208 protein-coding genes, 3 tRNA genes, 28 pseudogenes and 1 riboswitch (1 of these 240 cut by a window edge) are annotated in these 229,825 nt (G+C 68.2%); of the genes and pseudogenes, 98 read left to right on the top strand and 141 right to left on the bottom strand.

What is annotated here, in order from left to right; all coding sequences use genetic code 11:
- The 3 genes and pseudogenes from flgK to fliW all read left to right on the top strand — a co-directional run.
- A pseudogene (flgK, locus tag LXX_RS03040) lies at positions 1-241 on the top strand (flagellar hook-associated protein FlgK) (its annotated part extends 1,055 nt beyond the left edge of the window); the annotation flags it as partial.
- Positions 242-243: 2 nt separating this feature from the next.
- The gene (gene flgL, locus LXX_RS03035; protein ID WP_011185577.1) at positions 244-1,116 is read left to right on the top strand and encodes a flagellar hook-associated protein FlgL; all 873 of its coding nucleotides are present in this window, start codon (positions 244-246) and stop codon (positions 1,114-1,116) included.
- Positions 1,117-1,124: 8 nt separating this feature from the next.
- A complete protein-coding gene (gene fliW / locus LXX_RS12530) occupies positions 1,125-1,472 on the top strand; it encodes a flagellar assembly protein FliW (RefSeq protein ID WP_050737820.1) in 348 nt (115 codons plus the stop codon).
- Between the two features lie 16 nt (positions 1,473-1,488).
- Here the strand turns inward: fliW and LXX_RS03025 are convergent, their stop codons facing one another.
- The 3 genes from LXX_RS03025 to tyrS all read right to left on the bottom strand — a co-directional run bounded on the left by LXX_RS03025 (position 1,489) and on the right by tyrS (position 4,927).
- Entirely contained in the window at positions 1,489-2,262 is a 774-nt protein-coding gene (locus LXX_RS03025; protein ID WP_011185575.1) for a TlyA family RNA methyltransferase, read from the bottom strand.
- A 51-nt stretch (positions 2,263-2,313) separates the two neighbouring features.
- The gene (locus LXX_RS03020; RefSeq protein ID WP_011185574.1) at positions 2,314-3,369 is read right to left on the bottom strand and encodes a glycosyltransferase family 4 protein; all 1,056 of its coding nucleotides are present in this window, start codon (positions 3,367-3,369) and stop codon (positions 2,314-2,316) included.
- Between the two features lie 229 nt (positions 3,370-3,598).
- Entirely contained in the window at positions 3,599-4,927 is a 1,329-nt protein-coding gene (gene tyrS / locus LXX_RS03010; protein WP_011185572.1) for a tyrosine--tRNA ligase, read from the bottom strand.
- 131 nt (positions 4,928-5,058) lie between these two features.
- Between tyrS and LXX_RS03005 the strand changes: the two genes are divergently transcribed.
- Genes LXX_RS03005 through LXX_RS15305 form a run of 3 tightly spaced genes read left to right on the top strand, consistent with a single transcriptional unit; the run spans position 5,059 to position 6,350 of the window.
- The gene (locus LXX_RS03005) at positions 5,059-5,688 is read left to right on the top strand and encodes a hypothetical protein (protein ID WP_011185571.1); all 630 of its coding nucleotides are present in this window, start codon (positions 5,059-5,061) and stop codon (positions 5,686-5,688) included.
- Complete coding sequence (locus LXX_RS15310) at positions 5,685-5,888, top strand: hypothetical protein (protein ID WP_011185570.1); 204 nt, start codon at positions 5,685-5,687, stop codon at positions 5,886-5,888. Before LXX_RS03005 ends, LXX_RS15310 begins: the two co-directional genes overlap by 4 nt.
- A gap of 24 nt (positions 5,889-5,912) precedes the next feature.
- Complete coding sequence (locus tag LXX_RS15305; protein ID WP_011185569.1) at positions 5,913-6,350, top strand: hypothetical protein; 438 nt, start codon at positions 5,913-5,915, stop codon at positions 6,348-6,350.
- Between the two features lie 401 nt (positions 6,351-6,751).
- Here the strand turns inward: LXX_RS15305 and LXX_RS02995 are convergent, their stop codons facing one another.
- The 7 genes from LXX_RS02995 to argC all read right to left on the bottom strand — a co-directional run bounded on the left by LXX_RS02995 (position 6,752) and on the right by argC (position 14,225).
- Entirely contained in the window at positions 6,752-7,381 is a 630-nt protein-coding gene (locus LXX_RS02995) for a DNA-3-methyladenine glycosylase (RefSeq protein ID WP_041767183.1), read from the bottom strand.
- A 111-nt stretch (positions 7,382-7,492) separates the two neighbouring features.
- Positions 7,493-8,956: an argininosuccinate lyase gene (gene argH, locus LXX_RS02990; protein ID WP_041767181.1), complete on the bottom strand. Its 1,464-nt coding sequence runs from the start codon at positions 8,954-8,956 to the stop codon at positions 7,493-7,495.
- Positions 8,953-9,891, bottom strand: coding sequence for an ornithine carbamoyltransferase (argF, locus tag LXX_RS02985; RefSeq protein WP_011185565.1), 939 nt, complete (start codon positions 9,889-9,891; stop codon positions 8,953-8,955). The genes argH and argF overlap by 4 nt, the downstream gene beginning before the upstream one ends.
- A 21-nt stretch (positions 9,892-9,912) precedes the next feature.
- The gene (locus LXX_RS02980; protein WP_011185564.1) at positions 9,913-11,124 is read right to left on the bottom strand and encodes an acetylornithine transaminase; all 1,212 of its coding nucleotides are present in this window, start codon (positions 11,122-11,124) and stop codon (positions 9,913-9,915) included.
- Positions 11,121-12,029 (bottom strand): acetylglutamate kinase, encoded by a 909-nt coding sequence (argB, locus tag LXX_RS02975; protein WP_011185563.1) that lies wholly within the window; start codon positions 12,027-12,029, stop codon positions 11,121-11,123. The genes LXX_RS02980 and argB overlap by 4 nt, the downstream gene beginning before the upstream one ends.
- Position 12,030: 1 nt before the next feature.
- Complete coding sequence (gene argJ / locus LXX_RS02970; protein ID WP_011185562.1) at positions 12,031-13,185, bottom strand: bifunctional glutamate N-acetyltransferase/amino-acid acetyltransferase ArgJ; 1,155 nt, start codon at positions 13,183-13,185, stop codon at positions 12,031-12,033.
- Positions 13,182-14,225, bottom strand: a complete 1,044-nt coding sequence (gene argC / locus LXX_RS02965; RefSeq protein ID WP_011185561.1) for an N-acetyl-gamma-glutamyl-phosphate reductase — start codon at positions 14,223-14,225, stop codon at positions 13,182-13,184. Before argC ends, argJ begins: the two co-directional genes overlap by 4 nt.
- Positions 14,226-14,504: 279 nt before the next feature.
- Here argC and LXX_RS02960 point away from each other — a divergent pair, with 279 nt between their 5' ends.
- From LXX_RS02960 to LXX_RS02945, 3 genes are all read left to right on the top strand, one after another.
- On the top strand, positions 14,505-14,771 hold the full coding sequence (locus LXX_RS02960) for a hypothetical protein (protein ID WP_041767178.1): 267 nt from the start codon (positions 14,505-14,507) through the stop codon (positions 14,769-14,771).
- Positions 14,772-14,779: 8 nt separating this feature from the next.
- The gene (locus tag LXX_RS02955) at positions 14,780-16,186 is read left to right on the top strand and encodes a hypothetical protein (RefSeq protein WP_041767176.1); all 1,407 of its coding nucleotides are present in this window, start codon (positions 14,780-14,782) and stop codon (positions 16,184-16,186) included.
- Positions 16,187-16,679: 493 nt separating this feature from the next.
- A complete protein-coding gene (locus LXX_RS02945; protein WP_011185559.1) occupies positions 16,680-17,249 on the top strand; it encodes a hypothetical protein in 570 nt (189 codons plus the stop codon).
- Positions 17,250-17,257: 8 nt separating this feature from the next.
- Here the strand turns inward: LXX_RS02945 and pheT are convergent, their stop codons facing one another.
- From pheT to LXX_RS02930, 3 genes are all read right to left on the bottom strand, one after another.
- Positions 17,258-19,801 (bottom strand): phenylalanine--tRNA ligase subunit beta, encoded by a 2,544-nt coding sequence (pheT, locus tag LXX_RS02940; RefSeq protein ID WP_011185558.1) that lies wholly within the window; start codon positions 19,799-19,801, stop codon positions 17,258-17,260.
- On the bottom strand, positions 19,801-20,841 hold the full coding sequence (gene pheS, locus LXX_RS02935) for a phenylalanine--tRNA ligase subunit alpha (protein WP_011185557.1): 1,041 nt from the start codon (positions 20,839-20,841) through the stop codon (positions 19,801-19,803). The genes pheT and pheS overlap by 1 nt, the downstream gene beginning before the upstream one ends.
- 81 nt (positions 20,842-20,922) lie before the next feature.
- Complete coding sequence (locus tag LXX_RS02930; protein ID WP_041767171.1) at positions 20,923-21,729, bottom strand: TrmH family RNA methyltransferase; 807 nt, start codon at positions 21,727-21,729, stop codon at positions 20,923-20,925.
- 142 nt (positions 21,730-21,871) lie between these two features.
- Here LXX_RS02930 and LXX_RS14810 point away from each other — a divergent pair, with 142 nt between their 5' ends.
- Positions 21,872-22,360 (top strand): hypothetical protein, encoded by a 489-nt coding sequence (locus LXX_RS14810; RefSeq protein ID WP_192807311.1) that lies wholly within the window; start codon positions 21,872-21,874, stop codon positions 22,358-22,360.
- Here LXX_RS14810 and LXX_RS02925 read toward each other — a convergent pair.
- Positions 22,341-23,360 carry an IS30 family transposase gene (locus tag LXX_RS02925; protein ID WP_223227743.1) on the bottom strand — a complete coding sequence of 340 codons (1,020 nt, stop codon included), beginning with the start codon at positions 23,358-23,360 and terminating at the stop codon, positions 22,341-22,343. The genes LXX_RS14810 and LXX_RS02925 overlap by 20 nt on opposite strands.
- The gene (locus LXX_RS16540; protein ID WP_223227607.1) at positions 23,300-23,755 is read right to left on the bottom strand and encodes a transposase; all 456 of its coding nucleotides are present in this window, start codon (positions 23,753-23,755) and stop codon (positions 23,300-23,302) included. Before LXX_RS16540 ends, LXX_RS02925 begins: the two co-directional genes overlap by 61 nt.
- Positions 23,756-24,223: 468 nt before the next feature.
- Here LXX_RS16540 and LXX_RS15295 point away from each other — a divergent pair, with 468 nt between their 5' ends.
- Positions 24,224-25,258 carry an ArsR/SmtB family transcription factor gene (locus LXX_RS15295; protein ID WP_223227703.1) on the top strand — a complete coding sequence of 345 codons (1,035 nt, stop codon included), beginning with the start codon at positions 24,224-24,226 and terminating at the stop codon, positions 25,256-25,258.
- A gap of 243 nt (positions 25,259-25,501) precedes the next feature.
- Here LXX_RS15295 and LXX_RS02915 read toward each other — a convergent pair.
- The 4 genes from LXX_RS02915 to galU form a co-directional block, all read right to left on the bottom strand.
- Positions 25,502-25,574: transfer RNA gene (locus tag LXX_RS02915), tRNA-Ala, on the bottom strand.
- Between the two features lie 57 nt (positions 25,575-25,631).
- Positions 25,632-26,681, bottom strand: a complete 1,050-nt coding sequence (locus tag LXX_RS02910; protein WP_011185554.1) for a hypothetical protein — start codon at positions 26,679-26,681, stop codon at positions 25,632-25,634.
- Between the two features lie 82 nt (positions 26,682-26,763).
- On the bottom strand, positions 26,764-27,426 hold the full coding sequence (locus LXX_RS02905; RefSeq protein ID WP_011185553.1) for a GNAT family N-acetyltransferase: 663 nt from the start codon (positions 27,424-27,426) through the stop codon (positions 26,764-26,766).
- A 22-nt stretch (positions 27,427-27,448) separates the two neighbouring features.
- A complete protein-coding gene (gene galU, locus LXX_RS02900; protein ID WP_011185552.1) occupies positions 27,449-28,420 on the bottom strand; it encodes a UTP--glucose-1-phosphate uridylyltransferase GalU in 972 nt (323 codons plus the stop codon).
- Between the two features lie 59 nt (positions 28,421-28,479).
- Between galU and LXX_RS02895 the strand changes: the two genes are divergently transcribed.
- From LXX_RS02895 to mscL, 3 genes are read left to right on the top strand one after another with little or no spacing between them, the layout of a single operon-like run.
- On the top strand, positions 28,480-29,064 hold the full coding sequence (locus tag LXX_RS02895; protein ID WP_011185551.1) for a 5-formyltetrahydrofolate cyclo-ligase: 585 nt from the start codon (positions 28,480-28,482) through the stop codon (positions 29,062-29,064).
- Positions 29,065-29,083: 19 nt separating this feature from the next.
- Positions 29,084-29,377, top strand: a complete 294-nt coding sequence (locus LXX_RS02890) for an FmdB family zinc ribbon protein (RefSeq protein ID WP_011185550.1) — start codon at positions 29,084-29,086, stop codon at positions 29,375-29,377.
- Between the two features lie 32 nt (positions 29,378-29,409).
- Complete coding sequence (gene mscL / locus LXX_RS02885) at positions 29,410-29,847, top strand: large conductance mechanosensitive channel protein MscL (protein WP_011185549.1); 438 nt, start codon at positions 29,410-29,412, stop codon at positions 29,845-29,847.
- 19 nt (positions 29,848-29,866) lie between these two features.
- Here mscL and LXX_RS14120 read toward each other — a convergent pair whose 3' ends face one another.
- Positions 29,867-30,043, bottom strand: a complete 177-nt coding sequence (locus LXX_RS14120) for a hypothetical protein (protein ID WP_155806771.1) — start codon at positions 30,041-30,043, stop codon at positions 29,867-29,869.
- Between the two features lie 42 nt (positions 30,044-30,085).
- Positions 30,086-33,901 carry an ATP-binding protein gene (locus LXX_RS02880; RefSeq protein WP_011185548.1) on the bottom strand — a complete coding sequence of 1,272 codons (3,816 nt, stop codon included), beginning with the start codon at positions 33,899-33,901 and terminating at the stop codon, positions 30,086-30,088.
- A gap of 368 nt (positions 33,902-34,269) precedes the next feature.
- On the opposite strand from LXX_RS02880, the gene LXX_RS02875 reads away from it, so the two are divergent.
- From LXX_RS02875 to LXX_RS02860, 4 genes and pseudogenes are all read left to right on the top strand, one after another.
- Complete coding sequence (locus LXX_RS02875) at positions 34,270-34,842, top strand: C40 family peptidase (protein WP_041767165.1); 573 nt, start codon at positions 34,270-34,272, stop codon at positions 34,840-34,842.
- A 27-nt stretch (positions 34,843-34,869) separates the two neighbouring features.
- Positions 34,870-35,146, top strand: a pseudogene (locus LXX_RS13370) (isochorismatase family protein); the annotation flags it as partial.
- A gap of 370 nt (positions 35,147-35,516) precedes the next feature.
- Complete coding sequence (locus LXX_RS02865) at positions 35,517-36,419, top strand: DsbA family protein (RefSeq protein WP_223227702.1); 903 nt, start codon at positions 35,517-35,519, stop codon at positions 36,417-36,419.
- Between the two features lie 248 nt (positions 36,420-36,667).
- Entirely contained in the window at positions 36,668-36,868 is a 201-nt protein-coding gene (locus LXX_RS02860) for a hypothetical protein (protein WP_011185546.1), read from the top strand.
- 30 nt (positions 36,869-36,898) lie between these two features.
- Here LXX_RS02860 and LXX_RS14805 read toward each other — a convergent pair whose 3' ends face one another.
- Positions 36,899-37,156 (bottom strand): hypothetical protein, encoded by a 258-nt coding sequence (locus LXX_RS14805; protein ID WP_176714796.1) that lies wholly within the window; start codon positions 37,154-37,156, stop codon positions 36,899-36,901.
- Here LXX_RS14805 and LXX_RS16535 point away from each other — a divergent pair.
- A pseudogene (locus tag LXX_RS16535) lies at positions 37,155-37,571 on the top strand (DUF4822 domain-containing protein); the annotation flags it as partial. The gene LXX_RS14805 and the pseudogene LXX_RS16535 overlap by 2 nt on opposite strands.
- A gap of 801 nt (positions 37,572-38,372) precedes the next feature.
- On the opposite strand, the gene LXX_RS02845 reads toward LXX_RS16535, so the two are convergent.
- The 3 genes from LXX_RS02845 to LXX_RS02840 are packed head-to-tail and all read right to left on the bottom strand — an operon-like array spanning position 38,373 to position 40,092.
- Positions 38,373-39,218, bottom strand: a complete 846-nt coding sequence (locus tag LXX_RS02845; protein ID WP_011185544.1) for a carbohydrate ABC transporter permease — start codon at positions 39,216-39,218, stop codon at positions 38,373-38,375.
- Positions 39,215-39,475: a sugar ABC transporter permease gene (locus LXX_RS12525; RefSeq protein ID WP_050737819.1), complete on the bottom strand. Its 261-nt coding sequence runs from the start codon at positions 39,473-39,475 to the stop codon at positions 39,215-39,217. The genes LXX_RS02845 and LXX_RS12525 overlap by 4 nt, the downstream gene beginning before the upstream one ends.
- 5 nt (positions 39,476-39,480) lie before the next feature.
- Positions 39,481-40,092 carry a carbohydrate ABC transporter permease gene (locus tag LXX_RS02840; RefSeq protein ID WP_155806769.1) on the bottom strand — a complete coding sequence of 204 codons (612 nt, stop codon included), beginning with the start codon at positions 40,090-40,092 and terminating at the stop codon, positions 39,481-39,483.
- A 212-nt stretch (positions 40,093-40,304) separates the two neighbouring features.
- Between LXX_RS02840 and LXX_RS15280 the strand changes: the two genes are divergently transcribed.
- The 6 genes and pseudogenes from LXX_RS15280 (at position 40,305) to LXX_RS15265 (ending at position 43,018) form a co-directional block, all read left to right on the top strand.
- Complete coding sequence (locus tag LXX_RS15280) at positions 40,305-40,517, top strand: IS3 family transposase (protein WP_083219765.1); 213 nt, start codon at positions 40,305-40,307, stop codon at positions 40,515-40,517.
- Positions 40,492-40,638, top strand: a pseudogene (locus tag LXX_RS14795) (IS3 family transposase); the annotation flags it as partial. The gene LXX_RS15280 and the pseudogene LXX_RS14795, both read left to right, overlap by 26 nt.
- A 117-nt stretch (positions 40,639-40,755) precedes the next feature.
- Positions 40,756-41,754 (top strand): annotated as a pseudogene (locus LXX_RS02830) (IS481-like element ISLxx4 family transposase).
- An 18-nt stretch (positions 41,755-41,772) separates the two neighbouring features.
- A complete protein-coding gene (locus LXX_RS15275; RefSeq protein ID WP_223227701.1) occupies positions 41,773-42,186 on the top strand; it encodes a hypothetical protein in 414 nt (137 codons plus the stop codon).
- A 48-nt stretch (positions 42,187-42,234) separates the two neighbouring features.
- Positions 42,235-42,573 carry a phage-related integrase gene (locus tag LXX_RS15270; RefSeq protein ID WP_011185542.1) on the top strand — a complete coding sequence of 113 codons (339 nt, stop codon included), beginning with the start codon at positions 42,235-42,237 and terminating at the stop codon, positions 42,571-42,573.
- A gap of 46 nt (positions 42,574-42,619) precedes the next feature.
- Complete coding sequence (locus LXX_RS15265) at positions 42,620-43,018, top strand: tyrosine-type recombinase/integrase (protein WP_256030759.1); 399 nt, start codon at positions 42,620-42,622, stop codon at positions 43,016-43,018.
- Between the two features lie 157 nt (positions 43,019-43,175).
- On the opposite strand, the gene LXX_RS02820 is transcribed toward LXX_RS15265, so the two are convergent.
- The 18 genes from LXX_RS02820 to LXX_RS02740 form a co-directional block, all read right to left on the bottom strand.
- A tRNA-Pro gene (locus LXX_RS02820) sits at positions 43,176-43,252 on the bottom strand.
- Between the two features lie 267 nt (positions 43,253-43,519).
- Entirely contained in the window at positions 43,520-43,972 is a 453-nt protein-coding gene (locus LXX_RS02815; protein ID WP_041767158.1) for a hypothetical protein, read from the bottom strand.
- A gap of 45 nt (positions 43,973-44,017) precedes the next feature.
- Positions 44,018-45,523, bottom strand: coding sequence for a ribosome biogenesis GTPase Der (gene der, locus LXX_RS02810; protein WP_041767156.1), 1,506 nt, complete (start codon positions 45,521-45,523; stop codon positions 44,018-44,020).
- Complete coding sequence (cmk, locus tag LXX_RS02805; protein ID WP_011185538.1) at positions 45,516-46,199, bottom strand: (d)CMP kinase; 684 nt, start codon at positions 46,197-46,199, stop codon at positions 45,516-45,518. Before cmk ends, der begins: the two co-directional genes overlap by 8 nt.
- Entirely contained in the window at positions 46,196-47,284 is a 1,089-nt protein-coding gene (locus LXX_RS02800) for a prephenate dehydrogenase (RefSeq protein WP_011185537.1), read from the bottom strand. The genes cmk and LXX_RS02800 overlap by 4 nt, the downstream gene beginning before the upstream one ends.
- 9 nt (positions 47,285-47,293) lie before the next feature.
- Positions 47,294-48,076, bottom strand: coding sequence for a pseudouridine synthase (locus LXX_RS02795; RefSeq protein ID WP_011185536.1), 783 nt, complete (start codon positions 48,074-48,076; stop codon positions 47,294-47,296).
- Complete coding sequence (locus tag LXX_RS02790) at positions 48,066-48,680, bottom strand: SMC-Scp complex subunit ScpB (protein ID WP_011185535.1); 615 nt, start codon at positions 48,678-48,680, stop codon at positions 48,066-48,068. Before LXX_RS02790 ends, LXX_RS02795 begins: the two co-directional genes overlap by 11 nt.
- Positions 48,670-49,509, bottom strand: coding sequence for a segregation and condensation protein A (locus LXX_RS02785; protein ID WP_011185534.1), 840 nt, complete (start codon positions 49,507-49,509; stop codon positions 48,670-48,672). The genes LXX_RS02790 and LXX_RS02785 overlap by 11 nt, the downstream gene beginning before the upstream one ends.
- Complete coding sequence (locus LXX_RS02780) at positions 49,493-50,353, bottom strand: ParA family protein (RefSeq protein WP_370558468.1); 861 nt, start codon at positions 50,351-50,353, stop codon at positions 49,493-49,495. The genes LXX_RS02785 and LXX_RS02780 overlap by 17 nt, the downstream gene beginning before the upstream one ends.
- 187 nt (positions 50,354-50,540) lie before the next feature.
- A complete protein-coding gene (gene xerD / locus LXX_RS02775) occupies positions 50,541-51,446 on the bottom strand; it encodes a site-specific tyrosine recombinase XerD (RefSeq protein ID WP_011185532.1) in 906 nt (301 codons plus the stop codon).
- Positions 51,443-52,087 (bottom strand): NUDIX domain-containing protein, encoded by a 645-nt coding sequence (locus LXX_RS02770; protein ID WP_011185531.1) that lies wholly within the window; start codon positions 52,085-52,087, stop codon positions 51,443-51,445. The genes xerD and LXX_RS02770 overlap by 4 nt, the downstream gene beginning before the upstream one ends.
- Positions 52,087-53,787, bottom strand: coding sequence for a CTP synthase (locus LXX_RS02765; RefSeq protein WP_223227700.1), 1,701 nt, complete (start codon positions 53,785-53,787; stop codon positions 52,087-52,089). Before LXX_RS02765 ends, LXX_RS02770 begins: the two co-directional genes overlap by 1 nt.
- Before the next feature lie 188 nt (positions 53,788-53,975).
- Positions 53,976-54,431 carry a hypothetical protein gene (locus tag LXX_RS02760; RefSeq protein WP_041767147.1) on the bottom strand — a complete coding sequence of 152 codons (456 nt, stop codon included), beginning with the start codon at positions 54,429-54,431 and terminating at the stop codon, positions 53,976-53,978.
- Positions 54,432-54,537: 106 nt separating this feature from the next.
- Positions 54,538-55,077, bottom strand: coding sequence for an alpha/beta hydrolase (locus LXX_RS16530; protein WP_370558452.1), 540 nt, complete (start codon positions 55,075-55,077; stop codon positions 54,538-54,540).
- Positions 54,969-56,504 (bottom strand): alpha/beta hydrolase, encoded by a 1,536-nt coding sequence (locus LXX_RS16115; protein WP_141692839.1) that lies wholly within the window; start codon positions 56,502-56,504, stop codon positions 54,969-54,971. Before LXX_RS16115 ends, LXX_RS16530 begins: the two co-directional genes overlap by 109 nt.
- Before the next feature lie 213 nt (positions 56,505-56,717).
- The gene (recN, locus tag LXX_RS02750) at positions 56,718-58,457 is read right to left on the bottom strand and encodes a DNA repair protein RecN (RefSeq protein WP_011185529.1); all 1,740 of its coding nucleotides are present in this window, start codon (positions 58,455-58,457) and stop codon (positions 56,718-56,720) included.
- Entirely contained in the window at positions 58,450-59,364 is a 915-nt protein-coding gene (locus LXX_RS02745) for an NAD kinase (protein WP_011185528.1), read from the bottom strand. The genes recN and LXX_RS02745 overlap by 8 nt, the downstream gene beginning before the upstream one ends.
- 124 nt (positions 59,365-59,488) lie before the next feature.
- Positions 59,489-59,863 carry a hypothetical protein gene (locus tag LXX_RS02740; protein ID WP_041767153.1) on the bottom strand — a complete coding sequence of 125 codons (375 nt, stop codon included), beginning with the start codon at positions 59,861-59,863 and terminating at the stop codon, positions 59,489-59,491.
- Between the two features lie 453 nt (positions 59,864-60,316).
- On the opposite strand from LXX_RS02740, the pseudogene LXX_RS15255 reads away from it, so the two are divergent.
- From LXX_RS15255 to LXX_RS02715, 7 genes and pseudogenes are all read left to right on the top strand, one after another.
- Positions 60,317-60,650, top strand: a pseudogene (locus LXX_RS15255) (Fe-S oxidoreductase).
- Positions 60,647-60,847 (top strand): annotated as a pseudogene (locus LXX_RS15250) (SDR family NAD(P)-dependent oxidoreductase); the annotation flags it as partial. The pseudogenes LXX_RS15255 and LXX_RS15250, both read left to right, overlap by 4 nt.
- Positions 60,848-60,899: 52 nt before the next feature.
- Positions 60,900-61,472, top strand: a complete 573-nt coding sequence (locus LXX_RS02730; RefSeq protein WP_223227699.1) for a hypothetical protein — start codon at positions 60,900-60,902, stop codon at positions 61,470-61,472.
- Between the two features lie 249 nt (positions 61,473-61,721).
- Complete coding sequence (locus LXX_RS02725) at positions 61,722-62,282, top strand: hypothetical protein (RefSeq protein WP_155806767.1); 561 nt, start codon at positions 61,722-61,724, stop codon at positions 62,280-62,282.
- Positions 62,283-62,387: 105 nt separating this feature from the next.
- Positions 62,388-63,257 carry an alpha/beta hydrolase gene (locus LXX_RS16110; RefSeq protein ID WP_192807310.1) on the top strand — a complete coding sequence of 290 codons (870 nt, stop codon included), beginning with the start codon at positions 62,388-62,390 and terminating at the stop codon, positions 63,255-63,257.
- The gene (locus LXX_RS16525) at positions 63,149-63,688 is read left to right on the top strand and encodes an alpha/beta hydrolase (RefSeq protein WP_370558452.1); all 540 of its coding nucleotides are present in this window, start codon (positions 63,149-63,151) and stop codon (positions 63,686-63,688) included. Before LXX_RS16110 ends, LXX_RS16525 begins: the two co-directional genes overlap by 109 nt.
- 106 nt (positions 63,689-63,794) lie before the next feature.
- Positions 63,795-64,250 carry a hypothetical protein gene (locus LXX_RS02715; RefSeq protein WP_041767147.1) on the top strand — a complete coding sequence of 152 codons (456 nt, stop codon included), beginning with the start codon at positions 63,795-63,797 and terminating at the stop codon, positions 64,248-64,250.
- Between the two features lie 258 nt (positions 64,251-64,508).
- Here the strand turns inward: LXX_RS02715 and LXX_RS02710 are convergent, their stop codons facing one another.
- Entirely contained in the window at positions 64,509-64,937 is a 429-nt protein-coding gene (locus LXX_RS02710) for an SIP domain-containing protein (protein WP_011185526.1), read from the bottom strand.
- Between the two features lie 219 nt (positions 64,938-65,156).
- Between LXX_RS02710 and LXX_RS13350 the strand changes: the two are divergent.
- Positions 65,157-65,772 (top strand): annotated as a pseudogene (locus LXX_RS13350) (hypothetical protein).
- Between the two features lie 250 nt (positions 65,773-66,022).
- On the opposite strand, the gene ligD reads toward LXX_RS13350, so the two are convergent.
- Entirely contained in the window at positions 66,023-66,808 is a 786-nt protein-coding gene (ligD, locus tag LXX_RS02700; protein WP_370558461.1) for a non-homologous end-joining DNA ligase, read from the bottom strand.
- A 194-nt stretch (positions 66,809-67,002) separates the two neighbouring features.
- On the opposite strand from ligD, the gene LXX_RS02695 reads away from it, so the two are divergent.
- The 3 genes and pseudogenes from LXX_RS02695 (at position 67,003) to istB (ending at position 69,875) form a co-directional block, all read left to right on the top strand.
- Positions 67,003-67,626: an endonuclease/exonuclease/phosphatase family protein gene (locus tag LXX_RS02695; protein ID WP_223227744.1), complete on the top strand. Its 624-nt coding sequence runs from the start codon at positions 67,003-67,005 to the stop codon at positions 67,624-67,626.
- 184 nt (positions 67,627-67,810) lie between these two features.
- Positions 67,811-69,069: pseudogene (gene istA / locus LXX_RS16520) on the top strand (IS21 family transposase).
- Positions 69,066-69,875, top strand: a complete 810-nt coding sequence (gene istB / locus LXX_RS02685) for an IS21-like element ISLxx1 family helper ATPase IstB (protein ID WP_011185523.1) — start codon at positions 69,066-69,068, stop codon at positions 69,873-69,875. The pseudogene istA and the gene istB overlap by 4 nt, the downstream one beginning before the upstream one ends.
- A gap of 869 nt (positions 69,876-70,744) precedes the next feature.
- On the opposite strand, the gene LXX_RS02680 is transcribed toward istB, so the two are convergent.
- A complete protein-coding gene (locus tag LXX_RS02680) occupies positions 70,745-71,329 on the bottom strand; it encodes a hypothetical protein (RefSeq protein ID WP_223227698.1) in 585 nt (194 codons plus the stop codon).
- 109 nt (positions 71,330-71,438) lie between these two features.
- Positions 71,439-71,837 carry a DUF7144 family membrane protein gene (locus LXX_RS02675; protein WP_041767141.1) on the bottom strand — a complete coding sequence of 133 codons (399 nt, stop codon included), beginning with the start codon at positions 71,835-71,837 and terminating at the stop codon, positions 71,439-71,441.
- Positions 71,838-72,032: 195 nt separating this feature from the next.
- On the opposite strand from LXX_RS02675, the gene LXX_RS02670 reads away from it, so the two are divergent.
- Positions 72,033-72,350, top strand: coding sequence for a DUF1905 domain-containing protein (locus tag LXX_RS02670; protein ID WP_011185520.1), 318 nt, complete (start codon positions 72,033-72,035; stop codon positions 72,348-72,350).
- A 248-nt stretch (positions 72,351-72,598) separates the two neighbouring features.
- Here the strand turns inward: LXX_RS02670 and LXX_RS15230 are convergent, their stop codons facing one another.
- The 16 genes and pseudogenes from LXX_RS15230 to mtrA form a co-directional block, all read right to left on the bottom strand.
- The gene (locus LXX_RS15230; protein ID WP_041767139.1) at positions 72,599-73,138 is read right to left on the bottom strand and encodes a CGNR zinc finger domain-containing protein; all 540 of its coding nucleotides are present in this window, start codon (positions 73,136-73,138) and stop codon (positions 72,599-72,601) included.
- A gap of 458 nt (positions 73,139-73,596) precedes the next feature.
- Positions 73,597-74,268, bottom strand: coding sequence for a hypothetical protein (locus LXX_RS12505; protein ID WP_050737814.1), 672 nt, complete (start codon positions 74,266-74,268; stop codon positions 73,597-73,599).
- Positions 74,235-76,355, bottom strand: a complete 2,121-nt coding sequence (locus tag LXX_RS02660; RefSeq protein WP_050737813.1) for a DUF5695 domain-containing protein — start codon at positions 76,353-76,355, stop codon at positions 74,235-74,237. The genes LXX_RS12505 and LXX_RS02660 overlap by 34 nt, the downstream gene beginning before the upstream one ends.
- Positions 76,356-76,394: 39 nt before the next feature.
- Positions 76,395-76,571 (bottom strand): hypothetical protein, encoded by a 177-nt coding sequence (locus tag LXX_RS14095; RefSeq protein WP_155806765.1) that lies wholly within the window; start codon positions 76,569-76,571, stop codon positions 76,395-76,397.
- Positions 76,572-76,948: 377 nt separating this feature from the next.
- The gene (locus LXX_RS02655; protein WP_011185517.1) at positions 76,949-79,450 is read right to left on the bottom strand and encodes a penicillin-binding protein; all 2,502 of its coding nucleotides are present in this window, start codon (positions 79,448-79,450) and stop codon (positions 76,949-76,951) included.
- A 294-nt stretch (positions 79,451-79,744) separates the two neighbouring features.
- Positions 79,745-79,981 (bottom strand): hypothetical protein, encoded by a 237-nt coding sequence (locus LXX_RS02650; protein WP_141692840.1) that lies wholly within the window; start codon positions 79,979-79,981, stop codon positions 79,745-79,747.
- Between the two features lie 64 nt (positions 79,982-80,045).
- Positions 80,046-80,641, bottom strand: a pseudogene (locus tag LXX_RS02645) (YdeI family protein).
- 20 nt (positions 80,642-80,661) lie between these two features.
- Positions 80,662-81,681, bottom strand: coding sequence for an IS30 family transposase (locus LXX_RS02640; RefSeq protein WP_223227743.1), 1,020 nt, complete (start codon positions 81,679-81,681; stop codon positions 80,662-80,664).
- The gene (locus tag LXX_RS16515) at positions 81,621-82,076 is read right to left on the bottom strand and encodes a transposase (RefSeq protein WP_223227607.1); all 456 of its coding nucleotides are present in this window, start codon (positions 82,074-82,076) and stop codon (positions 81,621-81,623) included. The genes LXX_RS02640 and LXX_RS16515 overlap by 61 nt, the downstream gene beginning before the upstream one ends.
- 130 nt (positions 82,077-82,206) lie before the next feature.
- Positions 82,207-82,647, bottom strand: coding sequence for a DUF2871 domain-containing protein (locus LXX_RS02635; protein ID WP_011185515.1), 441 nt, complete (start codon positions 82,645-82,647; stop codon positions 82,207-82,209).
- 123 nt (positions 82,648-82,770) lie between these two features.
- Complete coding sequence (gene secA, locus LXX_RS02630) at positions 82,771-85,578, bottom strand: preprotein translocase subunit SecA (RefSeq protein ID WP_011185514.1); 2,808 nt, start codon at positions 85,576-85,578, stop codon at positions 82,771-82,773.
- Positions 85,579-85,789: 211 nt separating this feature from the next.
- Positions 85,790-86,488: a ribosome hibernation-promoting factor, HPF/YfiA family gene (hpf, locus tag LXX_RS02625; RefSeq protein WP_011185513.1), complete on the bottom strand. Its 699-nt coding sequence runs from the start codon at positions 86,486-86,488 to the stop codon at positions 85,790-85,792.
- A gap of 238 nt (positions 86,489-86,726) precedes the next feature.
- Positions 86,727-87,476 carry a ComF family protein gene (locus LXX_RS02620; RefSeq protein WP_011185512.1) on the bottom strand — a complete coding sequence of 250 codons (750 nt, stop codon included), beginning with the start codon at positions 87,474-87,476 and terminating at the stop codon, positions 86,727-86,729.
- Between the two features lie 189 nt (positions 87,477-87,665).
- Entirely contained in the window at positions 87,666-89,378 is a 1,713-nt protein-coding gene (lpqB, locus tag LXX_RS02615; protein ID WP_050737812.1) for a lipoprotein LpqB, read from the bottom strand.
- Positions 89,375-91,033, bottom strand: a complete 1,659-nt coding sequence (mtrB, locus tag LXX_RS02610) for an MtrAB system histidine kinase MtrB (RefSeq protein WP_011185510.1) — start codon at positions 91,031-91,033, stop codon at positions 89,375-89,377. Before mtrB ends, lpqB begins: the two co-directional genes overlap by 4 nt.
- A 16-nt stretch (positions 91,034-91,049) precedes the next feature.
- A complete protein-coding gene (mtrA, locus tag LXX_RS02605) occupies positions 91,050-91,733 on the bottom strand; it encodes an MtrAB system response regulator MtrA (RefSeq protein ID WP_011185509.1) in 684 nt (227 codons plus the stop codon).
- Between the two features lie 182 nt (positions 91,734-91,915).
- Here mtrA and LXX_RS02600 point away from each other — a divergent pair, with 182 nt between their 5' ends.
- The 4 genes and pseudogenes from LXX_RS02600 to LXX_RS02585 all read left to right on the top strand — a co-directional run.
- Positions 91,916-93,211, top strand: a complete 1,296-nt coding sequence (locus LXX_RS02600; protein ID WP_141692875.1) for a hypothetical protein — start codon at positions 91,916-91,918, stop codon at positions 93,209-93,211.
- Positions 93,212-93,215: 4 nt separating this feature from the next.
- Positions 93,216-93,854, top strand: coding sequence for a DUF4129 domain-containing protein (locus LXX_RS02595; RefSeq protein WP_011185507.1), 639 nt, complete (start codon positions 93,216-93,218; stop codon positions 93,852-93,854).
- Between the two features lie 205 nt (positions 93,855-94,059).
- A complete protein-coding gene (locus LXX_RS02590; RefSeq protein ID WP_011185506.1) occupies positions 94,060-95,064 on the top strand; it encodes a DUF4350 domain-containing protein in 1,005 nt (334 codons plus the stop codon).
- A pseudogene (locus LXX_RS02585) lies at positions 95,061-95,906 on the top strand (AAA family ATPase); the annotation flags it as partial. The gene LXX_RS02590 and the pseudogene LXX_RS02585, both read left to right, overlap by 4 nt.
- Here LXX_RS02585 and LXX_RS13330 read toward each other — a convergent pair.
- The 3 genes and pseudogenes from LXX_RS13330 to LXX_RS02575 all read right to left on the bottom strand — a co-directional run.
- Positions 95,894-96,311: pseudogene (locus LXX_RS13330) on the bottom strand (adenosylhomocysteinase); the annotation flags it as partial. The pseudogenes LXX_RS02585 and LXX_RS13330 sit on opposite strands and share 13 nt — an antisense overlap.
- A gap of 24 nt (positions 96,312-96,335) precedes the next feature.
- Entirely contained in the window at positions 96,336-97,763 is a 1,428-nt protein-coding gene (locus LXX_RS02580) for a phosphomannomutase/phosphoglucomutase (protein ID WP_011185505.1), read from the bottom strand.
- Between the two features lie 25 nt (positions 97,764-97,788).
- Entirely contained in the window at positions 97,789-98,001 is a 213-nt protein-coding gene (locus LXX_RS02575) for a DUF3499 family protein (protein WP_011185504.1), read from the bottom strand.
- A gap of 41 nt (positions 98,002-98,042) precedes the next feature.
- On the opposite strand from LXX_RS02575, the gene LXX_RS02570 reads away from it, so the two are divergent.
- Positions 98,043-98,492: a metallopeptidase family protein gene (locus tag LXX_RS02570; protein WP_011185503.1), complete on the top strand. Its 450-nt coding sequence runs from the start codon at positions 98,043-98,045 to the stop codon at positions 98,490-98,492.
- 177 nt (positions 98,493-98,669) lie between these two features.
- On the opposite strand, the gene LXX_RS02565 is transcribed toward LXX_RS02570, so the two are convergent.
- Positions 98,670-99,725 carry an amidase domain-containing protein gene (locus LXX_RS02565; RefSeq protein WP_041767134.1) on the bottom strand — a complete coding sequence of 352 codons (1,056 nt, stop codon included), beginning with the start codon at positions 99,723-99,725 and terminating at the stop codon, positions 98,670-98,672.
- A gap of 378 nt (positions 99,726-100,103) precedes the next feature.
- Between LXX_RS02565 and LXX_RS02560 the strand changes: the two are divergent.
- Positions 100,104-101,102, top strand: a pseudogene (locus LXX_RS02560) (IS481-like element ISLxx4 family transposase).
- Here the strand turns inward: LXX_RS02560 and LXX_RS02555 are convergent.
- From LXX_RS02555 to galE, 4 genes are all read right to left on the bottom strand, one after another.
- Positions 101,099-102,529 carry a DUF5719 family protein gene (locus LXX_RS02555; RefSeq protein ID WP_041767132.1) on the bottom strand — a complete coding sequence of 477 codons (1,431 nt, stop codon included), beginning with the start codon at positions 102,527-102,529 and terminating at the stop codon, positions 101,099-101,101. The pseudogene LXX_RS02560 and the gene LXX_RS02555 sit on opposite strands and share 4 nt — an antisense overlap.
- Entirely contained in the window at positions 102,522-105,719 is a 3,198-nt protein-coding gene (locus LXX_RS02550; protein WP_041767130.1) for a glycosyltransferase family 2 protein, read from the bottom strand. Before LXX_RS02550 ends, LXX_RS02555 begins: the two co-directional genes overlap by 8 nt.
- A 66-nt stretch (positions 105,720-105,785) precedes the next feature.
- Positions 105,786-106,106, bottom strand: coding sequence for a WhiB family transcriptional regulator (locus LXX_RS02545; RefSeq protein ID WP_081423061.1), 321 nt, complete (start codon positions 106,104-106,106; stop codon positions 105,786-105,788).
- Positions 106,107-106,296: 190 nt separating this feature from the next.
- Positions 106,297-107,259 (bottom strand): UDP-glucose 4-epimerase GalE, encoded by a 963-nt coding sequence (gene galE, locus LXX_RS02540; RefSeq protein WP_011185500.1) that lies wholly within the window; start codon positions 107,257-107,259, stop codon positions 106,297-106,299.
- A gap of 94 nt (positions 107,260-107,353) precedes the next feature.
- Between galE and LXX_RS02535 the strand changes: the two genes are divergently transcribed.
- A complete protein-coding gene (locus tag LXX_RS02535; protein WP_011185499.1) occupies positions 107,354-107,911 on the top strand; it encodes a hypothetical protein in 558 nt (185 codons plus the stop codon).
- A 169-nt stretch (positions 107,912-108,080) separates the two neighbouring features.
- Here LXX_RS02535 and LXX_RS02530 read toward each other — a convergent pair.
- Positions 108,081-109,256: pseudogene (locus tag LXX_RS02530) on the bottom strand (acyl-CoA dehydrogenase family protein).
- A gap of 112 nt (positions 109,257-109,368) precedes the next feature.
- Here LXX_RS02530 and manA point away from each other — a divergent pair.
- Genes manA through LXX_RS02515 form a run of 3 tightly spaced genes read left to right on the top strand, consistent with a single transcriptional unit; the run spans position 109,369 to position 113,168 of the window.
- Complete coding sequence (manA, locus tag LXX_RS02525) at positions 109,369-110,526, top strand: mannose-6-phosphate isomerase, class I (protein ID WP_041767128.1); 1,158 nt, start codon at positions 109,369-109,371, stop codon at positions 110,524-110,526.
- Between the two features lie 14 nt (positions 110,527-110,540).
- Entirely contained in the window at positions 110,541-111,872 is a 1,332-nt protein-coding gene (locus tag LXX_RS02520) for an O-antigen ligase family protein (RefSeq protein ID WP_041767125.1), read from the top strand.
- 9 nt (positions 111,873-111,881) lie between these two features.
- Entirely contained in the window at positions 111,882-113,168 is a 1,287-nt protein-coding gene (locus LXX_RS02515) for an exopolysaccharide production protein (RefSeq protein WP_041767124.1), read from the top strand.
- Here LXX_RS02515 and LXX_RS02510 read toward each other — a convergent pair.
- A complete protein-coding gene (locus LXX_RS02510) occupies positions 113,165-114,151 on the bottom strand; it encodes a glycosyltransferase family 2 protein (RefSeq protein WP_011185495.1) in 987 nt (328 codons plus the stop codon). The genes LXX_RS02515 and LXX_RS02510 overlap by 4 nt on opposite strands.
- Before the next feature lie 62 nt (positions 114,152-114,213).
- On the opposite strand from LXX_RS02510, the gene LXX_RS02505 reads away from it, so the two are divergent.
- Genes LXX_RS02505 through wecB form a run of 7 tightly spaced genes read left to right on the top strand, consistent with a single transcriptional unit; the run spans position 114,214 to position 120,806 of the window.
- A complete protein-coding gene (locus LXX_RS02505) occupies positions 114,214-114,951 on the top strand; it encodes a glycosyltransferase family 2 protein (RefSeq protein ID WP_011185494.1) in 738 nt (245 codons plus the stop codon).
- Positions 114,951-115,319 carry a DUF2304 domain-containing protein gene (locus tag LXX_RS02500; protein WP_011185493.1) on the top strand — a complete coding sequence of 123 codons (369 nt, stop codon included), beginning with the start codon at positions 114,951-114,953 and terminating at the stop codon, positions 115,317-115,319. Before LXX_RS02505 ends, LXX_RS02500 begins: the two co-directional genes overlap by 1 nt.
- Entirely contained in the window at positions 115,316-116,581 is a 1,266-nt protein-coding gene (locus LXX_RS02495) for a hypothetical protein (RefSeq protein ID WP_041767123.1), read from the top strand. The genes LXX_RS02500 and LXX_RS02495 overlap by 4 nt, the downstream gene beginning before the upstream one ends.
- On the top strand, positions 116,559-117,740 hold the full coding sequence (locus tag LXX_RS02490; protein WP_011185491.1) for a glycosyltransferase: 1,182 nt from the start codon (positions 116,559-116,561) through the stop codon (positions 117,738-117,740). Before LXX_RS02495 ends, LXX_RS02490 begins: the two co-directional genes overlap by 23 nt.
- An 11-nt stretch (positions 117,741-117,751) precedes the next feature.
- On the top strand, positions 117,752-118,657 hold the full coding sequence (locus LXX_RS02485; protein ID WP_011185490.1) for a dTDP-4-dehydrorhamnose reductase family protein: 906 nt from the start codon (positions 117,752-117,754) through the stop codon (positions 118,655-118,657).
- Entirely contained in the window at positions 118,654-119,685 is a 1,032-nt protein-coding gene (locus tag LXX_RS02480; RefSeq protein WP_011185489.1) for a polysaccharide biosynthesis protein, read from the top strand. The genes LXX_RS02485 and LXX_RS02480 overlap by 4 nt, the downstream gene beginning before the upstream one ends.
- Complete coding sequence (gene wecB, locus LXX_RS02475) at positions 119,682-120,806, top strand: non-hydrolyzing UDP-N-acetylglucosamine 2-epimerase (protein WP_011185488.1); 1,125 nt, start codon at positions 119,682-119,684, stop codon at positions 120,804-120,806. The genes LXX_RS02480 and wecB overlap by 4 nt, the downstream gene beginning before the upstream one ends.
- 206 nt (positions 120,807-121,012) lie before the next feature.
- On the opposite strand, the gene LXX_RS02470 is transcribed toward wecB, so the two are convergent.
- The 3 genes from LXX_RS02470 to LXX_RS02460 all read right to left on the bottom strand — a co-directional run bounded on the left by LXX_RS02470 (position 121,013) and on the right by LXX_RS02460 (position 125,326).
- Complete coding sequence (locus tag LXX_RS02470) at positions 121,013-122,509, bottom strand: DUF2142 domain-containing protein (protein WP_011185487.1); 1,497 nt, start codon at positions 122,507-122,509, stop codon at positions 121,013-121,015.
- A gap of 85 nt (positions 122,510-122,594) precedes the next feature.
- On the bottom strand, positions 122,595-124,883 hold the full coding sequence (locus tag LXX_RS12500) for a hypothetical protein (protein ID WP_050737811.1): 2,289 nt from the start codon (positions 124,881-124,883) through the stop codon (positions 122,595-122,597).
- On the bottom strand, positions 124,883-125,326 hold the full coding sequence (locus LXX_RS02460) for a hypothetical protein (protein ID WP_041767122.1): 444 nt from the start codon (positions 125,324-125,326) through the stop codon (positions 124,883-124,885). The genes LXX_RS12500 and LXX_RS02460 overlap by 1 nt, the downstream gene beginning before the upstream one ends.
- 235 nt (positions 125,327-125,561) lie before the next feature.
- Between LXX_RS02460 and LXX_RS13325 the strand changes: the two genes are divergently transcribed.
- The 3 genes from LXX_RS13325 (at position 125,562) to LXX_RS02440 (ending at position 130,300) form a co-directional block, all read left to right on the top strand.
- The gene (locus tag LXX_RS13325; RefSeq protein WP_223227697.1) at positions 125,562-128,036 is read left to right on the top strand and encodes a lysozyme; all 2,475 of its coding nucleotides are present in this window, start codon (positions 125,562-125,564) and stop codon (positions 128,034-128,036) included.
- A gap of 115 nt (positions 128,037-128,151) precedes the next feature.
- Positions 128,152-129,087, top strand: coding sequence for an ABC transporter permease (locus tag LXX_RS02445; RefSeq protein WP_011185484.1), 936 nt, complete (start codon positions 128,152-128,154; stop codon positions 129,085-129,087).
- 4 nt (positions 129,088-129,091) lie between these two features.
- Positions 129,092-130,300 carry an ABC transporter ATP-binding protein gene (locus tag LXX_RS02440; protein WP_041767120.1) on the top strand — a complete coding sequence of 403 codons (1,209 nt, stop codon included), beginning with the start codon at positions 129,092-129,094 and terminating at the stop codon, positions 130,298-130,300.
- Positions 130,301-130,385: 85 nt separating this feature from the next.
- On the opposite strand, the pseudogene LXX_RS02435 reads toward LXX_RS02440, so the two are convergent.
- The 5 genes and pseudogenes from LXX_RS02435 to LXX_RS02415 form a co-directional block, all read right to left on the bottom strand.
- A pseudogene (locus tag LXX_RS02435) lies at positions 130,386-131,165 on the bottom strand (NAD-dependent epimerase/dehydratase family protein).
- Positions 131,166-131,220: 55 nt separating this feature from the next.
- Positions 131,221-132,186, bottom strand: coding sequence for a glycosyltransferase domain-containing protein (locus tag LXX_RS02430; RefSeq protein WP_041767117.1), 966 nt, complete (start codon positions 132,184-132,186; stop codon positions 131,221-131,223).
- 396 nt (positions 132,187-132,582) lie between these two features.
- Positions 132,583-133,566, bottom strand: coding sequence for a glycosyltransferase family A protein (locus LXX_RS02425; RefSeq protein WP_041767114.1), 984 nt, complete (start codon positions 133,564-133,566; stop codon positions 132,583-132,585).
- Complete coding sequence (locus LXX_RS02420) at positions 133,559-134,485, bottom strand: NAD-dependent epimerase/dehydratase family protein (protein ID WP_011185480.1); 927 nt, start codon at positions 134,483-134,485, stop codon at positions 133,559-133,561. Before LXX_RS02420 ends, LXX_RS02425 begins: the two co-directional genes overlap by 8 nt.
- Positions 134,478-135,752, bottom strand: a complete 1,275-nt coding sequence (locus LXX_RS02415; RefSeq protein WP_176714744.1) for a glycosyltransferase family 1 protein — start codon at positions 135,750-135,752, stop codon at positions 134,478-134,480. The genes LXX_RS02420 and LXX_RS02415 overlap by 8 nt, the downstream gene beginning before the upstream one ends.
- Before the next feature lie 146 nt (positions 135,753-135,898).
- Between LXX_RS02415 and LXX_RS02410 the strand changes: the two genes are divergently transcribed.
- Positions 135,899-136,753 (top strand): glycosyltransferase family 2 protein, encoded by an 855-nt coding sequence (locus LXX_RS02410; protein ID WP_011185478.1) that lies wholly within the window; start codon positions 135,899-135,901, stop codon positions 136,751-136,753.
- Positions 136,754-136,759: 6 nt separating this feature from the next.
- Here LXX_RS02410 and rfbA read toward each other — a convergent pair whose 3' ends face one another.
- Both rfbA and LXX_RS02400 read right to left on the bottom strand, forming a co-directional pair.
- Positions 136,760-137,623, bottom strand: coding sequence for a glucose-1-phosphate thymidylyltransferase RfbA (gene rfbA / locus LXX_RS02405; RefSeq protein WP_011185477.1), 864 nt, complete (start codon positions 137,621-137,623; stop codon positions 136,760-136,762).
- Between the two features lie 16 nt (positions 137,624-137,639).
- Entirely contained in the window at positions 137,640-138,245 is a 606-nt protein-coding gene (locus tag LXX_RS02400) for a dTDP-4-dehydrorhamnose 3,5-epimerase family protein (RefSeq protein ID WP_011185476.1), read from the bottom strand.
- Positions 138,246-138,332: 87 nt separating this feature from the next.
- Here LXX_RS02400 and rfbB point away from each other — a divergent pair, with 87 nt between their 5' ends.
- The 3 genes from rfbB to LXX_RS02385 are packed head-to-tail and all read left to right on the top strand — an operon-like array spanning position 138,333 to position 141,341.
- Positions 138,333-139,322: a dTDP-glucose 4,6-dehydratase gene (rfbB, locus tag LXX_RS02395; RefSeq protein WP_011185475.1), complete on the top strand. Its 990-nt coding sequence runs from the start codon at positions 138,333-138,335 to the stop codon at positions 139,320-139,322.
- Between the two features lie 11 nt (positions 139,323-139,333).
- Positions 139,334-140,221 carry a dTDP-4-dehydrorhamnose reductase gene (gene rfbD / locus LXX_RS02390; protein ID WP_011185474.1) on the top strand — a complete coding sequence of 296 codons (888 nt, stop codon included), beginning with the start codon at positions 139,334-139,336 and terminating at the stop codon, positions 140,219-140,221.
- The gene (locus LXX_RS02385) at positions 140,190-141,341 is read left to right on the top strand and encodes a glycosyltransferase family 4 protein (protein WP_041767111.1); all 1,152 of its coding nucleotides are present in this window, start codon (positions 140,190-140,192) and stop codon (positions 141,339-141,341) included. The genes rfbD and LXX_RS02385 overlap by 32 nt, the downstream gene beginning before the upstream one ends.
- Positions 141,342-141,387: 46 nt before the next feature.
- On the opposite strand, the gene LXX_RS16105 is transcribed toward LXX_RS02385, so the two are convergent.
- From LXX_RS16105 to LXX_RS02370, 6 genes and pseudogenes are all read right to left on the bottom strand, one after another.
- Positions 141,388-141,681 carry a hypothetical protein gene (locus tag LXX_RS16105; protein WP_256030562.1) on the bottom strand — a complete coding sequence of 98 codons (294 nt, stop codon included), beginning with the start codon at positions 141,679-141,681 and terminating at the stop codon, positions 141,388-141,390.
- A gap of 9 nt (positions 141,682-141,690) precedes the next feature.
- Positions 141,691-141,771: pseudogene (locus tag LXX_RS16100) on the bottom strand (hypothetical protein); the annotation flags it as partial.
- A gap of 92 nt (positions 141,772-141,863) precedes the next feature.
- Positions 141,864-142,184, bottom strand: a pseudogene (locus tag LXX_RS16095) (LytR family transcriptional regulator); the annotation flags it as partial.
- A gap of 169 nt (positions 142,185-142,353) precedes the next feature.
- Positions 142,354-142,749 (bottom strand): hypothetical protein, encoded by a 396-nt coding sequence (locus LXX_RS15215; RefSeq protein WP_011185472.1) that lies wholly within the window; start codon positions 142,747-142,749, stop codon positions 142,354-142,356.
- Entirely contained in the window at positions 142,746-143,249 is a 504-nt protein-coding gene (gene purE / locus LXX_RS02375; RefSeq protein ID WP_011185471.1) for a 5-(carboxyamino)imidazole ribonucleotide mutase, read from the bottom strand. Before purE ends, LXX_RS15215 begins: the two co-directional genes overlap by 4 nt.
- Before the next feature lie 66 nt (positions 143,250-143,315).
- Entirely contained in the window at positions 143,316-144,485 is a 1,170-nt protein-coding gene (locus LXX_RS02370) for a 5-(carboxyamino)imidazole ribonucleotide synthase (RefSeq protein ID WP_011185470.1), read from the bottom strand.
- 90 nt (positions 144,486-144,575) lie between these two features.
- On the opposite strand from LXX_RS02370, the gene LXX_RS02365 reads away from it, so the two are divergent.
- On the top strand, positions 144,576-145,109 hold the full coding sequence (locus LXX_RS02365; RefSeq protein WP_041767105.1) for a GtrA family protein: 534 nt from the start codon (positions 144,576-144,578) through the stop codon (positions 145,107-145,109).
- Here the strand turns inward: LXX_RS02365 and LXX_RS02360 are convergent.
- A complete protein-coding gene (locus tag LXX_RS02360) occupies positions 145,071-145,619 on the bottom strand; it encodes a PH domain-containing protein (RefSeq protein ID WP_223227696.1) in 549 nt (182 codons plus the stop codon). The genes LXX_RS02365 and LXX_RS02360 overlap by 39 nt on opposite strands.
- 8 nt (positions 145,620-145,627) lie before the next feature.
- The gene (locus tag LXX_RS02355; protein WP_041767102.1) at positions 145,628-146,392 is read right to left on the bottom strand and encodes a biotin--[acetyl-CoA-carboxylase] ligase; all 765 of its coding nucleotides are present in this window, start codon (positions 146,390-146,392) and stop codon (positions 145,628-145,630) included.
- A gap of 76 nt (positions 146,393-146,468) precedes the next feature.
- Between LXX_RS02355 and LXX_RS02350 the strand changes: the two genes are divergently transcribed.
- Positions 146,469-148,100 (top strand): acyl-CoA carboxylase subunit beta, encoded by a 1,632-nt coding sequence (locus LXX_RS02350; protein WP_050737810.1) that lies wholly within the window; start codon positions 146,469-146,471, stop codon positions 148,098-148,100.
- A complete protein-coding gene (locus LXX_RS02345; RefSeq protein ID WP_011185466.1) occupies positions 148,097-148,324 on the top strand; it encodes an acyl-CoA carboxylase epsilon subunit in 228 nt (75 codons plus the stop codon). The genes LXX_RS02350 and LXX_RS02345 overlap by 4 nt, the downstream gene beginning before the upstream one ends.
- Before the next feature lie 892 nt (positions 148,325-149,216).
- On the opposite strand, the gene LXX_RS02340 is transcribed toward LXX_RS02345, so the two are convergent.
- The 4 genes and pseudogenes from LXX_RS02340 to LXX_RS02325 all read right to left on the bottom strand — a co-directional run bounded on the left by LXX_RS02340 (position 149,217) and on the right by LXX_RS02325 (position 153,477).
- Entirely contained in the window at positions 149,217-150,242 is a 1,026-nt protein-coding gene (locus tag LXX_RS02340; RefSeq protein ID WP_011185465.1) for a hypothetical protein, read from the bottom strand.
- Positions 150,239-151,513 carry an ATP-binding protein gene (locus LXX_RS02335; RefSeq protein ID WP_011185464.1) on the bottom strand — a complete coding sequence of 425 codons (1,275 nt, stop codon included), beginning with the start codon at positions 151,511-151,513 and terminating at the stop codon, positions 150,239-150,241. Before LXX_RS02335 ends, LXX_RS02340 begins: the two co-directional genes overlap by 4 nt.
- Positions 151,500-152,159: a response regulator transcription factor gene (locus LXX_RS02330; protein WP_041768098.1), complete on the bottom strand. Its 660-nt coding sequence runs from the start codon at positions 152,157-152,159 to the stop codon at positions 151,500-151,502. Before LXX_RS02330 ends, LXX_RS02335 begins: the two co-directional genes overlap by 14 nt.
- A 38-nt stretch (positions 152,160-152,197) precedes the next feature.
- Positions 152,198-153,477: pseudogene (locus LXX_RS02325) on the bottom strand (class I SAM-dependent RNA methyltransferase).
- 27 nt (positions 153,478-153,504) lie between these two features.
- On the opposite strand from LXX_RS02325, the gene LXX_RS02320 reads away from it, so the two are divergent.
- Both LXX_RS02320 and LXX_RS02315 read left to right on the top strand, forming a co-directional pair.
- Positions 153,505-154,152 carry a Maf family protein gene (locus tag LXX_RS02320; RefSeq protein ID WP_011185463.1) on the top strand — a complete coding sequence of 216 codons (648 nt, stop codon included), beginning with the start codon at positions 153,505-153,507 and terminating at the stop codon, positions 154,150-154,152.
- A 79-nt stretch (positions 154,153-154,231) separates the two neighbouring features.
- Positions 154,232-155,992 (top strand): acetyl/propionyl/methylcrotonyl-CoA carboxylase subunit alpha, encoded by a 1,761-nt coding sequence (locus LXX_RS02315; RefSeq protein ID WP_011185462.1) that lies wholly within the window; start codon positions 154,232-154,234, stop codon positions 155,990-155,992.
- 66 nt (positions 155,993-156,058) lie between these two features.
- Here the strand turns inward: LXX_RS02315 and LXX_RS02310 are convergent, their stop codons facing one another.
- Together LXX_RS02310 and LXX_RS02305 are read right to left on the bottom strand one after the other, a co-directional pair.
- Positions 156,059-157,888 carry a cation:proton antiporter gene (locus LXX_RS02310; RefSeq protein ID WP_041767098.1) on the bottom strand — a complete coding sequence of 610 codons (1,830 nt, stop codon included), beginning with the start codon at positions 157,886-157,888 and terminating at the stop codon, positions 156,059-156,061.
- Between the two features lie 13 nt (positions 157,889-157,901).
- On the bottom strand, positions 157,902-159,338 hold the full coding sequence (locus LXX_RS02305) for an NAD(P)H-quinone dehydrogenase (protein ID WP_011185461.1): 1,437 nt from the start codon (positions 159,336-159,338) through the stop codon (positions 157,902-157,904).
- A gap of 84 nt (positions 159,339-159,422) precedes the next feature.
- Here LXX_RS02305 and LXX_RS02300 point away from each other — a divergent pair, with 84 nt between their 5' ends.
- Both LXX_RS02300 and LXX_RS02295 read left to right on the top strand, forming a co-directional pair.
- Positions 159,423-160,253, top strand: a complete 831-nt coding sequence (locus LXX_RS02300; protein WP_011185460.1) for a purine-nucleoside phosphorylase — start codon at positions 159,423-159,425, stop codon at positions 160,251-160,253.
- Positions 160,250-161,929 (top strand): phospho-sugar mutase, encoded by a 1,680-nt coding sequence (locus tag LXX_RS02295; protein ID WP_011185459.1) that lies wholly within the window; start codon positions 160,250-160,252, stop codon positions 161,927-161,929. The genes LXX_RS02300 and LXX_RS02295 overlap by 4 nt, the downstream gene beginning before the upstream one ends.
- Before the next feature lie 96 nt (positions 161,930-162,025).
- Here the strand turns inward: LXX_RS02295 and LXX_RS02290 are convergent, their stop codons facing one another.
- The 11 genes and pseudogenes from LXX_RS02290 to LXX_RS13320 form a co-directional block, all read right to left on the bottom strand.
- On the bottom strand, positions 162,026-162,298 hold the full coding sequence (locus LXX_RS02290; RefSeq protein ID WP_011185458.1) for a PTS sugar transporter subunit IIB: 273 nt from the start codon (positions 162,296-162,298) through the stop codon (positions 162,026-162,028).
- Positions 162,295-162,756, bottom strand: coding sequence for a PTS sugar transporter subunit IIA (locus LXX_RS02285; RefSeq protein ID WP_011185457.1), 462 nt, complete (start codon positions 162,754-162,756; stop codon positions 162,295-162,297). Before LXX_RS02285 ends, LXX_RS02290 begins: the two co-directional genes overlap by 4 nt.
- A gap of 24 nt (positions 162,757-162,780) precedes the next feature.
- The gene (locus tag LXX_RS02280) at positions 162,781-163,896 is read right to left on the bottom strand and encodes an adenosine deaminase (RefSeq protein WP_041767095.1); all 1,116 of its coding nucleotides are present in this window, start codon (positions 163,894-163,896) and stop codon (positions 162,781-162,783) included.
- Between the two features lie 10 nt (positions 163,897-163,906).
- Positions 163,907-165,223, bottom strand: coding sequence for a thymidine phosphorylase (locus LXX_RS02275; protein ID WP_011185455.1), 1,317 nt, complete (start codon positions 165,221-165,223; stop codon positions 163,907-163,909).
- A gap of 12 nt (positions 165,224-165,235) precedes the next feature.
- Entirely contained in the window at positions 165,236-165,646 is a 411-nt protein-coding gene (locus LXX_RS02270; RefSeq protein WP_011185454.1) for a cytidine deaminase, read from the bottom strand.
- Complete coding sequence (locus LXX_RS02265) at positions 165,643-166,938, bottom strand: ABC transporter permease (RefSeq protein WP_041767092.1); 1,296 nt, start codon at positions 166,936-166,938, stop codon at positions 165,643-165,645. Before LXX_RS02265 ends, LXX_RS02270 begins: the two co-directional genes overlap by 4 nt.
- Positions 166,935-168,260: an ABC transporter permease gene (locus tag LXX_RS02260; RefSeq protein WP_081423060.1), complete on the bottom strand. Its 1,326-nt coding sequence runs from the start codon at positions 168,258-168,260 to the stop codon at positions 166,935-166,937. The genes LXX_RS02265 and LXX_RS02260 overlap by 4 nt, the downstream gene beginning before the upstream one ends.
- Positions 168,257-169,795, bottom strand: a complete 1,539-nt coding sequence (locus LXX_RS02255) for an ABC transporter ATP-binding protein (protein ID WP_011185451.1) — start codon at positions 169,793-169,795, stop codon at positions 168,257-168,259. Before LXX_RS02255 ends, LXX_RS02260 begins: the two co-directional genes overlap by 4 nt.
- Positions 169,796-169,877: 82 nt before the next feature.
- Positions 169,878-170,963 carry a BMP family lipoprotein gene (locus LXX_RS02250; RefSeq protein ID WP_011185450.1) on the bottom strand — a complete coding sequence of 362 codons (1,086 nt, stop codon included), beginning with the start codon at positions 170,961-170,963 and terminating at the stop codon, positions 169,878-169,880.
- Positions 170,964-171,214: 251 nt separating this feature from the next.
- A pseudogene (locus LXX_RS02245) lies at positions 171,215-172,347 on the bottom strand (magnesium and cobalt transport protein CorA).
- A 65-nt stretch (positions 172,348-172,412) separates the two neighbouring features.
- A pseudogene (locus LXX_RS13320) lies at positions 172,413-173,579 on the bottom strand (glycosyltransferase family 4 protein); the annotation flags it as partial.
- A gap of 74 nt (positions 173,580-173,653) precedes the next feature.
- On the opposite strand from LXX_RS13320, the gene LXX_RS02230 reads away from it, so the two are divergent.
- Complete coding sequence (locus LXX_RS02230) at positions 173,654-174,772, top strand: mannose-1-phosphate guanylyltransferase (RefSeq protein ID WP_041767084.1); 1,119 nt, start codon at positions 173,654-173,656, stop codon at positions 174,770-174,772.
- A 34-nt stretch (positions 174,773-174,806) separates the two neighbouring features.
- On the opposite strand, the gene LXX_RS02225 is transcribed toward LXX_RS02230, so the two are convergent.
- Positions 174,807-175,010 (bottom strand): hypothetical protein, encoded by a 204-nt coding sequence (locus tag LXX_RS02225; protein WP_223227695.1) that lies wholly within the window; start codon positions 175,008-175,010, stop codon positions 174,807-174,809.
- Positions 175,011-175,224: 214 nt separating this feature from the next.
- Here LXX_RS02225 and sdhC point away from each other — a divergent pair, with 214 nt between their 5' ends.
- From sdhC to LXX_RS02175, 10 genes are all read left to right on the top strand, one after another.
- On the top strand, positions 175,225-175,617 hold the full coding sequence (gene sdhC / locus LXX_RS02220) for a succinate dehydrogenase, cytochrome b556 subunit (protein WP_370558467.1): 393 nt from the start codon (positions 175,225-175,227) through the stop codon (positions 175,615-175,617).
- Position 175,618: 1 nt separating this feature from the next.
- Positions 175,619-176,062: a succinate dehydrogenase hydrophobic membrane anchor subunit gene (locus LXX_RS02215; protein WP_011185445.1), complete on the top strand. Its 444-nt coding sequence runs from the start codon at positions 175,619-175,621 to the stop codon at positions 176,060-176,062.
- Positions 176,063-176,084: 22 nt separating this feature from the next.
- Positions 176,085-177,887, top strand: a complete 1,803-nt coding sequence (gene sdhA / locus LXX_RS02210) for a succinate dehydrogenase flavoprotein subunit (protein ID WP_011185444.1) — start codon at positions 176,085-176,087, stop codon at positions 177,885-177,887.
- Positions 177,887-178,648 carry a succinate dehydrogenase iron-sulfur subunit gene (locus LXX_RS02205; protein WP_011185443.1) on the top strand — a complete coding sequence of 254 codons (762 nt, stop codon included), beginning with the start codon at positions 177,887-177,889 and terminating at the stop codon, positions 178,646-178,648. Before sdhA ends, LXX_RS02205 begins: the two co-directional genes overlap by 1 nt.
- A 155-nt stretch (positions 178,649-178,803) precedes the next feature.
- Positions 178,804-179,187, top strand: a complete 384-nt coding sequence (locus LXX_RS02200) for a hypothetical protein (RefSeq protein WP_050737809.1) — start codon at positions 178,804-178,806, stop codon at positions 179,185-179,187.
- A gap of 120 nt (positions 179,188-179,307) precedes the next feature.
- On the top strand, positions 179,308-179,529 hold the full coding sequence (locus LXX_RS02195) for a DUF4190 domain-containing protein (protein ID WP_041767082.1): 222 nt from the start codon (positions 179,308-179,310) through the stop codon (positions 179,527-179,529).
- A gap of 484 nt (positions 179,530-180,013) precedes the next feature.
- Positions 180,014-180,787 carry a YhjD/YihY/BrkB family envelope integrity protein gene (locus LXX_RS02190; protein WP_223227694.1) on the top strand — a complete coding sequence of 258 codons (774 nt, stop codon included), beginning with the start codon at positions 180,014-180,016 and terminating at the stop codon, positions 180,785-180,787.
- A gap of 9 nt (positions 180,788-180,796) precedes the next feature.
- The gene (locus LXX_RS02185; RefSeq protein ID WP_011185440.1) at positions 180,797-181,633 is read left to right on the top strand and encodes an exodeoxyribonuclease III; all 837 of its coding nucleotides are present in this window, start codon (positions 180,797-180,799) and stop codon (positions 181,631-181,633) included.
- Between the two features lie 31 nt (positions 181,634-181,664).
- A complete protein-coding gene (trpS, locus tag LXX_RS02180) occupies positions 181,665-182,678 on the top strand; it encodes a tryptophan--tRNA ligase (RefSeq protein ID WP_011185439.1) in 1,014 nt (337 codons plus the stop codon).
- A complete protein-coding gene (locus LXX_RS02175; RefSeq protein WP_011185438.1) occupies positions 182,675-183,271 on the top strand; it encodes a GNAT family N-acetyltransferase in 597 nt (198 codons plus the stop codon). The genes trpS and LXX_RS02175 overlap by 4 nt, the downstream gene beginning before the upstream one ends.
- Before the next feature lie 49 nt (positions 183,272-183,320).
- On the opposite strand, the gene LXX_RS02170 is transcribed toward LXX_RS02175, so the two are convergent.
- The 5 genes from LXX_RS02170 to LXX_RS02145 all read right to left on the bottom strand — a co-directional run bounded on the left by LXX_RS02170 (position 183,321) and on the right by LXX_RS02145 (position 188,086).
- A complete protein-coding gene (locus tag LXX_RS02170; RefSeq protein WP_011185437.1) occupies positions 183,321-183,770 on the bottom strand; it encodes a hypothetical protein in 450 nt (149 codons plus the stop codon).
- A gap of 130 nt (positions 183,771-183,900) precedes the next feature.
- Positions 183,901-185,421: a glycerol kinase GlpK gene (glpK, locus tag LXX_RS02165; protein WP_011185436.1), complete on the bottom strand. Its 1,521-nt coding sequence runs from the start codon at positions 185,419-185,421 to the stop codon at positions 183,901-183,903.
- A gap of 84 nt (positions 185,422-185,505) precedes the next feature.
- Positions 185,506-186,234, bottom strand: a complete 729-nt coding sequence (locus LXX_RS02160) for an MIP/aquaporin family protein (protein ID WP_041768091.1) — start codon at positions 186,232-186,234, stop codon at positions 185,506-185,508.
- 663 nt (positions 186,235-186,897) lie between these two features.
- Complete coding sequence (locus LXX_RS14770; protein ID WP_011185434.1) at positions 186,898-187,194, bottom strand: hypothetical protein; 297 nt, start codon at positions 187,192-187,194, stop codon at positions 186,898-186,900.
- Between the two features lie 409 nt (positions 187,195-187,603).
- Positions 187,604-188,086 carry a DUF7617 domain-containing protein gene (locus LXX_RS02145; RefSeq protein ID WP_050737808.1) on the bottom strand — a complete coding sequence of 161 codons (483 nt, stop codon included), beginning with the start codon at positions 188,084-188,086 and terminating at the stop codon, positions 187,604-187,606.
- A 553-nt stretch (positions 188,087-188,639) separates the two neighbouring features.
- Positions 188,640-188,791, top strand: a riboswitch (FMN riboswitch).
- An 83-nt stretch (positions 188,792-188,874) separates the two neighbouring features.
- On the opposite strand from LXX_RS02145, the gene ribD reads away from it, so the two are divergent.
- The 4 genes from ribD to ribH are packed head-to-tail and all read left to right on the top strand — an operon-like array spanning position 188,875 to position 192,272.
- Positions 188,875-189,900 (top strand): bifunctional diaminohydroxyphosphoribosylaminopyrimidine deaminase/5-amino-6-(5-phosphoribosylamino)uracil reductase RibD, encoded by a 1,026-nt coding sequence (gene ribD, locus LXX_RS02135; RefSeq protein WP_011185432.1) that lies wholly within the window; start codon positions 188,875-188,877, stop codon positions 189,898-189,900.
- Between the two features lies 1 nt (position 189,901).
- Positions 189,902-190,525, top strand: a complete 624-nt coding sequence (locus LXX_RS02130) for a riboflavin synthase (RefSeq protein WP_011185431.1) — start codon at positions 189,902-189,904, stop codon at positions 190,523-190,525.
- Complete coding sequence (locus LXX_RS02125; protein WP_011185430.1) at positions 190,522-191,799, top strand: bifunctional 3,4-dihydroxy-2-butanone-4-phosphate synthase/GTP cyclohydrolase II; 1,278 nt, start codon at positions 190,522-190,524, stop codon at positions 191,797-191,799. Before LXX_RS02130 ends, LXX_RS02125 begins: the two co-directional genes overlap by 4 nt.
- A complete protein-coding gene (gene ribH, locus LXX_RS02120) occupies positions 191,796-192,272 on the top strand; it encodes a 6,7-dimethyl-8-ribityllumazine synthase (RefSeq protein WP_011185429.1) in 477 nt (158 codons plus the stop codon). The genes LXX_RS02125 and ribH overlap by 4 nt, the downstream gene beginning before the upstream one ends.
- Positions 192,273-192,384: 112 nt before the next feature.
- Here ribH and LXX_RS02115 read toward each other — a convergent pair whose 3' ends face one another.
- The 5 genes and pseudogenes from LXX_RS02115 to LXX_RS02100 form a co-directional block, all read right to left on the bottom strand.
- Positions 192,385-192,813 carry a DUF2269 family protein gene (locus tag LXX_RS02115; protein WP_011185428.1) on the bottom strand — a complete coding sequence of 143 codons (429 nt, stop codon included), beginning with the start codon at positions 192,811-192,813 and terminating at the stop codon, positions 192,385-192,387.
- 230 nt (positions 192,814-193,043) lie between these two features.
- Positions 193,044-194,063, bottom strand: coding sequence for an IS30 family transposase (locus LXX_RS02110; protein ID WP_223227743.1), 1,020 nt, complete (start codon positions 194,061-194,063; stop codon positions 193,044-193,046).
- Positions 194,003-194,458, bottom strand: coding sequence for a transposase (locus LXX_RS16510; RefSeq protein WP_223227607.1), 456 nt, complete (start codon positions 194,456-194,458; stop codon positions 194,003-194,005). Before LXX_RS16510 ends, LXX_RS02110 begins: the two co-directional genes overlap by 61 nt.
- Before the next feature lie 478 nt (positions 194,459-194,936).
- A pseudogene (locus LXX_RS02105) lies at positions 194,937-195,935 on the bottom strand (IS481-like element ISLxx4 family transposase).
- A 76-nt stretch (positions 195,936-196,011) separates the two neighbouring features.
- A pseudogene (locus LXX_RS02100) lies at positions 196,012-196,512 on the bottom strand (transposase); the annotation flags it as partial.
- Between the two features lie 120 nt (positions 196,513-196,632).
- On the opposite strand from LXX_RS02100, the gene LXX_RS02095 reads away from it, so the two are divergent.
- Positions 196,633-196,872 (top strand): helix-turn-helix transcriptional regulator, encoded by a 240-nt coding sequence (locus tag LXX_RS02095; RefSeq protein WP_011185426.1) that lies wholly within the window; start codon positions 196,633-196,635, stop codon positions 196,870-196,872.
- A 149-nt stretch (positions 196,873-197,021) separates the two neighbouring features.
- On the opposite strand, the gene LXX_RS02090 is transcribed toward LXX_RS02095, so the two are convergent.
- The gene (locus LXX_RS02090; RefSeq protein WP_011185425.1) at positions 197,022-197,459 is read right to left on the bottom strand and encodes a BLUF domain-containing protein; all 438 of its coding nucleotides are present in this window, start codon (positions 197,457-197,459) and stop codon (positions 197,022-197,024) included.
- A 370-nt stretch (positions 197,460-197,829) separates the two neighbouring features.
- Here LXX_RS02090 and LXX_RS02085 point away from each other — a divergent pair.
- Together LXX_RS02085 and LXX_RS02080 are read left to right on the top strand one after the other, a co-directional pair.
- Positions 197,830-199,222, top strand: a pseudogene (locus tag LXX_RS02085) (MFS transporter).
- A gap of 108 nt (positions 199,223-199,330) precedes the next feature.
- Positions 199,331-201,253, top strand: coding sequence for an ABC transporter ATP-binding protein (locus tag LXX_RS02080; protein WP_011185424.1), 1,923 nt, complete (start codon positions 199,331-199,333; stop codon positions 201,251-201,253).
- Between the two features lie 144 nt (positions 201,254-201,397).
- Here the strand turns inward: LXX_RS02080 and LXX_RS02075 are convergent, their stop codons facing one another.
- Positions 201,398-203,299 carry a phosphoenolpyruvate carboxykinase (GTP) gene (locus tag LXX_RS02075; RefSeq protein WP_041767072.1) on the bottom strand — a complete coding sequence of 634 codons (1,902 nt, stop codon included), beginning with the start codon at positions 203,297-203,299 and terminating at the stop codon, positions 201,398-201,400.
- 116 nt (positions 203,300-203,415) lie between these two features.
- Between LXX_RS02075 and LXX_RS02070 the strand changes: the two genes are divergently transcribed.
- Entirely contained in the window at positions 203,416-204,870 is a 1,455-nt protein-coding gene (locus tag LXX_RS02070) for a helix-turn-helix domain-containing protein (protein ID WP_011185422.1), read from the top strand.
- Positions 204,871-204,891: 21 nt separating this feature from the next.
- On the opposite strand, the gene LXX_RS02065 is transcribed toward LXX_RS02070, so the two are convergent.
- The 6 genes and pseudogenes from LXX_RS02065 to LXX_RS02040 all read right to left on the bottom strand — a co-directional run bounded on the left by LXX_RS02065 (position 204,892) and on the right by LXX_RS02040 (position 213,221).
- Positions 204,892-205,854, bottom strand: a complete 963-nt coding sequence (locus LXX_RS02065; protein WP_011185421.1) for an FHA domain-containing protein — start codon at positions 205,852-205,854, stop codon at positions 204,892-204,894.
- Positions 205,855-205,914: 60 nt separating this feature from the next.
- Positions 205,915-206,676, bottom strand: coding sequence for an SDR family NAD(P)-dependent oxidoreductase (locus LXX_RS02060; RefSeq protein WP_011185420.1), 762 nt, complete (start codon positions 206,674-206,676; stop codon positions 205,915-205,917).
- 40 nt (positions 206,677-206,716) lie between these two features.
- Positions 206,717-207,895 (bottom strand): annotated as a pseudogene (locus LXX_RS02055) (acetyl-CoA C-acyltransferase).
- A gap of 178 nt (positions 207,896-208,073) precedes the next feature.
- Positions 208,074-210,330: pseudogene (locus tag LXX_RS02050) on the bottom strand (efflux RND transporter permease subunit).
- An 18-nt stretch (positions 210,331-210,348) separates the two neighbouring features.
- A pseudogene (locus LXX_RS02045) lies at positions 210,349-211,347 on the bottom strand (IS481-like element ISLxx4 family transposase).
- Between the two features lie 266 nt (positions 211,348-211,613).
- Positions 211,614-213,221 carry a D-alanyl-D-alanine carboxypeptidase/D-alanyl-D-alanine-endopeptidase gene (locus tag LXX_RS02040; protein ID WP_041767069.1) on the bottom strand — a complete coding sequence of 536 codons (1,608 nt, stop codon included), beginning with the start codon at positions 213,219-213,221 and terminating at the stop codon, positions 211,614-211,616.
- A 297-nt stretch (positions 213,222-213,518) separates the two neighbouring features.
- Between LXX_RS02040 and LXX_RS02035 the strand changes: the two genes are divergently transcribed.
- Together LXX_RS02035 and LXX_RS02030 are read left to right on the top strand one after the other, a co-directional pair.
- The gene (locus tag LXX_RS02035) at positions 213,519-213,812 is read left to right on the top strand and encodes a hypothetical protein (protein ID WP_011185418.1); all 294 of its coding nucleotides are present in this window, start codon (positions 213,519-213,521) and stop codon (positions 213,810-213,812) included.
- Between the two features lie 80 nt (positions 213,813-213,892).
- Entirely contained in the window at positions 213,893-214,165 is a 273-nt protein-coding gene (locus LXX_RS02030; protein ID WP_011185417.1) for a hypothetical protein, read from the top strand.
- Between the two features lie 124 nt (positions 214,166-214,289).
- Here the strand turns inward: LXX_RS02030 and LXX_RS02025 are convergent, their stop codons facing one another.
- From LXX_RS02025 to topA, 8 genes are all read right to left on the bottom strand, one after another.
- Positions 214,290-214,616 carry a type II toxin-antitoxin system PemK/MazF family toxin gene (locus LXX_RS02025; protein WP_041767066.1) on the bottom strand — a complete coding sequence of 109 codons (327 nt, stop codon included), beginning with the start codon at positions 214,614-214,616 and terminating at the stop codon, positions 214,290-214,292.
- Entirely contained in the window at positions 214,613-214,801 is a 189-nt protein-coding gene (locus LXX_RS02020; RefSeq protein WP_041767064.1) for an antitoxin MazE family protein, read from the bottom strand. The genes LXX_RS02025 and LXX_RS02020 overlap by 4 nt, the downstream gene beginning before the upstream one ends.
- 145 nt (positions 214,802-214,946) lie before the next feature.
- A tRNA-Thr gene (locus tag LXX_RS02015) sits at positions 214,947-215,022 on the bottom strand.
- Positions 215,023-215,058: 36 nt separating this feature from the next.
- A complete protein-coding gene (locus tag LXX_RS02010) occupies positions 215,059-215,799 on the bottom strand; it encodes a TetR family transcriptional regulator (RefSeq protein ID WP_011185415.1) in 741 nt (246 codons plus the stop codon).
- Between the two features lie 63 nt (positions 215,800-215,862).
- Positions 215,863-217,419: an alpha/beta hydrolase gene (locus tag LXX_RS02005; RefSeq protein ID WP_011185414.1), complete on the bottom strand. Its 1,557-nt coding sequence runs from the start codon at positions 217,417-217,419 to the stop codon at positions 215,863-215,865.
- Positions 217,416-218,606 carry a DNA polymerase III subunit delta' gene (locus LXX_RS02000; RefSeq protein ID WP_011185413.1) on the bottom strand — a complete coding sequence of 397 codons (1,191 nt, stop codon included), beginning with the start codon at positions 218,604-218,606 and terminating at the stop codon, positions 217,416-217,418. The genes LXX_RS02005 and LXX_RS02000 overlap by 4 nt, the downstream gene beginning before the upstream one ends.
- 40 nt (positions 218,607-218,646) lie before the next feature.
- The gene (gene tmk / locus LXX_RS01995; protein WP_011185412.1) at positions 218,647-219,279 is read right to left on the bottom strand and encodes a dTMP kinase; all 633 of its coding nucleotides are present in this window, start codon (positions 219,277-219,279) and stop codon (positions 218,647-218,649) included.
- Complete coding sequence (gene topA, locus LXX_RS01990) at positions 219,276-222,119, bottom strand: type I DNA topoisomerase (protein WP_041767061.1); 2,844 nt, start codon at positions 222,117-222,119, stop codon at positions 219,276-219,278. The genes tmk and topA overlap by 4 nt, the downstream gene beginning before the upstream one ends.
- Positions 222,120-222,357: 238 nt before the next feature.
- Between topA and LXX_RS01985 the strand changes: the two genes are divergently transcribed.
- A complete protein-coding gene (locus LXX_RS01985) occupies positions 222,358-222,609 on the top strand; it encodes a hypothetical protein (protein WP_011185410.1) in 252 nt (83 codons plus the stop codon).
- A gap of 33 nt (positions 222,610-222,642) precedes the next feature.
- Here the strand turns inward: LXX_RS01985 and LXX_RS13310 are convergent, their stop codons facing one another.
- From LXX_RS13310 to LXX_RS01960, 5 genes and pseudogenes are all read right to left on the bottom strand, one after another.
- On the bottom strand, positions 222,643-223,008 hold the full coding sequence (locus tag LXX_RS13310; protein WP_068981852.1) for an Rv3654c family TadE-like protein: 366 nt from the start codon (positions 223,006-223,008) through the stop codon (positions 222,643-222,645).
- 110 nt (positions 223,009-223,118) lie between these two features.
- Positions 223,119-223,427: a hypothetical protein gene (locus LXX_RS01975; RefSeq protein ID WP_011185408.1), complete on the bottom strand. Its 309-nt coding sequence runs from the start codon at positions 223,425-223,427 to the stop codon at positions 223,119-223,121.
- A gap of 16 nt (positions 223,428-223,443) precedes the next feature.
- A complete protein-coding gene (locus tag LXX_RS01970) occupies positions 223,444-223,623 on the bottom strand; it encodes a DUF4244 domain-containing protein (protein WP_011185407.1) in 180 nt (59 codons plus the stop codon).
- Positions 223,624-223,704: 81 nt separating this feature from the next.
- Positions 223,705-224,628 (bottom strand): type II secretion system F family protein, encoded by a 924-nt coding sequence (locus tag LXX_RS01965; protein WP_068981851.1) that lies wholly within the window; start codon positions 224,626-224,628, stop codon positions 223,705-223,707.
- Positions 224,621-225,130, bottom strand: a pseudogene (locus LXX_RS01960) (ATPase, T2SS/T4P/T4SS family); the annotation flags it as partial. The pseudogene LXX_RS01960 and the gene LXX_RS01965, both read right to left, overlap by 8 nt.
- 23 nt (positions 225,131-225,153) lie before the next feature.
- Here LXX_RS01960 and LXX_RS01955 point away from each other — a divergent pair.
- From LXX_RS01955 to LXX_RS01940, 6 genes are all read left to right on the top strand, one after another.
- On the top strand, positions 225,154-225,501 hold the full coding sequence (locus LXX_RS01955; protein ID WP_218060904.1) for a phage antirepressor KilAC domain-containing protein: 348 nt from the start codon (positions 225,154-225,156) through the stop codon (positions 225,499-225,501).
- Positions 225,502-225,520: 19 nt separating this feature from the next.
- Complete coding sequence (locus LXX_RS14075) at positions 225,521-225,694, top strand: hypothetical protein (protein WP_155806763.1); 174 nt, start codon at positions 225,521-225,523, stop codon at positions 225,692-225,694.
- A complete protein-coding gene (locus tag LXX_RS14070) occupies positions 225,688-225,870 on the top strand; it encodes a hypothetical protein (protein WP_155806761.1) in 183 nt (60 codons plus the stop codon). The genes LXX_RS14075 and LXX_RS14070 overlap by 7 nt, the downstream gene beginning before the upstream one ends.
- Positions 225,871-225,911: 41 nt before the next feature.
- Positions 225,912-226,049 (top strand): hypothetical protein, encoded by a 138-nt coding sequence (locus tag LXX_RS15205; protein ID WP_176714795.1) that lies wholly within the window; start codon positions 225,912-225,914, stop codon positions 226,047-226,049.
- 11 nt (positions 226,050-226,060) lie between these two features.
- A complete protein-coding gene (locus LXX_RS14765) occupies positions 226,061-226,381 on the top strand; it encodes a hypothetical protein (RefSeq protein ID WP_041767048.1) in 321 nt (106 codons plus the stop codon).
- Positions 226,382-226,513: 132 nt separating this feature from the next.
- Entirely contained in the window at positions 226,514-227,167 is a 654-nt protein-coding gene (locus LXX_RS01940) for a DUF7341 domain-containing protein (protein WP_011185403.1), read from the top strand.
- Positions 227,168-228,040: 873 nt separating this feature from the next.
- On the opposite strand, the pseudogene LXX_RS14065 reads toward LXX_RS01940, so the two are convergent.
- Positions 228,041-228,157, bottom strand: a pseudogene (locus LXX_RS14065) (helix-turn-helix domain-containing protein); the annotation flags it as partial.
- Between the two features lie 178 nt (positions 228,158-228,335).
- On the opposite strand from LXX_RS14065, the gene LXX_RS01935 reads away from it, so the two are divergent.
- Both LXX_RS01935 and LXX_RS01930 read left to right on the top strand, forming a co-directional pair.
- Positions 228,336-228,581: a hypothetical protein gene (locus LXX_RS01935; RefSeq protein WP_218060903.1), complete on the top strand. Its 246-nt coding sequence runs from the start codon at positions 228,336-228,338 to the stop codon at positions 228,579-228,581.
- Positions 228,535-229,620 carry a hypothetical protein gene (locus LXX_RS01930; protein WP_011185402.1) on the top strand — a complete coding sequence of 362 codons (1,086 nt, stop codon included), beginning with the start codon at positions 228,535-228,537 and terminating at the stop codon, positions 229,618-229,620. The genes LXX_RS01935 and LXX_RS01930 overlap by 47 nt, the downstream gene beginning before the upstream one ends.
- Positions 229,621-229,825 lie beyond the last annotated feature (205 nt).

Here is a 229,825-nt window from a genome sequence, read left to right as displayed (position 1 = left end):
GGCCGTCGTCCAGCTCGGCACCCGGGCGGACGTCGAATCGTCCCAGGCGTCGCTCGACTCGGCGGCGCTCGACTCGGCGACCGCCGCCCAGCAGTCGCTGGAGAGCGTCGACCTGGACGAAGAGACCATGAATCTCCTCTCCTATCAGCATGCCTACCAGGGAGCGTCGCGCGTGATGTCCGCGCTCGAGGAAGTCCTCGACCAGCTCATCAACCACACCGGACACGTTGGGATCACCTAACCATGACAATGCGCGTCACCTCCACCGCTCAGCTGCTCACCACTCAGCGGAACCTCCAGGCTGCCAAGGCCTCGATGAACGACCTCTACCAGGAAGGCACGAGAGGGGTGAAGATCGCCAAACCCTCCGACGACCCGGCCGGAGTCGCGAACCTCCTCACCGTGCGCAAGCAGCTCTCCCAGAACGCCCAGCACACCTCCAACGTCGATGACGGGATCGGCTGGATGAAGACCGTCGACTCAGCCCTCACCGGTTCCGCCGACGTGATCTCCAAGATCCGCGACCTTGTCGTGCAAGCAGCGAACACCGGAACGAGCTCCCCTGCCAACCAGGACAGCATCGTCAAGAGCATCGAGCAGCTCAAGCAGAACCTCCTCGCCCTCGCCAACACCCAGTACCTCGGCCGGAGCGTCTTCGCCGGCACATCGGACGCCGACACAGCGTTCGATGTGAAGAGCTACGCGTTCAACGGCACCCCCGGCGCCGAGGTGTCCCGGCGAGTCAGCCCATCCGCCACCATCCCGGTCTCCGCCGACGGCGCAGCCGTCTTCGGCACCGGCTCCGGCAGCGTCTTCTCCCTCATCGACGGGATCGCAACGAAGATCGCCGCCGACAGGAACGTCGGCTCCGAACTCGCCGCCATCGACTCGGCGCTGAACACCATCTCCGGCGCCCAGGCGGCCATCGGAACCAACTTCGCCCAGCTGCAACTGGGCACAGACGCGACCACGCTGGAAGAGGCCCGTTCCCGCATCGAAGACGCCGATCCCGCCGATGTCGTGCTGCGCCTGAACGCCCAGCAGGTCTCCTACCAAACCGCCCTCGCCGTCGCGGCGAAGAGCATCCAGAAAACCCTGATGGACTATCTGCGCTGAAAGGCATCATGAGCATCCCCCTCGCCCTCACCGCTCCCCTGGTCGGCCTCGAGCATCTGGTGTTCTTCGAGCTGACCCCTCTCGACGGTGTGCCTGGCTGCTACGTCCTCCGCTCGACCGAGGACCCGGGCGTCCGCCTGTACGTCCTCGACACCGCCGTCCGCCTCCCCGGCTACCGGGCAGCGCTGACGGTGGCCGGGGAGGCCGATGTGTACGTCATCGTCAGCACCCACTACGGCGCCCCCACGGTGAACCTGATCGCGCCGATCGTCGTGGATCTGCCCGCCGGCGTCGCCGGGCAGATCATCGTCGACGACCCCGATCTCAGCCGCGTGTCCGTCCCCCTCGCCGCATAGCGGACGCACACCGCCCTCAGCGCACCACGTCCCGAACCCGTTCGCGCCACTGGCCCGGATCTGTCCCCCGCACCGTCAGACGAACCAAGAACTCGGCGTTCCCACGCGAACCCACGATCGGAGACCGGATCACACCCGCCACTCCGAGACCCACATCGTGCCCCGACCAGAGAACACCGGTCAGAGCCTCCTCCTGGAGCCCCGCATCCCGCACGACTCCCTCCCGGATGCCCGACCGGCCGACCTCGAACTGCGGTTTCACCAGCAGAACGAAATCCGCATCGTCCTCCGCCACCGCCCGCAGCGCCGGGAGGACCTGCGTGAGCGAGATGAACGACAGATCGGCCACAACCAGCCCCAGACGCACCGGCCGGCCCAGCAGATCCGCGAACCGCTCCGGAGTCAGGGCACGCACATTGACGCCCTCGAACGAACGCAGCCGTCCCTCCCCCGCCAGCACGGGCGAAAGCTGGCCGTGCCCGACATCCAGCGCGACCACGGTCCCAGCGCCACGCTCGAGCAGCACCTGACTGAACCCCCCGGTCGACGCCCCCGCGTCGAGCGCGGTCCGGCCGGCGACAGGGACACCGAAAGCATCGAGCGCCGCGAGAAGCTTGTGGGCGCCACGACTCACATAGCGATCGGCTCCGGCGACAGCGAGTGCCTGCCCCGGACCGACCCGCGCAGACGTCCGGATGACCGGCTTTCCGTCCACCGTCACCAAACCCTCGGCGATCACAGCGGCCGCCCGGCTCCGCGAACGCACAAGACCCCGAACGGCCAGAGCCACATCGAGCCGCAGGAAGGCAGACTCAGACGTTCCCGGCGAAACCCCTCAACGCTACACCGCGCCGCGGCCCGTCAGCTGGCGGGCGTATTCGCGCACGTAGTCGTCCGCCATCCGCTCGACGGAGTTCGCCGCCAGGTCGGCCTCCGTCGGCTCCGGGATCGGGCCGCGGCCCTCGAAAGCGTCGATCAGCCGGGCGGCCAGCGCTTCGGCGTCCTCGCTCGGGAACACCGCACCGAGACGGCCGTGCCCGAGAGCCTCGGGGATACCGTCTGCGTCGCTGCCGACCATCTTGATGCCGGATTGGATGGCCTCGAGAACGGCGAGCGGATACGGGTCCTGGCGGGACGCCTGGACGAAGACTTCCGCGGCAGCGAGGTAGCCGGTGGGGTCCTCCGCCCGCCCTTCCAGGTGGACACGTGGAAACCACTCCTCCTCGCGGAAGCGGTCGAGCAGCTCCGGATGGTCGACGTTCCCGACGAAATAGAGGTGGGCGTCGTCCCGCTGCCGGGCCACTTCGCCGAACGCCTCCAGAAGGACATCAGACCCCTTGCGGAGCGTGACGGAGCCGATCGCGACGATGGCGCGGCCCTGCAACTGCGGTTTCGGGGGCGCCGTCACCCGGCGCGGGGAACCCATGACATCGTTGACGATGACGGTGGTCTTCCCGCGGCTCAGCCAGCTCCGCTCCATTTTGTCCTGGATGGCCTTGCTGACGCACACGACGAGGCGGCTTGCGCCGAGAAGCCGTGCGCCGCGCTGGAATTCGTTGTGGACGGTGGAGACCGTCAGCGCTGTGCGCCGGCCCAGAGAGGCCGCGAGCACCGCGGGCGCGATCGTGTGCGAGTGGAGGACCTCCTCGCCGGTCTCCGCGACCAGACGTTTGATCGCCCGGCGTGTCGCAAGCACCTCCCACGGCTTGCGCGCCCGGAAGTCCAGGCGGACGGTGCGGACGCCGCTGGCGTTGAGGAGCGGTTCGTAGTCGCCGCCGAGGGAAGCGAGGACGACATCGTGACCGGCTCTCGACTGGGTGATCGCGAGGTCGACAGCGACATTGACGAGACCGTCGGCGAAGTTTCCGACGCGCGTGCAGAAGTGGATGATTTTCATAGGCCGGGTCACCGATTTCATGCTGATACTCTGGATTCAGTATCAAATATTACCAGTTCCGCGGGTTGGCGGCGCGTCTCCAGCGTCCAACCGGGCTGAGAGCTCCCCGTGGAGGTTCGCGTACGCTTCCGCCCGTTCCGCGAGCGGCTGGCCCTCGATCACCTCAAGACGCGACAGAAGCCCCTCCTCCACGCGAGAGCCGCCGTCCTCCTCCGGTTCGCCGTCCATCTCAGACACCCTCCTCGACGAAGACGCCGGCAAGCGTCTTCTTCCCACGGCGCAGCACGAGCATACCGCCCGGCAGCAGCGCGTCGCCGACCGGGGCGTCGGCGTCCTGCACCGTCGCATTGTTGGCCGAGACGCCACCCTGGGCCACAGCGCGCCTGGCCTCGCTGAGGCTTTTGGTGAGCCCGGTGTCCACGAGCGCCTGGGCGATGGCCACACCCGGCGCCGACACCGTGTGGGGAAGCTCGCGCAGAGCGGACGCGAGGGTGTCGGTGTCCTGCTGGGCGAGGTCGCCGCCCCGCCCGAACAGCGCTTCGGACGCCGCGATCACGGCCTCCGCGGCCGCCGCACCGTGGACGAGGCTCGTCACGTCGAGCGCCAGCCGGCGCTGCGCCTCACGGCGGAACGGCTCCTCCGCGACCGCGCGCTCCAGGCGCTCGATCTCGTCGCGGTGGAGGAAGGTGAACACCTTGAGGCGGGCGATCACATCGGCGTCATCCGTATTGAGCCAGAACTGGTACATCGCATAGGGACTGGTGAGCGCCGGGTCCAGCCAGACGGCATTGCCTTCGCTCTTGCCGAACTTGGTGCCGTCGCTGTTGGTGATGAGCGGCGTACCGACGGCGTGTGCATGGCCACCCTCCACCCGGCGGATCAGCTCCGTGCCGCTCGTGAGGTTCCCCCACTGGTCGCTGCCGCCGGTCTGCAGCACGCAGCCGTGCTGGCGGTACAGCTCGAGGTAGTCGAGGCCCTGGAGGATCTGGTAGCTGAACTCGGTGTAGGAGATGCCCTCGTCAGAGTTCAGGCGCGCGGCCACGGCATCCTTCTTCAGCATCGCCCCGACGCGGAAGTGCTTGCCGATCTCGCGCAGGAAGTCGATGGCCGACAGCGGCGCGGTCCAGTCGAGGTTGTTGACCAGCCGAACGGCGTTGTCACCCTCGGCTGAGAGGAAGCGCGTGACTTGCTCTCGCAGGGAGCCGACCCACTCAGCGACGGTCTCCTTGGCGTTCAGGGTGCGCTCGGCGGACGGTTTGGGGTCGCCGATGAGGCCGGTCGACCCGCCCACCAGGCCGAACGGGCGGTGGCCGGCCAGCTGCAGCCGGCGCATGGTGAGCAGCTGGACGAGGTTCCCCAGGTGCAGACTCGGCGCTGTCGGGTCGAAACCGCAGTAGTACGCGATCGGCTCACCCGCGAGGAGCTGTTTCAGCGCGGCTTCGTCTGTGGAGACGTACACGAGTCCGCGCCAGATGAGCTCGTCCCAGACATTGTCGAAGGACGGATCGTTGGACTGCGCCCGGAGAAGCTGCTGCTGGCGGGAAGGCGAATCTGACACCCCTGAAGGCTAGCAGCGGGCAACGCGGCAGCCCGTCAGAAAATCAGGCCCAAAGACCTGATAGCACCACAATCAGGCCCACAGACCCGATAAGATCATAATCAGGTCCCTAGACCTGATTGGAGCAGGGAATGTTCGTCATCACCGCAGACCAGATCGACAGCCGGCGCCGGGCCGATCTCGCCGCTCCCCTCGTGGAAGAACTCGACAGCCGCTTCGGCGACCGCCTCGCGCTGCCGGCCGACCGGAACGCCGGCGACGAGATCCAGGCACTCAGCGCAGAACCGGCGGCCGTCCTCGAGATCGTCCTCGACCTCACCCGCTGCGGCGACTGGAGCGTCGGACTCGGCATCGGAGCCGTCCGCACCCCCCTGCCTCGCGCCACGCGCGAAGCGACCGGGGAGGCGTTCGTCGCCGCGCGCACGGCGGTCGCCCGCGCCAAACGCGCAGCCACCCGGTTCGCCGCAGACGCCACCGCCGCACCGGAACCCGCGGCGGACGCGGAAGCGCTGCTGACGCTGCTGCTCACCATTCGGGAAGCGCGAAGCGCAGCCGGCTGGGACCTCTACGACCTCGTCGCCTCCGGCCTCACGCAGGCCCAGGCGGGGGCCCGGCTCGGGATCACCCCGCAATCGGCCAGCGACCGTGCGCGGACGGCGGGAGTGCGCGTGGAACTCGCCGCGCATCCCGCGCTGACTAGGCTGTTGGAGAGAGTCGACGCCGCCCAGACGCCAGCCCGCCGAGACCGGGAGAATGGATGACCGACCCGCCGCTGCCCAGCATCCTCTCCGCTGCCGCACCGATCGCCGCCTGGACGCTCGCGCTCCTCCTGGCCATCGCCTCCCTGTGCTGCATGATCGCCACCCTCCGCCGCCCGCGCCGGGCACTGGTGTACACGGGAGCCGGACTCCTCGCACTGGCGTTGCTCGTCATCACACTGCCGCCGCACGAGGCGCCCTAAGGCTACCGCGCGCTCATCGGCATCGTGGCGCTGGCGCTCAGCGTCGTCGGCGGTGGACCGGCCGCGCAGCTCGTCCTGGCGCTCGGGACCCGCCCGGCCCCGCTGGGGGCCAACGGCGGCATTATCGTCCACGACCGTGTGAGCGGGCCCGAGAACACCAGAGAGGTCCTCCGCGTAGGCGCGACCATCGGCCTCCTCGAACGGTTCGCCGCGACCGGCGCGATCATGGCCGGCTTCCCCGAAGCGCTGACCGTCCTGATCGCGGTCAAAGGCGTCGGACGGTTCACAGAACTCGAAACACCGGAGACGCGCGAGCGTTTCATCATCGGAACGCTCGTCAGCCTCGTGTGGGCCTGCGTCTGCGCGGCTCTGTTCCGCTTCACCGCAGGGTGGCCCGCTTCACCCCCGGCGACGGAGGAGAACACCGCCGCGAGCCCCGCAAAACAAGAAAGTGAGGGATGAAACAGAACGTCGAGGGCCGAATCTGCTCCCTTTGCGACGAGTGGACAGGAAGATCATCGACTTTTGCCGCACGTCAGACTGAGTGGCAGGGGTTGTTCGTTGCTGAGGCAGCGCTCCTATCGAAAGGTTCGCAAGTCGTGAGTCGCCCCCGCGATCTCGGCGGAGAAGAAGATCCGCCTCGGCGTGGCTGCGTGGTTTGCTTACGGCCGCCTCTGGGCGAAGCGTCTCGACAACAGGAGCTGAGGAGTTACCTGGAGCAGCCCGATCCGGGCCGTAACCGGACTGTCCGACTCTGGGTATCACGCATCGGAGAGGTCTTTGTCGCGATTGCGGACAGCATTCTCAGCAACTTTCGACGCTGATGCGATCACCCTCGGGCTCAAACAGTGAGGAGACACACCCTAGCCGTGCGAAGCCGGGTGGCGCTTGTACGGCGACACCGACGGCTCGCCCGGCAGCCAGTAGCGCCACGGGAACGCCGCACCGCCGCCCGCGCCGGAGACGCCCGTCCGGGGTCCGGTCGCGTACTCCGGCTGCACGCTCGGGAGCAACAGGCCGAACGGGGGCGCGAGCAGGTCCGCGCCGTCGTCCGCGAGGCCGATCCCGGCCGCGACGACGAGGCGGGCCGGGCCGCGGGCGAGGTCGCGCTGCGGGATCCGGCGGCCGCTCGCCCCGGCACGTCGCCGTTCCGCCAGAGCAAGGCCCTCGACGATCTCAGCCCCGCGCAGCAGCACGGCCGACGCCTCCCCCGCCGGCGAGCAGACGACGTTCGCGCAGACGTGCATTCCGTAGGTGAAGTACGCGTACAGGCGGCCAGGTTCGCCGTACATCGCAGCGTTCCGCCTGGTCGGGCCACGGAAAGCGTGCGAACCCGGGTCGAGGCCCTCGCCAGTGTACGCCTCCACTTCGGTGATGCGCAGCGCGACCGGGCCCTCGGCGCTCTCGTGCCGCAGCACGGCGCCGAGAAGACGCGGGGCGACCTCGAGCGACGACGCTAGGAAGGCGTCGCGCCCGGGCTGGGCGAGGGTCACGTCAGAAGACACGGCCGCCGACGGCGACAGTCGCGACGAGGCCGGCCACGATGACCGCCGCGGACACGACGACGATGAGCGGGATGACCCACCCCGGGCGGCGCGAGGCCATCAGAGCTCCCGACGGGCGGCGAGGGAGCGCACGCGGCCGGTGAGGGCCGCGAGCTGCTCGGCGACACGCTCGGGTGCGGTTCCCCCGGCACCGGCTCGGCTGGCCACGGAACCCTCGACGGTCAGCACCGTGCGGACGTCCGGGGTCAGCAGCGGTGAGATCGCCGCGAATTGCCCGTCGGAGACCTCATGCAGTTCCAGGCCGTTCTCCTCGGCGAACCGGACCAGGCTCCCGGTCAGCTCGTGCGCGACCCGGAACGGGACGTGCCGCTTGACCAGCCACTCGGCCACATCGGTCGCGAGCGAGAAGCCCTGCGGGGCGAGTTCGGCCATCCGGTCGGTGTGGAAGCGCAAGGTCGCGACCATCCCGGCGAAGGCCGGAAGCACGACCTCGAGGGTCTGCACCGAGTCGAAGACCGGCTCTTTGTCCTCCTGGAGGTCGCGGTTGTACGCCAGCGGGAGACCCTTCAGCGTGGTGAGCAGTCCGGTCAGGTTGCCGATCAGACGCCCGGATTTGCCCCGCGCGAGTTCGGCGATGTCGGGATTCTTCTTCTGCGGCATGATCGAGGAACCGGTCGAGTAGGAGTCGTCGAGGGTGACGAACCCGAACTCGCGGGTGTTCCACAGGATGATCTCTTCGGCGAAGCGGGAGAGGTCGACACCGATCTGCGCGGCGATGAACACGAACTCGGCCACGACATCCCGTGCCGCTGTGCCGTCGATGGAGTTCTCGGAGCTGGCCGCGAACCCCAGCTCGCGCGCGACGAGCAGCGGGTCGAGGCCGAGCGTCGAGCCGGCGAGCGCACCGCCGCCGTAGGGCGAGACGTTCGCGCGCTTGTCCCAGTCGGCCAGACGCTCCAAGTCGCGGACCAGCGGCCAGCAGTGGGCGAGCAGGTGGTGGGCGAGTAGCACCGGTTGCGCGTGCTGCAGGTGGGTGCGACCGGGCAGGATGGTGGTGGGATGCGCCTCCGCCTGGGCCGCGATCGCATCCACGAGCGCGATCAGCCGCTCGGCTATGACACCCGCGTGGTCGCGAAGGTAAAGCCGGACGAGCGTGGCGATCTGGTCGTTGCGGCTCCGACCGGCGCGCAGCTTACCGCCGAGGTCGGCACCGGCGCGCTCGATGAGGCCGCGCTCGAGAGCGCCGTGAACATCCTCATCGGTCTCGGCTGCGGCGAACGCGCCGGAGGCGACGTCCTCGTCGAGGCGGTCGAGCGCCGCGAGCATCCCGGCCAGCTCATCGTCCGTGAGGTAGCCGCACGCGGCCAGGGCGGCCGCGTGCGCGCGGGAGCCGGCGAGGTCGTAGGCGGCGAGCGCCCAGTCGAAGTGCGTAGATGCGCTCAGCGCCGCGAGCTCGGGCGAGGGGCCACCGGCGAACCGGGCGCCCCAGAGCTTGCCCTCGTCGGTGTGCCCAACCCCGCCATGCACAGCCCCCGCGTGTCCGCCTTCACTGTGTGCGCTCATACCGCATCCTCCCGGTTCTTGGCCAGCAACCACGTCAGCAGGGCCTTCTGCGCGTGCAGCCGGTTCTCGGCCTCGTCCCAGACGACGGACTGGGGGCCGTCGATGACATAGGCGCTGACTTCCAGGCCCCGGTAGGCAGGCAGGCAGTGCAGGAAGATCGCCGCAGGGTCCGCGAGCCTCAGGGTCCCGGCGTTCACCGCGTAGTCGCCGAACACGGCGATCCGCTCCGCTTTCTCGTCCTCTTTGCCCATCGACACCCAGGTGTCGGTGACGATCACATCGGCGCCCGCCGCCGCTTCCCCGGGGTCGGCGGTCACGAGCACCGAGCCGCCGGTGCGGGCCGCGATCGCCTCGGCGTCCGCGACGAACCGGGGGTCCGGCGTGTACCCGGCCGGCGCGGCGATGCGGACACGCATGCCCGCTGTCACCCCGCCGAGAAGGGAAGAGTGCGCCATATTGCTCGCGCCGTCGCCGAAGAAGCTCATCGTGAGCCCGGCGGTGCGCCCTTTGCGCTCGCGGACCGTCTGCAAGTCGGCGAGGGTCTGGCAGGGGTGGACATCGTCGGAGAGCGCGTTGACCACGGGTATGCGCGTGCCGTCGACGAGCTCTTCGAGCCCCGAGTGCGCGAAAGTGCGCCACACGATGGCGGCGAGCATCCGCTCCATCACGCGCGCGGTGTCGGCAAGCGACTCCTTCGCGCCAACCTGGCTCTCCCCCGCCTGGATGATGAGCGGGTTGCCGCCGAGGTCGGCGATGCCGGTCGCGAACGAGAGGCGCGTGCGGGTCGAGGTCTTGTCGAACATCACAGCGACGGTCTGCGGACCGGCGAGCGGCCGGGCGGAGAAACGGTCGCGCTTCAGCTTGGCGGCCAAGTCGAGCACCTCGACCTGTTCGGCCGGGCTGAGGTCGTCATCGCGGAGGAAGTGCCTGGTCATGGTGGTCCTTCGGGGTGGGGGTTAGAGGGCGGCCAGAGCGCGGCCGAATCGCTCGCGGAACTCGGCGAGCTCGGCACCACCCACGATGAGCGGCGGTGCGAGGCGGATGCTGGACTCGTTCGGGGCGTTGACGATGAGACCCTGCGCGAGCGCGGCGTCCGCCAGCCGGTTCGCCTCGCCGCCGGTCAGGCCGATGCCGACGAGGAGCCCCGCGCCGCGCACCTCTCCGATCAGCGGGGAGTCGTAGGAGCGGATGATCGCCCGCAGCTCGCCGCCGCGGCGGGCCGCGTTCTCCACGAGTCCCGCACGCTCGATCTCGGCGAGCACGGCGTTGCCCGCCGCTGTCGCGAGCGGGTTGCCGCCGAAGGTGGAGCCGTGCTGTCCCTGCGTGAAGAGGTCGGAGGCCCAGCCGAACGTCACGAGCGCGCCGATCGGGATCCCGCCGGCGATGCCCTTCGCGACCGTCACAGCGTCCGGGAGGATGCCCTCGTGCTGGTAGGCGAACCAGGCTCCGGTTCGCCCGACGCCGGTCTGGATCTCGTCCAGGATGAGCAGGACGCCGTGCTGCTCGGTGAGCTCGCGAGCGCGCCGCAGGAACCCGTCCGGCAGGGCGAGCACACCCGCCTCGCCTTTGACCGGCTCGACGAAGAGGGCCGCGACCCGGTCGTCGATCGCGTGCTCCAGCGCGTCGATGGTCGAGTCGATGTGCTCCACCCCGCCCGGCAGCGGTTCGAACGCTTCGCGCATCGGCGGCTTGCCGGTGAGCGCGAGCGCGCCCATCGTGCGACCGTGGAACGCGCCGCGCAGGGCGAGAACCCGCGTGCGGACGCCGTGCGGTCCGCGGTTCAGGCGGGCCAGCTTGAAAGCCGCTTCGTTCGCCTCGGCCCCGGAGTTGGCGAACAGGACGCGGCCCTGCTCCCCCGCGCCGGTGATCGCCCGCAGCCGCTCGGCGAGCTCCAACTGCGGGGCCGTCGAGAAGTAGTTGGAGACATGCGCGAGGGTCGCCACCTGGCTGCTCACGGCCTCCACCAGTGCGGGATGGGCGTGGCCGAGCGAATTGACCGCGATCCCGGCGAGGAAGTCGAGGTACTCGTTGCCGTCCACATCCCACACCCGGCAGCCCTGGCCGCGCTCGAGCAGGAGCTTCGGCATGGCAAGGGTGCGCATCATGACCTCGGCGTAGCGCGGCTTCCACTCTGCACCGTCGATACGGCCGTTCGGGTCGCCGCTCATACCGGCGCCACCTCCGTTCCGATCCCGGACTGTGTGAACACTTCGAGCAGGATCGAGTGCTCGATGCGCCCGTCGATGATCTCGGCTTTCTCCACGCCCCCGTCGACCGCCGCCAGACAGGCTGCCATCTTCGGGATCATGCCCGACTCCAGGCCCGGGAGCAGCTCGCGGAGTTCCCGCGCGGTGATCTTCGACAGCAGTGAGTCCCGGTTCGGCCAGTCGCTGTACAGCCCGGCGACGTCGGTCAGGATGACCAGCTTCGCGGCGCGGAGCGCCACGGCGAGGGCGGCGGCGGCGGCGTCCGCGTTGACGTTGAGGGACTGCCCCGGCTCATCGATGTCCGGGGCGATCGAGGAAACGACCGGGATGCGCCCGGCGTCGATCTGGGCGAGCACAGCCTCCGGGTTCACGCCGATCACATCGCCGACGAGTCCGAGATCGACCGCCTCACCGTCCACCACCGCGCCGCGCTTGCGGCCCTGGAACAGCGCGGCGTCTTCGCCGGAGAGCCCGGCCGCGAGGGGGCCATGCTTATTGATGGCGGCCACGATGTCGCGGTTGATCTGGCCGGTGAGCACCATGCGCACCACCTCCATCGCCTCGGGCGTGGTCACGCGGTAGCCGCCGCGGAACTCGCTCTGGATACCGAGCCGGTCGAGCATCGCGGAGATCTGCGGACCGCCGCCGTGGACGATGACCGGGAGCAGACCGGCGTAGCGGAGGTAGACCATATCCTCGGCGAAAGTGCGCTGAAGCTCCTCGCTCACCATCGCATTGCCGCCGAACTTCACCACGATGATCCGGTCGTGGAAGGTCTTGAGCCACGGGAGCGACTCGATGAGGGCGGCGGCCTTGGCGATGGCGGCGGCGCGCTCGGCCGTCTCGAAGGTGTCTTCTGTCGTCATCTCAGCTGGAGTAGGCACTGTTCTCGTGGACATAGTCGTGGGTCAGGTCATTGGTCAGGATGCTCGCGCCCTCGTCCCCGGCGTGCAAATCGATGCGGACGCACACGGCGCGCGGGGCGAGGTCGACGAGGTCGCGCGGCTGGTCGGGCTCCCCCGCAGCGCACACCTGGACGCCGTTGATCGCGACGTCGATGCGGTAGGGGTCGAAAGCCGCGTCGGTCGTGCCGACCGCGGCGAGCACGCGGCCCCAGTTGGGATCGTTGCCGAAGATGGCGGCCTTGAAGAGGTTGGAGCGGGACACCGCGCGGCCGACGGTCACCGCGTCGTCCTCGGTGAGCGCGTTCGCGACCTCGATCGTGATGTCGTGGGAGGCGCCCTCGGCGTCTTCCTGCAACTGCGTCGCGAGATTGCGGCAGACCTCGGTGAGCGCGAGCGCGAACTCGTCGAGGTCGGGCTCGACGCCGCTGGCCCCGGAGCCGAGCAGGGCGACCGTGTCGTTCGTGGACATGCAGCCGTCGGAGTCGAGGCGGTCGAAGGTGACGCGCGTGGCGGCGCGGAGCGCGCTGTCGAGCTGCGCGGAGCCGAGAACGGCGTCCGTGGTGATCACGACGAGCATGGTCGCGAGGCCGGGGGCCAGCATCCCGGCGCCCTTCGCCATCCCACCGACGGTCCAGCCCGCTTTGGAGCGCTGTTCGGCCTGCTTCGGCCGAGTGTCCGTGGTCATGATCGCCTCGGCCGCGCCGAGGCCGGCGTCGGTCGCGAGGGCAGCCGTGGCGGCGTCCACCCCGGCCGTCAGCTTGGCGCGGTCGAGCTGGTCGCCGATGAGGCCGGTCGAGCAGACGAGAACGTCGCCCGCCGAGACGTCGAGCGCCGCGGCCACCGCTTCGGCCGTCGCGTGCGTGACCTGGAAGCCCGCCGCCCCCGTGTAGCAGTTCGCTCCTCCGGAGTTGAGCACGATCGAGGAGACCACGCCGTCCGCGATGACCTGCTCGCTCCAGAGCACGGGGTTCGCCTTGCACCTGTTCGTGGTGAAGACGGCGGCCGCGGCGGTCAGCGGCCCGAGGTTCTGCACGAGCGCCAGATCGCGCTCGCCGCTCGCCTTGAGACCGGCGGCGACACCGGCTGCGGCGAAGCCCTGGGCAGCGGTGACGCTCACGGGGCGACTCCATTCACGCTCAGGCCGGCGGTCTCGGCGAGGCCGAGGGCGATGTTGGCGGACTGGATGGCCGCCCCGGCGGTTCCCTTGTACAGATTGTCGATCGCGAGCACCGCGACGACCCTGCCGGCAGCCGCATCCAGTGCGACTCCGATCAAAGCCGTGTTGGCGCCGAGCACATCCGAGGTGCGCGGAACGCTCCCCGCCGGCAGCACCTGCACGAACGGCTCTCCCGCGTACGTCTCCTCCCACGCAGCCTGCACCTGCGCAGCGCTGACGCCCGGTTTCACGCGGGCGGTGGAGGTCGCCAGGATTCCGCGGGACATCGGCACCAGGACCGGTATGAACGAGATCGTCGGCGACAGCGCGCCCGCCTTCCGCAAGCTCTGCTGGATCTCCGGGATGTGCCGGTGCGTCCCGCCGACCGCGTACGGGTTCGCCGAACCGAGGATCTCGCTCGCGAGGTACATCGTCTTCAACGCTTTGCCCGCGCCCGAGGGCCCGACGGCGAGCACGGAGACGATATCGGCGTCCTCGATCAGCCCAGCGTGGATGCCGGGGGCGAGCGCCAGCGACACCGCGCTCGCATTGCACCCCGGCGCCGCGATCCGCTTGGCCCCGGCGAGGCGCTCGCGCTGCCTCCCCGCGCCGACCGGCAGCTCCGGGACGCCGTAGGCCCACGAGCCGAAGTGCTCGCCGCCGTAGAACGCCGCCCAGGCGTCCGGGTCTTCCAGCCGGTGGTCCGCACCGCAGTCGACCACGAGAGTGTCCGCCGGCAGCTGTGTGGCGATCTCTCCCGACTTCCCGTGCGGGAGAGCGAGGAAGACCACATCGTGCCCCGCCAGATTCTCCGCCGTGCTCTCCGAGAGGGTGAGGCCGGCCAGCGAGCGCAGATGCGGCTGGTGGGCGGCGAGCGGCTGACCGGCGTTCTGGTGGGCGGTCACGGTGCGGATGTCGAAATCGGGGTGATCGGCGAGGATGCGCAGCAGCTCCCCGCCCGCGTACCCGGAAGCGCCGGCGACGGCGACCGAGAAAGTCATGCTTGTTCCTTGGTGAAGTGGACGACAGGGGACCTCGGGGACGGCAACGCCCGCGTCCGACCCGAGAGGTCGCCCGAGCGCCGCCTAGCTTCGGCGGTCGCGCAGGCGTCGGCGCGGAACGGAGGCACCGACGATAAGCATGTCGACAACCCTATCGTTCCGGCGCGCCGGGACGCCAATCGCATCGAGAACGACCCCCGAAAGAGGCACGCTGCCGAGGTGGTTGAATAGTGTGCCCACTACCCGTGAACCCACCGATCCCGACCCCGGCAAACGACGATGACCCGACGCACCCAGCTCAGCCGCGGAGCCCGCCTTCTCGGCGGATACCTTGGCATCCCCCTGCTCAACGCTGTGAGCCCTCTGCTCGCGCTGCCCGCCATCGCCCACACCGCCGGGGCCGAAGGCTGGGCCGCGATCGCCATCGGCCAGTCGCTCGGCGGCGCCGCGGGCGTGCTCGTCGAACTCGGCTGGGGATCTCCGGCACCCAGCGCGTCGCCCGCCAGGCCCGCCGCAACATCGCCCAGACCTACGCGGCCGGACTGACCACGCAAATGCTGGTGGCCGTCCCCGCGCTCATCGCCGCCGCCATCGCCGCCTTCCTGCTCGCCCCGGCCCAGAACCTCACCGCTGCCGTGGTCGCCGTCGCCGCCGGCGGCTCGATCAGCGCGGCCTGGGTCTTCGTCGGCATCGCCCAGCCCCGCCGCATCCTGATCCAAGAAGCCATCCCCCGCACGGCCGCAGTGCTGGCCGCCGCGCTGGCGCTGCTCGCCGGAGCGCCGCTGATCATCTACGGCATCGCCCTGCTCGTGGCGGGGCTGCTGAGCCCGGCTCTGGCGATGCGCACGCTCGGGGTCCGGCGGGCGGACTTCCTGCGGTTGTCGCCGCGGCGGGTCGTGTTCCTCATCCGCTGCCAGTCGATGGCGTTGACGACGCGCGTCTTCTCCAGCTTCTACATCAGCTTCGGCACCGCCGCGGTCGCCCTCGTCGCACCGCAGGCAACCGCGTCGTACGCCGCGATGAACCGGCTGCTGAGGATGGCGCAGCAGGTCATCGGGACCGTTCACTTCGCCCTCAAAGGCTGGGTCGGCAAAGCGACGACGCGGGCCGAGCGCCTGCGCCGGCCCCGCCGGGCTGTCCTGACGAACGTGGTCGTCGGCCTCGTCGCCGGGGCCAGCTTCACCGTCGTCGCCCCACTCGTCGCGGAGGTCGTGTTCGCCGGTGTCGTCCACATCCCCACCCCGCTCGCCGCCATCGCAGGGGGCACGCTCGCCGTGATCTTCGTCAGCATGTCCTGCGGGCAGATCCTCCTCGTGACCCCGGGGCGGCTGGATGCGCTCGCCTGGTCCGCGGCCGCCGGAGCCCTGGTCGGCCTCCCCCTGATCCTCGCCGGCGCCGCGCTCGGCGGCACCCTCGGCGCGCTCCTCGGGCAGTTCTGCGCGGAGGCCACGGTTCTCCTCGTCCAGGCCATCGCGGCGGTGCGCACACAGCGGCGCCTCGACCGCGGCGCGTCCACTCCCGCCTCCCCCTCCTGGCTTCCACATGAACAGCCTCCGCTTCCGCCGCTAGTTCCTGATCACACCGGACTCCACCGTCGACCTCGACGGCTGGGGCCGCCACCGGGTCGCCGGGCACACCGTGTACGCGCATCCCGAGCTCAGCGTCGCCATCCACCGCGCGCCCGGCAGCAGCTTCGTCCTCCTCGGCTTCGCGATCGACCCGGAGCGGCCGGAGCAGGACGACACAGCGGTTCTCGCGGCGTTCGCGGGCCTGGTCCCGCGGCGAAAACGAGACGCTCCTGCACCGCCTGTCCGGCCGGTTCGCGCTCTTCGCCTTCGCCGGGGACGACATCTTCGTCTATCTCGATGCCACGGGGACCCGATCGGTCGAGTACACCTGGCACGAAGGGCAGTTCCACGCGGCCTCGCAGGCACACCTGCTGGCGGAGGCTATCCCACTGAAGCGGGGGGAGCGCGCGTCAATTCGACGGCAGCGTACACAAGGCGGCCGATCGCGAACACTTCCTCCCGGCCGCGACGACGCTGTACGACGAGGTGGCCCGCCTCGTCCCGAACCACCGTCTGAACGTCGCGCGACGCCGCCAGGAACGCATCTGGCCCGTCGCACCGCTGCCCGATCGGACGCTGACCGCCGCCGCGGAGTTCGCCGCCGCGCACCTGACCGCGGTGATCGGCGCGGCGTCCCGTCGCTTCCCGCTGTCCCTCCCGCTCACCACGGGGTACGACTCACGCGCTCTGATCGCGGCCGCTGCCCCGGCCGTGCGGAGTTCGATGGCCGGGTACACCCTGCTCTACCAGCACCTGACCCGGTTCTCGACCGATGTCGCGATCGCGAAGACCGTGGCGGCCCGGCTGGGGGTGGCGCATCGCCTCATCGACTGCCGCACCGAGCCGGACCCCGGCTGGCGAGAGCTGTACACCGGCAACAACACCGATGGCGCACTACGACGATTGGGGTGTGATCGCCCACGGCATCCTGAACGGCCACCCGGCCGACCGCGTCGCGATGAAGGGCAACGCGAGCGAAGTGGCGCGCACTTTCTACGGGGGTCCGGACGGACCTCCCGCCACCGGCGCCGCCGCCGACATCCTGGCCCTGATCCCCGGCTGGGCGGAGATCCCCTTCATCGCAGCGTCGATCGAGGAGTGGCACCAGGGCGCGGCGGCCGCCGCGGCCGCCTCCGGGATCGCTCTCGACGATCTCTTCTACTGGGAGCACCGCTGCGGCTCCTGGCAGAGCCAGAGCCAACTCGAGTGGGACATCGCGCAGGAGACGTTCACGCCGTTCAGCAACCGCATCCTCCTGGGGACGCTCCTGGGCGTTCCGGCCGCCGAACGCGCGGACCACGGGAACACGCTCCTGCGGGAGATCATCCGCGCCGCGGACCCAGCGGCTCTCCGCGTGCCCATCAACCCCCGCACCCCGTACCGCCGCGCGGTGGAGTTCGGCGAGCGGCTGCGTCACCGCGCGCGAAGAGAGCTCCGCAGGCTTCGCACACGGTGACCGGCGCCTCACTCCCGGATGGCCGCCCCGAACAGCTGGCCCGCCCGGGCGGCCCCGGCCTGTTTCGCCTCGCTTGCCTCCGCCGCCGTCAGCGTCCGGTCGTCGGCGCGGAACCGGAGTGCGAAGGTGAGGCTCTTGCTGCTGTCGGGGAGGCCGGTCCCTCGGTAATCGTCGACCAGGCGGATGTCTTCGAGCAGAGCCCCCGCCCCCTCGCGGACCGCGCGCAGCACCTCTCCTGCCGGAACCTCGTCGCCAACGACCAGGGAGAGATCCTGCGTCGCCGCCGGGAACCCGGCGATCGTCCCGGCCACGATCTCCGCAGGGGCCACAGCGATCAGCGCGTCCAGATCGAGCTCGAAGACCGCGACGACGCGCGGGAGGTCGAGTTCGGCCGCGAGCGCCGGTGACAGCTCTCCGGCGTAGCCGAGGACCGTGCGGACGCCGTCGCCGGCGACGAGCTGCGCAGTGCGTCCCGGGTGGAGCGCCTGGTGGCGGCTCTGCACGGGCTCGACCGCGACGCCGACGGCCGCTGCCGCCTGGTCCACCATCGCGAGCGCGTCGGCGAGGCCCGCCGCGACGGCGGGCTGGCCAGGCTGCTTCCGAACGGTGTGGCCGAGGACGACGCCGGCGAGGTGACGCGGCTGGTCCGGGATGCCGGCGTTCAGGCCCGCGAGGGTTTCGCGACTGGGAAGCGCCGCGCCCGGGGGCAGCGTCTCACTGCCCAGGGCCGCCCCGGGCAAGAACACCGTGCCGGTCTCGTAGACGCTCAGATCCACGAGCCCGCGGGCGAGGTTGCGTTTGGCGATGCCGAGGAGACCGGGGAGCAGGGATGTGCGCAGGTACGCCGCCGTGGCGTCCAGAGGGTTCGCGAGCTTCACGGCCGGGACGCCGCCGGGCTCGGGCGAGCCGAAGAGGTCGTTCTGCGCCGCGCCGACGAACGGGAACGCGAGCACTTCCGTGGCGCCGTTGTCCGCGAGGGTCTGGGCGACCGCGCGGCGCAGCGTCTGCGCCCGCGACAGCCCGCGGCCCGGCGGGGCGACCGGAAGCACCGAGGGGATGCGGTCGAACCCGACGATGCGGGCGACCTCCTCGGCCAGGTCGGACTTGTCGCGCAGGTCGGGGCGCCAGGTGGGCGGCACGACGAGCAGTGCCCCCTCGGTGTCGCTGACGGAGCCGCCGATCTCGGCGAGCGCGCCACGCACCTCGTCGTCGGTGAAGGCCACGCCGATGAGGTTCGGGATGTAGTCGTCCGGCAGCCGGATCGGTTCGGCGTCCGCCGTCTCGTCCAGCAGCGAGCCGAGTCCATCGGCGGTCCCCCCGGCGAGCTGTTCCAGCAGCTGGACGACGCGCGCCGCGGCGGCGACCGCCACCCGCGGGTCGACGCCGCGCTCGAAGCGTTTGGACGCCTCGCTCGGCAGCTTGTGGCGGCGCGCGGTGCGGGCGATCGACACCGGGTCGAAGTTCGCCGCCTCGACGAGGACGTTGCGGGTCCCGGCGCCGATCTCGGTCGAGGCGCCGCCCATCACGCCCGCCAGGCCGATCGCCCCAGAGTCGTCGGTGATGAGCAGGTCCTCCGCGTGCAGCGCACGGGTCTGATCGTCGAGCGTCACGAGGGTCTCCCCCGCGTGCGCGCGCCGCACCACGATGCCGCCGCTCAACCGGTCCAGGTCGTAGCCGTGGGTGGGCTGACCGAGTTCGAGCATCACGTAGTTCGTGATGTCGACCACGAGGGAGATGGAGCGGATGCCCGCGAGCTTCAGTCGCGCCACCATCCACGGAGGCGTGGGGCGGGTGGCGTCGACATCGCGCACCACACGGGTGACGAACACGCTTGCGCCCACGCGATCCCGGATCGGCGCGCGGTCCTCCACCGCGACGCTGAAGCCGTGAGCGTGAGGGGGAGGCGAAGCGACCGCCTCGGCCGGGTCGCGGAAGGCCGCACCGGTGGCGTGCGCGTACTCGCGCGCAATGCCGCGGATCGAGAAGGCGTAGCCGCGGTCGGGGGTGACGTTGACCTCGACGGCCGTGTCGTCCAGGCCGAGCAGCGAGACCGCGTCGGCGCCCACCTCCGGGTCGAGCCCGAGCGTGCTCAGGCGCAGGATGCCGTCGTGGTCGTCGCCGAGGCCCAGCTCGCGGGCGGAGGCGATCATCCCATCGGAGACATGCCCGTAGGTCTTGCGCGCCGCGATGACGAAGGGGGTGAGCGGTGCCGGGCCGGGCAGCGCCGCGCCCGGCAGCGTCACGACGACCTTGTCGCCGGGGAAGAAGTTGCCCGCGCCGCAGACGATGCCGCGCACATCCGCGCCGCCATCGGCCGCTTTCTGGCCCTCCGCGGCGACGCGCACCTGACACCAGCGAATGGTCTTGCCGTTGCTCTGCGGCTCCTCGACGAAGTCGATCACCTCGCCGACGACGACCGGGCCTTCGATCCCGAAAGTGTGGACGCCTTCCTCCTCCAGGCCCACCGAGACGAGGGCCGCATGCACCTCCGCAGGCGTGGTGCCGGGCTCGAGGTCGACGTACTCGCCGAGCCAGCTGAGGGGGACGCGCATCAGACCACCATTCCGAACTGCTGGGAGAAGCGGACATCGCCCTCGGCCATGTCCCGCATGTCTTTGACGTCGTTGCGGAACATCAGCGCCCGCTCGACGCCCATCCCGAACGCGAACCCGGAGTACACCTCCGGGTCGATGCCCGCCGAGCGCAGCACATTCGGGTTGACCATGCCGCAGCCGCCCCACTCGATCCAGCGCGCACCGCCCGCGAAGGTGGGATGCCACAGGTCGAGCTCGGCGCTCGGCTCGGTGAACGGAAAGTAGTTGGGGCGCAGACGCACACGCGCGCCCTCGCCGAAGAGCGTCTCGACGAAGTGGTCGAGAGTCCCGCGCAGATGCGCCATCGTCAGGCCCTTGTCGACCGCGATGCCCTCGGTCTGGTGGAACACCGGGAGGTGCGTGGCGTCGAACTCATCGGTGCGGAACACCCGGCCCGAGGCGATCCGGTAGACGGGCAGCTCGTCCCCGAGAAGCGCGCGCAACTGCACCGGCGAGGTGTGGGTGCGCATCACCAGGTGCGCCTCGGCCGGCTCCACGAAGAAGGTGTCCTGCATCGCGCGCGCCGGGTGGTCGGCGTCGAAGTTGAGCGCGTCGAAGTTGTACCACTCGCTCTCCAGCTCCGGGCCCTCGGCCACCTGCCAGCCCATCCCGACGAAGACGTCGGCGATGCGCTCCTGCAGCAGGCTCAGCGGGTGCCGCGCACCAGATGTCCAGCGGTTCGGCAACGCGGTGACGTCCACGGCCTCGGCCACGAGCTGGGCGGCCTCCTCTGCCGCAGCGATCCCGGCCTCCTTCGCCGCGAGCGCCTGGCTCACCCGCCCGCGGGCGCCGCCGACCAGCTTGCCGGCGGCGGCCTTCCGGTCCCCCGGCAGCGACCGGATGCCCGCGTTCAGCTGCGCGAGCGGCGAGCCCTCCGCGGTGTGGTCGTGACGGACGACCTTGAGCGCCTCCGAGTCGCCCGCGGCAGCGATGGCGGCGAGCGCCGCCTCGACCGCCGCCTCGACCGAGCTCTCGGTGATTTCGGTGGATTCAGACACGGTTCCCCATTCTAGTCGGCGGCCGGTCCGCCGATTTCCCGCCGGACAGGAGGCGGGCGGCCGTCGCCGGGGCTTCCCGCACTACCCGGCGGAGCGCTGCGCGAACGCCGACTCGTACAGGCAGACGGACGCCGCCGTCGCCAGGTTCATCGACTCGGCCCGCCCGTAGATCGGGACGGCGACCGCGCGGTCCACGAGCCCGAGCCACTCGTCGGGGAGTCCGCGCGCTTCGTTGCCGAACACCCACGCCGTCGGCCGGGCGAGCTGGCCCGCCGTGCGCGCCGCGAGCAGGTCCTCGCCCGCGATGTCGGCCGCGAGCACGCGGAGGCCCGCGGCGCGCGCGCAGCTCACGACCTCCGGCAGGTCGGCGCCGACCGCGACCGGGATGTGGAACAGCGAGCCGGTCGTGGAGCGCACGACCTTCGGGTTGTAGAGGTCGACCGTCCGCCCGGTGAGCACCACGGCGTCCGCCCCCGCCGAGTCGGCCGCGCGGATGATCGTTCCCGCATTGCCCGGGTCTCGCACTTCCTCCAGGATCGCGACCAGCGCCGGCGACCCCGCGAAGATCTCGCGCACGGATGTCGGAAACTGCCGCGCCACCGCGACGAAGCCCTGCGGCGTCACCGTGTCGGCGATCGTGCCGAGCACCTGCTCGGTGACGAACTCCACCTGCGTCCCGGCCGCGGCGGCGGCCTGGGCGATGTCCTGGTGGCGCTCGAGCGCGGTGGGCGTCGCGTACAGCTCCACCAGCAGCTCAGACCGGAAGGCCAGCGCCTCTGCCACCGCCTGGGGTCCTTCGAGCAGGAAGAGGCCGGTCTCGGAACGGGCGGTGCGCTTGGTGAGCTTGGCGACGGCGCGGACGCGCGGGGAGCGCGGGTTGTCCAGCATGACGCCAGCATATCGGCGGCGGCTCATGCTTCGCCATCGTCATGAAATCTTTTGATTAAAAACTTTATGGATAATACCTTAAATTTTGTCCTTCGGGACACACCCATCCAGAAAGAAAACAGGAACACGCAAGGAGTAACCCATGACCAAAAAGACTCGTCGTTTGGCCTCTGTTCTCGCCGCCAGCACGGCCAGCGCGGCGCTCGTCGCCGGCGCCGTCCTCGCTGCGGCGCCCGCATCGGCAGCCGGGTATTACAGCCCTTACGCCGCTCGCGACTACTCGCAGGCGAAGACTTGGACCAGCAACGGCACCCAGGGCCGCTCGTACGCGCAGCACGGTTCGCGCACCGCTTCGAGTGCCTGGACGCTCTCCAACTCGTGGGCGTTCGCCGACGCCGGAAACTCGAACTCCTATTCGGCGGCCGTTTACTTCCGCGTACACGGAGGAATCCGCGTCGCCGGCAGCCGCCGGAAAGGTGAGGGTCACGACGAGACCGCCGCCGGTTCGGGGCACGACAGTCACGCCGCCCCGGTGCGCCGAGACGATCGAGGAGACGATCGTGAGCCCGAGACCCTTCGGGCGGATTCCAGTGGTTGTTGCAACACGACGATTAGCTGGCGAGTAGTTTAGCGAGGCGTTCGGCTGGGGTTTCCCAGCCGAGCGTTTTGCGTGGGCGGGTGTTGAGCTCGTGGGCGACGTTCGTCAGGTCGGTTGCGGTGAATCGGGCGAGGTCTGTTCCCTTTCCCTTGGGGAAGTATTGGCGAAGGAGTCCGTTGGTGTTCTCGTTGCTGCCGCGTTGCCAGGGACTCGCGGGGTCGCAGAAGTAGACCGGGATGTCGGTGGCTATCGTGAACGACTTGTGAGCTGCCATTTCCGAGCCCTGGTCCCAGGTGATCGAGCGACGGAGTTCGCGTGGGAGTGTCTTGACGGCGCTGATCAGTCCGTCCCGGACGGATTCTGCGGTGCGATCGATGGGGAGATGGATCAGCATCACGAACCGGGTGGAGCGTTCCACGAGGGTGCCGATGGCGCTGTTGCGGTGTCCGCCGATGATGAGGTCGCCTTCCCAATGTCCGGGAACGGCGCGGTCCTCGATTTCGGCGGGACGGTCGGAGATCATTACCATCGGATCCGCGAAACGATGTCTGCGAGCGGCGCCAGAACGATGCGGTTTCCGCTTGGCCCGGCCGGTCCGCAGCACCATCGTGAGCTCGCGGCGGAGTTGTCCACGGCCCTGCACGTAGAAGGCTTGATAGATCGTCTCGTGCGCCACGCGCATCTCCGCATCGCCGGGGAACTCGCGGATCAGCGACCGGCTGATCTGCTCCGGCGACCAACGTAGCGTCAGCTTCCGTTGAACGTAACTGCGCAGCTGCGGATTGCGGACCAGCCTCGTGGCTTTCGGTCGCGGTCGGCGGCTGGCCGCTTTCCGATGCGCCACGTATGGATGGTAGCCGCCCTCTCCAGGAAGCTGATTCCGGCGAATCTCTCGACTGATCGTCGACACCGAGCGACCAAGCTTGGCCGCGACCCGACACAACGAAAGGCCGGCCCTGGTCAGGTCCCGGATCAGCTCACGCTCCTGCAGGGAGAGGAATCGTGGGTGGAGTGCGGCTTCGAGCGAACGCATCGACGCCCGCTGAACAGGATCAACAACGACAGGCACCCTGTCTTTGTAATCGACCACGCGACCATCTGGATAAATGCGTCGCCCGTTCGACTGTCCCAGAGGTATCCCGTGTTCGGGCTGATTCCGACTCGTCCCACCGCTTCGCGGCGCGAGAGCCCGCTGCTCCGCAGCTCCAGGTACTCGTCCTTGCATGGGTGCGCGCTCATGCCGCCGCCGGTGTAGCCGTGACTAGCCAGGCCCGCCTTGCGAACCCATTGCGCGCACGTCGCGGGGTTGAACCCTAGCTCCCTCGCCGCGATCGTCGTACTCCTGGACTCCTTGAAAATGACGAAGAAGGCTTCACGCTCCGCCTGGGTGTACTTCCTCTTCCCCGCACTGCGCCTTAAACGGGACACGGTCCTTGCAACTCCTAGAAACTCCAGATGTTGCAACAACCGCTAGAACCCAAGTCATGTCCTTAGCCTAGCTTCAGCAACCGGAAGCACAGCGCCGCCGTGCCGCGCTCGTCGCACCCGGTAAAGTCCCGTTGCCGGCGTCACCGGCAACCACGGCCCCGTGTTTCCCCTAACCCCGGCACTCCGTCATCCCCACCTCGATACACCGTCCCCGACACGCGCTTCAACCATCTCCACCGTCCATCTTCCGTCACGAGGAGGCGCCTTCTCCGTAGCTGCATCCACACTCATATGAATCCTTCTATCCGAATATGCGGATACAATAGCCCTTGTGAAGATTCTCATTCTCGGCACGGGGCCGGTGGCAACGGTGCTTGCTACATCGTTGAGCCCAGCCCACCAGGTCGCCCTCGCGACACGATCCCTGCGTGCCGGGCATGCGACCTTGCGCGCGGAGTCGCTGGCGAGATGGCGACGCCCGAGCGTCCGCGTTGTAAGATGCCCTTGATCTCGCTCGGTGCCATCACGGGAAAGTGGGACCTGGCCGTGGCCACCGCACCGCCGACGGTTCCCACGATTAGGAAGATTCTTGCTGGGGATTCGTTCGCGGCGATTGCCGCCGTGACACAAGTTCCCTCCGAGGTTCGCGAGCTCGAAAGCATCGCAGGCGCTCGCCCCTGGGGGCTTATCATTCCCGGTTTCCTCGCCTGGGGCACGGATCCGACACGCTATTGGAAGGTCGGCCCGCAGTTCACCCTGGCGGTAACCCTGACTCCTCCCGCACGGTCGCTTTTCCCGAGGCCAGCTCCCACGGCCACAGTTGCCGATGTACTGATGCAGGCCGCGACGACGATACCGATCGTCGCAACGCTCACCACGATGGACTTCAACATATCGGCAGCTGCTCGTCGTACGGTCCAGATCGCTGCCGCCGCCAATGAAGCGCGCGCCGCGGTAGCCGCCGCTTACAGGCTCCCTACCCCGCGAAGTGTGTGGCCACCCGTGGTACAGACGGCGCTTCGAACGCTGCCCATGCTCGCACCCATGGACCTCCGAGAGTACTTGCGGGCTCACTTCGGCAAGCATGCGACGCAGACGCTCAAACTGCACAGGGACTGGATCGCCGATGCCCAAGATCACGATCTCAATCCATTTACGAAGACTGCACGACGCGCTCAACCAGGAGGGGCAATGATCGCAGACACCCTGAACGCGGTTGTGCCCGTATTCCGCGCTCTCGGCGAGCCAAACCGTGCCCGGCTGGTTGCCGCACTCATCGAACGCAGCGGGTCGGCTTCAGTGGGAGAACTTCAACACGCGGTCGGACTCCCCCAATCCACCGCATCGAGGCACCTGAGAGTTCTTCTCGACGCAGGAATCGTGTCTGCCACACACCTCGGCACCCAGCGAATCTACTCCCTCGGCATCCAAGAAAGCGCGCTCAGTGCAGTGGAAAGCCTCACCACCGCTGTTCGATCCTGCCAACCATCAACAACGAACTAAGCACGCGCGTGAAGCTCGCGGCTTGAGTCCTTCAAGAGCGGCACGACGAACCGGGTCAGGCTCCCGACGCCTTCTACACTCGCATCGACATCACCAACGATGAACGACTCCGCCCACACGTCGCAGAACCGTTCGCCACGATCCTGGACGAAGTCCCTCACGCCCGGGACAACACAGGCGAGAAAGCCAAACGGGAACACCCAACATCTTCCGATGTCGCGTGTTCCCGTAAGACACTGTGGGTGGAGCTAAGGAGATTCGAACTCCTGACCTCTTCGATGCGAACGAAGCGCGCTACCAACTGCGCCATAGCCCCTTGAACCGCCCAGTCAGACTAGCACCCTCTCGGCGCCGATTTGAAATCGAGGAGGGCTCAGCTGGCGGCGCGGCGACGACGGAGAACGGCGTCCAGGTCGAGGGCGTCGTGGGCGTCGGTTTCGACGATGCCCATCGTGGCGTAGCGGCTGGGTCCGGCGGACACAGGGACGGTCGGGGCCGCAGCGATGGCCTCAGCGGGGCGCGGCCGGAGAGGCACGGGCGGCGGCGGCGCCTCGACGGAACGGCGGTCGAACTCGGCGCGGGCGGCGGTGCGGCGCAGCTCGGTGGCGGCGTCCACGGAGGCCATCGCTGCGGCGGCGACCGTTCCGGGCGAGAGGTGCAACGGCTTCGGGAGAGGGCGCGGCGTCCAGCTCTGGCGCAGGCGCTCCTGGACGGGGAGGTCGTGCTGGGCGTCGTCGTAGAGGGCCTGAGTCGCGGGAGCGACGGGGATGCGCGGGGACGCCGGTGGATGGGCGGCGGCGGGGCGGGCGAGACGGCCCAGCGTCCACAGGGCAGCCACGACGATGGCGAGCGAGAGCACCGGGAGGGCCCAGGCCCCGGTCGCGAACAGCGCCGGGATGCCGCCGGCCGCACCGACGACGCCCGCGACGAGGACCAGTGTGGTGAGCGCGCGGGAACGGCGCAGCCTGCGGCGGCGCTGTGGGGAGAGGACCGGCCGGGATGTCGCGGCCGCGAGGGCATTCGCCCGCTGGGCCGCCGCCGCCCGCGATGCCCGCTCCACGGCTATTGCCTCCGCCGCCACGCGCTCCGCGTCCTCCGCCGCGCGGCGGCGCTCGTCAGCCAGCGCCTGTTCGCGGCGCGCTATCGCGGCGGCCTCCGCTCGCGCGGTCGCTGCGCGCTTGTCCTCCGCGCGACGGAGGACGCGCTGCTGCTCGGCGACGGTCTTGGCGGTCGCCTCCAAACGGACCTCGTCGGGGAGCTCGGCGGTCTCCGCGAGGATGCGGAGCGTCTGCTGGAGGCGGACGGCGTTGCGTTCGGTGGCGAGGTATTCGCGGCGGCGGAGCCACAAGGGCACCAGGTAGGCCAGCCAGAGGGCAGCCGCGAGTGCGACGACCACCCCTCCGCCCATCACATCCCCATTCATGCCTCTACGCTAGGGGCACGCCGGGCGGCGGCGGGGGACGCCGCGCTGGTGTTTCGTGGGCCGGAGCGTTCTCTCAGCGTGCTCAGCGCTGCCGTTCCACCGGCAGGGGGATGGCAGCGGCGGCCCGGTCGTCCGGGGTGACGGCGGCGGCCCCGGCGGGGACCTGCCCGTCGAGCCAGCGGCGGAGGGCGCCCTGTGGCAGCTCCTCCGAGACGAGGCCGAAGCAGAAGTGATCGCGCCAGTCTCCGTTGATGTGGATGTAGCGGCGGCGGAGGCCCTCGTAACGGAAGCCGAGCTTCTCGACCACGCGGAGGCTGGGGCCGTTCTCGGGGCGGATGCAGATCTCGATGCGGTGCAGTCCGAGCTGGAAGAAGCAGTAGTCGGCGGCGAGGGCGACCGCGGTGGGGGTGATACCACGTCCGGCAAAGCCCTCGGCGACCCAATAGCCGATGGTCGCGCTGGAGAGGGAGCCGTAGGCAATGGAGGAGACGTTGAGCTGACCGGCGAGCTCACCGTCGTACTCGACCAGGAAGGGGAGGCCGTGCCCGGCGCGCGCGTTGACGAGCAGCGAGCGGATGCTGGCGCGGGTGTCGAACGCGGTCGGCGCGTAGGGGCTGGTCGCCTCCCACTGCCGCAGCCAGCCGCGGTTGTCGAGCAGCGAACGTTCCAGCGCCCGCGCATCCCGCAGCCGGATGGGGCGCAACGCAACCCGTCCCTCGCTGATCGTGGGGATCACGAACGCCACGACCTCCTCCTTCTGCAGTGCGCTATGCGTTCGCGTCGGTGGTCGATCCTAGCGACGGAGCCGGCTCGGCCGGCATCTCGTCCAGGGCCTCGTCGGGGGTGTCCGCGAGACCGCCGGCGAACTCGCGCAGCCACGGGCGCAGCTCGGGGCCGAGATCGTCGCGGTCGGCGGCGAGCTGGACGATGGCTTTGATGTAGTCGAGCCGGTCCCCCGTGTCGTAGCGGCGGCCACGGAAGACGACGCCGTAGACGCCGCCGGTCCAGTCGGGTGCGTGCGCCATCGCCTGCAACGCGTCGGTCAGCTGGATCTCGCCGCCGCGGCCGGGCTCGGTGCGCTCCAGCACGTCGAAGACCTCGGGGCGCAGGATGTAGCGGCCGATGATGGCGTAGTTCGAAGGCGCGTCCTCCTTGTCGGGTTTCTCGACGAGGCCGGTGATGCGCACCACATCGTCCTCGCCCGTCGGCTCGACAGCGGCGGCGCCGTAGAGGTGGATGCTGTCGGGGTCGACCTCCATGAGAGCGACCACCGTGGTGTTGTGCTCGTGCTGCACCCGCAACATCCGCCTCAGGAGGTCGTCGCGGGCGTCGATGATGTCGTCGCCGAGGAGGACGGCGAACGGCTCCCGGCCGACGTGCATCTTCGCGCGCAGCACGGCGTGGCCGAGGCCTTTCGGGTCGCCCTGGCGGACGTAGTGCATGTCCGCCAGCGAGGTGGAGTAGTTGACTTTCCGCAGCCGGTCGGTGTCGCCCTTCTTGGTGAGGGTGTCCTCCAGCTCGGCGTTGCGGTCGAAGTGGTTCTCCAGCGCGTTCTTGTTGCGACCGGTGATCATGAGCACGTCGTGGAGTCCGGCCTCCACTGCCTCCTCGACCACGTATTGAATGGCCGGTTTGTCGACGACGGGGAGCATCTCCTTGGGCATCGCTTTGGTGGCGGGCAGGAAGCGCGTGCCGAGACCGGCTGCAGGGATGACGGCTTTGGTGACAGAGGTGGCCATGTCGCTTACAGTATCCGCATTTCAGGACGGCGCAGGGTGGGATCTCCTAAGATTGCAGCATGGATTCGGACACTGCCGCCCATCGCAAGCGCGCTTTGCGCGCGGAACTGAGCGAACGACGACAGAACCTCACCAGCACGGAACGGCAGGCCGCGACGGCCGGCTTCACTCGTCAGCTGGTGGACCTGGCGACGGACCTCTCCGCTCGATCGATCGCCTGCTACCTCTCCACGACGATCGAGCCGAACACCCGCCCGTTCCTCAACTGGGCACGCGAGCATGGTCTTCGGGTGCTGCTCCCGATCTCCCGCGAGGACGGCCTCCTCGACTGGACGACCGGCGACGGCGAGACCGAGACCGAGGGCCTGTTCGGGATGCCGGAGGCAGTCGGCGAGCTGCTCGGCCCGATCGCGATCAACGATGTGGACCTCATCCTGGTTCCCGCGGCGGCCGTGGACGCGACGGGGATGCGGATGGGCTGGGGACGCGGGTATTTCGACAAGATCCTCGGGAGCATGGAAAAATGTCCCCCGGTGTATGCCGTCCTGTACGACGGCGAGGTCGTGGACGAGGTCCCCCGGGAGCGCCACGACCGGCCCGTGGATGGTGCGGTCACTCCGACCCGGATCGTCCAGTTCACCTGATCAGAAGCAACGGAAGCCGATGCCCACCTACTCCTACTCGTGCCGCGGCTGCGGCCATACCTTCGACATCCAGCAGACGTTCACCGACGACGCGCTCACGGTCTGCCCGGACTGCGGCGGCTCGCTGCGCAAAGTGTTCGGCGCGGTCGGCGTGACCTTCAACGGGTCCGGGTTCTACAGGACGGACTCGCGCGGTGGTAAGAAGAAGGTGAGTTCCCCGCCGGGATCTTCCGGGCCGTCGTCCGCAGCGCCGTCGCCGTCCGGCTCGTCCTCGGGTTCGGCGGGCTCCTCCTCAGCGGGGTCCGCAGCGTAGCCGCTCCCCCTCCTGCCGCGAAAGGACCGGTCATGCTCTCGGAGTTCAAAGAGTTCATCCTCCGCGGGAACGTGATCGACCTGGCGGTCGCGGTCGTCATCGGCGCCGCGTTCACCACGATCGTGACCGCGATCGTGACCAATCTGATCAATCCGCTGATCGGCGCCTTCTTCCAGGCGAACGCGCTGGACGAAACGATGATCGTCAGCCTCAACGGCTCGGACATCCGGTTCGGCGCTGTGCTTGGCGCGATCGTCACCTTCCTTATCATCGCGATCGTCGTCTACTTCGCCTTCGTTTTCCCGCTCAACAAGCTCAAGGAGCGTCAGGAGCGCCTGCGCAGCAAGGGCGTCGTGGAGCCGGGCGCACCGGTCACCGAGCTCGACGTGCTCACCGAGATCCGCGACCTGCTGAAGAAACAGCAATCACAGCCGAGCGGAACCGGCAAACGCTCCGACCCGCGGCCCTGACCGGCGGCCCGCCTGCGGATCAGTAGTGCGGCGGGACGTCGCGTTTCAGCTGCTCATCGTTGGACGGCCACGCGGTCTCGGCGGCCTCCCACTCAGGAAGGCGCGGGGCCGGGTCCGAGCCCGGCGCGCCGGGTCGCTGCACACGCCTGCCACGCCGCGTGGGCGGGACGGCGCGGGACGGCGTGCTGTCGGTCACATCTTCAGCGTAGCCGGGTTCTGGCGGGGCGGTGCTGCACGATCACACCGGCAGGGTGACCGGCGCGGTCACCGCGTCCGGCTCCTGGACGCCGATGAGTTTCGCGATCCGCCCGGCCACCGTGTCCGGATCGGCGAACAGTTCAAAGTTGTGTACGCGGAGGTAGTGCCAGCCCAGCCGTCGCAGCACGTCCGGGCGCAGACGGAGAGACTCGCGGAGGCTGCCCCTGTTGACGTCGTCGTCGGTCTCGACCACGACCGCGCGGCCCTCGTTCGAGGCGACCAGGGTGAGCTTGCCGCGGTAGGCGAGCTGCACGTCCAATCCGCGGCGGGCCAGACGCTTGGCGAGGTCGGCGATCATGGGATCGGCGTCGGGGCTGAGATATTCGGGTGCCGCGGCCTGGAGATTGTCGGCTTCGCCGAGCACCTGGGCGAGCGCCGCGATGCCGTGGCGCATGCGCGTCTCGTCGATGTCCTCGGGGCGGAAACAGGAGACGATGTCCATGCCGCGGCGGGCGCGGGTCATGCCGATGGCGAGGAGACGCTCGCCGCCCGGCTCGGCCAGCGCGCCGAAGTTCGACAGCAGGCGGCCGTGCGGGGTGCGTCCGTAGCCGATGGAGAAGACGACGCGGTCGCGGCTCTGGCCGACGGACTGGTCGAGGGTGACAACGGTGAACGGCTCGGACCGGTCGCCCAGAATGAAGTCGGCGAGCTCGGTGCGTTTGGCGAAAGCGTTCAGGACGGCCTGGTTCACCCGGACGGCGTGACGCTCGCTCGCGGTGATGACCATGAGGGACTCGCGCGGGCGCTCGACAGCGTGGCGGAGGACGAGGTCGACCACGCGGGCCACCTCGGCGTCGGTCGACTCGACAGCGCCGGTGTCGCTGTCGGGCATCCCCTGCCCGCCGGTGACGTAGTGGAGGGAGAGGCTGCCGTGGCCGAGATACGTGCCAGCCCACGGGAGGGAGTCGATCTTGCCGCCGTAGAAGCGGCGGTTGACCAGTTCGGCGAGATCCTCTCCCCCGGCACGGTAGCTGCGGCTGAGCGTGTAGACGGGGAGCAGCTCGGAGAGCCGGGCGAGCGCGGAGTCCGCGTTCAGCCCATCCACATCGGCGCCCGCGCTGGCGCTGCCGTACTCGTGTACGCCGATGTCGAAGCGGGAGGGGGTCTGTGTGACCGGATCGCCGAACGCGACGACCTGCTTGGCGCGCCGGAGGACCGGGACGTTCTCGGCGAGGCTCGCCGCTCCCGCGTCCACGACGACCACGACATCGAACGCGATCTCCCTGCCGAGAGACGGCGCTTCGTAGGGGGAGATGAGCCAGACCGGGGCGAGCGGTCGGGAGAGGTGGGGAGCGGCGGCGTTCAGGGACTCCGCGGTCGGGACGCCCGCGGTGAGGAGGCGCTTCAGAGCGGCGGCCTCGTCCGGCCAGTCCACGATGCCGATCTTCCAGGTCTCGGCGAGCAGCCAGGCGAGCTGCTTGCCGGTCGCAGAGGCGTGCGCTTCGTCGACCAGGCGGAAGTCTGCCTCCAGACGGTCGAGGACACTGGTGTTGCCGGAGAGGAGAGCACGGTCGGCGGCGAGCAGCGCCTCGAGCACGGACTGCCACCAGGCGAGTTCCAGTTCAGCGCTGACCTGTGTCTCGGGGACGTGCCGCGCGGAGAGGTCGACGAGCAGCGGGTCGAGCTCCAGCTCGCGCAGCCGGGTGAGCAGCGTGGTGCGCTCCTGCAGATTGGCGAGCACCTCGGACTCGGCGGACAGTCCGGCGATCTGGCGGACCAGCTCGGCGATCGGCAGCGCGGCGAGCGAGTGCGGCGTCCCGGTGCGGCGCAGCGGGATGTCGAGGCGCGCGAGATCCTCGGCGACGCGCTGATAGGCGACCTGGACATCCGCGATCCCGACCGGCACCTCGGGCACGACGCCCGCGACGGCGAATCGGTTCCACAGAATGCGCTGCTGCTGGATGCGCCGCAGGCTCTCGTTCAGATCGGTGACATGCACCCCCGGGCGCACATACTCCAGCGCCAGCTTGCGGAGGCGGCGGCGGTTGGCCCCCGCCATGCCGGGCGACTCACGGCGGGAAGCGGTGGCGGCGATCAGTTCGGTGAGGGAGCGATCGAACACGGCGGGCGTGAACCGATCCAGGGTCTCACGGATGTCGAGGAGCAGCCGCAGGTAGACGCCGAGTTCGGCGATCGTCTCGAAGGGCCGCATCCGGGTCTGGCCGATGAGGGTCTTCGCACGCTCGAGGAGCCGCGGGAGCTCGGAGCGGTTGAGCTTCTTGGCGAGGTCGTGGGCGGACTTCCCCTCCTCCGTCGTCGTGAAGGAGGCGCCGTACCAGGGTGAGTCCCCCGGACCGTAGCGGAACTCGCCGAGGCGAGCGGAGCGGATGAGCGCATCGGCCGCGGCGGAGCGGTCGCCGGCGAGCGTCTCAATCGAGCGGCAGCCGAGGCGGGCGGTGGTCGAGGGCGGGGCGGGCAGCAGGGCCAGTCGCGAGAGCTCGCGCAGCGCGTCGAGCACCGAGACCTGGAGCACCGGGTCGCGGCGGGTGAGCGCGCCGCGGTAGTCGAGCAGCACTTTGCGCAGGCGCACCAGCGCCTCGTCCACGTCGGTGACGCGGGGCTGCTCGGCCTTCTCGTTGCGGCCGATGGTCTGAATGAGGTCGCGGCGGAGGCTCCGCGGTGTGACGGCGACCCCGGGAAGCCCCACCTTCGCGAAACGCTGGGCGATGTCGTCGAGGCTGGAGCGGCGGGGGCCGACGACGAGCACGCGCTTGTGCTGCGCGACCAGGGCGCCGATGGCGTTGACGATGGTCTGCGTGCCGCCGGTGCCGGGCAGCGTCTTGACGACGAGGGAGTTGCCCGCGGCGATCTGCGCGACGACGTTCTCCTGTTCCTCGTCCGCGTCCAGCAGGAGCGAGTCTGTGGCCGGGGGCCGCTCGTCCTGCTTGATCGTCTCCACCGGGTTGAAGGCGCTCTCGACGGCGAGGAGCGCGGTCGGGTTCCCGGCCAGTGCGTTGAGCATGACGCTGTCCAAGTCGTCGGCTTCGGCGCGCAAAGCCGGGGCGACGTCCGCGAAAGAGGAGACCACGAGCCGCGGCTGGACGTTGAACCAGGGCAGATGCGAGGTCAGGCCGCGCAGCCGGTCGATGACAGGCTGCGGTTTGAATGCGCCGTTGTCGAGCGCGAGAGCGAGGAAGACGTCCGCGTCGAGCGTGATCTGGAACTGCTCGGCCAGGCAGCGCGCGAGCCCCGGGTTCAGGAACGGCGCGCCTTTGAGCTTCAGCTCGAAATCGCGCCCGTAGCGCCGGATGGCAAGCGGACGCAACAGGATGGGCGCGGAGTGCTCTTGCGTGCCATGCCGCCACTGGGCGAGGCCGATCGCGAGATGCACAGCCTCAATGCCTCGGACGGAGCGCAGCTCGATGCCCTTGGCGGTGATCGCGTTCGCAGCCGCGCGCGCTGTGCGCAGCGCGAGCTCGTCGCGGATGAGGCTCGACAGGAGCGTGCTCTGACCGGTGATGAACTGCGGGAGACCGCCTGGGTGCGTCGTGCTGAGCTCGATGCGGGTCCGCGGGCTGTCCTCGAAGTGCAGGAGAGGCGAGGGGCCGCCGATCGCTGCGATCTCCTCGCGCCAGCGATGCCACTCCGGATCGGCTATGTTGCCGGCCATGAGCCCTGGGGCGCCCAGGCTGAGCTTGTGTGGAGCGGTCCTGTTCTTGGCGGGATGCAGGGCATCGTCCCTCGCGGCGGCCGACGTCGTCTCGTCATCCTCGCTTTTCCTCTCCAGTCGCCACACACGGACACCATACGTGCCGAACCGGGGAACAGGCCGGAAGCGGGGCGGGTTTCGCGTCATCTCGCGATTCACGAACCGGGGAACAGCGGCGCTTCCCGCCGGGCGAACGAATGCTGAGAGAAACCACAGGCCGAGATCCTCGACCCGGAGGCAGCGCCCAGCACGGCTTCCTATTCTGGACGAGCTGCGCCGAACCCGGGCGGCGGGATGCGACCAGCGAGGTGCGGATGACGGACGGCGGCGAACGCCGGCGAGCTCTGGCAAGAGAGCGGGAGGCCGCGCGGAGGCCAGAGCGGCCCTCGCGTCAGAAACGCTCCCCCCGGTCCTCACGGCCCCGACAGGCGCGCCCAAGAAGCTCCCGGTCCCCGCTGCCCCGGCACACGACGCTGACGGCCTCCGCTGCGAGCCTCGCGCTCATCGGCGGGGTCATGCTCGCACCGCCCGCCTCCGCACAGCCGCTGCAGGATATCGTGGCGGTCGCGGCCGGGCGTCCCACGCCCCAGAAGCTCACGGTCTCCTCCGTCGTCGCCGCCGTCAGCATGAACCGCGACGACCCGGTCGCGTCCGCCCTCGCCGGGGTCATCGCCTCCGAGGGCGGGCGGGCCGGAAAGCAGGCGGCCGAGGCGATCGTCTCGGCCCTCGCCTCCGGGGGCTCCCGCCAGCGGATCGTGGCGACGGCGCTCAGTTACCTGGGCGACCCGTATGTGCTCGGCGGCGACGACCACTCGGGCATCGACTGCTCGGGGCTGGTGATGGTCGCGTACGCGCAGGTCGGCATCCGGCTCGGCCACCTCGTCCACCTCCAGGACAACGCCGGGCGCCGGATCGGCGAGGCGCAGGCGCAGCCCGGCGACCTCGTTGTGTTCAACGACGAGGAGCACATCGCGATCTACCTCGGCGACGGCGTGCTGGTGCAAGCGCCGGCCGAGGGGCGCCCGGTCGAGGTCTCGACGGTGTGGGAGGGCGTTCCGCACCACTTCACTCGCATACTGCCGGGCTGACACGGGCGGCGATGCGGGGCGGGCCGGGCGGAGGCGGGGGCCGGGCGGCTCGTCGTCACAGGCTCACAGACCGACGAGTGCATCCGCTCCACCCTCCACGGCGGGATCGTGCGCGGCTACGACGTGACGCTGGTGGCCGACGCTCACACCGCTGAGGACCTCAGCGAGTGGGGCGCGCCACCGCCCGAGCTGGTGATCGCTCACACTGATTCTGTACTGGGCGAAGCACACCGCGCCGGGACGCACGGCGGAGGCGGCGACAGTGAGCCTCGGCCGACAGCCGGGCTATCCGCAGTCGTCGTGATAGGGGCACCCCCAAGGGTGCCCGCACCAGGAGTCCGGGTCGAAGCGCTGGGCGTCCCACACATCGGGGAAACCTCCCCAGCCACCACTGGCAGCCGCGCCGCTCGCGGCCGGCGCCGTCCCGGCCGAGTTGGCCCCTGTCCCTGCCGGTGGTCCGGAGGGGCAGGAAAGCGGAACCGTCGCCACCGCTGATTCCCTCGCTCCTGTGATCCCCTCAAGGGAGTCTCGCCAGTGGGTGTGAGCATCGGCAATTCCCCCTTGGAGGGGGCGGTGGAGTGTCAGTCGCGCCCAAGAACACGGCGCATCCAAAGCATTTACCCTCTACGATCGACGGAAGAGTTCTGTCAACCGTTCGAATGGAATGAAGCTCAGTGGCAACAGGCAGAGGCACGACCGGTCCGACCAAGCGCGACCGTCGTGAAGAGGCGCGAGAGACCGCACGGCAGATGCGCGAGGAGGCGGCCAAGAAGGCGAAACGCCGTAAGGTGGCCGTGCAGAGCTCTGTGATCGTCGGGATCGTCGCCGTTCTCGCCATCGCCGGGATCGCGATCTACTCGGGCGTCTCGGCGTCGAACTCGGTCGCCAACCCGAAGAATCTGCTGAGCGGCGGACTCCTGCTGAGCGCTCCGGGCAAGGCGGTCACCACGCCTGCGATCAAGCAGGGCGATGCGGCGACGCCGGCAAAGCAGGAGCTCGACGGCAAAACGGCGCACATCCAGGTCTGGGTCGACTACCAGTGCCCGATCTGCGAACAGTTCGAGGCGGCCAACGGGGCAACGATCAAGCAGATGCTCACCGACGGCACCGCGACCCTCGAGACCCACCCGGTCGCCATCCTCGACAACGCCCCGAACAAGCAGTACTCGACGCGGTCCGCCGTGGCGGTGGCGTGTGTGGCGGACGAGCAGCCGAACAAGTTCCTGGATGTGAACGCAGCGCTGTTCGCCAACCAGCCCAGCGAGCAGACGGGCACCGGGCTCACGAACGCGCAGATCCTGAAGCTCTTCAAGGACGCCGGTGTGGAGTCGAAAACCATCACCGACTGCACAAACAGCCAAACCTTCGCCACATTCGTGACGAACCAGACGAAAGCCGCGGCGGCCGACCCGCAGCTGAGAAACTCCTCCGGTAGCTTCGGCACCCCCACGGTGTTCGTCAACGGCCAGCGCTACCAGGGCAGCGTCACGAACGCCGAGCAGTTCAAAGCCTTCATCGCGGCCATCCTGCCGGAGAAGACCAGCGGCTCGGTGACCTTCCCGACCGCGGCTCCGTAGGGCGTCTTCCCCGCTTCTTCCCGTGGGCCCGCCACGGGCGCACGTCCGCGGCGGGCCCACGAGGGGACGACGAGAGTTTTCCGCCGGCGGCGGCGAGCGATGCGATGCGATACGGCGAGCTGATCCGTCCAGAGCGCGTCGGCCTCGCTCTCCATCGGGAGCTTCCCGGAACCCGCGAGGAACGCGGTCGTTCCCCACGAGACCCCTGAGCACGGGCCGGTGAACGCGGCGCAGGCGTTCCGGACTCCGTGAGCCGGGCATACGTCCCGGTCCCGCTGCCACGCGACCGGGACAGCGACGCGACCGTCCGCACAGTGTCGGCAACAGCAGAGCTCACGCCCGTCGACGCAGCCGCCGACCCGATCGGCCGTCTGCACAGCGCCTCGGCGAACCGCCGATCGCGCGACATCCTCCAAATGGACGATGTGAGGAATCTGAGACTTTTGTAGTTTAGTTGCGACCCTACGCTGATACTTCCCCTAAGGAAAAGGCATGACAACCCCTTCCGGCGCCCGCACCTGCAGCGCCCTCCTCTCGACCTCCCTCGTGGCGGCGGCTCTGGGCGTCCTGCCCGCCGGCAGCGCATTCGCCGCCTCGTCGGCGACCGCTGCGCACACCGCCGTGGCCATCGCCCCCGCGAGCGCCAACACCCCGTCCTCCGCCGAAGCCGCCACCGCCCTGCTGGCGTCGACCGCGTGGGAGACAACTGCCGCACGCGACCAGGACGGCAACGCCATGTCGCTCACCGACCCCGCCGTCGCCAACTTCGTGGGCTGGGCGTACTACGACGCTGCCGGCGCGTTCAGGATCTACAGCCTGCAGGACGCCCCGCGCTCACAGGGCGAGTGGTCGCTCGCCAACGGTCCCGAGGGCCTCACCCGGACACTCGTCGCGAAGAACGCCGCCGGCGACATCCTCTTCACCCGCACCGTTCCGGTCACTGTCCTGACAGCGAACGAGTTCACCTACCGCTTCGCCCCGGACGCCGGAAACCCCTCGGTGTACTACGACATCGTCCACACGCCGACCGCTCACCCGGAGCCCAGCACTGCCGCAGTGCTGAGCTCGACCGCGTGGGAGACCACCGGCGCCAAGGACCAGGACGGCAACGACGTCGCGCTCACCGACCCGGCTGTCATCAACTCCGTCGGCTGGGCGTACTACCGCGCAGACGGCACCTTCAGCATCTACAACCTCGATGACGCTCCTCGCCTGCGCGGCGGCTGCGGTCAGCTGCTCAATGTACCAGTCGTCGTCCGGCATCGAGAACCCGGCGATGCCGGTGTTCGACTTGATCTGCTTGGCGGCGGCGACCACCTGGTCGAGGGTGTTCAGCGGCGCGCTGTCGGCGATGCCTGCCTGGCGCAGGATCGACCGGTTGACCCAGAGCATCGGTGTCGACACATTCAGCGGAACGGCCTGCTGCACGCCACCGACCGTGTAGTAGTTGCGGGCCGCGCCGGCAAGGTCGGCGAGCTGGAGGTCGCTAGGGTTGGCCTTGGCCATCTCGGCCGCGGGGATGCTCTGCTTGACATCGGTCATGAATCCGGTGGCGATGTCGCCCGCGAGCACGATCGTCGGCGTGGAGTGGCCCTTGATGGCTGCGGTGTACTTGGCGAGCAGGTCAGCGTACACACCCTGGTAGGTGACGGTGACGTGGATGCGGTCTTTGTTCGTCGAGTTGAACGTGTCGATCTCCTGCTGCAAGGCGATGCCGTTCGCGGCTCCGAGCCCGTGCCAGATGGTGATCTCGGTGGTGCCGCTGGCGTTCTTCAATGCCGAAGGGCCGTGGGCGCCGCCGGTGTCGGCGGTCGAGGCGCCGCTGGCCAACGACGTACACGCTGCGAGAGCGACGGTCATCGTAGCCGCGGCGGCGATGCTCAGGAGCTTGCGATTCATGGTGGGTTCCTCCGGGATCTGTGGTGGGGGCGGTACGGCAGGAGGTGGTTCGAGCTAGCGGAGAGCGCCTCGGGCGAGTCCGTTGACGAGGAAACGCTGAGCGGCGATCACCAGCGCGATCGTCGGGATGACGACGAGGACGGCGCCGGCGAAGATCACGGACGGTTCGCTGGCCTCGGAAGCGTCCAGCTGGGACACGCCGACCTGGATGGTGCGCACGGCGACGGAGTCGGTGATCAGCAACGGCCAGAAGAAGCCATTCCAGGCGGCGAAGGCAGACCAGATGATCGCGGTGGTCACCTGTGGGCGGCACGCCGGGATGATGATCGTGACGAGGGTCCGGATGTGGCCGGACCCGTCGAGGCGGGCCGCCTCCCAGAGTTCCGTCGGGACCGCTGAGAACGCCTGGCGCAGCAGGAAGATCGGATAGGCCATCGCGAGATAGGGCAGGACAACGCCGATGATCGTGTCGCGCAGGCCGAGACCGCTGACGAACTCGTAGTTCGGGATCACGAGCGCCTCGCCGGGAACGGCGAGGGTCAGCAGCACCAGCGCGAACGCGATGCGCCGGCCGGGCCAGGCCGGGAAGACGAGGGCGTAGGCGGCGAGCGACCCGGTGATGAGGTTGCCGAGCGTCTGGAGCGTGACGACGGCGATGCTCACCAGGTACTCCGGCAGCAGCGGGACAGCGTCGATCGCCTGACGGAAGTTGTCGAGAGTGACCTCGCCAAGACTGGGGATGAGACCGTTTCGGGCGATCGTGCCGCCCTCGGTGAAGGCGCTCAGCACGGACACGTACACCGGCAGGAAGACCAGCCCGGCCGCGGCGAGCACCACGACGAACCGGATGACCGTGCCGACGCTGGGGGTGCGCCGGCCACGCCGGGTGGTGGCGGTCATACGGTCCGCTCCCTTCCGAAGAGCCGGAACTGCAAGGCGGTGATCGCCGCGACGAGGAGGACCAGCACGATCGCGATGACCGAGGCGCGGCCGAAGTCCGGGGTGCCGTTGCCGAAGGCAAGCTGATACAGCCGGTAGACGAAGTTCGTGGTTCCGCCGGAGGGCCCGCCGCTGGTGATGATGTGGATCTGCGCGAAGGTCTGCAAACCGGCGATGGTCTCGGCGACAGTGAGGAAGAGGATGCTGGACTGCATCATCGGGATCAGTATCCGGCCCGCCAGGCGGAACGATCCGCTGCCATCCAGCTGCGCCGCCTCACGGCGGCGGTCAGCATCAGGAACGCGAACCCGGATTCGTACCAGGCAGTGGAGATCGCGATCGCCCACACAGCGGCCACCGGGTCGTTGAGCCAGTTGGGCCCGTCGATGCCGACGGACCCGAGCAGGATGTTCAGCACCCCGACCGCCGGGGAGAAGAACCCGGCGAACACCGCGGACGCGGAGGCGGCGGAGTAGGCGAACGGCAGTGAGAAGATCACGGCGAAGAAACCGCCTCCGGCGAGCCGGCGCCGCAGGAGCAGGGCAGCGACGAGCGCTCCCCCGGTGGCGAGCGCCATGCCAAGCAGGGCGATGACGATCGACACGACCACGGTCTGCGTGAAGCTCGGGTCGGCGATCAGCTGTTCGTAGTTACCGAGGCCCACCCAGCGAGTCGGTTTGCCGACGAGATCGCTTTGGTAGGCGCTCAGTTGCACAGTCCGCAGCAGAGGGCGGAACACGAAGATCGCCAGGAGCGCGAACGCGGGCAGCGCGAGCCACGGACCGCTACCGGCCCCGCGCCACATTCGGCTGCGACGCTGCGTGCGTAGTGCCATCGCTGAGTCCTCCTGCCCGCCTGAGAACGGGAACGTTCCCGGGTCGGTGCCGCCAGTATCGGAGGGATGCGTGAACAGCGAACCGTCCATTGCGAAACCAGACATTGCCAGGAGGTGGCCACTCCGTGACCCTCGTGGCGAAGCCCATCTGCCGAGGCGGATTGTGACCTTCCCCACGGAATAGGTTCCCGTTTCGGTGGCTAACTGGTGGCCTGATCCGCGAGGTTCGTGTCACCTCGCGCGGCACCTGCGGGTATCGGCGAGTTCATGCCGAGTTGACGATGGCGATGGGAGTCAGCGTCAGTGGCCGGACCGTCCACAAGCTCATGCGATTGGCCGGCAGCTACGGGCTCCCGGGACCTACAGCCGCCGGATCATCAGCTGGTCGATCGAAGAAGTGTGAAGACCAGGGTCGAACTCGCTAACGCGATCTTCGAATACATCGAGATCTTCCACAACCGGCGGCGCCGACATTCAGCCCTCGGCTACCGCACACCGATCGAATACGAGAAACTCGAAATCAACAGCATCCCCGCCGCGGCCTAGGTGTGATGTCCAGGGGGGTTGTTTCGGCGATACGGTCGTGAGGAGTTGAGGGGCGAGGGCCTCCGGTTGTGAAGTGGAGCTGTTCAGTTCAACCGCTTCACGATCCAGGAGGCCTTCGTGTCCCACGTTAACGCTGCTCTCACACCGCGCGCTCGTCTGCGCCTTGCCAGGCTCATCGTCGAGGACCATTGGCTGGTCTCCGTCGCAGCGAAGATGTTTATGGTCTCGCCCGTTACCGCGCGGAAATGGGCGGCGAGGTTCCGCGCCGAAGGCACGGGAGGGATGACCGACCGGTCTAGCCGCCCACGATCGATGCCAACGCGGACGCCGTTGCCCGTGCTCAAGCGGATCGTGCGGGCGAGGTGGCGACGACGCCTGGGGCCGGTGCAGATCGCCGGCGAGCTTGGCCTTCCCGCCTCGACCGTCCACGCCGTCCTGGTGTGCTGCCGCATCAACCGGCTCTGCACCATTGATCGGGTCACGGGCGAGCCGATCCGTCGCTACGAGCACGACCACCCTGGATCGCTGATCCATGTCGACGTGACGAAGTTCGGCAACATCCCCGACGGCGGCGGCTGACGATTCGTCGGCCGCGTCCAGGGCGAACGCAACCGGGAAGCGACCGCCACCCGCACGAAGAGCAGGAACCACCGCTACGAGCCACGGTTGGGCACCGTGTTCGTCTACACGATCATCGACGACCACTCCCGCGTCGCCTACGCCGAGATCTGCTCCGACGAGAAGGCGGACACCGCGATCGGTGTCCTGCGGCGTGCTGTCGCCTGGTTCGCCGACCGGGATGTCAGCGTCGAACTCGTCCTCTCGGACAACGGCTCCGCCTACAAGTCCTACGCCTGGCGAGACGCCTGCACAGAGCTCGGGATCAGGGCGAAGAAGACCCGACCATACCGACCACAGACCAACGGGAAGATCGAACGCTTCCACCGCACACTCGCCGACGGCTGGGCCTACGCCCGGTTCTATGGTTCAGAGGCCGAACGACGAGAAGCACTCCCCGGCTGGCCCCACTTCTACAATCATCACCAGCACCACTCCGCCATCAGAGCCCCACCCATTAGCAGAATCGACAACAACCTCCCTGGACATCACACCTAGCCAGCATGGAAGACAACCATGCCGCGCAAGGCTAAGCCTCTCCCGACAGCCGAGCCCAAGCCCGTTCCTCCCATCGGAGTGAAGGTCTCCACCGACATGGAACGCCGCTCCTATGGCATCCGTGCCCGAGCCCGGTGGACTGACCCGATCACCAAGCACCGTGTCACCCGCTCTGAGATCGTCCCGGACGAAGCTGCCGCCCACAACTTCTTCAATCAGCTCCGCAACTCCTCCGTCAAAGGCATGGATACGATGATGACGCTGACAGAGTTCGTCACCGCTATCGGTGAGCGGTGGGCGCGTGGGCTTGACCCGACCTCGACAGGCGAGACCTACGGATTCGGATTGAAGCTGCGCGTCCTACCCGCGCTCGGGCATTTGCCCGTCACCCAGATCACCGCTGACATCATCGACCACACCATTGACGCGTAGGAACAACGCTACGGCGCATCCACAATCAAGAACTCCATCGCCCCGCTCGTGCGCGTCCTCGATGAAGCAGTGCGCGAGGGGCTCCTCACTATTACCCCTGCCAAGAACCGTGCCAAACGAAGCCTGAACCGCAACGCCTTCAGAACCCAGTCCGCCGAGCAGGCTTCCCCCAGGGCGCATGCGATCCCAGATATGAAGACCCTCAACAAGCTCGCGAAGGCGTGCGGGCGGGTCGATCAGTCCTACAGCGACTTCCGCGTGATGCTCACGGCGCTCCTAGCCGCGCGTTCTTCTGAGGTGTCCGGGTTGCAGGTCGGAGACGTGCGTTTTGACGCAAATCTCGTCGTGATTTCGTCGAGCGGAATCACGGCAGATTTTTCCAGGTAAGGGCGGGCTGGTTACCAAGCCGACGAAGAGTCGCAAAGAACGGCGCGTGCCGATCCTCGAACCGCTCCGGCCCGTTCTCGAACGGCTTACCGCAGACAAGGAGCCGGAAGACCAGTTCCTGGTGGGACCGAAGGGCGGAGTGCTCACGACCGCGACCGTCAGGGATGCCACGAACTGGGACGCGATCGTCGCGGGGCTCGGGCTGCCTGATCTGACTCATCACGGGCTCCGGCATACCGGGGCTACTTGGATGGCCGACGCTGGGGTACCCTTGCACGTGCTTCAAGAGATTCTTGGACACGCATCGATGGAGACCACCCGGGGATACATCCACCCCGACGACCGCCACCTTGCCTCAGCCGCAGAACAAGCCAATGCGTTCCTGTCGACCGACGGGCAGCGCAAGCAAACTCGACACGGCAGTCCCTCATCCAAGAGCCTGTGACTCAACCCGAGCGCCGCAGAAAGAGTTCTGGTCCCCTTTTGGTCCCCTTATCCACAGGACGTCCCTTGGAGGACACCTTCCAGCAGCCAAAACCGCTGAAAACTGTCACCCAGACACAAAAAACCCTGGTGAAACTAGAGAGTTTCACCAGGGTTTTTGGTCGGGCTGACAGGATTTGAACCTGCGACCCCTTGACCCCCAGTCAAGTGCGCTACCAAGCTGCGCCACAGCCCGTTGCCACCCCACCCAGGCACACCGCACCAAGCAAGGCAACTCTCCTATCCTAGCGTGCCAGCGAAGCCCACCGTGACCACCCCGGCAGTCGCGGAGCCTCACCGGCACGGCACCCGGTGGCCACCCTCCCGACGAGGGCGCACAGACGGCCGAAGCCCTCTCCCGGCGCGTCCTCGACGATGAGAGCCCGCGCCGCCGAGGGATGCGATCGGGGAGGCATCGGGTCTCTTCCGGATGTTTCTCCGGGTGCTTCCGGGTCAGCCCCGATCAGAGCAGGGACGCTACGCGACGCTTCCGAGCCGCCCCGTTCTCCCGGCGCCGGTGCCGTTCGTTCGCGCCGATCAGGCAGCAGGCGACCACCAGCGCGGCCATCGAACCGAGCGACCAGGACGCCCACGGGGGCGCAGCCTCCCTGGTCAGCCAGTCGACGCCCAGACCGGAGAGCACGAAGGCGGCGACAGCGATCAGGGCTAGCACCGTCGGCAGGAAACCGATCCGGAAAGCGGCGGTGCGCTGCGTCCGCGACGCGATGACGGCGATCGCCATAAGCAGGCCCAGCGTCCCGGCCACGAGCGCGATCGTCCCGACGCCGGGATAGGCAGGAGCGACCGCCTGGACGCCGACGCTCGCCGAAAGGATCGCTACGCACCAGAGCGGGGCGCCCAGAGGCCGCTCCCGCTCGTCCTTCTCGCCGGTGACGTCAGAGCTGTCGAGTGCCATAGGGAAAGCTAATGTCAGACTCCGCATGTGAGAACAGATGTTCCACTAATGTTTCCGCTTCTCCCGCACCCGCATGTTCAGGACGATCGGCGTCCCCTCGAACCCGTACACCTCGCGCAGCCGGCGGATCACGTAGCGACGGTAGCCGGGGTCCAGGAACCCGGTCGTGAACACGACGAATGTCGGCGGGCGGCTCGTCGACTGGGTTCCGAACAGGATGCGGGGCTGCTTGCCGCCGCGCACCGGGTGCGGGTGAGCGGACGTGAGCTCCGCGAGGAACGCATTGAACTTGCCGGTCGGGATGCGGGTTTCCCACGACTCGAGCGCTCGTTCCAGCGCCGGCACGAGCTTTTCGAGATGCCGGCCGGTGCGGGCCGAGATGTTGACGCGGGGGGCCCAGGAGACGTGGGCGAGATCCTGCTCAATCTCACGTTCCAGGTAGCGCCGCCGTTCGTCGTCGAGGAGGTCCCACTTGTTGAAAGCGAGGACGAGCGCACGGCCGGATTCGAGCACCAGGTCGATGATGCGCACGTCCTGCTCGCTGATCGGCTGCGAGACGTCGAGCACCACGACCGCGACCTCTGCCTTCTCCAGCGCGGTGGAGGTGCGCAGCGAGGCGTAGAAGTCGGCGCCCTGCTGGAGGTGGACGCGGCGGCGGATGCCGGCGGTGTCGACGAAGCGCCACACCCTGCCACCCAGCTCCACCTGCTCGTCCACCGGGTCCCGGGTGGTGCCGGCGAGTTCGTTGACGACGACGCGCTCCTCCCCCGCGGCCTTGTTCAGCAGCGAGGACTTGCCGACATTCGGCCGGCCGAGGATCGCGACACGACGGGGACCGCCGACCTCCTGCTTGGCGACGGCGGAGACGTCCGGCAGCGCCTTCAGGATCTTGTCGAGGAGGTCGGCGACGCCGCGGCCGTGCAGAGCGGAGACCGGATGCGGCTCCCCGAGACCGAGCGACCACAGCTCGGTCGCGGAGGGCTCCTGGCGGGCGTCGTCCACTTTGTTGGCGGCGAGGAACACCGGCTTGTCGCTTTTGCGGAGCAAGCGCACGACGTGCTCGTCGGTCGAGGTCGCGCCGACCATGGCGTCCACCACGAACATCACGGCGTCGGCCAGATCGATGGCCACCTCCGCCTGCGCGGCGACGGAGGCGTCGATGCCGCGCGCATCGGGCTCCCAGCCGCCGGTGTCCACGACGGTGAAGCGACGCCCGTTCCACTCGGCCCGATAGGAGACGCGGTCGCGGGTGACACCCGGAGTGTCCTCCACGACAGCCTCGCGGCGACCCAGGATGCGGTTGACGAGTGCCGACTTGCCCACGTTGGGGCGGCCGACGATCGCGAGCACCGGCAGCGCGGGCAGGAAGGCGATCGCGTCGGCGTCCTCGCCGTCGACCTCCAGCAGATCGAGATCGGCGTCGTCCAGCTCGTAGTCGTCCAGGCCGCTACGCAGCGCGACGGCGCGCTGAAGGGCGAGGTCGTCGTCCATTCCCGCCAACCGCTCGACGAGGTCGTCGGCGCCGGTGGGCTCGTTCTCGATGTCAGACATGGGTCTCTTTCTGCACGACCGCGATGACCGCGTCGACGGTCTGATCGAAGTCCAGTTCGGTGGAGTCGACGGTGATGACGCCCTCCGCGGCGTTCATGAAGTCCACGACACGCGAGTCCGCCGCGTCGCGCTTGCGCAAAGCCTCCCCGACGCGGGCGGCGGAATGCCCGGTCAGCTCCGCGGAACGCCTGTTCATTCTAACGGCTTCGTCGGCGGTGAGCAGGATGCGGACCAGGGCGTCCGGGCAGACCACCGTTGTGATGTCCCGGCCTTCGACCACGATCCCGGCCTTCCCGCTGCCGGCGATGATCTCGCGGAACAGCCGTGTGAGGGAGGCGCGCACTTGCGGAACGCGCGCGATCGCACTGACGACAGCGGTGACGCGCGGCTCCCGGATGGCTTCGGTCACATCGCGCTCCCCCACGAACACACGGTAAGTGTCCGGGTCTGTCCCGATCCGGTAGTCGAAATCGGGCAGGGAGTCGATGACAACGGCCGGATCGGCCGGATCGAGACCGCGCTCCACGACGTACCATCCGAGCGCGCGATAGGCGGCGCCGGTGTCCAGATAGGCCCAGCCGAGACGGCCGGCAGCAGCTTTCGAAACGGAGGATTTGCCACTTCCGGCGGGTCCGTCGACAGCCAGCACCACGGGCGGGGTGGCGGGTTCGGTCATCCGGCGATCCTCCAGCCCCGGTCGGTCAGATCGTTCACGGTGCGGTGCAGCGCCTCAGGCAGCACCGCGATCTGAGCGAGGCCGAACGGCGCACCCGGCGAGTGTTCCAGCCGCAGATCCTCCAGGTTCACATCCAGCTCCCCCAGCTCGTGCAGCAGCCGGGCAAGCTCGCCGGGCCGGTCCTCCACCATCACGGTCAGGCTCGCGAACCGCTTGTCTTGCCCGTGCTTGCCCGGCAGGCGGGAGACACCGGCGTTGCCCCCGGCGATCTCCTCGGCGATGATCCGGCGCGAACCGGGTGCGTCCACATCGCCCAGCGCGACGAGGACGCGGTCGAGGTCGTCCCGGTAGGCGCGCAGGATCTCCACGATCGCTGGAGCGTTCGCCCCCAGGATCTGCACCCACAGCTCCGGCTCACTGCCCGCGATGCGCGTCACATCCCGCACACCCTGACCGGCCAGCCCGAGGGCCGCGTCCGTGGAACCGGAGAGCCGCTTCGCCATCAGCGACGAGACGATCTGAGGCGCGTGCGAAACGAGGGCGACAGCGGCGTCGTGCTCGGCGGCCCCCAGCTCGATCGGCGTCGCGCCAAGATCCAGGATGAGCGCTTCCACCAGGCTGACGGCCGCGCGGGGGTTCTCCGGCCGCACCGCGACCACCCAGGGCCGTCCGATGAAGAGGTCCGCCCTGGCCGCGCTGGGTCCGCCCTTCTCGCGTCCGGCGAGTGGATGCGATCCCACGTAACGGCTGAGGTCCGCACCGCCCTGCTCCAGCTCGGCGAGCGGCGCGACTTTGACACTGGCCACATCCGTCACGATCGCACCGGGATGCGCGGCCAGCTCCGCTGCGACGACCCGGGCGACCAGGTCCGGTGGCACCGCCACCACGACCAGCGCGGGCTCGGCTCCGCCGTCGTCCGGCCGCCCCGCGCCGTAATCGGTGGCGAGGCGGAGATGTGCGGTCGAGGCGTCGGCGAGCAGCACATCCACGCCCCGGGCGCGAAGCCCGAGGCCGACGGAGGCGCCGAGCAGCCCCGTCCCGACGACGCGGACGGGTCCGGAGAGGCGGGAGGCGGTTTCGGTCACGGATCAACCTTAGCCAGCGCCGGGGCCACCCCCGGACCTCGCCTGGGACCCGTCTTCGCGGGAGATGGTCAGCAGCGACCCCAGCTCGGCTTTGGTCAGATCGCGCAGGGCCCCGGCCTTCAGCGTCCCGAGGTGCAACGGCCCGAACTGGCGGCGGACCAGCTCCACGACGGGGTGCCCGACCTCGGCCAGCATCCGACGCACGATGCGGTTCCGCCCCGAGTGCAGGGTCACCTCCACCAGGCTGCCGCCGCCCGGGTCCGACTGCAGCAGCTTCGCCCGGTCCGCCGCGATGGGTCCGTCTTCCAGCTCGACCCCGCGGGTGAGCCGGCCGATCGTCTGCGGAGTCACGGCTCCGCGCACGCGAGCGATGTACGTCTTCGTCACGCCGAAGCGGGGATGCGCGAGGACGTGGGCCAGCTCGCCGTCGTTGGTCAGGATGAGCAGGCCCGAGGTCTCCGCGTCCAGCCGGCCGACGTTGAAGAGACGCTCCTCGTAGTCAGCGACGAAGCGGGAGAGGTCGGGGCGGCCCTGCTCGTCGCGCAGAGAGCTGACGACCCCGACCGGCTTGTTGAGCATGACGTAGCGGAGGGTGGTGTCGAGCTGGACCGCGGCGCCGTCCACGGCAACATGGTCGACGACGGGATCGACGCGGCGGCCGAGCTCGGTGACCACCGTGCCGTTGACGGAGACACGCCCCGCAGCGATCAGCTCCTCCGAGACGCGGCGGGAGGCGACGCCCGCGGCGGCCATCACTTTCTGCAAGCGCTCGCCCTGCGGCTCAGCGGACATCGTCGAATCCTTCCGCCCCGTCCGCAAGCAGCGGGGAGATCTTGGGCAGCTCCTCGATCGAGTTGACGCCGAGCTGGGTGAGGAGGAGGTCGGTCGTGCCGTAGTTGATGGCGCCGGTATCGCTGTCCGCGAACAGCTCGGTGATGAGGCCGCGACCGAGAAGAGTCCGGACGACCGAGTCCACATTGACGGCGCGGATGGAGGCGATCGCACCGCGGCTGATCGGCTGCTTGTACGCGATCACCGCGAGGGTCTCCAGGGCCGCCTGCGACAGCCGGGGCGGGTTTTGCTGGAGCACGTACCCCGAGACCACCGCATCGAACTCCGCCCGGACGTACACCCGCCAGCCGCCGCCGACCTCGCGCAGCTCGAAACCGCGGCGCACCCGGGGGCGCCCCTCCGCATCCGGCGAGCCGTCGAAGTCGGCGGCCAGAGCGTCCACCGCCTGCCGCACGCGCTTCACCGGCGCGCCCACGGCGGTCGCGAGCGTGACGAGGCTCATCGGCTCATCGGCGACCATCAGAATGGCCTCCAGCGCCCGCTCGATCCGCTCGTCCTCCACCGCCACCGGCTGCACTTCGGTCTCGGTCCCGTCAACCGTCATAGTCCGCTCCCAGATTCGTCAGGCTCTCCTCCGACCAGTGCTCCGCCGTCCAGCGCAGCGTCAGCTCGCCGAGCGGCTCCAGTTGCTCGAAGGCGATGGCCGCGTGCCGGTACAGTTCGAGCACCGCGAGGAAGCGCGCGATCACCACACCCTTCTGCTCGCTCCCGGCCACCAGCTGCCGGAACGACATCGGTTCGCCGCGGCGCAGCATCCCGACGACGAGGGCCGCCTGCTCACGGATGCTGACGAGCGGCGCATGCAGGTGGACGAGGCCGACAGCCGGGATCTCGCGCGGCGTCATCGCCACCGTCGCGAGGGCCGCGAAATCCTCCAGGCTCAGCGTCCACACCAGCTCCGGCGTGCGCTGCCGGTACTTGCCCTCGAGGCGGACCGTCCGCGCGTGGCGGGTCGACTCGGCCTCCAACCGCCCGGAGAACCACTCCGACGCTTCCTTGAACGCCCGATACTGCAGCAGCCGTGCGAACAGCAGGTCCCGCGCTTCCAGCAGCGCGACATCCTCGGCATCGACCAGCTCGCCCTGCGGCAGGAGCCCCGCGACCTTCAGGTCGAGCAGGGTCGCGGCGACGAGCAGGAACTCGCTCGCCTCATCCAGGCTCTCGTCGGCGTCGAGCTCACGGAGGTAGGCGATGAACTCGTCGGTCACCGTGCTCAGGGAGATCTCGGTGATGTCCAGCTCGTGCTTGGCGATCAGCGAGAGCAGGAGGTCGAACGGCCCCTCGAAAGCGCCGACGGCGACGCGAAAGCCCGCGGACTCCGCCTCGGCGAGCGAACCGTCGCCGCGCTGGCCCCCGTCAGGCGACAGCGCCACGGAAGATCAGCTCGCGGGCGAGTTGGCGATACGACTCCGCAGCGGCGTGCTCCGGCGCGAACTGCGTGATCGGGCTCGCCGCGACCGAAGCGTCCGGGAACTTGACCGTGCGCGAGATGACCGTCTCGAGCACCCGGTCGCCGAAGGCGTCCGCCACGCGCTCGAGCACCTCGCGCGAGTGCAGCGTGCGCGAGTCGTACATGGTGGCCAGGATGCCGTCCAGCCCGATCGCCGGGTTCAGCCGCTCGCGCACCTTGTCGATCGTCTCGATCAGCAGCGCGACGCCGCGCAGCGCGAAGTACTCGCACTCCAGCGGGATGAGCACGCCGTGGCTCGCGGTCAGCGCGTTGACGGTGAGGATGCCGAGGGAGGGCTGGCAGTCGATCAGGACGACGTCGTAGTCCTCGCTGACCTTCCGCAGCACACTCGCCAGAATCTGCTCGCGCGCGACCTCGTTGACGAGATGGACCTCCGCCGCCGACAGGTCGATGTTCGCCGGGACGATGTCGAGGCCGGGCACGCTCGTGGCCTGGACCGCCTCGCGGACATCGGCGTTCCGGTTCAGGAGCAGATCGTAGATCGTGGTGACGTCGTGCGTCTTCGCCCTGAGCCCGGCCGACAGCGCCCCCTGCGGGTCGAAATCCACCGCGAGCACCCTGCGCCCGTACTCGGCCAGCGCCGCCCCGAGATTGATGCTGGTCGTCGTCTTGCCGACGCCGCCCTTCTGGTTGCACAGCGCGACGATCTTGGCAGGACCGTGCTGCTTCAGCGTGCCCGGGGCCGGGAAAGAGCGCAACGGCCGGCCGGTGGGCCCGAGAGGAGCCGTGAGGGCGGGGTCGTCCATCCCCGGCAGCTCGGTCCTGGCCTCGTCGTTGCGCGTCACCTGGATGTTCCCCGTCCCTGCCTCGTGCGGCCCTCGTCCGGCCTGTTCAAGGGGACAGTCTAGCCGAGCCCACCCCCGACCGCGGGGTGAGGACGGCGGCGGGTTGTGGGGCGGAGGGTGTGCGGCGTTCCGCCCGGCAGCGGAGCGTCTACCGCGCCCGCGGGTGCGCCGACACGTACACGTCCCGCAGCGTGTCCGCCGTCACCAGCGTGTAGAGCTGCGTCGTCGCGACCGACGAGTGGCCGAGCAGTTCCTGCACCACCCGTACGTCCGCGCCACCGGCGAGGAGGTGGGTGGCGAACGAGTGCCGCAGGATGTGCGGCGACACCTCGACGGTCAGATCGGCGCGGTCGGCAGCGGCTCGGATGATGAGCCAGACGTTCTGGCGGGAGAGACGGGCGCCGCGCATCCCGAGGAAGAGCGCGGGAGTGGCCCGGCCACGGGTGGAGAGGGTGGGGCGGGCGCGGACGAGGTAGGCGGAGACGGCGGCCCTGGCGTAGCTGCCGAGCGGGACGATGCGCTGTTTGGCGCCCTTGCCGGTGAGTCGGACGACATCGGTGTCGATCACGTCGTCCACGTTGAGCCCGACCGCTTCGCTCACGCGGGCGCCCGTCGCGTACATCAGTTCCAGGAGGGCCTTGTCGCGGAGGTCGGCGAGGTCGTCGCCGTCCGTCGCCGCCAGCAGGGCGGCAACCTGGTCGACGCCGATCGCCTTCGGCAGGCGGCTCGGAAGTTTGGGCGGGCGGATGTCGTGAGCGGCATCCACCGTCACGCGGCCCTCCTCGAGGAGGAAACGGTGGAAGCTGCGGACGGTCGACAGCATCCGGGCGAGGGAGGACGCGGTGAGGGGCGATTCGCCGCGCGTCGCGAGGTGCTGGAGGTACGCAGAGACCGTCGCGGGGGTGACCGCGGCCGTCTGCGTCACCTGCTCCACGGCCAGCCACCCCGCGTACACCGCGAGATCGCGGCGGTAGGCCGCGACGGTGTTGGCCGATAGCCCGCGCTCGATCGCCACATGCCTGAGGTAGGCATCGACGTCGGCCGGGACTGTCATCTCCGGTCCGGCTCGGCCCGTCGCAGCTTCGGGTGGCTCGGCCAGGGGGCGTCGGCCGCGCCAAGCGCGCTCCACCCGGCGGTGCGGGCGGCCTGGGCGGCCAGAACGGCGACGGTCAACGGCGCGTTGTGAACGCGGCGCTCCAGCACGGCGGCCACGGCCTCCTCGAGCGGCGCCCAGCGCACCGTGATGTCCGCTTCCTCGTCCTCGCGCGCGAACGCCTCCGCGGTCGCCCGGACGCCGCGGGCGAGGTAGATGCGGATCGCCTCGTCGTTGCCGCCGGGACTCGAGAAGATGTCGGCGAGGACATTCCACTCGTCCGCCTCGAGGTCGGCTTCCTCGGCGAGCTCGCGCTTGGCGGCGTCGAGCGGGTCCTCGCCGGCGATGTCGAGCAGCCCGGCCGGGATCTCCCACTCAAGGTGCCGGACAGGATGCCGGTACTGCCGGATGAGCAGCACCCGCTCCTCCTCATCCAGCGCCAGTACGGCCACGGCGCCGGTGTGGTCGACGTACTCGCGGGCGATCTCCTCCCCGTTGTAGCGGAAGACATCGCGCCGCACATCCCAGACCGCGCCGCGGAAAACCGGCTCACTGGCAACGATCTCGGGGTCGACGGTCTCGTCGCGGAGGGGCTCGGTCATCAGGCGTCCGCGGCGACGTCGAACAGCAGGCTCGCCTTCTGGCGGTCGAGCGCCGCGCCGATGAGGCCGGCGAAGAGCGGGTGCGCCCGGTTCGGCCGCGACCGCAGCTCGGGATGCGCCTGCGTGCCCACGTAGAACGGATGCACGTCGCGCGGCAGCTCCACACACTCAACGAGGTGGCCATCGGGCGAAGTGCCGGAGAACCAAAGGCCCGCGTCGGCGATCTGGGCGCGGTAGGCTTTGTTCACCTCGTATCGGTGGCGGTGGCGCTCGCTCACCTCGGCCGCGCCGTACAGCTCGGCGACGATCGAGCCCCCGGCCAGCGCCGCCGGATAGAGACCGAGGCGCATCGTGCCGCCCAGATCGCCGCCGGCGATGATGTCCACCTGCTCTGCCATTGTCGCGATGACCGGGAACGCGGTGTCCGGGTCGAACTCGGACGACGACGCGCCGGCGAGCCCGGCCTCGTTCCGCGCGTACTCGATCACCATGCACTGGAGGCCAAGGCACAGGCCGAGGGCCGGGATGCCGTTCTCGCGTGCGAACCTCAGCGCGCCGAGTTTGCCCTCAATTCCGCGCACGCCGAATCCCCCCGGGACGCAGATCCCGTCCACATCGCTCAGCTGTGCGGCAGCGCCATCGGCGGTCTGACACTCGTCGGAGGCGATCCATTTGAGCGCGACCTTGGCATCGTGGGCGAAACCGCCCGAACACAGCGCCTCGGTGACGGACAGGTAGGCATCCGGGAGGTCGATGTACTTGCCCACCAGGCCGATCGTCACCGTGTGCTTCGGATCGTGTACGGCCTCCAGCAGCCGCGACCAGCCCGCCCAGTCCACATCGGCCGCCTGGGTGAGCCCCAGCTGGTCGATGATGTAGGCGTCCAGCCCCTGATCGTGGAGCATGCTCGGGATGTCGTAGATGCTCGGCACATCCACCGCGTTCACCACGGCCGCCTCGTCCACATCGCACATGAGCGCGATCTTGCGCTTGTTCGGCTCCGACACGGGACGGTCGCTGCGCAGCACGAGCGCGTCCGGCTGGATGCCGATCGAGCGCAGGGCCGCGACGGAGTGCTGCGTCGGCTTGGTCTTCTGCTCGCCCGAGGCGTTCATGAACGGAACCAGCGAGACATGCACGAAGAAGCAGTTCTTGCGGCCGAGTTCGTGGCGCACCTGGCGGGCCGACTCGATGAAGGGCTGCGACTCGATATCGCCGACCGTGCCGCCGATCTCGGTGATGATGACATCGGGCGCGGGATCGCCGTCGGGTCCGGGCTGCGCCTGCAAGCGCATCCGGCGCTTGATCTCGTCGGTGATGTGCGGGATGACCTGCACCGTGTCGCCCAGGTACTCGCCGCGACGCTCCTTGGCGATCACATTGGAGTAGATCTGCCCCGTGGTGACGTTCGCCGACTGGCCGAGGTTGATGTCCAGAAAGCGCTCGTAGTGCCCGATGTCGAGGTCGGTCTCGGCACCATCGTCGGTCACGAACACCTCGCCGTGCTGGAACGGGTTCATCGTCCCCGGGTCCACATTGAGGTAGGGGTCGAGTTTCTGCATGACGACGCGCAGACCCCGTGCGGTCAGCAGATTGCCGAGGGAAGCGGCCGTGAGACCCTTCCCCAGCGAAGAGACGACACCACCGGTGACAAAGATGTGTTTGGTCGTGCCGCCGAGCTGTGCTCGCTTGATTGACAAGCCCGCGTCTGAGTTATCCACCACGGGCTTGCAGCTTATCACCCCCGAGGGCTCTCCTCCCCCCGAACGGCCGCCCGCCGCCGGACGGTGTCGACCCACGCCCGGGACATGTCACGGGTCGACACCGTCCAACGGCGCGGATGTGGAGGGGGATGAGGGAGCAGGGGTGTTCCACTGCTCCCACGGAATCACACCCTCATCCCCGGGAGGACCTTCCCCCGGTCCCGCTCCGCCTGATCCTCCTCGTTCAACTCCCAGAAGTCCCCGGGAGAGCACCGCGCCAACGCGCCAACGTTGTCGGAAGCGTTCGTATCGAAATCAGCACGGAGCACCGGACCGCCCGACCCATACACAACCGGACCCCCTTGATCCGAAATCCGCACCTGCATCCCCAACGACTCCCAATACGCCGCAACCCGCTCAGCGTCCCCGGCATGATCCGTCCCCCGCGGGGCCCAGTGGTCGTAACTGTAGCTTGCCCCCAGCACACCCCCACCAAGCCCACACTCATCCGCTGCCGCCACACCGTTGCGTGGCCACCACCCGGTGACCTCAAGTTGTTTCGTGGTCCCGATGACGAACTCCACCACCGCGTCCCGACCCTCCCGCGGCGTCAACGCCTTCTCCGCTGCTTTCGACGTCATACTCGTCCTCGTTCCTTTCCCTGCCGGCCCGCTCCCCGAACAGCCGACCACTCCCGCGCCGAGAGCGACCACCGCGAACACGACCGCACAGACCCGAACACCAGCCCTAGCCAACAAAAGCACCCCTTCTCATTCCCTCTTGCAAACCCTTCTGAACATTCGTCGGCCCCAAAGGCGCATACGGTGTCATCGACCCGGTCTCCCCGGAAACCGCCCGGGCCGTGTTCGCCAACGACTCCGTCTGCCGGTCGAGATACCCCTCCTCAGCACCGTCATCGCTCATCAACGGACTGTGAATTTCGGTCACGATCCGCCCGGCATCGCCGCCGGTCTCGACACCGAAGGTCTTCGCACCGAATTCGGGGGCCATCGGGTTCACCCGGTGGTCACGACTGCTGTCTCGACCCACCCACGCCCACTGATCCCCGCTCTCCCGCTCCCCGGGAAACTTATCCCGCGCATGACCCGAATACACCGCCCCCGCGTTCAGATCCCCCACCGACCGAACACTGTCCGGCAACCCCGCCGACCCCAACGTCACAAACGTGTCCACCCGCACCCCGGGCTGGGAGAGCGCGACAGTGGCAGTGGTCGTACCGTAAGAGTGAGCGACCACCGACAACCGTGGCAGGGAGGCGGCGCGCACGGCGGACAGACCCCCCAGCGCCGACACCAGCTTGTTACCCCCCCGACCGCCCGGTTGACGTTCAGCACCCCGAAGTCCGGATCCCCGACACTCGGCGACGGCGGGGTCTCGTAGCCGATCCAGGCGACCACCGCACTGCCCTCGGGAAGAAGCGCGCGCAGGTTCTGTGCCGCTTTCGCCCACCCCGTCATCCCCCGGGTCGTGGTCCCCATCCCCGGAACGGCGTAACTCACCGTCGTGGCCGTATCCAGATCCCCGACCGCGACCGCCGCCAACGGCGGACGATCACCCGTCAACACAATCAGAGAACGAGACGCCCATGTCGCTGTCCTTTGCAGGGCGGTGCGGATGTTCTTCAGCGCTTTCAACTGCTCCTCGCTGTCTCGGAGGGTTTGTTTCATCGCCAGCACCCCAGGCAACAGCGGCCCGTTCACGACCGAGCTATCCCCAACACGGGCCTTCAACCCGGCGATCTGCTTCTCCAACCCCGCGATCGCAGCAACCAACGCACGCCGATTCGCCTCATCCCTCGCCCCATACGGGATCCCCTCGAGGTTCCCGAACAGGACAGGGAATGCGGCCAGCAACAACTCCTGACGCGCCGAGAAACCACCAGCACCCACCGCACCCAACCCCAGACCGTGCCACCAGGTGTTGACCGCCACCGGGTCCATAGACAGCAACCGGGCCTGCAGACCCGGAGACGCCGCCAACAACACCCGCAACTCCACCACGGTCAACGACGCGAACGCACCCAGCAAACCGTCATCGCTGAGCGGACGCACCACCGTCGCAACAAGATCCAGAGCACGATCCGAAACCGTGCCACCAACGGCAGCATCGAACGCCGCAGCAACCCGCTCAACCCACACCGCATCAGCACGGCTCTCCGCCAAAAGCCGCTCAAACCCATACAAAAACGTCGCCGACTCCACCGGAACCCACGAACACGACGCCACAAACGCCGACCACGCATCCCGCAACACCGCCAACCGCCGCTCCATAACAAGAGTGCTCGCACGAGTCTGCGACACAAACACCCGCAACCGGTCCGGAACCGCCGAACTCCTCCCCAAGGACCCCCCACCCGAAGTGCGCTCCCGCTCCCGCGGTGAGAAGGCAGCCGAGACCACCGGCGGTCGCACCACCACCTCCGACGGCCGGGGATCGAAGAACCCATCAATACCAGCACCGACCACACCCACCACGTCCGCAGTCACACGACGACGCTCACGCACCGCCTCCCGCTCACGCCACCCCGCCAGATCTCTCCGCCGCTTCTCCTCCTCCCGCGCCCTAAGCACCGCAACCTCGACCTGCTCAGCCAGGCCATACAACACACCAGCAAGCCTGCCCCGATCCGCCGCCTCGATGAAGGAGCACGGCAGCCGCAGCAAACAGACCCGCGTAACGACCCGAGAAATCATGCGCGGCCGTCTCCACAGCCCCCCGACGAAGAACCCCTCACCACGAAGCTCCTCATCCAGCCCACGACACACACGAACCAACACCAACGCCACGGCCTCATCAAACCAAACCACCAGCCGAACCCCCCTCAACACCCCCGAACGGCAAACACACTACCCAACAAAAATCACAAGTATCAACCAGTCACGTGCCTGTCACCAGGCCGACGAGGGTCAACGGGCCGCAGCAGCCGTCTCGACGAGCTCACGAGCATGGGCAAGACCACTCGCGGAGTCAGGGAGGCCGGAAAGGAGGCGGGCCATCTCCGCGATGCGCTCCTCGCCGTCCAGCCGGCGGACGCTGGAGGCGGTGACCGAGCCATCGCTGCCCTTGACGACGGTGAGGTGATTGGTCGCGAAGGCGGCGACCTGCGCGAGGTGGGTCACGACGATGACCTGGGCGCTCTGGGCGAGCCGGGCGAGGCGGCGGCCGATCTCGATGGCGGAAGCGCCGCCGACGCCAGCGTCGATCTCGTCAAAGATGAACGTGGGCACCGGGTCGCTGCCCGCGATGACGACCTCGATGGCGAGCATGGCCCGCGACAGCTCGCCACCCGAGGCGCCCTTGCCGAGCGGGCGGGGTTCGGCTCCGGGATGCGGTCGCAGCAGGATGGCGACCTGATCGCGACCCGTCGCGGTACACTCCTCGCGGTCCGTCACCTCCACGACGACGCGCGCGTCCGGCATGGCGAGAGCGCGGAGCTCATCGGAGACCGCCGCGCCGAGCCGGGCGGCGGCGTCGAGACGGCGTGCGGTGAGGTCGCCGGCGAGCTCGGCGACGAGGCGGCCATCGGCCTCGACCTCGGCGGCGAGCCGCTGGATGAGCTCGGCGTCGCCGTCGAGCTCCAGCAGGCGCAGGCTCCCGGTCTCAAGGGTGGCGATCGCATCGTCCAGACTCGGGCCGTATTTGCGGACCAGCGTCGCGAGCGCGGCGCGGCGCTCCTGGACGGTCTCCAGCTCGCGAGCGCCGTCGGTGTCGAGCGCCGCCAAGTAGGTCGAGAGCTGGGCGGCGATGTCCGAGACGGCATAGTTCGCGGCGGCGACGGCCTCGGCCAGCGGCGCGAGCTCCTGGTCGTGCGGGGCGGCGCGCTCCAGCTGACGGCGCGCGCTGTCGAGCAGGCCGAGCGCATCGGCGGCCTCGGACTCCTCCGCGGAGAGCCGCTCCCGGGCCCGGGCGGCGGCGAGGCGCAGCTCCTCCAGGTTGCTGAGGCGTTCGGCCCGCTCCGCCAGCTCGTCATCCTCACGGGGCTGCGGGGCGACCGCCTCGATCTCGGCCATCGCGATCCGGAGGTCGTCGGCCTCGCGGGAGCGCCGCTCCCGATCGGCGACGAGTCTGTCCAGCTCGGCGCGGTCGTCGCGCCAGCGGTAGAAGACCTGTGCGTAGGCGTCGAGAGCGGCGGCGAACTCCGGACCGGCGAACCGGTCGAGCGCCTCGCGCTGAGCGGTCGCCGAGCGCAGCCGCAGCTGGTCGGACTGCCCATGCACGACCACCAGCCGGCCGCCGAGCTCGGTCAGCACGCTGACCGGCGCGCTCCGGCCGCCGACGACCGCGCGCGAACGGCCCTCCGCCGACACCGAGCGGCTGAGAACGAGTTCCGCCTGACCGCCGTCGAGCGGGTCCAGCTCCCCGCCCGCATCGTGGACCCGATCGGCGACCGGGCCAGACGGGGGGACCCGCCAGCGGCCCTCGACCCAGGCCTGAGCGCTGCCCGCGCGAACAGCCCCCGTGTCGGCGCGCTCGCCGAGCAGAAGCCCGAGCGCCGAGACGACCATCGTCTTGCCCGCCCCCGTCTCGCCGGTGATCGCCGTGAACCCCGGCCCGATCGGCAGCGCGGCCCCGGCGATCACACCCAGGTCGCGGATGGCGATCTCCTCGATGCCGCCGCCGGAGACGGCGCGACGCCTCTCAGTCACGACCGTCCGGCCCTCTCCATCCCGTCACCGGGAGCGTGAACTTACGCACGAGCCGGTCGGTGAACGGCCCGGGGTGAAGCCGGGCAAGCCGCACCGGGATGGGCGAGCGCCGCACCACGACACGCGCCCCGCGCGGCAGGTCGAACGCCCGCCGGCCATCGCACCACAGGACTCCCTCACCACCGGCGCCCTCCAGCAGCTCGACCGCGAGCGAGGAGTCGGCATCCACCACCAGCGGGCGCGAGAACAGGGCGTGCGCGGACAGCGGCACCAGCAGCAGGGCGGCGACGCCCGGCCAGACGACCGGACCGCCGGCCGAGAACGAGTACGCGGTGGACCCGGTCGGGGTGGACATCACGACGCCGTCGCAACCGAAGCTCGACATCGGCCGGCCATCGGCTTCGATGACGACCTCGAGCACCCGCTCCCGGTTCGCCTTCTCCACCGTCGCCTCGTTGAGCGCCCAGCTCTCGTAGACGACCTCCTCGCCGACCTTCACCCGCGCAGAGAGCGTCATGCGCTCCTCCACCTCATAGTCCTTCGCCAGCCCGCGGGCCACCGCCGTCTCCAGGTCGTCGCGCTCGCTCTCGGCGAGGAAGCCGACGTGGCCGAGGTTCACGCCGAGCAGCGGCGCCGGGCAGCCCCGGACGAGCTCTGCGGCGCGCAGGATGGTGCCGTCGCCGCCGAGGACGATGACCAGCTCCAGCTCGGCCGGCGGCACCTCGGCTCCGAGCGCCACCACCGTGGCCAGCTCGGGCTCCGCCGCGAGGAGATCGCGCCGCTCGCCCTCGCTGAGGACGGGAACGACGCCGGCGGCGAGCAGCTGGCGGCAGACGGACACGCCCGCGGCGAGCGAGTCCCGGCGACCGGTGTGCGCGACGACGAGGATGTAGCGTTGCGCCGCCACCGTGTCCGTCACATCGTCTCCTCTCGGTGCCTCACCCCATTCTGTCGGAGAATCCGGCCACGACGGACTCCGCGGCCGGACTCGCGGAAATTCGCCAGCCGCCCTCAGCCGGCCCAGCGGCGGCTCAGAGGAGGTCGGTGACGATGCCGCGGATGAAGTCGGCGACCTCGCGCGGGCTGTGCCCGAACGGGTGGCCGTCCAGGCTCGCAGCCTGCTGCACGAGCTCTGGCCAGGCCAGAGCGGCGCTCCGGCGGGCGGCCGTGCGCTCTGCCTCGATCGCGGCATCGACGACCTTCGTGTTGAACCGGCTGGTCGCCTCGCACTCGACGGCGACCCACGAGTCGAACAGGGCGCGGGTGAACGCACGCCAGTTGCCGGCGTCACCGGTCGCGCGGATGGTGGCGAGGGCGGTGGCCAGGGTGTCGCGGCTCGGGCGGGCGAGCCGGGAGACGACAGCCTTGGCCAGGGTGGCCGCGACTTTCGGGGGCTTGCTGAGCAACTCGTGGAGGTCGGCGGCGGAGTAGTCGGCCCACAGGTCGATCAGCCGGTCGTCGAGCTGCCGCCGTTCAGCGGTCTGGACCCCCCGATGAAGTCGTGCAGAGCGCGGGCCGAGTCGTAGGCGGCGTGCTCGTCGGAGCGGATCGCGTCGAGGACGAACTCGCGGTCGGCAGGGTGCTCGGGACGGACGAGCGCGGGGAGCTTATACGCCTTGCGGAGCGCGCGGGCGGCGACGAAGGTGCTGGAGGGGTCGTCGCCGTCCCCGGGGGCGCTCCGGGTGCTGGCGGCGGCCTTGGTGAACTCATCCTCGATGTCGTTCAGGTCGGCGGCGGCGGGAGCGGCGACGGCGTCGAGGAGATCCTCGGCGTAGGCGCTCTCCTCCGCCCGGAGGTAGCTGCCTTACCATCAGCGAGGTCTGGCTCCGGCTGCTCGAGTCGTACGGCCGGCCGGAAGAGTGAGGACGCCGGTGCTCTCCCGGTTGTTCCTCGACTCGCCGATCAGCCGGCTCGGCTACCTCTACGCCAATGCGGTCGGCCTCGCCTGGGGCTTCCTCTGGAGCACCGGACGCATCGAACGCCGCGACGGTCTGTTCGTGTTCCGCGGTCTGCCGACGGTCCTGTTCGGCCGCGGCGGTTCCTGCGTCGGCGCGTGCTACCTGACCGATCAGAACGTGTCGGACGACGTCCTGGAGCACGAGGCCGTCCACAAGCGGCATGCGAGCCGGTCGCGACCCACTCCGCAATCGGTTCGAGATCGAGGCCGGCCTGGAGAAGGGAGGCTACCGGTGACCCGGACCATCGTCATCACCTGTGCGAGCTCGGGCATCGGCGCCATCGCGGCCGCGAACCTCGCTGCCGCCAGGGATCGGGTGGCCGTCGTCGGCCGGAACCCCGAACGCACGAGAGCCGTCGCCGAACGGATCGGCGCGACCCCTTTCCTCGCCGACTTCGACCGCCTCGACGATGTCCGGGCGCTCGCCGGCGCCCTCCTCGAGCGGTACGAGACCATCGACGTCCTCGCCAACAACGCCGGCGGTCTTGAACCACCGCCGCGAACGAACCGCCGACGGCCACGAGCGCACCATCCAGGCCAACCACTTCGCCCCCTTCCTCCTCACCACCCTGCTGCTCCCCCGTCTCCGTCACACGGCGAGCCTCGGCCGCGATGTCCGCATCATCGCGACCGCCAGCGTCGCCCGCCGCTTCGGCGATCTCCGCCTCGACGACCTCGACTGGTCACGCCGCCCCTGGCGCGGAGACTGGCCCGCCTACGGCACTGCGAAGATCGCCACCATCCTCTTCACCGAACAGCTCGCCGAAGTCCTCACCGGCACCGGCATCGCCGCCTACTCTTTCCACCCCGGATTCGTCGTCACCAACTTCGGCGCGACCTCCCTCATCCGTCTCGGCTCAGCGAACGGCATCGCCCCGACAGCCGGGGCAGCTCCCCTCGAGCGCCTGGCCGCGGAAGCGAAGGTCGGCGCACCGACCGGTTCCTACTTCGACCGCTTCCGCGCCAACGGAAAACGGAGCGAACAAGCCAGGGAAGCACAGCTCGGCCGCGATCTGTGGACGGTGACGGAGCGCATCGTGGGGGTTCAGCAGGGCTAGACGCACTGCCCAAAAAGGTTGGTGAGGTGGGACCTTCTGGGTGCGGTGCGTCCGATCCGACGTGACTGGTTGATACTTGTGATTTTTGTTGGGTAGTGTGTTTGCCGTTCGGGGGTGTTGAGGGGGGTTCGGCTGGTGGTTTGGTTTGATGAGGCCGTGGCGTTGGTGTTGGTTCGTGTGTGTCGTGGGCTGGATGAGGAGCTTCGTGGTGAGGGGTTCTTCGTCGGGGGGCTGTGGAGACGGCCGCGCATGATTTCTCGGGTCGTTACGCGGGTCTGTTTGCTGCGGCTGCCGTGCTCCTTCATCGAGGCGGCGGATCGGGGCAGGCTTGCTGGTGTGTTGTATGGCCTGGCTGAGCAGGTCGAGGTTGCGGTGCTTAGGGCGCGGGAGGAGGAGAAGCGGCGGAGAGATCTGGCGGGGTGGCGTGAGCGGGAGGCGGTGCGTGAGCGTCGTCGTGTGACTGCGGACGTGGTGGGTGTGGTCGGTGCTGGTATTGATGGGTTCTTCGATCCCCGGCCGTCGGAGGTGGTGGTGCGACCGCCGGTGGTCTCGGCTGCCTTCTCACCGCGGGAGCGGGAGCGCACTTCGGGTGGGGGGTCCTTGGGGAGGAGTTCGGCGGTTCCGGACCGGTTGCGGGTGTTTGTGTCGCAGACTCGTGCGAGCACTCTTGTTATGGAGCGGCGGTTGGCGGTGTTGCGGGATGCGTGGTCGGCGTTTGTGGCGTCGTGTTCGTGGGTTCCGGTGGAGTCGGCGACGTTTTTGTATGTGTTTGAGCGACTTTTGGCGGAGAGCCGTGCTGATGCGGTGTGAGTTGAGCGGGTTGCTGCGGCGTTCGATGCTGCCGTTGGTGGCACGGTTTCGGATCGTGCTCTGGATCTTGTTGCGACGGTGGTGCGTCCGCTCAGCGATGACGGTTTGCTGGGTGCGTTCGCGTCGTTGACCGTGGTGGAGTTGCGGGTGTTGTTGGCGGCGTCTCCGGGTCTGCAGGCCCGGTTGCTGTCTATGGACCCGGTGGCGGTCAACACCTGGTGGCACGGTCTGGGGTTGGGTGCGGTGGGTGCTGGTGGTTTCTCGGCGCGTCAGGAGTTGTTGCTGGCCGCATTCCCTGTCCTGTTCGGGAACCTCGAGGGGATCCCGTATGGGGCGAGGGATGAGGCGAATCGGCGTGCGTTGGTTGCTGCGATCGCGGGGTTGGAGAAGCAGATCGCCGGGTTGAAGGCCCGTGTTGGGGATAGCTCGGTCGTGAACGGGCCGCTGTTGCCTGGGGTGCTGGCGATGAAACAAACCCTCCGAGACAGCGAGGAGCAGTTGAAAGCGCTGAAGAACATCCGCACCGCCCTGCAAAGGACAGCGACATGGGCGTCTCGTTCTCTGATTGTGTTGACGGGTGATCGTCCGCCGTTGGCGGCGGTCGCGGTCGGGGATCTGGATACGGCCACGACGGTGAGTTACGCCGTTCCGGGGATGGGGACCACGACCCGGGGGATGACGGGGTGGGCGAAAGCGGCACAGAACCTGCGCGCGCTTCTTCCCGAGGGCAGTGCGGTGGTCGCCTGGATCGGCTACGAGACCCCGCCGTCGCCGAGTGTCGGGGATCCGGACTTCGGGGTGCTGAACGTCAACCGGGCGGTCGGGGGGGTAACAAGCTGGTGTCGGCGCTGGGGGGTCTGTCCGCCGTGCGCGCCGCCTCCCTGCCACGGTTGTCGGTGGTCGCTCACTCTTACGGTACGACCACTGCCACTGTCGCGCTCTCCCAGCCCGGGGTGCGGGTGGACACGTTTGTGACGTTGGGGTCGGCGGGGTTGCCGGACAGTGTTCGGTCGGTGGGGGATCTGAACGCGGGGGCGGTGTATTCGGGTCATGCGCGGGATAAGTTTCCCGGGGAGCGGGAGAGCGGGGATCAGTGGGCGTGGGTGGGTCGAGACAGCAGTCGTGACCACCGGGTGAACCCGATGGCCCCCGAATTCGGTGCGAAGACCTTCGGTGTCGAGACCGGCGGCGATGCCGGGCGGATCGTGACCGAAATTCACAGTCCGTTGATGAGCGATGACGGTGCTGAGGAGGGGTATCTCGACCGGCAGACGGAGTCGTTGGCGAACACGGCCCGGGCGGTTTCCGGGGAGACCGGGTCGATGACACCGTATGCGCCTTTGGGGCCGACGAATGTTCAGAAGGGTTTGCAAGAGGGAATGAGAAGGGGTGCTTTTGTTGGCTAGGGCTGGTGTTCGGGTCTGTGCGGTCGTGTTCGCGGTGGTCGCTCTCGGCGCGGGAGTGGTCGGCTGTTCGGGGAGCGGGCCGGCAGGGAAAGGAACGAGGACGAGTATGACGTCGAAAGCAGCGGAGAAGGCGTTGACGCCGCGGGAGGGTCGGGACGCGGTGGTGGAGTTCGTCATCGGGACCACGAAACAACTTGAGGTCACCGGGTGGTGGCCACGCAACGGTGTGGCGGCAGCGGATGAGTGTGGGCTTGGTGGGGGTGTGCTGGGGGCAAGCTACAGTTACGACCACTGGGCCCCGCGGGGGACGGATCATGCCGGGGACGCTGAGCGGGTTGCGGCGTATTGGGAGTCGTTGGGGATGCAGGTGCGGATTTCGGATCAAGGGGGTCCGGTTGTGTATGGGTCGGGCGGTCCGGTGCTCCGTGCTGATTTCGATACGAACGCTTCCGACAACGTTGGCGCGTTGGCGCGGTGCTCTCCCGGGGACTTCTGGGAGTTGAACGAGGAGGATCAGGCGGAGCGGGACCGGGGGAAGGTCCTCCCGGGGATGAGGGTGTGATTCCGTGGGAGCAGTGGAACACCCTTGCTCCCTCATCCCCCTCCACATCCGCGCCGTTGGACGGTGTCGACCCGTGACATGTCCCGGGCGTGGGAGACGGTGAGCGGAGCGGCCGGGGTGGGGCGCGTGTTTGTGAGGGGTCTTCGCCAGCTGGCGGCCGTATCCGCGGTGGGTCTCGTCTTCAGGGTGGCGGGTGCCGGGTGTGCGGCGAAAGCAGCGGAGAAAGCGATGACGCTGAGGGAGGGAGACGCCGCCGGCTCAGCGGGGCACCGGCTGCGCGATCGCCTCCACCGGCATCCCGACGGTGTCCGTCAGATGCTCGCGGATCTCGGTCACCAACTCCCACGACCCCATCACGATCGCCCGTGTCTGCCCCGGCCCGTCGCACAGCATTTCCGCCGCCCAGGCCCGAACCGCCCGCATCGCCGCTTCCCCGTGCGCACAGCGCTCCGAGGTCCCGGGGCGTCCGGTCCGCTCCGTACGGACCAGCCATGTCACCGTCATCCGCATCGGAGCGGCGAGCGGAATGACCTCCCGCACATCCTCGACCTCGACGAACACCCGCCCCCGCGAGCACAGCGGCAACAGCGCCAGCTCGGCCTCGAGCTCGGTCAGTGACGTGCCATCCCCGACGACGAGGAACTGAACGCGGTCGTCGTGGTGCGCGGTGTCACCGGTGTGTGGCATGATCGGGCCGATACATTTCGCCTTCGATTATAAGCGAGGCTTACCTAAGTTCAACCGTCACGGTGGCGTCTCGAAGGGGATGCCCAGCATGCGTTGGTTCCCTCGGCGCCGCTTGTCACCGCCGACCGGCAGACCCCACCCCCACCCTCCACCCTCCACCGGATGCGCACGCCGCATCCGTCCCTTCCGATCGGGTCGGTGGCGGGGCATGATCGAGGCATGCGTCCAACGCCGGAGTCCCCCATCGCCCCGATGCTCGCCCGGGCCGTCCCCGTTGTGCCCGATCCGGGCAGCGCCTCCGGGGGTCTCAGTTACGAGCCCAAATGGGACGGCTTCCGCGCGATCGTCTACGCCAGAGACGCCGGAGACCGTTCGGTCGGGGAGGTTGAGACCGGCAGTCGCGGGTCCAAGACACTCACGCGCTACTTCCCCGAGTTGGTGAACGCGTTCCGGCGCATCCTGCCGGGCCCGTGTGTGCTCGACGGCGAGATCGTCGTGCCGACCGGCGACCCCGGCAGTGTCTGGATTGGGAAGCGCTGTCCCAGCGCATCCATCACGCCGCGAGCCGGGTGAACCTGCTGTCCGAACAGACCCCCGCAGCCTTCATCGCCTTCGACCTGATCGCACTCGGCGACGAGTCCCTCCTCGATCAGCCGTTCTCGGAGCGTCGCGCGGCGCTCGGGTGCTCGAGGTCCGCTACGACCAGATGGAGGGGATGCGCTTCCGTCACACAGCGCAGTTCGAGCGCTGGCGGCCCGACCGCGATGCCCGATCGTGTGCCTTCGAGCAGCTTGTGCGCCCCGTGGCGTACGACCTCGCCAGCGTCCTCAGCTGACGCGCGGCCGTGGAGCCGGGCCGTGTGTGAGCCACGCGCCGCACCGCGCCGCCGGCAGCGTCCGCGTCAGCTCTTCTTCGCGCGGCTCGGCTGCACGCGCGGGGGCTCGCGAGGTCACGGTGCCACCCAATCGAGCAGGGTCCCGATGCTGCCCGGACTCTCACCGAACGACTCCCAAGGATCGCCGACGCTGCGCAGGCGCTCCGGCACGGTGAGCACGGTGAAGTCGCGCGGATCGACGTGTTCGAGTTCATCCCAAGTGAGGGGAGTGGAAATGGGGGGCGTGGGCCAGCGCCCGCGGGCTGTACGCCCCCACCATCGTCCGATCGCGATTCGCCTGGTTGAAATCGACGAAGACTCTCTCTCCGCGCTCTTCCTTCCACCACGCGGTCGTGACGCTGTCCGGCATGCGCCGCTCGAGTTCGCGGGCTGCGGCGATGACGGCGTGCCGGACATCCATAAACTCATACGCCGGCTCAATCGGGGCGAACACTTGAAGACCGCGGTTCCCGGAGGTCTTGACGAACGCCTCCAGCCCCGCCTCGGCGAGCACCGTGCGCAAGTGGATCGCGGCCGGGACCGCATCTGCGAATGTGGTTCCCGGCTGCGGGTCCAGGTCGATGCGGAGCTGTTCTGGGGCATCCGTGTCCTCCGCGCGGGAGGGCCACGGATGGAAGACGACCGTGTTCATCTGCGCCGCCCACATGGCCGCCGCGGGCTCGTCGAGGACGAGCTTCGGATGCGTCCGCGCACTCGGATAGACCACCATCACCGAACGCACGAACTCCGGAGCGCCTCGCGGCGGGTTCTTGGAAAAGAACTGCTCGCCGCCGATGCCTTCGGGAAAGCGCTGAAGCGACACCGGGCGGTCCCCGTTCGCACGGACGAACGCCTCACCGACAGCCACGAGGTAGTTCGCGAGGTCCGCTTTGGTGATCCCGAGCTCCGGCCAGAGCACCCGCCCCGGGCTCGAGATCCGGATCTCGCGGTCGCCGTGCGGACCCGGAACGGTGAGCACAATCGCGTCGCCTGCCATGCGACCACGGTAACCCCCGAACAGACGGTGACAAGAGTGTGAATTCCGTGTGGGATGCGCGCCAGGCACTCTCGCCGGAAGCGAACTGGGCGAGAATAGCGATGCGTCCGCCCGCCGGGCTCGCACTGGAACGAGGTGAGTCCCTCTTGAGGATCGTCAGCTAAAACCTCCGCAAGCATACCGCGGGCAACGAGCTGGAGGACATCGCCTCCGCCCACGAGGTGGACGCGCTGTGCCTCCAGGAATGCGACAGCGAGGCACTGCCTGCGCGTTTGCATCACCTCCGGCTCGCGGACGCCACTCGGGCCAACCGTCTCGGACTCGCTCTGTATGTGCGCGATGAGCGGTATGAGATCCTCGACACCCAGGTCTTCGCCGTCAACAAGTCCCTGCACGACCGTGTGCTCGCCCCCGCGAACGAGCGGCTCCTCGCCGCCCTCCTCCGGGACCGCGACTCCGGGGAACGGGTTTTGGTCGGTTCGTTCCACGCCGCCCCGCTGACGGCCTCCAACTCTCTGCGGCGCAAGCAGATCGCCGCCGCGCACGACGGGATGCGCTCGCTCGCCCCGGACACCCCGGCGATCATGGTCGGGGATTTCAACTATCCGTGGTTCATTCGCGGGCTGGAACGCCACCTCACCACGTCCGGTTACACCCTCAAGCGCAGCGACGAGCCGACCTATCTGCTCTACAAGTTCTTCAGCGGCCACTTCGATTTCGTCACCTCCACCGGTTTCGATGTCGAGCGGGTCAATGTCCTCCCCGCGGGGGCGTCCGACCATCGGGCCATCCGGCTCGACGCGCAACGAGCGGCTTAGCGGCAACGACGGCGCGACGCCGTACGGGCTGCCGGGTCCTCACCGGATGCGGGCGCGCTCACCGACGCTCACGACATCGGCTCCGAATCGGGCGACCGCGGGTTCGATGAGTTTGTTAACGCCAAAGTAGAATGGACCCCGTAGCGCCGACTTGGAATGGACCCCCTGGCTCCAGGCTAGGAGGGTGATTTCAGTGGATACGTGGGCAGAGATCCGGCGGTTGCATCGGGCGGAGAAGATCCCGATCAAGCAGATCGCGCGTGATCTTGGTGTCGGGCGGAACACGGTTCGGCGGGCGTTGCGGGGCGAGGATCCTCCGGACCGGTCGCGGGGTCCACGGGGCTCGAAATTTGATCCATTCGTGCCGCAGATCAGAGCGCTGCTGGTGGAGTATCCGCGGATGCCGGCGTCGGTGATCGCGGAGCGGGTGGGATGGTCGTTCTCGTCGTCGTTGTTCCGTGACCGTGTCGCGGAACTGCGGCTGGACTATCTGGGTCTGGACCCGGCGGATCGGCTCTCTTATGCGGCGGGCGAGGTGATCCAGTGCGATCTCTGGTTCCCCGAGACGCGGGTGGCGGTCGGCGACGGGCAGGACCGGATCTTGCCTGTGCTCGTGATGTGTCCGGGTTCTCCCGTCGGATCGAGGCGGTCATGCTCCCGTCCAAGCAGGGCGACGACCTGACCTCGGGCATGTGGTCGCTGTTGCAGCGATTCGGTGGGGTTCCGCGCTCGTTGCTCTGGGACAGGGAAGCCGCGATCGGTGGTCTCGGGAAGCCCACCATCCTCGCGGCGACGTTCGCGGGAACGCTCGCGACGAGGATCAAGCTCGCGCCCGCACGAGATCCGGAGACCAAAGGTGTTGTCGAGCGCGCGAACAGATGACTTGGAGACCTCGTTCCTGCCGGGACGGATCTTTCAGAGCGTCGATGACTTCAACGAGCAGCTGACCGGATGGTTGGATACCCGCGCGAATCAGCGGAAGGTCCGCTCGATCGCGGCCCGCCCGACAGAGCTCGCGAACGTTGACACGGCGGGGATGCTGGCGCTGCCGGCGAAGCCATCCGCCGTTGGGCTCACCCACCGGGTCCGCCTCGCCCGCGACTATTACGTCCTCCTCGATGGGAACGACTACTCCGTCCCCGGTTCATTGGCCGGTTCGTCGATATTCGGGCGTCGCTGGACGAGGTCGAGATCACCAGCAACGGGCAACCCGCCGGCAGGCATCTCCGGTCGTTGCGGACAGGGCAAACGATCACGGCTCCCGAGCATGTCACACAGGCCGCGAAGCTCCGCGCTCACTACCAACGCCCGAAACCTTCCGGGGTCAGAGAACATCCAGATGGGCACCGCGTCCAGATTCGGGCGCTGTCGGACTACGACGCCCTGTTCGGCATCGACTTCACGACCACGACCACGACCGAATACGAGAAAGAAGCACGATGACCATCAAGAACAGCACGAGCGACGTTCCGATCCCGAAGACCAGCAAGCAGGTCTCCTCGAAGCTTGCCTATCTCGCCCGGGCGTTGAAGACGCCAACGATCGGGAGGGTTTGGGAAGACCTCGCCGGCCGAGCCAGAGACGAGAACTGGGCGCATGAGGAATACCTCGCCGCGGTCCTGGAACGCCAGCTCGCGGACCGGGAATCAGCGGGCACCACGATGCGAATCCGGACCGCGCACTTCCCCGCGATCAAAACCTTGGAGGACTTCAACCTCGACCACCTCCCGTCGCTGCGCAAGGATCTTCTCGCACACCTGGCGACATCGACGTTCGTCGTGAAAGCGGAGAACGTGATCCTCCTCGGCCCTCCCGGGATCGGGAAGACCCACCTCGCGATCGGTCTTGGCGTCAAGGCCACTCACTCCGGGCACAGTGTCTTGTTCGACACCGCGAACAACTGGATCGCCCGCCTCGCGGCCGCTCACCACCAGGGACAGCTCGAAGCCGAACTGAAGAAGATCCGCCGTTACAAGCTCATCATCATCGACGAGATCGGCTACATCCCCTTCGACACCGACTCCGCGAACCTGTTCTTCCAACTCGTCGCGTCCCGTTACGAACAGGGCTCGATCATGGTCACCAGCAACCTGCCGTTCAGCCGCTGGGGCGAGATCTTCGGAGACGACGTCGTCGCTTCAGCGATGATCGACCGCCTCGTCCACCACTCCGAAGTCCTCACCCTCAACGGAGACTCCTACCGCACCCACGGACGCCGCGACCTCATCAAACAGACCGACAAGAACTAAGCTCAACCAACGAAGAAGGGGTCCACCCCAAATCGGCGCAAAAGGGTCCATTCCAACTCGGCATCAACAGAGACGGACGCGGCCGGGGCACCACCGGCAGGCTCCGGCAGAACGATCTGCGATCTCTCCGGAGCCGGTGTGTCCGCAACGATATCCGCCCCGCGCTCCGGGCGTCCCGGCTGCCGCAGGAGTCGCGCACGCTCTCGCACGAACGCGATGCCGGGGAAGCTGATCTGTCTCCCGGCTCCGGTTCGATCACCCCGAGAAGCACCAGCCGCGATCGGACGCCTCCGACCCGGCGCCCGACGGCTGCCGCTATCTCCGGGAAGCTCACACCACGGTGATAGAAGTCAACGATCCGGTTCTCGTCCTCTTCTGTCCAGCGGCGGTAGGCGTTGGGATGCGCTTGGTCAGCGCGTCCTCTCTGGCAGCGTCCTCGGCCCTCTCCCGGCGAGGTGAACTGGACGCTGAGCACCTCGCGGAGAGAGTAGCGCGCGATGGTGCGTTCGCTGGCGTTGTCCCAGCAGGTGAGCGCCTCGTCTTCGACCGTGATGAGGGACGACTCGATCTGCGCGCAAGAGTCGTCCACTAATGAGATGTTCAGCATGATGAGTCCCCCGTTTGCCGTATGGAGATGGTAAATGTAGCCCATTAATGGGTCATATTCAAGACCGGCCGAGGCCCCGGCGACAAGCGATCGAGAGGCACGCACGGTGGGCGGCATCGCGAGAACGGTGTGCGGGCGCCGGGCTTCCCCCACCGGCACGCATTGCGTTCACAGACACTCGAACGGAGACCGCCGAGTGCCGGCAGAGCCCCGAACGCTCCTGCCAGCGGCGAGTCTCTCACCGCAGACGCCGCTGACGCGGTCAGTACCCCGTTCGCTCTTCCCGCAGCTGTGCGAGGTCGCGCCAGATCAGAAGCTTGAGGCGTGCCGGCCTCTCGCGCTCGTAGTCGGCTTTCAACGCCTCGACGCCGCTGAAAGCGTCTAGGCTGGCCTCGATCGCCTGCCCGATCTCATCCCAGGCGTCGCGGCGACCGCGCTCCACGAGAGCGAGCAGCTCTTCCTCCGAGTCCGACTTGGCGCGGAGGGCGGTGGCGAGATCCGTGGCGGAGTCCCGGCGCAGACGCAGGTTCGCGACATCGACATCGCGGTAGTCGTGAGGATGCTGCGCATCGCCGCTGAGCCCCTCGGCTATGGACAGGTCCTCGTCGAGCCGTCCTGCGGCCTCGCCTTGCTCGGCGGCGAGCACGCGCAGCATGGCGGCAGCCTCCGCGGTGTGCCGCGAGGGAACGTAGTCATGGCCATCTTGGATGGTGTCGACCATGATGTGGTTCTTCATGACCATGCGGGTGGCGTATTCCGCGAGGAGCATACCTTCCTCGACGGACTGCTCCCGTGTCGGAGCGGACGGCTTCGGCAGAGCGGCCTCATCGAACGGACGCGTCCTCACCGTTCGGTCTGGACCTCGCCAGAGCCACTTCGGCCAGCGCATTCCTGCCCACATCCCTTCGATCGCGGGGCGCCGATGACAGCGCCCCGCCCCCATTCTGTCTCATGGCTCAGTTTGATGGCCGGGCGTGGAAGAACGCATTGGCACGAGCGGTGAACAGTAGGGACAGCACGAGGAACGCCCACAGAATCTCCACGACACCGCCGGCGAGCTGGTGCGTGAGCAGTTGCAGGATGCCGTTCAGAACGCTGATGATCATGACGATGGTCACCACGGCGCGGGAGAACGTGTTGCCGTTCAGGAGACCGCGGGCGACGAGGAGGACGACGATCCCGATGACGATCGACAGGATCGCCGAGGTCGTGATGCCGGCAAGCGCACCAGTGTCGTCTGCCCGGGCCATCGAGTCGCGCACGAACAAGACGATCGCGCCGCCGACGATGCTCAGCACGCCGTTGATGTAGGCGAGCACGGCGACGAAAGTGACGGAACCGGGACGTTTGGGCAACGCGGGCCTCCTTAGACGCTGGGTGGTCGTTGAGGCGAGAATACCGGTCCAAAGGCGCTAAGTGGAGGGCTATCCGCGGCGGTTCCTTCGGGATGCCGGCAGCGGTGCGACGAGGCCGGACCCACCCTGGGATCACGCACGCTCGCGCCGTCCAGACAGCGTCCGGATGTCGGTGGCCGGTGGCAGAGTGGGTTCATGGCCGGTGTGCGCTATGAATTCGAAGCGGAGCTGTTCCGATGGGCGGCCCGACGCGATCTGTGGGTGTTCGCGAGGCTCCCGGAGGAAGTGTCAGAGGAGATCCGGTCGCAGCCGCATCCACAGGCGGGATTCGGATCGGTGAGAGTCGAGGTCACGCTCGGCGGGTCGCGGTGGTCGACATCGGTGTTCCCGGAGAGCGCGGAGGGCGCGTACGTGGTAGCGATCAAGGGAACGGTGCGGCGACGGGAGGGAGTCGAGATCGGAGATACGGTGCGGTTGGGGGTGGAAACGGTTTCCTCGGCGAGCGGGCTGTGAGCCCGGGCTTCGCCGGGACAGGAGGCTGATCAGCCGACTGCACGGCGAGCGAAGGCCAAAGCAGTCAACGCGACGCAGTCAGCGCAGCACAGTCAGCGCGACGCATCAAAGCAGTCAGCGCGACGCGAGCCATAGGCGGCGGAGTCAACGGCGGCGGAGTTCAGCCCCGAAAGCCCCGGCGAATGGAGAGAGCAGCGCTACGCCCGGAAGCGCCGTCGCGGACGGTCCCGCGGCAGGGGACGATCGCGTCACTCGTCGCCCTGCCGCCGGCGGCGGAACGAGCGCGCGTTCATCCTGTTGGCGCACGTCCGGGAGCAGTAGCGACGCGAGGCATTGCGCGAGCGATCGAGGAAGTAGTCGTCGCAGCGTTCGGCGGAGCAGCGGCGCAAACCATCCCAGCCACTCTCGTCGCCGACCAGTTCGGCCAGAGCGGTCGCCGTGTTCACGGCCGTGCGGGAGAGAGGATCGGGACGAGTGCTTCGCAGCCGGAGCTGCCAGCGTCCGGTCGGACCGATCACGAGCACGGGGTTCGCACCGGCGCCGGCCAGCATCCCGTTCAGGATGCCGCATGCCTCCGCAAGGGTCTTCGCAGCGAACACGGCGCGCAGTTCGCGGCGCAACCGGCGCAACCGCATGCTGTCGGGCAGACGCTGGACAAGGACGCCGACGTCCGTGTCGTGGACGAGGACGGAGGACGCCAGCCGACCGCGACGCCACTGGCTGAGTCCATTCGCGAGGTCGAGGGCCAGCTCGACATCGTCGACTCGCTGGACGGTGCTTTCATGCATGATGCTCACATGTTATGGAGGAAAACGCGCGCAGGCGAACCAGCGATGTCTCCGCGTGTCGGCGAGAGGCCGGTGCGGTGTGGAGACCTCAGCGGTTGCGTCCGGCAGAGCCGCGCCGCCGAGGCGCTCACCGTGCAGCGCAGTCTGCCTCTTCCGCCCCCAGCCCGAGCTCACCGTTCTCGAACACGACGAAGCGGCGAAGCCCGGCTCCGGCCATGCGCGACCTTCAGCGCGGGGAGGCCGGGGACGAGAGTGGCAGCGCTGAGCGCGTTGCCGGGCTCTGGCCGTTCGCACCGCAGGAGCCGTCGCCTCCCGCGGAGAGACCGGCACGTGATGTCTGTGTGTGCCGGAACCTGATTCAGATTCGGTGGCGAGCCGAGGCCGCTTCGCTCGCCCAACCGGCGAGCACGATCAGGTCGAGACCCTTCTCAGCCCGGACTGCTGCCCCGGTCCCGCGGTCACCGTCGGCGCGCTTTGGCGTGGGACGTGAGGGAGACCAGGTGGAGAATGAACGAGCTTCCCGCAGGGACATTATACGACACTTGCAGAGGCGAGGCGACGGCTCCGGCTGGGGTGTCGTTGTCCACCGTGCCCTGGCTCGTTCCGTCGACCACCACGTCGTAGCTTCCTTGGGCCATCCCCGACACCTGGAGGACGCCCGTATGCGCCGTCCCCGACACATTCGTCATGTCCAGCCTCAGATCGGCGCTGTCCTTGCCAACGATCGCCTGGGTGTAGCGGTCATTCCCCAACTGCACCGACAGTTGCTGCGTCACGAGGTTCAGCCACTGCTGGAGGCCGTCCGATGGCAGCACAGTGTACGAGTACCGATCGGAGCTTTCGCTGCCGCCGTAAACGACTGTGCCGAAGATCGGGTCGTCGGTGACGAGGTCTGTGCTCAGAGTCTGCACAGCGCCCCAGAGCCCCAGATCGGACTCGCCGGTCATTCCGCGCCGACCGTTGAGGAGCTGGACGTTTGTGCCTCCACCGAGGCCGAGCGTCCCGAGAGTGCCTTTCTCCGCCTGGTAGGTCCACGCCGACGCGCCGATATTGGCGGCGACGTCGCTGATCTGCCCGGAGTTGACATTGGCCAGGTTCATGAGCTTGGCGCCGTAGTTGAGGCGCTCCATGACCGACCGCTGGCTCGATGACACCGCATCGGGTCCCGTTTGCAGAGCGGACGTTCGGTTGAGTCATCCATCGTGTACCCCGCGAGGGCAGCGCTGTACTGCGACTCCCACCAGCTCTCCCCGAGGTTCGTGGTCGGGTCCGCGTACCAGTACAAGACCGGCGTCTGCCCGCGAGTGGCCCGCGTTTTCGCGACGATGTCCCGCATGATGCGCAGAGCGTTCGTGCGATCCGAACTCAGGTTCAACGCGGCCAGTGTGTAGACGGCCTCCTCACCGGTGTTGTCGAACGAGTACTCCGATCCGTAGGGATACTTGCTGGAGGCGAAGTTGCTGTACTTCGTCGCCATCTTCGACACCACCTCGTCCGCCTGGCTCGTCATCCCCTCTGCCCGCAATGCGGCGATGAGAGCGGGTGTGGTCTGCTCGCCCTCAGCCCCGTGCTCCAGTTGTACGAGATCGAATCGCTGTAGAGCTTCTCGAACACGTTGAAAGCGACGTTCAGGAACCAGGTCGCCGGGTGGGTGTAGGCCACCAGACTGGGGTACTTCTTCTCGATCTGGTACATGCCGAAGAAGGTATTTTAGACGTGTGGATAGGCATACCCCCCGGTAGCTCGGCGTGTCATTCGCCGAACCAGGTTTGCCCTGCTCCCAGAAGTCGTAGACGAGGTAGCTCGGTTCCGGGCTGTCAGGGGTGTTTCCCATCAGGTTCTCCCACACGGCCTTCTCCAGATACATGTCGAGCGATGACACCTCGCCGGCGACCGGCAGAACGCTGTTCTTCGCGGCCAGGAACTCACCGTGGGTGAGGCCCCAATCGTCTCCCAGTCCCCAATAGCCGTTGTACTCGTTGCGGCGCCCCTGCGGAGGGCTGCTCGACGTTGGCACCGAGCCATCGGAGGCGTTCATCATCCAGTCGTCGTAGGTGCCATAGCGGATGTCGGACGGCGAGAGGCCATCGGCCGCAGTCCACTGCTGTCTCGTCACCATGAAGTTGGCGTGGTCGTTGAGGAGCGAAGCGGGCTTGTCGATGACGAAGAACTGCAGCACCGAGGACCGCGGCCTTCCCGCCGAGTCTTTGTAGGCGACGGTCACCTGGTTGTTGCTAAGTTGGGTGCGTTCGAAGCCGAGCCGATAGATCGAGTACGCACCGTTGGTGCGGTTGAGACTTACCGACGGAGTGGTCGGCGAGAGGCCGTGGAGATCGTTGAGGTTCTTGGCCGTCACCGAGGAGATCGACCCTTTGACCCGGATCCCGATCTCCACCTGCTGGTCGTATGGGACCACCATCCCCGGCTGCACGGCGACATCGAGCGAACCCTGGGCGTACAGCGCATCCTGACGGTCGGCGTCCGACGTGGTCTTGGCGATGCGATAGGTCAAGGTCTTGCTTCTCCCGGAGCCCAGGTTCAACGCGGTCGACTCCAGATATCCGCGGTTGGTCTTTTGGATCGCCATCGATTTCGGGTAGTACACGTTGAGGCCCTTGAGGTTGGAGCCCTCGTCGCTGGAGTTCCATGCCCACGATGTGTCCCCGACCTCCTGCGTGCGCCAGCGATCCTGGTACTCGAATCCCGATCCGGTCGCGGAGTCGGAGGACAGCAGGATCGACGGACCCTGACCGCTCGGGCGCCCGATGGCGATAGAGGAACTGTTCTTCCCGATGTACGAGTGAGCGATCGTCCGCGTCTCGTAGATCTCGTCGCCGCCCTTCCACAGTTCGTTGTTGGGGACGGGTATCCCCCAATCGCCGATGACGAGCCGCCGGCCCGATGTGTTGGTGACGGTCTGCTTCCACACGAGCGAGCCATCGGTGTCGAAGGAGTAGTTCTCGGTGAAGGCGAATCCGGAGATGCCCTGATCTTTGGCGGAGTTCTGATACGTGATCGTCACCGAATCCGCTGTCGCACTCACCGTGCGCCCGTCCGAGGACTGCGTTGTCCAGGCGGTCCGCCAGGGGGTGGAGCCGACGCCTCTGACAGTCGTGTCGCCGGGACCGGTGGCGTAGGAGAAGAGGACGTTCCCGAGCCACTGCTTGTACTTGGCGTCGGGCTCATTCCCCTGGTCTGGGGCGACGTCGGGATTCATGACGTACTGCTTGTCGTAGAGATCGCCCGGGATCTTCAGCTACTGAATGCTCCCGTCGCTCGCGAAACCGATGGCGAGCTGACCGGAGTTCAGAGTGTACGGGTACGTTTTCGCTCCCGCCGCAGCGGGAGCCTCAATCGCCACGGTCCCGATTAGCGAGAGCGTGAGGAGCACCGCGGATGCCCCTCGGACGGTTCTGATGGAGGCGCGTTGCATGCTTTCGTCCTCATCGTCAAGAAGAGACCGCTCCGGCACTCGCTGCCGAGCGGATGAGTGGAGTGCCGCCGAGCCACCGGAGAAGCAGAGGGAAAGCGAACCCGGGAAACCGGATGCGCCGCCACTCCCCTGCCGTTTTCCGCGCCTAGGCATTCATCGAAAAAGGCGGGAATCTACTTTCGATGTGACTATAACTCTTGTTTTTCTTTTGGTAAACAGCCCAGACTCACGAACCGTGGCTCCGGCAATTCAGCGGATCGCAGCGCGATCCCCACGCTCGCGGAACGACAATCGGGCGTTCGCGCCCAGCAGCGCCCGAGCCGGTTAGGCGGGACGTGACTCGGGACGGTGGCCGGGTAACCAGCCCACCGCGCCGGTCACCCGCCGCCGTTCCCATTGCCGCCGCCATCGCCACCGTGGCCGCCCCGGTCCGTCGGCTGAGGTGTCGGGGTGCCAGTGGGCGGACCGGGCGGGACAGTCAGCGACTGTCCCGAACTCACCTGGATCGTGACCGACGCCCCGCCGTCCACCAAGGTCCCGGCCGCCGGGTTCGTACCGGCGACCATCCCGGCCGGCTGGTAGCTCATGGTCGGGATCGGGTCGGGCGCCACGTTCAGCCCCAGACCCTGGAGGAGATCCCGGGCCTCCGCGAAGGTCTTGCCGGAGACGTCCGGGACGCTGATTCTGTTCCCGTAGAGCGCGGTGTCAGCCGGCTTCGGGAAGTCGCTGCCGCCGTAGACCTTGTCGAGCGCCTTCTGGATGGGTTTCACGATCGAGAACTTGACATTGCCGCCGCCGATGCCGTGGAAGCTGAGGCTCCGCAGCGGCGTCGTACCGGAGACGTTGCCGACCCAGGTGGCCTGCGCGACCTTGGTGGTGGAGGTGACGAGCCAGTTCTGCAAAGAGTCGTCGGTGGTGCCGGTCTTGCCGAGGACCGGCGTGTCGTCCCAGGGATTGGCGCTCGTCGCCGTCCCGTTCTTCATCACGCCCTGAAGCGCGTAGTCGACGCCGGCGGCGATGTCTTTGCTGAGACCCTGCGTACACGTGGTCGGGCTGACTTTGTGCTCGGTTCCATCCGTGTTCAGCACCTTGTCGATGGCGACGGGGGTGCAGAAACTGCCGCCGTTTGCGATGCCCGCGTAAGCGGTGGCCATCGTCAGCGGGGAGACGGTGTTGGTGCCGAGGATCATCGACGGGTAGGAGTTCAGCGTCCCGCCGGTCGCCGCCGTGTGGACGCCCAGGGATTTCGCGGCCTTCAGGATGGAGCAGAGGTCGAGCTTCGTCGCCATCATCGCGAAGGCCGAGTTGACCGACTCCGCCGTCGCCGAGATCACGGAGAGACGGTTCGCCGATCCCTCGTCGTTCTGCACCGGCCAGGGCGGACCGGAGATGCTGCCACAGCTGTTCGAGAAGTCGGACATCGGAAACAGGTGCTTCGACGCGTCCACGCTCTCGTAAAGCGAATGCCCGGCTTCTAGCCACGCCGCGAGGTCGAACGCCTTGAAAGTCGATCCCGTCTGGAATCCCTGCGACCCTCCGTACGCTTCGTCGGTGTTGTAGTTCACCGCCGTCGTGCCGTCCGCCGGCTGATCCGTGTTGTTGAACGCACGGTTCTGGACCATCGTCACGATCCGCCCGGTGCCGAGCTCCACCGAGACAGTGGACGCTCCGAGGTCGATGCCCGGCCGCGAGGCGGGAATGTACTTGCTGAGCGACTGCTGCGCCACCGCCTGCAAGTCGAGGTTCAGCGTCGTGTAGATCTTCAGACCACCACGGTTCAGCGTGCCCCAGCGATCGTCGCTCGTCTTGCCGTAGGCGGAGTCGTTGAGGATGACATCGCGCACGTAGTCGCAGAAGAACGCCGCGTTGTAGTGGGCCGCGGCAGCGCACCCCGAGCTGGACGGCGTGATCGCCGGCTGGATCGGCGTTTTCTGGGCCGCATCCCGATCCGCCGCAGTGATCTTCTGGTACACATACATCCGGTCGAGCACGTAGTCGCGCCGTTCCTTCGTCAGCTCGTACCCATTGGCCGCCCCGTTGTCCTTGTTGCCCGGCTCGTCGATCCGAAGATTAGCCGGGTTGTTCACCATCGCCACCAGGGTCGCGGCCTGCGACAGTGTGAGGTCCTTGGCCGCGACACCGAAGTAGTAGGCCGCCGCCGCCTGGATGCCATAGACCTGCCCGCCGAAGCCGACCACGTTCAGATAGCCCAGCAGGATGTCCTTCTTGCTGTACTTCTTCCCCAGCCCGACCGCGTAGCGCATCTCCTGGAGCTTCCGCTGCACTGTCACCCCCGCCGCGTCGTCGTAGCACGCCTGCACTTTCTTCTGATCGGTCAGCGCCTCGCACTTCTCGACCTCGACGTTCTTCACGTACTGCTGCGTGATGGAGGAACCGCCCTGCAAATCCCCGCCCACCAGCGTCGAGAGGGCGCCGCGGACCGTGCCGAACAGATCCACGGCGCCTTCGGAGTAGAAACGCGGGTCTTCGACGGCGACCGCGGCGTCCTTCACTGACTGTGCGATGTCCGCCCAGCCGACATCCCGCCGATTCTGCGCGTAAAATTGCGCGATCGGCACATCCTGCCCGCCCTGCTTCGCGTACAGGGTCGAATTCTGCGCGAACTCCTGAATCTTCAGGTCACCGGGAAGCTGGTTGAAGTTCGCTATGCCCACCGCAGCCGCTACGCTCGCCACCAGAAAACAGGGAAGAAGCAGGAGAGAGGTAAGCACTGCGGCGACCACGGCGAGGCCAAGGAACTGCAGGACCGCACGGCGCTGCGTCCGCGGCGTCCGCAGCTCGAACCGCTTGAGCGGCTCAATGCGCTCGTTGATCGCTCGCAGATGCGAGTAGTCGGGGAAACGCTCAGAGGTCGGCACACGACTACCGTTCCAGGCCGGGCTGGGTGCGAGGTCGACGCGCGGAGCGGGAAAATGCGGAGGTTCTCAGGAAGAGCGTGGCGGGACGGGCGCCGGGTCGGTGCGGCGATGCGGCGAGAGCCACCGCGCCCTCCGCGGCAGGAGCATAAGCGCTCCGCATAGCTGCGGCCGGAGTGCCGCTTCTGCTTCCTAGCGGGAAATCCTCTCCGGCGCGCACGGTGAGCGAGTGGAACGGCGATCGGCTTCACCGGTTCCAGCCGCAGCGGCTCCCGGCTCGCGCTCGTCCGACCGCGTTCAACGCTCGGCGGCCTCCGGCGACGGAGGAACCGCCACCCGGCGGGGATCGACCGCGACGCGGCTGCGCACGAACAGGAGCGCACCGACCAGCGCGGACACCCCGGCGATCACAGCGATCACCGCATCCACCATCGCGACCGGCTTCTCGTCGCCCGGTGTCGTGACGCAGAGCGCAGCCGCCACCAGAGCCAGCCAGCCGAGCAGAGCGACCACGCCCCACAGTACGTTTCTCATGCTCCTCCCTTCCCGAGAAGACGCCGCATTCCCAGACGACGGCACCACGATGCCGAACCCGGCGTCATCGCTCGGGCTGGGGATAGGGTGTCTCTCCCCGCTCCAGCATCCCCTTCGCCAGCCGGTTCGCGCGGCTCGCCGGGCTGGGGGCCGTGATGACCCGGTGGAGGTCCGCACGGCATAGCGGTTGGTCCTGTTCAGCGTCGCGAACCGCTCCGCGGCGGCGGCGCTCCCGGCCCGCGCACTCGCCAGGTCCTCCGGCACTTCGGCCGTCTTTGCGCCCGCGTACGCCCGTTCCCAGCGGCCGTCGGCCTTCGCCCGCGCGATCTCCGCGTGTCCGCGCTCGCGCATCCGACAGGCTTCGATCAGGGCCTCCACCAGCCGGATGTTCCGCTCCGACCACAGAGACGCCTTCCGCCGCGGAGTGAACCGCTGCAGGAAAGCCGCCGCGTCATGCGAGCGCTTCTGCCCATCGATCCAGCCGCTGCACAGCGCCTCGTCCAGCGCCTGCGCATAAGTGAGCGAGGTGGGTTCGGTCGTCCCCTTCTTCGCGAGCAGCAGCCACACACCGTCGGACGAGTCTTCGTTCGCGTCCAGCCAAGACCGCCAGGCGAGCGCGTCCACCGCGATCCGTGGGGTTAGGTCCTGGGCGGATTCCAGTGGTTGTTGCAACACGACGATTAGCTGGCGAGTAGTTTAGCGAGGCGTTCGGCTGGGGTTTCCCAGCCGAGCGTTTTGCGTGGGCGGGTGTTGAGCTCGTGGGCGACGTTCGTCAGGTCGGTTGCGGTGAATCGGGCGAGGTCTGTTCCCTTTCCCTTGGGGAAGTATTGGCGAAGGAGTCCGTTGGTGTTCTCGTTGCTGCCGCGTTGCCAGGGACTCGCGGGGTCGCAGAAGTAGACCGGGATGTCGGTGGCTATCGTGAACGACTTGTGAGCTGCCATTTCCGAGCCCTGGTCCCAGGTGATCGAGCGACGGAGTTCGCGTGGGAGTGTCTTGACGGCGCTGATCAGTCCGTCCCGGACGGATTCTGCGGTGCGATCGATGGGGAGATGGATCAGCATCACGAACCGGGTGGAGCGTTCCACGAGGGTGCCGATGGCGCTGTTGCGGTGTCCGCCGATGATGAGGTCGCCTTCCCAATGTCCGGGAACGGCGCGGTCCTCGATTTCGGCGGGACGGTCGGAGATCATTACCATCGGATCCGCGAAACGATGTCTGCGAGCGGCGCCAGAACGATGCGGTTTCCGCTTGGCCCGGCCGGTCCGCAGCACCATCGTGAGCTCGCGGCGGAGTTGTCCACGGCCCTGCACGTAGAAGGCTTGATAGATCGTCTCGTGCGCCACGCGCATCTCCGCATCGCCGGGGAACTCGCGGATCAGCGACCGGCTGATCTGCTCCGGCGACCAACGTAGCGTCAGCTTCCGTTGAACGTAACTGCGCAGCTGCGGATTGCGGACCAGCCTCGTGGCTTTCGGTCGCGGTCGGCGGCTGGCCGCTTTCCGATGCGCCACGTATGGATGGTAGCCGCCCTCTCCAGGAAGCTGATTCCGGCGAATCTCTCGACTGATCGTCGACACCGAGCGACCAAGCTTGGCCGCGACCCGACACAACGAAAGGCCGGCCCTGGTCAGGTCCCGGATCAGCTCACGCTCCTGCAGGGAGAGGAATCGTGGGTGGAGTGCGGCTTCGAGCGAACGCATCGACGCCCGCTGAACAGGATCAACAACGACAGGCACCCTGTCTTTGTAATCGACCACGCGACCATCTGGATAAATGCGTCGCCCGTTCGACTGTCCCAGAGGTATCCCGTGTTCGGGCTGATTCCGACTCGTCCCACCGCTTCGCGGCGCGAGAGCCCGCTGCTCCGCAGCTCCAGGTACTCGTCCTTGCATGGGTGCGCGCTCATGCCGCCGCCGGTGTAGCCGTGACTAGCCAGGCCCGCCTTGCGAACCCATTGCGCGCACGTCGCGGGGTTGAACCCTAGCTCCCTCGCCGCGATCGTCGTACTCCTGGACTCCTTGAAAATGACGAAGAAGGCTTCACGCTCCGCCTGGGTGTACTTCCTCTTCCCCGCACTGCGCCTTAAACGGGACACGGTCCTTGCAACTCCTAGAAACTCCAGATGTTGCAACAACCGCTAGAACCCAAGAAGAGGAGAACAGGGTCCCCTCCTGCCGGATTCCCCTCCGTTTCCACCAGCCCTCTCGGCGGCCCTCACCATAACGTCAGAGCTGTGGGTCAGGAGCGCTGCGGTCGTGGGCAGCAGCAGCGAACACCCCCCGGCCGAGCACCACCAGGAACAGCACCAGCGCCACCGTCAGCAGGATGTGACCTATTCCGGCTATTCCCGCGACTCCGGCGCTGATCTTCTCACCGAGAACCGTCAGAACCCCGTGCGCCATCATCGCACCGGCGGTGAGCAGCAGGCCCGCGTTGTAGATCCAGAAGAACCAGGCGAACAGGGAGCCGTACGCCAGCCCGAAGAGGCGATCCAAGATCAGCACCAGCAAGAACACCACGAACCCCAGCACAAGCAGGTGCGCGTGGACGAGGCTGAGCTGAGTCGCTCCCTGGAAGTGGTTGGCTTTCGTGAATTCTCGGAAGAACATTCCGGAGCCCACGCCGAGGACGAGGAAGACCGTGGCCGCGATAAAAGAAGATCTCATGCGGTCCAGTCTTCGCGGGGATGGGCCCGGCGGCATCATCCGAAAGATGGAACACGGACGAAACGGCGGGGCGGCCCGGTCAGGACCGCCCCGCCGTCCGGTTTCGCGGGGCCGGTTTCTCGGTCAGTGCCTCTTCGTGGGCTTCTTCTGCGCCCGGCGCTCGGCGCGATTGGCGGGGGCGGCATCGTCTGCGGCGGAGACGCGCTGACCGAAGGCGCCACGCTGGGTCGCCCCCTGCTCCGGCGCAGCCACGGCGGCTGAGCTGTGCTGCTGGGCCCGCGCGGTCGCCGCCTGCTCAATCTGACCGCGCTGGTTGCGGACCTCGACCTCGCCCCGCTCGCCCGGGGCCGAATAGCTGAGACGTGCCTCGCTGTCGCCACGGGCGAGGCCCTTGGCGGCGACGGCCGACGACTCGACTCCGTTGGGAGCCTGGTTGACCTCGACCTCCAGGTTGAACAGGAAGCCGATGGTCTCCTCCCGAATCGCGCCCATCATCTGCTGGAACATCGCATAGCCCTCGCGCTGGTACTCGACCAGGGGATCGCGCTGGGCCATCGCACGCAAGCCGATGCCGTCCTTCAGGTAGTCCATCTCGTAGAGATGGTCACGCCAGCGACGGTCGATCACCGAGAGCACGACACGGCGTTCGAGCTCGCGCATGGCGGTCTCGCCGAGCGACTCCTCGCGGCTCTTGTAGGCGATCCGGGCATCGGAGAGGATCTCACGCCGCATGAAGTCGCGGTTGATGCGGCCTTTGTTCCCGGCCTCCGCGATGACTTCGTCGATGCTGACGCCAACCGGGTACAGCGTCTTCAGCTCGGCCCACAGCGCATCGAAGTCCCAATCGTCTCCGCTGCCCTCGCCGGTGTGCTGATCGAGGATGTCGTCCACCACCTCGGTGAGGAACGTCTGCACGCGCTCGTGCAGGTCGTCGCCCTCAAGGATGTGACGGCGGTCGCCGTAGATCGCCTCGCGCTGGCGATTCAGAACATCGTCGTACTTGAGGACGTTCTTGCGGATCTCGGCGTTCCGCGCCTCCACCTGCGACTGCGCGCTGCGGATGGCACGGCTGACAACCTTGGATTCAATCGCCATGTCGTCCGGGACGCTGGTACGGCCCATGAGGCTCTCGGCCGCGCCCGCGTTGAACAGGCGCATCAGGTCGTCGGTCAGCGACAGGTAGAACCGGCTCTCGCCGGGGTCGCCCTGACGCCCCGATCGACCGCGCAGCTGGTTGTCGATGCGGCGCGACTCGTGGCGCTCGGTGCCGAGCACGTACAGGCCACCGGCCTTGATGACTTCCTCGGCTTCCCCGGCGACCGTGGCTTTGACCACGCCGAACACCTGGTCCCAGGCGGCTTCGTACTCCTCGGGCGTCTGCACGGGCGAGAGACCGCGCGCGTTCATCTCGGCGACAGCGATAAACTCGGCGTTCCCGCCGAGCATGATGTCGGTGCCACGACCGGCCATGTTCGTGGCGACGGTCACCGAGCCGAGACGGCCCGCCTGCGCGACGATTGCGGCCTCTCGGGCGTGGTTCTTGGCGTTCAGGACCTCATGGCGGACGCCCTTCTTGGCGAGCAGGCGCGAGAGGTACTCGCTTTTTTCGACGCTCGTGGTGCCGACGAGGACAGGCTGGCCCTTCTCGTGGCGCTTGGCGATGTCTTCGACCACCTGGTCGAACTTCGCCTTCTCGTTCTTGTAGATGAGGTCGTCCTGGTCGATGCGCTGCATCGGCTTGTTCGTCGGGATCGGGACCACACCGAGCTTGTAGGTGCTCATGAACTCGGCGGCCTCAGTCTCGGCGGTGCCGGTCATCCCGGAGAGCTTCTTGTAGAGACGGAAGTAGTTCTGAAGGGTGACAGTCGCGAGCGTCTGGTTCTCGGCCCTGACCTCCACTCCCTCCTTCGCCTCGATCGCCTGGTGGATGCCCTCGTTGTAGCGACGACCGACCAGGATGCGGCCGGTGTGCTCGTCCACGATGAGCACCTCGCCGTTCATCACGACGTAGTCCTTGTCGCGTTTGAACAGGGCGTTCGCCTTGATGGCGTTGTTGAGGAAGGAGATGAGCGGGGTGTTCGCCGACTCGTAGAGGTTGTCGATACCCAGGTAGTCCTCGACCTTCTCGATGCCGGACTCCAGCACGCCGACCGTGCGCTTCTTCTCGTCCACCTCGTAGTCGACCTGCGGCTCGAGGCGCTTCGCGAGGTTGGCGAACTCGTTGAACCAGCGGTTGGCCTCGCCCGAGGACGGACCGGAGATGATGAGCGGCGTGCGAGCCTCGTCGATGAGGATGGAGTCCACCTCGTCCACGATCGCGAAATAGTGGCCGCGCTGCACCATGTCGCTCGCCTGCCACGCCATGTTGTCGCGCAGGTAATCGAAGCCGAACTCGTTGTTCGTGCCGTAGGTGATGTCGGCGGCGTACTGCTCGCGGCGCTCCTCGGGAGTCTGCCCGGCGAGGATGACGCCAGTCGTCATCCCGAGCGCGCGGAACACCCGGCCCATCAGCTCGGATTGGTAACTCGCGAGGTAGTCATTCACCGTGATGACGTGGACGCCGCGGCTGGTGATCGCGTTCAGGTACGCGGCCGTTGTGGCGACGAGCGTCTTGCCCTCACCGGTTTTCATCTCGGCGATGTTGCCCAGGTGGAGGGCGGCACCGCCCATGATCTGCACATCGAAGTGCCGCATCCCGAGGGTGCGCTTCGAGGCCTCGCGGACGGCGGCGAACGCCTCCGGGAGAAGATCGTCCAGCGACTCGCCCTTGCTGTAGCGCTCGCGGAGCTCGACGGTCTCATGCATGAGCTCGTCGTCGGCCAAGGCGCTGAAATCGTCTTCCAGGGCGCTGACCGCTTTCGCGTACGCCTCCAGGCGCCGGAGGACGCGGCCCTCGCCGACACGGAGAACCTTTTCAAGAACTGAGGCCACTGATGCACTCCACTTTTACTCGATCGGGCCGGTGATGCCCGCGCCACGGCGGACGCACGCCGACGGTGGACTCCGGCAACGCTAGAGACATCGTACTTGCTCAGCCGCACAGGACGACCAGCGGATGCTGGGAGGCGGCTCCGAGCGCGCCGGGCGAAGAGGCGCCGATGGCGGGCACCGCCTGGGTACACACCATCGGCGCGTTCCGGACTCACCCGAGCTTGCGGCTCGCCGTCGCGACCTCCTGCAGTTCTTCGGCGTCGTCGTCCAGGGAGATGACGCCGTAGTCCCAGCCCTTGCGCCGGTAGACGACGCTCGGCCGCTTCGTCTCCTGGTCGACGAACAGGTAGAAGTCGTGCCCGACGAGTTCCATGTAGTAAAGCGCGTCATCGACGGTCATCGGCACACTCGCGAAGACCTTCCGCCTGATCACGACCGGGCAGTACTCCTCCTCTGCGCCCACGGGCTCCGCGTCGGCCGCGATCGCCGGGACGCTCCCCGTGCGCACCTGCTCGAGCACCGCCACCGATGCCGCGGACAGCCCGACGGCGCTGAACCCTTGGGTGCTCGCCTCGCGCAACGAGGTCGGGCGATGCTGGCCGCGATGGACCTTCCTCCTGTCTTTCGCTCGCCGGACCCGCTCGAGCAGCTTTCCGAGCGCGATATCGAACGCGGCGTACTTGTCCGTCCCCGTGGCCTCCGAGCGCACAGTGGCTCGCGGGCCGACGAGCGTGAGCTCGACGCGGTCGTCGCCGTTCTGGGTGCCGAGCTTCTCATTGTGACGGCTGACCTTGATCTCGAAGGAGATGGCCCGCTCTGCCAGGTGAGCGACTTTCTCCGACTTCTCGGCCGCGTATTCACGGAAGCGATCAGTGATTCCCAGGTTGCGTCCGACGATGTTGATGTCCATAGAGACCTCCCTGATCCGGTGTGATGTCCGCCCGGATCACGAAGGGCGGATTCGCTCACGCCTTTTGGACTACCGTAGTGCCCCGCCCCGGGATTCTGAACAAGAAAACATATATTATGTTCAATGGATTCTCTGAATGCTCGCTGGATGCTTTCGCGTGTGCGAGGAGAGGGGAGGCCGCTCCACCGCCGTCTCGTCATGAGAGCCTTCTTCATCAGGGCTTTTCACAAACCTCCCTTCAGGAACGCCCCTTCCTGAGGCCCCTCTCAGAGCCTCTCTCCTCCCCGCCCCGTAGCGGAGTGTGCGCAAGCGTCACCGCACCCACCACCTCGCCTCCGGCCTCCGCGATGGCGCGCGCCGCCTCGGTCACCGTGGCGCCGGTCGTGAGGATGTCATCAACGATGAGGCAGCGCCGTCCCGCGAGCCGCGGGGAGGCGCGCATGCTGCCGGCGCGATTCTCCGCCCTCCGGTTGCCCGGCATCCCGGCCTGGTCGGCCGTCTGACGCGCGAGGCGGAGCGCGCGCCACAGCGGTGGGACGAGCATCCGAGAGCGCGCCAGCAGCATCCCGGTCGGGTGGTACCCCCGTCGTCGCCAGGCGGATCGAGTGGAGGGGATGAGCACGGGGAGCAACGCAGCCGCACCGGCTGCCGCGGTGGGCGCGGGAGCCATCGCGCACTGCGCCTCGGCCACCGCGGGCCGGAAAGACCGCGCGAGGAACGTCGCCGCATCCGTCCGGTCGCCGTCTTTGAAAGCGAGCAGGATGCGGCGGGCGGCTCCGTCGTAGCGCAAAGCCGACCAAATCGGAAGGCCGGAGAAGGCGTTGGCCGCGACCTCCGGCGAGAGCGCGCGTTCGCAGACGGAGCACACGGACCGGTCACCGGCGCCGCACCCCGCGCCGCGCACGGGGAGGAGGACCCCCGCCGCATCGAGGAGGGCGGAGCGGGCGAGCGAAAGGAGGACAGGGCGCTTGAGTGATGTCTTCGTCATGCCACGAGCCTCCCGCGGACGCCCGCCCCGCCGTCTGCTCCGGGGAAATCTGTGGAGAGCTCATCGCACCGGTTTCCCTGTGCAGAAGTCCGAATCCCTGTGCAGAAGGCCGAGGGCCGGGGCTGGCCGAAGAGATCACGGCATCCAACGGGGTCAGGGCGACGCAAAAAGCCAGCGCCACGCACAAGGTCAGGGCTGCCCGAGCTGCACCGCGACCGCGCCGACCTTGTCCGCCTGCGTCTGCCATCCGGTCCCGGTCGGCGCCTGCAGGGTCCCGTCTGTCGCGAGAACCAGGTAGTGGGACAGCCCGCCCGCACCCACGATGACGCCCCCGAGAGCCGGGCCGGTGGTGGTCGTCATCGTGCCGCCGATGGTCTGCTCCGAGATGCCCGTGGCATCGCCGTTGGTGACGCTCAGGACGGCGACAGCGAGACCGGAGGTCCAGGCGACCGAAACCGGCTCGCCCTCCCCGACGGCGAGCTCGATCGGCGCGGTCAATTCGGTGGGGACCCCTCCGGAGCCGCGGAGCACACCGGCGACAGCGAGCGAGTACCCGGAGGCCGTGCGGAGGACCGCGACGACGCGCGTCCCGTCCCTCGACACAGCGAGTGAGACAATCCCGGTGGCGCCGGGCCAGTCAGCCTTCACGAGGTGGGGCTCGCCGGTGGCCCCGGTCGCCTGGAGCGCAGCCGGCGAGTCGGCCGGGACGGTCCACACCCAGCCGTCGTTGTCGAAGGCGGGCGCGATGATGCCGGGACGGGCCTCCACTCTGAGCGATTCGCCGCTCCGGCGCACGAGGAAAGCGCCCGCTGCGGAGAGGACGGCAGCCTGATCGCGTGCGGCATTGACGGTCACGGCCGTGGGCTGCAACGCGGCGACCCTGTCGCTCAGCCCGCTCAACGCGGTCACCGTCGAGCCGTTCAGCAGGCCGAAGGAATCGCCGCGGGAGACGATCGGGTGCGAGTCGACGGGCGGGTCTTGCAGGGCTGCGGCGGCATCGTTGAGCGGCGGGATCTGCTGGACATTGCCCTCGATCGACAGCTCCACCGAGCGCGCCAGGCTAGCGAGGCTCTGCTCCAGCTGCACCTGCATCCGCTGGAGCTGCGCCTGATCGGCCTGCGCCGCCTCGGAGCTGAGATCGACGCGCGCGACTCCCCCGTTCGTCGTGACGGAGGGCACAGCGAGCTGGGCGCCCTGCGGGAATGCGGAGACGACGGCCCCGTTCAGCCACTTGGCCGGGCCGGCGAGCACCGCGCTCGCCACCCGCGTGGCTGCGGCGGCGACCCGGGCCGGGAACCAGCGTGCGTCCGGAACGAGGTACCCGAAGCCGGGGCTGTAGAAGTAGAGCGTCTGCTGCGAGTAGACGGAGCGGAACGTCGGGTCGTCGACGACGACGCCGTTCGGCGCGACCGAGATCCGCCACTCCCCGTCTTGTCTCACCAGTTCGTAGCTCAGCCCGACCGGCGCTTTGCTCAGCACCGGATGGTAGACCCCGGTGCTGTCGACATTCGCGACCGGGCTGACATCCACACTCCACTGGTTGCCGTCGTGGTCGTAGGTGCGGTTGCGTCCGTCGTCCACAGTGACGGACTCATCCGGGTTCCAGGCGGCGCCCATCGGCCGCGTGAGGTACTCCCGGGCGATCTGGAAGTTGTTCTTGGGGCTGGATGCGGCGTCGATGAAGCCCTGGACGATGCGCTGCGGCGAAGCGCCCTTCTCGGGCGGGGACGGATTGAAGTCGAGGTCGAGCTGATCGCTGACCTGCGCGATCGGGCCGCCCTGACGCACGGGACCGGAATCCGGGATGCTGGCGCAGGCGGCGAGCAGGACGACGAGGGAAGCCACGAGAGCAGCGGCGACCACCCGATAGCGCGCGACCGCGGGGCCGCTCCGGCGGGTCATGCGCGTGCTCCGCTCTCGGGGAGGGGACGCGGTTCCTCCGTGGCGGCACGGCGCGAAGCCCCAGCGGCGGCATCCGCGTCGATCGGTGGCAGCGGGAGCGGCGAAGCGGCGATCTCCCCGCCAGGGACCCGCGGCAGAGTCAGCCGGAAGCAGGAGCCCTCCCCCGGGGCCGACCACACCTGAAGCCATCCGGAGTGCAGCGTCACATCCTCAAGGGAAATGGCGAGCCCGAGGCCGGTGCCGCCGATCGTGCGTTTGCGCGACGGGTCAGCCCGCCAGAAGCGGTCGAAGACATGGTTGACGTCCTGCTGGTTCATCCCGATCCCGTCGTCGCGGACGGTCAGCGCGACGGCCGTCTCGTTGCTGTCGACCGTGACGACGACGGGTTTGCCCTCGCCGTGCTCGATCGCATTGCCGAGGAGATTGCGGACGACGCGGCGGATACGGCGCGGGTCCATCCCGACATCGAAGTGCCCACCGGGCGCATCCAGGCGGAGCACGGAGCCATTCTGCCCGGACAGGGTGCGCAGCTCGTCCATGACCTCCCCGGCCAGCCGGACCAGATTGGTCGGCCCGAGGTCGAGCGCGACGGAACCGGCGTCGTAGCGACTGATCTCGAGGAGATCGGAGAGGAGGCGGTCGAAACGCTCGACCTGGGTGTGCAGCAGCTCGGCGGTCCGCTCGGTGGCCGGCGGGAACGTGTCGCGCTGGTCGTAGAGGACGTCCCCGGCGAGGCGGATCGTCGTCAGCGGTGTGCGCAGCTCATGCGACACATCCGAGACGAAGCGCTGTTGCAGCTGTGACAGGGTCGCGAGCTGGTTGATCTGGTTCTGGAGGCTGTCGGCCATCCCATTGAAAGAGCGGGCGAGGGAGGCGAGGACGTCCTCACCTCGCTCCGGGATGCGGACGGCGAGATCCCCCGCCGCCAGCCGCTCGCTGGTGTGGGCTGCGACCCGGATGGGCTCCACCACGAAACGGACGACCACCCAGGCGATCCCGCCGATCAGCGCGATCAGCGCGAGGCCCGCGAACAGCAGCGTGTTCTGGACGAAAATCAAGGTCGTCTCGGAGTCGCGCAGATTGTAGCCGATGTAGAGCTCGTAGTGGCCGTAGGAGGGCAGCGTCAGCTGGGTCCCCACGACGATGCCGGGGTCGGTCGAACCGGTCCCGGCCGGCAGCGCGACGGACTGGTAGAACTGCTTCGTCCCTCCGTTCTGCACCAGGGTCCGGAGCGGGGCGGATATGACCGGGTTCAGCGCCGGACTGCCGCGGTCGGGCGGCGCGAGGATGCTGGTGTCCTGCCCCGGCACCCGGTAGGCGGCGACGAGCCGGCTGGAGGTCGAGCCCTGCACCGACTGGAGCGCGGTGGTGAGCAGGTTCTTGCCGCTGTCGCCCGCCGACACATCCGAAGCGTTGAGGGTGGCCTGGGCTGCCGTCGTCGCCCGGCTGGAGTCGCGAAGGGCCTCCGAGAGCCGGGACTGGTACAGGTCGTTGCTGATGCTGAGCACCATGTAGACCCCCGTGATGAGAATGGCGACCCCGGTGAGCAGCAGCGTGATCGCCACCGTCCGGACCTGCAGCGACCGCCGCCACAGGCTCGCCAAGCGCAGCGGCGCCTGCCGCCACCATTCCCTGTCCGGCCACCGGAAGCGCATGCGAAGCCGTCCGGCGCTACGTCGCCGTACCGGCGCGGTAGCCGACCCCGCGCACGGTCATGACGATCTTCGGGTTGTCTGGGTCCCGCTCCACCTTGGCGCGCAGGCGCTGGACGTGGACGTTGACCAGGCGGGTGTCGGCCTTGTAGTGATACCCCCAGACCTGTTCGAGCAGCATCTCGCGGGTGAAGACCTGCTGCGGCTTGGCCGCGAGAGCGAGCAGGAGGTCGAATTCCAGCGGTGTGAGCGCGATGCGGGCCTCGCCGCGGCGCACCTCGTGGCCGGCGACGTCCACCAGCAGATCGCCGATGCACAGCTGCTCGGCCGGCGGGGCGACGGGAGCGGGGCGCAGGCGAGTGCGGATGCGGGCGACGAGCTCCTTGGGGTTGAACGGCTTGACCATGTAATCGTCGGCGCCGGACTCGAGACCTTTGACGACATCGGCGGTGTCCGATTTGGCCGTGAGCATGATGATCGGGGTTCCGGATTCCGCTCGGATGCTGCTGCACACTTCGATCCCGTCGAGGCCGGGGAGCATGAGGTCGAGCAGCACAAGGTCGGGCTTGGACTCCCGGAAGATCCCGACCGCCTCCGAGCCGTCCTCGCAGAACACCGGGTCGAATCCCTCGGTGCGGAGCACGATGCCGATCATCTCGGCCAGCGCGGTGTCATCGTCAACCACCAAGATGCGACTAGTCATTGGTCTGTAATTCCTCTGAGCTCCTCTCGGCGGCGCGAGCCGCACAGCAACGTGATAAGCGTAGTCGAGGTGGCCGCATGCGTCCGGGAAGCGGTTCGGCGTACCGAGGGGAGAGACAACGCCGTCGCCGCGGATGTGCCATCATGGAAGCAAGCGACAACCCGGGGGATGAGAGGTACTGTGTGAGCGACAACCAGACCTGGTGGACGCCGGACGCCCCCCAGGGAGCGAACGGCGCGGGCGGAGAGAGCGCCGGGAACGCGGCCGGTCAACGGCCGGGCCCCGGTCCAGCACACCCCGGCTACGCTCAGCAGCGTCAGACCCCCGCCTGGCAGCACCAGCAACCGGCCGGTCAGCACCAGCCTCTCACTGGCTACGGCCAGCAGCCCGGCTGGGCGCCACCGCCGAAGCCGGGACTGGTCCCGCTGCGGCCGCTCGGGTTCGGCACACTGCTCGGCGCGCCGTTCCAGGCGCTGCGGCAGAATCCGAAGATCACGGTCGGCGCCGCGCTGATCCTGCAGGGTGTGCCGTCCATCTTCGTCGCCGTCCTCACGAGCGCAATCGTCTCCCTCCTGCTCACGCGCGTGACGACCGCGAACGCCCAGGACCAGAGTGCGATCACGGCCGGGGCCATCGGCGGATCGATCCTGCTCGGGGTGCTCTCGATCGTCGTCTCCACCGTTTTTAGCGCGCTGCTGCAAGGCATCGTCGTCACGGAGGTATCGCGAGAGACGCTCGGCGAGAAGCTCAGCTTCGGTTCGCTGTGGCGGATGGTCCGCGGGCGGATGGCCGCGCTCATCGGCTGGGCGTTCCTGTTCGCGCTGGCCTGGCTCCTCGCGCTCGTGACCGTGATCGTGGTCGCGCTGGCCTCACTCGGCGGTCCGGCCGGGATCATCGGGGCGGTCCTGGTGGGGATCGCCGGGGGCTTCGGCCTGATCGCCGTCGCGATCTGGATCAACACTAAGCTCGCCATCGTACCGAGCGCGATCGTGATCGAGCGGTTGCCGATCGGCGCCGCAGTGTCGCGCTCGTGGCGGCTCACGACCGGGTATTTCTGGCGGACTCTCGGTGTCATCGTGCTGATCGCGGTGATCATCGGGACTGTGACGCAGATCATCACCACGCCGTTCTCGCTGATCGGGATGATGGCGGGCGGGATTTTCGCGCCGACAGCGCTGAGCGGCCAGGATCAGTCGGGGGTCGACCAGTTCCTCGCGGTGCAGCTCGGCACGAACATCCTGGCGAGCATCGTCGGCGCGGTCGTCGGGGCGATCGGCAGTGTCGTGCAGACCGCGGCTGTCGCCTTGCTCTACATCGACCTCCGGATGCGGAAAGAGGGCCTCGACCTGCACCTGGTCCGCTTCGTCGAGGCGCGACAGGCGGGGCAGGATCTTCCCGACCCGTACACGCAGCCCGCGCCGACCGCCCCCGTGTGGCCGGCCCCCGCACCGCCGGACGCTCCCTGGCCGGGCGTCTGAGACCGTGCGCTCCGACATCCCGGTGGACCCGAGTTCGCCGGACGCTCACGACTGGGTCCACCAGGAACTCGTCAAACCGGAGTACCAGGCCGCCAAACCGACGTGGTTCGATCTGGTGTGGAAAGCGATCGGCGACGGGCTGGCCTCGCTGTTCCAGGGGCCGGGCGGAGACGCCGGGCCCGTCCTCCTGGTCGTCATCGTGCTGATCGTGGCCGGGATCGTCGTCGCAGCGTTCTTCGTCTTCGGCCGCCCGCGCGTGAACCGGCAGGCGGCGGCCTCCCACCACGCCGTGCTCGGCGGCGACGATGCGCGCACCGCTCAGGAGCTGCGGAGCGCCGCCGGCGCGGCCGCCCACGCGGGCGACTGGGCGCTCGCCATCGAGGAGCGGTTCCGCACTCTCGCGGTCGGGCTGGATGAGCGCACACTGGTGTCCCTCTCCCCCGGGACGACGGCGACGGAGTTCGCCGCCCGGGCCACCGCCGCCGCGCCGGAGGAAGCGGAAGCGCTGCGGGAAGCGTCGCGCGCGTTCGACGACGTCCGCTACCTCGACCGGCCGGGCTCCGAGCCCGGTTACCAGCTGCTCGTCGCGCTGGATCAGCGGCTCCAGACGCGCCGCGCTGCGCCGCCGGCGGTTCTGACGTGACACGGCTTCCGGCTCCGGCCCAAGCGCAGACTGCCGCCCCGGTGGCGACCCCGACCGTCCGGCGCGCTCTCCGCCGCTCACTCCCCTGGCTCCTCCTCGGCGGGCTCGTCGCGCTCATCGTGCTGCTCGGAGCCCTGTTCGCCGGCTCCCGGGACACATTCGGGGGCGTGCTGCAATCCACCAACGCGGGACCGAGGGAGTCACGGTGCGCGCCGCCGGAACGCTCGAGGAGGTCCGGGAGGCCGCTGACGCTGACAGCACCATCCTCGTCTTCGACTCCGGCGGCTCCCTGACCGGCGAGGCCTACGCCGAACTGAGCTCCCTAGCCGGCACGATCGTGGTGGTCGAACCCGGCTTCGAGGCGCTCCGGACGCTCGCGCCCGGGGTACACGCCGCGGGCGAGCCCACCGGCCCGGTCTCCGCCGGCTGCCCGGTCCCGGCCGCCCGGAACGCCGGGCGGATCGACCCGCGCGCGACCGGGAACACGAAGGACGCCTCTCTCCCGGGGACATTCAGCGCGAACGCGGACGTCCGGCGCTGCTTCGTCCGCGACGGCGGAGGCTCTCTCGTCCAGACGCGCGTCGAGGGCCACACGGTCTCTCTGCTCGGATCGGCGGCGATCCTCATGAACGACGGCGTCGATCGCGAGGGCAACGCCGCCCTCGCGCTGAATCTGCTAGGCGGGCACCGCACCCTGGTGTGGTGCCCGCCCGGAATCGCTGACCGGCCGGTCACCGGGCCGCCAGACCTCGCAGAGCTGACGCCCGGCTGGGTGACCCCGGCCGTGCTCCTGCTGCTCGCCGTGTTCGCCGCCGCCGCGATCTGGCGCGGGCGGCGGTTCGGGCCGCTCGTGGTCGAGAGCCTGCCGATCGTCGTCCGCGCGGGCGAGACGCGAGAGGGGCGCGCCCGGCTGTACCAGCGCTCCTCTGCCCGGCTCCGCGCGGCGGACGCGCTGCGGATCGGCGCGATCGGCCGGCTGGCACGCGCTGTCGGACTCCCCCGGACGTGTACGGCCGGGGAGATCGCGGATGCCGTCGCCGCCGTCACGCGCAGCGACCGCTCCGGCGTCCGCGGCATCCTCCTCGACGACATCCCGACGACGGACGCGCAGCTGCTCGCCCTCTCGGACACCCTCGCGGAGCTCGAACGAGCCACCGCCGCCGCCGTCACGCCCGGCCAGGCGGGACCGACAGGAAGAATGGAACAATGACCGATCTGAGCACCGGAAACCGCGCCGCGCCGCCCGCGGACGCCGCAAGCCTGCTCCAGGCCCTCGCAACGGTCCGCCACGAGGTCGGCAAGGCCGTCGTCGGCCAGGAGGGCGCCGTCACTGGACTGGTCATCGCACTGCTCGCCCACGGCCACGTTCTGCTGGAAGGCGTGCCCGGGGTGGCCAAGACGCTGCTGGTGCGCTCGCTCAGCCAGGCGCTGAGTCTCGACACCAAACGCGTTCAGTTCACGCCCGACCTGATGCCGGGCGATGTCACGGGATCGCTCGTGTACGACGCCCAGACCGGCGGCTTCGTGTTCCGCGAAGGGCCTGTCTTCACGAACATCCTGCTGGCCGACGAGATCAACCGGACGCCCCCGAAGACGCAGTCGGCCCTGCTGGAGGCGATGGAGGAGCGCCAGGTGAGCGTCGACGGTGTGAGCCGCACGCTCCCGGACCCCTTCATCGTCGCGGCCACACAGAACCCGGTCGAGTATGAGGGCACCTACACCCTCCCCGAAGCGCAGCTCGACCGCTTCCTGCTGAAGCTGACACTCGATGTCCCCGAACGGGACGCGGAGGTCGAGGTGCTGCGCCGCCACGCGGCCGGGTTCACGCCGCGCGATCTGGCCGGCGCCGGCGTGGCTCCGGCGCTGACCGCCGAGCAGCTCGCTGCGGCGCGGGCGTCCGCCGCCTCCGTCGGCGCGAACGCCGATGCGCTAGCCTACATCGTCGATCTCGCACGCACCACGCGCCAGAGCCCCTCGGTGAAACTCGGCGTCAGCCCCCGCGGAACGACGGCTCTGCTCGCGGCGGCCAAAGCCTGGGCCTGGCTCTCCGGACCAGTCGAAGATCTGCTGGGCACACCACCAGTACTCCTCCAGCGTCTCGCCCTTCCAGGCGAAGACGGGGACGCCCGCGGGCGACTCCGGAGTGCCGCCGGGGCCGACCGCGACAGCCGCCGCCTCGTCCTGGGTGGAGAAGATGTTGCAGCTCGCCCAGCGCACCTGCGCGCCGAGAGCGACCAGCGTCTCGATGAGCACGGCGGTCTGGACCGTCATGTGGAGGGACCCGGCGATACGCGGGCCCGCGAGCGGCTGAGAGGGACCGAACTCCTCACGCAGAGCCATCAGGCCGGGCATCTCGTTCTCGGCGAGGCGGATCTGGTGGCGGCCCGTCTCCGAGAGAGAGATCGGCGACCCTGAAGGGCAGAGCGGTACCGGTGAGGAGAGAGGCCATACCGTCATTCTCGCACGCGCGCCGGAGCGGCTTCAGGCCCGGATGAGCGCGAGGACCTCATCGCGGAGACGAGCCATCGTCGCCACGTCCGCCGCCTCCACGTTGAGCCGCAGAAGCGGCTCCGTGTTGGACGCCCGCACCGAGAACCACCAGAATGGATCGGCTTCGGATGTCAGCCCGGTGACGGTCAGCCCGTCCAGCTCGTCGAACTCCGCGCGTCCGGTGAAAGCCTCCACGATGCGCGCGTAGGCGGCTGGGACGTCCGCCACAGTGGAGTTGATCTCCCCGGACAGGGCATACGGCGTATACCGGGCGGAGAGGTCGGAGAGCGGCCGATCCTGCGAGCCGAATTCGGCGAGCAGGTGCATCGCCGCCAACATCCCGTTGTCGGCGCCCCAGAAGTCGCGGAAGTAGTAATGCGCCGAGTGTTCGCCGCCGAAGACCGCGCCGGTCTCGCGCATCGCGTCCTTGATGAGGGAGTGACCCACCCGCGTGCGGTAGGGGATCGCTCCGGCCGCCTCGATCGTCTCTGGAACGATCTTCGAGGTGATGAGGTTGTGGATGACGGTGATCTCCGCCTCCGGGTCGTCGCGACGCGCCCGCTGGATCTCGCGCAGGGCGACGATGGTCGCGACCGCGGAGGGGGTCACAGCCGCTCCGGTCTCGTCCACCACGAAGCAGCGGTCGGCGTCGCCATCGAAGGCGAGGCCCAGATCGGCCCCGTGTGCGACGACGGCGGCCTGGAGATCGACCAGGTTGGCCGGCTCCAGCGGATTGGCCTCGTGGTTCGGGAAAGTGCCGTCGAGCTCGAAGTACATCGGGATGATCTCGATCGGGAGCGCCGGCAGACCGGCCGCTTCGCCGAGCACGGCGGGCACGGTCAGACCGCCCATGCCATTGCCCGCGTCCACGACGACCGTGATCGGCCGGACGCCGGAGAGATCGACCAGCTTGCGCAGAGAGACCGCGTAGTCGGCCAGCACGTCCTGCTCGCTGTAAGAGCCCGGCGGCGCGACCGGCTCGATCCCACCGGCGAGGTAGGCCGCAGCACGGTCGCGGACGGCGGTCAGCCCCGTGTCCCGGCTGATGCCCTGGGCGCCCGCCCGGGAGAGCTTGATCCCGTTGTAGGCGGCCGGGTTGTGACTCGCGGTGAACATCGCCGCGGGCGCGTTCAGCGCGCCGGACGCGAAATACGATTCGTCGGTCGAGCAGAGCCCGATCGCGACCACATCGGCGCCCCGGGCCTGTGCGCCCCGGGCGAAGGCCGCGGCAAAGCCGGGGGACGAGTCCCGCATGTCGTGACCGACGACCACCGGGCCGCCGGCGGCGCCGATCTCGTCGACGAACCCCGCCGCGATGGCGGTCACGATCTCCTCGGTCAGCCCGCTGCCAACGAGACCGCGGACGTCGTAGGCCCCGACGACGCGGGCCAGGGGGAGGGAGGAATCGGCGCTGCTCACCCGACCAACCTAGCCGACCGGTCCGTCATCTCCGCTCGCCGAAAACCTCATGCCGAACGATCTGCCAGCCTTTCGGTGCGGAGAGCCGCTCCGCGTGGAGGGCGCAGAGGTCGTACGTGTGCGGCTCGGGGGACAGGCTAAGGGGCCCGAGCACGGCCATCGAGTCCGCATAGACGTAGGTGAGCGTCGCAACGGCGTCGCGCGGGCACGCGACGCGGGAGCAAGGCCGACTCAACATCGGGCCAGACTACCGCCGCCGCACCGACGTAGGATGGCGACATGCCCCGCAACCGCCGCGCCAACGCCAGCAGCACACCCCCGGCGACGAGCCGGTGGCGGAGCCGGCACGGTCGTGGCGCTCGCGGGCCGGTGACGGGTCCGCATCTGCCGATGCTGTCGAACCGCATCGACTCCTTCGATATGACCGTGGCCTCCACCGCCGACTATCTCAAGGGCATCTGGCCGGAGGAGCTGGCCGGTGTGCGCTTCGAGGTCGCTCCCACCCCGACCGGGAACTCCGGCGGAGACGGCGTCGATCGCTGGCATGTGGATGGCTCCGGCCACCGCATCGTTCTCTACCGGGTGCCGATCCAGCGGTTGACCAAGCTCCACCGCAACGACGATCTGCACCGCCGGATGTACATCGAGGGATGCGTCTTCCGCGCCGTCGCCGAACTGCTCGGCAAGGACCCGTGGGACCTCGCCCCGGATCGCTTCCGCCACTTCTGACGGCCGCTTCTCGTCAGGGGGCCGCGAGGACCACATCGTTCGATCCGATGCCAGCGCCACCACATGCGCCGCTCCGGCGGCGCGGTCGCTTCGGCGTGAGCGGGGCGACGCCCCCGGCAGAACCGCGGCGATGACCGCGGTGAGCAGGGCACAGCTTCGCGCCGTTGCCGGTCACCGCTACGCGGTGGGGAGGTGCCAGATGCTGCCGGTCATGTTCGGGGTGCCGGAGTAGATGGCTGAGAAGGAGAGGTAGTTGCGGTCGTTGCTGTGCCCGGCGAGCTGGACATCGAGGTGGCCATCGACGGTGACGATGCGGGTGACGACCATGGCATGGTCCTCACCCAGATCGTTGCTTGCCTGCGCGGTGGTGGCCGCAGGGATCCTGCCCGGGTCGAGGCCGGGGCCGCCCTCGGTGCTGCCGTTGCCACCGTCGTTGTTCCAGGTCATGGTGACGATGTCTCCGACCTTGATGTCCGACCAGGTGGCGGGGTCATTGCTCAGATCGGTGCGGGTGATGCCGAACGAGTCCTTCTGGTCGTTCAGCCAGGTGGAGAAATCGGGAACATAGGCCCAGGATGGCGTGACCCACCGGTTGGCGGGGTCGATTTTGCCGTAGGGGTCGTTGTAAGGATTCGCGGTCGGGTGCTTTGCCACCCAGTCCGCGAACGCGTTGTACCAGTCCGGGCGGTGGCTGTTGCGGCCGAACCATTCGGCCAGCCCTGCGGAGACGAAGTTCATGCAGTCCCCACCGACCGGGTCGAAGTTGCCGTAGCGGGCGCTGTCGTACTTCTCCCAGTGCGCGAGCAGGTAGGACATTTCCCGTCCGGTGGCGGTGAGTGCTTTGTACCGGTAGCTCCGGCGGCAGTTGGCCGTCTTCTTATCGCCCTGTTTGAGGGTGACGGCGACGTCGCCTTCCTGGTAGTCGGGGACGACCGCTTGGGCTTGACCGCCCTGATACCCGTAATGCGGCGGCGCTGTCACCTCCACTTTCCAGAATGTGGCCGAGGTGACCGGAACGCATCCCTGCCCGAAGCAGACCTGGGTGGTGTCCCGCAGGTTCCAGCCCCTGATCGTGATGTGCTCTCCGCCCATCACATCCCCGACCGTCTTGGAAAGGCTGATCGCTCTGCCATTCGGGACGGGTTCGGCCGCCGCCACACTCGGCGCCGCAGCTCCGAGAACCGCACCCACGCTGAACACAACCGCGACGCTGACGCCGACAACCGATCTCATAGCCACTCCGTTTCGTTATTTATTGCTTTTCGCTTAAGAAAACTTAAGACAATGCAATTATATAGTGATTGGCTGTGTGAAGGGCCTGAGGTCGCGATGAGACTCTTTTCACGCACTGCCGAGGGGCAGCGAACGGAGTGCGTCTGCCAAGCCGGGGCAGAAACGCCAACGGAGGCCGGTTCGCATGCCGCAAGCACGGACGCGGCCGCCACCGCACCGACGAACTCGCGACCGTCTCCCGGTCGCCCCGAGACGCCCTAGGTGTGATGTCCAGGGGGGTTGTTTCGGCGATACGGTCGTGAGGAGTTGAGGGGCGAGGGCCTCCGGTTGTGAAGTGGAGCTGTTCAGTTCAACCGCTTCACGATCCAGGAGGCCTTCGTGTCCCACGTTAACGCTGCTCTCACACCGCGCGCTCGTCTGCGCCTTGCCAGGCTCATCGTCGAGGACCATTGGCTGGTCTCCGTCGCAGCGAAGATGTTTATGGTCTCGCCCGTTACCGCGCGGAAATGGGCGGCGAGGTTCCGCGCCGAAGGCACGGGAGGGATGACCGACCGGTCTAGCCGCCCACGATCGATGCCAACGCGGACGCCGTTGCCCGTGCTCAAGCGGATCGTGCGGGCGAGGTGGCGACGACGCCTGGGGCCGGTGCAGATCGCCGGCGAGCTTGGCCTTCCCGCCTCGACCGTCCACGCCGTCCTGGTGTGCTGCCGCATCAACCGGCTCTGCACCATTGATCGGGTCACGGGCGAGCCGATCCGTCGCTACGAGCACGACCACCCTGGATCGCTGATCCATGTCGACGTGACGAAGTTCGGCAACATCCCCAACGGCGGCGGCTGACGATTCGTCGGCCGCGTCCAGGGCGAACGCAACCGGGAAGCGACCGCCACCCGCACGAAGAGCAGGAACCACCGCTACGAGCCACGGTTGGGCACCGTGTTCGTCTACACGATCATCGACGACCACTCCCGCGTCGCCTACGCCGAGATCTGCTCCGACGAGAAGGCGGACACCGCGATCGGTGTCCTGCGGCGTGCTGTCGCCTGGTTCGCCGACCGGGATGTCAGCGTCGAACTCGTCCTCTCGGACAACGGCTCCACCTACAAGTCCTACGCCTGGCGAGACGCCTGCACAGAGCTCGGGATCAGGGCGAAGAAGACCCGACCATACCGACCACAGACCAACGGGAAGATCGAACGCTTCCACCGCACACTCGCCGACGGCTGGGCCTACGCCCAGTTCTATGGTTCAGAGGCCGAACGACGAGAAGCACTCCCCGGCTGGCCCCACTTCTACAATCATCACCAGCACCACTCCGCCATCAGAGCCCCACCCATTAGCAGAATCGACAACAACCTCCCTGGACATCACACCTAGGTCGGGTAGACAGCGATCGGCGCGGCCAGAGCTCCCGGCGGATTGAGGGGGAAAGCGCTCAGCGCTCCATCGGCGGCGAAGCTCACGCTCGCCGTCAGCCCGCCGACTCCGCCGAGGGTGTACTTCCCCGGCGGAAGGACACGGTTCGCTCCGCCCTCGGCCGGAACCGTCAGCTCGATCGGAGCGCCGCTCTCGCCCTGGATGGTGACCTTCACGTCTTTCTCCCCCGGGTTCGCGAGGTGCAGCACCGGAGAGGGCCCGCTCGGAATGGCGGCGAATTGCGAGTCGTCGAGGGGCGCGGAGGAGACGAACCAGGCGAAGTCGCGTGTCTTCGACCCGATGACCGAGGTCCGGGTCGCGGCCACGATCGGCACAGTGGACTGCACAGTCACGGTGTAGCTGCCGTCCTTGAGGTGGTCGAGCGGAATCTCGGCGACACTCCCGGCCTTCACGGTCTGGGCGTACGAGTTCCCCGCCGCCGTCCCGGCCTCCCCGACCGCGCCGATGGTCAGCTCGGCGTCTTTGTCCCCCGGAACCAGGATGCGAACGACCGGGAAATCCACACCCACGCTCTCGGCGGACTGCGCCGCCGTGACCGCAGCGATGCTCGCGATCGTCACGCCGGTCATGCGCTGGGTCCGCGACGGCTCGCCGGTGGGACCGGTCAACTCGACGCCGCGCGGCTGGATGCCCTGCTCGAAGCTCTGCTGCAAGCTCACGGCGACCTGACCGCCCGTAGCCGTGACATGGACGACCGGGGCAGCGACCGAGGGGGCAAAGCCCGAGAGCGCGACGACCTTCTGCGCGCCGGCCGGAACGACGACACCGCTGGCTCCCGGCGCATCCACTCGCCCGGTCTCGGTGTAGATCGTGAGGGCGACATCGGCGTCGACCGAGGTCGGATTCGACAGCAGCACCAGGCTCGTCTGCCCCAGCGCGGTCGAGCCGCCCACCAGCCAGGCATCGGCGGTCGGCTCGCTGCAGGCGGCCGCGGCGAGGCCAGCGGTGTCCGGGGAGGAGACGGCCTGCACTTGAGCACCGGCGAAGAGCGGCGGCGCTGTGGAACCGCCCGGTGTCGAAACGGCCACCACCAGGGGCGCCTGCGAGGACAGCTTCGTCTCGGCGTCGGGCTTCAGCCGCCGGGTCTCGGCGCCGGGTCCGTCCGCCCCGTAGGCGACAGTAGCCTCGCCGATCGCGCTCGCCTTCGTGGCCGCGCCCACGTCGGCGGCCAGCTCGAGAGCCGGACCGGGGCAGACACGCTGCTGGTCGGCCGGCACGGGCCGCACGGTCTGCACAGGCACGCCGATGGTGAGCTGGGGCAGCGGGAGGAGCGTCGCACCGGCGACCGCCAGCACGGCGACGCCGACGCCGACGAGGCCGCTCACCGTGCGCGCTCCGATGGCCGCGATCCTGCGCCGGTCAGCCACGGTCGCCTCCCCGAGTGGGGCGGGTTCGGACGATGGTCTCCTCGAGTCCAGCTTCGAGCATCGCGACCGGACCGTCGGCGGCCTGCGGGGCCCGGGCGTCGGAGACCGAATCCACCCGCCCGCCGGTGTGCGGAGCGGGGTGGCGGCTCGGCTCCGGCTCCGGCTCCGGCTCGGCCGCAGCCCGCGCTTCGTCCTCGTCGGCGGACTCCACGACGGCTTCGTCATCGGGCTCCGCTTCCCACTCCTCCAACGTCTCTCCGGCGATCGAGGACTCGGCCTCCGCGACCGGCTCCCGCTCATCGTCCGGCTCCACCGCATCCGGCTCCTCCGGGTCCGGTTCATCGCCCGGCCCGCTCGAGCGCCGGGCGATGAGCTCGCTGACCCGATCGGCCGAGCGCACCGTCGGGATGGCCATCAGCAGTGTCGCACCGACCGCGATCCCCTGCGCCAGCAGCACGAGCAGTCGCCAGATCCCGCCCGCGTTCGGCGGTATCAGCGCTGCGGCCGGCACCGTCGAGGTCCCGCGGTCGAACGCCCACAACCGGCCGGCCGCCGTCTCGCCGACCGATGCGAGCACGGGGTTCGCGTCGAGCGCGATCGCGGTGCGGCTCTGCGTGGCCTGGCCGGTCGCCGTGTCGGCGGCGGTCTGGTCGATCGCCGCCGCCGAGGGCGTCAGCAGGACGAAGTCGATCCCGAGCCTCCTGAGCTGCGGCGCCGGATCGAAACCGCTGCGGGAGGCGAGGTTTCCGGCGAGCGTCGCCAGTTCGCGCTGTGTGCCGGTCAGCGCGAGCCGCGTGGAGCCCAGCGTCGTCTGCGCGTCGAGGGTCGCCCCCGAACCGCGCACGACGACCGCGCGGACACCGCCGTCCGGCTGTGGCGTCAGGAGCAGGGTCCCTGTGCGGGGCTGCGTCGCCGCCTTCGCGGCCACGACGGCGGGCATCGTTCGCCCGTCGCTCGCGGTGACCGCGGCCTTCCCGGAGTGCAGCGCCACCGGGAACGGAATGGCCACCAGCGCGATCGTGGCGATCGCGACCCACACGGGTGCCGCCGCGCTCCGGCCGAGCGCCGACAGGCCGATGACGGCGGTGGCGATCACTCCCAGCCAGTACAGGCTCACCGCGCTTCCCGGCCAGATCGGAACCGCGGTCGCGCCCTGTGCGGCGACCTCGATGTGCAGGGCGGCCACCGCGGTCAAAAAGCCGGCGAGCGCCACGAGCAGAGCAACGGTCGCCCGGACGGTCCCGCGCAGGAACAGAGCCAGGACAGCCAGAACGCCGAGCGGGGCCAGCAAGATCGGCACCAGGATGTTCGGCCCGGCATCCGGCAGACCCAGTTGTCCGGCCAGTGCGCGCCAGCCGCCGAGCGTGCCGTCGGGGAAACCGAGGGCCAGCTGCCAGGCCGGCGTCTGACGCGCGTCCACGGGGAGCCCCGGGTCCGCCAGCGCCGAGAGCCACGCTCCGCGCAAGACCTGCTGCACCACAAGCGGCAGGAACAGCACGGCGGCGGGCAGGGGGATGAACGCGATCCGCACGGCGCCCCTCCCCGCGAAGAGGATGGCGGCGACCCACGCGACCAGCAGCGCCGGGATCAGGACGGGCGCGCAGGCAACCGTCGCCGCGGCGATCAGCGCCGTCGTCGCGCTGGAGGCCCACGATCGCCGCGCCGCCAGCCCCGCGAAGAACAGCCACGGCAAGAGCACATGCGCCAGAACGGCTGCCGGACGGCCGTCCAGCAGCGCGACGAGCAGCGTCGGCGCGAGCGCGTAAGCGAGAGCGCCGAAGGCCCGCAGCGTTGCGCGAGCGGTGATCCGGGCGGCGGCGAACCAGGCGCCGAGCGCGGCGAGGGGGATGGCGAGGAGGAAGAGGCCGACCAGGGCCGTCGAGGGCTGCCAGAAAGTGATCGTGCCGAGGACGGCGAGAACGGCGGCGAACGGGTCGGCAGCACCGACGAAGCCGAGGTTGAGGTCACGCCAGCCGTAGCCCAGGTTCGCCCAAAGCTGGCCGACAGAGTCGCTGAGCGGGAGGAGACCGCCGCCGTTCACCGCGCCGGCGCCGATCAGCGGGAAGAAGAGGGCGACCCCGACGAGGAGAGCGGCCAGGACTGTCCAGCCGCCGCCGGCGCCGAAGAAGTCGAGATCCTGACGTTCGCCCCGCTGACCGACGAACGCGGCCTCGCGTTTGAGCGCGCTCATCCGCCGGACACTGGAGAACGGGATGCGAAGGGGGGAGACCGCCGCCCAGCCGACCGAGCGGGCGCGGGCGAGCCGGCGCCGGGCGTTGCCGACCGCCATGCCCGAGAACGCCACGCGGAAGGCCGCGCCGAGCTCGCCGCCGACGGAGCCCGGCTCCTTGCGGAGCACGCGGAGGAGAGAGCGCAGGACGGCGAGCGGGACCAGGGTCAGCCAGTGCAGCGGGACAGCCCAGCCGGGCGCATAGGCCATCCGCCGGTGGAGCTGCGCGCACCGGCGCTCCCCCGCGAGGCGACGGCGGACCGTCCACTTCGGCGAGAGGTTCGGTCCGGCGATGCCGTCGCCGTGCAGAGCGACACGGGCGGGGGCGACGAGGGCCACCCGGAAGCCGGCCAGGCGGGCGCGGACGCAGAAATCGAGGCCGTCGTCCACCGTGGGGAGCGCCGGGTCGAAGCCGTCCAGTCTCTCCCACACGATCCGCCGGACGAGCATTCCGGCCGAAGCGACCGCGAGCACATCGCTGAGGTTATCGTGCTGGGCCTGGTCGAGCTCGTTCTCCACGAGCGGGACGGAGGCCCCGAACGGCGTCATCGTCTCGCCGAACTCACGGATGAAGGCTGGGTCGTCGTCATCGACGAGCTTCGGCCCGACGACCGCCACCGACGGCGAGACCTCGAGCGCGGCGAGCAAGGATCGGAGGGCCTCTGGCTCGGGGGCGGTGTCCTGGGCGATCAGCCAGAGCATCTCGGACGCCGTGGTCACCGGCGGGAGCACACGGACAGCGGTCGCGACGGCCTCGCCGAACGGGATTCGTTCGGGCACGCTGAGCACTTGGGCCGGATTCGCTTCGGTGAGCAGCCGCACGGCGTCGTCAACACTGGCGCAGTCGACGGCGATCACGGCGTCCGGTCGACGCGACTGCGCCGCAATGGCATCGAGAGTGCGCTGCAGGCGGGGGCCGCCGCTCTGCGCGACGATGATGGCGGTGACTCTCGGATACATCGGGAGTCAGCCTAAATGGGGGGTTCGCCGATCCCGGTAGCGCCTCGGGCGCGGCGCGGATTCGGCTCAGCCAGCGCGCTTGCGGAGCTTGCGGCGCTCCCGCTCGGAGAGGCCGCCCCAGATCCCGAACCGCTCGTCGTTCGCGAGAGCGTATTCGAGGCACTGCGCCCGGACCTCGCACGAGGAGCAGATGCGCTTGGCGTCGCGCGTGGAGCCGCCCTTCTCGGGGAAGAACGCCTCCGGATCTGTCTGGGCGCACAGGGCGTCGGTCTGCCAGGCGAGAGGGTTGTCATCGTCGGCGCCCGCCCGGACCCCCGGGACCCCGAGGCGCACCGGATCGATGAACCAGTCGTCGGGTACCCCAGAACGATATTCAGGATCTGTCATATCGGCCTCCCCGCCCTCGAATCTGTAAAAGCACGCATTTTTAACGTGCTGCAATAATTACACCGTTGTCATTCGCGTCCGTCAAGTCGCGAATCGTAAACCCTTGATCGCTGGTCGAGAGTTCGCGACGCGCCGATGTCCGGCAACAATCAGCGACACGCCCGGGCCGCCCACCCCGTCGAGCCGGCGATCAGGACGCCGCCTGGCGCGCTTCCCAGGCGCTGCGCACCATCTCGGCGAGCGAATGACTCATCTTCCAGCCGAGATCACGCGCCGCGAGCTCGCCCGAAGCCACGATCCTCGCCGGGTCGCCCGGGCGTCGAGGCCCCATTTCTGGGGTGAAGTCGATGCCCGTCACCTCAGCCACCGTCGCCATGATCTCACCGACGGAGACGCCGTCGCCGCTGCCGAGATTGTAGACCGCCCGAATGTCCTCCCCCGCCTCCAGCCGCTTCGCCGCCGCAACGTGCGAGACCGCGAGGTCGGCGACGTGGATGTAGTCGCGGACGCAGGTGCCGTCGGGCGTCGCGTAGTCGTCGCCATTGATCCGGGGGGTGCGGCCCGCCACCAGGGCGTCGAAGACGAGCGGGAAGAGATTGTGCGGACTCGTGTCGCGCAGCGCCGGATCGCCGGAGCCGACCACGTTGAAGTACCGCAGCGAGGTGTGGCGCAGACCCCGGGCGACCCCCTGGTCGCGCAGCAGCCACTCGCCGATCAGTTTGGACTCCCCGTACGGCGACTCCGGGTTCTTCGGGGTGTCCTCGGTGACGAGTTCCACCTCCGGTGTCCCGTAGACCGCCGCCGACGACGAGAAGACGATCGAGCCGACCCCCGCCTCCTGCATCACCGCGAGCAACACAGCGGTGGCCGTCACATTCTGTTCGTAGGTGTGCAGCGGCCGCTGGACGGACACACCGGCGTACTTGTAACCGGCGACATGCACAACGCCGCTGATGCGGTTCTCGGAGAACACCGCTTCCAACAGGGTCCCGTCGAGGATCGTTCCGCGGTAGAACGAGACACCCGCGGGCACGAACTCCCGGTGTCCGCTGGAGAGGTCGTCCGCGACGACGACATCGATCCCCTCGGCCAGGAACGCGCGCACCACATGGGCGCCGATATAGCCAGCGCCCCCGGTCACCAACCACGCCATAGATGCCTCCTGCCACTGCCTTCTTACGATCAGCCCACACTATCCTTCTCGCGATGGGCGCGCGGACGGCAGCATCGCGCTTAGCGTTGAAGATATGCGTCCTCTCATGGTCATCCGCGCCTGGATCGTCGTCTTCATCGCCGGACTCGTGGTGAGCGGTGTGACCGCGTTCCCCCTGGAAGCCGAAGTTCGCCTGGTGTCCGGCGTCCTGCACGCTTCGGGGGCGCCGCAGTTCGCTCCCGGGCTGGTCGAATGGATCGACCGCGTGCGCGACGCGCTCGTCCAGACCGGCGCGAGCCATCCGTTCCTCGCCTACGGGACCGACTGGCTGGCCTTCGCGCACCTCGTCATTGCCGTCGCGTTCATCGGACCGCTCCTCGACCCGGTCCGCAACATCTGGGTCATCCGGTTCGGGATGATCGCCTGCGCCGGCGTCATCCCGCTCGCGCTCATCGCCGGCTCGATTCGCGGAATCCCGTTCGGCTGGCAGCTGATCGACATCTCGTTCGGCGTTTTCGGCATCATCCCGCTGCTCATCGTCCACCTGCTGACCCGGCGCCTGGAAAGCGAACAGGAAAAGCACCCATTCGCCCGCGAGCGCCAGGACGGAGACCCCTCCTGGCGCAGCGCAGCGGACACGGCCCCGGAATGACGCGGTCGCGTCCTCAGCAAGAGAGCGAGCTCCGTTGAACGGATCTCGCTGCGAAGCCGAGCGACGGGCAGCTGGAGCATCGGCTCCGGCGCAGGCCAGCGCCGCCTCTGCGGGCGCATTCGCTGCCGAACGCCCAGCCCAGCAGCGCCGAGCGAGCCCGGGGCGAGGATCAGACGAACGCCGCTTCTCCCGTGATCGCGCGGACGATGAGCGTGTTCATCTCGCGGGTGCCCTCGTAGAAGTAGAGCGCCTCCGCATCGGCGAAGAAGCGGGCGACGTCGTAGTCGATCACGATGCCGTTGCCGCCCAGCACCTCGCGACAGCGGGCGACGGTCTCGCGCATCCGGGTGGTGGACACCGCCTTCGCCAGCGCCGAGTGCTCGTCCCGCTGCTCACCCGTGTCGAGCATCTGCGAGACGCGCACACACAGCGCGATCGAGGCGGTGATGTCGCCAATGGAGCGGACCAGGAGATCTTGGACGAGCTGGTGCTTCGCGATCGGTTTGCCGAACTGCACGCGCTCCTTGCTGTAGGCCAGAGCGGCTTCGTAGGCGCCCACCGCGACGCCGACGGCGGCCCAGGCGACCTCCGCCCGGGTGAGCCGGAGCACGGCGGCAGTTTCTGTGAAGCTGTTCGCGTTCTGCAACCGCAGCGACTCCGGCACGCGCACGTTCTCCAGGGCGATGTCCGCGTTCTGCACCATCCGAAGCGACTGCTTGCCCTCGATCTTGGTGGCAGTGTAGCCCGGAGTGGACGTGGGAACGATGAAGCCCTTGACCTGGCCGTCCTCGGCGCTCCTCGCCCAGATCACGGTGATGTCGCTGAAGGTCGCGTTGCCGATCCAGCGCTTCGACCCGTTCAGGACCCAGTCGTCGCCGTCGCGCACGGCCACCGTCCGGAGGCCCCGCGCCGAGTCCGACCCCGACAGGGGATCGGTGAGCTCGAACGCCCCGAGCACCTCGCCGCTGGCCAGCTTCGGCAGCCACTCGGCACGCTGCTCCGGCGAACCACAGACGCCGACCGTGCCGAGGGCCAGACCGTTCTGGACGCCGACGTACGTGCTCACGGAGGCGTCCACACGGGCCAGCTACAAAGCGACCCAGCCACGGAACACGGCCGAGTTCTCGAACGGAGCCGTCTCCGCGAAGCCGAGGCCGATCGCGCCGGTGCGGTGCAGGACCTCGATGATCCCGGGCGGGAACTCGGCACGCTCCCAGTACTCGTTGACGACCGGCTTGACGTGGGTCTCGAGCGAGGCGCGGAGGTTCGCGAGGAAGTCCTTCTCGCGCTCGGCGAGGAGGTTCTCGAAGCCATAGAAGTCGCTGGCGAGGGGCTGGAAAGCCATCTGTGCTCCCTTGCGTCCGGTCGGGCTGAGACAGCGCCAGCCTAGAGACGACGCCCGCTCGTGACAAAGCGATTGGTAGTTTGGTCTAACGATCGGGAAGGGACGACGAAAGATGTTTGTGCGCATCGGCAACCAGCCCCGCGATTACGCATGGGGGTCAACCACGGCGATCGCGGGCCTGCTCGGCGGCGAACCGAGCGGCGGCCCGGAGGCCGAGCTGTGGCTGGGCGCGCATCCCGGCTCCCCCGCGCGCATCCTCGACCCGGCGCAGACCGGCGGCTCGGCCGACCTGGCGCACTGGCCGGAGACGGCCGGGCGGCTCCCCTATCTTTTGAAGGTCCTCGCGGCGGCAGGTCCCCTGTCGCTGCAAGCGCACCCGTCGTCCGAGCAGGCACGCGCCGGATTCGAGCGCGAGAACGCCGAGGGGCTCGCCCCCGGGTCCCCCGAGCGCAATTACAAAGACCCGTTCCACAAACCGGAGATGATCTTCGCGCTTTCGGACCCGTTCGACGCACTGTGCGGTTTCCGGGAGCCCGCCGACAGCCGCGCCGCGCTGGAGCGCCTGGCCGGCAGCGCCCTGGGCGTCGCCGCCTTCGCCGGAACCCTCGACGACGAGCCGGCCGCGGCGCTGCGCGGGGCGACGGAGTGGCTGCTGGGCGGCACGCCCGAAGTCGCGGCGCTCGTGAGCGCGGTGACGGACGCAGCGCAGAGGGCCGAGGGGGTGGACGCGGACACCGTTCGGACGCTCGCCCGGGCCTTCCCCGGCGACCCGGGCATCGTGCTCGCCCTGCTCCTCAACCGCGTGACGCTCCGGCCCGGAGAGGCGCTCTACCTGCCCGCCGGGAACATCCACGCCTATCTGCGCGGTCTCGGGATCGAGCTGATGGCGGCCTCGGACAATGTGCTGCGCGGCGGTCTCACGCCGAAGCGGGTGGATGTGCCCGAACTCGTCCGCATCCTGGACTTCGCGCCGTTCGCCGCCACCCCGATGACCGCGAAACGGCCCGCGCCCGGCGTCGAGGAGTTCGTGCCGGACGTGCCGGACTTCCGGCTGTGCCGGATCGAGATCGGTGCGGACACGCCGGCAGCGGAGGTGACGCTGCCGGGCACCGCGATCGTGCTCTGCACGGCCGGCGCTGCGGAGGTGCTGGGCGCGACGGGCGGCCTGCGGCTCACGCGCGGCGAGGCGACTGTGGTGACCGCCGAGGAGCGCACGCTGTCGGTCTCGTCCGGGGCGGGCACGCTGTTCATCGCCACACCGAACGCGTGAGCTATCCTTCCGGGATGGGCAGCCCGACCACCTCGCTCGACACCCGCGCGCTCGCCGCCCGCAGAAGCTCGGAGACAGGCGTCCTCGTGTTCGCCTCACTGCTGCTCTTCACACTGTTCGCCGGCGACTTCTGGCGGAACCTCATCAGCTGGCCGGGCTACTTCGCGCTCGCCGCCCTGCTCACCGCGGGCAGCGTCGTCCTGCTGGTCCGGGCACGGGCGGCCGTCCGCTGGCGCAGACTCCCCAAGACCCTCGGACTCTTCCTGGCTCTCGCCGTGCTGTCGATCGCGTGGTCCGCGTACCCGGGAGCCAGCGCCCTCGGCGTCCTCGCCCAGCTCGCGACCACGGCGAGCGCGCTGTTCCTCGCCCTGTGCCTCGGCTGGCCGGCGCTGCTGACCGCGCTCTCGAACGCGTTCCGCTGGGTCCTCGGCCTGTCGCTACTGTTCGAGCTCATCGTCGCTGTGTTCGTCCGGCGGCCGGTGCTGCCACTGACGCCGGTGCAGCCCTTCCCCCCGGGAAAGCTGCCGTCGGCGTTCTACTGGAGCCGCGATCTGCTGCTCCACGGTGGCCAGATCCAGGGCATCGTGGGCAACAGCAATCTGCTCGCGATGATCGCGCTGCTGGCGCTGATCGTGTTCGGCGTCCGTCTGGCCGATCGCGCCGACCGCCGCGGCAGCGCGATTGCCTGGATCGTCGTCGCGGCGCTCACGCTCGCGCTCACACGGTCATCGACGGTCATCGTCGCGACCGCGTTCGCCGCAGTGGCGCTCCGCCTCGCGCTCTGGACCCGCCGAGCGAGGCCGGAGCGCCGTCGCCCGGTCTACCTGAGCGCCGCCGCGCTGGTCGCCGTCGGCGCGGTGAGCCTCGCGCTGTTCGCTTCCCGCCTCCCGGCCCTGCTGGGCAAGAGCGACGATCTGACCGGGAGGCTCGACATCTGGGACAGGGTGATCGGTTTCGCACAACAGCGGCCGGTCTTCGGCTGGGGCTGGGTGAGCTATTGGGCGCCGTGGACCGAACCTTTCAGCGACCTCGCCAAGCGCAACGGCGTGGTCTACTTGCAGGCGCACAACGCCTGGCTGGACATCTGGATGCAGCTCGGGATCGCCGGGCTGGCGCTCATCGTCCCACTGGCCGTCGGCACACTGTGGCGGTCATGGTTCCACGCCGTCGACCGGCCGCGGACGAGCGTCCGCGACGACCAGGCGCACACCGCGCTCACCCTGCTCCCCCTGCTCCTCTTCGCCGCCCTGCTCGCCCAGAGCTTCGCGGAGAGCCGGATGCTGATCGAGGACGGCTGGGCGCTGCTCGTCGTGCTCGCCGCGAAGACCAAACAGACCGCCCCGTAGGATTCAGCTATGGCCGTACCCCGTCGAACCCCGGTCCCGGCCGCAGTGGTCGAGCTTCTCGGATCGGCCCGGTTCACCTCGACACTGGCGCTGCTCGGCGTCATCGTCGGGTTCTCGACGCATGCGATCCGTGCCGTCATCGGCTGGCCGGGGCTCATCGGCGCTCTCAGCGCTCTCGTGGCCCTCGCCGTGCTATCGTTCGCCGCGCAGTGGAAGCTCATCGAGTGGCACGGCCTCCTGCCGGTCTCGGCGCTCATGTTCGCCGGGTGGTGCGCCCTGTCACTCTTCTGGAGTCAGTACCAGCTGGCGACGCTCGGGGGCGTCCTCTACCAGCTGCTGTTCGCGTTCCTGGCCGTCTACATCGCCCTGGTGCGAGACGCCATCCAGATCGTGCGCGTCGTCGGCGACGCCCTGCGAACGCTGCTGACGGTCTCCCTCGCCCTGGAGGTCCTGAGCGGGCTCCTTCTCGACATGCCCATCCGCTTCCTGGGCATCCTGGGCAACATCGCGTCCGGCGGACCCATCCAAGGTCTCTTCGGCACCCGCAATCAGCTGAGCATCGTCGCTCTGATCGCGTTCGTCACCTTCCTGGTGGAGCTGCGGACGCGCTCAGTCCGGCCCCAGCTCGCGGCGTTCTCGATCGCTCTGGCGGCGCTGTGCCTCCTGTTCGCCCACTCCCCCGTGATCGCAGCCGTCTCCGTCGTCGTCAGCCTGGCGACCCTGGCGCTGTACGGCATCCGCAAAGTCCCGGACGGCGCACGCAGCTACGCGCAATGGGGGCTCGCGCTGTTCACGGTCGCCGTGCTCGTCGCCACTTACTTCTCCCGCACCCGGGTGATCGACCTGCTGAACGCGCGAGCCGACTTCCAGGTGCGCTATCAGCTGTGGCTCCAGATCTGGGAGCTCATCCCGGTGCAGCAGTCGGTGGGCTGGGGCTGGACCGGCGCGTGGCCGACCGATCTGTACCCCTTCGGCGCCATCCAGGCCGCGACCGGCATGTACCACCCCAACGGGCTCAACGCCTACCTCGACGTCTACCTCCAGGTCGGCGTCATCGGCCTGCTGCTGTTCGTCGTGCTGGTCGCCCTCGCGTTCGTGCGTTCCTGGCTCCTCGCCTCTGTCCGGCGCAGCGTCGTCTACGCCTGGGCGCCGCTGGTGCTCGTCGCGCTCCTCGTCACGAGCGTGTTCGAGAGCAGCATCCTCGTGGAGTCGGGATGGATGCTTCTTGTCATCTGCACGGTCAAAGCATCCCAGGGGATGAGCTGGCGGTGGCGGCTGGCACGGTCTCAGAGCTAGGGGGCCCGAAGCAGGTCCCGGACGATGTCCAGGCGTCCCTGGCTGGCGTAACGTCCGTATCGGCCACCGCGAACCAGGCGGCGTAGCGATGCCAGCCGGGCGAGGCGGCTCACCGGCAGGCGCGAACGCGCAGACTCGAACTCCGCCTTCTGCACGATCCGGTCGCGATCGTCCTCGGAGAGTTCGGGGAAGGTATCGGCGCGGGCGGCGAGCTGAGCGAACTGGAGGCCCAGCCGCACCTGACGAGCCCCTCCCGGTTCGAAGACCCGCGAGACCTTGTAACCGATGCTGGGACGCTTCACACCGATCTGATTGCCGCCGTGCTGACGATAGTCGATCGTGGTCCGCGGGAGGCTGCGGACAGCGCCGACGATCGCGGCACACACAGCCAGCCACTCGTCGTGGACCCAGGCGTCGGGGAACGGGCGGGCACGCTCCACAAGACTCGCACGGAGAACGGTGGTCGCACCGGTCACGGTGTTGCGCCGGAGGAGGACGCCGAGGGCGTCCCCGTCGTTCTCCTCCGCCACAAGTTCAGGGGCGATCTCCAGAGCGCCGAAGAGGGTGCCGCCGAGCGGCTCCCCGGCTGAGTCGACCAGGCGGGCGTCGGTGTGTACGAGCTGCACTCGCGCATCGTCGAAGAACGGGAGCGCATCGGCCAGCCGGCCGGCGTGCCAGACATCGTCCTGGTCGCTCAGCGCGATGAACTCTCCGCCGCACGCCGCAATCGCCTGCTCGAAGTTGGCCGTCACACCGAGGGGCTCGGCGTTGCGCAAGATGCGCAGCACGACAGCCGCGCAGCTGGCTCGCACCGTCTCCTCGACGATCGAGAGGGTGCGGTCGGTCGAGCCGTCGTCGGAGACAACCAGCTCACTGATCGGAGGGTCCTGGGAGAGGATGCTCTCAACCTGCGCGCGAACGAATCGCTCACCGTTCCGGGTGCAGAGCGCGACAGAGACCGCTGCCCCGGGTTTTGCGCACACCCTGCCATCCTAGTCGCGGGCGCCGTCTGCGCGCTCTGCGAGGTTCGGTAGACTTGCCTCCTATGACCGATCCGCTTGCGCGCACCCTCATCGTGATGCCCGCGCTCAACGAAGAGGGCTCCGTCGCAGAGGTCGTCAGGGAAGTGCGCGACAAGCTCCCCGGCGTCGCCTGTCTCGTCGTCGACGACGGCTCGACCGACAGGACCGCAGAGCGAGCCGAAGCCGCCGGGGCCATCGTGGCCTCCCTCCCCTACAACCTCGGCGTCGGCGGCGCAATGCGCCTGGGCTTCGTCTACGCGCTCGAGAACGGCTTCGACAATGTCGTGCAAGTGGACTCGGACGGACAGCACGATCCGGCCAGCGTCCCCAGCCTCGTCGCAGAGCTGGAATCCCATGACGTCGTGCTCGGCGCACGATTCGCGGGCGAAGGGGACTACGAGGTCCGGGGTCCGCGCCGCTGGGCGATGCTCTTCCTCGCCTCCATGCTGTCCCGGGTCGCGAAGACGAAGCTGACGGACACCACCTCCGGGTTCCGTGCCAGCGGCCCGAAGGCCGTGCGGCTCTTCGCCGATCACTATCCGGCGGAGTATCTCGGAGACACCATCGAATCGCTCGTGATCGCCGCTCGCTCCGGCTGCCGCATCGCTCAGCTTCCGGTCTCCATGCGGCAACGGACGACGGGGACGCCTTCGCACAATCCGCTCAAGTCGGCGATCTACCTCGGGCGCGCCGGCATGGCGCTGATGTTCGCCCTGATCCGCCCCCCGGTCGTGGTGACCGAGAAGGAAATCGCCATCTGATGAGTCTCGCAAGCTACTTGCTCGGTATCACGGCCGCCGTCATCACACTCGCCGTGGTCATCGAGATGATGCGCCAGCGCCGGCTGCGCGAACGGCACGCGATCTGGTGGCTGGTCACGGGCGTCCTGGCGCTGATCGTCGGAGTCTTCCCGTCGACGCTGGCCTGGGCCTCCTCTGTCGCCGGCGTGGCGGTGCCGACGAACCTCATCTTCTTCGTCAGCGTCGCGATCCTGTTCCTGGTGTGCATCCAGAACAGCTCGGAACTCACCCGCCTGGAAGCGCAGACCCGTCTCCTGGCGGAACGGAGCGCCCTGCTGGAACTGCGGATCAAGCAGCTCGAAGCACACGACGAGTCCACCGGCTCGTGAGCGAAAGCGGAGAGCGGAGGAGCCCCGGCTTCCTGCTGGTCCTCGTCGCCACCGCGCTCGTCGGCGTTGCCGGGTACGTCATCACCTGGCTGGTGCCCCGCGCAATCGGAGTCGGCCCCTACGCCTCGTTCGCGGTGTTCTGGTCGGCGCTCTTCCTCGCTATAGCGGCGCTATCGGGAATCCAGCAGGAAACGACGCGAGCGACGATCCCCCGCGTCCCCGGCCAACGAGCCGCCCGACCGGCTCTCTTCGCCGCCGGGGCGGCCCTCGCCTCGGCCGCTGCAATTGCGGCGACCTCGCCCTTGTGGGCGAGCGCCGTGTTCGGGGCGCGAACCGCCTTGCTCTGGCCTCTCGTCACCGGTTGCGCGAGCTACGTCTTCCTGGCGGCGCTGGCCGGCACGCTCTACGCGGCGTCCCACTGGAGGCTGATCTTCGCGCTCATGACCATCGAGGGCGTCGGCCGCCTTCTGGCGATCGGACTGACGCTCGTGTTCAGCCACGACCCGTTCCTGCTCGCCTGGGCGGCGTGCGCGCCCATCCCCCTCGCGGTCCTCATCGTCGGCGTCCTGTCGCGGACGGTTCTCGGCGATCGGTTCCAGGTGGACGCCGGCTATCGCACACTCGCGTGGAACTCGGCACGGACTGTTGCCGCCGCCGCCGCTATGGGGGTGCTCGTCAGCGGATTTCCTCTCCTGCTCACCGTGACCTCGCCACACGCCTCCCCCACCGCGCTCGGACTTCTCCTCCTCGTCTCCACGCTGACCCGTTCCCCGTTGATCGTCGTCGCGATGGCTTTGCAGAGCTACCTGATCGTCTTCTTCCGGCAGTCGCCGAATCCCCGGCGCGCGCTGAGCGCCCTGCTGGGCCTGGCACTGGCTGCGGGAGGCGTGCTCGGCGTCCTGGGCCTCCTCCTGGGCGAGGCAGTCTTCTCCCTTCTCTTCCCGGGGCAGCCTGTGCCCCCCGCCTGGCTCATCGCCGTGCTCGTCGCGACCTCCGCGCTCGTGGCGGCGATCTGCGTCTCAGCGCCCGCCGTCCTCGTTCAGGGCAACCACACCGTCTTCACCGCGGGCTGGATCGCAGCAGCCGGGGCAACGGCCCTCGCCCTGCTGCTCCCCGGCGGACTGTTCGAGCGCGCGAGCCTTGCCGTCGCGATCGGGCCGGCTGCCGGCCTGGCCGTCCATCTCATCTATCTGTTCGGACGGCGGGCGCCGCTGTCCCGGGATTTCCAGGGAGAGTCCGGTGCGGATACTGTTCGTCCATGAAGTGAACTATCTCGACAAGGTGATCTACGAGATGCACGAGTTCCCGGAGCTTCTCGCGCTCCGAGGGCACGATGTCTCGTTCTTCCACTACCCGGAGGCGCCGGCCACGCCGAGCCGATCTCTGAGGACGACACGGCGGCGCATCCCCGGCCGCGCCTATCCCGAAGCCGAGATCGAACTGATCACCCCGCCGACGTTCGGCGGCCGTCCTGTCGAGCGCTACGCGGCCCCCCTCCTGAACCTGCCGGGCCTCCGCCGGGAGATCACAACCGGCCGCTACGATATCGTCGTCCTCTACGCTGTCCCGACGACCGGCTGGCAGGCCGTCAGCATCGCCAAACGCGCCGGAGTCCCCGTGGTTTTCCGTGCCCTGGACGTCTCCCACCAGATCCGCACCTCCCCGGTCAGTCCCCTGATTCGATGGGCCGAACGGCACATCTATGCGACCGCCGACCTGATCTCCGCGAACAATCCCGCGATGGCCGAGTACTGCGTGGACCTCGCCGGCCGAACCGGCCCCGTCTCCGTCGATCTGCCCCCCGTCGACCTGAGCCACTTCGCCGACGCGAAGCCCGGCGTCCGGGAGACGCTCGGACTCGACGCAGACGACAAGGTCATCGTGTACATGGGAAGCTTCTTCGGGTTCTCCGACCTGGACATCGTGCTCGAGAAAGCCGCAGTACACCTTCGTGAGAATCCGGGACTGAAGCTCCTCTATATCGGAGGGGGTGAGCTCGACGGCGAATTGCGCCGGCGGACAGTCGAGCTGGGCCTTCAGTCGCAGGTCATCTTCACCGGTGTCATCCCCTACGCCGAGTTGCCCGGCTATCTCGCAGCGGGTGACGTCGCCATCAACCCCTTCCGGCCACAGCTGCTCACCGATGTCGCGCTTCCGCACAAGGTGCTGCAATACATGGCGGCCGGAGTTCCAGCCGTCTCCACCTCACTGCGGGGATTGCGCGGCGTCGTCGGGGACGCGGCCGGCGTCACCTGGGCGGAGGGACCAGCCGATGTCGTCGAACGTGCGATCTCCGTCGCAGCCCTCCCCGCCGAGGAGCGGGCCGCGATCGGAGCGCGGCAGCGCGAGTTCGTGATGACCGCGTTCTCCAAGGAGTCTGCGGCGATCGGCTTCGAGAGGACATTGGAATCGGTACGGTAGGATCGAACATTATGTCTGCGCGAGTACTCGTTCTGGGTGCGACCGGAATGCTCGGGAGCACCGTCGCCTCGATCCTCCGCAGGAGCGGCCACGATGTCACCGGAACAGTGCGGGATCTCGCTCTCGTTCCCGCCGGGCGGAGAGATCGCCACCGACTCTTCGACGCCTTCGCCGACGATCCTTCGGGCCTTCTCGAAGGACTCTCCTCCGGCGACTATGTCATCAACTGCATCGGGCTGATCAAACACCATCTCCGCGACGATGACGCAGGCGACCGCTACAACGCCATCAAGATCAACGCGGAACTCCCTTACGCGCTCGCGCGCGCGGCCGGAGAGCGGAATGTGCGCGTCATCCAGATCGCCACCGACTGCGTCTACTCGGGACAGACGGGCCGCTACGACGAGACGACGGCCCACGATGCGACCGACGTCTACGGCCAGTCCAAGAGCCTGGGCGAAGTTCCCGGAGACCACTTCCTCAACCTGCGCTGCTCGATCATCGGGCCGGAGCAGAAGAACCGCGACTCGCTCCTGGAATGGGTACTCGCCCACGAACCAGGATCGACCTTCAACGGCTACCTCGACCACCGGTGGAACGGCGTCACCACGGATGTCTTCGCGGCGATCGCCGCCGGTATCGTCCAGACGGGGAGCACGCTCAGCGGAACCCACCACCTCGTGCCGGCCGACAGCGTCGACAAAGACGCCCTCTCCCGGCTGATCCTGTCCGCCTACGGCCGCGAGGACGTCTCCGTCGTTCCCGTCGAAACCGGGACCCCCGTCGACAGGACCCTCACCACCATCCACCCCGATGTCAACGCCGCCCTGTGGCGTGACGCAGGCTACGACGAGATCCCAACCATCGAGACGATGGTCAGAACGCTCGCGTCCGAATCCATCGAAAGAGACTCATGACCGAACGCAAGATCGAAGGCTCCATCGTCACAGTCACCGGTGGGACCGGCTCATTCGGCTCGACGATGGCGCGCCATCTGCTCAGCCGCGATGTCGGCGAGATCCGCATTTTCAGCCGTGACGAGTCCAAGCAAGACGCACTGCGCCATGAGGTCAACGACCCCCGGATGCGTTTCTACATCGGCGACGTCCGCGACTCGCTGAGTGTGACCCGCGCGATCAAAGGAAGCGACCACGTCTTCCACGCCGCGGCGCTGAAGCAGGTCCCCTCCGGCGAGTTCTTTCCGCTCGAGGTGGTCGCGACCAACATCACCGGCAGCGGCAATGTCATTCGCGCCGCCATCGAGCACCAAGCGAAGTCGGTCGTCTGCCTCAGCACCGACAAGGCCGTCTACCCGATCAACGCTATGGGCATGACCAAAGCGCTCATGGAGAAGACCGCCTTCGCGATGGCCCGGGAGAACCTCGATACGGAGACGGTCGTTTCCGTGACCCGCTACGGCAATGTGATGTACTCGCGCGGTTCGGTCATCCCGTTGTTCATCAAGCAGCTGACCACCGGCCAGAACGTCACGGTCACCGATCCGGAGATGACGCGGTTCCTGATGTCGCTGGCGCAGTCGGTCGACCTGGTCGAGTACGCCTTCACCCAGGCGACAAGCGGAGACCTCTTCGTGCGAAAAGCGCCAGCGAGCACCGTCGCCGTCCTCCTCGAGGCGGTCGCGAACGTGATCGGCGTTCCGATGCCCGACGTGGATATCATCGGCGTGCGCCACGGCGAGAAGCTCTACGAGTCCCTCCTCGGTTCCGAGGAGATGGCGAAGGCGGAAGACCGCGGCGACTACTTCCGCGTGCCGCTCAACACCCGCTCGCTCGACTACACGCCGTACTTCGAGGAGGGCGCCGATCACGGCGCGCCCACCGAGTCGTACACCTCGCACAACACGGAACGCCTCGACGTCGCCGGCGTGGAGCGTCTGCTCCTCACCCTGCCGGAGATCCAGCAGATGCGGGCACAGCTCCGATGACGGCCCCGACAGTCCTCACGGTCGTCGGCACCCGGCCGGAGATCATCCGGCTCTCCCGCATCATCCCCAAGCTGGATGAGCGGGTGGACCACGTTCTCGTCCACACCGGTCAGAACCACGACCGGCAGCTGAACGACGTCTTCTTCGAGGACCTGGGCATCCGCCAGCCGGACCACTACCTGAACGTGGACACATCGAGTCTCGGCGCGGTCATGGCAGACACCATCCGCAAGAGCGAGACGATCTTCACCGAGGTCAAACCCGACGCTGTCCTGATTCTCGGAGACACGAACAGCGCGATCGCCGCGCTGGTCGCCAAACGGATGCACATTCCGACGTACCACATGGAAGCCGGGAACCGCTCCTTCGATGAGAACGTGCCGGAGGAGACCAACCGGCGGATGGTCGATCACATCGCCGACTTCGACCTGGCCTACACCGAACACGCGCGGCGGAACCTCCTTGCCGAGGGGCTGCACCCTCGTCGCATTCTGGTCACAGGCTCTCCGATGAAAGAAGTCATCGACCACTACCTCCCCCGCATCGAGGGGTCTGACGCTCTCGAGCGCCTCGGCGTCGCGCCCGGCGAGTTCTTCCTCGTCAGCGCCCACCGCCAGGAGAACGTCGACTCGCCGAAACGCCTTCGCGAACTGCTGGACACCCTCACGGCCGTTCGGGAGCGCTGGGGTCTGCCGGTGCTCGTCTCCACCCACCCGCGCACCCGCAATCGCCTGGAGGCCCTCCCGGACTTCCAGGCGCTCGATGGTGTCCACTTCCACCCACCCTTCGGTTTCTTCGACTACTGCCAGTTGCAGCGGAGCGCGCGCTGCGTTCTGTCCGACAGCGGAACGATCAGCGAGGAGTCGGCCATCCTCGACTTCCCCGCCGTCACCATCCGTGACTCGATGGAGCGCCCGGAAGCCCTGGACGCCGGAGCCATTGTGATGAGCGGACTCAAGGCGGACGAGGTCATCGCCGCGATCGAAGAAGTCACCGAGGAGTCGGACATCGCCCGGGAGGTTCCGGCCGAGTACCTCGTGGGGAACAGCTCTCAGCGCGTCATCCGCTTCCTCCTGTCCACGATGGGCCGGCACCACGAATGGGCAGGCATCCGGCGCTGACCCACCGCTCGCGGCAGGGAGGGCGGAAGAAAGGCCGCGGCTGGCCGGACCAGACAGATTCCGGGGCCTGTGCGCGGGCTCCTCTGAGCCGGCTCCTCTGCGCACGGTCACGATGAGCCGGCCGCACGAGAGGCTTCGCCCCGCTCACTCACACAGAGCAGCCGATGCTGCCGGCGCCGCCACGTCCGAATCGGGCGGTCAGCCGGTCAGGTCAGCGCGCTCGGCTGTCGAAGGACGCCCGCCTTCGGGCTCACTCGGGAGAATTCGATGACGATGAGCGCCATCAGAGCGACGAAGGCGCCCGAAGCGAGAACCCAGAGCCACATCGGCGAGACGGGGATGTTCCACCACCACTCCACACTGGCGCTCAGGTTGACGTTCAGGACATCGACCCCCGTGACATAACGGCGGAGGTTGGCGTGCAGAGCCAGCGCCTGAGCGACACCCAAACCCCCTGCCAGGACCCACCACTGTGTCTGGGTGAGATCGAACTGGCGATCCTCCGATTCCCAGAGAGCGACCGCTGCGAACATGATGAGGATAGGAAGAATGTACCGCGGCTGCACCTGGTTTCCGACCAGTGTGCCGGTAGAGACCTGGAGGTAGAACGGAAGCAGGATCAAGGCCGCCGCGGCGCCCAAGAGAACGAGCCCCTTGCGCAGACCCAGGATGCGCACACCGGCGAAGACGAGCGCAGCAAACACCATGATCGTGACCACCCACACACCACCGGGCATATGCGTGTCCACCCACCCCAGCCCGAACACGGCGCCCAGCCCGCCCGCCCAGAGCACGGGCAGTTGAGTGAGAATGGGGAACCAGAGCGACCAGTCCGCCATGCCTTTGCCCCCCGAGGCCAGACCTCCGGAGAGAGCGGTTCCGCTCTGGTGCGAGGTCGAGAACAACGCCGCCGAGAGCAGCACGATGCCGAGCGCGAGCAGTGCCGACAGCCAGTACTTCCGGTCCCGCTTCATTGTGAGGAGGACCGCCGCGCCCGTAGCGAGGACGCTGAAGACAGCACCGTCCGATCGGGCGGCGCCGCCGAGGAAAGCGGCGATGACCGCAACGGCCCCGAGCCCCACTCGCCGGCATCCCGTCGACTCGAAGTAGCCGACGACGGCGAGAAGTACCAGCCCGCTGGAGATCAGGACCCAGGAACTGGGATTCACCGAAGGGATGAGGAAGAGGCCGAGCGGGATCGTTGTGATCGCGAGCGACCACACGAGATTCCAGCGCCTGCGCGCCGGCAGCAGCCAGCACAGGACACTCGTCAGCGCGACGAAGATGATCGCGTTCACAAGTCGCATCGCCACGATGGACACGGCGACGTCTCCGGTGACGAACGTGTGCATGAACGCGTAGTAGAAAGGCGGGTAGAGGCCATGGAAGTTGCCCCGGTCGGTTGTCCTGGCTCGGGTGGCCGATCCCTGGCAGGAAGCGCTCTCATGGGGTTTGAAGGCATAGCAGGAGCCGTTGGCCACAAGCGGCGGAACCGTGTAGTGGCCGGACCGGGAGCCGGCGTCACAGGTCCCTTTCACGATGCCGTCGGCGCACCAGATGCTGGTCTGGTGGAAGTCGTCGTCCGGGCTGGAACCCGGTGGCGAAGAAAGCGCCCACGCGCCGAAGACGAGGAGAGCGAGAACGGGCATCAGAACAATGCGGACGATGCGCAGTGCTCTGGTGCCTTCGGCTGCCTTGATCACGGAGGACAGACTCTCTTTCCGGGTCGCTGTCGAAGTTCCCAGACTAGTGCGGATAGACAACGACTTCGAATTCGGCCGGAGCCTGTCAGGCCAGCGGACCGGTCGGTATCGACGCGCCGAACCCCGCGCTCACCGATGTCCAGCCGACGGCTCCGCCCAGTTCGGCGAATCGGTTCATATTCGCAATCGGCCGCTTCTTTCCGCCCTCGAGGAGGAAGATGCTGCTGTCTGGAGTGCGGATGAACTTCGTCGCAGGAGCGCCGACGGTCAATCGGGCGCAGCTGTAGTCGTCCAGAGCGGTGAAGGTGATCGGATAGAGCGGCTTGGTGGTCGCATCCAGCGCGCGCAGCGTGCCCGAGGCTCCGGCATAGTCGACGCCACCGCAGGTGACGCCGTAGCCGAGGAGCGACCCAGCAGCCGGGTATCCGTCGAGCAGGCTCTGCGACACGAAGGAGAGGCCGCCCACGCCGATCGACGCAGTGACGTCGAATGTCGAGAACGCGATCTTGTTCGACAGACCGTTCACGAGATAGACCGTGGCGTTCTCCGGACTCCGGACGAGTGTCCCCGATGTCAGCGCGACGCGCCCAGCCGGAAGCGCGGCGAATGCCGCTGTGGAGATCGTCATGATCGTTGGCGTGGCTCCGGGCGGGAGAAGCGCGAGAAGCGAATCCCACGACGAGATCGGTTTGAGGTCGCTCGGCCCCACGACGTAGACCGTCGCGCCGTCCCCCTTCACAAAGGACCCGACGCTCACCGTGCCTTTCACGGGGAAACTGTCGAGGAAGGCCTGCGTCACCGGCGTCGCTTTGGCACTGGCGACGCCACCGCCTGCGGCCCAGGCGAATCTGCCACCGGAACCGAGCACCGAGGTCGATCCGCTTCCCGGCACGCTCACCAGGCCGGTGAACGAGACACCGGAAGCAGGGACGCGAGCAAGACTCGCAGCGCTCAGCGTTCCGCCGACGCGGCCGGCTATTCCGGAGTGCTCCGAGGAGACGGGGTACGACTTGCCGCCGGACACGAACGAGACGGAAGCAGATCCGCGCTGCTGGGCGAACGACTGATCGGCGATCACCGGGGCGCCCAGAGGCAGAGCAGCCACAGCGGATTCGGTGAGGACATTCCGTGCGAGGGGGATGCCCGCCGCCTGCTGCGAAGCAGCGTCGAGGATTTCGCGCTTGGTGCCGACCGTCATGAAATACCGGGAACCGCTCGTCGTGCCGAGCACGGGAGTCATGAGCGGTCCGGTCACGAAGCGGGCGAGCTGGGCGTCCGTCAGTTGCATGTATCCGGTGGCCGAACACGAACCGCCGTAGTCAGCCACAAGGCCGCAGGAACCGAACGGGAGCTTCAGTCCCGAGTCGAAGAAGTAGACGGACCCGTCGTTGCCGCGCAGTGTCCTCCCGGCGATCGGACCGGTACGGTACCCGTCGAGGTACTGCTGCGACACGTAGCCGACGGTGCCCAGAGGCGAGAGCGCGGTGAGCAGGTCGATGTTCGCAATCGGGTATTTGACCGTGCCGCTCAGGACGTAGACGGTGCCGTTGTCGACAGTCCGCGCGAGACTGGTCGCTCCCGTGGTCGATCCGAACCAGTCGGTGTACAGACGCCAGAAATTCCGGTTCCCATACGAGCTGCACGAGTCGCCAGTGCCGTAGAGGTTCGCGAGCGCGACGGCGTTCGGCTGATAGGGCGTGTAGTTGTACAGGCCGGCAGTCGCTTGGTTCTGGATGAAGACGGAGCTGCTGCCGCAGGAAGCCGTGGGGCTGAACCGGATCTGGTTGACCCGGCCCGCTATGTGGTTCCAGCTCGTCGGGCTGGCCGCATAGCGCTTGAACTGGAGCGCCGCATTGTAGACCTGGTTGAAGAACCCGTAATACTGGGCGTCGCAGGCCGCGGTGTCAGGACAGCCGTATCCGGTCGCGCTCCGATACTGACCGGCTCCCGGCCAGGTGTCGGTGACGAGGCTCTGCTCCTTCTCGAGCAAGACGAGGATCGCCCGCTGGCTCACCCCGCACGCCTCGCCGACTTTCGCGATGATCGTCGCCGCCGATTCGGTGCCCTGACTCGTGTAGGCAGCGCAGCGTCCGTCCACAGCAGCACGGGTCTGTGTCTGCTGTCTGTAGTCCTTCAGGCAGGTGTAGCCGGAACGGCAGGACGTCACCTTGCGGTCGAGAAAGCTCTGAACCTGATCCGCGGTCATCGAATCGCCATCGAAGAACAGCGCATCGCTGATGATGTTGCCCGGGTCGAAGAGTCTCGCATCGGCGGCCGCGGCCGGCGCGGACGCCACCATCGCGGCAGGCGCGACCGTGAGCAGACCGCCCACAAGCGCCCCGATCAGGACGGCGACGATGGATGTGCTGCGCATCAAGGAACCTCCAGTTCGACCGGGGCCGACCGGTAATCGTGGCCGTGAGCCGCATAGCCGAGTGTGACGCTCCACGGTCCCCGCGCGAACTCCGCGGCGTCCGTATGGACCGTCCCGCACGAGGTGGTCGCGCGGTCCGCCACGGCCTCACGCTCGACGGTGATGGCCGGCGAACCGCTCCGGGTGAAGGTGTAGACGCAGGTTCCGCCCTCCTCGATGACACCCTGGACATATCCCGACGCGGTCACATGCTTCCCGTCGACGTCCACCGACGCGACGACCAGCACCGGTTCCACAGTGGCCGACTCGGTCGGCGTGCCGGGGACAGACTTCGTCGGGTGGGGCTGGGGGCCGACGAAGGGTGACGCGCAGGCGCACAGGGCGATCGAGCAAGCGGACAGGACCACGAAGACCACAGCGAGTGGCAGTGCTCTGGTCTTCACGGGAGGCGTCCTCACAGTTAGTTATTAGGGGGAATCGTCATCCCAGGATACGCGGCGAAGCGAGGAGCTCCCTTGGCACATGCTGGGCGAGTCACCCCCCCCCCAATGAAGGGTGGTCGCGGGCGTCGGGGGGGGGGGATCTCCGCTGTTTGGATTCCGCAAGAAGGCATCCACACTTCGAGCATCCTTGCACTAGGGTGCGAGGCAGATCACTATCGGAAGCGAGGCACCTCGCGTGCATGAGACTTTTCGCATTCTCGTTGCCCTGTCGGCTGCGGCGACGCTCTCGTTGTCGTCGCTCACCGGCGCGCTCCCGGCAGCGGCAGCGACGCCGTCCCCCGCACCGCTCTCGGCAGACGCGGCGACACCGACACCGACACCGACGAGCACACCGGTGCCAGCGCCCCGTGGATCCGCGCCCACGACGGAAACCGGCGGAACCGTCTCTGCCGACCCACCGCTCGCCACGATGAACACGGCGCGCAATCACAGCATGGGCTCGACCATCGCCGCGAACGAACCGGCCGCCAAGAGCTCGCAATCCCAAGCGCGCACCTTCAGCGCGACGGGGTTCCCGCCCGGCGTCCCCGGCCTCGACGTCAGCGGCTGGCAAGTGCTCAACGCCAGCGACTGGGCCCGCATCGCGGCCAACGGCGCCCGGTTCGCCTACGTCAAGGCGACCGAGAGCACCGACTACACGAGCAGCCAGTTCGCCGAGCAGTACACCGACTCGTTCAACGCCGGACTGCTCCACGGCGCTTACCACTTCGCGACTCCCAACACCTCCTCCGGGGCGGCCCAGGCCAACTGGTTCCTCGATCACGGCGGGCAGGGGACGGCCGACGGCCGCACCATGCCCCCTCTACTCGACATCGAGTACAACCCATACGGTGCGACCTGCTACGGACTGTCCCCGGCAGCCATGGTGTCGTGGATTTACGATTTCTCGCAGACCGTGCAGGCTCGCACCGGCCGGCAGCCCGCCATCTACTCGACGACCAGCTGGTGGAAGCTCTGCACCGGGAACAGCGCAGCGTTCGCGGCGAATCCCCTCTTCATCGCCCGGTACCCCAACGCCCTCTCCGATGGCGCGGGCGCCCTTCCAGCCGGCTGGTCCTCGTACACACTCTGGCAGTTCGCCAGCAGCGGAGTCTTCCCCGGAGACCAGGATGTGTTCAACGGCTCCGAGCGCGACCTCCAGAGCTTCGGACTGATATCGAGCCTCGTGCGGACGGCGAACAACGCATCGGTGTACCTCGTGTCCGGGGCGAACAAATATCCGGTAACCAACACGAGCACTCTCAGCGCCTTCAGCGCCCTCGGCCATGTGGGATACGTCCCCCAGTCCTACCTCGATCAGTTCGCTACGCAGCACGCGGCAGTCCCGATCATCCGTGGGCAGGACGGAAGCGTCTACTTCGCCGACTCCGGGATCAGGCTCCCGTTCGCTTCCTGCGGTCTCGTCTCCGATTACGGGGGCTCCTGCGACGCGTCCGGCTATGTTCAGCTCACGGCGACGCAAACCGCTGCCTTCGCGCTCGGGCCCGCGGCGACGCCGCTCATGACTTCCGCGGGCGGTCCGCTCTTTTACGTCACCGGCGGCAAGAAGCATGAGGTGCTCGACAAAGTCTCGCTGGCACAGGCGGGGCTGAACGGCAGCGCCAACAGCCTCTCCGCCACAGCCTTGTCCTTCCTCGCCTTCGGCACACCGATCGTCCGGAACAACGTCTACGCGATGACGGCGGGGAGCGGCACCGGGGTGCTTCTCGTCGGGGGCAGCGCTTCCCCCATCGACCAGAGCGCGGCTTCCCTGATCGGTCTGCCCCAGTTGGCGGCCGGAACCCTGCAACCGGCCAGCGTCGCACAGCTGCCTGCCGGGGCTCGGTTCACCGGCGCGTTCCGGTCGTCGGCAGATTCGTCGGTGACGGTCATCTCCTCCAACGGCCTCCGCCCCTGGGCAGCCGGTGTCGGCGGGGCCTCGTTCACCGCGGTCACAGCCCCAACGGCGGCGATGAGCGCGTACTCGGTGACCCAGCCCATCCAGGCCGGCAACGCGATCATGTCGCCTGCGGGAGGCACGGTCTATCTGGTCATGCCCAATGACATCCGGCCGGTCGGCTCCTGGGACTCGCTCGTCGCGCTGGCGGGCGGGGGAACGCCGAACATCGCCGTCGTCCCGCAATCCATCATCGCCTCACTCCCGTCCGGGCCGGTGGCTCTCGACCCGGCGACACTGGTCAGAAGCCCCGGCAATGCCACCGTCTACCTCGTCAACGGCGTGACCAACAAGATCCCCTTCTCGACGTTCGATCAGGCCATAGAAGCGGGCTTCACGAAATTCAGCTTCACGAGCGACGCGCGCCTGAACGCCTACCCGACCTCGCCGGACCTGCTCAGCTTCGGACTTCAGTGCGGCAGTCAGCGCTATGTGAGTGCGGGCGGCTCCATCCACGCGCTCAGTTCCATGACATCCAGCCTGTACCCTCTCGCATTCACCCCGCTGGACACCTTCACCTGCGCTATCGCTCCCAAAGGGATCGACGCGACCGCATTCATCCGCACACCGGACGGTTCGATCTACTTCCTGAGCGAAGGAAAAAAGCGTCCGATCACCTCACTTCAGCGATTCGTGCAGCTCTCGCAGGGGCAACCGTATCTGAATGTGGTCAGCGCATTCGCCGCCGCCATACCGACCGGCGCGCCCGCTTGAGCGGACCTGCACCCGCGATCTACGGCAGACTCCCGGCAACACTCAGGCTAAACTCGCTTCGTGCCCGGAGCGATCGCTCCCGCTGCTTTCCTGACCCGCCCTTTCGAGGTACAGCATGACAACACCAGTCGACGCGGACGCCCGTGCCGCCGCCATAGCGAAGCTTCCCTTCGAACGGGTCGGGCAGCGCTCCGGCTTCGTCCAGGGGACCCAGCACTCGCTCTCGGATGTCTGGGCGCATCGCGAGCTGCTCGGCCTGCTGGTGAAACGCGAACTCAAAGCGCGCTACAAAGACAGTTCGCTCGGAGTCGTGTGGAGCCTGTTCCGCCCGCTGGCGCAGCTCCTGATCTACTACTTCGCGATCGGTCAGGTGCTCGGCGCCGCGCGGGCGACACCGGACTTCGCCATCTTCGTCTTCATCGGATTGACGATGTGGGGGCTCTTCTCCGAAATCGTGACCGGCAGCACCACCTCGATCCTCGCGAACGCCGGTCTGGTCAAGAAGGTCTATCTGCCCCGTGAGATCTTCCCGCTGAGCGCAATCGGCGGTGCGCTGTTCAATTTCCTGGTGCAACTCGTGGTGCTGACGATCGCCATCGTCCTCCTCTCCACCGTGCCGTTCGGGTGGAACCTCAGCCTGCTCCTGGCGCCCCTGGCGGTCGTCACGCTCGTCGTCTTCGCAACGGCGATCGGGCTCCTCCTGTCGGCAGTCAACGTCTACTTGCGAGACACGCAGCATCTGATCGAGATCGCCGTCATCATCCTGTTCTGGGCGTCGCCGATCGTCTACTCGTACACCTACGTCCACAAACTCCTCCAGGGGGGCTGGTTAGAGCAGCTCTACCTCGCAAACCCGGTGACGGTCGCCATCATCTCGATGCAGAAGGCCTTCTGGGCAGCCGGCAGCGTGTCCGAGGGCGCACTCAGCCAGGTGTGGCCTCCGAATCTCGGCATCCGCCTCCTCGTGACCCTGCTTGTCAGCATCGTTCTTCTCTGGTTGTCGCAGCGGACTTTCTCGCGTCTGCAGGGCAATTTCGCTCAGGAGCTATGAGCCCATGCCCATGCCTTCACTCATCTCTGCCGTCGGCGTCTCCAAACTCTTCGTGCTGCACAAGGACAAGTCCCTCAAGGAACGCGTCGTCAACTTCAGCGCCTCGCGGCAGCATCGCGACGACTTCTGGGCCCTCCGCGACATCGACCTGGAGATCCCGGTCGGCAGCACAGTCGGTCTCGTCGGCCACAACGGATCGGGTAAAAGCACCCTTCTCAAAGTCGTCGGCGGCATCATCGAGCCGACCACGGGAACAGTCGCGCGACGGGGACGGATGGCAGCGCTCCTCGAGCTCGGCGCCGGATTCCATCCGGACCTGACCGGCCGGGAGAACGTCTACCTCAATGCCGCGATCCTGGGCATGACGCGGAAAGAGACCGACCGCTACTTCGATGAGATCGTCGATTTCTCGGGGATCGAGTCCTTCATCGACACCCAGGTAAAATTCTATAGTTCCGGCATGTACGTACGTCTGGCGTTCGCTGTGGCCGTGCATGTCGATCCCGATCTCCTCCTCGTGGACGAGGTCCTCGCCGTCGGGGACGAACCGTTCCAGCGGAAGTGCATGGACAAGATCCAGGAGTTCCAGCGCGACGGGCGCACCATTGTGCTCGTCAGCCACTCCGCCGAGCAGGTCGGCCGGCTGTGCGACCGTGTCGTCGTCCTGAACCACGGCAACATGATCTTCGACGGCGACCCCTCGGAGGGGCTCCGCGTTCTGCGCTTCGGATTCGAGCAGGAACGTCTGGAGCACGAACACACCCACAACGAGACGGCCGCGCCGTCGGCGCGAATCGTGGGGATCGAGGTCGCCGGTGCGAAAGTCGCTGAAGAGCGCATCATCGTCACAGCGACAAGCGACCTCACCTTCCGCTACCAGTACGACCTCACAACCGCCCAGGAGCCCCTCGTGGCGGGCATCGCGATCGAGACGTCCACCGGACAGCCGGTTTATGGCGTCAACACCACGATGCTGGGCGTCGACCTTCCCACCTCGGCGGGCGAGCACACGGTCGAATTAACCTTCCCGCACCACCGGCTAGGCTCCGGCAACTACATCGTGCATGGCTCCCTGGAGGAACGTGCGGGACGCTCGCTCTTCCGGCTGAATCCGGCCGCGACCTTCGAGGTGGACGCGCCGCAGCAGGGCTCGGGCCTCATCCGCCTGGATGTCGAGGTGTCGGTGGACGACAAATCGCAGGCTCGCGGCTAAACCCGCACAGCCTTCCATTGGCGACGGAGTCCCTCCCTCCGCGAAACCTGCGGAGTCCAGCCGATCGCGCTCCTGGCGAGGTCGTTCAAGGCCCCGGTGCGGAAAACATCACCCCGCACGGGGGTCTCGTACCGGACATCGACCGGGCGGCCCGTGACGTCGCCGAGACATCGAGCACCTCGTTCACGGAGGCGCTCGATCCTCCTGACAGATTCATCACGCACAGGAGGGGCACCTCCGCGTCGATCGCTGCGAGCACAGCGGCCACGATGTCGCCGACATACGTGAAGTCGCGGATCTGCTCGCCATCGCCATAGACGCTGACCGGTTCGCCCGTCGCTGCGGCCTTCAGGAAGCGTGTGAAGGCCATATCCGGCCGCTGCGCCGGACCGTAGACGGTGAAGAAACGAAAAGCGACGGTGTCGAGTCCGTCATTGGCCCGGTAGAGGTGGACGAGGTGCTCCCCCGCGAGTTTCGTGACGCCGTAAGGGCTGTGAGGCGCCGGGATCGTGTCTTCCGTCGTCGGTTAGCTCTCGGCCTGCCCATAGACCGACGACGAGGAGGCGTAGACCAGGCGCGCATCGGGGACGGCCTTCAGCGCCTCGAGCAGCCGCTGCGTCGTGGAGATGTTCGCGTGCGTGTAAGCGCCGAACTGCTCGCCCCAGGACCCGCGGACGCCGGGCTGACCCGCAAGATGGACGATGGCATCGACCCGAAGCGAACGCAGAGCCTCGGCGTCCAGCTCGGCGGCGTCCTGTTCGATGAACAGGACGCGATCGTTCACCAGGCCGGCGAGGTTGGCCTGTTTGAGCGACGGATCGTAATACGGGGTCAGAGAGTCGATACCGACGACGACGCGTTCCAGCAGCGCACGTACGAGGTTGGCTCCGATGAAGCCGGCAGCGCCGGTGACGAGGACCCTAATCGGTCGGCCCTCCCGATGTCCGTTTCCGCAGGCTCCCTCTGACGGCGCGAATCGGCCGGGAGGCGCGCCACGACAGACTGCTCAGGGTATCGGCGAGTCGCTGCTCGACACACGCCTTCTCTGCGATGGCCCGCGCCGTTTCGCTCTCGGCCGCCTGTCTGCGCCGATCTGCGACCTCGACCTCGCCGACGAGTTCGTCAGAACGGCTCTTCTGCAGGAGCACTTCACGTTCCAGCCGGGCGACCTCAGCGAGGAGCGGACCGGTCCGCCGTCCGGTGAGGACGCTCTGCTCCACCCGTCGTCTCACATCGATCGGCCAGCGGTGCCAGGACGAACGGTTGTTGTTCTCCACAACGGAGTGGACCGCTGCCGGGCCGAGAGAGAAAGCGACATTGGCGGAGGGCTGATCGCGCCGCGAGTATCGCAAGACATGGTCGAACCAGATGCGCATCGTCTCCGCCACCGCAGCAGTGCTCCGGCGAGCGAGCATCCCGTTCCAGTACGGACGCTCATGGAGGACATCGGGATAAGCCTCCGCGTAGTGGAGGAGCTGCTCGTTGACACGGCCCGCATCGTCGTAGTTGAGTCGCACGATCTCATCGAACTCATCGATGACACGCTCGCGGAAGCTGTGCCTCGACACCGCGAAGTCCGCGTCGGCGAGCCACTCGTCCAGAATGGCGTCCGGCGTCTCGTGGAGCTGGACCGAATTGTCGATGTAGAGCGTCTCGTCGTACTCGTCCAGAACCTGATGACCGCGGATCTTGAAGTCCCGTTGGCTACGCACAAGGTCGAACGGGAAGGGAAGCTCCGCACGCACGATGGTCCAGGTGTCGCTGAGCAGGTCGTCGCGGTCGGTCAGGCAAATGAACGGCACATCGGTCTCCCGTGCGATGGGCTGCTCGCTGATGTCCTCGTAGTCTCCCAGCAGGGCTGGGTAGACCGCTCGACGCGGATTCATCGTTCCTCTTTCATTCGGTACAACGTCTACCCTTCCCATATGAAATGGTAAACAAATCCCCCCTTGACTCTACCCGGATGGGCTTATGCGAATGCTTCGACCCCGCCGCACCATCCCTTTCGCCGACGCCGACGCCGTCAAAGAATCCGGGTCGCCCCTGCTCGCGCGGAGAGCGGCTCGCGGAGAGGGCCCGAGCGGCCCTCAGGAGCCGGACGGGCATCTCTCACAGCCCGCTCGACGCTGGTGAAGGGGCACGCTTCACCCCGCGACACCCAAGCGTCTCGCGGGGCGCCGGAGCGCCGGACGTGCGCAATCCGGTCCTCTGCGGTGTCCGGAAACGCACGTCGCCCGCGCCAATCGGGAAGGAAGCCCGTGCGGGCGCACGCCTGATGCGCATCAGGCGCGTTTGCGTGAGTGCTCCAGGGATTTGGCCCTCACTGCGTCCTTATCGCTGAGGTCCACGAGGGTGGAGTCTCGATAGCTCCGCCACTTGACGATTTGGTAGACCGGGTTGCGGGCGAGCCAGTACAGCTTGCGCTTCCAGGAATAGTCCCCGTCGCGCAGTATCCGCAGAGAGTCGCCGAGGACCCCGCGCACCGTGAGACGGCGCTGTTCGCGCTTCGTCATCGCCAGGATGGGGAAGCCGATCTCCCGGAGGCCGACCGTCTCATCGAAGATGCGCAACTCGTACTCGGCCAGGGTGAGGTCATTCGAGTGCTCGACCGCCGCGCGCCCGGCGTACGCCTTCTTGTAGCCCGCTTCGATGACATCACGCCCGAACAGCTGGTCCTCGGCGTAGCGCACATCGCGGTAGGGCAGCACATCGAGGAGGAAGGCGCGCCGCGCGGCGGAGTTCACGTCCGAGTAGAAACTCATCGCTCCGAGCACGCCCTCGTCTTTCGCGAAGTCGTCCTTGTAGAACACGGTCGTGCCGAAATCGGGCCCGAACCCGGCGAACACCCCGCGGATCTCGTACTTGAGCAGAGGGAAGCATCCCGGCCGCGGCACCTGCTTGCCCATCACGGCCACGACGTTCTCGTCAAGGGAGAACGGCGCGAGCAGTTCTCTCAGCCACGACTCCGACGCGGGGATCGCGTCGTGCGTCAGATAGGCGACGAACTCGCCCCGGGCGAGCTGCGCCGCGAGGTTGCGGGTCCGGCCGTGGCCGAACTCGCTGTTCGGGATCTGCTCGAGCACGACCTCGGGGAAGGATCGGACAATGCCGATCGTCGCATCGGTCGAACCGGAGTCGACCACCAGGACCTCGACCGTGCCGGGGAAGTCCTGCCGCCGGATCATCTCCAGGATCCGTCCCAGATACGTTTCGCCGTTGTAGGTGAGGATCGCGATCGTCACGTCCACTTTCGCCGCGTCAGTCACTCTGCCTCCGGATCTCTTCGTAGGTGCTTTCGACGCCCTCGCGCAACCCCGTCGCGGACATGAGCTCGCCGAACTCGTGGACATAGCGGGAGGTGTCCAGCACGACGCGATCCACGAAGGTCGCGGGAGCCGGACGGACGTCGATCGCGAAGTCCACCTCGGTGACGTCCCGGAGCACGTCCAGGATCTGCGCGACCGAGCAGCCGGTCCCGCTGCCTATGTTGTAGAGGCGGTGCTCTCCGACGTCGCGGACCAGCGGCAGGATCATGCGCACCAGGTCTTCGACATAGATATAGTCGCGCACCATCCCGCCGTCGCCCAGTTGCAGAACGGGTTCGCCGCGGACGATCCGGCGGAGCGCGATCGGGATAAGGCCTTGCTTGCGATTGAGGTGCTGACGGGTGCCATAAGGGTTGGAGATGCGCAGGATCGTGTAGTCGAGTCCGTGAGTGAGCCGGAAGAACTCGAGGTAGTGCTCGATCGTGAGCTTGCCGATGCCATAGGGAGAGACCGGCAGTGCGCGGTCGGACTCGGAGTACTCCGGTTTGCCCTGGTCGCCGTAGATCGCGCCGCCGGTCGAGGCGTAGAAGACCCGCTCGACTCCCGCCGCCGCACAGCTCTCGAGCAGTTCGACCGTCTGAGCGACATTCGTCCGGATGTCGAGCGTCGGGTCGCCGGCCGCGGTCGCCGGTGTCGTGGTGGAGAGGAAATGGAAGACATAGCGCTGGCCGGTGACGGCCTGCTCCAGGTCGGCCCGGTTGAGGAAGTCGCCCGTGATGAGACGGGCGCTGCCGGCATCGAACGACGGAAGCGCCGAGAAACGATCGAACGCCGTGACCGACAGCCCTTCGGCCACGAGCGCGTCGACGAGATGAGAGCCGAGGAACCCATTGGCTCCGATGACCGCGGCGCTATCCACGCATCGCCCTCTCGAACGCGGCGACGAAGGCCCGGCCCGAATCCTCCCAGGTGGTGTCGGCGACGGATTTCGACGCCAACGCGGCATAGGCGGGCGCGTCGGGGCGGTCCACGATCTCAGCCAGCTTCTGCGCGATGGCCATCGGGGAGGCAGGCACATAGACGATGTACTCGTTGCCGGAGACCATGCGGTTGTTGGCTCCGTCATTCACGACCGGGATGACACCGCTCGACAGCAGTTCCAGGGGCAGCAGCGACATATTGGAGAGGGAGAGCACGAGCCCGGCGGCACAGCGGTTGTAAACAGCGTTGAGCTCGCTGAGCTGGAGGCTGGAGAGGTTGTTGAATTCGAACGGGATCTCCCAATTGGAAACATCCCAGCCCGCCAGGTTGATCGTCACGTCCGGGCGCATCTTGGCGAATTCTGTCAGCACCATCAGGCCGAACTCGAACGCCCGGCGCGGGGTGACGGGGCGGGCGTAGAAGAAGATTTCATTGCGCCGGCCGGTGTTGTCGAAGGTGTACAGCGAGCGATCGACGGAGAAATCGAAGTGGTCCGTCTTCATCCCGTACTCGGTCCTCAGTTTGTCGGCGAGCCAGCCGCCCGCGGTGATCCCGTGGAAGCCGAACCGGTAGGTGTTCTGCGCCAGCAGGGCCTCCGAACCGAGCGGGTAGAAGAGCGGCTCGAAATCTTGAACGAAGTAAAGCCGACGGGCCCGGCTTTCGTCCAGGAACGCGGGGTATGCGGTCTCCCATCCGGTCGCGAAGATCGCCTCAGTTCCGTCTGCGACGCCGACCGACCGGTCCCAGATCTGGAGTTCGCCGTTGAGCCTCGGGTAGGCCTCCGACGACTCGAGCATGTCGCGGATGACCGGAAGGTCGATCGCAGCGTCGCCCGCGTTATAGAGGTAGACATCGCAGATGTGCCCTGCGAGCTCCGCGAAACGGATGAAACGGAAGAGATTCTGGTGCCCGCCGCTTTCCCTGCCGGGAGGGGACATGATCCAGGCGATCCGCACCGGCCGGTCCGACACGACGATCGGATCGGTGATCCGTGCCGGAAGCTCCGTCCAGTCCACGGCGGCCGCATCGACGAGATCGACCAGCAGACGAGGACGCTGGGGGCCGGTCACAGAGCCGATCTTGAACTTCAGATATCCGAAGGTCGCTCGCAGACCGTTGTTCTTGAGCATCGAGTACGCCGTACGAGTCTTGCGCGCGATCACCCGGGGACCGCGCTCCACGGCCCGAGAGAAGAGCCTGCTCACTGCTGTCACGTCGTCTTTCTCGTCTTCCTGATCTTGCGCCGTTCGGCCGGTGTCGAGTGCCGTCCGCAATCTTGCCACAGAAGGATGAGGAGCCTTGCATAGAAGTCGTCTGAAAGCGCCCCGCGAGGATGAAGTACACTCGACGAATGCCCCGATCCGCCGAAGCGACGGCCGTCGTGACGGTCAGCTATAACTCGAGCGGTCAATTCGCCTCTTTTCTCGGCTCGTTGGCGTATGAGATCGACAACGGATATCCGGTTGTGATCGCGGACAACGGCTCCGCCGACATCGACGAGACGCGGCGGGTGGCGTCCGCGCACGGCGCCCGGGTTCTCGCCCTGGCAGAGAACCACGGTTACGGCGGCGCGGTCAATCTGGCGGTGAGGACGCTGCCGGAATCGGTGGATGCCATCCTGATCTGCAATCCGGACATCATCGTCAGCCCCCGCTCGATCGAGGTGCTGCGTGAGCGGCTCGACTCGGACGAGCGGATCGCGGCGGTGGGCCCGCGCATCCTGAACGAGGACGGCACCGTCTATCCGTCGGCGCGCAGCATTCCTTCGCTGCGCACGGGGATCGGTCACGCGCTTTTCGTCCGCGTATGGCCGACGAACCCGTGGACGCGCGCCTACCACTCCGAGCGGAGGCTCGAGGCGCGCGATGTCGGCTGGCTCTCCGGCGCGTGCGTCCTCGTGCGGCGCAGGGCTTTCGAGCGGATCGGCGGCTTCGACGAGGCGTACTTCATGTACTTCGAGGATGTCGATCTCGGTTTCCGCTTCTCCCGGTCTGGGTACCGCAACCGCTACGAGCCCGCGGCCTCCGTGATCCATCACGGCGGGCTCTCCACGAGATCAGAGTCGAAGCGGATGCTGATCGTTCACCACGACAGCGCATATCGCTTCCTCGCAAGGAAGTATTCCGGTCCGCTCCTCGCACCCGTCCGAGTGGCGCTGAGGGTGGCGCTGAGCGCGCGGGCCTGGCTCCTCACCCGCGGTCACTGACCACGCTCAGCCGCCGAGGAGCCGGCGCAGGTACTGCCCGTAGCCGCTTTTGACCAGCGGCTGCGAGAGTTCGCTCAGCTGCGCGTCGCTGATCCATCCCGCCCGCCAGGCGATCTCCTCGATGCAGCCGACCTTGAAGCCCTGCCTGTCTTCGATGACGCGCACATACTCGGACGCCTGCATCATCGACTCGAAGGTGCCGGTGTCGAGCCACGCGGTGCCGCGGTCCAGGACCTGCACCTGCAAGCGCCCGGCCTCCAGGTAGCGCTCGTTGACAGTGGAGATCTCCAGCTCGCCGCGCACGCTCGGCTCGATCGTCTTGGCGATCTCGACCACCGAGTTGTCGTAGAAGTACAGACCGGGGACCGCGTACTCGCTCTTCGGCTGCGCGGGCTTCTCCTCGATGGAGAGCGCCGTGAAGTCGTCGTCGAACTCCACGACCCCGTAGGCCGTCGGATCGCTGACCTGGTAGGCGAAGATGAGCGCGCCGTCGATGTCGGTGTGCTGGCGCAGCGCCGAGCCGAGCCCGGTGCCGTGGAAGATGTTGTCGCCGAGGACCAGCGCGACCGACTCGTCGCCGATGAACTCCTCGCCGATGACGAAAGCCTGCGCGAGGCCGTCCGGCGAGGGCTGCACCGCATACTCGATCCGGATGCCGAGCTGGGAGCCGTCGCCGAACAGGGCACGGAACTGGTCGTTGTACTCCGGCGTTGTGATGATGAGGATCTCGTTGATCCCGGCCATCATCAGCGTCGACAGCGGGTAGTAGATCATCGGCTTGTCGTAGATCGGCATGAGCTGCTTCGAGATGCCCTTGGTGATGGGCCAGAGCCGCGTACCGGAGCCGCCGGCGAGGATGATTCCGCGCATGGTTATGGATGTTCCCTTACTTGTGGTCGAGCGAGGCGTAGAAATCGCGTGCGGCGTCCCAGGTGGGCAGCAGGCCGGACGCCTGCGCCTCAGCGAGTCCGGGGGCGTCCGTGTCCTTCGGCGAGAGCAGCAGCTCGTCCTCCGGGACCGGGAACGCGAGGGCGATATCGCTGTCGAGCGGGTTGATCCCGTGCTCGCGCGTGGGGGTGTAGACGTCGGTGACCAGGTAGCTGACGGTGGCGTCGGCAGTCAGGGCGACGAAGCAGTGGCCGAGCCCTTCCGCGACGTAGAGCGCGCGGCGGTCCTTGTCGTCGAGGAGCACCGAGTCCCATTGGCCGAACGTCGGCGAGCCCAAACGGATGTCGATGACGAAGTCGAGCACCGCTCCGCGCGGGGCCATCACGTACTTGGCCTGGCTCGGCGGGATGTCGGCGAAGTGGATGCCGCGCACCGACCCCCGCCGCGACACCGATGTGTTGCCCTGTTTGAGGTCGAGAGAGTGACCGACGGCCTCCTCGAGACGGTCGAACCGGTAGAACTCGAAGAAGAGTCCGCGGTCGTCGGCGTGCTGGACGGGGGTGATCTCATACGCGTCGGGGATCGTCAGTTCTCGGATCTGCACCCCGGGAGTCTACCAATCAGGCCTGCACGCTAGACTCGTGCGCGGTTCACCCACAGAAGGTTCACCAACAGAAAGCAGTCCATCCGCATGAAGATTCTCGTCACCGGTGGCGCCGGATTCATCGGCTCCAACTTCGTCCGCCGCACCCTCCAGGACGCCTACCCGGGCTTGGAAGGGGCCGAGGTGGTCGTTCTGGACGCGCTGACCTACTCCGGCAACCTCGCGAATCTCGAACCGGTCTCCGACTCGCCTCGCTACACCTTCGCGAAGGGCGAAATCCGCGACAGCGGGCTGCTGGACGAGCTGTTCCCCGCAGTGGACGCCGTCGTCCACTGCGCCGCCGAATCGCACGTCGACCGCTCGGTCCGCGACGCGTCGATCTTCGCCGAGACCAATGTGCTCGGGACGCAGCAGCTCCTGGACGCCGCCCTCCGCAACGAGGTCAAACGCTTCGTCCATGTCTCCACCGACGAGGTGTACGGCTCGATCGCCGAGGGCTCGTGGGATGAGGAGCGCCCGCTGGAGCCGAACTCGCCGTACTCGGCGTCGAAGGCCGGCAGCGATCTGCTCGCCCGCAGCTATTTCCGCACGCACGGGCTCAACCTCTCGATCACGCGCTGCTCGAACAACTACGGGCCGTACCACTTCCCCGAGAAGGTCATCCCGCTCTTCGTCACCAACCTCATCGACGACAAGCACGTGCCGCTCTACGGCGAAGGCAACAACATCCGCGATTGGCTGCACGTCGACGACCACACCCGCGGCATCGCGATGGTGCTCGTGAACGGCCGCGCCGGCGAGATCTACAACATCGGCGGTGGCACCGAGCTGACCAACAAGGAGCTCACCCAGCTGCTGCTCGACGCCACCGGCAAGGACTGGTCGTACGTCGACCGGGTCGCCGACCGGCTCGGCCACGACCTGCGCTACTCGGTCGACATCTCGAAGATCCGCAGCGAGCTCGGCTACGAGCCGCTTGTGCCGTTCGAGCAGGGTCTCACCGACGTGGTGCAGTGGTACCGCGACAACCGCGCCTGGTGGGAGCCGCTGAAGGCTCGCGCCGCGCTGGACGGCTGAGACCGGCCGACATGGCGCGCTATCTGATCGCCGGAGCCCACGGCCAGCTCGGCCAGGACCTCCAGCGTGCGCTGGCCGGCCGAGAGGTGACCGCCCTCGGCCGCGCCGATCTCGACGTCACGGACCGTGACACCGTTCTGGCCGCCGTCGCGGGCCACGACGTGGTCATCAACGCCTCCGCCTACACGAAGGTGGATGACGCCGAGACCCACGAGGACGACGCCTACGCGATCAACGCGACCGGCACCGAGAACCTCGCCGTGGCCGCGGCGCAACACGGCGCGACGTTTGTGACGGTCTCCACCGACTACGTCTTCGACGGGTCTGGCGCCGAGCCCTACGCCGAGGACGCCCCGCGCGACCCGATCAACGCCTACGGCCGAACCAAAGCCGCCGGCGAAGAGCTCGCGCTGGCCACGCATCCCGGCGGCACCTACATCGTCCGCACCGCGTGGCTGTACGGCGCGGGCGGCGCGAACTTCGCCAAGACGATGGTGAGACTCGCCGAGAGCCACGAAACGGTGAGCGTCGTGGCCGACCAGATCGGCCAGCCGACCTGGACCGGCGACCTGGCCGAGCGGATCGTGACGCTCCTCGACTCGGACGCGCCCCCCGGGGTGTACCACGGCACGAACTCCGGCCAGGCGAGCTGGTTCGCGTTCGCCAAGGCGGTCTTCAGCGCCGCCGGGCTGGACCCTGATAGGGTCCTTCCGACCGACAGCGCCGCGTTCACCCGACCGGCTCCCCGGCCGTCCTACTCAGTGCTGGGTCACGAGGGCTGGAGGCGCGCCGGCCTGAAACCCATGCGGCCGTGGGAAGAAGCGCTGGCCGACGCAGCACAACATGGAGTCCTGGATCAGGAGCGGAATGACGACGACACTCAGGGTGGTGGTCGATGACCTGACCGGTGTGGCTCCCGGCGGCTTGCGCCGCTACACGGAGGAACTCACCCGGCATTTGATCGCGACCGCGCCTCCGGGCTGCGACGTCCAAGCCGTCATCTCGAACGTCTCCGACGACAAGCTCAACGAGGTGCGCCTGCTGCTCCCGGGGGTGGCCAGCCTCATCCGCCTGCCGCTGGCCCGCCGCGAGCTGGCTCTGGCCTGGCGCTCCGGCCTCCCCGTCGGCTCGCTCACCGGGATGCTGCACGCGCCGGCCGTGCTGGCGCCGCTGCGCCAGCACGGCCAGACGGAGGCCTCCGACCAGATCGCCGTGACCATCCACGACACGCTGGCCTGGTCGCACCCGGAGACGATCGGCACGGCCAGGGCGCTCTGGACCCGGTCGATGGCCAAGCGCGCCAGACGGTTCGCCGATGCGATCGTCGTCCCGACCCACGCGGTGGCGAGACGGCTGGCGGACGAGCTGGACTTCGGCGACCGCATCCGGGTGATCGGCGGCGCGCCCGCCACCACCGTGCAGCTCCCGTCCGACGCCGATGAACGCGCGGCACGACTGGAGCTCCCGGAGACGTACGCTCTGACACTCGGCTCGGTCATGCCACGCAGGGGCGTCGCTGCGCTGATCCGCGCGGTCGCGCGGCCCGAAGCGCACGGCATCCCCCTGCTCATCGTCGGCCCCGACCGCTACGGCGAGCGCAGCGCGACCGGCGTCGCCGCCGCCGCCGGCCTGCCGGAGGACCGCGTGCGCGCGCTCGGCCGCCTCTCCGACCCCGACCTCGCCGTCGTGCTCGACCGGGCGACTGTGTTCGTCTATCCGAGCCTCGCCGAGGGGTTCGGACTCCCCATTATGGAAGCGTTCACGTTCGGCCTCCCGGTCGTCCACTCCGACGACCCCGCTCTCGTCGAGGTCGCGGGCGGCGCGAGCCTGGTCGTGGAGCGCCCGGGCCGCGCGGAGGACGATGCCGCCTACACGGACCGCCTCGCCGATGCGATCGGCCGTGTGCTCGGCGAACCGGACCTGCGCACACGGTTAAGCGTGCTCGCCTCGGACCGTGCCAGGGCCTTCAGCTGGCGCGACTCGGCCGAGCGCGTCTGGCAGCTGCACGCCGACCTCTGATCCGGAGGAGCCTGTTATCCGGTCAGGGACCGCCTGAGCGTCGCGCTCATGTCGAGGCGGGCTTCGGGGTGGCCGGTGCCAGGGCCTGCTGCACCAGGCGGCGGATCTGCGCGTAGTCCAGACTGTCCGGATCGATGGTCGGCGGCACCAGTTCCAGCTGGTCCACTTTCTGGGCCTTGGTCTTCATGCCCAGGTCCACGAAGTACCCGAGCACCGACTGCGGGATGTCGGTCTTCATCACCTGCTTTCCAGCCTTCGCGATGTCCTGGAATTTGGCGACGATGTTCACCGGAGTGAACTGCTTCAGAATCGCGTCCTGCAACTGACGCTGACGCGCCATCCGGTCGTAGTCGCTGGTGCCGTGCCTCGCGCGGGCGTACCACTGCGCGTGATAGCCGTCGAGATGCGCGCCTGGCCCGGCTGTATCCACTCGACCACGCCGTTCAGGTTCTCATCGCCGCCGATCGGCACGCGCTCACTGACGGTGACATCCACACCACCGAGGGAGTCGATGAGATCGGCGAAGCCCTGCATGTCGATGAGCACGAAGTACTGGATGGTGAGCCCGGTCGCGCCTTCGAGCGCGTCGCGCATGGCCTCGATCCCCGGCTCGCTGCCATGCTCCTTGGCCGTCGGGTACAGCTCGGGCTTGTAGAGCTCCACCTCGGTGTAGATGGAGTTGAGCTGGCACACATCGACGTCGCAGCGGCCTTTGTAGCCGTAGCCGTCCGGATACAGCCCGTGCAGAGGCGAACTCGAGGCGAAGGGCACCGTATCGAGATCGCGGGGCAGGCCGATGGTGACCGCTTTGCCGGTCGCGGCGTCGACGCTCACGATGGACATGCTATCCGGGCGCAGGCCCTCGCGGTCGGGACCGGCGTCGCCACCGAGCAGCATGATGTTGTAGCGGCCCTCGACGGGCGGCTCGAGGGGCCGGCGGTGAAGATTCCGGCGAGCGCGCCGCGAGCGGACCCGGCGACGACGGAGCCGTAGGTGGCGGTCCCGGTGAGGCTCACCAGGACGACGGCCGCGAAAGCGGCGATCCAGCCCGGGCCTCCGGGCGGGCTTTCACCAGACGCACAAGGCGCAGGGTGTCGAGCGTCAGCACCACCCACAGCAGTGCGTACACAATCAGCACGATCTGCGCGAACGTCAGGCTGCCGGACTGCGTCGCCAGCGTGTACACGGTGGACGGCGAGACCAGCAGGATCAGCAGTGCGGCGAGCGCGAGGAACCAGAGCGCCGCCGTCGCGATCAGACCCACCCGGCCGAGGCGCCGATCCCCCGCGACGAGCTGCGCCGACCCGGGCAGCAGGATATTGAGGGCGACCAGCCACCAGCCGCGCTTGGTCATCTCGCCTGCCGAAGCCGCGTCCGGGTTGCGCAGCGGAGTGGTGGCGAGGATCATAGCTTCGCTTGCAGTGCGCGGTTCTTCTCGTCGACGCTCGCCTCCAGTTCGGCGGCGAAGCGCTCAAGCATGCTCGCGAGCCTGGGATCGGCCGTGGCGAGGATCTTCACGGCCAGAAGACCCGCGTTGCGCGCACCGCCGATGGAGACGGTCGCGACCGGCACGCCCGCCGGCATCTGCACGATCGAGAGCAGCGAGTCGAGCCCATCGAGACGGGCCAGCGGCACAGGAACGCCCACCACGGGCAGCGTGGTGACGGCGGCGAGCATCCCGGGCAGGTGGGCGGCTCCCCCCGCTCCGGCGATGATCACACGGACACCGCGGGAGGCCGCGACCTTGCCGAAGCCGATCATCCTCTCCGGCGTGCGGTGGGCGGAGACGACCTCGACCTCGTGCGCGACACCGAATTCGGCGAGCAGCCGCGAGGCTTCCTGCATCACCGGCCAGTCCGAGTCGGAACCCATCACGACGGACACCAAGGGCGGGGGTGGAACGGACATGGCCCCATGCTAGGGCGCGGTCACCATGACCCCGGGGAAGGCACGCGGGCGTGAGCCCCGGGGGTCTCACCCCTCGAAGAAGGCGGCCGCCGACCGTGCGCGGTACGCGATGTCGTCCAGATCGTCGCCGCAGACCGTCACATGGCCAACTTTCCGGCCGGGGCGCGGCGCCTTTCCGTAACCGTGGAATTTGGCTTCGGGGTGCGCCGCGAGCGCGGCCGGGTAGCGGTCCTGCAGGGTTCCCTCCGACGGCCCGCCCAGGATGTTGACCATCACCGACCAGTCCTCGCGCGCCGTCGCCGCGCCCAGCGGCAGATCGAGCACGGCGCGCAGATGCTGCTCGAACTGACTGGTCACGGCGCCCTCGATCGACCAGTGGCCGCTGTTGTGTGGGCGCATCGCGAGCTCGTTGACCAGCACCCGGCCGTCGGTCGTCTCGAACAGTTCGACGGCGAGGACGCCGGTCACGCCCAAGCCGTCTGCGATGCGGCGGGCGATGTCCGACGCCGCCTGCGCGAGACGGCCGGCCGAGCCGGGGGCCGGGGCGATCACCTCGGCGCACACGCCGTCGCGCTGCACGGTCTCGACGACGGGCCAGGCGACGACCTCGCCGGAGGGCCGCCGCGCGACCAGCTGGGCCAGCTCGCGGCGGAAAGAGACGAGCTCCTCGACCAGCAGAGCGCCACCGAGACCGTCCTCGGCGAGCGCGAGGAACCAGTCGTCCGCCCCGTTCGCGTCCGAGACCAGACGGACGCCTTTGCCGTCGTAGCCTCCGCGGGCCGTCTTGACGACCGCGCGGCCGCCGTGGTCGTCGAGGAACGCGGCGAGCTCGCCGGAGGTCTCCACGGCCGCCCAGTCCGGAACGGGAAGGCCGAGATCGCCGAGCTTCGAGCGCATCTGAATCTTGTCCTGCGCATAGAGCAGCGCGTCCGGCCCGGGGTGGACCGGGACGCCGCGAGCGACCAGCTCACGGAGGATGGCCGGCGGAACGTGCTCGTGGTCGAAGGTCACAACATCCACCGTCTCCGCGAAGGCGAGGACGGCACCGAGGTCGCGGTAGTCGCCGACGCCGCTGGCGGCGAGATCGGCGCTCATGCCCTCGGCCTCCTGGAGCACACGGATGTCCACGCCCAGCTCCACCGCCGGGGAGATCATCATCCGCGCCAGCTGTCCGCCGCCGATCACACCAACTCTGTTCCTGGCCATCGCCTGTACCTCTCCTCTGATACTCCTCATGCCGCCCGCGGCCAACTCACAGACATGAACGCCGCGGCTCGCGTACTCTGGCGAACACACTCCCTATCATTCCGCATCCCCGGTTGGAGCATGACGATCCAGAAGACCATCCCGGCGCGCACGGCCCGGCTCCTCCCGCAGCTGATCAAGTTCGGCGCCGTGGGCGCTGTGGGCTTGGCCGTGAACCTCGTCGTGTTCAATGCGATGCTGCTGATCGTTCTCCGCGGCGTCCCGCACGCCACCGTCCTCTCGACCGTCATCGCGACGACCGCGGCGATCTTCGCCAACTGGGCCGGGAACCGGTTCTGGGCTTTCTCCGGGCAGCGGCAGAGGAACGCCCTGCGCGAAGGCGCCGAGTTCTTCACGGTCAGCCTCGCGGGCATGGGCATCCCCCTGCTCTGCATCGGGGTGTCGCACTATCTGCTCGGCCTGACCTCGCCGATCGCCGACAACATCTCGGCCAACGGGATCGGCCTGGCGCTCGGGATGCTGTTCCGCTTCGCCTTCTACCGCTGGTGGGTCTTCTCCCCCGCGCGCGGCCAGCGGCCTCCGGCATCGGCACTGGAACCGGTCGCGGCGGCGATGCTAACGCGAACCCCAGACCGTGGTCTCGTCGGGGACTGACTCCGACTCCTGTCGGCGCATCCCGACGACGGTCTGCGCGCGCTCCATAAGCTCGCTGAGCGCGCGCTGCACCTCATCGGCCCGGGGCACATCCTTAAGGACGACGGGATGGTCGAGGCCCGAGTTGACCAGGACGTCTCCCGAGCGGAACAGGCTCTGCGGCCAGGTGCGCTTGAGGCTCACATCGTAGCCGCGGGAGTGCAGCAACTCCTGGCGGACGCGGACGAAGAAACCGTGCCGGAGGATGAGCCGGCGCGTTGTGATCGTGTAGCGGCGGCTCAGCCAGGCCGCGAACGGCAGCAGAAAGAAGAAAAACAGCACAGCGGCCGCGGCCGACCAGAGCAGCGCCTCCTGCCACACCTCGGTCAGACGCCCGGCGAAGAAGCCGACGGCGCAGCTGGCGGCGATGAGCGCGAGGGACGGCCAGAGGAGCGCCCGTGCGTTCGGGCGCAGCCGAGCCACGACCCGCTCGGAAGGCGGGGCGACGGCTCCGTCCGGCGTGCTGCTCATGACTCCCATTAATACCGCAGGTGCGTCACGTCGCCGGCCGCCACCGCGGTGCGGCCCGCATCCGACTCCACGATCAGCCGTCCGGTGTCGTCGAGAGCGACGGCGACGCCCGTCAGGCTGCCACCGCCGGGGAGCTCGACACGCACCGCCCGGCCGATGGTGTGGCACGCCGCGGCGACCTCACCGCGCAGCGCGCTGCGAACCGCATCGCCGCCCGCCGTGAGGAAGTCGCGATAGAGTACGACCAGCTCGATGAGGTAGGCGGCGAGCACGGCGTCGGTGTCGGGATCGGTCGCGCCGGCCAGCAGCAGGGACGTCGCAGTCGGCACCGGCAGCTCGTCCCCGGCCACTGTCAGGTTGACGCCGGCTCCGACCACGACACCGCGCATCCCGGGCAGCAGCTCGGTCAGGATGCCGCTGACTTTCGCGCCGTCGATCAGCACATCGTTCGGCCACTTGACCTCGACCTCCCGCGGCACGAAACCGGCCAGCGCGCGGCGCATAGCGAGGCCGGCGAGCAGCGGGAACCAGCCGAAAGCGTCCGGCTTCAGGCCCTCGGGCTTCAGCAGCACGGAGATGGCGAGCGTCTTCCCGGGCGGCGCCACCCAGACCCGCCCCAGCCGGCCCCGGCCGCCGGTCTGATTGCCGGTGACGACAACGGCGAGGTCGGGAAGATCGCCGGAGCGGGCCTGCATCACGTCGTTCGTGGAGCCAGCCTCCTCGAGAACATCGAGCAGAGGGACGATGGCGCGACTGCGGCGAAAGGTCTCCATAGGCTCAGTCTGCCAGCGCGAAGCCCGGTATTTGTAGGGTTTCCTCAACGGCATCGCCCATCCACTGGCCGGTAGAGTGAACGGCGTGACCGACACCGAAGCACGTCAACCCACCGGAATCGCACCGGCCCCCGACCTGGCCACCACAGCGGGAAAGCTCGCCGACCTCAAAGAGCGCTTCCACGAGGCCGTCACCGCGAGCGGCCAGGCGGCGATCGAGAAACAGCACGCCAAGGGCAAGCTCACCGCGCGCGAGCGCATCGATCTGCTGCTCGACCAGGGATCGTTCGTGGAGTTCGACGAATTCGTGCGCCACCGCACGCAAGCGTTCGGCATGGACGGGAAGCGGCCGTACGGCGATGCGGTCGTCACCGGCGTCGGCACCATCCACGGCCGGAGCGTCGCCGTCTTCAGCCAGGACTTCACGATCTTCGGCGGCTCGCTGGGCGAGGTCGCGGGCGAGAAGATCATCAAAGTGATGGACCATGCGCTCAAGATGGGTGTGCCGATGATCGGCATCCTGGACTCCGGCGGCGCGCGCATCCAGGAGGGCGTGGTCGCGCTCGGCAAGTACGGCGAGATCTTCCGGCGCAACACGGCGGCGAGCGGCGTCATCCCGCAGATCTCCATCGTCATGGGCCCGGCGGCCGGCGGCGCAGTGTACTCCCCCGCGCTGACCGATTTCGTGATCATGGTCGACAAATCCAGCCACATGTTCGTCACCGGCCCCGATGTCATCAAGACGGTGACCGGCGAGGATGTCGGATTCGAGGAGCTCGGCGGCGCCCTCACCCACAACAGGGTCTCCGGCGTCTCCCACTATCTCGCGAGCGACGAGGAGGACGCACTCGACTACGCGCGCGCTCTGCTCAGCTACCTGCCGCAGAACAACCTGGCGGAACTGCCGGTGTTCGAGGCGGAGCCGGAGCTGGAGACGACCGACGCCGACCGCAAGCTCAACACGATCATCCCGGACTCCCCCAACCAGCCCTACGATGTCACGACGATCATCGCGGGCATCGTGGACGACGGGGAGTTCCTCGAGGTCCAGCCGCTCTTCGCGCCGAACATCGTCATCGGCTTCGCCCGGGTCGAGGGCAGCTCGGTCGGCATCGTCGCCAACCAGCCGAGCGCGATGGCAGGCACCCTCAATATCGACGCCGGGGAGAAAGCGTCGCGGTTCGTCCGATTCTGCGACGCCTTCAGCATCCCGATCCTCACCTTCGTCGACGTGCCCGGCTACCTGCCCGGCACCGACCAGGAGTGGACCGGCGTCATCCGCCGCGGCGCGAAACTCTTGTACGCGTACGCGGAGGCGACCGTGCCGCTGGTCACAATCATCACCCGCAAAGCCTACGGCGGCGCCTACATCGTGATGGGCTCCAAACAGCTCGGCGCCGACATCAACCTGGCCTGGCCGACGGCGGAGATCGCGGTCATGGGCGGCCAGGGCGCGGTCAACATCCTCTACCGCGGCGAGCTGAAACGAGCGGAGGACGCCGGGGAGGATGTCGCCGCGGTGCGGGCGAAGCTCGCCACCGAGTACACCTACAACGTCGCGAGTCCGTTCCTCGCCGCCGAGCGCGGCGAGCTGGACGGGGTGATCGAGCCGGCCGCCACCCGCGTCTCCGTCGTCAAAGCGCTCCGGGCGCTGCGCACCAAGCGGGCGAGCCTTCCGCCGAAGAAGCACGGGAACATCCCGCTGTGAGCGAGGCCCTCGACCCCTCGCAGCTCCGTTTCGTCACGCGCCGCGTGACGGCGGAGGAGATCGCCGCCGTCACGGCCGTGCTCACCGCCGCGGTGGCCGAACAGGCCGCCGCGGCGCGCGGCTCCCGGCTCGCTGCCGGGGCGGACGGCTGGCAGCGCAGTCAGCGTCCGCTGCGCACGTTGCTGATTCCAGGGCTGGGCCAGTGGCGGTCGTTCTCGGGCTGATGACCCGATTTGCACCCCGGTCTCTGCGTGCCCCACGAACGGGACACACGAAATTATCGACGTGTTCCCCACAGAAGAGGTCCAGCTTGTACCCCACGGTCCCCCAAAATGACGACTATGTATTTTGCGGGCTGACCGTGATCATGATTACTGCTAGGTGTCTCTCCTCATGAGTCACACCGCCAATCACTCGCCGACTAGGGTAAGCAGGTGAGTGCTTTGGTGGCGAGTCAGGGCGATATTCGGGTTGTCGCCCTGACTACGGGGCTTAAAGGGGGTCGGCAATTCGGGTGCCGGCCCCCTCACCCGTTAACGGCTGGGTTCAGCGGTTGGCGCGGTGTTCCTGGGACACACTGCTGCGCCTCCCCCATGACAGCGAGCGCTCACGGGGTTCCGTCAGCGGACGGTTCGGGGGTCGGGAGGAGTTCGCGGGGGGTCGAAGTCGCGGTAGCCATGAGGACCGGTCCGACGTTTGAGCGTGGGATCCAGGGAACACTCGGTGTTGATGTCCAGAGTGAAGATATAGTCGGACGCCCTGACCATCAGCCAGCTCACGGCTGCGGGCGAACTCCCGGGCGAAGAGCCCGCGGAACTCCGCGGTCGCCGTCTGCGCGAACCCCCTCCGCGCCGATTGGCCCGCTCTCACCCGCTGGGCCGCGCCGCGAACCGTCTGCGCCAGAGCGTCCGCGGCACGATGATCGAACACCAGCGGTTCCGCGTCACTCCCGCCCACGACACCCCTTCCGCTTCTTCCCTCCGGTTTCGAGGAAACAGTCAATGAATCATACATATGACATTGCGAATCGCCATCCGCGATCGCGCGCACAGCAGCCGGGAACGCCCCAACCCGGCCACGGAGACCAGCGCTCAGGGCGGTGCGCGCTACGACGCCTCAGGCAGAGGGGAGCGGGCGCGAGATCTCGAGCCAGAGGTCCACTTCGTCGTCCGACTCCGCGCCCAGAGCGTTCGCGGCCCCATCGCCCGACATGCGGAGCCCAATGACGGTGATCGCCGTCTCGGACGAGCGCGGGACGGTGCGCACGATGAGCTTGTCGGTCGTCGTGCCCCGGATGGCCTCCGCAAGACGCCGCAAGACCGTGTCGAGGCCGGCCTGGTCGAGGTCGTCGATGCCGCCCTCGTCGAGCAGAGTGACGACGACACCGCGACGCCGGGCAGCCATCACCTCACGACGGACGTCCTCGTTGAGGAGACGCCTTCCGCGGATCTCATCGCGGATGGCGCCTTCCAGATAGCGGCACTCCCGGCGCTCCGCCTCGGTCAAGTCGCCGCCGCGACGGACGATCTCGGCGAGCATGGGCGCAGCCACCCGGTAGGTCTGCCGCAGCCGCAGCTGCCTCTCCATGACGTGCGCCTCCTGGGCCGCCTGCCACTCGGTGGCTTCACGCTCGGCCCACCCGAATCGCAGCGCGTCCCGGCCGGCCCTCACGAGCGACGCGGAGATGACGACGGCGACGCCGACCCACACCACGGAGCCGATGACGCCGAGGCCGGCGAGCGCGCCGACGCCCGCCCAGATCACAGTCTGGACCGTGAGGAAGGCGACGCCAAGCCAGGCCACGAGCCGCTGCCGGCGGACAGCGCAAACAGTCATCAGCGTTCCGATGGCCGCGACGTACCAGGTGGCGTAGACATTGTCCTTCGCCGGGTCGAGCTCGCTGGTGACCAGCACGGCGACCACCACGGAGACGGCGAGGTCGAAGGCGGCCAGCCAGAGCGGCATCCTGGTCGGGCTGGCCGGCCACAGGCTGATCGCGGTGGCGACCGCGTAGAGCGCTATCGCGACGATGGCGGGGCCCGGGTCATCGGGAATGGAGAGCGACGAGAGCCCGAGAAAAAGATGATAGGCCGAGAACATCGCGCCGAGCGTGAGGAACAGCACCCTGTTGAGCGTGATCACCGGACGGTCTCCCGCTCCCGGTCCGGCGGCGATGCGGGCTCAGGGCTCGGCCAGACGATCGTGACACTCGTCCCCCGGCCCGGCGCCGACCGGACCGTCGCCCGGCCGCCGACCTTGGCGAGACGCTCCTGGATGCTGACGCGCAGCCCCAGGCGCTCGGCCGGCACCTCCGCGCTGACGAAGCCGCGTCCGGAGTCTTCGACGACGACCTGGACCGTCGCCCCGCCCGCGCCGCCGACGATGGTGACGCTCCGCCGCACCTCCGGGCCGCCGGCGTGCTGGTTGCTGTTGACCATCGCCTGCACCGCAGCCGAAGAGACCGCCTCGGCCACAGCGACGGGCAGAGTACGCCGGGCGGTGTCCCGCGCTTCCACCACGAAGTGCGAGGCGCTGGACTCCGCTGCCGCCAGCAGACGCTCGTGCAGCACGTCGAGGCCGACAGGAGGCTGGTCCTGCGGTCCGGACGCTTCGGCCGCGTGCAAGTGCCCGATGGCGTCGGCGGCCATCCGCGCCGCCAGTTCCTTCGCCTCCGGCGTGCGCGCGCTGGCCGCCGAGAGCAGGGTCGTCAGGACGCTGTCGTGGACGATCGCATCCACCTGGACGCGCTCGACCTCGGTCGCGTGCTGGCGGACGGCGTTACTGTACTTGGTGAGCGCGTGGCCCTGGGCGACATCCACCGCCGTCGACGCCTCGCGCATCATGGTGACGATCGCGAGGATCACACCGCCCAGGATGATCGCGTACACCGCATCGATCCCGGCCAGCTCGGCGCTCGCGCCGCCGCCGGCCGGCAGCGCCCGGACGAAACCGTAAACGACCGGCGCGGCGAATGTGTACACGGTCGCCAGCCAGAGCGGCCACGCCACCGCGGCGAAGGCCGTGAGCACGGAGCAGAGGAACCAGACCCACGGCCTGTCTCTCGCGAACGGCGCCGGGTCGTTCACCAACAGCGGCCAGGTCACAATCGCCACGAGGTACACAATGGCCAGGACGCCCATCGCCGTCTTCACGAAGCGCTGGACGATCGCGAACAGAACCGTCAGGGCGAGGCCGCCGAAGACGATAATCAGGACGACGAAGGCGCACGGCTCCCGCAGGTCGCCCAGCTGACCGAGCGCGGTCGGGAGGATCTGCAGGCCAAACACGAGGCTGAAAGCCGACACAGTGCGGTCGGCGATCCGCTCGATACGGGCCCGGCTCAGCGGTTTGCGACGTTTGACACCCTCCGGCGGCGCCCCGGAGACAGGGCCCGGAGCGCTAAACCCGTTCATTGCGCGGATCGGAGTCGAGCCCGGGCAAGATGCCGTCCTCGACGGCGCGACGCAGCAGGTCCACCTTCGTCGGAGCCGGGCGGCCGACCTCCACATACTTCACGCGGATGCGGTCCAAATACTCGCGTGCCGTCGAATTGGCGATCCCGAGCTGCGCGGCGACCGCCTTCAGCGGCAGGCCGGAAGCGTAGAGGTGCAAAACGTCCCGCTCGCGGCGGCCGAGCTGCGCCTTGGCGAAGTCGCTGTCGGCGTCGATGGCGGTCGCCCACTCGAGGTTGTTGAGCACATCCCCGCGCGCAACGGTCGCGATCGCGTTCATCACGGTCGTCGTCGGAGAGGACTTCGGGATGACGCCGGCGGCACCCGCTGCGAGCGCCTCCCGCACACCGGCCACGCGGTCCGCGATGCTGTGGACGAGCACAGCGGCACCCGTCGCCTGCGCCCGTTTGACGTTGTCCGTCACCCGCGAACCGTCGCCGAGGGAGAGATCGAGCACGACCACATCGCACTCCTGCGCCCCCAGCTGCGACACGAATCCATCCACCGTCGCAGCAGCGACCACGACATCGTAGCCCGCCTCCTGACAGGCTGCCCTCAGCCCGAGAAGCACCGACTCGTGATCGTCGACGATTGACACCCGCACCATGCTCACCATCGTAGTGGTGGGAATGCATACATCTCCGGTCAGGGGGTCAGCGCGGTGACCACTTCGACGTGATGGGTGTGGGGGAACAGATCGAACGCCCGCAGCGTTGCGCAGCGGATAGCCGCGCTCGGCGAAGAAGGCCACATCCCGGGCCAGCGCGACAGGGTCGCACGCGACATAGACGATCTGCGCGGGCCGCAGCTCGGCGATCGCGTTCACGACAGCCCGCCCCGCGCCGGAGCGGGGCGGGTCCAGGACGACAGTCGCCGCGCGCAGGCGGGCGCGCTCCGCCGCGGACGCACCGGTGACGAGACCCGCGACGACATGCTCGACGCGCCCCGTGACCGCGGCAGCGCCGACCCAGTCCACGAGGTTCTCCGCCGCATCGTCGGTGGCAGCCCCGTCGGACTCGACGGAGGTGATGCGCAGGGTCGGGCCGAACCGGTCGCCGAGAGCTGCCGAGAGGAGGCCGACCCCGCCGTAGAGGTCGAGGTTCGCGGCGCGCGAGTCGAACAGGGCCTCGTCGACGGCCGATTGGACGGCCGCCGTCAGCGTCGTCGCAGCGGCCCGATGCACCTGCCAGAAACCGCGGGCGTCCACGCGGAACTCGCGCTCGCCCACGCGCTCGCGGATCGGGGCCGGACGGCGACGCGGGCGGACCAGCCGGGCGCCGCGGCGCCCGGGGGCGTCGTTGACGAGGACATGGGCCGTGCCAAGCGCTGTGGCGACGACATCCACCGACTCCGCTCCGGGGAAACGCTGACCGAACGGGGTGGACTCCTAGACGAGAGCGGTCGCAAGCGGGAGGTCGTCGACCGGGATGACCGTGTGGCTGCGCGCCGCGAAGGGGCCGATGCCGCCGCCCTCGCCGACCTGTAGCCGGACGCGGGTGCGCCAGCCGGCACCGTCCTCGGTCTCGCCCGCAGCCGACTCGACCGCGACGCCCAGCGCGTCGATCAGTCCCCGATCGAGCTGGGCGGTGCGCTGCAGGGCGTCCACGATCACGCACCGCTTGAGCTCGCGCTGATGAGCCAGGCGGATGTGGCCGAACTCCGCCCCTCCGGGCCGCTGGCCGGGGGCTCGGTCGCTGCCCGCAGCGGACCAGACATGCTTCTGGCGCTCGGGCGCTGCCTCCAGGACGTCGAGCGCCTCGGCGCGCCAGAACCGGTCGTGCCTGCGGTCGGCGATCCGGGCGCGGATGCGCTCCCCCCGGCATCGTGTCGGGCACGAAGACCACGCGACCCTCGTGCCGGGCGACGAACACGCCTCCGTGGGCGACGTTGGTAATGTCGAGGTCGACCTCATCTCTCCGGGGCATCCATCGAGCATCCCACAGGTGACGACCATGCGGCTCTACCTCGCCTCCACCTCCCCCGCCCGCCTCGCGCTGCTGCGCGCCGCTGGGATCGAGCCCGTCGTCGTGCCGTCGCAGGTGGACGAGCCCGCCGCCGTCGCCGCAGCGGAAGCCGAACACGGACCGCTCTCCCCCGACGCGATGGTGCAGTTACTCGCCCGGCTGAAAGCGGAGGCCGTGCGTGGCGCGCTCGACGGCGAGCCGATCGACGGGCTCGTCTTCGGCGGCGACTCGGCGTTCGCGATCGACGGCGCCCTCCACGGCAAACCGCACCGGCCCGAGATCGCACGCGAGCGCTGGCGGGCGCAGCGCGGCCGCACCGGGCGCCTGCACTCCGGGCACTGGCTCATCGACCACCGCGGGGGCGTGGAGAACGCCGCTGTCGGGGCAACGGCCGTCGCCGCCGTCTCGTTCGCAGACGTCACCGACGCCGAAATCGACGCCTACATCGCCAGCGGCGAACCCCTGGAGGTCGCGGGCGCGTTCACCATCGACAGCTTGGGCGGCCCTTTCATCCGCCGGGTGGAGGGCGATCCGAGCACCGTCGTCGGGCTGTCCCTCTCCACCCTGCGCGACCTGGTTCGACAGCTCAGAATCGAGTGGACCGAGCTGTGGAACCGCGCCGGAGTGTCGCTATAGACAACCTGAAGGATTTTGGATTTATTTTTGTTGGAATCGTCCAAAAGTTGATCCGGCTCGCGCAATAGGCTGGAGAACTGTGCCACGTATCTCCAAGGTCCTCATCGCCAACCGGGGCGAGATCGCCGTCCGGATCATCCGCGCCGCACGCGACAGCGGAATCGGCTCCGTCGCCGTCTACGCCGACCAGGACCGCGACGCCCTGCATGTCAGGCTCGCGGACGAGGCCTACGGCCTCCAGGGCTCCACCAGCGCCGAGACATACCTGGTCATCGACAAGCTGCTCTCCATCGCCCGCCGCTCGGGCGCCGACGCCGTGCATCCGGGATACGGCTTCCTCGCCGAGAACGCCGACTTCGCCCGCGCCGTCATCGCCGCCAGCCTCGTCTGGATCGGCCCGTCGCCGGAGGCCATCGAACGCCTCAGCGACAAAGTCTCCGCCCGGCACGTCGCCGAGAAAGTGGGCGCACCGCTGGCCCCCGGCACCCTCAACCCGGTCGCCGACGCGGCCGAGGTGCTCGACTTCGCGAACGAGCACGGCCTGCCCGTCGCCATCAAAGCGGCGTTCGGCGGCGGCGGGCGCGGCCTCAAGGTGGCCCGCGCCCGGGACGAAGTGGCCGAGCTCTTCGAGTCCGCCACCCGCGAGGCGATCGCGGCGTTCGGCCGCGGCGAGTGCTTCGTGGAGAAATACCTCGACCAGCCGCGCCACGTCGAAACCCAGTGCCTCGCCGACGCTTACGGCAACGTCGTGGTCGTCTCGACCCGCGACTGCTCGCTGCAGCGCCGGCACCAAAAGCTGGTCGAGGAGGCCCCCGCGCCGTTCCTCACCCCGGAGCAGCTGGAGAAGCTCTCCAGCGCCTCCAAGGCGATTCTGAAGGAGGTCGGCTACCAGGGCGCCGGCACCTGCGAGTTCCTCATCGGCAAAGACGGCACCGTATCGTTCCTCGAAGTGAACACCCGTCTCCAGGTCGAGCACCCGGTCTCGGAGGAGGTGACCGGCATCGACCTCGTCCGGGAGCAGTTCCGCCTCGCGGAAGGAGGCGAGCTCGACGGCGTCGACCCGGCCCCCCGTGGCCACTCCTTCGAGTTCCGCATCAACGGCGAGGACGCCGGCCGCGGCTTCCTCCCCTCTCCGGGCCCTGTCCACATTTTCAAAGCGCCCAGCGGCCCCGGTGTCCGCGTCGACAGCGGCGTCCAGGCGGGCGACGTCATCAGCGGCGCGTTCGACTCCATGCTCGCGAAGCTGATCGTCACCGGCGCCACCCGCGAGGAGGCGCTGGAGCGCTCGCGCCGCGCCTTGGACGAGTTCGAGGTCGCGGGCCTGCCGACGGTGCTGCCGTTCCACCGCGCGATTGTGCGCGACCCTGCCTTCGCTCCGCAGGACGGCGAGCCGTTCTCCATGTACACCCGCTGGATCGAGACCGAATGGGCCGGCGGCATCGAGCCGTGGTCCGGCGAGCTCGGCGACCCGTCCGCGGCGGAACGCCGGAGCAACGTCGTCGTCGAGGTCGAGGGCAAGCGCATCGAGGTCTCCCTCCCCGCCCGCCTGCTGGCCGGCGGCTCCCCCGAGAAAACCCCGCCCGCCCCGCGTCGCCGCGGGGGCGGGCATGCGGTCGACACCGCGACGGGCGACGCACTCACTGCGCCGATGCAGGCGACCGTCGTCAAGGTCGCGGTCGCCGACGGCGACGAAGTGGTCAAGGGGGATCTCGTGCTCGTCCTCGAGGCCATGAAGATGGAGCAGCCCCTCACCGCCCACAAGGACGGCACCATCGCCGCCATCAACGCCGCCGTAGGCGAGACCGTCTCCTCCGGCCACCCGCTCCTCAGCATCGTCTGACCGCCCCCGCTGCGCGTCCCTGTCCTGCCTCCGCACCGCTCACCCGGTGGGAGAGGATGACAGCGGTCAGGGGGAATCGATAGGGGCGCCTTTGAGCTCGATGCTGATCTCTGCGGCGTCGAGGTTGTTGAGGGCGCCGACGAGGACATCCGCGCTGAAGGTGCCTTCGTCGCGGGCGTCGAGGAGGGCGGAGCGCTGGGCGCGGATGCGGGCGAGGCGGGCGGCCTTGTACTGTTGGAAGACCTCGGGGGTGCGCTCGACGGTGGCAGGGAGAGGGACGGTTCTTCCCGCGTCGCGCAGCAGCGCCATCAGGCGGCGGCGCTCATCACGCTCGGCGTCGGGGTCCGCGGCACTGGGTTTGAGGAGCCGCAGAACAAGGGCCAGCGTACCGCCCTGAAGCAGAAGCGACCCAGCGGCGACGAGGAAGGCGATGAGAACCAGCACGGAACGCCCGGGGGTCTCGTCCGGAAGGCTCTGCGCGGCGGCGACCGTGACAGCCCCGCGCATCCCCGCCCAGACGACGATGCCGCCCTCCCGCCAGCCGAGCGGGGCCTCGGTGAAGTAGTCAATGTCAGCGAGGAGCCGGCGGAGGCGCACACCGAAGCGGGCGAGGTTCTCGGCGGTGGGGACGCCGCGGCGCAGAACTGTGCTGCGGACGATTATCCGGGCACGAACCGCGCGGCCGGTGAGGGGGACGGCGCGGGACGGCGCGCCGACGGCGCGCACCGCATCGGCCCGGCCCGCGTCCGCCCGCACCGCATCCGCGCCCTCCGCACCCGGCAGCGCCCGCTGTGCCGACCTCGCACCGGCCAGCCGCTCGGCGATGTCGCGCTGAACGCCTTCCGGGTCTTCGAGGCGCTGGTGCATCCGCTCGAGCGCGGGCCGCATCCGCTGACCGCGCCGATGGCGGCGGCCGAGCATCGCCAGGAGGGGCGCCACGAAGGCGGCGCGCACGAGGATCGTCAGGAGCAGCGCCCCGGCGGCGACCGCGACGAGGGGCAGCAGACCGGAGTGATCGTTCTCGACCTTCTGCAGGATGCCGAAAAGTTCGAGGCCCATCGTCAGGAAGATGACGCCTTCCAACACCATCTCGACCGTCCGCCAGTTCTGCGTGTCCGAGAGCCGGTGCTCCGGCGAGAGCACCCGAGGCGCGCGGCTGCCGGTGACGAGTCCGGCGACGACGGCCGCAACGAGTCCCGAGGCGCCGAGCGCTTCGGCGGGGAGGGAGGCCAGGAAAGGGACGGTGAAGGAGATGACGGTATTGACCGTGGCATCTTTCACCCGCTGCCGGACAAGCAGGTTCAGCCGTCCGACGGCCCAGCCGAAGAGGATGGCGATCAGCACCGAGGAGACGAACGAGACGACCACCGCGCCGAACGTGAACGACGCCGCTGTGGCAGCGACGGCCGCGCGCAGCAGCACCAGCGCCGTGGCATCGTTGAGCAGACTCTCGCCCTCGAGGATGGCGACGACGCGCGGCGAGACGCCCGCCTGTTTCACGATCCCGGTGGCCACCGCGTCCGGCGGGCTGACGATAGCGCCGAGCGCGATGCCCCACGCTAGGCCGAGCCCGGGGATGACCCAGGCGAAGAGCAGGCCGAGCAGCACCGAGCTGACGACGACCAGGAGGACGGACAGCCCGCTGATCGCAGCGAACTCGCGGCGGAAGGTCATCGACGGCATCGACACCGAGGCCGAATACAGCAGGGGCGGGAGCACACCGGCTAGAACCCACTCCGGCTCGATCGTGACCGCGGGCACGAACGGCAGCAGGCTCACCAGAATGCCGACGACGACGAGGACGAGCGGCGAGGCGACGCCGAAGCGGGGGCCGATCGCCGTGGCCGCTGCGATGGCCAGAACGACGAGGACGCCGATGACCAGAGTCTCCTCCATGCGCACTCCTCCCCTACAGGACGATGTGCATCGCGCGGGCCGCGTCCGAGATGGAACCGGAGAGGGACGGGTACACCGTGAACGCCCGGGCGACCTGGTCGACCGTGAGACGGTGCTCGACGGCGAGCGCGAGCGGGAAGATCAGCTCGGAGGCACGCGGGGCCACGATCACGCCGCCGATCACGGTCCCCGACCCGGTGCGGGCGAAGAGCTTCACGAACCCGTCGCGGATGCCGAGCATCTTCGCGCGCGGGTTGGACTTCAGCGGCAGCTTGTAGATGTCGCCCTGCGCGATGCCCTCCTCGATCTGCTTCTGGTTCCAGCCGACCGTCGCGATCTCCGGCTGGGTGAAGATGTTGGAGGTGACGTTGCGCAGCTCGATCGGATTGACCGCGTCGCCCATCGCGTGGAAGACCGCCGTGCGGCCCTGCATCGAGGCGACCGACGCGAGCGGCAGCAGATCGGAGCAGTCTCCCGCGGCGTAGATGTTCGGGATGGAGGTGCGGGCGACCCGGTTGACCCGGATGTGGCCGGACGGCGTCAGCTGCACCCCGGCCTCCTGCATCCCGATCCCGGCGGTGTTCGGGATCGAGCCGACGGCCATCAGGCAGTGGCTGCCCTCCACGGTGCGACCGTCGGAGAGCGTGGCGACCACGCCGTCCCCGGCCCGGACCACCGACTCGGCGCGGGAGGTGGAGAGCACCTGCATCCCGTTGCGCTTGAAGACGTTCTCGATCACGCTGGCGGCGTCCGCGTCTTCGCCCGGGAGCACCTGGTCGCGGGAAGAGATGAGGGTGACCTTCGAGCCGAGCGCCGTGTAGGCCGAGGCGAACTCCGCTCCGGTGACGCCCGAGCCGACGACCACGAGGTGCTCGGGGATCGCTCCCAGATCGTAGAGCTGGGTCCAGGTCAGGATGCGTTCGCCGTCCGGCTCGGCGGAGGACAGGATGCGCGGGCGGGCGCCGACGGCGACCACGATGGTGTCCGCATCCACACTGTCGAAGTCCGTACCCGAGTCGCCCCGCACCGTCGAGACGATGACGGCGCCCGGACCGTCGAGCCGGCCCTCCCCGGAGACGATGCGGACGCCCGAACGCACGAGCTCCGCGCGCATGTCCTCCGACTGCTGGCGGGCGAGGCCCATGAGCCGCTTGTTGACCGCCGCCAGATTGACGGCGATCTCCGGGCGCACCGGCTTGCCGCTGGCGTCGCGGGAGAAGAACTGGACGCCGAGGTCGGCTGCCTCGGCGATGGAGTTGGTGGCCTCCGCTGTCGCGATGAGGCTCTTGGAGGGAACGACATCGGTGATGACAGCCGAGCCGCCGACGCCGGAGCGCTCGATGAGGGTGACATCGGCCCCGAGTTGCGCCCCGGCGATCGCCGCCTCATACCCGCCGGGTCCGCCGCCGAGGACGGCGATCCGCTGCTTGCGCTCGAATTCGTAGGCCATGCCGCCCATTCTTCCGTATGCGGGCTGCGCCGTCGCCCCGCCAGGTTAGCAGCGTCCGCGGAGAGCGCTCAGTAGAGTGGGCGCATGCCGGAAACCCTGAACCCGCTTGAGGACCCTGACACCGATCCGTTCGAGGTGGCCGAGCGCGCCGCGGAACAGCTCGCGGAGAAGACCGGGGTCGCAAAGCACGACATCGCGCTCACGCTCGGCAGCGGCTGGGGCAGGGCCGCCGATCTGATCGGCGAGACCGTCGCGTCCGTCCCTGCCACCGAGATCGTCGGCTTCGGCAAGCCCGCACTGGAGGGCCACGTCGGCACCCTCCGCTCCCTCCGGCTGGGCAACGGCAAGCACGCCCTTGTCATCGGCGCGCGCACCCACTGCTACGAGGGCCACGGCGTCCGCCGCGTTGTCCACAGCGTCCGCACCGCCGCAGCCGCGGGCGCCGCGACGATGATCCTCACGAACGGTGCGGGCGGCATCAAGGAGACCTGGAAAGCCGGGACGCCGGTCCTCATCAGCGACCACATCAACCTCACCGCCGACTCGCCGCTGGAGGGCGCGACCTTCATCGACCTGACGGACCTCTATTCGAAACGCCTGCGCGACCTGGCGCGCACCATCGACCCGAGCCTGGACGAGGGCGTCTACACGCAGTTCCGCGGACCACACTACGAGACCCCGACCGAGGTCCAGATGGCGAAGACGATCGGCGGGCACATCGTCGGAATGTCGACGGCCCTCGAAGCGATCGCCGCGCGCCAGGCGGGCATGGAGATCCTGGGGATGTCGCTCATCACGAACCTCGCGGCCGGCATCCAGAAGACCCCGCTCAGCCATCAGGAGGTCATCGAAGCAGGGCGCGAGGCCGAACCGGTGATCGGAGCCCTGCTCGCCCGGATCGTGGAGGCCCTGTGAGCGACACCGCGCAGCTCCTCGCCGACGCCCGCGTCTGGCTGGAGCAAGACCCCGACCCCGAGACGCGCCGGGAGCTCGAGGCTCTCCTCGCCAGCGCCGAGTCCGGTTCGGCCGGGGCCATCGCCGACCTCCGCTCGCGCTTCGGCGCCCGTCTCGCTTTCGGCACGGCCGGTCTCCGCGGCGAGATCGCCGCCGGCCCGAACCGGATGAACCGCGTTCTGGTGGCCCAGGCCGCGGCCGGCTTCGCCCGCTGGCTGAGGGAAAACGCCGGGGACGGAACCCCCTCGGTCGTCATCGGCTACGACGGCCGCAAGAACTCCGCTGTCTTCGCCCGCGACACGGCGGAGCTCATGGTCGGAGCCGGCGTGCGCGCCGTCCTCCTGCCGCGCCTGCTGCCCACCCCGGTGCTCGCGTTCGCGGTTCGACACCTGGGCACGAGCGCCGGTGTCATGGTCACCGCCAGCCACAACCCGCGGAACGACAACGGCTATAAGGTCTATCTCGGCGGCAAGAGCCACGGCTCGCAGATCGTCTCCCCGACGGATGCGGAGATCGCCGCGCACATCCTGGACGTGGCTCGGGGCAGCGTCGCAGAGCTGCCCCGCTCGGATCGGTACGAGGTCGCCGGCGAGGAGGTCGAGCGCGACTACATCGCGGCGACCGCCGCCGTCGCGAGCGCCTCCGCTCCGCGGGACGCCGTCTCGTTCGCGTACACGGCCATGCACGGCGTCGGCTGGCGCACGGCCCGGGAGGTGTTCGCCCGCGCCGGGTTCGCCGCGCCCGCGGTCGTGACCGCGCAGCGCGATCCCGATCCGGCGTTCCCGACCGTCGCGTTTCCGAACCCCGAGGAACCGGGCGCGATGAATCTCGCGTTCGCCACGGCGCGCGAGGCCGGGGCCGACCTGGTCATCGCCAATGACCCGGACGCCGACCGGCTCGCGGTCGCCATCCCCGACCCAGCCTCGACCGACGGCTACCGCCGGCTGAGCGGCAACGAGGTCGGCGCCCTGCTGGGCTGGCGCGCCGCCGAACTGACTGCCGAAGAGGGCGGCACGCTCGCCTGCTCGATCGTCTCCTCCCCGGCGCTGGCGGCGGTCGCGGAGGCGTACCGCCTCGGCTTCGCGAACACGCTCACCGGTTTCAAATGGGTCTCCCGCGCACCCGGGCTGATCTTCGGCTACGAGGAGGCGCTGGGCTACCTCGTGAACCCGCAGACCCTCCGCGACAAAGACGGCATCTCCGCCGCGACCGCACTGCTCGACCTGGCCAGCAGCCTGGCCGCGGAGGGGCGTACGATCGCGGACCAGCTGGACGCCTTCGCCGAGCGCTTCGGCTTCTTCGCGAGCGACCAGATCTCCCTCCGCGTCAGCGATGTCTCCCGTATCGGCGAGATCATGGCGACTCTGCGAGCGACCCCGCCGAGCACCCTCGGCGCGGTCGCCGTGAGCCGGATCGACGACCTGAGCGACGGTCTCGGCGACCTCCCGCCGAACGATGTGCTCCGCATCCTGCTGGCGGACGGCTCGCGCGTGATGGTGCGACCGAGCGGGACGGAGCCGAAGCTCAAGATCTACATCGATGCGTCGAGCGACGAAGGCACCCTCGCCGAGCGGCGCTCGACCGCCGCCGCACGGGTCGCTGCCCTGGCGGACGCGATGCGGGCGCTGACGGCGTAGCCGGTTCCCCCACAACGGCCACCGGCCCCACGGCGCGCACGACGGACAGCCGCCCGCATCCGCGACACCGTCAGCGAACGTCCTGGCCTCCCCCAGCTAGCCGAGCGCCTCGCTCAGCTTCCGCTCCAGCTCGCCGAGGTCGAAGTAGTTCTGCACCACGATCACGTCAGCGTTGGTCGGTCCGATGCGATCGGCCAGCTCCGGCGACGTCAGGACGATCTGGGCGTCGGACGCCGCGGTCGCGACGTTCGACGCGTCCGATGCCGCGACGTCGGCGTCGATCCCCAACCGTTCGAGCACCCGCTCGGCGTTGACCTTCAGGATGCCGGAGGTACCGACACCGGCGCCGCAGATCGCCACGATCTTCACGGTGTGGCCTCTCCCTCGCTGAGCGCCAGGATGCGCTGCACCTCGGCCACCCCGCTCGCGTCCGCGAGCGCCGGAATCGAATCGGGGTCGTTGAACACATTGGCCAGTTCCGCGACGCTGGTGACATGCGCGTCCGGTGTGGACACGGCCAGGCCGATGATCACCGAGACGGGGTCGTTGTGTGGGTGCCCGAACGCGACCGGCTCAGCCAGCGTCACCACGGCGAGTCCGTCGGCGTTCACGTCCAGGCCGGGTCGCGCGTGTGCGAGCGCTAGGCCGGGGGCGATCACGATGTACGCCCCGAACTCCTCGATCACCTGCACCATGCGGGCCGTGTATCCCGGTTGCGTCGCGCCCGAACGCGCCAGCGCCGCCCCCGCCAGCTCCACAGCCTCGCGCCAATCGGCGGCGTGGGCGCCGACGGTCACGGCGGAGGCTGGCAGCGGTGGCAGGGGCATGCCTCCAGCGTATCGCCCGATGGGTCAGGAACCCTCGAAACCCGCTGTGACGATCCCGGCCAGCTCCTCACGCTCCTCAAGGGGGAGGAAGGCCGCCGCCGCCGCGTTCAGCTGGAAGATTTCGAGGTCGGTGCGGTCATAGGCGAAGGCATCGGCCAGGACGCTCAGCTCGCGGGTCAGCGTCGTGCCGCTCATCAGCCGATTGTCGGTGTTCACCAGCACCCGAAAGCCGAGCTGGTAGAGCAAGTCGAACGGGTGGTCCAGGATGCCGTCGCCCCAGGCCGCGATGGCCCCGGTCTGCAGGTTCGAGCTCGGGCTCGTCTCCAGGGCGATCTCGCGATCCTTGACCCACTGCGAGAGCGTCCCGAGCGTCACATAGGTGTTCTCGTCGTCCTGGCGTTCGATCGTGATATCCTCGGCAAGGCGCACGCCGTGCCCGAGCCGCAGCGCGCGGCCATCGAACAGCGCGCTCCGGATGCTGCCGAGACCGTCCGCCTCGCCCGCATGCACCGAGGTCGGGAAGAACTGGGCGGCCAGGTAGTCGAACGCGGCGCGGTGGTTCGAGGGCGGGAAGCCCGCCTCGGGACCGGCGATGTCGAACCCGACCACGCCGTCATCGCGGTGCCGCACCGCCAGGTCAGCGATCTCGAGACTGCGATCGGTGTGGCGCATCGCGGACACCAGCTGGCCGACGCGGATGCGCGCGCCGGTCGCGTACACATCCTGGATGCCCTGCTCAATTCCCTCCTGCACGGCTTCGACCGTCTCGTCGAGGCTGAGCCCGCGGCCCAGATGCTGCTCCGGCGCCCAGCGCACCTCGCCGTAAACGACCCCGTCTGCCCCGAGATCCTGCACGAACTCGCGCGCGACGCGGATGAGGCTCTCGCGGGTCTGCATGACGGCGGTCGTCAGATCGAACGTCTTGAGGTACTCGACCAGGGAGCCCGAATTCGACTTCTCGACGAACCAGCGGCCCAGGGAATTGGCATCGCCGGCCGGGAGGTCGACGCCGGCTGCGTCGGCCAGCTCCAGAACGGTCACCGGGCGCAGGCCGCCGTCCAGGTGGTCGTGCAGCGACACTTTCGGCAGGGCCTGGATATCGGTGCCGTCGGGCAGCGCGTACGTCTCGTTCTCGCTCATACCTCTCAATCTACCGGGCACGGCCGATCCGCTCCGCGACGATCGGCCCGCGCTCGAACGGCGTCCCGGCGGGGGCGATCCGATAGGCGCCGTCGAGCGCTTCGAGCGCGCGCTCGAAGCGCGCCGGCTCGTCGGCGGAGAGGGTGAACAGCGGCTGGCCGGCGCGGATCTCATCGCCCGGCTTCGCGTGCAGGTCGATGCCCGCCGCGTGCTGCAACGGGTCCTGCCTGCGGGCGCGGCCAGCGCCCAGACGCCACGCAGCGATGCCGAAGGGGAGGGCCTGCTGCTCGATCAGGACGCCGTCCTCCGCAGCGAGCACGGTGTGCGTCTCCCTCGCCACCGGAAGCGCCGCCTCCGGGTCGCCGCCCTGGGCGCGGATGACCTCCCGCCACTTGTCCATCGCCCTCCCGTCCCTCAGCGCCGCCTCGACATCCGCGTCCGGCTGACCGGCCAGTGCGAGCATCTCGCGCGCGAGTGCGACCGTCAGCTCCACGACATCGGCGGGACCGCCGCCGGCGAGCACCTCGAAGGACTCGCGCACCTCGTTGGCGTTGCCGATCGCAAGGCCCAGCGGGACATTCATATCCGTGAGCAGCGCCGAGGTGGCGACCCCGGCGTCCGTGCCCAGCTCGACCATCGTCCGCGCCAGCTCGCGCGATTTCTCGATGTCTTTGAGGAACGCTCCCGAACCGAACTTCACGTCGAGGACCAGCGCGCCGGTGCCCTCCGCGATCTTCTTGGACATGATCGAGGAGGCAATCAGCGGGATGGCCTCGACCGTACCCGTGATGTCGCGCAGCGCGTACAGCTTGCCGTCGGCCGGGGCGAGCCCCGAACCGGCCGCGCAGATGACGCCGCCCTCGTTCCGGAGCTGCGCGAACATCTCCTCGTTCGACAAGTCGGCGCGCCAGCCCGGGATGCTCTCAAGCTTGTCGAGCGTCCCTCCGGTGTGCCCGAGACCGCGGCCGGAGAGCTGCGGAACGGCGACGCCGAAGACGGCGACCAGCGGCATGAGCGGCAGGGTGATCTTGTCGCCGACACCGCCGGTGGAGTGCTTGTCCGCGGTGGGCTTGCCAAGACCGGAGAAGTCCATGCGCTCGCCCGAGGCGATCATGGCGAGCGTGAGGTCCTTGATCTCGCGGCGGGTCATCCCGTTGAGGAAGATCGCCATCGCCATCGCAGACATCTGCTCGTCGCCCACGTAGCCGCGGGTGTAGGCGTCCACCAGCCAGTCGATCTCGGCAGTGCGGAGCTCTCCGCGGTCGCGCTTGGTCCTGATCAGGTCGACGGCATCGAACGCCTCGACCGTTCCTGCGGTCTGGGTCACGGGGTGTCTTTCTCAGTCGTTGTTGCGGTGCTCGGCGAGTTGCCGCGGACCGAAGGCGTCGGGCAGCACCTCGTCGATGGTGCGGAGGCCGGAGACGGTCTCCAGCATCATCCCCTCACCCGCGTGCTCGGAGAGCAGCTGCCGGCAGCGTCCGCACGGCATGAGGGTATCGCCGTCGCCGTTCACACAGGTGAAAGCGATGAGCCGGCCGCCACCGGACATCGCGAGCGCGGAGACGAGTCCGCACTCAGCGCACAGCGTGACACCGTAGCTGGCGTTCTCCACATTGCAGCCGCTGACGATGCGGCCGTCATCCACGAGTGCCGCCGCCCCGACAGGGAAACGCGAGTACGGGACGTAGGCGTGGGCCCTGGCCTCGCGGGCCGCCGCACGAAGAGCCTCCCAATCAATCACGGCTGTCATGATTTTATGTAGGGTTTACCGGAGGCGGCAGGTCCGCGCGAGATACCGACCAGACCGGCAACGGCGACGATCGTCACCAGATAGGGCAGCATTCGCAGGAACTCGCTCGGGATCGGGGCGTGCAGCAGGTCGAGCAGACTCTGTAGCGCGGCGGCGAAGCCGAAGAGGAGCGCGGCGAGGGTGGCGCGGATCGGGTTCCAGCGGCCGAAGATCACAGCGGCCAACGCAATGTAGCCGAGACCGCTCGTCATGTCTTTGACGAACCCGCCGACGCCGCCGATCGTGAAGTACGCGCCGCCGAAGCCAGCGATCGCGCCGGCGATCAGCACCGTCCAGAACCGCGTGGAGGCGACCTTGACGCCGACCGTGTCGGCCGCCTTCGGGTGCTCGCCGACCGCGCGCACCCGAAGACCCCAGCGTGTGTGGAACAGGAAGAAGGAGACACCGGCCACCGCGACGTACATCGCGTACACGATGAACGTCTGATCGAACAGCACGGGGCCGATCACCGGGATCTGGCTCAGCAGCGGAATCGGCAGACTCGGAAGCGTGGGCGGCAGGTTGAAGGCCGCCGTGTTGTTCGCCATGACCGCCGTGTAGAAGAAGCCGGTCACGCCGGAGACGAGCACGTTGAGCACGATGCCGAAGATGACCTGATCGACGAGGTATTTGATCGAGAACGCCGCGAGGACGAACGAGACGAGCGCCCCGGCGACGGCCGCGCCGATCAGACCGACGACGGCCGAGTGCGTCATGGTGGCGAGGATCGCCGAGGTGAAGGCGCCGCCGAGCAGCTGGCCCTCGATGGCGACGTTGACGACGCCGACGCGCTCGGACAGCACACCGCCCAGAGCGCCGTAGATGATCGGGACGCTGAGGCCGAGCGCCGCCGCGAGGAGGCCCGCGACGGGCACCGTCCCGGAGCCGGCGGACCAGGTGACGAACCCGAACAGCAGAGCGAAGGCGAACACAGCCCCGAGCCAGAGCGGAACCCGGCGTCCACCCGCCACGAGGACGAAGGCGGCCACCGTGATCGCCAGGGCGATCGCCGTCACGGCGAAACCGGCCGCCAGGGTGTGTACAGGCAGGTTCGGGATGGCGAAGAAGTCGTTCTTCGCTGTGAAGGTGTACGTCGTCTCGCCGGAGCGGGGGAAGACCAGGAAGAGCAGGATACTCACGAGGCCGAAGGCCGCGAACGCGATCGGCAGGCGCCAGTGACGGACCATGACGCGGGCAGGCTCTCCTTCGACCCCGGTCGGCGCGGGGGCAGCGGGCTGGGTGGCGACGGTCATCGCGCGACCGCTCCCTTCGTGCGAGACGCTCTGCGGGTCCGGCTCGGCGCGCCGGGCGCCGGCAGCCGGAAGATCGCCCGCACAAGCGGCGGCTCGGCGATGAAGAGCACCGTGACGGACTGGATGATCGCGATGACCTCCACCGGCACGTTGTCGGCAGCCTGCATGGCGAAGCCGCCGGCCTGGAAAGCGCCGATGAGGACACCGGCGATGAGCACGCCGAACGGGCGCGAACGGCCGAGCAACGCGACCGTGATCGCCGAGAAACCGATGCCGGCGTCGATGTCGCTGCCAAACCCGGTGGTGATCTGCCCGAGCACCTGAGTCGCCCCGGCGAGGCCGACGAGCGCGCCCGAGATGACCATCGCCCACAGGTAGACCGACTTGACCGACATGCCAGCGACGCGCGCGGCGTTCGGGTTCTCGCCGACCGCACGGAAGCGGAAGCCGAGGCTCGACCGCTCGAGCAGCCACCACACGGCGACGGTCGCGAGGATCACGAACAGGATGCCGATGTCCAGCGAATACCCGCTGCCGAAGAGCTTGGGGAAAACCGCCGTCGGCAGTGTCTCCGGGGTGCGCGGATCGTTCGCGCCCGGGGCGCTCAGGAACGATGTCGTGAGCAGGTAGTTGAGAAGGTTGAGCGCGATGTAGTTGAGCATGATCGTGACGATGACCTCGTGCGCGCCCGTATACGCTTTGAGGACCCCGGCAACCGCCGCCCAGAGCGCAGCGCCGACGAGCCCGGCGGCGACCGCGATGAGGAGGTGGACGCCCGGGGCCATCGGCAGTTTGAAGCCGACGATGCCCGCGAACAGGGCCGCGATGAGCATCTGTCCCTGGCCGCCGATGTTGAACAGGCCGACGCGGAAGCTGAGCGCGACGCCGAGGCCGGCGGCGATGAGCGGGGTGGCGAAGGTGAGCGTCGTCGCCAGCGATTGGACGCCGGTGGCGACGTCGGGGGCGTTGACGTTGTAGACGGCGCCTTGGAAAAGAGCCGAGTACGCTCCCCCGACCGCGTTGCCGATGGCGGCGAAGGTGTCTCCGGGCCGCGCGAAGAAGTAGCCGAGCGCCGCCTGCACCTGCTGGTTCGTCGCGGCGATGAAGACGCCGCCGACGACGAGCGCGACGATGATCGCACAGACCGAGAGCAGCGCGCTGCCCGAGGCGATCTCGCGCAGGACGCGGTGCGAAAGGGACTCCCCGGGGGCGGGCGGCTCCGGGGTTCGCTGCCCGGCGGGGACCTGGTCGGGCGCGGGTTCGGCGGCGGGCGCGCCGCCGGCCAGGGCGTCGGCGTCGGCGTGGGGGATCTGCTCGCTCACGCGGAGGCTCCTTCTGTCTCAACGAGGCACTCCGCCGGTGGCACCTCACCGGCCATCATGAGGCCGAGGATCTCCCGGGACGTGGTAGCGGGCACGATGCCGACGACACCGCCGCGGTACATGACCGCGACCCGGTCGCCGAGAGCGATGATCTCGTCCAGCTCCGTGGAGACGACAATGACCGGCACACCGGCGTCGCGCGCCGCGACGATCCTCTCGTGGACGAACTCGATCGAGCCGACATCCAGACCGCGAGTTGGCTGCGCGGCCACGAAAAGGCGCAGTTCGCGGCTCAGCTCGCGCGCGAGGACGACCTTCTGCTGGTTGCCGCCGGAGAGCCTGCCAACGCGGGTCGCGATGCCCTGGGAGCGCACATCGAACTGGCGCACCTTCTCCTCCGCGAAAGTGTCGCGGAACGCGAGCTGGAGGTTCGCTCCTTTGACGAAGGGAGGGCCGCTGGAGCGGTCGAGCATCAGATTCTCGGCGATGGAGAACTCGGCGACCAGGCCGTCCACGTTGCGGTCCTCCGGGACGAACCCGACGCCGGAGTCGAGGATCTTCCGCACGGAGAGGCCGAGGAGCTCGCGGCCGTCGAGTTCGATCGACCCGGTCACCCGCTTCTGCAAGCCGAGGAGCGCCTCGGTCAGCTGCGTCTGGCCGTTGCCCTGGACACCGGCGATGGCGAGCACCTCGCCGCCGCGGACGTCGAAGTTCAGCGCGTCCACCAGGACGGCCCCGGCGGAGTCGTGGACGGTGAGGTCCCGCACGCGGAGGACACCGCCCGTGAGCTGCGGCTCGCCCTTCCGGACGCTCAGCTCGACGCTGCGGCCCACCATGAGCGAGGCGAGCTCGGCGTTGGACGCCTCCGGGTCGGCCTCGCCGACCACCTTGCCGAGCCGCATGACGGTGATGCGGCTCGCCACCTCGCGAACCTCACGGAGCTTGTGGGTGATGAAGACGATGCCCGTCCCGCTGGCGGCGAGCTGCTTCATGATCGTCATGAGCTCGTCGGTCTCCTGCGGCGTCAGAACGGCCGTCGGTTCGTCGAACACGAGCACTCCGGCATCGCGCGAGAGCGCTTTGACGATCTCCACACGCTGCTGGACGCCAACGGGCAGCTCCTCGACCAGCGCGTCCGGGTCGACATCGAAGCCGAACCGCGCCGAGATCTCGCGCACCTTCGCGCGAGCGGCCGTGAGATCGAGACGGCCGCCGAACCGGGTCTGCTCGTGGCCGAGCATGACGTTCTCGGCGACGGTGAAGACAGGAATGAGCATGAAATGCTGGTGGACCATCCCGATGCCGGCCTTCATGGCGTCGCCGGGACCGTCGAAGCGCTGGACCTCGCCGTCGAGGAGGATCTCGCCCTCATCCGCCTGGTACAGGCCGTACAGGACGTTCATGAGGGTCGACTTGCCTGCGCCGTTCTCGCCGAGCAGGCAGTGGATCTCACCGGGTTCGACCGTCAGGTCGATGCGGTCGTTCGCGACCAGAGCGCCGAATCTCTTCGTGATGCCGCGGAGTTCGAGTTTCATGAGGACCTTGGGGTTTCGGGCTGGGTGCTCGAGGCGGAGGCGGGGAGGCCGGCGCCGGCCGGCCTCCCCGCGGTCGCGCGATCTACTGGGCGAACGCCGACGGCGACTCGACCTTGATCGAGCCGTCGACGATGCCGGCTTTGATCTTGTCCAGCTCGCTCTTAAGGGTGGGGGCGATCTTCGAGGCGAAATCGTGGAATGGGGCGATGCCGACGCCGTTGTTCTTCAGCGTCCCGACATACGGCGAGCTGTCGAAGGCGCTGCCGGAGGCGGCCTGCTCGACAACCGTCGCGACCGTCGGCTTGATGTTCTTCATGATCGAGGTCAGGAACAGGCTGTTGAAGCCGTTCTGGTCGGTGAGGTACACATCGGCGTCGTTCCCGATCAGGGTGACATCCTTGCCGGAGTCCTTGATCGCCGCGCCGGCGCCCTGGTAGATCGGGCCTCCGATCGGGGCCAGCACATCGGCGTTCTGGCCGAGCATGGTCTGGGCGATCGTCTTCGACGTGTTGAGGTCCACGAAGCTGTTGACGAACTGGCCGTCCTGAGACGCGAGATCCCAGCCGATGACCTTCTTGTCGGCGCCCTTCTGCTGGTTGTAGTACTTCACGCCGTCCGCAATGCCGTCCATGAAGATGGTGACCGAGGGGAGCTTCTGGCCGCCGTAGGTCCCGATGACACCGGTCTTCGAGGAGCTCGCCGCCGCGTACCCGGCGAGGAAGCCGGCCTCGTCGGTGTTGAAGACGACCGGCTTGACGTTGTCGGCCTTGATGCTGTCGTCGTCGACCATGACGAAGTTCACTTTGGGGTTCGCGGCGGCGGCCTCCTTCACCGGCGCGACCAGGTTGAACCCAGAGGCTACGATGACGCTGCACCCCTGCTGGATCAGGCCCTTGATGTTGGGCAGATAGTCGTTGGCGCTCTTCGACTGGACCTGCTTGTAGGAGCTGCCGATTTTCTTCGCGGCCTCCTGCACGCCCTCCAGTCCGAGCTGGTTGAACGAGCGGTCGTTGAAGCCGCCCTGGTCGGAGACGATACAGGGCAGAGAGGCCGAGTTCGCGCCGGCCGAGTTTGACGAGCTGGGCGCTGAGCCGCAGGCCGCGAGCAGCGCGACGACACCGGCCGCGACGAGACCGGTGAGCGCGGATTTACGAGCTGTGATGGTCAAAGTCTTTCCTCCAGGATGCAGGGACCCGCGCAGGATTGAGAGCGGGCCAGGATATGCAATGCAGGTTACCGAATGTAACAAACCGCACCGTTCGGACGTTCGGCTTCTTGATGCAAGCGTTACAAACGCTCGCCGATTGGCATGTACTCATTTGAGCACACTGGCGTCGATGCGCGCGAACCGGCACGATTCCGCCGCCTTCGACGGGACCGGAGGACGTTCGCGATCGCGCTCCCGGCAGGCGGTTGCGCCTACAGCCAGCCGCGCCGCTTGAAGATCGCGTACAGCAGCGTGCTCAGCCCCAGCATCGCGAGCACCGCCATCGGATAGCCCAGCGGCCTTCCAGCTCCGGCATATGGGTGAAGTTCATCCCGTAGACACCCACGATGAGAGAGGGCGCGAACAGGATGGCCGCCCACGAGGAGATCTTCTTGACCTCTTCGCCCTGGCGGCGGCTGTAGTGCGCGAGGCGGGTCATCTCCTCGTTCTGGCGCTCGGAGACGAGGGTCGAGTTCACCGTCAGGATGTCACGCAGCAGGTAGCGGAAGCCGTCGACGCACTCGTTCACCTGGGTGAGGTGGTCGGCGACATCACGCAGGCGGCGTTCGAGTTCCTGGGTCACGCCGTATTTCGAGGAGCCGCGTTCGAGCGCCACCATGACGGCGAAGAGGGGGTGCGTCGCGCGCTGGAAGTCGATGACCTCGCGCGAGAGTTCGTAGATGCGCCGGGAGACCAGGGCGTCCCCGCCGAACACCTGCGTCTCGATCTCGTCGATGTCGTTGGCAAGGCCCGCGACGACGGGGCTGTAAGCGTCCACGACAGCGTCGATGATGGCGTACAGGACGACCTGCGGACCGAGGGCGAGCAGGTCGCGCTCACGCTCCATCCGCTGCCGCACGGTGAAGAGGTCGGGCGACTCGCTGTGGCGGACGGTGATCACGAAGTTCGGCCCGACGAAGAGATGCAGCTCGCCGAAGTCGACCTGCTCGGGGACATCCAGATAGTTAGCCGCCTTGAGCACGACGAAGAGCACCGTGTCGTAGCGTTCCAGCTTCGGCCGCTGATGCGCGACGATCGCGTCTTCGATCGCGAGCGGGTGGAGGTTGAACTCCTCCGCGAGCGACATGAGCTCCTGCTCGCTCGGCCGGTAGAGGCCGATCCAGGCGACCCCGCCCGGTGTGTGGTCGAGCGCGCGGTAGATCTCGGCCAGGGTCTGCGGCGATGCGACGCGCACGCCGTCCGCGTAGATCGCGCTGTCGACCATGCTGGAACGCTGCGCGGGCGAGCGCTCGACAGGGGACGGCGACGGCGAGCGGAGAGGGTCGCCGCGACGCGACCGGGACGTGAAGGGCATCGGGATGCCGCGTCGGTTCGGGTTCGCCATCGTTCGCTCCAGGTGCGGGTGCAGACAGTCGGAGGCCGCTGGTCGCCCGGGGGCGCTGGGCCACAACTGTACGCGCGCTGTCTGCGGATGCGCTGCCCGCTTTCCTGCGCGGTCGCTGTGCATGCGTTCGCGATGACGTGTTCGTAGTACCCGATCAATTCGGCGACGAGCACATCCCAGCCGCGCCCGAGCACAGCCCGCCGTCCCGCCTCCCCCATCCGGAGCCGCAGCGGCGCGTCCCGGACCAGCATGGCGACGGCCGCGCGCAGCGCTCTGTCATCGGCCTGCGGGAACAGCAGCCCGTCCACACCGTGATAGACGAGGTCGATCGGCCCGCCCGCCCACGGCGCGACGACGGGGAGCCCGGAAGCGTGCGCCTCCTGCACAGTCTGGCCGAACGTCTCCTCGGAGCCGGTGTGGACGAAGACATCGAACGCCGCGTACGCCGCCGCGAGCTCGGCGCCGCTGAGCCGCCCGAGCCAAGCGACCTCCATCCCGCTCAGCTCGCCGAAGACAGCCGGGAGCGACGGCCCATCGCCCACGATCGCCACCGACACGCCCGGCAGGCCGCGCAACGAGGCCAGGCGCTCCACCTGCTTCTCCGGGGCGACCCGCCCGACATAGCCCACGACCGTCTCACCGTGCGGAGACAGCCGCTCGCGCAGTTCGACGGCCGCGCGGGCGGTGCGATTGTTCGGGTGGTAGCGCTCCAGGTCGACCCCGAGGCCCCAGCGCCCCAGCCGCTTCACTCCCGCCGTCCTCAGGTCGTACTCGGAGGCGGCGGAGGGCGCGAGGGTCACATCGGCGCCCTCGTGGACCCAGCCGACGTACTTCCAGGCGATGGCCGATGTCATCCCGAAGCCGTTGCGCCGCGCGAAACCGGCGACATCCGTCTGATAGACCGCGACCGACGGCACCCCCAGCCGGTTGGCCGCCGCGATCGCCTGGGCGCCCAGGAAGAACGGCGACGCCGCGTACAGGACATCGGGCGCGAACCGGGCCAGGATGCGCTGCATCTGCGGGCTCGGCAGCCCCACCGGAAACTGCCGGTAAGCGACCGAGGGCACCTGGTGGATGCGGAAGCCGGCGTATTCCGCCGGCGCGCCCGCGTCCGGGCAGATCACGATCGCCTCGTGCCCGCGCGCGGCCAGTTCGTCGAACACCCGCAGGACGCTCGTCGTGACCCCGTTCACCGTGGGGAGGAAACTCTCGCTGACGATGGCCACGCGCATGCCGCCAGTGTGCGCCGCGCAGGTTTCCTGCCCGTGAACGGCAGGTGTCCAGGGCCGCTCGGTATTCTTTCGCCATGACGACATCCCCCCTCGACCGCTTCTACGGCGTCATCCCCGCGGGCGGCATCGGCTCCCGGCTGTGGCCGCTCTCCCGGGCCGACGCTCCGAAGTTCCTGCACGATCTGACCGGATCGGGTCAGACCCTGCTGCGGGACACCTGGGACAGACTGGCCCCACTCGCGGGCGAGCAGCGGATCATGGTCGTCACCGGGCGGGCGCACCGGGCCGCGGTGGAGGCGCAGCTGCCCGCTCTCACTGATCCGAACATCGTCCTGGAGTCGGAGCCGCGGGACTCGACGGCCGCGATCGGGCTGGCCGCTGCGATCCTCGAACAACGGGAGCCCGGTGTCATCGTCGGCTCGTTCGCGGCCGATCACGTGATCCAGAACGAACCGCTCTTCGCCGCCGCCGTGCGCGAAGCCGCCGCCGCCGCCGATGCCGGCCACATCGCCACGATCGGCATCAAACCGACCGAGGCGGCCGTCGGCTTCGGCTACATCCAGACCGGCGCCGCCCTCGCCGTCCCTGGCGCCCCGAGCGCGCTGACGGTCGACTCCTTCGTCGAGAAGCCCGACCACGCCACCGCCGAGCGCTACCTCGCCGGCGGCCGGCATCTGTGGAACGCGGGGATGTTCATCGCCCGCGCCAGCCGCCTGCTGGAGGAGATCGGCCGCTCCCGCCCGCAGCTCCTCGCCGGGCTTCAGGAGCTCGCCGCCGCCTGGGACAACCCGGCCACCCGCGGGCCGGCCGTCGACCGGATCTGGCCGGCGCTTGAGAAGATCGCCATCGATTACTCGGTGGCAGAGCCCGCCGCAGCCGGCGGCCGGCTCGCGGTGATCCCGGGCTCCTTCGACTGGGACGATGTGGGCGACTTCGCCTCGCTGGCGAAGCTGAACTCGGGCGGGCGCAAATCGGATCTCGCCATCCTCGGGGAAGACGCCCGGGTGCTCTCCGATGCGTCCAGCGGCATCGTCGTGAGCCAGTCGAAGCGCGTCATAAGCCTTATCGGTGTGAAAGACATCGTCGTCGTGGACACCCCCGACGCCCTTCTCGTGACGACGAGCGAGAACGCACAGCGGGTGAAGGCGGTCGTGGACGCGCTCAAGCTGACCGGCTCGACAGACGTGCTGTAGCGCAGGCCCACTTCTCAGCGCAGCCTGTTGAGGCTCAGCCCACCGCCGAGGGGCCGCTTTGCACCTCGCGCGCGATCCGGCCGATCTCCGCGTCGTCCACCGCGAGACCGGCCTGGCCGAAGCGCTCGCGCAGCAGCTTCTCGCTGCCTTCGAGCGGCAGCAGGTGCAGATCGGCGCGCACCTGCTCCACAATGCCGGCCATTTTCGCGCTGTCGGCGGCCTCCGTGCTCCCGTCCATGACGGGTTCGTCCTGTGTCACAGCCCGGACGGTACGCCGTCGCGAATCCGCGTCAACCGGTCGCCCACTTATCTCGATGTCGAGAGAGCTGAGGACACCCTAAGAGGCGTGGGAAGCCCGCGCAGCATAGGATGGAGGACGCGCTATTCGCGCCTTCCGTCAGCGACATGCACCCCAGGGAGGGTTGTTCGTGCCAAAGCAAGCGGCAGGGACCCTGCGACCGACAAAGAACCGGCCCGGGGGAACTCTGTACCGCGGCCGCGAAGGGATGTGGTCGTGGGTCCTTCACCGCATCACCGGCGTCGCGATCTTCTTCTTCCTTCTCGTCCACATCCTGGACACCTCGCTCATCCGGGTCAGCCCGGAGGCGTACAACGCGGTCATCGGCACCTACAAGAACCCGATCATGGGACTCGGCGAGATCGCCCTCGTCGCGGCCATCGTGTTCCACGCCTTGAACGGCCTGCGCATCATCCTGATCGACTTCTGGAGCAAAGGCGTCACGTACCAGAAGGCCATGTTCTGGACCGTCATCGCCCTGTGGGTCATCCTGATGGCCGGTTTCGTGCCGGTGCAGCTGACCCACATCTTCTCGGAGGTGAAGTGACGTGACGACCATCGAGACGCCGCGCACGCCGGCCCGCCCCGCCCGCAAAGGCGACAACTGGGAGAAGTGGGGCTGGGTCTACATGCGCGCCTCCGGCGTGGTCCTGGTCGTCCTCATCTTCGGCCACCTGCTGATCAACCTCGTCCTCGGCGACGGCGTGAAGCAGATCGACTTCGCCTTCGTCGCCGGCAAGTACGCCACCCCGTTCTGGCAGGTCTGGGACCTGCTGATGCTGTGGCTGGCCCTCATCCACGGCGGCAACGGGATGCGGACCCTGGTCAACGACTACACCGCCAATGCGACGCTCAACCGCATCCTCAAGGGGGCCATCGCGGCCGCGGTCGTCGTGCTGATCGTTCTGGGAACGCTCGTGATCTTCACGTTCGACCCGTGCCCCGCCGGCGCCGCAGCCGGCCAGCTGCCCTCGTTCTGCCCGGCCAAGTGAGACTGACGGAAAACAAAGAGCTGTGACAACTGACACGACCGAATCCACCGTCATCGACGGTGTCCACTACCACGAGTTCGACATCGTCATCGTCGGCGCCGGTGGCGCCGGGATGCGCGCGGCCATCGAGGCCGGACCTCACGCGAAGGTCGCGGTCATCTCGAAGCTCTACCCCACCCGCTCCCACACCGGCGCGGCGCAGGGCGGCATGGCCGCAGCGCTCGCCAACGTGGAGGAGGACAGCTGGGAGTGGCACACCTTCGACACGGTCAAGGGCGGCGACTATCTGGTCGACCAGGACGCGGCGGAGATCCTCGCCAAGGAGGCCATCGACGCGGTCATCGACCTGGAGAACATGGGCTTGCCGTTCAACCGCACGCCCGAGGGCAAGATCGACCAGCGCCGCTTCGGCGGTCACACCCGCGACCACGGCAAGGCCCCGGTCCGCCGCGCCTGCTACGCGGCCGACCGCACCGGCCACATGATCCTGCAGACCCTGTTCCAGAACTGCGTCAAGCTCGGCATCAACTTCTTCAACGAGTTCTACGTGCTCGATGTGATCATGAACGAGGTCGACGGCGTCGACCAGCCCGCGGGCGTCGTCGCCTACGAGCTGGCGACCGGCGAGCTGCACGTCTTCCACTCGAAGGCGATCATCTTCGCCACCGGCGGCTTCGGCAAGATCTTCAAGACGACCTCCAACGCGCACACCCTCACGGGCGACGGCGTCGGCATCATCTGGCGCAAGAAGCTCCCGCTGGAGGACATGGAGTTCTTCCAGTTCCACCCGACCGGTCTGGCCGGCCTCGGCATCCTCCTCACCGAGGGTGCGCGCGGCGAGGGCGCCATCCTCCGCAACGCGAGCGGCGAGCGCTTCATGGAGCGGTACGCGCCGACCATCAAGGACCTCGCCCCGCGCGACATCGTCGCCCGCTGCATGGTCCAGGAGGTCGCGGAGGGCCGCGGCGCCGGGCCGCACAAGGACTACGTGCTGCTCGACTGCACCCACCTGTGCGCGGAGGTGCTGGAGACGAAGCTCCCGGACATCACCGAGTTCGCCCGCACCTACCTGGGCGTGGACCCGGTGGTCGAGCCGGTTCCGGTCATGCCGACCGCGCACTACGCGATGGGCGGCATCCCGACCAATGTCAGCGCCGAGGTGCTGCGCGACAACACGACCGTCGTGCCGGGCCTCTACGCCGCCGGCGAGTGCGCGTGCGTCTCGGTACACGGCTCGAACCGTCTGGGCACCAACTCCCTGCTCGACATCAACGTGTTCGGCAAGCGCGCCGGCACCAACGCGGTCGAGTACGCGAAGACCGCGACGGCCGTGCCGCTGCCGGAGGACCCGGCCAAGAACGTCCGCGAGCTGATCGAGGGCCTCCGCACCTCCACCGGCACCGAGCGCATCGCCGCCATCCGCAAAGAGCTGCAGGACGAGATGGACCGGAACGCCCAGGTGTTCCGCACCGACGAATCGCTGGAGAAGGTCACCGGCACCATCCACACGCTCCGCGAGCGCTACAAGAACGTGGTCGTGCAGGACAAGGGCAAGCGCTACAACACCAACCTGCTGGAGGCCGTCGAGCTCGGCTTCCTGCTCGACCTCGCCGAGGTGGTCGTCTACTCCGCCCGCAACCGCAAGGAATCCCGCGGCGGGCACATGCGCGACGACTTCCCTAAGCGCGACGACGAGAACTACATGAAGCACACGATGGCCTACCTCACCGGCGACCCGCACTCGGCCGATGCGGCGGACCACATCACGCTCGATTGGAAGCCGGTCGTCGTGACCCGCTACCAGCCGATGGAGAGGAAGTACTGATGTCGACCGCCGTACTGGAGACTCCCCCGGCTCCCGAAGCCCCCATCCCGTCGTTCACCGTCACACTGATCATCCGCCGCTTCGACCCGGAGAAGGACACCGAGCCGCGCTGGCAGGACTTCGACGTCGAGCTGTACCCGACCGACCGCATCCTGGACGCGCTGCACAAGATCAAGTGGGAGCAGGACGGCTCGCTCACCTTCCGCCGCTCCTGCGCCCACGGCATCTGCGGCTCCGACGCGATGCGGATCAACGGCCGCAACCGCCTGGCCTGCAAGACGCTGATCAAAGACCTGGACATCTCCAAGCCGATCTACGTCGAGGCGATCAAGGGCCTGCCGCTGGAAAAGGATCTCATCGTCGACATGGAGCCGTTCTTCGCCAGCTACCGCGAGGTTCAGCCCTTCCTCATCGCCAACAGCACGCCGCCGGAGGACAAGGAGCGCATCCAGTCCGTCGCCGACCGCGCTCGCTTCGACGACACGACCAAGTGCATCCTGTGCGCCGCGTGTACCTCGTCCTGCCCGGTCTTCTGGACCGACGGCCAGTACTTCGGCCCGGCTGCGATCGTGAACGCCCACCGCTTCATCTTCGACTCCCGCGACGACAACGCGCAGGTGCGCCTCGACATCCTGAACGACAAGGAGGGCGTCTGGCGCTGCCGCACAACCTTCAACTGCACCGACGCCTGCCCCCGCGGCATCCAGGTCACCCAGGCCATCGCCGAGGTCAAGCAGGCCGTCATGCGCGGGAAGCCGTAGGCCCCAGAGGCTTTCCGACGCCTCCCCGGCCGAGTCGGCCGGGGAGGCGTCGGCTTTTCGGCAAAAAGACCTGAGACGTGTAGCATCTTGCAGAGCATACCGAAAATCCAAGACCCTAACATCTCAGACGCGAAACCTCAGACACAAGAAGGACCATGTCCACCGCACACGATTTCTTCCTCTCTGGCGACCACGAATCGGGTCGGCGGATCGTCGCCGAGGCGGTTCGATCCCAGGGGTTCGCCGTGACCTCGACGCCCTCGGGCGGCCTTCTCGCCAAACGCGGCAGCGACGCAGCGACCATCTGGCTCGGAGGTTTGGCCGGAAAGAACTTCCAGGTGACCCTCACCGTCGACTTCATGGTCGACGCGGAAGGGCGCCTGGTCGCCCGCCTCAACCGCAACATGGCCGGCGGGGTCCTCAAGGGCGGCGCAATCGGCGCGGCCAAGACCGACGCCGCCTTCCAGGAGACGGCCAACGCCATCGCGGCCGCCCTTCACACTTCGGGCGTTCTCGCAACCGATGTCGCTCACCACTAGAACAACACTTCACAACGGAGACACTACTATGACCGACCAGAACAACACCGTCTACCCCCTGCCGCCCCTCACCCGGCACAGCCCTACCCACCGCAGAAAAGCGGCACGAACGTCCTCTCGATCATCGCGCTCATCGGCGCCTTCGTCTTCCCGATCGCCGGCGTGGTCTGCGGCCACATCGCCATCGGCCAGATCAAGCGCACGGGCGAGGGCGGACGCGGGCTCGCGATCGCCGGACTCGTGATCGGGTACGCCGCCATCGCCTTCTACACCCTGCTCATCATCATGACGATCATCGCCGCGGGCATCGCCGCATCGATGGACTACACCACGAGCTACTGACGACGGTCCGCCGCCGGGCGGGGGAGAGCCTCCCTCGCCCGGGGCTGCCGCACCCCGCACCTCGCTATCCTTGCTGCGTGCCCCAGAACTCCCGTCGCCCGGCGAAGCCGGCCCCCGCCCGGCAGCACACCGAGAAGACGGTCCCACCGGAGGAGACGCTGCGAGAGCGGCTTGAGCGGCCGGTTGCGCGGGTCTCGCGCTGGGGGGAGCGGGTGCAGGCGCTGCGGCCCTACCGCGTCTACCTCAACTACGCCCACTCCGATGGGAACCTGCGGGCCGCCGGGATGGGTTTCCAGTCGCTGTTCGCGATCTTCGCGGCCGTCTGGCTCGGTTTCTCGGTGGCGGGCATCGGGCTGAACAGCAACCCGGAGCTCTTCGACGCACTGGCCTCGCTCATCAACCGGGCGGTCCCCGGTCTGCTCCAGACCTCGACCAGCACCGGGGTGATCGGCTCGTCGCAGCTGTCGCAGGCGACGGCGTACGGATGGGCGGGGTCATCGCCGCGATCGGATTGCTCTGGACGGCCATCGGCTGGCTCTACTACACCCGCCAGGCGGTCCGTGCCGTGTTCGGGCTCAGCCGGGACACAACGAACTACGTGTTGCAGAAGATCCGCGATCTGTTCCTCGCGCTCGCTTTCGGGCTGGTTCTCGTCGTCTCCGCACTGCTGACATTCGTGAGCACACAGGCGCTCACCTTCGTGCTCGCACTGGTGGGACTCAGCTCCGACGCGTTCTGGACCAGCGCCGTGGCGAGGCTGTCGGGTCTGCTGGTGTCGGTCCTGCTGAACATCGTCACGCTGGGCGCACTGTTCCGGGTGATGTCGCGTGTCGCGATCCCCTGGCGGAACTTGTTCTCCGGCGTGCTGCTCGGGGCGCTGGTGCTCGCCGGGCTGAGCGCCCTCGGCGGTCTGCTGCTCGGCGCAGCGACCAAGAATCCGCTACTGGCGACCTTCGCGGTGTTCGTCGGTCTGCTGTTCTGGTTCAACCTCGTCTCGCGCGTGATCCTGATGTCGGCTTCCTGGATCGCGGTCGGGATGTTCGACAGCGGGATCTCGCCGCGCACGATCACGCCCGAACAGGCCGCAGCCAAGCACCGGGCGCGCGTCCTCGTCGCGAAGGCGGAGCTGCAGAACGCGCGCGACGCCCGCGCCGCCGCGCGCTTCCTGGCCCAGCCCGGCGCCCAGCGGAAAGTCGAGAAGGCTGAGCACGGGCTCAACGATCTGCTCGACGGAGGGAGCGTCGGCCGTCCCCACTAGGGTGGGACCATGCCCTCTGAACACCTGCGCGTCGCGACGATCAACGTCAACGGCATCCGTGCCGCGTTCCGCAGAGGCATGGGGACGTGGCTCGACGCTCGCGATGTCGACATCCTGGCCATCCAGGAGGTGCGCGCCTCCACCGACGACCTGCTGGGGCTGCTCGGCGACGAGTGGGACATCCTGCACGACCCGGCCACCGCGAAGGGCAGGGCAGGCGTCGCGATCGCCTCCCGGCGCCGCGCAGTGGTCCACCGGGCGGGGCTCGGACCGGCCGGCTTCGACAGCGCCGGCCGCTGGCTCGAAGCGGACTACGAAGTGGGCGGGAAAGCGATCACCGTGGTCAGCGCCTACGTCCACTCCGGCGAGGCGGGGACCCCGAAGCAGGCCGACAAGTACACCTTCCTCGACGCGGTGGAGGCGCGGCTGCCCGTGCTCGCCGCGCACAGCGAGCACGGGGTCGTGCTGGGCGACCTCAACGTCGGCCACCGCACCCTCGACATCCGCAACTGGAGGGGCAACGTCAAGCGGGCAGGGTTCCTCCCGGAGGAGCGCGCGTACTTCGACCGCATCCTCGGCGCCGAGGACGAGCCCGGTTACAACGACGGCGCTGGCCTCGGCTGGGTAGATGTCGGGCGCAAGTGGGCCGGTGAGGTCGACGGCCCCTACACCTGGTGGACGTGGCGCGGCCAGGCGTTCGACAATGACACGGGCTGGCGCATCGACTACCAGCTGGCGACGCCCGCGCTCGCGGCGACAGTGACGGACTACTCCGTGGACCGGGCGGCGTCATACGCCGAGCGATGGTCGGACCACACTCCCGTGGTCGTCGACTACGCCCTCTGACCTCCGCCTCCACTCCCCCGAAAGCACACACATGACTGACTCCCCCCGCCTCTACTCGGGAATGCAGCCCTCCGCGGACTCACTGCACCTCGGCAACTACGTCGGCGCCCTCCTGCAGTGGAAGGAACTGCAGGCGGCGCACGACGCGTTCTTCTCGGTGGTCGATCTGCACGCGATCACCGTGGCGCAGGACCCTCACGACCTCCGCGAGAAGACGCGCCGCACCGCGGCCCAGTACATCGCGGCGGGCATCGACCCTTCCGTTTCCACCCTCTACGTGCAGTCGCACGTTCCGGCGCACGCGCAACTCGCCTGGGTGCTGAGCACCATCACCGGCTACGGCGAGGCCGCGCGCATGACGCAATTCAAAGACAAATCCGCCAAACAGGGCGCGGAGGCGACCTCGGTCGGACTGTTCACCTACCCGGTGCTCATGGCCGCCGACATCCTGCTGTTCGACGCCGATGTGGTCCCGGTCGGCGACGACCAGCGCCAGCATGTCGAGCTGACCCGCGACCTGGCCGAGCGCTTCAACAGCCGGTTCGGTGAGACGTTCGTGGTGCCGCAGGCGATGATCCTCAAGGACGGGGCGCGCATCTACGACCTGCAGAGCCCGGAGTCGAAAATGTCGAAGTCCGCCGACTCCGGGGCCGGGATCGTCTGGCTCCTGGACGAACCAGACATCGCCCGTAAGAAGATCATGCGCGCCGTGACAGACACCGACGGTGTGGTCTCCTACGACCGCGCAGGCAAACCGGGCGTCAGCAACCTGCTCAGCATCTACTCCGCGCTGTCGGGCCGCGCCATCCAGCAGATCGAGCTCGACTACGAGGGCAAGGGCTACGGCGACTTCAAGAAGGGGCTCGTGGAGGTGGTGGTCGACGCTCTCGGCCCGATTCGCGAGCGCACCCTGGAATTGCTGGCCGACCCGGCCGAGCTCGACCGCATCCTGGCCGGCAACGCCGCCCGGGCGGGCGAAGCCGCCGAGATCACGCTCGCCAAAGCTTACGAAGCCATCGGCTTCCTGCAACCCACGCGCCGATGACCGCGGCGCCGGTGGTGCTGACCGGGGAACGGGTGACGCTCGCCGCGCCGACGACGGACGACATCGACCGGATCGTGGAGCTCTGCCAAGATCCCGAGGTCTCCGCGTGGACGACAGTGCCCAGCCCTTACCGCCGCTCCGACGGCGAGGGCTTCGTCACCAGGATGGTCGCGGACGGCTGGGCGAGCGGCCGGGTTTGCATCTGGGGTGTCCGGGCGGAGGGGGCGCTGCACGGGATGGCCGGACTGCACGATATCCACGACGGCGCCGCCGAGATCGGCTTCTGGCTGGGCCGGGAGGCACGCGGCCGCGGCTACATATCCGAAGCGGTGGCGCTGGTGCTCGATTTCGCCTTCGCGGGCGCACCGGCCGGTCTCGGCCTGCACCGGGTAGTGTGGCACGCCATCGCGGGCAACGCCGCGAGCGCCGCCATCGCCCGCAGCGCCGGGTTCCGGTTCGAGGGCACAGCACGGCTCGGGATCGCGCAGGGCGGGGTGCGCCGCGACCGCTGGCAGGCGGGAATACTCGCCGACGACCCACGGGCGCCGGCCGGCGACTGGCCGGACGCGACCTTCGTTCAGCTGTCGCTGTGACCGCTCCTCGGGTCGTGCTGTTCGGCCTCGACCGCAGCCCGCTGCCGTGTCAGCGGGTGACGAGGGCGAAGGTCCACGCTGAGCCGGTGCCCGGCGCCTGGATGACCAGGGCCTCCTCCGGCAGCGCCCTGTTCATCTCCTGAGCCGTCAGCAGAACGGTGCGCAGGCGGCCGTTGACGCTGTGCGCCGCGATGCTCATGACGGTGAATGCGCTCTCGTAGGCGTGGTCGTCCATCGGCTCTTCCAGCCAGCCGAGGATCGGGACCTCTTCGCTGATCCGCACCGCTCGGGCGAGCGCCGTCGCCAGCGACTCCAGCGACTCGTGCCAGCGCAGCGCCGGCGCCGGCGCCCACGTCGCGTTGTCCGAGACGAACACGACCGGTGTGCCCGGCTCAAGGCCGGCCAGCACATGCAGCAGCGCCGTGTCCGCGATGCGGATGCCGTTGATGTCCATCGGAACCACCCCTTTCCGCCCCCGCCGTTCGGTGCCACGAGGCATGGCACCGAGACTAGTGTCCTCTAAAATACGGACGAAACTGGTTGCTGGCCCCAGTTCGGGGCGGACCGCGCCCGGCGCGCAGAAAGCGCCGCCCGACGCCAGCCGGACGGCGCTTTCTGCAGGTGAGAGATCAGCCGTTGCGCACGTCGTCGTCCACCCAGTCGAAGGTCTTCGTCACGGCCTTCTTCCAGAGGCGGAGCTGGCGGTCGCGCTCGGCGGCATCCATCTTGGGCTCCCAGCGGCGGTCCTCCTTCCAGTTCTTGCGCAGATCGTCCAGGTTCTCCCAGAAGCCGGTAGCGAGGCCGGCGGCGTAGGCGGCGCCGAGAGCGGTGGTCTCGGCGACGACCGGACGGACGACGGGAACGCCCAGGATGTCGGCCTGGAACTGCATCAGGGTGTTGTTGGCGATCATGCCGCCGTCCACCTTCAGCTCCGTGAGGTCGACGCCCGAGTCCGCGTTCACCGCGTCCAGCACCTCACGGGTCTGAAACGCGGTCGCTTCCAGGGCGGCGCGGGCGATGTGGCCCTTGTTCACATAGCGGGTCAGACCCACGAGCGCACCGCGTGCGTCCGCGCGCCAGTACGGTGCGAACAGCCCGGACAACGCCGGCACGAAGTAAGCGCCGCCGTTGTCCTCGACCGTTTGGGCCAGCTCCTCGATCTCGGGAGCGCTCGAGATGACGCCGAGGTTGTCGCGCAGCCACTGCACCAGCGAACCGGTGACAGCGATCGAGCCCTCCAGGGCGTAGTGCGGTTTGCCGTCGCCCAGCTTGTAGCCGAGCGTGGTGAGGAGGCCGTTCTTGGAGTGGACGATCTCTTCCCCTGTGTTGAAGATGAGGAAGTTGCCGGTGCCGTAGGTGTTCTTGGACTCACCCGGATCGAACGCCGCCTGGCCGAACGTAGCGGCCTGCTGGTCGCCCAGGATGCCCGCCACGGGCACCTCGCGGAGCAAGCTCGACGACTCGACCGCGCCGTAGACCTCGGAAGAGCTCTTGATCTCCGGGAGCATCGACTTGGGCACCCCGAACACGTCGAGGATGTCGTCCCGCCAGCTCAGCGTCTCCAGGTCCATGAACAGGGTGCGGGAGGCGTTGGTCACATCGGTGGCATGCACACCGCCGTCGGTGCCACCGGTGAGGTTCCAGAGGACCCAGCTTTCGGTGGTGCCGAACAGCAGATCGCCGCGTTCGGCGCGCTCGCGGACTCCCTCGACGTTCTCGAGTATCCACACGATCTTGGTTCCCGAGAAATAGGTCGCGAGCGGGAGGCCCACGATCGGCTTGAAGCGCTCGACGCCGCCCTCCGCGGCGAGCCGGTCCACGATCGGCTGCGTTCGGGTGTCCTGCCAGACGATCGCGTTGTAGACCGGCTCCCCGGTGTTCTTGTCCCACACCACCGCGGTCTCGCGCTGGTTGGTGATGCCCACCGCCGCGATGTCGTGGCGGGTCAGATCGGCCTTCGAGAGCGCCTGCCCGATGACCTCGCGGGTGTTGTTCCAGATCTCGACGGGGTTGTGCTCGACCCAGCCCGGCTTCGGGAAGATCTGCTCGTGCTCCAATTGCCCGGTCGAGACGATCGACCCGGACTTGTCGAAGATGATCGCCCGGGTGCTTGTTGTGCCTTGGTCGATAGCGACGATGTATTCAGCCATAGCGATGACTCCTTTGTTCGGGGGTGAGACGGAAGGGCCGGCCGGGTCTCCCCGGCCGGCCCCGGGTTGTGCCTGAGGCGGGCTCTACATCAGGATCGGCAGCAGGACGATGGCCAGCCAGCCTGCCAGGAGACCGCCGACGATCGGGCCAACAACCGGTATCCAAGAGTAGGACCAATCGCTGGAGCCTTTGCCTTTGATGGGCAGCACGGCGTGCGCGAGGCGAGGGCCGAGGTCACGGGCCGGGTTGATCGCATACCCGGTCGGACCGCCGAGACTCGCGCCGATGCCGATCACCAGCAGGGCGACGGGGAGCGCGCCAAGCGCGGCGAGGCCGACATTGTTGCCGGGCTGGTGGCCGAACGCGATCACAACGAAAACCAGGACGAACGTGCCGATGATCTCCGTGATGAGGTTCCACGCGTAGCTGCGGATGGCCGGGCCGGTCGAGAACACGCCGAGCTTGTTGGCGGGCTCGGGCTCCTCGTCGAAGTGCTTCTTGTACGCCAGCCAGGTGAACACAGCGCCGATGAAAGCGCCGATCAGCTGAGCCAGGATGAAGAGCGCGATCGTGGCGAAGCTCACATCCACCAGGGTGTGCGCGTCCTTGTTGCCGAACTCGGTCGCGCCGTTCGCCACCAGTCCCAACGTCACCGCCGGGTTCAAGTGGGCGCCCGAGTTGTAAGCGACGACGACGCCCGAGAACACCGCGATGCCCCAGCCGATGTTCACCATCAGGAACCCGCCGTTGAAGCCCTTGTTCTTGATGAGGGCGACATTCGCCACGACACCAGTGCCGAGAAGGACCAGCATCGCCGTTCCGACCAATTCGGACAGGAAATCCACACCGATATTGTCCACGTTGACCTCCAGTTGTTCAGTTGACTCGCACCCGAGATACGCAATGAGAGGTGGCTCTTGTTATCGAAACGCCACGGCCTCGCCGCCGTCCCCTGACGCGAGACGCACCCGGTGAGCGTCGGCTAGTTCCGATTGGAAAGTATCTTCCTCCTCTGTGCGCCGCTTTGGCGAGCATCCGAGGGCATTTTCCGCGATTTCCGCGATTTCGCGCACGAGCGGGACACTGACAGCGCCGGTGAACGCGAGGCTGGTGCGGCGAAGAAAGACCTCCGACAGGTGCGGTGACGCCGACCATCGCACGGCCCTTCGGCGGCTCAATGAGGACGATTCGGCCGTCGTCGTTCTCGAAGAGATCTCACGACCCTGGCAGGCCGCCATGAGTTGGGGGGGGTCGAGCACGATATGCGACCCCCTGGCGCCCCCATGTACCGGGTGGCCCGATCCAGCGCACCATTGGTGAGATCGGTCCACGGTCCTGATGCGTCGACGGTGAACAGCCTGCGCGGTGCGCTGGCCGCGGACCTCCTCACGGACCTGGTCGTGAACGAAGGAACGGCCCGGGCGCTGGTCGCTGGACGACCAGACGGCACCGGGCCGCCCTTTCGGAGCGCGGGGTCAGACGCGGACGCGACGCTTCCGGAACAGCGCGAGGAGCGACCCGCCCACCGCGAGGATGGCCAGCGTCGCCGCGGAAAGCAGTCCGATGTCGAGGCCCTTCTGGGCGAGGTCGCGCGCACCGCGAGCGTTCGCGGCGAGCGAGGCGGCCGGGCCGTCTGCGGAACCCGGGGCGCCTGCGGCGTCCGGGCTGTTCGGCGTGACGATCGGCGCCTGGATGAACGCGGAGATCGCGACAGACGCGCTCGCTCGCTCGCTCGGAGTCGATCGCGCTCCCGAGCGGCTGGCCGTCGTCATCCAGCGGCTGCCCCGTGACGGCCGCCGTGTTCACGGTGTCCTGGGACGTGTCCGCGATCCCGGTGGTCGCACACTCGGCCGACACCGACTGTCCCACGGCGAGTGTTCCGAAGGCGAGAGCCGAGCACTCGGCGCTCGTGCCGGTCATCCCGCCGCTGAGCTCTTCGAGGGACACCACGACGTCCGCAATCGGCACATTGCCCGTGTTCGTCGCCGTCAGCCGCCACTGCGCCTCGACGCCGAGCGGCAGGGTCGCGTGGTCGACCCACTGCGCGTCATCGGCCAGGTCGCAACCGGCGCCGGTCTCACAGACCTGTTTGCTGAACGCGAGAGCGGGAGCCGGGATGAGCACATCGGCCTGCGAGACATTCGACTCGACCCCGCCGCTGCCGTAGCGCTCGATGAGCCGCTACCGTGGATCGGGGTCGGTGAACGAACTCGTCAGCTTGGCGTGGTTCACCGGCCGGTCCCCGATGAGCGAGGAGGTCGTGCAGCGGATCGCAGCACTGGAGCCCGGGAGCAGCGTCGCGGCGATCGCCGCTCCGACGCAGGTGTTGTCCGCGGCGGCACCGTCGGTTAGCACATCGGCCGCGACGCGCACGCCGTTCAGGGCGATGTTGCCGGTGTTGGTGGCTGTGAGCCGCCAGAACGCATCGGCGCCGGAGTCGACCACGGCCCGCGACGACCACACGGCATCGTCAGCGACATCGCACGCGGCTTCACTGCCGGCGACGCAGACCTCCTTGACCAGTTCGAGGCCGGGGTCGACCACGCGCAGGATCACCGTGGTCACCGTCCCCGAGAAATCCATGCCATTGGGCGACTCCACCGGAACCGGGATGCCGAAGGACAGTCGCGCGTTGTCGTCCCCCGTCGTCAGCGTGCGGCTCACCAGGCTGGTGGTTGGGGACGGTGTCTCTCCCCTCTTTGAGGACCGTGCCCGCGCCCAGGGGCTGCGCGGCGCCGACCGCCGGCCGCAGAGTCCAGGCGATTTCGGAGGCGGTGAAACCCCACTCCAGCGCGTCGGCGGGCGTGATCACGTTCTGGCAGGCTTTCGTCTCGCCGTAGAAATCGAGAGTGTCCCCGGCGAGAGCGTACACCGTCGGAACCACGCCGTCCGGGGTCTCGATCTGCGTGTGCGTCGCGGCCGTGCCGGTACACACTTTGGAGGACAGGTCATCGGGCGAGCCCGCGATCGTACGGGCCTGCACGGGTGCGGGAGCGGGATCCGGGATGGGGGCGGCGCCGAGCAGGAGCGCGGCGCCGAGCAGCGCCCCACCTCCCCCTGCAACTGCTCGGATACCGAATATATTTTTAAGAAAATCACAAACATAAAACATACGTTTTTATCTGCTTGTGGAGAAGAGGCTTACGGGTGCGCCCGGTCAGATTAAGCGGGAATAGAAAATGCCTACGGGTGCGTTAGCTAGACTCGGCATAGAAAATACGTGCTCCGGGGTCGGTGAGAGTCCGAACCGGCGGTGACAGTCCGCGAGCGGAGGGTGAGAGCCCGCTGCTGAACCGGTGGAATTCCGGTGCCGACGGTAATGCGTCCAGGTTCCGCCCTGGCGCTCAGTCCGGATGGGAGGCGCACGTCGGCGGCCGGTGTCGGCCGCCCGCGCAGCGAACCGTCGCGACCCCCTCCCCGGAAGACGTCTCAAGAGACAGGACGGCATCGCGATGACGTGGGAAGACCCGATGCGGGCAGCGTTGCGGCTGGCCGCCAACGGCCCGGCGGCAGGGGTGAACCCGCGCGTGGGCTGCGTGCTCCTCGACGCCGATGGCCGCACGATCGCCAAGGGCTTCCACCGCGGCGCCGGCACCCCGCACGCCGAAGCGGACGCGCTCGGCAAGCTGCCCGAGGGCGGCGCCCGCGGGACGACCGCCGTCGTCACACTCGAACCCTGCAACCACTGGGGCCGCACCGGTCCGTGCTCGGAGGCGCTGCTGGACGCCGGCGTCGCCCGCGTCGTCTACGGCATCGCCGATCCCGGCGAGCGCTCCCGCGGGGGCGCCGAACGGCTGCGCCAGGGCGGCGTCGAGGTGACCGGCGGGGTGCTCGCGGCCGAGATCGAAGAGTTTCTGGACGACTGGCTGACCGTCGCCCGCCTGGGCCGCCCGCACATCACCGTGAAGTGGGCGAGCAGTCTGGACGGCCGCACAGCCGCCGCAGACGGCACCTCGCGATGGATCACCGGCACGGCCGCTCGCCAGCGGGTCCACGAACAGCGCGAGGCGTCCGACGCCATCGTCGTGGGAACCGGAACGGTGCTCGCCGACGACCCCAGCCTGACCGCTCGCGGGGATGCCGGCGAGCTGCTGCCGAGGCAGCCGACGCCGGTCGTGGTCGGCACGCGCGCGGTACCCGGGGATGCGGCGGTCTTCCGGCACCCGCAGCCCGTGATCGTCGAGAAGACACACGATCTGGTGGAGGTCGTCGCCGACCTCCACCAGCGCGGGTTCCGCCGTGTGTACGTCGAAGGCGGCCCGACCCTCTCGGGGGCCTTCGTCGCCGCGGGACTCGTGGACGAGTACGCGATCTACCTGGCCCCGTCCCTCCTCGGCGGACCGCAGCTCGCCCTCGGCGACATCGGCGTCACAACCATCGGCGAACAGCGCAGGCTTCGCCTCCTCAACGTCGAGCGACTCGGCGGCGACCTCCACCTCCGGGCCGTCCCGGTCCCGGCCCCCGACCAGGAAGGCTGACATGTTCACCGGAATCATCGAAGAGCTCGGCGAGATCGCCGCCGTCGACCGGACCACCGATGCGGCCAGGATCACCGTGCGCGGTCCACTCGCGGTGAGCGACGCGAACCACGGCGACTCCATCTCGGTGAGCGGCGTCTGCCTGACCGTGATCGGCTGGGACGCGGACGGCTTCACCGCCGACGTCATGGCCGAGACCCTCGCGATGAGCACGCTCGGCGATGTCGCCCCCGGCCGCCGCGTGAACCTCGAGCGCGCCGCGCGCGTCGGCGACCGCCTCGGGGGGCACATCGTGCAGGGCCACATCGACGGCACCGCGACCGTCCTCTCCGCGGAGGAGGGCAGCGCCTGGCGCGTCGTCCGGCTCAGCCTGGACCCCGGGATCGCCTCGCTCGTCGCGCGAAAGGGATCCATCGCGATCGACGGCGTCTCCCTCACGGTCAGCGCCGTCGGCGGCGACCGCGACGATTCCTGGTTCGAGGTGTCCCTGATCCCGGAGACCCTCACCGCCACCACCCTGGGCGAGCGTGTGCCGGGCGATCGCGTGAACATCGAGACCGACATCCTGGCCAGGCACGTCGAGCAGATGCTCGCGCTGGCACCGACAGAACGGAGTGCGTCATGAGCCTCGCCACCATTCCGGAGGCCCTCGCCGAGCTGCGCGCCGGTCGGCCGATCATCGTCGTGGACAACGAGAGCCGCGAGAACGAGGGAGATGTCGTCCTGGCCGCCGAGCTCGCCAGCCAGGAGTGGATCGCCTGGACCGTCAAGAACTCCTCCGGCTTCCTCTGCGCCCCGATGACGAACGAGATCGCCGACCGCCTGGAGCTGCCCGTCATGGTGGCGACCAACGAGGACACCCGCGGAACCAACTACACGGTGAGCGTCGACGCCGCCGACCGCCTCTCCACGGGCATCAGCGCCGGCGACCGCGCGCACACGCTCCGCGTGCTCGCCGGCCTGGATTCGACCCCGAGCAGTCTGCACCGCCCGGGGCACATCCTGCCGCTGCGCGCGGCGGAGGGTGGCGTGCGCGAGCGCGACGGCCACACCGAGGCCACTGTCGACCTGCTCAAACTGGCGGGTATGACGCCCGTCGGCGCCATCGCGGAGATCGTGTCCGGCGACGGCGAGATGATGCGCCTGCCCGGCCTCATCGAACTCGGCGAGCGCGAAGGCATCCTCGTCATCACCATCGAGGCGTTGATCGCTTACCTACAGGAGTTCCACTGCGATCGGCGACTCGAGTCTCCGACGCCCGTCCCCGAGTCGTCGCGCGTGATCTTCGAGGTGGAGACGACCGTCCCGACGCCGAACGGTCCGTTCCGGATGCGCGCCTACCGCGACCGGATGACCGGCGCGGACCATGTCGCCATCGTCGCAGGCTCCCCGGACCCGACCGGCACGCTGGTGCGCGTCCACTCCGAGTGCCTGACCGGCGAGGCATTCGGCTCGCTCAAGTGCGAGTGCGGACCGCAGCTGGACGCCGCGCTCGAGACCGTCCAGCGCGAGGGCGGCGTCGTCGTCTACCTGCGCGGCCACGAGGGCCGCGGCATCGGCCTGATCAACAAGTTGCGCGCCTATAAACTGCAGGAGGACGGCCTGGACACCCTCGACGCCAACCTCGCGCTGGGGCTGCCGATCGACGCGCGCGACTACGGGGCGGCCACCGCCATCCTGCAAGACCTCGGCATGCGCTCGGTCCGGCTGCTGACGAACAACCCGGAGAAGGTGCGCCAGCTGGAAGAGCACGGCATCGAGGTCGAGGAGCGCGTCGCGCTCGTCGTGGGTGTCGGGGCGTTCAACGAGGGTTACCTGGAGACCAAGCGCGACCGGATGGGTCACGCTATCGGAGAGATCTACCAGACGGCGAGCGCCGCAGAGAGGACGACACAATGAGCGGAGCGGGAGCGCCAGGCGCGGCGGAGCGGATCGACGGAACCGGCCTGAGGGTCGTCATCGTCGCCGGCGCCTGGCACGAGGAGATTGCGAACGGCCTGATCGCCGGAGCCGAGCGCACGCTCGAAGCCGCCGGCGCCTCGTGGTCGATCGCCCGTGTCCCGGGGAGCTTCGAGCTCCCGGTGGCCAGCAAAGCGGCACTGGAGGCGGGAGCCGACGCCGTCGTAGCGCTCGGCGTCATCATCCGCGGCGGGACTCCGCATTTCGAGTACGTCTCCGCCGCCGCGACCGATGGCCTGACCCGCGTGGCGCTGAACACCGGCAAGCCCGTGGGCTTCGGCGTGCTCACACTGGACGACGAGGCCCAGGGCCTCGACCGCGCGGGCCTCCCCGGGTCCACAGAGGACAAGGGCGCGGAGGCGGCGCACGCCGCTCTCGCGACAGCGGTGGCCTTGCGGGCGCTGCGAGGCTAGCCCCAGCGCTCACCCGGATGCCGGAGCCGCCGCCACGCGCCTTACTCACGGTGGTAGGCCATCATCCCTCCCGACGGCTTACAGGACGCCCCCTCGCTCGCAGTCCGGGAGGCTACGGCTTCCAGACCATCAGCACCACGACGGCCACCAGCAGCAGGCTGGCGACGCCCGAGCCTGCCGCGATCACCGGGTACGCCGACTGCTCACCGCTGCGGATCGCTGCGGCGGCCCGGCGCATGGCCGGAACGACCAGGAACAAGGTGAGGGCCAGAGCGACTGCATACAGGACGATCGACCACAGAATCCACGGCGTCGTGACGCTCAAATCGTACTTCTTGTCGGCGAGTCCCATCACGCCGAACCCGAAGAACACGACGAGCACCGACAGCAGCGCGATCAGGTTCGTGGACTTCGCAAGCACCTCGACCTGCCCGGCGTTCCCCGCCCGGACGGCGCGCATGGCGGTCATCGGGAGGATCGCCATCGGCCCGACGATGAAGACGGCGGAGACGACATGCAGCACAGCGAAGAGCGTTTCCATGCCGCCCAGCCTAGCGAGCGCGCAAGCCGCCCGCCCAGCCGCGATGTTCGGAGCTGTTGCCGCTTCTGCCGATGGGCGGGATCCGCAGAGTGGCTCCTGCGGCGATGAGCGGGCCCGGCCATCTCCAGCGGCTAAGAACTGGATTCAATAGATCGGAGACTTCCCTCCATGAATCGAAGCGGGAAATAAGGGACGGGTGGGCGGATTCAGTGGTTGTTGCAACACGACGATTAGCTGGCGAGTAGTTTAGCGAGGCGTTCGGCTGGGGTTTCCCAGCCGAGCGTTTTGCGTGGGCGGGTGTTGAGCTCGTGGGCGACGTTCGTCAGGTCGGTTGCGGTGAATCGGGCGAGGTCTGTTCCCTTTCCCTTGGGGAAGTATTGGCGAAGGAGTCCGTTGGTGTTCTCGTTGCTGCCGCGTTGCCAGGGACTCGCGGGGTCGCAGAAGTAGACCGGGATGTCGGTGGCTATCGTGAACGACTTGTGAGCTGCCATTTCCGAGCCCTGGTCCCAGGTGATCGAGCGACGGAGTTCGCGTGGGAGTGTCTTGACGGCGCTGATCAGTCCGTCCCGGACGGATTCTGCGGTGCGATCGATGGGGAGATGGATCAGCATCACGAACCGGGTGGAGCGTTCCACGAGGGTGCCGATGGCGCTGTTGCGGTGTCCGCCGATGATGAGGTCGCCTTCCCAATGTCCGGGAACGGCGCGGTCCTCGATTTCGGCGGGACGGTCGGAGATCATTACCATCGGATCCGCGAAACGATGTCTGCGAGCGGCGCCAGAACGATGCGGTTTCCGCTTGGCCCGGCCGGTCCGCAGCACCATCGTGAGCTCGCGGCGGAGTTGTCCACGGCCCTGCACGTAGAAGGCTTGATAGATCGTCTCGTGCGCCACGCGCATCTCCGCATCGCCGGGGAACTCGCGGATCAGCGACCGGCTGATCTGCTCCGGCGACCAACGTAGCGTCAGCTTCCGTTGAACGTAACTGCGCAGCTGCGGATTGCGGACCAGCCTCGTGGCTTTCGGTCGCGGTCGGCGGCTGGCCGCTTTCCGATGCGCCACGTATGGATGGTAGCCGCCCTCTCCAGGAAGCTGATTCCGGCGAATCTCTCGACTGATCGTCGACACCGAGCGACCAAGCTTGGCCGCGACCCGACACAACGAAAGGCCGGCCCTGGTCAGGTCCCGGATCAGCTCACGCTCCTGCAGGGAGAGGAATCGTGGGTGGAGTGCGGCTTCGAGCGAACGCATCGACGCCCGCTGAACAGGATCAACAACGACAGGCACCCTGTCTTTGTAATCGACCACGCGACCATCTGGATAAATGCGTCGCCCGTTCGACTGTCCCAGAGGTATCCCGTGTTCGGGCTGATTCCGACTCGTCCCACCGCTTCGCGGCGCGAGAGCCCGCTGCTCCGCAGCTCCAGGTACTCGTCCTTGCATGGGTGCGCGCTCATGCCGCCGCCGGTGTAGCCGTGACTAGCCAGGCCCGCCTTGCGAACCCATTGCGCGCACGTCGCGGGGTTGAACCCTAGCTCCCTCGCCGCGATCGTCGTACTCCTGGACTCCTTGAAAATGACGAAGAAGGCTTCACGCTCCGCCTGGGTGTACTTCCTCTTCCCCGCACTGCGCCTTAAACGGGACACGGTCCTTGCAACTCCTAGAAACTCCAGATGTTGCAACAACCGCTAGAACCCAAGAAACTCACCGACCCCTTCCCTCTCTAACCATCGCTTGGCTGTTCTTCCTCGTGAGGTTGTGAACGCGTTGGGCGGGTGATGAGCCGTTCATTGCGGTGAGCCAAGAGAAGGCCTCCCTCGAGAGTGACGTACACACCACTCAGAATGGAGGCCTTCTCCCTATCGGCCGATCACCAACGTACTGGCCCGGTACACCTAGGCGGCTCTGACCATCCAGTTCGTGTTGCGGTTACGCTGAGTGCCGAGGTTGTAGCAGGTGGCGCCCTTTCGTCCGTCGTAGCGCGCCCAGGAGTAGCCACCGTCTACGGAGATCAGCACCACGGCGGCAGAGACAGAAACCGATGCCGCTTCACACTTCGCCAGAAACAAGCGGCGGGGGAGCGCAATACCCACCGCTGGCTGCGGAAATGAAGGGTGTTTCCCCCTAGGTGTGATGTCCAGGGAGGTTGTTGTCGATTCTGCTAATGGGTGGGGCTCTGATGGCGGAGTGGTGCTGGTGATGATTGTAGAAGTGGGGCCAGCCGGGGAGTGCTTCTCGTCGTTCGGCCTCTGAACCATAGAACCGGGCGTAGGCCCAGCCGTCGGCGAGTGTGCGGTGGAAGCGTTCGATCTTCCCGTTGGTCTGTGGTCGGTATGGTCGGGTCTTCTTCGCCCTGATCCCGAGCTCTGTGCAGGCGTCTCGCCAGGCGTAGGACTTGTAGGCGGAGCCGTTGTCCGAGAGGACGAGTTCGACGCTGACATCCCGGTCGGCGAACCAGGCGACAGCACGCCGCAGGACACCGATCGCGGTGTCCGCCTTCTCGTCGGAGCAGATCTCGGCGTAGGCGACGCGGGAGTGGTCGTCGATGATCGTGTAGACGAACACGGTGCCCAACCGTGGCTCGTAGCGGTGGTTCCTGCTCTTCGTGCGGGTGGCGGTCGCTTCCCGGTTGCGTTCGCCCTGGACGCGGCCGACGAATCGTCAGCCGCCGCCGTTGGGGATGTTGCCGAACTTCGTCACGTCGACATGGATCAGCGATCCAGGGTGGTCGTGCTCGTAGCGACGGATCGGCTCGCCCGTGACCCGATCAATGGTGCAGAGCCGGTTGATGCGGCAGCACACCAGGACGGCGTGGACGGTCGAGGCGGGAAGGCCAAGCTCGCCGGCGATCTGCACCGGCCCCAGGCGTCGTCGCCACCTCGCCCGCACGATCCGCTTGAGCACGGGCAACGGCGTCCGCGTTGGCATCGATCGTGGGCGGCTAGACCGGTCGGTCATCCCTCCCGTGCCTTCGGCGCGGAACCTCGCCGCCCATTTCCGCGCGGTAACGGGCGAGACCATAAACATCTTCGCTGCGACGGAGACCAGCCAATGGTCCTCGACGATGAGCCTGGCAAGGCGCAGACGAGCGCGCGGTGTGAGAGCAGCGTTAACGTGGGACACGAAGGCCTCCTGGATCGTGAAGCGGTTGAACTGAACAGCTCCACTTCACAACCGGAGGCCCTCGCCCCTCAACTCCTCACGACCGTATCGCCGAAACAACCCCCCTGGACATCACACCTAGCCACGCCGCCGTTGCGACGGTCGTGTTCATGATGGTCTCGAACTCGATGGGCGTCAAACGGCCCAGGCGGGCCTGTCGGCGTCGGCGGTTGTAGATCCGTTCGATCCAGGTCACCATCGCGATGCGCAGCTGCTCTCGGGTGATCCAGGTGCGGCGGTTGAGGACGTTCTTCTGCAACAGCGCGAAGAATGATTCCATGGCAGCGTTGTCTCCGCTGGAGCCGACGCGCCCCATCGATCCGACCATGCGGTGACGGACCAACGCGCGAAGCATCTTCCGGCTGCGGAACTGAGATCCTCTGTCGGAGTGGACCACGCAGCCGGCGACGTCGCCGCGCACCTGGACGGCGTTCTCCAACGCCTGAACGGCCAGGAGCGACTTCATCCGAGAGTCGATGGAGTACCCGACGACCCGCCCGGAGCAGACATCCTTGATGGCGCAGAAGTAGAGCTTGCCGCTGAGAAACCCCATGTCAGCGTCCTGTCTGGTCTCAGCCGTGACCCTGCGGCACAGCACCCTTACCGAAAGTACAAGATGCTGTGCTGTGTACAAGCGCGGCTCCGCTGAGCTTGTACGGTGCCTGTTCCCGAGCCCGACCTCTCGCAGCTTCGGCGCATCCTGAACGACAGACGCCACTCCACTGGCCTCACATTCGAACAGCTCGCGGAGCGCTCCGGGATCAGCCGACAGACACTCCTGAACATCTCCAGCGGCAAGTACAACGGCGACCTGCGCACCTGGCTGAGACTCTCGAAAGCGTTCGAGGTGAGTCAAGACGATCTACTCGCCCCGGTCTGGAGCGACAAAGAACGCTGAGTGCTCCCTGGTGGGCACTCGTGGACAGAATCGCGTAGATACGTCTCTACGAACGTCGATACGATCAGAGCGCGTTAGACGCCCACTCATGACGCCGGCCGATATCCGAAAAAGCGCGTAGTTTCGCGCCTTTTCTATTGAATCCAGTTCTAACGAAGCGCCGACGGGGTGAACCAGTAGTCCGTCAACCACTCGAGGAGCTGCTGCGAGGGATTCCCGGCATAGCGAAGACGAGCATCCCCCCTCCTGCCGCTGAAGAAATCATCCCACCCCCGCAAATGCGCTGTGACCTCCGGAGACGAGGGCCGAAACGCCATCGTCCACTCCGCGAACCGTCGCTGCTCGATCTGCTCTTCGCTAATCTTCTGGATGCTCCGATGACGAGGATCGGCGCAGATCGCCTCGAAACACTCCTCGACGGCCTCATCGGGTCCTTCCAGAATCTGAACGAATCTCCCTTCGTGGTAAAGCAACGCCCCCGTCCGCTGACGAACGTCGTTGTTCGCCCTGGCTCGCTTCAGCAGGGAGACGATGCCCTGCTCGGACATCGGCGCTGTGGCCTCACTGACATAGGCGATCGACATCATCGTGCTCTCCTTTCATCCGGGTCTCCGTGTTCATCGCGAACGCCGCTTCGCGGACGCGAATCGACCCCTCAGCGTTCGTCCGAATCGTCGGAGTTTAGCGACACTTCCCACCAGGGTGAAGCTCTACGCCTGAGATGTCATGGTCAAAGCGCATCCGGTGCCGCCTTCGCTCCAGCACTCACGGCCGCAAACGGCCCCGATTCGCACACGGCTGGTCGCCGCGGTTAGACGGCCGGCTCTGCCGACCGTAAGCTGGAGGGCGCGCCACAAGCGCCCACAGCTGTCCCACCCGCGCGACGTTCCACCGACGCTGCCCGCTTCACGGACGCCTCCGTCCCCTGCCCGTCATCGTCACCGGAAGTCCCCACGCATGTCCTCGACGGCCCCCGTCACCGCCACCGCGCCCGTTAACTCGCGCGGGCGCGTCATCCTCGCCAGCCTCATCGGCACCTCCATCGAGTTCTACGACTTCTACGTCTACGCGACAGCGGCCGTGCTCGTCTTCCCGTCGCTGTTCTTCACGAGCGAGGACCCGACCGCAGCCCTGCTCTCGTCGTTCGCCGTGTTCGGCGTCGCATTCATCGCGCGGCCGGTCGGCAGCGTCCTGTTCGGCCACTTCGGCGACCGGATCGGCCGCAAGGGAGCGCTGGTCGGCTCGCTGCTGACGATGGGGATCGCGACCGTGCTGATCAGCTGCCTGCCGACAGCGCAGGTTCCGGGCTGGGAGCTCTGGGCGCCGCTCCTCTTGGTCGTGATGCGGTTCTGCCAGGGCCTCGGACTCGGCGACGAGTGGAGCGGGGCTGCGCTCCTCGCGACGGAGAACGCCCCGGCCGGCAAACGCGCTATCTACGGCACCTTCCCACAGCTGGGCGCGCCCATCGGCTTCATCGTCGCGGATGCGCTGTTCCTGGTCCTCAGCCTATCGATGAGCGCCGAGCAGTTCGCCTCCTGGGGCTGGCGGCTCCCCTTCCTCCTGAGCGCTGTGCTGATCGTCGTGGGGCTTTATGTGCGCCTCACGCTCGTGGAGACGCCGGCGTTCCAGAAGGTCGTCGACGACGGCGAGGTCGCCAAGCTGCCGGTGGCCCGGGTCTTCCAGACGAAACTGGCGTGAGATCGTGCTGGGCACGTTCATCATGCTGGCCACCTATGTGCTCTTCTATCTGATGACGGCGTTCACGCTCACCTACGGCACGGCCGCCGCGACCCAGGACGCCGCGCTCGCCGCCGAGAAGGCCGGCAAGACCTTCGACCCGGCCGGATTCGTCCCCGGCCTCGGCTACACCCGCAACGACTTCCTCATCATGCTCATCGTCGGCGTGGTGTTCTTCGGCGTCTTCACACTGGTGTCCGGGCCGCTCGCGGAACGTTTCGGCCGCCGCAAGACGCTGATCGGGGTGACGCTCGGCATCATCGCGTTCGGCCTCCTCTTCGTTCCGCTCTTCGCCGGCAGCCCGGTCGGCGCGATGGGGCTGCTCATCGTCGGCTTCACCCTGATGGGTCTGACCTTCGGGCCGATGGGCGCGGAACTGCCGGAGCTGTTCCCGACCAACGTGCGCTACACGGGCTCCGCCGTCGCGTACAACCTGTCGAGCGTCCTCGGTGCGGCCGTGGCTCCCACCATCGCCGTGTGGCTGTGGACGATCGGGGGTGGAAGTACCGTGTGGGTGGGTGTCTACCTGTCCACCGCCGGCGCGCTCACCCTCCTCGCGCTGCTGCTCTCCCACGAGACGAAAGACGTGGACTACACCGGCGCCGGGAGCTGAGCTGGCCCGGGCAATCACAGCGAATAGGCAGTCCGCAGGACGTACGGTCGATGGGGTGGCCGCTTCGCACCGCTCCTCCCCTCTTCGCCCGCCCGGAATGGATTCGCCATGAGCTCTGACACGACCTCCGCTCCCCGCCGCCGCTCTCCCTTCGCCCGGCGCGGGAAAGAGGACGGACCGCGCGCGCGGTTCAGCCAGCTGTTCCCCTACCTCCTGGAGCACCGCGGCGCGCTGTCGTTCGTCGTGGTGCTGAGCGTGCTCGGCGCCGCCGCCAGCCTGGCCCAGCCGTTGCTCGTCAGCCAGGTGATCACGGTCGTCGGGAAGGGCGAGCCGCTCGGCGCTCTGGTCTGGGGGCTGGTGGCGCTGGTCGTGGCGGCCGGGCTGATCTCGGGATACCAGCACTACCTGCTGCAGCGGACCGGAGAGGGCGTTGTGCTGTCGTCGCGGCGGAAGCTGGTGGCGCGGATGCTGCGACTGCCGATCAGCGAGTTCGACACCCGGCGCACCGGCGACCTCGTCTCCCGGGTCGGCTCGGACACGACGCTGCTCCGCGCCGTCCTCACGCAGGGTCTGGTGGAGGCGATCGGCGGCTCGCTGACCTTCGTGGGCGCGCTGATCGCGATGCTGATCATCGACCCCGTCCTCCTCGGCCTGACGGTGCTGGTGGTCGCGGTGTCCGTGGTGGTCGTGACGACACTGTCGGGACGCATCCGCGTGGCAAGTCAGAAGGCGCAGGCGAAGGTGGGCGACCTGGCCGCTGCCGTGGAGCGCGCGATCGGCTCCGTGCGGACGATCCGGGCCGCGAACGCGACGGAGCGGGAGATCGCGGCGGTGGACGAGGATGCGACGGGCGCGTGGAAGATGGGCGTCCAGGTCGCGAAGATCTCGGCGCTGGTGGTGCCGATCGCCGGGATCGCGATGCAGGTGTCGTTCCTGGTCGTGCTCGGGGTCGGCGGCTTCCGGGTGGCGAGCGGGGAGATCACGGTGGCGAACCTGGTGGCGTTCATCCTGTTCCTGTTCATGATGGTCCTGCCGCTCGGGCAGGCGTTCGGGGCGATCGCGGCGGTGAACTCGGCGCTGGGGGCGCTGGGGCGCATCCAGGAGATCCTCGATCTGCCGACGGAAGATCAGTTCGACCGGGACATCGCGCCGCTGGCGCTGACGGTCGGCACGGCGAACGTGAGCCTGGACCCGGATGTTCCGGCGATCGAGTTCGCAGAAGTCGTCTTCGCGTATCCCTCGGCGTCCGTGGCGAGAGCGAAAGCGACGGAGCCGGACGACGCCGAGCCGATCGCGCGCAGCGGAGCGGAGGCGGCGGCCGGTGGCCGGGATGTTCCGCCAGGGCCGCGCGGGGGCGTGCTGCACGGGGTCAGCTTCTCAGCGCCGCGCGGGAAGCGGACCGCGCTGGTCGGACCGTCCGGTGCGGGCAAGTCGACCATCCTGGCTCTGATCGAGCGCTTCTACGACCCCGAGGCCGGCGAGGTGCGCTTCGGCGGGAGGGATGTGCGCACCCTCGACCGCGAATCCCTCCGCTCCCAGATCGGCTACGTCGAGCAAGACGCTCCCGTGCTGGCCGGCTCGATCCGCGACAACCTCGTGCTCGCGGCGCCGCACGCGAGCGACGAGCGCTGTGTGGAGGTGCTGCACGCCGTGAACCTGACCGAGGTCCTGGAGCGTAGCGATGAGGGGCTCGGCGCTCCGGTGGGCGAGGACGGCATCATGCTCTCGGGCGGCGAGCGCCAGCGGCTCGCGATCGCGCGGGCGCTGCTGGCCGCTCCCCCGGTTCTGCTGCTGGACGAGTCGACGTCCAGCCTGGACGGCCGGAACGAGAAGCTCATGCGCGAGGCGATCGACGCGGTGGCGGAGGACCGCACACTCCTCGTGATCGCCCACCGCCTCTCCACCGTCGTGGACAGCGACCAGATCGTCGTCCTGGACCACGGCCGGGTCGCCGGCATCGGCACCCACTCCGAGCTCGTCGCCTCCACTCCGCTCTACCGCGACCTCGCCAAGCACCAGCTCCTCGTGTAGCGCCACGGCCACCGGCCCCGCGACGCGGTGCGGTGCGGGAAGGGAGGAGATCAAGCCGGAATCCGGGCGAGACGAAAGCTGTCCGGCCCGGATTCTGAGCGGTTCTCCTCCCGCGCGACACGGGAGACGGGGCGGGTGAGGCGGCTAGGCGCGAAGCTTGTCGCGGAGGGAGGCCAGCTCGGCGGTGAGAGCCGGGGGGACCCGGGGGCCGAAACGGGCGAAGTACTGCTCCGTCAGAGCGCACTCGGCGAGCCAGCGCTCGGTGTCGATGTCGAACAGCGCGGCGAGATCCTCAGCGGGCAGGCCGAGGCCGTCGAGGTCGAGCTCATCGGCGAGCGGGAGGCGGCCGATCGCCGTCTCTTCGGCGCCGGCGCTCCCTTCGACGCGGCGCGCGATCCACTCGATGACGCGGGCGTTCTCGCTGAAGCCCGGCCAGAGGAAGCGGCCGTCATCGCCCTTGCGGAACCAGTTCACCTGGAAGATCGCGGGGGCGTCCGCGCCGAGCTTCTCACCCATCCGGAGCCAGTGCGCCCAGTAGTCAGCCATGTTGTATCCACAGAAGGGCAGCATCGCGAACGGGTCGCGGCGCAGCTCCCCGACGGTCCCCTCCGCAGCGGCGGTCTGCTCGGAGGAGATGGTCGCGCCGATGAAGACACCGTGCTTCCAGTCGCGGGCCTGGGCGACCAGCGGCACATTGGTCGCCCGGCGGCCTCCGAACAAGATGGCGTCGATCGGAACGCCGTCGACGACGTCCCACTCATCCGCGATGACCGGGCACTGGGCAGCGGACACGGTGAACCGCGAGTTGGGATGCGCGGCCGGGCGTCCGCTCGCGGGCGTCCAGTCGTTCCCCTCCCAGTCGATCAGGTGCGCGGGCGGCTCCGCGGTGAGACCCTCCCACCACACATCGCCGTCGTCGCGGAGGGCGACGTTCGTGAAGATGGTGTTGCCCCACAGCGCCTCGACAGCAGTCTTGTTGGTGAGCTCGCCGGTGCCGGGCGCGACACCGAAGAAGCCGGCCTCCGGGTTGATCGCGCGCAGACGGCCGTCCGGGCCGGGCCGCAGCCAGGCGATGTCGTCGCAGACCGTCTCGACCGTCCAGCCGGGGATGCTCGGCTTCAGCATCGCGAGGTTCGTCTTGCCGCACGAAGACGGGAACGCGGCCGCAAAATGGAAAACACGCCCCTCGGGGGAGGTGACCTTGACGATGAGCATATGCTCGGCCAGCCAGCCCTCATCGCGAGCCATCACCGAGGCGATCCGCAGCGCGAAGCACTTCTTGGCCAGGATGGCGTTGCCGCCGTACCCGGAGCCGTATGACCAGATCTCCCGTGTCTCCGGGAACTGGACGATGTACTTGACCGGGTTGCACGGCCAGGCGACATCCTCCTGGCGGACGCCGGCTTCGTCCACCAGCGGCGCGCCGACGCTATGCACGGTGGGGACCCAGGGCTGGCCGGCTGCGATCAGGTCGAGCACGGCGCTCGCCACGCGAGTCATGATCCCCATGCTCACAGCGACGTAGGCCGAGTCGGTCAGCTGGACGCCCAGCTGCGAGAGCGGCCCGCCGATCGGCCCCATCGAGAAGGGGACGACGTAGAGCGTGCGTCCGCGCATGCTGCCGGCGAAGGCCTCGCGCAGTTCGGCGCGCATCCCCTCCGGCTCGCGCCAGTTGTTCGTCGGGCCCGCGTCCGCCTCGTCGAGCGAGCAGATGAACGTGCGGTCCTCCACGCGCGCGACATCGGAGGGGTCGGTGCGGGAGAGGAAGCTGTTGGGACGCCACTCCGGGTTGAGGCGGATGAGCTTGCCCTCGGCGACCAGCTGTTTGGTGAGGCGGTCGGTCTGGCCCCGCGAGCCGTCGCACCACACGATGCCGTCCGGCTGGAGGAGGGCCGCCAGTTCGTCCACCCAGGCGTGGAGGGCCGCGAGCCCGGTGAGCGCGGCCGCGCCGGGCGGGGCGGTCGGGCGGGGCGGCGCGGTCACGGCGTCGAGGGCCGTGTCGCGTTCGACGTCGGTTTCCGTGAGCGGGAGTTCGGCGATGCTCATTCCGGCAATCCTCTCGGTTTGAAAGATCGGCTGTGCAACCACCATCTGGGAAGAATAACGACATCGCACCCACATTCTTGTGTTAATAATCTAGATTATTTCGCTATCGTGAAGAGATGGACCCACTCGCCGCCGATCCCGTCGCCGACACAGCCACACTCGGCCATCGCATCCGCCATTTCCGCACGCAGCGCGGGCTGACGCTCGACGAGCTCGGCGGCGCCGCCAGCGTCGCCGCCAGTCAGCTCTCCCTCATCGACAACGGCAAACGCGAGCCCCGCGTCACACTGCTCGCGGGCATCGCCGCCGCGCTCGGCGTCCCGGTGTCCGATCTGCTCTCCGCGGAGCCGCCCGACGAGCGGGCAGCGCTCGAGATCGAACTCGCCCGGGCGGAGCGCAGCACCCTCTACGGCTCCCTCGGCCTGCCCGCGGTCAAACCGACCAAGGGCACACCGACGGAGACGCTGCGTGCGCTCGTCGGCCTGCACCGGGAGCTCGGGCGGCGGGCGTCCGAGGCCATCGCGACCCCCGAGGAGGCACGCCGGGCCAACACCGAACTGCGCGAACGGATGCGGAGGCAGCACAACTACCTCCCCGAGATCGAGGCGCTGGCGGAGGAAAGGGTGCGCGCCTCCGGGCACACCCGGGGCGCGCTCACCCACCGCGAAGTCAGCGTGATGGCGAAGCAGCTGGGCTTCGAGCTGATCTACGCCAGCGACCTCCCGCACTCCACCCGCTCCATCACCGATCTGGAGAACGGGCGCATCTACCTGCCACCGGCCTCCATCCCGGGTGGCCACGGCCTGCGTTCGATGGCGCTACAGGCGATGGCCCACCGGCTGCTCGGCCACGAGCGCCCCGCCCACTACGCCGACTTCCTCCGCCAGCGTCTGGAGATCAACTACTACGCGGCCTGCTGCCTGATGCCCCGGGAGGCCGCAGTCGCCTTCCTCGACCAGGCGAAGCGGGAGAAGGAGCTCGCGGTCGAAGACTTCCGGGACGCGTTCGGAGTCACCCACGAGGCGGCAGCCCTGCGGCTGACGAACCTGGCGACGAGCCACCTCGACATGACCCTGCATTTCCTGCGTGTCGGCGACGACGGCACGCTGTACAAGAGCTACGAGAACGACGGACTGCCGCTGCCGGCGGATGTCACCGGGTCGATCGAGGGCCAGGTCGTCTGCCGCAAGTGGGGCGCGCGGACGGCGTTCACCCACACGAACCGCACGACCGAGCTCTACCAGTACACCGACACTCCGGCGGGGACGTACTGGTGCGCCACCCAGGTCGGGAGCACCGCGGACGGGGGTTTCTCGATCAGCGTCGGCGTCCCGTTCGACCAGGCGAAGTGGTTCCGCGGGCGCGAGACGGCCATCCGCACCAAGTCGCGCTGCCCGGACGAGTCCTGCTGCAAGCGACCGGGGGCGGAGCTCTCCGGGCGCTGGGCGGGCAAAGCGTGGCCGAGCGCTCGGCTGCACACGCACATCCTGTCGCCGCTGCCGTCCGGGTCGTTCCTCGGGGTGGACGACTCGGATGTCTACAGGTTCCTGGAAGTACATTCGGCCCTGTGAGCACACTGGCCGGTGAACGCTCTACCGGCTGAACTCCACGGTTCCGTAGACGCCGTCGCCGAGTTCGAAACGGGCGCCACGTTCGAGAAAGGCCTTCTCGCCGCCCGCCAGCCGGACGGATTCGCCATCCGGCCGTGTGACGACAGTCCCGTTCCGGGAACCGAGGTCGGTGGCGGCGACCAGGCCGTCGGCCACATCCACGAGGAGGTGCGTCCGCGAGACGTCGGCCGAGGCGCGCGGCAGCGTCACCAGGCGCGGCCCTGACAGCTCAGGGCGAATGGAGGGGCGCGGGGCGCGGCCGAACAGCACAGGCCGGTCCAGCTCGATCACCCGCCCGGTCGAGAGCACGATGTGCGCTCCAGGGGCAGGCCCGATCGCGGGGTCGTCCCCGGGCAGCGGAGCGCTCGCGACCGGGGAGGCTGCGAAGGCGGACGCCGCCGCGACCGTGGCGGCGAGCTCACCCCCGGCGGACTCCACGGCGACCGGTTTTGCAGCGCCCGGTTTCCCGGCACCCATTTCCGCCGGCGCAGGAGCGTCTGAGCCCGTCTCCGTCAGCACCACGCTCAGCACGTCCGCCCGGACGACACCGCCCTCGAACGGCAGCGCGTCACCGGCGTCGAACGGGGCGCCGACTTCGCCCAGACGGAAGGCGTCCGCCCGCGCCACCGTGACCTCCGACCAGGTGAGAACGTCCGGAGCGTGGATGCTGCGCTCCTCCCCCGCGCTGAAGACGACCGCTTCGGCCACCCCGGCGACGAGGACGTGCCACGTCTCCGCACCGCGGACGACGACACCGAGCGAAGAGATCGCACTGTGGTCGAGGGCCAGGATGGCGCGCATCACACCCTCCGCACCGCGCTCATCGACGAGCGCGCCGTAGAGCCGCTTGACGATGTCCGCCGGGGTGTCCGCCGAGCAGAACACCGCGCCTTCGCCGCCGACGATGACATAGTGCCCGCCCGTCGTGTATTCTCTTTGCATCATCGCCTCCTCAGTCGTTCGGTTCGACTCTGAGGAATATACAGCTTGAGATGTCAATCGGGTTCATCTTGGCTGCATCCGGATTCCACCGTCCAGCCGGATCGTCTCTCCGTTGAGCATCGGGTTCGCGAGGATGGCCAGCACGAGTTGAGCGTACTCGCCGGGTCTGCCGAGACGGGAGGGGTGCGGAACTTGCGCCGCGAGCGAGTGCTGCGCGGCCTGCGGCAGGCCCGCCATCATCGGCGTCTCGAAGAGCCCCGGCGCGATCGTCACGACACGGATCAGACTGCGGGCGAACTCACGCGCCAGCGACAGCTTCAGGGCTGCGACGCCGCCTTTGGACGCCGAATAGGCCGACTGCCCGATCTGACCCTCGAACGCCGCGACGGAGGCCGTTTTGACGATCACACCGCGCTCCTCCCCCAGCGGGCTGGTCTCGGCCATCGCTGCCGCCGCCAGGCGGATGACGTTGAACGTGCCGATCAGGTTGACGCGGACGACGCGCTCGAAGCTCTCGAGCGGGAGCACCCCGTCCCGGCCGATCACCTTCTGGGCGGTGGCGATACCCGCGCAGTTTACGAAAACGCGGAGCGGGCCGAGCGCGCAGGCGGCAGCGACCGCTGCCTGCACCTGGCCTTCGTCGGCGACATCGGCGACGACGAAGCGCGCGGCCGGTCCGAGCGCGTTCGCCGCCTTCTCGCCCTCCGAGCGGGGGAGGTCGAGGAGGACGACGCGGGCGCCGGCCGCGGTGAGGGCGCGAGCCGTGGCAGCGCCCAGTCCGCTCGCGCCGCCGGTGACGAGGGCGGAGCATCCGTCGATCTGCATGACTGTCCTTTCGCCGGGAATGCGCTGAGCGCCGCGCCGATCAGCGCAGAAGCTCGATGAGGGTGGCGTTCGCCATGCCGCCACCCTCGCACATGGTCTGCAAACCGTAGCGTCCTCCGCTCACCTCGAGTTCGCCGAGGAGCGTCGCGAGCAGTCGCGTGCCGGAGGAGCCGAGCGCATGGCCGAGGGCGATCGCGGCGCCGCGCGGGTTCAACCGGTCGGGGTTCGCACCGAACTCGCGTCGCCAGAGCAGCGGGACCGGCGCGAAGGCCTCGTTGACCTCGTAGGCGGCGATATCGTCCAGCGCCACTCCGCTGCGGTCGAGCAGCTTGCATGTGGCCGGCACGATGCCCGTCAGCATGAGGAGCGGATCGCTGCCCGCGACCGCGAAGGAGTGGAACCGCGCGCGGCCTCATCCCGAGCCGCTCCGCCACCTCCCGGCCCATGATGAGCACAGCCGAGGCGCCGTCGCTGAGCGGCGAGGAGTTGCCCGGAGTGATCCGCCACTCCAGCTGCGGGAAGCGGGCCGCGAGCGCGTCCGTGCGGAAGGAGGGTGCGAGTCGCGCTAGACCCTCGGCGGTCGTGCCGGGTCTGATGGTCTCGTCGGCGCTGACGCTGCCGCCGGGTGTGGGCACCGGCGTCAGCTAGCCCTCGAAGGCTCCCGCCGCTTCCGCGGCACGCTGGTGGGAAGTCGCTGCGAAATCGTCCAGCTCGGCTCGCGAGAAGCCCCAGCGGGCGGCGACCAGTTCGGCCGCGACGCCCTGGTTCACGAGCCCGTCTGGGTACCGCGCGCCCAGCAGCTCGCCGCCGAGGGAAGCTCCGCCCGCGTTCGAGCCCATCGGCACTCGGCTCATCGACTCGACCCCGCAGGCGATCACGATGTCGTACGCGCCGGCGATCACGCCCTGAGCGGCGAAAGCCGCCGCCTGCTGGCTCGATCCGCACTGCCGGTCGATGGTCACAGCGGGAACGCTCTCCGGGAGACCGGACGAGAGCACGGCCGTGCGCGTTATGTTGGCAGCCTGCTCACCGGACGATGTGACGCATCCCCCGATCACATCGTCACCAGCACCGGGTCGAGACCGGTGCGGTTCACGAGTTCGGCAAGCACACCCGCGAGCAGGTCGGCAGGGTGGACGCCGGAGAGCGCCCCGCCCGGTTTCCCCCGCCCCAACGGAGTGCGGACCGCGTCGACGATGACGGCCTCGGTGCGCGGCATGGGCTGCCTCCTCCACAGTCAAGGGGCCGGGTGTCAGCGCGGGTTTCGCGGAGAACCGCTCGTGGACGCCCGTGCCGGCTGGCCGCTCCTTCGGTCTTCGCACATGGTACGACGGGATCGTCGGAGGCACACACGGACGGAGGCTCCCGGGGCCGGGGGCGGCGGGGCGGAGCGTCCGTCAGTCCGTCTGAGCCCGGCCCTCATGATGCGTCGTTTCCCGCCACAGCCGCAACGGCCACCAGATGGCCGGTCCGATGTCGTACGAGAGCGCCGGCACGAGCAGGGACCGGACGATGAGGGTGTCGAGCAGCACGCCGACGGCGACGATGAACGCGATCTGCACGAGGAAGAGGATCGGGATGACCGCGAGCGCCGCGAACGTCGCCGCGAGCACGACCCCGGCCGATGTGATCACACTGCCCGTCATCCCGAGCCCGCGCAGGATGCCCGGCCGCGTTCCGATCCTCAGAGACTCCTCGCGCACGCGCGTCATGAGGAAGATGTTGTAGTCCACGCCCAGCACCACGAGGAACACGAACCCGAACAGCGGCACAGCGGCGTCCGCCCCCGGGAAACCGAAGAGGTGATTGAACACGAGCGCCGACACACCGAGCGCAGCGCCGTAGGAGAGCACGACGCTGCCGATCAGCAGCACCGGTGCCAGCGTCGAGCGCAAGAGCAGCATCAGGATCAGGAGGATGACCGCGAGCACGATCGGAATGATCTTCAACACCAGATCGCTCTGAGCGGTGTCGTTCGTGTCGAGCGCGATCGCGGTGACGCCGCCCACGAGCACAGTCGGGTCGCTCTCGGGCAGGGACACCCGCAGCTCCCGCACCACCCGCTCGGCGGCAACCGAGTCCGGCTCGGAGGTCAGCGTCGCCTGGATGAGCACGCGGCCGTCCACGACGATCGGCTCGCGCGTCTGACCGGTCACCGGCCACCGGTTCCCCGTGTAGAGAACGGCCGACGCGATCCCGTCGTTCCTCCCGGTGGCGGCGCGCACCGCCTCCCCGTCCGCTCTTTCCGCCGGGCCATCTCAGGCCACCTCCTGGCTCAGCTGGGACTCGACGATCTCGCGATACGTCTTCGCGCGCGAGGATCAGCACGGGTGAGCCGGAACCGGCGTCGAAGTGCTTCGCGAGGATCTTCTGCCCGTCAGCGGCGTCGGAGTGCGAGAGCACAAAATCGGTCCGCTCGACGCCGTTCACCTTCAGCTGCGTGAGCCCGAGAGCGCAGGCGACGAGGAGGACGAACGACACGATCCACGTCGCACACGGACGGTGGGCGATCAGCGCCCCGACCCGGTGCCAGAGGCCGCGGATGCCGCCGATCCCGGCGATCCGCTCCTCCTACGCATGCACGTGCTCGTGCTCACCCGCGTACCTCGGCCGGAACGGCCAGAACGCCGCACGCCCGAGGACCGCGAGCAGCGCCGGCAGCAGAGTCAGCGCCGCGAGCAGCGAGAAGACGATGCCGACCGCAGCGATCGGGCCCAGGCTCCTGTTCGAGTTCAGATCGGAGAACAGCAGGCAGAGGAGGGCCAGGATCACGGTCGCGCCGGAGGCGACGATCGGTTCGAAAGCCGACTTCCACGCCTTGACGATCGCCGGCCAGCGCGACTCGTCGTGCTCCAAAGCCTCCCGATAGCGGGCGACGAGCAGCAGCGAGTAGTCCGTGGCCGCGCCGATGACGAGGATCGACAGGATGCCCTGACTCTGACCGCTCAGCTTGATCCAGCCCCACAGCGCGAAGAAGTACAGAACAAGGATGGCCGCGCACAGAGCGAACACCGATGTGAGCAGCACGAGGAAGGGCAGCAGAAGCGCGCGGTAGACCAGCAGGAGGATGACGAAGACCGCCAGGACCGCCACAAGCAGCAGGATGCTGTCGATGCCGCCGAACGCGGCCACGAGGTCCGCTGTCAGCCCGGCCGGACCGGTCACCCAGCCCTCGGCTCCGTCAGGGAGGTTGTCTCGCAGCGTGGTGCGCAGCTCTGCGACGACGGTCTTGACCTCGTGCGAGTCGGCGATCGGCACGATGAACTCGACCGCGCGGCCGTCCTCCGACGGGATCGGGCCGGCCACGCTCGTGCTCTGGCCGGACTCGGGCGGCTGGACACCGTGCACCTCGCCGAACTTCGCACCCAGCTGGACGTAGGAGGGCAGGTCGCTCTTTGGGATGGACTCTTGCGCCTGGACGACGACGATCGCGAGGATCGCTTGGGAGCCGGTGAACCGCTGCTGCCATTCCTGCACTCTGGTCGACTCGGCGCTCGTCGGCAGGAAATCGGCCCGGTCGTTGCTCGAGACGCCGGAGAGCTTCCCGAACGTCGGCCCGCCGAGGCCGACCATCACCAGCCAGACGAGGATGAGCGCGCTGGGCACGAGCACGCGCAGCCAGCGGGCGGACGGGGGCGTGATCGATCCTGACATCCCGGCCTCCTTCCGTCGCTAGGTGTGATGTCCAGGGAGGTTGTTGTCGATTCTGCTAATGGGTGGGGCTCTGATGGCGGAGTGGTGCTGGTGATGATTGTAGAAGTGGGGCCAGCCGGGGAGTGCTTCTCGTCGTTCGTCCTCTGAACCATAGAACTGGGCGTAGGCCCAGCCGTCGGCGAGTGTGCGGTGGAAGCGTTCGATCTTCCCGTTGGTCTGTGGTCGGTATGGTCGGGTCTTCTTCGCCCTGATCCCGAGCTCTGTGCAGGCGTCTCGCCAGGCGTAGGACTTGTAGGCGGAGCCGTTGTCCGAGAGGACGAGTTCGACGCTGACATCCCGGTCGGCGAACCAGGCGACAGCACGCCGCAGGACACCGATCGCGGTGTCCGCCTTCTCGTCGGAGCAGATCTCGGCGTAGGCGACGCGGGAGTGGTCGTCGATGATCGTGTAGACGAACGCGGTGCCCAACCGTGGCTCGTAGCGGTGGTTCCTGCTCTTCGTGCGGGTGGCGGTCGCTTCCCGGTTGCGTTCGCCCTGGACGCGGCCGACGAATCGTCAGCCGCCGCCGTCGGGGATGTTGCCGAACTTCGTCACGTCGACATGGATCAGCGATCCAGGGTGGTCGTGCTCGTAGCGACGGATCGGCTCGCCCGTGACCCGATCAATGGTGCAGAGCCGGTTGATGCGGCAGCACACCAGGACGGCGTGGACGGTCGAGGCGGGAAGGCCAAGCTCGCCGGCGATCTGCACCGGCCCCAGGCGTCGTCGCCACCTCGCCCGCACGATCCGCTTGAGCACGGGCAACGGCGTCCGCGTTGGCATCGATCGTGGGCGGCTAGACCGGTCGGTCATCCCTCCCGTGCCTTCGGCGCGGAACCTCGCCGCCCATTTCCGCGCGGTAACGGGCGAGACCATAAACATCTTCGCTGCGACGGAGACCAGCCAATGGTCCTCGACGATGAGCCTGGCAAGGCGCAGACGAGCGCGCGGTGTGAGAGCAGCGTTAACGTGGGACACGAAGGCCTCCTGGATCGTGAAGCGGTTGAACTGAACAGCTCCACTTCACAACCGGAGGCCCTCGCCCCTCAACTCCTCACGACCGTATCGCCGAAACAACCCCCCTGGACATCACACCTAGCCGGTCTGATCACCTAGCTAAATTTAGCGGTAAGGATAATGATTGAGTAAGGAATAAGCATAGTGTTTGAATTGGGAGTTAGCTTAGTGTTCCGCTCGGACCGATTCGACCGGCGGCGCGCCCCCACAGGCCCGGCCCTCCCCGGTCAGCTGTTGGAGAGGTTGTCCCCGCACCGGTAGAAACCGGTGACGAGCGCGTCGATGGCCTGTTTGGCGTTGGCACTCACCGGGCCGAGCGCGAACACGGCGAACGTCAGAGGCGTGCCGTCGGCGGAGTCCACCACGCCGGAGAGCGTGTAGCCGTTGTCGATCCAGCCGGTCTTCGCGCGCACAGCGCCCCGCGCGGCCGAGGACGACCCGGTGAACCGGTTGTAGCTCGGGCCGAGCGTCCCGGTCTGTCCGGAGATCGGCAGCCCGTCATAGACCACGCCGAGCCCCTTCTCGCGGTTGAGGACCTTGACGAATAGGCGCGTCAGGTACGACGGCGGCACCGCATTGTCCGCGCTGAGCCCAGAGCCATCGGCGATGTGGATGCCAGCCGTGTCGATCCCGTAGGTTTTGAGCCCGGCCAGCACGCCCGCGTTCTCCGCGTCGAAAGTGTTGCCGGTGCCCGTCTTGATCGCCACCAGCCGGGCGAGCTCCTCCATGATCGTGTTGTCCGAGTACTTCATCGCCTGCTCGATCAGCGCCGTCACAGGCTGCGACTGGACGGCGGCGAGCTGCTGGGCACCCGCCGGCGCCGTGCCCGACGAGACCGGAGCGTCTGTCTCGAGGTACTCCTGGAAGTACCGCACCGCACGCGCGATCGGATCGGTGCTCCGAGGCGACTCGACCACCGCCGGGTTGTCGCGGTCGCCGTCGACCATGAGCGCGGTCATATAGGGCGTCGACCCCTCGACCACCCGCTCCTGGCGCTCGTCCCAGCTCGGCTGCCACACCGGACCGCCGAACAGCGACGTGTCCACCACGATCGAGGTGACCGGCTGGCCGCCGAGAGCCTGCTGCGTCTGCTTCGCGAGATCCTGGATGGAGGGCGCCCCCGTGTAGAACGCGCCCCGCCCACCCGGCAGGCGCGAGAGGGTCACGTCGCCGCCGCCCACCAGGACGATCTGGCCGGGAGCGCTCCCGGCCAGCACGGTCGTCTGCACCCGGTGGTCGGGCCCCAGCGTGGCGAGCGCCGCCGCCGCCGTGAGCGTCTTCAGCACCGACGCGGTCGGCGCCGGCTTGCTGCCATTGCGGTCGAACAGCACCTCTCCGGTCTTTGCGTTGACAACCTGGGCCTCCAGGTTGCCGAGCCGCCTGTCCTGAGCCAGAGAAGCGACCGAACAGGTGCGCAACCGGGCCGCCGCCGGCTGCACCGCCGGAACCGGTCGCGCAGGAGCGGCCGTCGGAGTCGCCGGCGTCTTCTCGCCGTCCGCTCCGGCCTCCTCCGCGGACCCGGCCGCCACGGGCGCGGGCCCGAGCGTCGCACCCAACGTCACTGTTCCCATGCCGAGCCCGACGAAAACCACCGCGGCCGCGGCGATCATCCACGCCTTCGGATGTTTGCGGATCGCTGTCATCACGCCGCTGAGGACTGCGGGCACATCCCGTCTGCCACCCCGCTGAGCGGCGGTGGCCTCCCTCTCGGCGGCTCGCCGTTCCGAACGGGTCGTGGGCGCGCCCCCGATCGGCTCAGCCTCGGTGGGAGTGTTCGTCGTTTCAGACTCGGTGCCAAACGTCAGCCCCGAGTCGCGCTGGTCCGATTCGCGCATCCAGGTATATTACCCGGCTTCGCTGAAATCGCTAATCGAGACCGTGTTTGGCGAAAGAGAATGAGGCGCGGGTGGCGCCGCCGAAAGCGCCGGCCCGCTTCTGCGAGCGTGGAGAACACCCGGTCCCAACCAAGCGACACCGCCGCCATTTGGGCTCAGCTACGCCCTCACGAGATCGCCCGATCTCGGCTACCTTCGAGCTTCGGCAACATGAGCCGCGATGGCGCGCAACGAACAGAGGGCGCCCCCAAAAAAAGATGTACATGTAGATGTTCCGAAAGATGTTACAGTGAGCACATGGCCATCCCGCACGCCTCTCCCGTTCTGCCGACGAACGAGGCGCGGGTGGCGCTGCCGAAAGCGCTGGCCCGTTTCCGTAAGCGTGGCGCCCTTGCCGAACCGGTCGTGTTCGGCGCGCAGCGACGACCCGAGGGGGTCATGATCCCCTTCGAGCTCTACGAGGAGCTGCTTCCCGTGATCGAGGATGTCGAGATCGCCCATCTGGTGCGCGAGCGCGCTGCCACTGGCGAGGCTGTCCCGCTGGCCGATGTCGCGGCTGCCATCGGCCTGAACGCGGACGATTACCGTTAGTGGCCAGGCCGCTTCACCTGAGATCCCTGCCGGGCTTTCAGCAGGATATTGATGCGCTCCCAGACCTGCGAACCAAGAAAATGGCGCTGGACCTGCTTGTGCTCGTTCGTGACGGCAAAGTCGCGGGCGTGAAGCTCGACGCTCGTGTGGCGACGGGCGATCTGAGCGACTGTTACAAGCTGTACTTCGACCCCGATGGCGTCGGCCGCCCACGCTTCCGCCTGGTTTACCGGTACACCCCGGACGAGATTGCGGCCGTCGCCATCGAAGCTGTCGCCGTCGGCAGGCGGGCGAACCTCGACGCATACACGCGCACCATGACCAACCGGAGCCGAGACACCGACAGCCGCTGACAACGCACCCATGACCGGATCGAGCCACTCGGACACCGCTTCACACTCGCGGAAGCGGTTGACCCACTGAGTGAGCGCGCAACGCGAGCACTCGCAGCGCATCGGCCGCGACAGATATCACGGTCTATCCAGCGAGACCGAGGAATACAAACAGAACTCGTTCTACCCCAACAAGCTGGGCGGCAGTGAGACATCCGACACGATCCTGCACGTCGTCTCGACGCACTGTGGCGAGTTTGTCGATCATGATCTGACTGTCTCGAACGAGCCCCGAAAGCTCGGACGCCGAAAAAGGCACTCTGAGCGAAGGCGCATCAAGAACGGTGCTCGTGACCGGCAGCACAGTCACCGAGTCGGTCGCGTCGTAACGGTCGTCCTGGATGATCAGCGCCAGGCGGGGTTGAGACGTGTAAACGCCTCCGGCGACCGTCCAGATGTCACCGTGATTCACTCATCGTCCCATGTCACCGAGACGGCCTCGATGAAGGCCTGGTCGTCGGCTTGCCGGTCAGCCGCTGCAACGACGGAAGACTGACGATGAGCTTCGTTTACGAAACTCTCAGTTCGCACGTCAGGCACCCACAACTGCACCGGACGGTAGCCGCTTTCGCGCATCCGATGACGATAGTCACTCACTCGCTCTCAAACGGCCATGTCGCAATTGTTACATGTGACACCTTCGGCTGCGAAGAGTTCCCCCGCGTTGCTGTCACGGTAGCTGTCAACGCAGAAAACGGTCAAGCGGCCCGCTTTCGCAGGCCGCTTGACCGTTTTCACACGCTGGAGCCGCCCGAGGGAATCGAACCCTCGACCTTCTCATTACGAGTGAGATGCTCTGCCGACTGAGCTAGGGCGGCGTGGCCGGAATGCGCTGCCGGACACACTGAGACAGCTTACCCGATCCCGAGAGGCCCTCTCGACAACGAGGGCGGGCGTCCGGGGGTCAGCGGGGCTGCGTCCCGAGCGTCTGCACCTGCTCGAAAGAGCTGCGGAGCCGGACGCTGAGCGGTTCGACGCCACCGAGGTCGATCCAGCAGGACCAGGCGTGCCGCTATACCGGCGAACGCGACGTACGTCACGAGACGCGCTCGCTGGTTCAAGGCCTCGGGGCCGGCGGCGAGGGCAAGGTCGTCGCAGGAGAGACGCCGCTGCACGACCACGCTGAGCACGTCCTCGAATTGATGCATGCTGGCCAGGCGCTGAGCGAACAGCTCGGGGTTGTCCTTCAGGAGAGCGCGACGCCGGATATGCAGCTCCTGCACGCTCGCGGACATCGCACCGGGGAGCGCGGGATCGCCCAGCTCGCCGGTGGTGATCGCCGCGATCAGCAGCTGGCCAATGCCCTCCAGAAGGGACTCCTCCGGCCCGGCGGCGACGAACCGGTCGATGCTCGCCTCGTCAGGGAGTTCCGGGAGCTCGCCGACGATCGCGGGCTCCTTCGACGGAAAATAGTTGAAGAAGGTGCGCGGCGAGACGTTCGCCGCGTGGCTTATCTCGTCCACGGTAACGCGGTCGAACCCTCGTTCGCTAGCAAGCTGGATGGCGGCGAGCTGGATGGCACGGCGGGTGGCGATGCGCTTGTGCTCGCGGAGGCCGAGCTCACCCTCTACGACGGGTTCGGGGGCGGCGGTCACAGAGATGATTATTTCATTCTCTGTAAAATTGCACCACTCACCTTGGAGCGCATGAAAAATGCCTCAGCAGGTTTTACCGTTGGCGGGCAGCAAACCGTTCACGAGGTAGGAGTCCACGGTGTCGTTCACACAGGAGTTGGACTTGTTGTAGGCCGTGTGCCCCTCGCCCTTGTAGGTCAGCAGACGCCCGTTCTCCAGCTGGCCGGCGAGGCTCTTCGCCCAGACATACGGGGTGGCCGGGTCGTTGGTGGTGCCGACGACCAGGATGGGCGCCGAGCCTTTCGCGGCGATCGGGCCGCGCTCGACAACAGGCTTGTACGGCCAGTTCGCGCAACCGATGTCGCCGTAGGACATATAGGGGCCAATGACCGGCGCCGCCCGTGCGAGCTCCGCGGCTTGCGCACGCATTCTGGCGGGATCGGCGTCGTAGACGTAGTCCAGGCAGTTGATCGCCGAGAACGCCTCGGTGGAATTGCCGCTATACGTGCCGTCCTTGCTCCGGTTGTTGTAGGCGTCGGCCAGGGTGAACGCGACCGCCGCGCTGCCCTTCATCACCGACTCGAACATCTTGCTCAGGTACGACCACGCGGTCGCATTGTAGAGCGGGTAGATGATCGCGGTCACCAGGGCGTTGGCACCCAGCATCCGCCCGTCGCCATTGCAGATCGGACTCTTCTCGACAGAGGCGAGCAGATCGGAGACGGTCTGCATCCCCTCCTCCGCCGTGCCGGTGAACGGGCAGCCCCTCTGCGTCAGACAGTCTTTGAGATAGGCGCGCAGCGCACTCTCGAAACCCTCGGCCTGCACCTTCGTCACATCGAAGTTCGAGACCGCAGGATCGAGCGCTCCGTCGAGCACGAGCCGGCCGGTCTTGCCCGGATAGAGACCGGCGTAGACCGCGCCCAGGTAGGTGCCGTAAGAATAGCCAAAATAGTTGAGCTTCTTATCGCCCAGGGCGGCGCGCAGCAGATCCAGGTCGCGTGCGGCGCTGACCGTGTCCACATGGTCGAGCAGCGCACCGGTGTTCTTCTCGCACGCCGCACCGAAGCTCTTCGAGAGAGCGATGTTCTCCGCGATCCACTGGTCCGAACCGCGCGTACCGGGCGTGATGCCATAGAGGTAATCGTCCATTTGGGCGGCGCCATAGCATTTGACCGCTGACGACCGGCCAACACCGCGGGGATCGAAGCCCACCACATCGAAAAGCTCCTGCAGGGTGGAATCGGCCGCGTGGTCCACCGAATCCTTCACGAAGTCGTAGCCGGAACCACCGGGCCCACCCGGGTTGACCAGCAGCGAGCCCTGTTTCGCGCCCTTCGCGGGCTTCCGGATGAGCGCGAGCTCGACCTCGCCCGCGCCCGGGTCGTTCCAGTCCAGCGGCGCCTTGGCTGTGGAGCACTGCATCCCGCTCGCGCAGCCCGACCAGGTCAGGCGCTGGCTGTAGAAGGGCTGCAACGCAGCAGGAACGCTCTCCGCCGCCGGCGTCGACGTCCGCGGTGCTCTCGCCGGCAGGAACCAGGTGACGCAGCCGCTCAGCGTAAGCGCGACGACCGCTGCGATGGCGACGAAGCTGGTGCGGGCGGCCCCCCGGCGGGACACACGGCCCGGTCGCGTGGTCACTGGTCGGTCCCCTTTCGCACGGCTTGGCCGCGAAGGATGGCGGTGAGCATGGCCTCGAGGGCCAGGGCGGGCGCGACGTTCGCGTCGATGCGCTGACGGGCGGTGGCGACCGCGTCCATAGCCGCGAGCGTAGCGGCCGGAGTCGTACGGGCGCTGAGCGTACCGAGCTCGCCACCCAGCTCGGTGTTCACGAGACCGATCCCGCCGTCGAGCTGGACCATCATCACGTCGCGGTACAGCGAGAGCAGATCGGTCAGGATGCGGTCGATCCCGTCACGCAGACTGCGCTTCGCACGGCGCTTCTGGTCCTCTTCGAGCTGACGCAGTTGCACACGCAACGCCGGAGAGATGGCCGCGCCGGGTTCGAGGCCGAGCGAGCGCAGAGCGTGCTCCCGCTCCTGCGCGTCGCGCTCCTCCGTGATCGCTTTGGCGTCCGCGCCGGCGATCTCCAGCATTTCCGCTGCGGCAAGCACAGCACCGGAAACCGAGCGGACCCCGAGGGCGAGTTGCAGCGTCCGCTCGCGCCGCTGCCGGGCTTCCGCGTTCGTCGCGAGCCGGTGCGCCATCCCAATGTGGCTCTGAGCGTGTCGGGCCGCGCGCTCGGCGGTCTCGGCGTCCACCCCGTCGCGCCGCCGGATGAGCTCGGCGACGTCCGCCACACCGGGTGCCTTCAGCCGCACCGTGCGGACGCGGGACCGGATCGTCGGCAGCAGATCGGCCTCGCTCGGAGCGCACAGGATCCAGACCGTGCGCTCCGGCGGCTCCTCCAGCGCCTTCAGCAGCACATTCGAGGTGCGTTCGGTCATCCGGTCGGCGTCCTCGATGATCATCACGCGGAACCGCGCGACCGAGGGCGCAAACTGTGAGCCAGAGACGAGCGAGCGCACCTCGTCGATCGAGATGATCACCCGCTCGGTGCTCAGAACGGTGAGATCGGGATGCGTCCTCGCCTCGACCTGCCGGCGCGCCGTCCGGTCGGCCTCCGGCGTCCCGGGGCTGAGCAGCGCAGTCGCGAAAGCGAACGCGAGATTCGACCGGCCCGACCCGGGCGGACCGGTAATCAGCCACGAGTGTGTCATGCCGGGGGCCGCCTGCTCGACGGCCCCGGGGGCAGTGACGCTCTCCGCGGCGGCGCGGACGACGGCGATGGCGTCGTCCTGCCCCATGAGTTCGTCCCAGACCGCCACATCCTCCAGACTAGGGCGACCGCGGACACCCACTCCGCCCTCAGACCCTGCCGTCGAGGCGACAGCGGATCTCTGCGGCGATCTCCTCGACCGGACGCGAGGCGTCCACGACCAGGAACCGCTGCGGCTCGGCGGCGAGCGCCAGATAGGCAGCCCGCACCCGCGCGTGGAACTCGGACCGCTCCGCCTCCAGCCGGTCATACCGTGTCCGGGCGCTGCCGAGGCGCGCCCGCGCGGTCGTCTCGTCGAGGTCGAGCAGGATAGTCAGATCCGGCAGCAGCCCCTCGGCGGCCCAGAGCGACAGCTCGCGGACCTCCCCCGCGTCCAGCACCCGGCCGGCGCCCTGGTAGGCGACGGAGGAGTCGAGGTAACGGTCCTGCAACACCACCTCCCCACGCTCCAGGGCCGGGCGGACAACCGTCGCGACATGGTGCGCGCGGTCCGCGGCGTACAGCAGCGCCTCGGCGCGCGGAGCGATGTCCCCGCGGCGGTGCAGAACAATCTCCCGGATCTCGGCCCCGAGGTCTGTGCCACCGGGCTCGCGGGTGCGGACGACCGCGCGGCCGAGCCCGAGCAGCCACCGCTCGAGCAGGGCGGCCTGTGTGGACTTCCCGACGCCGTCCCCGCCCTCGAGCGTGATGAACAGCCCGGGGCGGTTGGTGGGGACGCTCACTCCGCGTCCGCAGCGGTCGGCTCCGCAGCGGTGGATGCGGTGGTCTTGGCCGCAGCGGCGGCCTTCTTCGCCGCCGTGGTCTTCTCCGCGGTCGACGTGGCCGCTGCGCTCGTGGCCGCGGCCGTCTTCTTCGCAGCAGCCGGCTTCGCAGTCGTCTTCTTCGCGGCACTCGCGCGCGAGGCGGTCTTCTTCGCCGGGCCCTTGACGCGTTTATCGGCCAGCAGTTGCACGGCCCGCTCGAAGTCGACCTCGTCCACGGTCTCGCCACGCGGGATGGTCGCGTTCGTCTCGCCGTCGGTGACGTACGGACCGAACCGGCCGTCCTTCACCTTGATCGGTTTGCCGCTGACCGGGTCCGGATCGAATTCCTTGAGCGCGCTCGAGACACGCCGGTTGCCGTACTTCGGCTGGGCGAACAGGTCCAGCGCCCCCACGAGGTCGACAGCGAAGATATCGTCCTCTCCCGGCAGCGAGCGGGTGTCGGTCCCTTTCTTCAGATACGGCCCGTAACGGCCGTTCTGCGCCTGGATCTCGTCCCCGCTCTCCGGGTCCACACCGACGACACGTGGCAGATCGAGCAAACGGAGCGCGGTGTCCAGGTCGACGCTCGCCAGGTCCATCGATTTGAAGAGGGACGCCGTGCGCTGCTTCGGCGCCGCGGCCTTCTTCGCGGGCTTCCTGGCCTCGATCACCTCGCCGGTCCGCTGGTCGGCCTCGGGCTCTTCCGGATCGGCTTCGGTCACGTAGGGACCGAACCGGCCGTCTTTCGCGAGCACCAGCTTCCCGTTGGCCGGGTTGGTGCCCAGCACACGGTCGGTCTGGACGGGCGCTTCGATCAGCTCGCGCGCCTTGGCCGGGGTCAGCTCGTCCGGGGCCAGCTCCGGCGGGATGGTGACCCGGCGCGGCGACGTGCCCTCCGTCGCAGCCGGTTCGGTGAGCTCGAGGTAAGGACCGTACTTGCCGATGCGAAGCGTCACGCCGTCTTCGATCGCGATCGAGTTGATGCTGCGCGCGTCGATCTCACCGAGATTGTCGATGACCCGGCGCAGCCCCATGTGCTTGTCGCTGCCGAAGTAGAAGCTGTTCAGCCAGTCCACACGCGCCGCCACGCCGCCGGCGATGCGGTCGAGGTCGTCTTCCATCTCGGCCGTGAAGTCATACTGCACGAGGTCGCCGAAGTAGTCCTCCAGCAGGCGAACGACCGAGAACGCCACCCAGCTCGGCACGAGCGCCTGCCCGCGCTGGGTGACATAGCCGCGGTCGATGATCGTGGAGATGATGCTCGCGAACGTCGACGGACGCCCGATCCCGAGTTCCTCCAGCGACTTGACGAGGCTCGCCTCGGTGTAGCGCGGCGGCGGGGTGGTCTCGTGCCCGTCCGCTGCGACCTCCTGGACGGACAGCGTCTGGCCGGCCGTCAGCGGCGGGAGCTTGGACTCACCGGTGTCGGAGGCGTTGCGTTCCTCGTCCCGGCCTTCTTCGTAGGCGCCCAGGAACCCGCGGAAGGTGATCACGGTGCCGCTCTCGGTGAACTCGGCGACCGTCCCCTCGAGCTGCCCCTCCGCGATGGCGGCCTCGACGGTGACCGAAGCGGTCTGTCCCTTGGCGTCGGCCATCTGCGAGGCGACCGTGCGCTTCCAGATCAGGTCGTAGAGCCGCAGCTCCGGTCCGCGCAGCGACTTCTCCAGCTCGGCCGGCGTTCGGAACGTCTCACCCGACGGACGTATCGCCTCGTGGGCCTCCTGTGCGTTCTTGCTCTTGGAAGTGTAGACGCGTGGCTTCTCGGGGACCGTCTCGGGACCGTACAGCTTCGCCGCCTGTGCCCGTGCCGCGTTCGTCGCCTGCTGCGACAGCGAAGCGGAGTCGGTGCGCATATAGGTGATGTAGCCGTTCTCATAGAGCGACTGCGCGACGCTCATCGTCTGACGCGCCGAGAACCGCAGCTTCCGGGCGGCCTCCTGCTGCATCGTCGAGGTGGTGAACGGGGCTGCCGGACGCCGCGAGTACGGCTTCGAGTCGACCTTCGCGACCGACACGACCGTGCTCGGCTTCCGGACCGCCTCGGTGAGCTCCTGCGCGGCGACCTCGTCGAGGGTCCGAGCCCCGGAGGTCAATCGACCGTGGTCGTCGAAGTCGCGGCCGGTCGCGATCCGATCGCCGTCGACCCGCGCAAGGCGGGCCCCGAAGGACGGGGCCTCTTCGGGCGCAAGCTCGGCTGTCAGTCCCCAGTAGCTCGCCGCGACGAACGCCAGGCGCTCCCGTTCGCGGTCCACGACGAGCCGCGTCGCCGCGGACTGGACGCGGCCTGCCGACAGCCCGGGACCGACCTTCCGCCAGAGCACCGGCGACACCTCGTAGCCGTACAGGCGGTCCAAGATGCGCCGGGTCTCCTGGGCGTCGACGAGGGCCGTGTCGATCTGGCGTGTGTTGTCGCGCGCCTTCTCGATCGCCTCACGGGTGATCTCGTGGAACACCATCCGCTTGACGGGCACCTTCGGTTTGAGCACCTCGACCAGGTGCCAGGCGATGGCTTCCCCCTCGCGGTCCTCATCCGTGGCGAGCAGGAGCTCGTCGGCGTCCTTCAGCGCCCGCTTCAGGTCGGCGACCGTCTTCTTCTTCTGGTCGGACACGACGTAGTAGGGCTCGAACTCGTTCTCGACATCCACCGAGAACTTGCCGAGCGACCCCTTCTTCAGCTCCGGCGGCAGGTTCTTGGGCTCGATGAGGTCGCGAATGTGTCCGACCGAGGCCATGACCTCGTAGCCGTCGCCCAAATACTGCGCGATGGACTTCATCTTGTTCGGAGACTCGACGATGACGAGTTTCTTCGTGGCGGGCACCTTACTCCTCGCTAATATCTGTACGCACGATCGGTTTGACGAACGTGCGGTTGCGCCCCCCCCGAGCGCCGCTTCGATGGCGGCGAGCGCGGCCCACACGGCCCACACGGCCCAACAGGCAAACCATACACACCTCAGCCGCCAGTGTGCCTAATCCTCTCAACGGACGTTCGCCCTGGGCGCATCGCCCGAACCGCACCGGTCTTGCGGTCACGCAGCGAACGCGGACAATAAGGGTATGGCACCGACTTCGACGACGACGTACACCGCCAAGCTGCTAGACGGCCCCCTTGAGGGCAAGACCATCGCCATGACCTTCCTCGACGAGGACGGGCTCCGTCCCCGTCTGGAACTCCCCTCCACCACCGCGGGCAAGCGCTTCGTATACGTACGTGCCGCCAGCGCAGAGGTCGAGTTCGCTCCCGGCGACGCCCGTACGCCGCTTCCGAGCGCGGCGGCGTATCGATATGTGGAGACGGTGTTCGACTGAGCGATGCTCGACCTGTGCGGCCCGCGCAGCGGCTCATGGTGTGCCCGCCGGTCCCGCTCGAGCGGATGCGGAGGCCGTGATCCCGGCGTAACCCACCTGCACGGTGACAAGGGCGACGGCCTCCGTCATCGCACACGAACTCACCACCGCGCCATTCGCCCTCGCGACACTCCGGGCGACCTCACACGGTTCGCCCGGCAGCCGTCCAATGGCGATGTCCGGCGCCGCGAGCGCTGCCAGGTCCGCCGCGACGCCCGCCCGTCGCTGAGCCGCCAGCGCACCGCAGACCGCCATCACGAGCAGCCCGAGCACGACGACAGCCACGATCAGCAGAACAAAGACGGTGCCCGCTCCGCGATCCGAGGAGAGGAGGACAGCTGCACCCCGGGCCGGCGGCAAACCCGAAGGCGCACCACACCCCACAGCCGCTGCCACCTCCCCGCCGCGACTCGCACACTCATCGCCACCGGACACGAACCTCCTGCGTGAGCCCGGTGTCTCCGATGCCATCATGGCCCCTCGACCGCCGACTCATCCAGCGCACACGCCCTGGCGTTCACAGCGGGCCCGAGGCCGCCGAGTCCGATCGCGGCGACTGGGGCGGACATCCGCACGCACACCATCCCCTTTTCCCTCTCGGTCGTGCTCGTCTGTCCACCCGGCGGATCGGGAGGAACATCCCCGCGCCCGAGCAACCGGGCCGTCACGGCGGCCCGATCGGTCAGCACCGCCTGCTGTGCTACGGCCTGGACACCGGCGATGCACAACCCGAGCCCGACGATGACGGCGGGGAGCGCGGCTGCGAACTCTGCGGTCACGCTGCCGCGCTCGGCGCTAACCGGCCACCGTGAGCGCACGTCTCACCAGTTCGCTCAGGATGCCACGGACCTCGTCGCCCCGCAGCAGCACCAGCAGCAGCCCGGCGAAGCCCACCGCCGCCATGGTGGTGACCGCGTATTCGGCCGTGCTCGCGCCGCGTTCTTCGTTGATCAGCCTGTTCGTGAACTCCCGCATGGGTCCTCCTTCGTTGTCGATGACTCGATCCTCGCGGCGAAGGCTCGGGCGTGGTTCGAGTCGGGCGAATCTGTTGATAAGTCATCGGAGACCGATCACTGTGGATGAGATCATCGCGAGGATGACCGGCGCGACGCCAAGAACGAGAAACGCGGGGAGGACACAGACACCGAGCGGGAGCAACAGCCGCACAGCCAGCGTCGCCGCTCGCGCTCGTCCCTCGACGCGGGCGGAGCGCCGCTCCTGCCGAGATGCGGACGCCAGGAGATCGGCCACCGGCGCCCCCGCGCGTTCCTCGATACGGAGCACGCGGTCGAGCACATGATCGTCGCCGGTGTCCAGCCCCGCACGCTCCCGCACCTCGCCGATGAGCCGTCGCGCACCCGGCACGGAGAGACCGCCCGCAAGGGCAGCCCCCATCAGATCCAGTCCGATGCCTGCGACGGGGCCCGTCGCCGTCGCGGAGCGGACCAGCCGGGACATCCAGGCCCGCCCCGCGAACGTCAGCCCGACACCGGCGACGAGGAGCCCCCAGCCGATCAGCGAACCAGTGATCGCACCGAGGACGTCGATCCCGAGCCCGGCCGCCATGAGCAGCCCCACCAGGGGAAGGGCCGTCATCAGCCGTGAGGTCGCCCGGGGGCCGCTTAGCGCCGCTTCCACTTCACGCGCCGTCTCCGCGCGGTCGCGGAGCGAGGCTCCGGCGCCGCGGAGCACGGGCGAGAGCGCGGCTCCGGCGGCCTCGGCGACCTGCCAGGCCGCCGCGACTGTCCGAACGGCAGGGCCCGCCCGGACCGAGACGAGCGCGAGCGCGTCCCCCGGCCGCTCCCCCGCCGAGACCGCTCGCGCCACGCGGCCGATCGCGGGATGCGATGAGTCCTCCGCGAGATAGCCCCAAGCCGATTCCGGAGCCACCCCCGCCTCCAGCAGCACGCCCAGCGCCTCGACGGCCTCGGCAAGCGTGTCTTCCTCGAGGCCGGGCCGCCTCCGGCCGCGCTCAGTCATCCCGCACCACCCGCAGACGGCCGTCGCCGCCGAGCGCGAGCCGGCCGAACCCCGCCATTCGGCGCCGCCCACCCGAGCGTTCGACGTGGACGACCATCCCGATAGCGCTGACCGTCTGACGCGCCACTGCACGATCGTCCAGGCCCGCGAGCGCCCCAAGCGCCTCGAGCCGGGCCGGGATGTCCTCGATGGAGTTGGCATGCAGGGTTCCAGCTCCGCCGTCGTGTCCGGTGTTGAGCGCCGACAGGAGATCGCTGATCTCGGCGCCGCGGCACTCCCCCAGGACAAGCCGGTCCGGTCGCATCCGCAGTGCCTCGCGGACGAGGCGACGCAGGTCCACCCCACCCGCACCCTCCAGATTCGGCTGTCGCGACTGAAGGCCGACGACGTGCGGGGGCGGGATGCGAAGTTCGGCGACATCCTCGATCACGACGAGGCACTCGGTGGGCGGCGCGTGGGCGAGCGTCGCCGCGAGGAGGGTCGTCTTCCCCGCGCCGCCAGCAGCTCACGGTGGAGAACGTACGGTTGGCTCCGCGTGCGGGTGCGTGGGATGCGATCGTCTCGGCGGCGGGTGACTACTCGGTTGGGGATGCGGCGAAGATCCTGTCCCGTGCTGGGGTTCCCACGGGTCCGCAACGCTTGTTCGCCCAGTTGGAGGGGATCCGGTGGGTGTATCGCGGTGGGGATGGGAAGTGGCGCGCCTACGCGGAGCGGGTGGAGAAAGGCTACCTGGCGGAGAAGGCCCAGTTCCACCACCACCCCGCAACCGGGGACCTCGTGCTCGACGCCCCGCAGGTGCGGGGCACCGTGAAAGGCGTGGACCGGTTACGGCAGCGTCTCCATGTTGGGGCGCTTACGGCGGTAACCGCATGAACGGGCAGGAGTTGTTTGTGTGGGGGTGCGCGGTCTTCTCGGTGGTGTGCACGTTTATGAGGAAACGGCGGGCGAGGAAGAAGCCCGCCGAGACGAAAGGAAATGCGGCGTGAGCAAGATGGTTATCGCGGTGGAGGGTTTCATCGCCAACGAGCTCACGATGAGCGTGATCCCGAACGTCACCGGGTGGTGAACGTGACCGTCCCGCACACCCCGCGGAAGCGAGACGACGAGACCGGGCAATGGGTTGATGCCGGCCCCACCGTGTGGGCGATGACGGCGTTCTGGGACGAGTACGCCGACGCGGTGATCGGCTCCCCGTCCGCAAGGGCAGCCTCGTCACCCTCACCGGCACAAGTGTGGAACTGAAGGCGTGGGAAGCGAACGGGAAGTCCAGGATCAACCTCACCGTGACCAACCCGACCCTCGCCACCATCATCCAACGCCCCAAACACACCCCCGAGGCCACAGGAAACCCCGGCTGGGCCGCCACACCCACACCCGATCCCTGGGACAACGTTCCACCGGCCGACGACACCCCCTTCTAGGAGAACACCCCATGACCAACCCCACCACCCCGACCGCAGCCGAAACGTTGGACGGTGTTCGAGGCCTCATCCAGTCCGAGGCCCGATGGCAGCAGGAGCTATCGCTACGCCAGGGACTCTGCGCCGAATACATTGTGGAGCGCCTCCTGGTGTTAGATCGGTGCATCGCCGACCGCATCGCCTATCTCCGCACGAGCGCCGCCGAAACCAATCAGATCCTCAACGAAACCGGACACCCGGTGGAGAGCGTGGGCCGCGTTCGCCTCAATCCAGAAGTGCGGGCCGAGTTGATCGAGTTCGCGCGCACACGCATCCAGATGCGTCTGGGATGACGCGGGCGAGGTAGACACCACGACTCTCGCGAGCAACGTCGTCACGGCTCAGGAGTTCCTGTGGCTGTCCCTGCACTTGCCGGTGGACCTGTCCGACCTGTTCCGCGGGACAGCCGACGAGGAAACCCCCGCATGACCGACACCGACCCGCTCCTGGCAGCGGTCGAAACGCTCACGAAGCCAGTTGTCGGCATCGCTCAGAAGAACGAGAAGACCGGCCGGTGGGAGAGGGTCCATGAGGTGAGACAGGATCCACTGCTCACCCAAATGCGTGAAGCCGTGTGGCCGTCCGGTGAATCCAACGATGGCTCTGCACTATCCGCCTCAGAACGCATGCCCCTCGACTCACATATGCTCATTGAGTACGCGAAGATCGCAACCCAGATCACGTCATGGGCTGCCACAGCAGGGGTGAAACCATCACGGAACCCGATCACCGATCTGAACACCTGGTACCGGGCCGTTCACCGCGACCGCGACTTCGACCCCGGCTGGGCGATCCGACAGCTCAACGGGTGGGCACACCACATGCGACGCCTCCTCGCGAAACCCAAATCGTTCATCATCGAAGCCGCCTGCCCCATCTGCGGCACCACTCAATGGGGCGACCGCATCCACGGCGGCGGCATGTACCCCATCAAGATCGAGTATGTCCTCGACGAGGACGGGCGAACCCCGAAAGACCTCTCCGCGCTCTGCCAGTTCTGCAAGACCGTCTGGGACGGGAGGGACTCGGTGATGGAACTCCACGACGAACTGACCGAGAAGGGCAGCTTGAGCACCTGACCTCGCGACGACACGCTCATAGAGCAGGGGCAGCATGAACAAATCACAACCGGGTACTTCACCTGCTACACTGGGAACGCTCAGGTGAGCTCTGCCTACCACCACCCTGAAGCCCTAACCGGAAACGACGGAATGGTCCAGTCGGATCCGGTTCCAGATAATCAAGCCTCCACCCAACCTGGAGTGCTTCAACCTCCTGGGGAGGCTCACAAGACTGCGCGCCTAGCACGCCGTGAGGGGAACACCACAATGGCAACCTCACGCACGGGACTTGCCCCCTACCTCCACTGGAGGAAGAGAGTCCTAGCCGCCGGCCGGAGTCAAGGCGTCATGCACTGTTCTGTGTGGTCGGGCTCGATTACAAGATCACACGCAAACCGAACAGCGCCGAACCAGACCATATCATTCCTTGAGCAAACGGTGGGACGAACGCCCTCAGCAATGGTCGCGTCATCTGCCGACGCTGCAACCAGTTACGCGGAAACAAGATGCGTGACCCGCAACCACCAAAACCGCCTCAGAAGGTCATCACAACTCCGATCTGGTGACAAAGGGGGTACCCACCCCCTTCGGGCCCTCAGCCTCGTACCCCGGGGTATAGCGCGATCTCTCCCCGTTGTTTTTTCCACACCGCAGGAGGGTCTGGCGAGTGTGAGTGTCGACGCTCCAACTGATGGCCGGTGCGGGTTGCTGGTTGGTACCGGCGCTCCAATTTCTGTTAGCCAACCGAATCTGAACATCCAATCGGTCGTGTCAACCACGGCCATCTCCTTACGGTGTCAATGCCGGGTGAAGTCTTACCCCTTTTCGCCGTCTGAATCTTGACCCCCTTGGGGGTCAGTTTTTGTCGGCGCGGCCGATCAGGACGCACCGCAACGCCGCCCGAACCGTGTTCCGCGAGATACTCAGGCGCCGGACGATCTCCTTGATCGGCAAACCATCCGCCGAGTACAACCGGCGGATCTCCGCCCAATCTTCCACTTCGATCACCCTCCCAAGAGTGCCGAAGGGGTCAAGATTCAGACGGCACCAGGGGGTGATTATTCACTCGGCATCGACATACGGATCAGACCGGACCCCGCTCACCGTTTATCGGACAGACACCGGAGGAGGTGGCCAGCATGGCTCGACCGAATCTGCGTGCGGTGGAGGAGGGTGGAGGCCTCTGGTGCAAATCACGTCGGTTTTGCAGGCGGCTGAGCAGGGGTCTCGGCTGGATGAGCTGGTTCAGATGCGTTGGGTTATTGCTCGGGCTTTGGATAACGAGAACACGTCTCCTCGGGATCTTGCTGCGTTGTCTCGTCGGCAGATTGAGATCTCGAAAGAGGTTGAGGCGTTGAAGCGTAAGATGGTCGAGGAGGCTTCGGATGCCGCCGACGTCGCAGATGAAGCGTTCGACGCGGAAGCTCTCTGAGGTTGCTCGTCATGTTGTGGTTCCGTCTGGGATTGTTTCGACGGGTTGGCCGGCTGTTGAGGCTCGGATTCGTGATTTCGGTGACGAGTTCGATGTGTGGCAGCAGGGCGCGTCGAAGCTGATCCTGGCGAAGCGGGCGAATGGTGACTACGCGGCCACGATCGGCGGCATCACGCTCAGTATTCCTCGCCAGGTGGCGAAGACCTACATGGTCAGTCGCATCAACATTGTGGCGTTATGCACGATCTTCCCGAACCTGACTGTTCTGTGGACGGCTCACCGCACGCGAACTTCGACGAAGACCTTCGCGTCGTTGCGGGGGTTCGTTGGGCGCAAATCGGTTGCCCCGTTTGTGCGGAATGTTCGCGCGGTGAACGGTGAGCAGGAGATCGAGTTCACCAACGGGTCCGTGATCATGTTCGGAGCTCGTGAGCAGGGCTTCGGGCGTGGTTTCGACGAGGTCGACATCGAGGTGTTCGACGAGGCCCAGATCCTGACGGAGAAGGCGCTCGAGGATATGGTCGCGGCGACGAACCAGTCGCGGTTCCCTGCCGGAGCGCTGTTGTTCTTCATGGGTACGCCTCCGCGGCCGGTTGATCCGGGTGAGGCGTTCAAGCAACGTCGTCGTGAGGCGTTGTTGGGCGGGTCTGACGACGCCGTGTATATCGAGTGCTCGGCTGATACTGACGCTGACCCTGATGATCGGGAACAGTGGGAGATCGCGAACCCGTCGTACCCGCACCGGACACCATTGAAGTCGATGCTGCGCCTGCGGAAGAATCTTCCATCGGACGAGTCGTGGAAGCGTGAGGCTCTCGGAATTTGGGATACCGATCAGGTCGGGTCCCGATTCATCTCGGCGTCTCGGTGGGCGGATCTGGAGGGGATCCCGGATCCGGATGAGTCGCCGGCGTATGGTGTGGCGTTCTCGCAGGACGGGATGCGGATGTCCTTGGGTGGCGCGTTCAAGGGCGAGTCGGAGACCGTACATGTCGAACTATTGGACCGCCCTATGAGGGCGATGTCGAAGGCGGGCTGACTCCACTGGCTGATTGGTTCGTTGAGAAAAGCCTGGATGGCCGCCCGCGGTGGAAGCGTGCTCGGGCGATCGTTCTCTCGGGTTCAGCTGGTGCTGGCGTCTTGAGGCAGATGCTGCTGGACCGGAAAGTCAGTGCGCGGCGAATCGTGGTCGCCTCGACGCCTCAGTACTTGCAGGCGTGTGAGATGACCAGGAACGCGGCTAC

The sequence above is a fragment of the Leifsonia xyli subsp. xyli str. CTCB07 genome, assembly GCF_000007665.1.
Classification (GTDB): Bacteria; Actinomycetota; Actinomycetes; order Actinomycetales; family Microbacteriaceae; genus Leifsonia; species Leifsonia xyli_C.
This window is presented reverse-complemented; position numbering and strand designations above follow the sequence as displayed.

Coding starts and splice junctions, on each gene's coding strand:
- LXX_RS12500 (WP_050737811.1), bottom strand. CDS start 124,883: ATGCGCAGCACATCCATCGTCGCCGTCCTGATCGGGGCGCTTGTGGGC.
- argB (WP_011185563.1), bottom strand. CDS start 12,029: ATGACGACAGAAGACACCTTCGAGACGGCCGAGCGCGCCGCCGCCATC.
- LXX_RS02925 (WP_223227743.1), bottom strand. CDS start 23,360: ATGCGTTCGCTCGAAGCCGCACTCCACCCACGATTCCTCTCCCTGCAG.
- LXX_RS02125 (WP_011185430.1), top strand. CDS start 190,522: ATGAGCCTCGCCACCATTCCGGAGGCCCTCGCCGAGCTGCGCGCCGGT.
- LXX_RS01940 (WP_011185403.1), top strand. CDS start 226,514: ATGACCGACACCGACCCGCTCCTGGCAGCGGTCGAAACGCTCACGAAG.
- LXX_RS02960 (WP_041767178.1), top strand. CDS start 14,505: ATGACCCGACGCACCCAGCTCAGCCGCGGAGCCCGCCTTCTCGGCGGA.
- LXX_RS02365 (WP_041767105.1), top strand. CDS start 144,576: ATGACGATCCAGAAGACCATCCCGGCGCGCACGGCCCGGCTCCTCCCG.
- LXX_RS02955 (WP_041767176.1), top strand. CDS start 14,780: ATGCTGGTGGCCGTCCCCGCGCTCATCGCCGCCGCCATCGCCGCCTTC.
- LXX_RS14095 (WP_155806765.1), bottom strand. CDS start 76,571: ATGCAACGCGCCTCCATCAGAACCGTCCGAGGGGCATCCGCGGTGCTC.
- LXX_RS02620 (WP_011185512.1), bottom strand. CDS start 87,476: ATGACGAAGACATCACTCAAGCGCCCTGTCCTCCTTTCGCTCGCCCGC.
- manA (WP_041767128.1), top strand. CDS start 109,369: ATGTTTGTGCGCATCGGCAACCAGCCCCGCGATTACGCATGGGGGTCA.
- LXX_RS02500 (WP_011185493.1), top strand. CDS start 114,951: ATGAGTCTCGCAAGCTACTTGCTCGGTATCACGGCCGCCGTCATCACA.
- ligD (WP_370558461.1), bottom strand. CDS start 66,808: ATGGCAGGCGACGCGATTGTGCTCACCGTTCCGGGTCCGCACGGCGAC.
- LXX_RS02410 (WP_011185478.1), top strand. CDS start 135,899: ATGCCCCGATCCGCCGAAGCGACGGCCGTCGTGACGGTCAGCTATAAC.
- ribH (WP_011185429.1), top strand. CDS start 191,796: ATGAGCGGAGCGGGAGCGCCAGGCGCGGCGGAGCGGATCGACGGAACC.
- LXX_RS12505 (WP_050737814.1), bottom strand. CDS start 74,268: ATGGAGCGCCTCAACTACGGCGCCAAGCTCATGAACCTGGCCAATGTC.
- galE (WP_011185500.1), bottom strand. CDS start 107,259: ATGGCGTGGTTGGTGACCGGGGGCGCTGGCTATATCGGCGCCCATGTG.
- LXX_RS02320 (WP_011185463.1), top strand. CDS start 153,505: ATGCGGCTCTACCTCGCCTCCACCTCCCCCGCCCGCCTCGCGCTGCTG.
- LXX_RS02770 (WP_011185531.1), bottom strand. CDS start 52,087: ATGACCGAGCCCCTCCGCGACGAGACCGTCGACCCCGAGATCGTTGCC.
- LXX_RS02945 (WP_011185559.1), top strand. CDS start 16,680: ATGGCGCACTACGACGATTGGGGTGTGATCGCCCACGGCATCCTGAAC.
- LXX_RS02280 (WP_041767095.1), bottom strand. CDS start 163,896: ATGAGCGAGAACGAGACGTACGCGCTGCCCGACGGCACCGATATCCAG.
- LXX_RS02570 (WP_011185503.1), top strand. CDS start 98,043: ATGCCCCGCAACCGCCGCGCCAACGCCAGCAGCACACCCCCGGCGACG.
- LXX_RS01930 (WP_011185402.1), top strand. CDS start 228,535: ATGCCGCCGACGTCGCAGATGAAGCGTTCGACGCGGAAGCTCTCTGAG.
- LXX_RS16105 (WP_256030562.1), bottom strand. CDS start 141,681: ATGGCGCGTCAGCGTCAGTTGCAGGACGCGATTCTGAAGCAGTTCACT.
- LXX_RS02670 (WP_011185520.1), top strand. CDS start 72,033: ATGGCCGGTGTGCGCTATGAATTCGAAGCGGAGCTGTTCCGATGGGCG.
- LXX_RS02175 (WP_011185438.1), top strand. CDS start 182,675: ATGACCGCGGCGCCGGTGGTGCTGACCGGGGAACGGGTGACGCTCGCC.
- LXX_RS02840 (WP_155806769.1), bottom strand. CDS start 40,092: ATGGCACTACGCACGCAGCGTCGCAGCCGAATGTGGCGCGGGGCCGGT.
- LXX_RS02880 (WP_011185548.1), bottom strand. CDS start 33,901: ATGACGCGAAACCCGCCCCGCTTCCGGCCTGTTCCCCGGTTCGGCACG.
- LXX_RS02230 (WP_041767084.1), top strand. CDS start 173,654: ATGACGACATCCCCCCTCGACCGCTTCTACGGCGTCATCCCCGCGGGC.
- LXX_RS02160 (WP_041768091.1), bottom strand. CDS start 186,234: ATGCTGGTCCTTCTCGGCACTGGTGTCGTGGCGAATGTCGCCCTCATC.
- LXX_RS02895 (WP_011185551.1), top strand. CDS start 28,480: ATGGATTCGGACACTGCCGCCCATCGCAAGCGCGCTTTGCGCGCGGAA.
- pheT (WP_011185558.1), bottom strand. CDS start 19,801: ATGCGCGTCCCCCTCAGCTGGCTCGGCGAGTACGTCGACCTCGAGCCC.
- LXX_RS02980 (WP_011185564.1), bottom strand. CDS start 11,124: ATGAGCGGCGACCCGAACGGCCGTATCGACGGTGCAGAGTGGAAGCCG.
- galU (WP_011185552.1), bottom strand. CDS start 28,420: ATGGCCACCTCTGTCACCAAAGCCGTCATCCCTGCAGCCGGTCTCGGC.
- LXX_RS02725 (WP_155806767.1), top strand. CDS start 61,722: ATGATTTCTCGGGTCGTTACGCGGGTCTGTTTGCTGCGGCTGCCGTGC.
- LXX_RS02520 (WP_041767125.1), top strand. CDS start 110,541: ATGGGCAGCCCGACCACCTCGCTCGACACCCGCGCGCTCGCCGCCCGC.
- LXX_RS02065 (WP_011185421.1), bottom strand. CDS start 205,854: ATGATGCAAAGAGAATACACGACGGGCGGGCACTATGTCATCGTCGGC.
- rfbB (WP_011185475.1), top strand. CDS start 138,333: ATGAAGATTCTCGTCACCGGTGGCGCCGGATTCATCGGCTCCAACTTC.
- LXX_RS02650 (WP_141692840.1), bottom strand. CDS start 79,981: ATGAGAAACGTACTGTGGGGCGTGGTCGCTCTGCTCGGCTGGCTGGCT.
- LXX_RS02505 (WP_011185494.1), top strand. CDS start 114,214: ATGACCGATCCGCTTGCGCGCACCCTCATCGTGATGCCCGCGCTCAAC.
- LXX_RS02875 (WP_041767165.1), top strand. CDS start 34,270: ATGCTCGCACCGCCCGCCTCCGCACAGCCGCTGCAGGATATCGTGGCG.
- LXX_RS15230 (WP_041767139.1), bottom strand. CDS start 73,138: ATGCATGAAAGCACCGTCCAGCGAGTCGACGATGTCGAGCTGGCCCTC.
- LXX_RS02545 (WP_081423061.1), bottom strand. CDS start 106,106: ATGACAGATCCTGAATATCGTTCTGGGGTACCCGACGACTGGTTCATC.
- LXX_RS02060 (WP_011185420.1), bottom strand. CDS start 206,676: ATGCAGATCGACGGATGCTCCGCCCTCGTCACCGGCGGCGCGAGCGGA.
- LXX_RS02640 (WP_223227743.1), bottom strand. CDS start 81,681: ATGCGTTCGCTCGAAGCCGCACTCCACCCACGATTCCTCTCCCTGCAG.
- LXX_RS02845 (WP_011185544.1), bottom strand. CDS start 39,218: ATGACCGCCACCACCCGGCGTGGCCGGCGCACCCCCAGCGTCGGCACG.
- LXX_RS02200 (WP_050737809.1), top strand. CDS start 178,804: ATGTCCACCGCACACGATTTCTTCCTCTCTGGCGACCACGAATCGGGT.
- LXX_RS02190 (WP_223227694.1), top strand. CDS start 180,014: ATGGGCGGGGTCATCGCCGCGATCGGATTGCTCTGGACGGCCATCGGC.
- LXX_RS02910 (WP_011185554.1), bottom strand. CDS start 26,681: ATGAATGGGGATGTGATGGGCGGAGGGGTGGTCGTCGCACTCGCGGCT.
- LXX_RS12525 (WP_050737819.1), bottom strand. CDS start 39,475: ATGATGCAGTCCAGCATCCTCTTCCTCACTGTCGCCGAGACCATCGCC.
- fliW (WP_050737820.1), top strand. CDS start 1,125: ATGAGCATCCCCCTCGCCCTCACCGCTCCCCTGGTCGGCCTCGAGCAT.
- LXX_RS02310 (WP_041767098.1), bottom strand. CDS start 157,888: ATGGAGGAGACTCTGGTCATCGGCGTCCTCGTCGTTCTGGCCATCGCA.
- LXX_RS02890 (WP_011185550.1), top strand. CDS start 29,084: ATGCCCACCTACTCCTACTCGTGCCGCGGCTGCGGCCATACCTTCGAC.
- LXX_RS02110 (WP_223227743.1), bottom strand. CDS start 194,063: ATGCGTTCGCTCGAAGCCGCACTCCACCCACGATTCCTCTCCCTGCAG.
- mtrA (WP_011185509.1), bottom strand. CDS start 91,733: ATGACTAGTCGCATCTTGGTGGTTGACGATGACACCGCGCTGGCCGAG.
- LXX_RS02335 (WP_011185464.1), bottom strand. CDS start 151,513: ATGAACGGGTTTAGCGCTCCGGGCCCTGTCTCCGGGGCGCCGCCGGAG.
- mscL (WP_011185549.1), top strand. CDS start 29,410: ATGCTCTCGGAGTTCAAAGAGTTCATCCTCCGCGGGAACGTGATCGAC.
- lpqB (WP_050737812.1), bottom strand. CDS start 89,378: ATGACCCGCCGGAGCGGCCCCGCGGTCGCGCGCTATCGGGTGGTCGCC.
- LXX_RS02080 (WP_011185424.1), top strand. CDS start 199,331: ATGAGCTCTGACACGACCTCCGCTCCCCGCCGCCGCTCTCCCTTCGCC.
- LXX_RS02360 (WP_223227696.1), bottom strand. CDS start 145,619: ATGAGCAGCACGCCGGACGGAGCCGTCGCCCCGCCTTCCGAGCGGGTC.
- glpK (WP_011185436.1), bottom strand. CDS start 185,421: ATGGCTGAATACATCGTCGCTATCGACCAAGGCACAACAAGCACCCGG.
- LXX_RS02265 (WP_041767092.1), bottom strand. CDS start 166,938: ATGACCGTCGCCACCCAGCCCGCTGCCCCCGCGCCGACCGGGGTCGAA.
- LXX_RS02790 (WP_011185535.1), bottom strand. CDS start 48,680: ATGACGGTTGACGGGACCGAGACCGAAGTGCAGCCGGTGGCGGTGGAG.
- LXX_RS02035 (WP_011185418.1), top strand. CDS start 213,519: ATGGCCATCCCGCACGCCTCTCCCGTTCTGCCGACGAACGAGGCGCGG.
- LXX_RS02635 (WP_011185515.1), bottom strand. CDS start 82,647: ATGAGATCTTCTTTTATCGCGGCCACGGTCTTCCTCGTCCTCGGCGTG.
- hpf (WP_011185513.1), bottom strand. CDS start 86,488: ATGGACATCAACATCGTCGGACGCAACCTGGGAATCACTGATCGCTTC.
- argH (WP_041767181.1), bottom strand. CDS start 8,956: ATGAGCGCACACAGTGAAGGCGGACACGCGGGGGCTGTGCATGGCGGG.
- LXX_RS02270 (WP_011185454.1), bottom strand. CDS start 165,646: ATGACAGCCGTGATTGATTGGGAGGCTCTTCGTGCGGCGGCCCGCGAG.
- LXX_RS15275 (WP_223227701.1), top strand. CDS start 41,773: ATGCCGCGCAAGGCTAAGCCTCTCCCGACAGCCGAGCCCAAGCCCGTT.
- argC (WP_011185561.1), bottom strand. CDS start 14,225: ATGACTTTCTCGGTCGCCGTCGCCGGCGCTTCCGGGTACGCGGGCGGG.
- LXX_RS02305 (WP_011185461.1), bottom strand. CDS start 159,338: ATGGCCTACGAATTCGAGCGCAAGCAGCGGATCGCCGTCCTCGGCGGC.
- LXX_RS14805 (WP_176714796.1), bottom strand. CDS start 37,156: ATGGCGTTGCCGTCCTGGTCGCGTGCGGCAGTTGTCTCCCACGCGGTC.
- LXX_RS02225 (WP_223227695.1), bottom strand. CDS start 175,010: ATGGACGGGAGCACGGAGGCCGCCGACAGCGCGAAAATGGCCGGCATT.
- LXX_RS02300 (WP_011185460.1), top strand. CDS start 159,423: ATGCCGGAAACCCTGAACCCGCTTGAGGACCCTGACACCGATCCGTTC.
- LXX_RS02170 (WP_011185437.1), bottom strand. CDS start 183,770: ATGCCTCGTGGCACCGAACGGCGGGGGCGGAAAGGGGTGGTTCCGATG.
- LXX_RS02070 (WP_011185422.1), top strand. CDS start 203,416: ATGGACCCACTCGCCGCCGATCCCGTCGCCGACACAGCCACACTCGGC.
- LXX_RS03005 (WP_011185571.1), top strand. CDS start 5,059: ATGTTCGTCATCACCGCAGACCAGATCGACAGCCGGCGCCGGGCCGAT.
- ribD (WP_011185432.1), top strand. CDS start 188,875: ATGACGTGGGAAGACCCGATGCGGGCAGCGTTGCGGCTGGCCGCCAAC.
- LXX_RS02480 (WP_011185489.1), top strand. CDS start 118,654: ATGACCGAACGCAAGATCGAAGGCTCCATCGTCACAGTCACCGGTGGG.
- LXX_RS02355 (WP_041767102.1), bottom strand. CDS start 146,392: ATGGAGACCTTTCGCCGCAGTCGCGCCATCGTCCCTCTGCTCGATGTT.
- LXX_RS02430 (WP_041767117.1), bottom strand. CDS start 132,186: ATGAATCCGCGTCGAGCGGTCTACCCAGCCCTGCTGGGAGACTACGAG.
- purE (WP_011185471.1), bottom strand. CDS start 143,249: ATGTCCGTTCCACCCCCGCCCTTGGTGTCCGTCGTGATGGGTTCCGAC.
- rfbA (WP_011185477.1), bottom strand. CDS start 137,623: ATGCGCGGAATCATCCTCGCCGGCGGCTCCGGTACGCGGCTCTGGCCC.
- LXX_RS02550 (WP_041767130.1), bottom strand. CDS start 105,719: ATGTATCCGAGAGTCACCGCCATCATCGTCGCGCAGAGCGGCGGCCCC.
- LXX_RS15215 (WP_011185472.1), bottom strand. CDS start 142,749: ATGATCCTCGCCACCACTCCGCTGCGCAACCCGGACGCGGCTTCGGCA.
- LXX_RS02205 (WP_011185443.1), top strand. CDS start 177,887: ATGTCGACCGCCGTACTGGAGACTCCCCCGGCTCCCGAAGCCCCCATC.
- LXX_RS02660 (WP_050737813.1), bottom strand. CDS start 76,355: ATGAATCCCGACGTCGCCCCAGACCAGGGGAATGAGCCCGACGCCAAG.
- LXX_RS15295 (WP_223227703.1), top strand. CDS start 24,224: ATGGCGACGCCCGAGCGTCCGCGTTGTAAGATGCCCTTGATCTCGCTC.
- mtrB (WP_011185510.1), bottom strand. CDS start 91,033: ATGCGCTTCCGGTGGCCGGACAGGGAATGGTGGCGGCAGGCGCCGCTG.
- flgL (WP_011185577.1), top strand. CDS start 244: ATGACAATGCGCGTCACCTCCACCGCTCAGCTGCTCACCACTCAGCGG.
- LXX_RS02255 (WP_011185451.1), bottom strand. CDS start 169,795: ATGAAACTCGAACTCCGCGGCATCACGAAGAGATTCGGCGCTCTGGTC.
- istB (WP_011185523.1), top strand. CDS start 69,066: ATGACCATCAAGAACAGCACGAGCGACGTTCCGATCCCGAAGACCAGC.
- LXX_RS02075 (WP_041767072.1), bottom strand. CDS start 203,299: ATGAGCATCGCCGAACTCCCGCTCACGGAAACCGACGTCGAACGCGAC.
- LXX_RS02370 (WP_011185470.1), bottom strand. CDS start 144,485: ATGAGGAGTATCAGAGGAGAGGTACAGGCGATGGCCAGGAACAGAGTT.
- LXX_RS02185 (WP_011185440.1), top strand. CDS start 180,797: ATGCCCTCTGAACACCTGCGCGTCGCGACGATCAACGTCAACGGCATC.
- LXX_RS02815 (WP_041767158.1), bottom strand. CDS start 43,972: ATGGCACTCGACAGCTCTGACGTCACCGGCGAGAAGGACGAGCGGGAG.
- trpS (WP_011185439.1), top strand. CDS start 181,665: ATGACTGACTCCCCCCGCCTCTACTCGGGAATGCAGCCCTCCGCGGAC.
- LXX_RS02485 (WP_011185490.1), top strand. CDS start 117,752: ATGTCTGCGCGAGTACTCGTTCTGGGTGCGACCGGAATGCTCGGGAGC.
- LXX_RS02780 (WP_370558468.1), bottom strand. CDS start 50,353: ATGGACGACCCCGCCCTCACGGCTCCTCTCGGGCCCACCGGCCGGCCG.
- LXX_RS02330 (WP_041768098.1), bottom strand. CDS start 152,159: ATGGTGCGGGTGTCAATCGTCGACGATCACGAGTCGGTGCTTCTCGGG.
- LXX_RS02535 (WP_011185499.1), top strand. CDS start 107,354: ATGCGTCCTCTCATGGTCATCCGCGCCTGGATCGTCGTCTTCATCGCC.
- xerD (WP_011185532.1), bottom strand. CDS start 51,446: ATGACAGTCCCGGCCGACGTCGATGCCTACCTCAGGCATGTGGCGATC.
- LXX_RS02575 (WP_011185504.1), bottom strand. CDS start 98,001: ATGTTGAGTCGGCCTTGCTCCCGCGTCGCGTGCCCGCGCGACGCCGTT.
- LXX_RS02040 (WP_041767069.1), bottom strand. CDS start 213,221: ATGCGCGAATCGGACCAGCGCGACTCGGGGCTGACGTTTGGCACCGAG.
- der (WP_041767156.1), bottom strand. CDS start 45,523: ATGTCTGACATCGAGAACGAGCCCACCGGCGCCGACGACCTCGTCGAG.
- LXX_RS02115 (WP_011185428.1), bottom strand. CDS start 192,813: ATGGAAACGCTCTTCGCTGTGCTGCATGTCGTCTCCGCCGTCTTCATC.
- rfbD (WP_011185474.1), top strand. CDS start 139,334: ATGGCGCGCTATCTGATCGCCGGAGCCCACGGCCAGCTCGGCCAGGAC.
- LXX_RS02760 (WP_041767147.1), bottom strand. CDS start 54,431: ATGACGTCGAAAGCAGCGGAGAAGGCGTTGACGCCGCGGGAGGGTCGG.
- LXX_RS03020 (WP_011185574.1), bottom strand. CDS start 3,369: ATGAAAATCATCCACTTCTGCACGCGCGTCGGAAACTTCGCCGACGGT.
- LXX_RS02090 (WP_011185425.1), bottom strand. CDS start 197,459: ATGATGTCGATCGCCTATGTCAGTGAGGCCACAGCGCCGATGTCCGAG.
- cmk (WP_011185538.1), bottom strand. CDS start 46,199: ATGACCGAACCCGCCACCCCGCCCGTGGTGCTGGCTGTCGACGGACCC.
- LXX_RS02715 (WP_041767147.1), top strand. CDS start 63,795: ATGACGTCGAAAGCAGCGGAGAAGGCGTTGACGCCGCGGGAGGGTCGG.
- LXX_RS01985 (WP_011185410.1), top strand. CDS start 222,358: ATGGCACCGACTTCGACGACGACGTACACCGCCAAGCTGCTAGACGGC.
- LXX_RS02565 (WP_041767134.1), bottom strand. CDS start 99,725: ATGAGATCGGTTGTCGGCGTCAGCGTCGCGGTTGTGTTCAGCGTGGGT.
- LXX_RS15310 (WP_011185570.1), top strand. CDS start 5,685: ATGACCGACCCGCCGCTGCCCAGCATCCTCTCCGCTGCCGCACCGATC.
- LXX_RS02130 (WP_011185431.1), top strand. CDS start 189,902: ATGTTCACCGGAATCATCGAAGAGCTCGGCGAGATCGCCGCCGTCGAC.
- LXX_RS14810 (WP_192807311.1), top strand. CDS start 21,872: ATGACCAAAAAGACTCGTCGTTTGGCCTCTGTTCTCGCCGCCAGCACG.
- LXX_RS02445 (WP_011185484.1), top strand. CDS start 128,152: ATGACAACACCAGTCGACGCGGACGCCCGTGCCGCCGCCATAGCGAAG.
- LXX_RS16115 (WP_141692839.1), bottom strand. CDS start 56,504: ATGATTTCTCGGGTCGTTACGCGGGTCTGTTTGCTGCGGCTGCCGTGC.
- LXX_RS02385 (WP_041767111.1), top strand. CDS start 140,190: ATGACGACGACACTCAGGGTGGTGGTCGATGACCTGACCGGTGTGGCT.
- wecB (WP_011185488.1), top strand. CDS start 119,682: ATGACGGCCCCGACAGTCCTCACGGTCGTCGGCACCCGGCCGGAGATC.
- LXX_RS14770 (WP_011185434.1), bottom strand. CDS start 187,194: ATGACGACGGCCAGCCGCTCGGGAGCGCGATCGACTCCGAGCGAGCGA.
- LXX_RS01970 (WP_011185407.1), bottom strand. CDS start 223,623: ATGCGGGAGTTCACGAACAGGCTGATCAACGAAGAACGCGGCGCGAGC.
- argF (WP_011185565.1), bottom strand. CDS start 9,891: ATGACCAGGCACTTCCTCCGCGATGACGACCTCAGCCCGGCCGAACAG.
- LXX_RS01965 (WP_068981851.1), bottom strand. CDS start 224,628: ATGACTGAGCGCGGCCGGAGGCGGCCCGGCCTCGAGGAAGACACGCTT.
- LXX_RS02795 (WP_011185536.1), bottom strand. CDS start 48,076: ATGTCCGCTGAGCCGCAGGGCGAGCGCTTGCAGAAAGTGATGGCCGCC.
- LXX_RS14765 (WP_041767048.1), top strand. CDS start 226,061: ATGACCAACCCCACCACCCCGACCGCAGCCGAAACGTTGGACGGTGTT.
- LXX_RS02440 (WP_041767120.1), top strand. CDS start 129,092: ATGCCCATGCCTTCACTCATCTCTGCCGTCGGCGTCTCCAAACTCTTC.
- LXX_RS02285 (WP_011185457.1), bottom strand. CDS start 162,756: ATGCCCCTGCCACCGCTGCCAGCCTCCGCCGTGACCGTCGGCGCCCAC.
- LXX_RS02515 (WP_041767124.1), top strand. CDS start 111,882: ATGGCCGTACCCCGTCGAACCCCGGTCCCGGCCGCAGTGGTCGAGCTT.
- LXX_RS02930 (WP_041767171.1), bottom strand. CDS start 21,729: ATGCTGGACAACCCGCGCTCCCCGCGCGTCCGCGCCGTCGCCAAGCTC.
- LXX_RS02710 (WP_011185526.1), bottom strand. CDS start 64,937: ATGCCACACACCGGTGACACCGCGCACCACGACGACCGCGTTCAGTTC.
- LXX_RS02030 (WP_011185417.1), top strand. CDS start 213,893: ATGGCGCTGGACCTGCTTGTGCTCGTTCGTGACGGCAAAGTCGCGGGC.